This window comes from Rhodococcus sp. 05-2254-2 (assembly GCF_002259095.1).
GTDB lineage: Bacteria > Actinomycetota > Actinomycetes > Mycobacteriales > Mycobacteriaceae > Rhodococcoides.
In genome coordinates this window covers 168,973-399,658 of sequence record NZ_NOZJ01000008.1, presented here as the reverse complement: position 1 = coordinate 399,658, position 230,686 = coordinate 168,973, and the positions used below count along the sequence as shown (strand labels likewise).

The following is a 230,686-nucleotide window of genomic DNA, read 5'->3' as shown; positions in this document are numbered from 1 at the left end:
CCAACTGGTTGGTTGAAAACCGTCGAAGCAGCGGCTAACGTTTCCAACCAGTTGGTTACTTTTCGAGAAAGAGTGCACATGCGAGCAACGACCGGTTATCGAGCCGTCGACGAGACGACGCCACTCGAGCGATGGAACTTCGAGCGAAGAGAACTGCGCGGCGACGACGTGGCGGTGCGGGTGACCTACTGCGGGGTTTGCCACACAGATCTGCATTCGACGCGAAGTCCGGGCGACTTCCCGGTGGTACCCGGACACGAGTTCGTCGGCGAAGTGACTCAAATCGGCACCCGGGTGACCGACTTCGCCGTCGGCGACGCGGTTGAGGTGGGAAACATCGTCGATTCGTGCGGCACGTGCGACATGTGCGCAGCCGGGCAGGAGAACTTCTGTCGCGAATTCCCGACGCTCACCTACGGCGGTCACGATCGGCACGATGGATCCGTTACTCGCGGTGCATACGCCGACGAGTACGTGGTGCGTGACAAGTTCGTCTACCACCGCCCCGAGAACCTGGATCCGGCCGGCGTCGCGCCGCTGATGTGCGCAGGAATCACGGTGTGGGAGCCATTGCGGCGGTGGAACGTCGGCCCTGGCGTCAGGCTCGGCGTCGCGGGAATCGGCGGACTAGGTCACCTGGCAGTCAAGCTGGGACGCGCTCTCGGTGCCGAGGTCACCGTATTCACCAGCAGCGCAACCAAGGTCAGCGACGCGACGAGGCTGGGAGCCCACCACGTCGTCGTGTCGACCGATGCGGAAGACGTGCAATCACGGACAGGAACGCTGGACCTGATCATCGACTGCGTTCCGGTCGATCACGATCTCTCGCCGTACCTGCGCTGCCTCGCGCTCGACGGAACACTGTGCACGGTCGGCTATCTCGGCTCGACGACGGTCGATGTGCTGGATCTGCTGATCGGACGAAAGAGCCTGGCGTCCGCGGGCAGCGGCGGACGAAAGTACACCCAGGATCTACTCGACTTCTGTGGCGCGAACGGCATCGTCACCGAGGTGGAGACGATGCCGTCCGCTCAGGTGAACGAGGCGTTGAATCGGTTGACGCTCAACGACGTTCGGTACAGATCCGTCCTGGATATGGCGGATCTGGGTGCCCCGCCCTTGTGAGTGAAACCTCGTAGCAGGCTACGAGGTTCCACTCACATGCGGCGCAGCCGCTCCTAGGCGTTGGCCCGACGCGGCAGCTTCCATTCCGGACGCACCCAGTGGCAGGTGTATCCCTCGGGGTACTTCTGCAGGTAGTCCTGGTGCTCGGGCTCGGCCTCCCAGAAATCGCCGGCCGGGGTCACCTCGGTGACGACCTTGCCGGGCCACAGTCCCGACGCGTCGACGTCGGCGATGGTGTCCTCGGCGACGCGCTTCTGCTCGTCGTTCAGGTAGAAGATCGCCGAGCGGTAGCTGGCTCCGATGTCGTTGCCCTGACGGTTCTTGGTGGTGGGGTCGTGGATCTGGAAGAAGAACTCCAGCAGGTCCCGGTATGTCGTCTGGGTGGGGTCGTAGACGACCTCGAGGCCCTCGGCGTGATTGCCGTGGTTGCGGTACGTGGCGTTGGGGACCTCGCCGCCGGTGTAGCCGACGCGGGTGGAGATCACTCCCGGGAGCTTGCGGACGAGCTCTTCGGCTCCCCAGAAGCATCCTCCGGCGAGAATGGCGGTTTCGGTGGCTGCAGACATCGTTGCTCTCCTAGTTCTTTATCGGTCGATACGTGGGGTTCAACGAACGAGGCGGCGTCATAATTCCGAGTCGTGGGTGCGTTCGCCGACCTCGAGAACCAGCTTGCCGGTGTTCGCCCCGTCGAACAGCAGGTTCAGGGTCGACCCGAAAGCGGGGACTCCGCCGATCTCGATCTGCTCGCGCGCGGTCATCTTGCCGCTGGTGAGCAGTTCGGACAGGGCCTCGATGCCCTCCTGGTAGCGATCGAGGTAGTCGAAGATGATGAACCCCGTCATCGATGCCCGATTGATCAGTAAGGACAAGTAGTGCGCCGGGCCGGGCTGCGGGTCCGTCGCGTTGTAGCCGGAGATCGCTCCGCACAACACCACTCGCGCTCCCTTGCGCAGTCGGGAGAGGGCCGCGTCGAGGATTTCGCCGCCGACGTTGTCGAAATACACGTCGATGCCCTTCGGTGCAGCCGCCTTCAGGCCCTTGTACACCGACTCGTTCTTGTAGTCGATCGCCGCGTCGAAGCCCAGTTCTTCGGTGAGCCACGCGCACTTCTCGGGTCCACCGGCAATGCCGATCACAGTGGCTCCCCTGGCTTTCGCGATCTGCCCCGCGATACTGCCCACGGCACCGGCGGCTCCGGAGATCACCACGGTATCGCCTTCGGTGAGCTTGCCGACGTCCATCAGACCGAAATAGGCCGTGAGCCCGGGAAATCCGAGTGCTCCGAGCCAGGTGGGAGCAGGCGCGATGGATTCGTCGACCTTCTGTACCCCCGTGCCGTCCGACAGTGCATGCTCGGTGACGCCGAACGAACCCGAAACGATCTCTCCGACTGCATAATCGGGATGGTGGGATTCCAGCACCCGGCCCACGGCGTGCGCTCGCATCACCTCGCCGATGCCGACGGGCGGCACGTACGAGCGCGCATCGTTGAGCCAGCCGCGCATGGCCGGGTCGAGAGAGACGTAGTCGACGGTGACGACGAATTCGCCGTCGCCAGGAGTGGGAATCGGTTCCTCGGTGAGGTTCCACGTCGATTCGTCGGGACGTCCCACCGGGCGCTGGGCCAGCCGGATCTGACGGTTCACAGATGTCATCTACCGTTCCTTCCACATCGAAGACGTGCATGTCGAAAACAGGGTGCTTCGACACTAGGGCAGAATGACGTCACGATGACCAACGCGCCGAACACCACCCGCCTCGCCCCCCGACTCGTCGCAAGCGACGTCGACGGCACCCTGCTCGACCAGCATGAACGTGTCACCGAGCGCACCAAGCGCGCCGTCTCGGCCGTCGTGGCCGACGGAGTTCCGTTCGTGCTGTCCACCGGCCGGCCGCCGCGGTGGATCCACCCCGTCGTCGATCAGCTGGGATACGCGCCGATGTCGGTGTGCGCCAACGGTGCGGTGATCTACGACGCCGCCAACGATCGCGTGCTCAGCGCCGAGACGCTGTCGGTCGAGACGCTGCAGTGGTTGGCCGACGTCGCGTATCGCGCGCTGCCCGGCTGCGGACTTGCCGCCGAGCGAGTGGGCCGGACGGCGCACGACTCGGCCACACCGCAGTTCGTCAGCTCCCCGGGATACGAGCACGCCTGGCTGAACCCGGACAACGTCGAGATGACCGAGGACGACGTGGTCGACGTTCCGGCCGTCAAGCTGCTGATCCGGTTGTCCGGCTCCACCAGCGGACACATGGCCGACATCCTGTCCCCGCTGATCTCCGGTCGAGCCGACCTGACGTTCTCCACCGACAACGGACTCATCGAGCTGTCGGCACCGGGCATCACCAAGGCATCGGGCTTGGCCAAGGTCGCCGAGACGCTGTCGGTGGACGTCAAGGACATCGTGGCCTTCGGCGATATGCCCAACGACGTGCCGATGCTGTCGATGGTGGGACTGGGCGTGGCGATGGGCAACGCGCATCCCGCTGCCGTCGCGGCGGCGAACGAGGTGACCGTCACCAACGCAGAAGACGGAGTGGCACAGGTTCTCGAACGCTGGTGGTGACCCTCGGGTCTCCCGGCATATCCGAACGCGACAAGGGCCGAGTCACCGTGGTGACTCGGCCCTGGTCGACTGTCGGAACTCAGCCCGCGGGTGCGGGCTCCGGTGCGGGAGCAGGCTCAGGTGCAGGAGCCGGTTCCACCGGTGCTGCGACGGGGTTCTGCATCTCCGCGTTGTAGGTGTCGTTGTACGTCTTGATCACCGTGGTGACGATTCCGGTGAGCTCGTTGAAGATCAGCGAACCGTTCTCGAAGTCGGTACGGAAGCCCTCCGGCACCCGGAACTCGTCCGTGATCGGCAGGCCGAGGATGCCGTCGACGCCACCCTGCTGCACGTACTGCTGGAAGATCTTGCCGATCACGGCCACGGCCTGACCGGCCATGTTGGTGATGATCTCGCCGTTGGCGAACTGCGCCTTCTCACGGCCGCCGCTCACCTGCACCAGACCGCTCACCGGAACGCCGAGCGAGCCGGTTTCTCCGCCCGACGCCAACCACTTCTGTGCGACGGGACTGGTCGCCGCCAGCCGCTGCAGCTCGGCGACCAGGGCCGGGATGTTCTCGCCCAGAGTGGAACTGGCGTCCGTGCCCGGTCGTGACGGTGCCGGGTCGGTCACCGCGGTATCGGGTGCGGTATCGGGAGCGTCGGGTGATGCCGGAGTGGCATCTCCGCCGCCGCCGAGGTTTGCCGCAGCGATGTCGCGGATTTCTCCGAGTCGTGCGTATCCGGCGTCACCGGGGCATTCGGTGTTGCCTACATCGCGGTGGCCGAAGATCACCGGCAGGTCGACACTCTGGCCGCGGCCGACAAACGTGAAATCCGTTCCCTCCGAGGTCATCGTGGTGGTGCCCTTCGGGTCGAGACCGGCCTTGCCGAGTCGCCATCCGAGGAACTTGCCGACCGAATCGATGGTCTCCTGCGAGGGATCCTCGTTGGAGTAGTCGCCCATCATGGCGATGCCCATCGTGTTCTCGTTGAACCCGCCCGAGTGTGCGCCCTGGACCGGCTTGTCCAAGCCGCCCGCGCGGCCCTCGAAGATCTGGCCGTACTTGTCGACGAGGACGTTGTAGCCGATGTCGCACCAACCGAGTGTCTGCGCGTGGTATGCGTAGATGGCGCGGACGATCTCGGCCGATTCGGACTTGGAGTAGTCGTTGCTGCCTGCGGTGTGGTGCACTGTGGCACCGCCGAGGAAGTCGTCGACAGTCGGTGTGGCGCAACGGATCGACTCGTCGGCACCCCACTGAGCGCGGGTGATGACCTTGGGGCCTGCGTCACCGGCGACGGGCGTGGCGATGTCGTTCAATGCCGAGTCGACCGGCGACGTGCCGGGGGTGATGAGTACGGCACTGATGTCATCGACCGCAGCAGCCAACTGATCCACCGTGCCTTCCGGCGCGGCTTCGGGCTGGGCGCGATCTGCTGCAGGTGCCTCGACTGCAGGTGCCGGTGCCGCGGGATCGACAGGTGCCGGATCCTGTTGACGCAGAGGCGTGCTCGACGACGCCGGGGTGTAGCCCAACGGCTGTTCGGCAGCAGCGGGCACCTCGGCCGGGGCGTCGGCAGCAGGCAGCTCGACGACCGGAACCTCGGGAACCGGTGCAGTTGCGAAGCTTTCGGGAGCTGCACTACTCGTCAGCGGCGTCAGCAGCACCTGCACTGCATTGGTCAGTCCGACGAAGATCGGTTCGGTGCCTTGCTTTTCCGCAGCGGGAACGGCGTCGCTCGCAGTGGTGTCCACCGGCGCGGTCTCGAGCCACGGGCCCCAGGATCCGTCCTCGAGTTGCCGGCGAACCTGAGCGGCTGCACCGTCGAGCTGCTCGGAGGTCAGGGCCACCATGCTGAAGGGAGTGTCCTGCTTGATTTCCTTGACGGCGGCACCGAGCGGCGGGCCGGTCGGATCGGCAGCTTCCGGATTCACGGGCAGGGGACTGACCGGCGCGGATGCATCGACCCGGGGAACGGGTGCCTGTGCTGTCGCGTTGCCCGGCGCGGGCGTGGTCAGGCCCGGGATGTCCGGGATTTCGATCGGCGGGATCACGATGGAATCCGGCAGCGGTAGGTACTTCAGATCGGAGAGCCGCAGATCCGGCAACGGCAGTCCGGTGAGTTCCTGCAACGGAATGACGATGTCCGGTGCGGAGCTCAGCGCGGTCTCGACGATCTTGGTCGGCACGGTGACCGGGGTTGTCTCGTTGGCCGGTCGAACTCCGGTTGTCGTGCTGTCGGTGAGGCCTGCGACCGCAAAGGGGGTTGCGACGGCCAGTAGTGCGACAGCACCGAGAACGATCGACGGCTTCGTTCGACGGTTCGGCAAGGCGGTACTCCCTGGTTGTTGGTAGGTACGCGTCGTAGGATCTCCAGCTACTGAACAACATGAATCACATCAGCAACATGAGTCCCATCAGACACAAGGCTAAACCTTAGCTTGACAGTTAGCCATCGGCGGGAAGTTCGAGTGGCGCGGCGCGTCGGGGCTTGCACTCCTGGGTCGTTCCGCAGGCTCCACTCCTGCCCACCTACGCTTTCGAGCTGTGACTGTGCACTTCATCGGAGCCGGACCGGGCGCTGCCGACCTGCTCACGCTGCGAGCGGTCGAGCTCCTGCGATCGAGCCCGGTCTGCGTCTACGCCGGCACCTACATCGACGACGCGATCCTCGAACACTGCTCTGCAGGCACCCGGCTGGTCGACACCGCGAAACTCGACCTCGATGCCATCACCGAAGAGTTGGTCGCTGCCCACGAGCGCGGCGAGGACGTCGCGCGCCTGTGCTCGGGCGACCCGTCCCTCTACTCCGCGTTGGCGGAGATGTCCGCTCGACTCGACGCTGCAGGCGTGCCCTGGGACGTCACCCCTGGTGTTCCTGCCTACGCGGCCGCAGCCGCCGCACTGGGCGTCGAGCTGACGGTTCCGGAGGTGACGCAGTCGGTGGTGCTCACCCGCGCACAGGCCCGCTCGACGGCGATGCCCGATACCGAGGCGCTGAAGAACTTCGCCGCCACCAGGGCAACGCTTGCGCTGCACCTGGCGATCACCCGCACTCGCATCATCGCCGACGAACTGATTGAGTTCTACGGTCCCGAGTGCCCCGCCACGGTCGTCTTCCATGCCAGCAAGCCGGACGAGCTGATCCTGCGCGGCACCCTGGCCGACATCGCAGATCAGGTCGAGGCCGCCGACCTACGACAGGCGGCGGTGATTCTGGTGGGGCCAGCCCTGGCTCGACGCGTCGTCACCGAATCCCACCTGTACGACGCGTGCCGGGACCGCTCGTGAGAATCCATCTGATCGGCATCGGCGGTGGACACCCGGATCAGGTGACCGTCCAGGCCGTCGAGAAACTGCGGGCCGTCGACGTGTTCATCGTCGCGGACAAGGGTGCCTCCGTCGGCGATCTCGCAACAGCCAGGCAGGAGATCCTCGAACGCCATCACGGCGGTAGCTACCGGGTGATCGAGGTGCCCGACCCGCCACGCGACCGATCGCCCCGGCAGTACGAGACCGCTGTCCTCGATTGGCACGACGCCCGCGCCCGCGCCTACGCCGATGTGCTCGACGGCCTCGCCGACAGCACCGTCGTCGGATTTCTCGTCTGGGGAGACCCCGCGCTGTACGACAGCACGATCCGCGTCGTCGAGCGACTGGCCGCGTTGCGCGGTGACATCGAGTTCGATGTCACACCCGGTATCTCCAGCGTGTCGATGCTGGCGGCGAGTCACCGCCTCGTGCTCAACCGCATCGGCGGGCCGATCGTCATCACCACCGGCCGCAACCTGGCAGGCGATGTCGCGGCCGGTCTCGACAACCTCGTGGTCATGCTCGACGGCAAGCTGGCCTGCAGCGCGCTGACCGGCGCAGGGTGGGGCATCCACTGGGGTGCCAACCTGGGGACGGCGGACGAGAAGCTGGTGTCGGGTCCGCTCGACGACGTGCTGGGCGAGATTCGCCGCGCCCGCGAGGAGGTCAAGTCCCGGCACGGCTGGGTGATGGATACCTACCTGCTTCGACGCCTGCCCGGTTGACATCCGACCGGCCGACCGACGCCTGGCGGGGCAGAGCGGTCACGATCGTCGGATACCCTGGTTGCCCGTGACTGCTGTAAGCCCCGAGACCACCTCTTCCGACGCCTCCGTGACCGGCCGATACGACCTCATCGTCGTCGGATCCGGGTTCTTCGGACTGACCGTGGCGGAGCGGGCGGCGTCCCAGTTGGGCAAGCGTGTCCTCGTGCTGGATCGGCGGCACCACCTGGGTGGCAACGCGTACTCCGAGGCCGAGCCCGAGACGGGTATCGAGATCCACAAGTACGGCGCGCATCTGTTCCACACCTCGAACAAGCGGGTCTGGGACTACGTCAACCAGTTCACCGACTTCACGAGCTACCAGCACCGTGTCTTCGCCCTGCACAAGGGCCAGTCGTATCAGTTCCCGATGGGCCTGGGCCTGATCTCGCAGTTCTTCGGCAAGTACTTCTCGCCTGCCGAGGCGCGGGCACTCATCGAAGAGCAGTCCGACGAGTTCGACTCGAAGGATGCGCAGAACTTCGAGGAGAAGGCGATCTCGTTGATCGGGCGCCCGCTGTACGAGGCGTTCATCAAGGACTACACCGCCAAGCAGTGGCAGACCGATCCGAAGAACCTGCCCGCGGGCAACATCACCCGATTGCCGGTGCGGTACACGTTCGACAACCGCTACTTCAACGACACCTACGAGGGACTGCCGGTCGACGGCTACACCGCGTGGCTCGAGAAGATGGCCGCCGACGAGAAGATCGAGGTCCGATTGAACACGGACTGGTTCGACGTCAAGGCCGAGCTCGTGGCCGAGAGCCCCGACGCTCCCATCGTCTACACCGGCCCACTGGACCGCTACTTCGACTATTCCGAGGGCGAACTGGGTTGGCGCACAATCGATTTCGAGACCGAGGTACTTCCGACGGGTGACTTCCAGGGCACCCCGGTGATGAACTACAACGACGGCGACGTGCCGTTCATCCGGATCCACGAGTTCCGTCACTTCCACCCCGAGCGCCAGTACCCGACCGACAAGACGGTCATCATGCGCGAGTTCTCCCGCTTCGCCAAGAGCGGCGACGAGCCGTACTACCCGATCAACACCCCCGACGATCGGCAGAAGCTCGAGGCCTACCGCGACCGCGCCAAGGCCGAAGCCGCCGCGAGCGGAGTGCTGTTCGGTGGCCGACTCGGCACCTACCAGTACCTGGACATGCACATGGCCATCGCGAGCGCGTTGAACATGTACGAGAACACCCTGGCTCCGCACTTCGAGACCGGTGCACCCCTGGCAGGCGACAAGTGACCGCCAAGCACCTCCTCGAGGACGGCATCGCCGACGCCGCGCCGGTTCTCGGCAAGTCACTGCTGCAGCGGGTGTTGCTGCCGCGCTCCGGTGAACCGCTCGACGTGCGCACGCTGTACCTCGAAGAGGCGCTCACCAACGCCAAACGGGCACACTCGCTCTCGCGGACCTCGGTCACGATCGGCTCCGAGTCCGAGGTGTCGTTCTGTACCTATTTCAACGCGTTCCCGGCGAGCTACTGGCGGCGCTACAGCGTCCTGAAGTCCGTGGTGCTGCGCGTCGAGGTCTCCGGACACTGCCGAATCGACGTCTACCGGTCCAAGGCCGATGCGTCGCGCATCCACGTCGAGGGCCGTGAAGCCGTGGACGGCGATGCGGCGCAAGAGTTTCTGATCGATCTCGGTCCGTTCGAGGACGGCGGCTGGATCTGGTTCGACATCACCTCCGATTCCGAGGTGGTTCTCGAGAGTGCGGGCTGGTACGCGCCGATCGAGGCTCCCGGTGAGGCCACCGTTGCCGTCGGTATCCCCACGTTCAACCGTCCGGCCGACGCAGTCAAAGCCCTTGTGGCCCTTGGCTCGGATCCGTTGGTGCTCGACGTGATCCAAGCCGTCATCATGCCGGATCAGGGCACCCGCAAGGCCAAGGACGAGCCAGGGTTCGACGAGGCGGCAGCAGCCCTCGGCGGCCGACTCGCCATCCACGATCAGGCCAACCTCGGCGGGTCCGGCGGATACAGCCGCATCATGTACGAGGCACTGAACAACACCTCGTGCCAACACATTCTGTTCATGGACGACGACATCGAGATCGAGCCCGACTCGATCCTGCGGGCGCTGGCGATGTCGCGATTCGCCAAGGTCCCCACGCTCGTCGGTGGCCAGATGCTCAACCTGCAGGCGCGCAGCCACCTGCACGTCATGGGCGAAGTGATCGATCGCGGCAACTTCATGTGGACCGGCGCACAGAACGTGGAGTACGACCACGACTTTTCCGAGGACCCGCTGCGCACCAGCAAACTGCTGCACCGCCGCATCGACGTCGACTACAACGGCTGGTGGATGTGCATGATCCCCCGCGTCGTCGCCGAGGAACTGGGGCAGCCACTGCCGCTGTTCATCAAGTGGGACGACGCCGAATACGGGTTGCGCGCACGGGAAGCCGGCTACCCGACGGTGACACTGCCGGGCGCGGCCATCTGGCACATGGCGTGGAGCGACAAGGACGACGCCATCGACTGGCAGGCGTACTTCCATCTGCGCAACCGCCTCGTGGTCGCATCGCTGCACATGCCGGGCGACGGCAAGGGCCTGGTGCTCGACACGATCAAGGCCACGGTCAAGCATCTGCTGTGCCTCGAATACTCGACGGTCGCCATTCAGAACCTCGCGATCCGCGACTTCTTGGCCGGCCCCGAGCACATCCTCGAGATCCTCCCCACCGCGCTGCCGACCGTGCACGCACTGCGCAAGGAATTTCCCGACGCCGTCGTCGTGGGCAGTTCCACGGAGCTGCCCCTCGCGTCCGGTGAGGAGGTGGGAGCCGTCGGGCTGCCGACCAACCCGCTCGCCAAGATCAGCCGATTGGCAAAAGGCTTGCTGCACAACGCAAAGCCTGCGCACACTCAGCATCACGACCGCCCACAGCTCAACGTCCCGACTCTCGACGCGCGCTGGTTCCTGCTCTCCCAGGTCGACGGCGTCACCGTCACCACCGCCGACGGCCGGGGCGTCGTCTACCGCAAGCGAGACCGCGCTCAGGCCGCGGCGTTGCTCAAGGAAGCACTGTCGCTGCGCAAGCAGTTGGCGGCCGAATTCCCCGCCCTCAAGGCTCGGTATCGCGATGCCGTGCCGCACCTGACCAGTAAGGAAACGTGGGAACGTGTCTTTCGTTACCAGGCGTAAGGGCCAGACCGAGGCCCCGACGGAAGTCAGGATCCTCGAGAAGGTGCAGAGCACCGTCGGCAGTACACCGGGCGCGATCACCGTCGCCCGCGGCATGTCGCACTTCGGCGAACACGCACTCGGCTGGGTCGCGATCGCCGGTATCGGTGCTGCGCTGGACAAGCCGCGTCGGCGTCAGTGGGCCTCGGTGGCAGTCGGGGCAGTGGGCTCCCACGCCGCGTCGATCGTCATCAAGCGAATCGTGCGCCGGCCACGTCCCCACGATCCGGCCGTGCGCATCAACGTCTCGACGCCCAGCAAGCTGAGCTTTCCGTCCTCGCATGCGACATCCACCACAGCCGCCGCGGTTCTCCTCGGCCGAGTGACCGGGCTACCGTTACCGGCGGTCCTCGTCCCACCCATGCTGCTCTCGCGCTTGGTGCTCGGAGTCCACTACCCCACCGATGTGCTGGCAGGATCTGCACTCGGCGCGTTGACGGCTGCGGCCGTCGTGAAGTTCGAAGGAGACAAATGAGCGAGGATGCCGCACCCGTAGGCGCGCCGCCGAAGAACCTGGCGGACGGCATCGTCAAGGCGCTTCGTCCGCGTCAGTGGGTCAAGAACGTCCTGGTGCTCGCTGCACCGCTGGCGGCGGGCTCGGTCACCGACCCCGACGTGCTGCTGTCCGTCGCGCTCGCGTTCGTCGTGTTCTGCTTCGCCGCGTCCGGGGTCTACCTCGTCAACGACGCCCTCGATGTCGAGGCCGACCGCGCACACCCCACCAAGCGGTTCCGGCCGATCGCCGCGGGCGTGCTGCCCGTCAACATCGCCTACGCGATGGCCGTGGTGTCCTTCGCCCTCGCCATCGGTCTGTCGTTCCTCGCGAACTGGAAGCTGGCGCTGGTCATCGGCGTCTACATCGTGATCCAGCTGGCGTACTGCTTCGGTCTCAAGCACCAGGCCGTGCTCGACATCTGCATCGTGTCCTCGGGCTTCCTGTTGCGCGCGATCGCCGGTGGCGTCGCCGCGTCGATCCCGCTGTCGCAGTGGTTCCTGCTGATCATGGCGTTCGGATCGCTCTTCATGGCTGCCGGCAAGCGCTACGCCGAGCTGCAGCTCGCCGAACGCACCGGAGCGAAGATCCGCAAATCGCTCGAGAACTACACCACCACATACCTGCGATTCGTCTGGACGCTGTCGGCAACGGCCGTCGTCATCTGTTACGGCCTGTGGGCGTTCCAGGAAGACGCGGGCACGGACGCCAACTGGTTCGCGATCTCGATGATTCCGTTTACCATCGCAATCCTGCGATACGCAGTGGATGTCGATGGCGGCGAGGCAGGCGAACCCGAAGAGATCGCGTTGGGAGACAGGGTTCTCCAGCTACTCGCCATAGCGTGGATCGGAGTGGTTGGTGTCGCTGTCTACCTCGCCTGACCAGCGAGACGCGCGAGAAGAGAAGTCCGCTCGGGCATCGATCACCCGGCCCGTCTTCTGGATCGGGACCGTGGTCACCGGGGCGTTGTTCCTCTGGGGTGCGTGGGAGCGCCGCTGGATCGCCGACGACGGGCTGATCGTGCTGCGCACCGTCCGCAACCTGCTGGCCGGCAACGGACCGGTGTTCAACGCGGGCGAACGAGTCGAGACCAACACCAGCACCATCTGGACGTACCTCGTCTACGCAGGCAGTTGGCTGAGCGAGGGACGCCTCGAGTACGTCGTCCTGACGATCGCGCTCGTGCTGTCCACGGCCGCCGTCGTCATCGCGATGATCGGCACGTTCGCGCTGCGAGGACGTACCGCATCGAAGACCCTGTTCCTGCCCGCAGGCGTCCTGGTCTACATCGCGGTTCCTCCTGCCCGCGACTTCGCGACGTCCGGCCTCGAGACCTGCCTGGTCATCTTCTGGCTGGCGATGCTGTGGCTGCTGATGGTTCGCTGGGGCCAGCGCCGGAGCGGTGGCGCCGAGCTGCTGCTGCTGGCGTTCTTCGCCGGCCTCGGCCCGCTGGTGCGTCCGGAACTGTCCATCGTGGCGGTGCTCGCGCTGGCGATGATCTTCCTGGCCCCGCAGAGTTGGTCGTCCAGGCTCCGAGTGTTCGTTTTCGCCGGAGCCGTGCCGGTGCTCTACCAGATCTGGCGCATGGGCTACTACGGCCTGCCGTACCCCAACACCGCGGTGTCGAAGGATGCCGGCGGAGCCAAGTGGTCGCAGGGGTTCGAGTACCTGTCCAACCTCGTGGGCCCGTACCTGCTGTGGCTGCCACTCCTACTGCTCGTCGTCGGTGCCGTTCTGTCGGCCTCCCGAGTGCGGTTGTCCCTGCCCCGCACCGTCGGCGGCTGGCTCGCAGCGCTACGGACGCCGACCGCCGTGGTCGTCTTCGTATTGATCAGTGGCCTTCTGCTGGCTTTGTACGCGATTCGCGTCGGCGGCGATTTCATGCACGGCCGCACATTGTTGCCGGCATTGTTCACGCTTTTGTTGCCGATTTCGGTGCTGCCGGTCGCCCTTCCGAAACGATGGTCTGCAGACCGCGCCACCGCGATATTCTTCGCCGATCTTTTCGTCTGGGGCGGCATCGTGGTCTGGGCCGTCGTGGCTGCCAATACGACGGGTATGCCGCAGGGTTCGATCGTCGGCCGCAGTGGCATCGTCGACGAGCGGGCGTTCTACTCGCTCAACACCGGGCACGCCCACCCGATCCTGGCCGCGGACTACCTCGACTACCCGCGGATGCGCGGGATGGTCGAGGCGATCGAGGACACTCCGGACGGCGGCCTGCTGTTGCCGTCGGCGCAGTTCACGTACTGGGATGTCGTTCCCCCACCACTCCCCATCCCGGAAGGTGGCTTCGGTCACACCGTCTTCTTCCTGAACCTCGGAATGACCAGCATGAACGTCGGCCTCGACGTGCGGGTCATCGACCAGATGGGACTGGCGTACCCGTTGGCGTCGCACACCGAGCGGCTCGAGAACGGCCGGATCGGACACGACAAGAATCTCTATCCGGACTGGGTGGTGGCCGATCTCGGCCTCGTCGCCGTTCATCCGTACCTGCCCTGGTACATGGACGAGGACTGGGTCACCGAGGCTCAGGTTGCGCTGACCTGCCCCGACACCCAGGAACTGCTCACCTCGTATCGAGCGCCGTTGACGAAGGATTTGTTCGTCCGGAATGTCAAGCGTTCGCTCTTCTACGCCGGATATCGGTTCGATCGGGTGCCGAAGTACGAAATACAACGATGTGATCTTCCGGCTCCGATATTGAAGGCGGACAATTAGGTGTCCGAACACGAAAAGGTCACCGGGTTGCGCCGAATTGGTGTCGACGCCAAGATGAGCTATCTCGATCATGTAACGGGGGTCGTCCTTCGCGCGATAAGTGCGGAGGATGTGTATGCGTCCGACCTGTGTGGTCGGGCGGCAGACATGATGGACTTGCGAGATCAAGCGTTGATTGCGTAACCGATGTGACGACGAAGCAGCTGAGAGGTCGAGTGCATGCTGGGTAGAAGGAAGAGCCGGTCCGAGGACAAGCGGGGTGGGTCCTGGGGACGCCGCGCCGCCACGTCCATGCTGATGGCAGTGGTCCTACCACTGGGATTGGCTGTAGCCGGCGGTGGCGCGACTGCAAACGCGGCCTTCGACGGCAATGCCATCGACGTGTGGACGGACTCGTCGATGGGTCCGATCAAGAGCCGCGTCTGGCGCGCCGCGGACGGTAACACCGACCGCGTCGTCTACCTCCTCGACGGGCTGCGGGCCACCACCGACATCTCCGGTTGGGAGCACGAGACCGACGCCGGTGCCGTACTGGCCGGATACAACATCAACGTCGTCCAGCCGGTCGGCGGACAGTCGAGCTTCTACTCCGACTGGTACGCACCGTCGAACTTCAACGGCCAACAGACCACGTACAAGTGGGAGACCTTCCTGACGCAGAACCTGCGTGAGAACCTGCGCGCCAACTGGGGCTTCAACCCTAACCGCAACGGCGTCATCGGTATCTCCATGGGCGGATCGGCAGCTCTGACGCTCGCCGCCTACCACCCGGACCAGTTCAGCTACGCGGGCTCGCTGTCCGGCTACCTGAACATCTCTGCTCCCGGCATGCGTGAAGCGATGCGTCTGGCGTTGCTCGACTCCGGTCGCTACAACATCGACGCGATGTGGGGACCGCCGTGGGATCCGGCGTGGCTGCGCAACGACCCGTTCGTCTTCGCGCCTCGTCTGCGCGACAACGGAACCCGCGTATGGGTGTTCGCAGGTAGCGGTCTGCCCGGCGGACTCGATCGCCCGCAGAGCTTCATCGACTACTACAACACCGCCAACGGCATGGGCCTCGAGGCCATCGCGTTGGCGAACAGCCGGGCGTTCCAGATCCGGATGGCAAGCATCGGCGCCAACAACGTCACGTACGCGTTCCCGGCCGTCGGTACCCACCAGTGGGGTTACTGGGGCGAGCAGATCCGCATCATGGCACCGGACCTGAGCGCCAACATCGGTGGCTGACCAGCCGCACTTCGTTTCGGTCGTTTCGCCCGCTTTCCGGCCCTTCGTGAAACTTCACGACTTTTCAGGCCTGTTCAGCGGGGGCCGGGCAGGATAGTCTCCTGTTTCAAGGAAACGTCGAGGTGAAACTGGGACGCTGATCACAGTTTTGCCTTGGAACCGCTCGATGGAATAACCTCCATCGAGCGGTTCGCCTGTTTTCACAGCAGAACCTCAGTTTTTCGGGACCACATCGTCCCTGGCCTCGAGGGGCCACCCAGAAAGCCCTGTTCGATTGCCGGGGGCCGCATGTCGCGGAGACCGCGTAGATGAGAGAGAGCACGATTCATGCGATTTGCCGGCCTCAGCAGAACCCCGAAGGCGTCTTCACGCTGGCGTCAGCGCCTGCTCGGCGTCGGTGCTGCCGCGCTCGTCCTTCCCATCGCAGCCGGTGTCGTCGGTGGAGCGGTCGCTGTTGCAGCGCCTGCTCCCGTCGTGCACCAAACGCCCGCCGGTGGCCGTGAGGACCTGATCGTTCCGTCCGAGATGGGCCCCATCAAGGTTCAGGTCCAATGGGCGGCCCGCGGTGGCAACGCTGCTCTCTACCTGCTCGACGGACTGCGCGCACGCGACGACCGCAACGCCTGGACGTTCGAGACCAACGCGCAGGATCAGTTCGCCAACGACAACGTGACCCTGGTCATGCCCGTCGGCGGTCAGTCGAGCTTCTACAGCGACTGGTACACCTCGTCGAACTTCAACGGCCAGGAAGTCACCTACAAGTGGGAGACCTTCCTGACCCAGGAGCTGCCCGCGTTCCTCGAGAACTACGGCGTCTCGCGCAGCAACAACGGTGTACTCGGACTGTCCATGGGTGGCTCGGCCGCTCTGACGCTCGCCGCCTACCACCGCGATCAGTTCAAGTTCGCCGGTTCGCTCTCGGGCTACCTCAACATCTCCGCGCCCGGCATGCGTGAGGCCATCCGCGTCGCCATGCTCGATGCCGGACGCTTCAACGTCGACTCCATGTGGGGACCGCCCTGGAACCCGGCGTGGCTGCGTAACGACCCGTTCGTCTTCGCACCGAGGCTCGAGGGCATGTCCCTGTACATCTCGGCCGCCAGTGGTCTGCCCGGCGAGTTCGATCGACCGGCCGCGCCGATCGATTTCTACAACACCGCCAACGGCATGGCGCTCGAGGCCCTCTCGCTCGCCAACACCCGTGCATTCCAGATCCGCATGAACACTCTCGGCATCCCGGCCACCTACAGCTTCCCGTCCAACGGCATTCACGCATGGCCGTACTGGGGAGCCGAGCTGTGGAAGGCTCGCGGCCAGATCCTGGAAGCCCTGAACGCCTGACGTTCACCATCGTCATGTTCTCCGGAAGTGCCGCCCGCGTCCCTACGCCGGGCGGCATTTCTGTTCCAGCGGATCGTTAGCGGCACCTCTGTTCACAATTGCACCACCAGTCACAGCGCGTCTGCTTCTCGTCGGCAGCGGGCACGTGTAGAAAGACATACGAAGCATGTCTCGATAGGAGACCTTCGAATGTCACGTCGAAAGAGAGTCACCATCATGCGCACTGAGCTTGTTCGGTTCGGTCGGACTACATCGGCCGGCACACGGGCTCGGCGAGCGGCAGCAGCACTGACCGTCGCTTCCGCGCTGATGATCCCCTTCGCGACGACGACCGTCGCCTCCGCTGCCCCCGTCGCCAGGACGGCCCCTGTTGCGTTGGCCGGCCCCGCGTACACGCAGACGTCCGGTGCCACCGTCACTTCGGTGGACTGGCTCTCCGATCGCCGCGTCGCTTTGTGGATCCAGTCGCCCTCGATGGGCACGCCCATTCAGGTTCAGCTGCTGCTCGCGCGTGACTGGAACATCAACCCGCAGGCCACGTTCCCGCAGGTGTACATGCTCGACGGCCTGCGCGCGACCGACCAGGAGAACGGCTGGACGGCCGAGACCGACGCCGAGTCGTACTTCGCCGACAAGAACGTCAACGTGGTCCTGCCCATCGGCGGCCAGTCCAGCTTCTACTCCGACTGGGTCGATCAGGACAACGGCAAGAACTACCAGTGGGAGACGTTCCTGACCAAGGAACTCCCGCCGATCCTCGAACGCGACTGGCGCAGCACCGACAACCGCGGAGTCGTCGGGTTGTCGATGGGCGGCACGTCCGCGATGTTCCTCGCAGCGCGCAATCCCGGCTTCTTCAAGTTCGCCGGATCGCTCTCGGGCATCCTGAGCACCACTTCGCTTGGTATGCCGCAGGCAATCCAGTACGCGATGACCGACGCCGGTGGGTTCAACTCCAGCGCCATGTGGGGACCGCCGTCGAACTCGCTGTGGGCACAGCACGATCCGTACATGCTGGCCGACAAGCTCGAAGGTGTCAGTCTCTACATCTCGAGCGGCAACGGCTCGGCCGGACCCTACGATCAGCCGTCGCCCATTCCCGGCGTGAGCACCAATTACGCAGGTATGGGACTGGAGATTCTGTCGCGACTGACCTCGCAGACGTTCGCCACCAAGCTCAACCAGCTCGGCATCCCCGCTCAGGTCAACTACCGGCCGTCGGGCACGCACTCGTGGCCGTACTGGCAGTTCGAGTTGCATCAGCTGTGGCCGCAGCTCGCCACCGCGCTCGGCGTCGAGGTGGACAAGCCCGCATGCAGCGCCGCCGGACTGATCGGCAACGCGAGCGGTGCCAATTCGTGGCTCGGCCCGTGCTTGACCGCCGAATACAACGTGGCAGGCGGACGCGCACAGGACTTCACCTTCGGTCGGGTCTTCTTCACCCCCGACACCGGTGCGCAGGTCGTCGCCGGTGCCATCGGTGGCATCTATCAGGGCAACAGGGGCCCCGAGGGTGCTCTCGGCTTCCCGACGACCGGCGAGATCGGAACCCCCGACGGTCGCGGACGGTTCAACGCCTTCCAGAACGGCATGGTCTACTTCACGCCGCAGACCGGCGCGCACGCGGTCAAGGGTGCCGTGCTCGACGAGTGGGCCGCCCAGGGTTACGAGGGTGGACCGCTCGGCTACCCGGTGCTCGACGAGGTCGAAACGCCGACCAAGCCCGGATCGGTGCAGGGCTTCGAGATCGGTGCCATCTACACCTCGCCCGAGGCCGGTGTGCACTCGGTGCAGGGCATGATTCTGGGCAAGTACGGCGAATTGGGTTGGGAGGGTGGACCTCTCGGGTTCCCCAAGTCCAACGAGCTCGGTCCGATCAGGGACGGCGGACGCTTCAACCAGTTCGAGACGGGCAACATCTACTGGAGCCCGCTGAGCGGTGCCTGGTCCACCCCGTACGGTCCGATCTTCGACGCGTGGGGATCGGTCGGCTACGAGGGCGGCCGGCTCGGCTACCCCACCAGCGATCAGTTCGACATCGACGGTGGCGGCAAGCAGCAGAACTTCCAGTTCGGCATCATCACGCTGAAGGACGGCGTTGCCACGATCGCGCCGTAGAACCTGCCGACAGCAGCTCAGAGTCCTCACAGAGCGCGGCGGTACTCTCGCCTGCGAACCCGACGACCGAAGGATTTCGATCGATGACGCGTAATTCCCTCACCAGGACTCTGTCGCTCGGTGTGTTCGCCGTTGCGGCGAGTTCGATGCTGGTGGCCTGCGGGAGTGACGACTCGACGGCGACCGGAGCTCCGACGAGCACCACCTCGGCCGTCGAGACGACGACCGAGGCGAGTTCGACGACGTCGGCTGCAGAGACCACCACCGCTGCGCCGACCACGAGTCCGGGGGAGGCGGCCACCGCGCCGCCCGAGCAGCCTCAGCCCGTCCCGGACGATTTCCCGGGGCCCACGGAAAGTCAGATCGACGACCGCGGTCAGAGTTTCCTGGACGAGTTGAGGAAGCAGGGCGTCACCCCGGCGGGCAACGGCGACATCGCGGTCTCGACGGCCAACTACATCTGTGCCGCGCAGGCGCAGGGCGTCACGGCCGAGGAGATCTCGACCTTCGTCACGGCGAACGTCGGCGTCGAGGCCAGCGCCTCCGGAACCCAGATGAGCGAGACGCAGGCTCAGCAGGCGGCTCAGACCTACATCGCCGCCGCGCAGGCGACGTACTGCAGGCCGTAGAGATCCACGGTGATGGCCAAGCGTAAGCGCAGAATTCTTCCGGTGATCGCCGTTGCGGCGATCATCGGTCTGATCATCGTCGCCCTCTGGTACCTGCTTGCCGGAAGGCTGCCGAAGGAACCGGGAATTCCGGTGCCTCCGGGCCCCGAGGAGCCGACGTCGCAGCCGGCCGATTGCCCCGACGTTCAGGTCATCGCCATCCCCGGTACCTGGGAGTCGTCTGCCACCGACGATCCGTACAACCCGACGGCCAACCCGGTGTCGTTGATGCTCAACGTCACTCGCCCGTTGCAGGAGCAGTTCCCCGGCTCGCGAGCGGACGTCTACACCGTGCCGTACGTGGCGCAGTTCTCGAATCCCATCGCGCTGCCGCCGGACGGCCAGGAGTCCTACAACAACAGCCGCACCCAGGGCAAAGCCGTCGCCGTGCAGAAGATGACCGATGTCAGCGCGCGTTGCCCGTTGACCAATTTCGTCCTCGCCGGCTTCTCTCAGGGCGCGGTCATCTCCGGCGACATCGCAGCGGACATCGGAGCGGGCAACGGTCCCATTTCCGCCGATCGTGTTCTCGGCGTCACCCTCATCGCCGATGGCCGACGCGACGGCGTCTCCGGCACCGATGTTCCGGCCCCGCTCGACGGCGTCGGTGCCGAGGTTGCGCTCGGAGGACTCGACCTGCCCGGTATCACGATGACGGGGCGTCGGGAAGGTGGCTTCGGTGCTCTCGACGACCGGACCAATCAGATCTGTGCTCCCGGCGATCTGATCTGCTCGTCGCCGTCGGATGGATTGTCGCTCCGCAACATTCCGCAGAGCATCCAGATTCTGATCGGTGCTGCAGGCAACCCCGTTCATGCGTCGTACAACAGTTTCGTCGTCGACGAATCCGGTACGACGGCTACTCAGTGGACCGCTTCGTGGGCCGCCGGACTGATCGAGAACGCCCCGACGCCCCCGCATTCGTGAGCGCTGACGCTTTTATAACGGAAACGTCACAACGCGACGTGTGGCGATCTATTGCCGGGCACAAACCTGGGTCGGGAAACCCCCAGCCGGTGTGATCGACTCGGGCCAGCGGCTAGAGTGGCGCCTTGGACCTGCGCAGATCGGCCCCGGCCGGGCTGCTCTCGCCACCCGAAACAAGACCGCTCCACACTCCGAGGAGAGCAATAGATGAGTTCCGCCGAGGCCGCGACCGCAGGGCCGCGTAAATTCCGATTCGCTGCGGGCGGAGAGGGAAACGCCGAGGAGGGCGGGGCTCGGAAGTTCATCAAGCTGGCGCAGCAGGCCGAGGAACTGGGCTACGACAGCTTCATGATTCCCGATCACCTGGGCAACCAGGTCGGTCCCATCGCAGCACTCGGCGCGCTCGCCGTCGCCACCGACAAGATTCGGCTCGGCACCGCTGTGTTGGCCAACGGCTTCCGGCATCCCGCGGTGCTGGCCAAGGACGCGGCCACCATCGATGTGCTGTCGGGCGGGCGGCTCGAACTCGGTCTCGGCGCAGGTTGGATGCGTGAGGAGTACGACAAGGCGGGCATCACGTACGACCGCCCGGGCGTGCGCATCGAGAAGTTGGAAGAGACGCTCGAAATTCTCGACGTGCTGCTGCGCGGTCAGGAATGCAATTTCGAGGGCAAGCACTACACGATCACCGGTCTCAAGGGCAGTCCTCGGCCGCGGCAGGGACCGCGTCCTCCGATCTGCATCGGCGGTGGCGGTCCGAAGATGCTCGCGTTGGCGGCCAAGTATGCCGACATCATCTCCGTGGTGCCGAGCACCTCGAAGGAGGGCAAGCTGTTGCTCTCGGGCATGACCATCGAGAAGACCCTCGAGCGAGTCGAGCTCATTCGCGCGGCCGCGGGCGATCGGTTCGACGACATCGAACTGAACTGGGCCATCACCACGATCGTGGTCACCGACGACCGTGAACAGATGGCCGAGATGGCGCTGGCGGCACTCGACAACGGCTATCCGCCGAACGTGGACGTCGACGTCAAGCTCACCGTCGAGGACATCCTGTCGTCTCCGTACCTCGCATTCGGGACATACGAGGAAATTGCCGATCAGATCCGTAACGTTCGCGCGCGGACGACGATGTCCTATGTCGGGGTTTTCCCTACTCAAATGGAAGCATTCGCGCCGGTTGTCGACTTGCTGAAAGGCGAGTGACGCAGGCGCGTGTCGGTACCATGTAGCTGGCCTTTCAAACCAGGTGCCAAACCGACACCGTAAGAGCTACTAGTCAGTAACATAAAACGCTGTTCGGTGTCTGCATGCACGCAGCCGGTGGTGCGGGCCCAGGTCACGCAGGCTGTGTGGCAGCGGATTCGTGTCGGAGGAGATTGAAGTAATGAGCCACACGTTCGATGATTTCATCGATGAGAACGGCCACATCACCATCGGGGAAGGGCAGACGCTCGTCCGCCACGTCGAGGTGAACGTGCAGGAGAATTCCGACACGCTCGCGTACCGGTTCGTCGACTACTCCCGGGAACGTGACGGCGAGGCTCACGAGCTGACCTGGGCCGAGTTCGGTACTCGCCTCAAAGCGGTCGCGGCTCGCCTGCAGCAGGTCACCCAGCCCGGTGATCGAGTGGCGATCCTGGCACCGCAGGGCCTCGAGTACGTCATCGCCTTCTTCGGTGCGATCTACGCGGGCACCATCGCGGTGCCGCTGTTCGATCCCGACGAGCCGGGCCACACCGACCGCCTGCATGCCGTCCTCGGTGACTGCAAGCCGAGCGCCATCCTCACCGCGAGCAACTCGGCCGCAGGCGTGCGCGCGTTCTTCCGCGCCCTGCCCGCCGCGGAGCGTCCCCGGATCATCGCCGTCGACGCCGTCCCGGACAGCGTCGGTGAGACATGGGTCGAGCCCAAAGCCGGGCTCGACGACATTGCGTATCTGCAGTACACCTCCGGCTCGACGCGGACGCCGGCCGGCGTCGAGATCACGCACCGCGCAGTGGGCGTCAACGCGCTGCAGATGGTCGACAGCATGGAGATCAACCACGACTCCCGCGGCGTCACCTGGCTGCCGATGTTCCACGACATGGGCCTGCTGACCGTCATCCTCCCGGCGCTCGGCGGCAAGTACATCACCATCATGAGCCCGCGCGCCTTCGTGCAGCGGCCCTGGCGCTGGATCAAGGAACTCGCAGCTGTCTCCGACGGCGCAGGCACCTTCGCGGCAGCACCGAACTTCGCGTTCGAGCATGCCGCCCAGCGTGGATTGCCGAAGAACGGCGAGAGCCTCGACCTGTCCAACGTCATCGGTCTGATCAACGGCAGTGAGCCCGTCACCACGTCGTCGATGAAGAAGTTCAACGAGGCGTTCGGCCCCTACGGACTGCCCAAGTCCGCGATCAAGCCGTCCTACGGCATGGCGGAGGCGACCCTGTTCGTCTCGACCAGCAAGCACGCCGACGAGGCCAAGGTCGTCTACGTCGACCGCGTCGAGCTCAACGCAGGCAACTTCGTCGTCGTCGCCCCCGACGCCCCCGGTGCCATCCCGCAGGTGTCCACCGGAACCGTCGCACGCAGCCAGTGGGCTGCCATCGTCGACTCCGAGACCGCCACCGAGGTTGCCGACGAGCACGTCGGCGAGATCTGGTTGCACGGGGAGAACATCGGCAAGGGCTACTGGGGCCGCGAGACCGAGACCACGGAGACCTTCCACAACAAGCTCGTCCACCGCAACTCCGAGGGCTCGCACGCAGAGGGCGCTCCCGAGGGTGGCAATTGGATGCGTACCGGCGACTTCGGCGTCTACCACGACGGCGAGCTCTACATCACCGGTCGCGTCAAGGACCTCGTCATCGTCGACGGCCGCAATCACTACCCGCAGGACCTCGAGTTCTCGGCTCAGGAAGCCAGCAAGGCACTGCGTCCCGGCTTCGTCGCGGCCTTCGCCGTACCGCTCAACCAGCTCCCGGACATCGTGTTCGAGTTCAGCGGCGCAGCCCTGACCAAGGACTCCGACGACAGCTCCGAGCAGCTCGTCATCGTCGCCGAGCGTGCACCCGGCTCGGGCAAGGCAGACCCGGCTCCGATCGCCGACGAGGTGCGTACCGCGGTATCGGCACGGCACGGGGTCACCGTGCGCGACGTCCTGCTCGTCCCGGCCGGTTCCATTCCGCGTACGTCCAGCGGCAAGATCGCTCGACGCGCCTGCAAGGCCGCGTACATCGAGGGCACGCTGCGTGGCGGTTACCAGCAGACGGCCTTCCCGGATGCAGAACTGCCCGACTGACGGACGCATCCTCCGTTCTTCCTCCGATACGACTTGGTGAGTAATGGCTGAACAAGAGACAGACAAAATCGAGCGCGTGGACGGCGGAGACCTCACGGTCGCGCAGCTGCGGGACTGGCTGCGCAACTGGGTAGCGGACGCGACCGGGCAGCCGGCGTCGGCCATCTCCGACGACCGCCCGATGGAGGAATTCGGTCTGTCCTCTCGCGATGCCGTCGCACTGAGCGGCGAGATCGAGGAGTTGGTGGGGGTCACGCTGACCGCCACCGTCGTCTATCAGCACCCCACCATCGCCTCGCTGGCCAAGATCATCATCGAAGGCGAGCCGGACGAGCCCGTCGGCACCGTGGACGACGCGTTCTACACCAGCGGCGTTCAGTCGGGCGATGCGCACGACGTCGCGATCGTCGGCCTGTCCTCCCGGTTCCCTGGTACCGGACAGACTCCCGAAGAGATGTGGTCGCTGCTGATCGAGGGCCGCGACGGCATCACCGATCTGCCCGACGGCCGCTGGCAGGAATTCACCTCCGATCCCGTCATCGCTGCCGCGGTGGCCGCGACGGTGACCAAGGGCGGTTACCTCGACGACGTCAAGACCTTCGACGCCGAGTTCTTCGCGATGTCGCCCAACGAGGTCGTCAACGTCGATCCGCAGCAGCGGCTCGCGCTGGAATTGACCTGGGAAGCGTTGGAGCACGCGCACATTCCGGCCAGCTCGATCAAGGGCAGCCAGGTGGGCGTCTTCATCGGCAGCTCCTCCAACGACTACCAGCTCATCGCCGTCAGCGACCCGGCCGTGCACCCGTATGCCCTCACCGGCACGTCCACCGCCATCGTCGCCAACCGAGTGTCGTACTTCTACGACTTCCGCGGGCCGTCGATCGCCGTCGACACCGCGTGCTCGTCGTCGCTCGTCGCCGTGCACCAGGCGGTACGCAGTCTGCGTACCGGAGAATCCGATCTGGCCGTTGCCGGTGGCGTCAACATGCTGCTCGCGCCGCCCATCACCGTCGGATTCGGTCAGACGGGTGTGCTCGCGCCGGACGGCCGAATCAAGGCCTTCTCCTCGGACGCGAACGGCATGATCCGCTCCGAAGGCGGCGGACTCGTCGTCCTCAAGCGACTCGAGGATGCCGAGCGCGACGGTGATCAGGTGCTTGCCGTCATCGCCGGCTCCGCGATCAACCAGGACGGCCGCTCCAACGGTCTGCTGGCACCGAACCCGGACGCACAGGCCGACGCGCTGCGGTTCGCCTACCGCGACGCCGGTATCAACCCGTCGGGCGTGGACTACATCGAAGCGCACGGCACCGGAACCATTCTGGGCGATCCGATCGAGGCCGACGCTCTCGGTCGTGTGGTCGGCCGTGGTCGCGACGCCGACAAGCCTGCCCTGCTGGGATCGGCGAAGACAAACTTCGGACACCTCGAATCTGCCGCAGGCGCAGCAGGTTTGATCAAGGTCGTCCTGGCGATGCAGCAGAACAAGCTCCCCGCCTCGCTGAATTACGTGGGCCCCAACCCGTACATCGACTTCGACAAGGCGCACCTGAAGGTGATCCCGGAGGCCACCGACTGGCCGCGGTACACCGGCAAGGCCGTCGCAGGCGTCTCCGGCTTCGGATTCGGTGGCACCAACGCGCACGTCGTCGTCCGCGAGTACGTCCCGGGCGAGACCGCAGACGCATTCGATCCGGCGGCTGTGGATCCGGAAGCCGTTCTCGTCGAGGGCCTCACCGATGTGGCCGGTGAGGAACTGCCGATCGTCGCCGAGCCCGAACCCGTCGTGTCGGAGGTCGAGACCACGGATCCGGTGGCCGAGGCCGAGACCGTACTGTCCGACGCTGAAACAGGTTCGGAGACAGTGATTCTCGCTGTGTCCGCGGCCCTGCCCTCGCGTCGTAAGCGGGCCGCATCGGAACTGGCCGACTGGCTCGAAACCGAAGAGGGCAGCACGACGCCTCTCGTCGACGTGGGCCGCACGTTGGCTCGCCGCAACCACGGGCGTTCGCGCGCAGTGGTTCTGGCGTCGACCACAGCCGAGGCCATCGCCGGATTGCGCGCCATCGCCGCAGGCAAGCCGGGCCCCGGTGTGTTCTCGGCAGATTCGCCCGCGTCCAACGGGGCGGTGTGGGTGTTCTCCGGCTTCGGTTCGCAGCACCGCAAGATGGCATCGCGGCTCTACCGCACCAACGCGGTGTTCGCCGCCGAGGTCGACAAGGTCGACGAACTGCTCGTCGACGAGGCCGGTTACTCCATCCGCGAGATCATCCTCGACGACTCGCAGACCTACGAGTTCGAGAACTCCCAGGTCGCCATCTTCGTCATCCAGATCGCCCTGGCGGCAACGCTTCGCGCGCACGGTGCCGAGCCGGCTGCCGTCATCGGACACTCGATGGGCGAGGTCGCGGCGGCATACGTTGCCGGTGGCCTGAACCTCGAAGACGCAGTGCGCATCATCTACGCCCGTTCGCGCCTGCTGGCCGAGGGCCAGGACGGACTCGGAGCCGCATCGCAGGGTGCCATGGCTCTCGTCGAGTACACCCCCGACGAGGTCAAGACCCTCACCGATCAATTCCCCAACGTCGAACCGTGCGTCTACGCAGCACCGACGCACACCACCGTCGGAGGACCACGCGCCGAGGTCGAGGCCCTCGTCGACATGGCCGAGGCCGCAGGCAAGATGGCCCGCCTGCTCGACGTCAAGGGTGCCGGACACACCGCGGCAGTCGATGTGCTGCTCGGTGAGTTGGCCGCCGAACTCGCCGGAATCGAACCCGGCAAGCTCACTGCCGGGGTCTACTCGTCGGTCGATCGCGAGGCCCACTATCGCGTCGGGCATGCGGCGATTCACGGCGTCGAGTACTGGACCAAGGGAATGCGTCATCCGGTCTGGTTCACTCAGGCCGTCAATGTCGCTGTGGGAGACGGTCACACGACGTTCGTCGAGCTTGCTCCCAACCCTGTCGCGCTGATGTCGGTCGCCGCCACTGCCTGGGCTGCAGGCGTCGCCGATTCGACTCTGATCCCGACGCTCAAGCGCAAGGAGGACGAGTCCGAGACCTTCCTCTCCGCGCTGGCGCAGCTCTACGTCCACGGGCACGCCCTGGAACTGGCCACGCTGTTCGAGTCCGGCCCGTACGCGCCGATACCGCGTACCGCGTACCTGCGCAAGGAGTTCTGGCTGAACTCGCAGGTCAGCTCCAGCGGCAACGCGCGAGTTCCAGGTGCCCGAGTCGCCTTGCCGGATGGCCGCCACGTCTGGGAAGTTCAGGCCTCGGCCGTCACCTCGTTCGATGCATTGGTCACGGCCGCTGCATCGCAGGTGTTCTCCGATGTGGCCCTGGGCGTTTCGGTGTCTCACGCTGCAGTGCCGAAGGTGGGCACTGTCGTCACCACGTTGACCTCGCATCTCGGTGGCGCATCGGTTCAGGTGCACGCACACGAGGGCTCGGCGTTCACCCTGCTGCACGAGGCCGTCGTCAGCTCCGGAGATGCGCGCCCGGAACCCGTTGTGGCGGTGGAGGAGCGATCGTCGTCCCCCATGGAGGAGTTGCCGGAGGTCGTCGAGACCTTCGGTGACCGTTGGGATCCCAACGGCAATCAGAAGCTCGAAGACCGCTTGGCCATCATCGTCGCGGAGTCCATGGGCTACGCGCCCGAGGATCTGCCGCCCGAGGTTCCGCTGATCGAGCTCGGCCTCGATTCACTCAGCGCTGTGCGGATCAAGAACCGGGTGGAGTACGAATTCGACATTCCCACAGTGCAATTGCAGGCCGTGCGCGACGCGAACCTGCGTGAGGTGGAGAAGTACCTGCGCTACGCGATCGAGAACCGCGACGAGGTGCAGGCACTGGCCGACAAGCAGGCGGCGGAGAAGGCAGCCGAACAGGCTGCCGAGAGCGGTGCGGCAGCTCGCGAGGAAGCGTTGGACACCGCTGTTGCGGCGCCCGACGCTGCGGTACCGAGCGCCGAGTACCAGCCTGCGCCTGCTGTTGCTGCTCCGGCGGTTGTTGCTCCGGCGCAGACCGACCTCGGCGGCAAGGAAGCGTTCGCCGAGGCTGCCGGGTCCGACGTGCCTCCGCGCGACAATGCCGAGCGGATGACGTTCGCGACGTGGGCTGTGGTGACGAAGGAATCGGCCAAGGGCATCTTCAACACCCTTCCGATCCTCGACGACGAGACGGCCGAGAAGCTGGCTGCTCGTCTGACCGAGCGGGCCGGCGGCGAGATCACCTTCGACGACGTCCTGGACTCGGAGACCATCGAGCAGCTCGCAGACAAGGTTCGCCCGCACCTCGAAGACGGTGAGATCGACGGCGTCGTACGCAATCTGCGTGCCCGCCCCGAAGGTTCCACCGCCACACCGGTGTTCGCGTTCCACTCGGCCGGTAGCTCCACCGTCGCCTACGAGCCCTTGCTGAGGAAGCTGCCCGCGGGCACTCCGATGTACGGACTCGAGCGCGTCGAAGGACCCATCGCCGTGCGAGCCGCGGAGTACGTGCCGCTGATCAAGGCGATCCAGCCCGAAGGACCGTACGTGTTCGTCGGCTGGTCGCTCGGCGGCATCCTCGCCTACGAGGTGGCGCGGCAGATGGAAGAAGAGGGGATCGAGGTCGCCTACGTCGGGCTGCTCGACACCGTCATGCCCGGCACGCAGATCCCGGACACCAAGGACGAGGTGCGTAAGCGCTGGGAGCGGTACGCGGCGTTCGCGAAGAAGACGTACAACGTCGATTACCCGATTCCGTACGACAAGTTGGTGGACTCGGACGACGAGGGGCAGATCCGCATCATCACCGATCTGGTGAAGCTCAGCGGCGCGAAGATTCCCGGCGGCATCATCGAGCACCAGCGCACGTCGTGGCTCGACAATCGGGCGATCCAGACGGCCGAGCTCAAGAAGTACGGCGGGCACGTGACGCTGTACCTGGCCGACAAGTACCACGACGACGCGATCGCCCTCGAGCCCGCGTATGCCACCCGCGAAGAGCACGGTGGCTGGGGACCGGTGGTCGAGGACCTCGAGATCGTGTACGTCGGAGGCGATCACCTCGCCGTCGTCGACGAGCCGTACATTGGAAAAATTGCGGCCCATTTGTCGAAGACGCTCGAGAACATCGAGTCTGCAAGAACCGGAGCGTAGATCTTGAGTGGCACCACTGCGGAGAAGCTGGCCGAACTACGGACGAAGCTCGAACAGGCCAAGGAGCCGGCCGGCGACATCGGCGTAGCGAAGCGCGCGAAGAAGGGCATCCCCAGTGCCCGCGATCGCGTCAATTCGTTGCTCGATCCCGGCAGCTTCGTCGAGATCGGCGCACTGGTGAAGGCCCCGAACGATCCGGGCGCGCTCTACAGTGACGGCGTCGTCACCGGCCACGGAACCGTCGACGGCCGCCCGATCGCGGTGTTCTCGCACGATCAGACCGTGTTCGGCGGAACCGTCGGCGAGATGTTCGGTCGTAAGGTCGCCGGCATCATGGACTTCGCGATCAAGATGGGCTGCCCGGTCGTCGGCATCAACGACTCCGGTGGAGCTCGTGTGCAGGACGCGGTGACGTCCCTGGCCTGGTACGCCGAGCTGGGTCGACGCCACGAGGCGTTGTCCGGTCTGTGCCCGCAGATCTCCCTGATCCTCGGCAAGTGTGCCGGCGGTGCCGTGTACGCGCCGATCAACACCGACATCGTGGTCGCCACCGAAGAGGCGTACATGTTCGTCACCGGCCCGGAGGTCATCAAGTCCGTCACCGGTGAGGACGTCAGCCTCGACGAACTGGGTGGTGCGCGCGTCCAGGCTGTCAACGGCAACGTGCACCACGTGGCAGCGGACGAGAAGGCTGCGTTCGAGTGGATCCGGAACTACCTGAGCTACATGCCGTCGAGCTGCCAGGAAGAGTCGCCGGTGATCAACCCGGGGCTCGAGCCGGAGATCACCGAATCCGATCGCAAGCTCGACTCGTTCATGCCCGACGCCGACAACGCCGGTTACGACATGCACGACATCATCCTGCGAATCTTCGACGACGGTGAATTCCACGAACTCTCGGGCCAGACGGCACCGAACGTCATCACGGGTTTCGCCCGCGTCGACGGCCGGCCGGTGGGAATCGTCGCCAATCAGCCGATGCACCTGTCCGGGGCGCTCGACGCCAAGGCAGCGGACAAGTGCGCCCGGTTCATCCGACTCAGCGATGCCTACAACATTCCGATCATCTTCCTCGTCGACACACCCGGCTTCCTGCCCGGCGTCGACCAGGAGACCCTCGGCGTCATCCATCGTGGTGGCCGCTTCATCTTCTCGTTCGTCGAAGCGACGGTGCCGAAACTGACTGTGGTGATCCGTAAGTCGTACGGCGGTGGATACGCGGTGATGGGCTCCAAGCAGCTCGGATCCGACATCAACCTCGCCTGGCCGACTGCCCGCATCGCCGTCATGGGTGCCGAAGGTGCCATCAACATCATGAGTCGCAAACAACTCGCCGAGGCCGGAGAAAATGCACCGGCCCTGCGCAAGCAGCTCATCAACTTCTACAACGAACACGTGGCAACGCCCTGGATCGCCGCCGAGCGTGGCTACATCGACGCGGTCATCGAGCCCTCGCAAACGCGCCTCGAAATTCGCAAGGCCCTGCACATCCTGAAAGACAAGGAAGTGCACAAGAGTCCACGGAAACACTCGTTGCTTCCGATCTAGGCGGACTGAAGTGGTGCCCCAGCCCTCGCGGGGGTCGCTTCGCTCCCGTTCGCGTCAATGGACCACTGCACTGCCCAGACGTATGCAATGGTTCATCCACGTGGGGTGGACTCGGCGTCGATGGACCATTGCACTGCCGAGACGCATGCGATGGTTCATTCACGCGCGGGCACCGGTAGATTCACGCGGCACCATCACCACATCCGGTCGTGGTCTGGCGAGAGCGTGCTGGAAGTTCCTCCGTAAGTCTTCGAGCACCTGTGTCGGCCGATCGCGGATGTCTTGCGGTGAATGGGACACGACGATCAGGCCGTGCGCCTGCATTCGATTGCGTCGGGCTTGTGTGCGCTGGTAGTCGGCTGGTGACAGATGGTGGGTCACGGAATCGATTTCACGTGCCAGCGCCACGGCGTCGATCCAGCCGTCCGTGTTGGCGATGAACTCTCCGCTTCGAGCGTAGATGTCGCAGTTGTGCGTCATCGCTGGCAGCCCGCTGGTTCGGTACAGGCGTTGGTCCTCGAGTTCTGCCACCGAGTGCGCGTTGTCCCGTAACTCCAGAAGTACGCGGCGGGTGAGCGCGCTGTAGCGGCGCGGCCCTTCGGCCAATTCGGTGGCGATCTCGTCGATGGACACGCCGCCTCGTTGGAGCACCTCGGTCAGCAAGGCGACGCACCGTGCCTCGGACTTCGCGGCCCGTGTGGCGTCGACCAATGAACGCACCAGAGGAGCAACTCGTATGCTGCCCTTGGTGATCGGCTCGGGAATCCGCCACGTCCGCTCTGCTCGGACGAAAGACACCGATGCCCGACGCATCTCTGCGGGTAGCAGCAGATGAACCTCCCCGGCGGATCCGTTGGTCCCGTATCCGAACGAATCGAGTCCGACGCAGCCGGTGATCATGCTCGTCGGTCCGCCGTATGCGAGCGCCGCCGCTGAGCGTTCGAGCGTCGACGGATGACCGTTGCGCAGCAGTACGACACCCGGCAGCAATCGCTGCCACGGACCGCCGGCCGCGCATCTGCTGTCGATCGCTGCGTCACTCACGCCCGCCTCGCGAAGCTGCCGACGCGTCACGACGCCGGTCGAGCTGAGGTCGAACAATGAACCTGCGTTCCACAATCGTCTTTTCATGCCCGAAGAGTGAAATCCGGCACCGACACGTTTGTCGCGTTCAGGTGCTGTCGCAGCCTCTCTGTGGATGGTCGACCAGTCTGTGGATGGATTGGCCTTCACCAGTCGCGAGTTGCCAAACATTGTCGGGCTCGGATGTTAGGGCCGGCAGATGGAGTCCTATGAAGCCCGCGGTCCTTGCCCCCCACCGGAGGGTGAATGGACCACCTACGCGCTCAGACGTATGCAACGGTCCATTGACCCACTACGGGCCGAAACGTGGATGGACCCTTGCACGGTCGAGACGTGTGCAAGGGTCCATTGACGCGGAGCGGCGGGTGGGAGGTCAGTCCTCGAATACGCGCAGTTGTCCGTCTTGGTACCAACCGGATCGGGTGACGTCGGCGGTTTCGAGTTCAGCGGGCACTGCGCTCGGGTAGTACTGCTCGTAGCGTTCCAATGAACCCCAGTCCCTGGCCCAGTCGTTTTCGAGGTAGGTGGGGACGGTGACGGGCTTGGCGAGTAGTTCGGACCAGCCCAGTGGGCCGCCGTTTTCGCCGGATTGCCAGGTGTCGGTGGAGCTGACGGCGAGTGGGCGGTCGGGGAGGATGCGGTATCCGGGCACCTCGGCGACGCCGTTTCGGTGGTCGAAGGGGCGTTGGCACGGGAATTGCAGTCCGACGGCCCAGTCGAGCAGCACGGGTTGTTCGCTGCCGATCATGGTGTTGAGGTTTTCCATCACGGGCACCCGCGGCGGGGTGAATGCGAGCCATTGGTCGCCGGTGAGGTTGGGGTCGTTGGCGACGATGCGGACGGCGTCGGCGTCGGGTGCGATGTCCGCCAACGGGATTCGGAGATTACGCCACGAGGGTGCGGGTCCGATGTCGCGTGGCAGGTAGGTGCCCTGGGCCTGGACGCTTCCGTCGGGCTGACGCTTGCCGTATTCGAGCAGCAGCGACTGTCCGTAGGTGAGGGCTCCGGTGTCGTCGTAGGACCAGATGCGTCCGGCTGCGGAGAAGACGACCAGCGGTGCGTCGTCGCTGCGAGCGGGTAGTTGGTACCAGCTCGACGTCGCCTCCGCGGGCTCCTGGACGCCTTCCTGGTAGGAGCCGAGGACGGGGGTGGTGGCTGGGTCGAGGCCGAAGGGCAGGGCGGCGGAGGAGCCGTTGACGCCCACTTCGCCGGTGCCGCCTGCGGTTCCGGAACTCTGGCCTTCCTCGAATGCCGGTCCGACGGACTGCTGATCGGTATTGCCCTGTCCTGGTTTGACTTCCACGGCGTCGGCGCTGAGGTCGCTGGGAACACCGTTGGCGGTGAAGTTGCGCAGTGTGCTGCTCGATCCGCCGAGGGGGCCTGCGACAGGGTCGAAGTCTTCCGGCAGTGGGCTCAGTACACCTGCGTTGGGGTTCGACTCTACGAGGACGTCGTTTGCGAGTCCGCACGAATTATTCAGCACCGATTGCACGTTCGACCGGGCCAGCGAGTAGGCGGGGTACTGAGAGACGGCTCCCTTGACGAGCGAGAGCACCTCGAACAGCACCATGATTCCGGCGATGACAGTCAGCGGCGCGGCAGCGAACTTACGGATGCGTTGACCGCGCGCAGACGTCGGTTTCGGTTGCGGCGGAGCGTATCCCTCACGCAAGTACTGGAAAGCTGCAATGGCGAGGACCAGTCCGAACAGGATGAGGAACAGGGTGCCCGATTCGTTGCCGCCCAGCGAGACCGTCTTGTCGAACCACGGCACGCCGTAGCTCGAGACGTACCAGTAGCCGTTGATGCCCGAGAACGACAGTGCCAGAACGAACATCAGTCCGGCGGCGAACAGCGATCGGTTGCGACGCGAGCGCAGGGCACTGGCCGAGACGGCGACGGCCGTCAGTGCCGCCAGTCCACCGGCGATTCCGGCGTAGGAACCGAAGTGGTGAGTCCACTTGGTGGGGTTGAACATCATGAAGAAGATGGTGCCGAGGACGACGCCGAGCAGACGCCACGCCGGCCCGTTCGCAATGCCGGGGATGCGTCGTCGACGAAGCAGCACGAACAGTGTGGTGAACAGGCACAGGATCATCGTCAGGAACGCGAAGCGGCGTGCGACCGAGCCGTCGACGGTTTGGACGAAGAGGTAGTAGTACCGCAGGAAGTCCTGGTACCAGGCCTCGTTGGGGCCGATGATGGTGCGGACTCGGGTGGACTCGATGACCGTCGCGTACGTCTGGTCGGCGAAGACGACGACGAGTACCAGTACGCCTGCTGCTGCCAGCGGGGCCAGCATCGCGAGGGTGCCGACCTGGCGGTGGCGTCGGACGACGATGCGTGCGATGGGCCGGGCTCCGGCGAGAAGTGCTGCCACACACATCAATCCGGTCGGCGCTGCGGCGAGGGTGAAGGCTCCGATCAAACAGGCTGCGGCGGCGGGCAACAACCTGCCGGTGGCGATGGATCGTTCCACCGAGCACCAGGTGAGCAGTGCGCCGAGGGCGACGATCGGTTCGGGACGCAGTCCGTTGTTGTACGGCAGCCAGAAGGCGAGGAACACCAGTCCGCCGGTCCACAGGGCGACGTTGGATTTGCGCACGGCGCGGCCGAGGCGCGGGACCACCTCACGGCTGATCACCATCCAGCAGAGGACGCCGGCGATGAGTGCGGGCAGTCGCATCCACGGGCTGGCGGTCGAGATCTTGGCGAAGACGGCGAGTACGTCGTAGTACCAGCCGAATGGGGCTTCGGGGACGCCGAACCAGCGGAAGTAGTTGGCCATGTAGCCGGAGTGATCGGCGGCGCGGGCCATCGTGAGGAGGTAGCCGTCGTCCGAGGTGTTCGCGCCGACGAAATGCCAGCCGACCAGAACGCCGAGGACGGTGACGTCGACGCCGGTGAACCTCCACCAGTGGGAGGGGAAGAAGCGGCGGTGCGCGCGACCGTCGGTGCCGCCGAGCCGTCCGAGTGCGCCGATGGCCAACAATGTGCAGGCGATCGCGAGGATCATGATCAGAGACTTGAGCAACGTCGGCGACGACGAGAAGCGGGAGTCGACGTCGACGGTGACGGACATGTCGGCCGGGGCCGCGCCGCTGAGATCGCTGAAGATGCCGACGACCTGGGGGCGTAGATCGCCGTCGAGTCTGCCTTGCAGAGGCTGGCCGTCGTCGTCGGTCAGTCCGGTGAAGGCCGCGGAGGTGTACTCGTCGTTCGAGGTGATCTCGATGGCCGCGCAGCGGGTGCTCTCGACGTCGGCGCGCGGTGCCGTCGCGACGACTACGTTGCGGTCGAGAACGTCCACGTTCGATTCGCCCACACGTACGAACAGACTGTTCAGTGCCGCGCCTTCGCCCTGAGGGGGCGCAGTCGCCAGCAGTAGCCCGCCCGACGCGGGGAGTGCTGCGACGGCAGAGCACGGGAGGGTCGCGGTGAGGCTCAGGGGTGCCTGGGACACCAGCGGGGCGTCCACGTCCTGCAGGAGGCCGTTCTGCGGCCATTCGATGGTGGCCGTTGTCTGAGTGACGGGTGCGAACGGAGTGATCAGCGCGAACAGCACACCGAGCACGCCGGCCACCATGGCGATCAGCCGGGGAACTCGCACCTGCGCACGAAGTTCGTCCGAGGCTCGCAGTGGAGCGGGGACGGGTGGACCAGCTGATGAATCTGTCACGACGTCGGGCACGAGAGTCGATGTTATGCGAGCGTGACGAAGAGGTCACACAGGCACCGTCCCCGGGAATAAATGCAGAACCAGGGAATCAGTCTGTTTTCATCGGTCCGTCGCTGGCCAATCCGGAACGAGACTGCTGCTCGACGGCGATCTCGGCCGTTGTCGCGTCAGGATCGAGTGGCGTGTATCTCTCGATGGATCCCCAGTCTCGGGCGTAGTCGTCGGCGAGGTACGACGGCAGTGTCTCCGCACCGAGGAGCAGTTCGGTCCAGCCGAGCGGACCGCCGCCGATCGAGTCCTGCCAAGCATTGGTGGATTCGGCACCGGTGCGGTCGGGCAGGATGCGGTACTTCGGTACCTCGGCGACGCCGTCGCGATGATCGAACGGACGCTGGCACGGAAACGCGAGTCCGACGGCCCAGTCCAGCATCACCGGATCGGTCGATCCGACCAGTGAGTTCAGCGTCTGCGTCTTCGGGACGCGCGGCGGGGTGACGGCGAGCCATTGATCCCCGGCCAGGTCGTTGTCCTCGGCGACGATGCGTACGACGTCCGCGTCGGCGGGAAGGTCGTTCATCGGCACGCGCAGGTTGCGCCACGACGGCGACGGACCGATGTCGAGCGGGGTGATGCGTCCCAGCGCGATCACGTCACCGCCGTCGCGGCGTCCGTATTCCAGTTCGACGCGTTGGCCTTCGGTGACGATGCCGTCCTCGTCCACCGATCGGATGCGGCCGGCGGCGGCGATGGCGATCAGGTCGCCTTCCTCCGGCAAGGCGTACCAACCGGAGGTCAGGGATGCGGGCTCGGTGGCTCCGAAGCTGCCGAGTACCGGTGTGGTGCTCGGATCGAGGCCGAACGGCAGTGCGACTGTGCTGCCGTTGATTCCGACGTTCTCGGTGGTTCCGCCGGAGGTGCCCGCGGAGTTCGACGAGGTGGCCGCCGCGCTCTGTTCGGAGTCCTCGGGGCGGATGGAGTTCGCGCTGCCCTGCGCGGTGTCCTCGGAATCGGCCGTCAGGTCCTGGGCGACGCCGTCGGGGGTGAATCCGGTACTCCCACCGGCACCGAGGGCGTCGGCTGCGGGATCGATCGGTTGCAGGACCGAGCCGTTGACGTCGGTCTCCACCTGTACGTCACCGGCGAGTCCGCACGAGTTTCCGGCGAGGGCAGAGAAGTTCGAGCGGGCGATGGAGTACGCCGGGTATTGCGCCACAGCGCCTTTGACGAACGAGAGCACCTCGAAGGCCACGACCCCGCCGGCGACGATGGTCAGCGCGGACGGCGCGAAGCGTCGACGCGTGGTCGGTTCTTCTCTGCGATAAGGCAATCGGACGTGCTGATAGGCCGCATAGAGCAGCGTCAGTACCGTCAGGCCCAGCAGGATCGTCGAAAAGCCCTTGCCGGCAATGGACGGCGGCTTGTCGAACCACGGAATGCCGTAGCTCGAGACGTACCACCACCCGTTCGAGCTGGTGAACGCCACCGCCGTCAGGAACAGGACAGCGGCGGTGAACAGTGTTCTGTTGCGCGGAGATCGGACGGTTGCAGCGGTGACGGCAACGGCAGCCAGCGCGGCCAACGACGCCGCGAGACCGGCGTACACACCGAAGTGGTGGGTCCATTTGGTGGGCGTGAACATCATCAAAGCCAGTGCGCCCAGAATGATTCCGAGGATCCGACGCGACGGTCCGGTGGCTGTCCCGGGGATGCGTCCGTTCTTGCGGAGCATCACCGCGATGCACACGACGATGCACAGCAGCATCGCGAACATGCCGAACCGTCGGGCGAGCGAGCCGTCGGGAGAAATGGTCATCAGCGCGTCCCAGCGGACGCGTTCTTCGAACCACGGCACGTTCGGTCCGATGGCCGAGCGCACTCGGGTCGCTTCGAGGACCGTGGCAAGAGTCTGGTCGGCGAAGATCGCAATCAACACCGCCAGTCCCGACGCGACCAGCGGCGCGAGAACGGCGAGCAGTCCCACCTGGCGAGCTCGCTTGACCACGATCATCACCAGCGGCCGCAGGCCGGCGAGCAGGGCGGCGACGGCGATCAGTCCGGTGGGTCCGGCGGCGAGGGAGAACGCGGCGATCAGGGTGCCGATGGCGGCGGGCAGGAGTCGTCCGGTGGCGATGGCGCGTTCGATCGAGCACCACGTGAGCAGTGCGCCGAGGGCGATGATCGGTTCTGGGCGCAGGCCGTTGTCGTAGGGCAGCCAGAAAGCGAGGAACACGAATCCGGCGGTCCACAGCGCGACCCGGTTGGTGAGAACTGCGCGACCGAGGCGGGGGATGACCTCGCGGCTGATGACGAGCCAGCACAGCAGCGCCGCGATGGTGGCGGGCAGGCGCATCCAGATGCTGGCGGTGCTGACCTTGGCGAGGGCGGCGAGCATGTCGTAGTACGGCATGCCGAACGGCGCTTCGGGGACGCCGAACCAGCGGAAGTAGTTGGCCATGTAGCCGGCGTTCTCGGAGACGCGGGCCATGTTGAGCAGGTAACCGTCGTCGGAGGTGTTCGCGCCGATGAAATGCCACAGCACCAGCACGCCCACCACGACGGCGTCGACGCCGGTGATGGACTTCCAGCGCGAGGGGAGGAATCGGCGGTGGCGTCGACCGTCCATGCTGTCGAGGCGATGCAGCGCGAACAGGGAGGCGATCACAGCGAGTGCGCCGACGATCATGGCCAACAACTTGAACGTGGTGGGGCTCGAGGAATAGCGCGAGTCGATGTCGGCGCGCACGTTCAGGCCGTCGACCGGTGCGGTGAGGTCGGTGTAGACGCCGACGACCTGCGGGCGGACGTCGCCGTCCATCGTGCTCGTTTCGCCGTCGAGGTCGACGATCGTACTGGTGGCGCTGGACGAAATGCTCAGCGAACAGTCGGCGGACAGCTCGGACACGGGAGCCTCGGCGAGAACGCGATCACGCAGCAGCACCTGCAGCCGGTCATCGTCGACCCGCACGATCAGTGCCTTCTGCTCGGTCTTCGCAGCTTCGATGGGTGCGGTGGAGATCAGCGTGCCGCCGTCGGTGAGAGCAGTGGCGGCGCTGCACGGAACGGTTGCCTCGAGGTCGACGGGCGAGTAGCTCACCAGCGGAGCGTTGACGCTGCCGAACGAACTCTGCGGCCACGACAGCGTCGCAACGTCCTGCTGAACTGGCAGCAGGGGTGTCGCGATGGCCAGAACCGCACCGATGATGCCAGTGACGATCGCTATCAGCCGGGCGGTCGCGAAGTTCGGAGCGGTCTCGGGCACGCCGACGATGCTAAGGGACGAGCGTCCGCACGTCCCACACCCATACGCCTCCGGTGTACCGAGGCTCCACGCCGACGAGGTCGGTGACGGTGGTCCGCAGAGCGAGAGTGTTCTTGCCCGGCGGCAGGACGACGACGTCGGCCTCCCAGAACGCCATGTCCTCGGCGGCGTCGCTGCGCTGATCGGCGGTGATCTCGGGGACGGTGCCCGAGTCGTAGACCGAGCCGAGCAGCAGCGCCGTCGGACGGTCCACGGCCCCGTACTTGGCGACCTTCTCTTCCTTGTCGCTCGGTCCGACGAAGTATCCGGCGGCCAGCTTGAAGCCCATGTCGGCGTCCATCTGCCAGCGCAGCGGGCGCGCGTCCTCGGGCCGCGGAAGGGGCACGGTGACGACGGAACCGTCGTCGACGAAGTTCTCCCACTCGCCGTCGGCGAAGAACTCCGGCGTCGGGGACTTGTCGACGGTCACCAGCGGCGTCGGGATCAGAGGTACGAGTGCGAGCGTGAGTCCGGCGATCCAGAACGCAGGCAACGGGCGAAGTCCGTTGCGGAACGTGCGATCGGTGGCCAGGACGACCAGCAGGGCCAGTGCAGGCACCGCGCCCAACGCGAAGCGGGTTTCGAGCACGGATTCGACGAGTGGGTACTCGGCCAGCTTCGTCCACGGCAGTGTGATGCCGGTGTCGTCCTTGCCGATCACCAGCGTCGCGCCGAGTGACAGCACGCTCATGACGATCGCGGTCGCGGCAGCAGCACGGGCGCAGGCGACGCGCCACATCCACACCGCTGCCACCAGGGACAGCACCAGCAGCGGCCAGCCGAAGTACGCGTTCTCCTCGGTGGCGTTGATGCGAACGTTCTGCCCCGGAGTCGCCTCGCCGCCGAGCGATTGCGTCGGGAATTGGAACAGTGCTTTGGCGTCGTTGCCCATGGCACCGTGTTCGAGGAACGAGTACGACTGCGGGCCGAAGAACTGCCACCACAGCGGAAACGCCACGAGCGTCAACGCGATGCCGGCCGAGACCGCGAGTCTGGGCACGGCATTGCGGACGGCAGGCCACAGCGAACGGGGCCTGGACACGTAGTAGACGACGGCGAAGATGGCGAACGACATCGCGAAGATGAGCAGCGGCTCTTCGCCGAGCAGGATCTGCAGCGCGACGATCAACCCGAGTCCGACGGTGTTCTTGGTGGTCCCGCCGCCGTGTGCGATGCGGGTGACCAGCATGGCGATCACCGGAAGCAGGAACAGCACCACGAAGTTGGGGTGCCCGTTGGCGTGTGAGATCGCGCCGGGCGCAAAGCCGCACAGCGCGCCGCCCATTGCCGCGGCGCCCTTGGACGCATTGAGCTGACGGGAAAACAGCCAGAACCACGCGAACGCGGTCCCCGCCAGGCCGACGGTGAGAGCGATCGCCCAGGTGACCGTCGGTCCGAAGAGCAACGTGATCGGGGCCAGGGGGATCGAGACTCCGAACATCGCCGTGTTCGCCATCAGATTCACCCCGAGCGGATAATTCTGCAGGTCGCTCCACAGTGGATTGTCCAGATGCGCGACCGAATTGGCGGCGACGGAGAAGAACCACTCCCACATCGTCTGATCCTGGCCGCTGTTGTAGAGGTAGCCGCCGCCCAGATTGCGCCACTGGCCTTGCAGGACGTAGAAGGCGGCGACCAGAAATCCGACCGCCGCAACGACGTCACCGCGCCCGACGCCGGAGTGTCGAGCCGGTGCCGTTGTCGGCTGCCGCTCGAGAACACTCTGGTCGTGGGTGGTCATCGCGTCGAGGTTACAGAAAGATCACGATGGGCGGAAACTCGAACGACCGGCGTCACACGGTGAGCGAGGTGGTGGTGCAGGGGCGTGAAGTTCTCATCCGATCAATTCCGCGAGTTCGACTGTGGAGTGCTCGGCGATTTTCTTCTTGCTGGTCATGAAATCGCGCGGACGGTTGATGCAGTCCGCGGCGATGAGTTGGCCGTCGCGGAGGTAGTAGCAGGTGAAGTCGCGATCGCGCTCCGGGTCGCCGTTGACGACGACCTCGTCGTATCCGGTGCCCAGTCCGGCGATCTGAAGCTTGAGGTCGTACTGGTCGGACCAGAACCACGGCAGCGCGGTGATGGCGGCGGACCCTCCGGTCAAAGTCGATGCCGCCACCTTCGCGTGTTCGTTTGCAGCGCAGACTCCTTCGAGGCGGACGCGCCGCGAGTAGCGGGCAACGTGGTAGGCGGCGCAATCGCCGGCAGCGACGATATCGGGATCGTCGGTGCGGGTCCGATCGTCGATGACGATTCCGTTGTCGACGGCGATCCCGGCCGCTTCGGCGAGTTCGGTGTTGGGGACGATGCCCACCCCGATGACCACCAGATCTGCCGGGAGCGTGTCTCCGCCGGCCAGCACGACCTCCCGCACACGGCTGTCTCCGCGGAACTCCTCCACGAGCGCACCCGTTCGGATCTCCACGCCCGCCTCGCGGTGGATTCGGGTGAAGAACGTCGAGACCACCGGTGCGGTCACGCGTTCCAGAACACGCTCCGCGGCCTCGACGACGGTGACGTCGAGACCCGATGCCCGGAGGGACGCTGCCGTTTCCAAACCGATGTAACCGCCACCGACGACGACTACCCGTGTTCCCGGCGTCGCGGCGTCGCGTAGCGATGCGGAGTCGGCGGCGGTCCGCAGGTAGTGGATGCCCGCCAAATCTGCTCCGGGAGTTGCCAATCGGCGAGTTCGCGCGCCGGTGCACAGGGCGAGCTTGCTGTACGACTGCGTGACTCCGGAATCGAACGTGACCGTGCGAGCCTCACGATCGATGCTGCTCACCGAACCGTCGACCAGCTCGATGTTCTGCTTGTCGTAGAAATCCGCCCCGCGGATCGCCATGGCCTCGAGCGTCGAGGTGCCGGCCAGATAGGCCTTCGACAACGGGGGACGTTGGTAGGGCAACGTCCCCTCGTCACCGATGAGAACTATCTCCCCGGCCCACTTTTCGCGTCGCAAATGTGCGGCGAGTTGAGCGCCGGCGTGGCTGGCACCGATGATCACCGCGCGCTCGGCGCTCACCTAGGCCTGCTGCTTCGGGGTGAGGCTGACCATCATCTTGGATATACCTCTCACGAAGTTGGACTGAACGTACTCGGGCTTCCCGACCACTTCGATGTTCTCGAACCGGGTCAGCAACTCCTCCCAGAGGATTCGCAGTTGCATCTCCGCGAGCCTGTTGCCCATGCACCGGTGCACGCCGAACCCGAACGCGATGTGGTTACGTGCGTTCTTGCGGTCGATGATGAAGTCGTCCGGCCGATCGAACACGCGCTCGTCACGGTTGCCGGAGGCGTACCACATGACCACCTTGTCGCCCTTGCGGATGAACTGGCCGTTCAGGATCGTGTCTTCCTTCGCGATCCTGCGCATGTAGGCCAGCGGCGTCTGCCAGCGGATGATCTCGGACACCATGCCGGGCACCAGATCGGGATTCGCCTTCAGCTTCTCGAACTGATCGGGAAACTCGTTGAGCGCCAACACTCCACCGCTCATCGAGTTACGCGTGGTGTCGTTGCCGCCGACGATGAGCAGGGTGAGATTCCCCAGGAACTCCAGCGGCCGGTCGATGAGATCCTTCGTGTCGTCGTTGGCCTGCAGCAGCGAGATCAGGTCGAAGCCGGGCTCTTCCCCTGCTGCTTTTCGAGCGGCCTTGTCGTGCCAGAGAGCGCTCAGGCCCTTGGCTGCGTCGACCATGGCGCCGAACACCTCGTCGTTGTCAGAAGGACCACCGTTGGTCTGTTCCATTGCCGTCGCCAGGTCCGACCACTCGACGAGCTTGTGTCGCTGCTCGTAGGGGAAATCGAGCAACGTCGCCAGCATCCGTGCCGTGAGTTCGACGGACACCGTGCGAACCCAGTCGAACGGCTGGTTCACGGGAAGGTCGTCGAGAACTTCCTGCACCCTGGACCGGATCAGGTCCTCCATCTCGCGGAGATTCTTCGGGGCCACCACCCCTTGGACCGCGGCGCGCTGAGCGTCGTGACGCGGGGGATCCATCGCGATGAACATCGCGATGTCCATGAAGCGCGGCGGCTTGCCGATGATGATGAACGGCTCCGCCGAGAACACCTTGTGGTTCTTGTCGACGGCGATGATGTCCGCATGCCGGGTGACCGACCAGAACGGCCCGAACGGGCTGTTCGGCTGGAAGTGCACCGGCGCTTCGTTGCGGACGCGCTCGAAGTACGACTTCCAGAGGCCTTGGCGGTACAGGAACGGGTTGCTCAGGTCGATGTCGGCGAGATCGACCTCGTCGACCGGCGGAATCGGTGTCTCGGTGAACATGACCTGGCCGTCGGTGCGGGTCACGATCCGACGCGTCTTGTCGTAGAGGTGCGCGCCGCGGATCTGCAGTTCCATCGGGATGACGGATCTCGCGGTGGTCGCGACGGTGTCGGCGATACTCATGGCTCTCTCCTCCGGTCCGCAGGTCAGATCTGGAATTCGGGCACGCGGACCGTCAAGCCGTCCCAGGATTCGCGCGCGGTCATCTGGCACGACAGCCGAGATGTCGGTTCACGCTCGGGGTTCATGGCGAGCATGTCCTCCTCGACCTCGTCGTTGGTGCCGACGACGTCGCTCCATGCGTCGTCGACGACGACGTGACAGGTTCCGCAGGCTGCCTCGCCGCCGCAGTCCCCGTCGATACCCGGGATGGCGTTGTCGACGGCAATTTGCATCAGGGATGTGCCCTCGGTCAGCGGTGCCTCGTGCTTCTCGCCGTCGTGCGTGACAAAGGTGACGTTGGCCATGGTGTTCTCCTCGCTGAGTAACTGTGTTCCAAGTCTCACTGCGATGGGCTTTCCGAACCAGGCTCGAAAGCGTCGATTTGTTGTTAATTTGGCTCACGTGAGATCAACGGAGTCCGGAGTGCCGCCGCTTGCCTTCGCGCAGCTGCTCGGTAGCGGCGCGCTGGGCGAGCGGGCCGAGGCGGCGTTCCGACGCATCCTGGTGCGTGACGGCGTCAGCATGACGGAGCTGGTCACCCGCGACGGACAGGTGCCGCTGCGGTGGTTTCGGGAGGTGTACCCGGACCTCGACCGTCAACAGGGGTTCCGGCTCGGCGCGACGTTCGCGCAATACGTGCAGCCCACGTCGTTCGGCCCTCTCAGTCTTCCGCTGATCAGTGCCGGATCGGTGGCAGAGATGGTCGAGTTGCTGGAGTTCCTCCCGCTGGTCTCGACGGCTCTCGCCGTGCACATCCTCCATACCGATCGAGGGTTGACCATCGGACTTGCCGGGCGCACGGGGGACGACGGGCTCGACAGCATTGCTGTCGCGTACGGCGGTTCGTGCCTTCTTCGTCTGATCGATATGCTCGCAGGCTTCGCGGACGCGGTCGAACTTCACCTCGATATCCCGGCCCCGGAGCGCGATACGCTCGACGACGACGAGATCCGGCGCATCGTGTTCGATGCGCCGTCACCGTTCGTCTTCGTGCCGGCGGCCATCCTCGACGAGGCATGCCGGTTCTCCGATTCGTTGTCGTATCAACTGGGGATCGCGGAACTGCAGAAGGCCGTCGACGGCCGTCGTACGAAGTCGTACACGGACACCGTGCGCGCGCTGTTCGACACCGACCGCGAGTGCACCAACAGTGCGCACTGTGCCCGGAGAATGGCCGTCTCCACCAGCACCCTCAAACGAAAACTCGGCAACGAGGGAGCCACGTTCCGTGCGCTACGTCAGGCGTTCCTTCAGGAGCGCGCGACCGTGCGTCTGCTCGACGGTTCGGTGACGGTAGGGGAGATCGCCGCCGAACTCGGCTACAGCGACGTCGCCAGCTTCTCGCATGCGTTCACGCGATGGACCGGACGCTCACCGAGGGAGTTTCGATCTCGCACCGCAGCACCGAGGTAGTGCGTTCACGGTCGACGATCGTTCAATTCGTGCGCACGACCAGCGCGAAGGGTCCGATGTCGGTGACGGTGAAGCGAGGATCCTCGAACAGTGACTGCGGGAAGGTGACGGTGTAGCGGCGCACGTTCGGGTCGTTCGGGTAGACGTCCTCGGCCAGGCGCAGGGTGTAGCCGTCGGCACCGCGGCGGAACAGGAACGCATCCGGCGCGCGCCACTGGCTGGTGTCGAGCGCGTCGACCAGCTGATCGGGCGTCTCGAGCTCGGTCCACTGCTCGATGGCGTCGGCTCGCTGATCGAACTGCGCCAGTGGGTTGGCGTAGTGCGAGGTCAGTCCTTGGAAGCCGAAGTACGGGTAGTAGCTGAGGAACGACGTGTCCGCCGTCAGCAGGACGGTTTCGTCGCGCGGACGCTGGGTCTGCTCGGTCAGGGCGGCGTCGACCTCGCGGTAGTACGAGACCGCGCTCGGCGGACGCATGTCGGCGCGGTTGCCGTCACCGTCGGTGTCGGAGTACGCGACGGTGATCTCGGTCTGCAGTACCTGGGGGATGTTCTGCGCGTAGGTCATCGCACCGATGGCTGCTACGACGACAGCGGCGATACGGAACTTCGGTGGCTCGTTGATGGCCTGATAGATCGCGTGGCTGCCCTCGAGGAAGCCGAAAACGCCTGCGCTGCCGAGCAATACGATCAGCACCGCTTCGAGGCGGAACGAGAGCAGGGTGGTGCCCGCGGCCGTGGCGGCCATGGAGAGCAGCGTCCATAGATAGATGGAGACGACGCCGACGCCCAGTGCCTGCGCTCGGCGTGAGGACGAGAACCGCACCGCCACCCACACCGTGCCGATGAGGCACAGCATGCCCATCAGGGAGAACTCGAACATCGGGAAGGGAAGTGTCGCACCGGCTTCGGGCAGATAGTGCAATGCCGTGCCCGACGTGGAGGGTGCACCACGCAGGAATTCGATCAGGTACGGCAGCCACACGGTCGCGGCGATGACGCCCGATATCGCAGCGATCGCGGCGACCTTGATCGCGATGGGAACCAGTACGTTCCAGGACTTCTTCTCGCGATAGGCGAGGACGGCGGCGAACAGCGCCATCAGTACGACGGTGAACGCCGCCAGGCCGAGATACAGCGTGTAGAACGTCGCGGCCAGACCGAGAAAGAGTCCGGTGCCGACCACCGCTCCCCATCCGCCCGATGCGGTGCGCCCCCCAGTCGGGATCAATGTCCCTTTCTTGCACTCTGACTGACTGGATGCCACATTCATCCCGGCGGGCCGGTGCAATGCTCCCCAGGCGAGGACCAGCGCGGGTGCGAAGAGCATCACGATCACGGCGCTGTATGCCTCGGGGGAGGCGTGCGCGACGACGAGTGCGGTGGTGACGGCGCTGACGGCGACGGCCCAGTCGGCTCGGATCAGCGCCTTCCACAGCACGAACGACACGACGGCAGTGACGGCGAGCAGCCCGATTGCGTACGGCTTGAACACTTCCCAGCCGTCTATGCCCAAGATGTTGCCGACGCGGCCGCCGAGCCAGAACCAGCCGGCCGGATAGAAGGGCGGAATGTCGGCGTACGTCATGTCGCGCAACGACGCCGAATCCGTCAGTCGCGTCAGGTATTCGGTACGGAACTCCTGGTCGACGGAGATGCCGAACAGGTAGAGCTTGGTTGCAGCCAGCGGCATCCCGAGGGTGACGGTGACGAATCCGCTCAGCCCGATCCACGCCGCGAGCCGAGCGACCCACGGCCACTTGTGAATCCGGTACAGGTAGATCGACGCGGCGAACAGTGCAGCGGCGGTCACCTGCCCGAGCGTCGTGATGGCGCGGGTGACATTGGACGAGTTGAACGCCGGCCACTGAACCAGTGAGAAGGCGTACAACCCGACCGTCGCCACGACCACTGCGACGAGCACACCGAGAGCGATTTCCCCGACGGCAGAGGCGGTTCTGCGAGCCGGTGCAACCTGCTGTGTCATGAAAACTGAAATGCCGTCGAGATCAGATGGGCAGCTTGCGGAAGATCGGCCGCGGCACGTGCCGCAGCACCATCATCACCAGACGCCACGGTGCGGGAGTCCAGATCAAGGGGGTGCCCTTGCGTGACGCGTTCACCGCGAGCTTCGCGATGACCTCCTTGTCGACGGTCATCGGGGCTTCCTTGACGTGCGCGCTGAACTTGGTGCGCACCATGCCCGGGCGAACGACGGTGACCCGAGGTCCGAACTCGCGCAACGCTTCTCCGAGTCCGAGGTAGAAACCGTCGAGTCCGGCCTTGGTGGAGCCGTAGACGAAGTTGGAACGACGAACCCGCTCGCCTGCCACCGAGGACATGACGATTATGCGGCCGTAGGCCTGCGCCTTCATCTTCTCGCCCAGCAGCACGCCGACCGAGACGGAGGCGGTGTAGTTGATGTTCGCGGCGAGGACGGCCTTGCGCTGGTCCTGCCAGAGCTGTTCGGCATCGAAGTCGACGGCGAAGGCGACGATGGCGACGTCGACGTCACCCTTGGCCCATGCCGCGTCGATCACCTTGGGATGCGAGGCGGTGTCGAGTGCATCGAAGTCGATGATGTCGACGGACTTCGCGCCCTTGGCGTTCAGTTGGGCAACCGCGCTCTCACGAAGCGGGTCGTTCGGCAGCGCAGCGAGGATGACACGTGCCGGAGACTTCGACAGGTACTCCTCGGTGATCGCGAGACCGATCTCGCTGGTGCCGCCCAGAACGAGAATCGTCTGGGGGTTGCCTACGGCGTCTATCGTCACAGCAGTTCCAGCCTTCTAGCCATATCGGAGGCGAAAACGCCTGTGGGGTCAACGGATCGGCGGACCTTGATCCACTCGTCGATCCGCGGGTACATCGAGTGGAAGGTCTCGGCGTCGGTGCGCGAATCCTTCGCGGTGTACAGACGACCGCCGAATTCGAGCACCCGCTTGTCGAGCTCGCGGACGAACTCGTTCAAGCCCGGCTTGATCGGGAAGTCGACGCAGATGTTCCACCCTGGAATCGGAAAGCTCAGTGGCGCTTTGTTTCCGGGCCCGAACAGCTTGAAGACGTTGAGGAACGAGTAGTGCCCGGACTTCTGGATGTCGACGATGATCTTCTTGAACTCGTCGACCGCCTCCGGCGGAACCACGAACTGGTACTGGAGAAAGCCCTTGGAGCCGTAGGCACGGTTCCACTCACCGAACATGTCCAGTGGGTGATAGAACGCCGTCAGGGACTGGACCTTGTTCCGGTAGTTGCCGGCCTTGCGGTACCAGACCTCGCCGACGGCGGAGAACGTGTACTTGTTGGCCAGGCCGTTGGGGAAGACGTCCGGGAACGTCACCAACGGCTTGGCGTTGAACCGCAGCGGGTCCTTCTGGAGTTTGGCCGGCAACTGGTCCAACGTCGCGAGCGATCCGCGGGAGAGGGCCGCGCGGCCGAGCTTGGGCGGCGGGGCGACCGCGTCGAACCAGGCACTCGAGTAGTCGTAGTTGTTCTCGCTGCCGTCGCTGTGCAGGGCGATGGTCTCGTCGAGGGTGGTGGTGACGTCGCCGTCGGCGATGAAGTAAGCCGTCTCCGTCGGCGTCATCTCGATCGTCGCGCGCAGGATGATGCCGGTCAGGCCGTTGCCGCCGACCGTCGCCCAGAAGAGCTTGGCGTTCTTGCCCGACGGCGTCAAGTGGCGGACCTGACCGTCCGCGGTCAGCAGTTCCATCGAGCGGACGTGGTTGCCGAAGCTACCCGCGCTGTGATGGTTCTTGCCGTGAATGTCGGTGCCGATGGCCCCGCCGATCGTGACCTGGCGGGTACCCGGCAGCACCGGTACCCAGAGGCCGAACGGCAGCGCGGCACGCATCAGCTGGTCGAGGTTGACGCCACCGTCGACGTCGACGATCCGCGTCGACGCGTCGATGCTGTGGATGCCGTTCAAGGCATTCATGTCGATGACCAGGCCGCCGGAGTTCTGCGCGTTGTCACCGTAGGAGCGGCCGAGGCCGCGGGCGATGACGCCGCGTCGGAGGTGGGCCGGCTTGGAGTCGTTCTGCTCGGCGACCTGCTTGACCGCGTTCGCGATGAGCTCGGGGTCGGAGGTCGAGAGCACCTCTCCGGTGGAGGGAGCGGTGCGGCCCCAACCGGTGAGTGTGCGGGTCTGCGTGGGTAGCGGCGCAGTGTTCCCGGCCTGTGGTTCCAGGGGGAAGAGTGCGTCGTCGGCTGTCGTGGACATCGCTCAAGAGGGTACCCGCACCGCAGCAGCGGCTAGTGTCAGTCCTCGTGTCCACCCCCGACCGCTCCGCAGAAGAAGGCTCCACGGGCGACGACTGGTCGCCCGAGAACGACGAGTTGCAGCATCACGTCCCGCTACCCGTCGAGTTGCCGCTGACCGAGAACATCGCCGACGCGGCCCTCGATCTCAAGACGCAGGTGGTGCGTTTCTTGGCGACCGGTGTGCTGTCGGCCATCGTCGACCAGGGCGTCAACCTGATCCTGCACTTCGTGTTCGGCGTCGGTGTGACCCTCGCCAAGGCCATCGGCTTCGTACTCGGAACGACGACGGCCTACCTGATCAATCGTCGATGGACGTTCAACGCGGCCCCGTCACGGGCCCGGTTCTTCGCCGTCGTCGCGCTGTACGGAGTCACCTTCGCCGTCCAGGTGGGCATCTACACCTGGCTCTACCAGGCTCTTCCCGACGGCTTCTGGTACGCCAACGTGGCCTTCGTCATCGCGCAGGGCACGGCGACGGTCATCAACTTCCTCGTCCAGCGATTCGTGATCTTCAAAATCCGCTGAGTCGCGGGGTTCGCCGGCGCGGGTTCGCCAGCGCGGGTTCGCCCCGTGTGGTTCGCAAACGCGCGCGCACTTGCCAAATGCGCGCATTCTCGTCAGCGGTCAGGGGCGATTTTGCGCGCGTCTGAAGAATGCGAGCGCGTTTGCCCACATCTGGCGTCGTCGCCTCGTCCCGCCGCTCAGGAGAAGTTCGGCAGGTCTCTGCGTTCGAGGGCGTCGGCGAGGGTGGGTGCGGCTTTGACTTTGCCGCGGGTTCGCAAACGCGCGCGCATTTGCCAAACGCGCGCATTCTCGTCAACGGTCAGGGGCGATTCTGCGCGCGTCTGGCGAATGCGAGCGCGTTTGCCCGGATCTGGTGGCGTCGCCGCCGCTCACGAGAAGTTCGGCAGGTCTCCGTTTTCGAGGGCTTGGGCGAGGGTGGGGGCGGCCTTGTCCTTGTCGGAGAGTTCGTAGGTCAGGGGTGTGCCGTCGCGGGCGGTGGTGGGCCAGTCGATGCCCAGGGCGGGGTCGAGTGGGTTGATGTCGCGGTCCAAGGCCGGGGTGTATTCGAGGGAGCACAGGTACATGACGGTCGAGTTGTCTTCCAGGGACAAGATGGCGTGGCCGAGTCCTTCGGACAGGAACACTGCTTTGCGGTCGATGTCGTCGATCAGCACCGAGTCCCACTGCCCGAACGTCGGTGATCCGACGCGCAGGTCGACGATGACATCGAGGAAGGCTCCGCGGGCGCAGGTGACGTATTTCGCCTGCCCGGGTGGGTTGGTGGTGAAGTGGATCCCGCGTAGGACCCCGGCGGCGGAGATCGAGCAGTTCGCCTGCAGCAGCTCCAACGACCGCCCGGTGGTGGCCTCGAACGCCGACGCTTTGAACCACTCGAAGAACACGCCGCGGTCGTCGCCGAACTGGCGTGGGGTGTACTCGTAGGCACCGGATATTTTCAGTTCACGAAAGGTCATCGGTTCCCTCGGTCGATCAATTCCAGCAGGTAGCGGCCGTACCCGGACTTGACGAGCGTCTCGGCGCGCACGCGCAGTTCGTCGTCGGTGATGAATCCTCGTCGCCAGGCCACTTCTTCGGGTGATCCGATCTTGAGGCCCTGGCGTTGTTCGATGGTGCGCACGTAGTTGGAGGCGTCGAGCAGGGAGTCGAAGGTGCCGGTGTCGAGCCAGGCGGTCCCGCGAGGCAGGACTTCGACGTGGAGGCGGCCGGCCTCCAAGTAGTGGCGGTTGACGTCGGTGATCTCGTATTCCCCACGGGCGGACGGGGTGAGGTCGCGGGCGATGGCGATGACGTCGTTGTCGTAGAAGTACAGGCCGGGGACGGCGTAGTTCGATTTCGGGGCGGCGGGTTTTTCTTCCAACGAGATGGCTTTGCGGTCGGCGTCGAATTCGATGACCCCGTAGGCGGTGGGGTCGGAGACCTCGTAGGCGAACACGGCTCCGCCGTCGATGTGATCGAACCGCGACAGTTGGGTGCCCAGGCCGGGGCCGTAGAAGATGTTGTCGCCCAACACCAATGCCGCGGAGTCGGTGCCGATGTGCTCGGCACCCAGGACGAAGGCTTGGGCGAGACCGTTCGGCTCGTGTTGGACCTTGTAGGTCAGTGAGATGCCGAACTGGGAGCCGTCACCGAGGAGGCGGGTGAATTGGTCGGCGTCCTGGGGTGTGGTGATGATGAGGATCTCGCGGATCCCGGCCAGGATCAGTGTCGAGAGCGGGTAGTAGATCATCGGTTTGTCGTAGACCGGGACCAGCTGCTTGCTGACACCCATCGTGATCGGATGAAGACGCGAGCCCGTGCCGCCCGCCAGAATGATTCCCCGCATGACCGCGAAGTCTTCCAGACCCTCGGATCACCCGCTCGCTTGTGCCTGCCCCGTTTCTGCTGCGTGAGCTCCGAGGTGCACCTACGCTCGCCGCATACCCAGCCTTCCGAGAGAGCCGAGGACAAGCCACGTGACGACAACGCACCAGATCTCCACCGGTATCGATCAGGTCACCGCTCTGCTCTCCACAGTGACCGAAGCCGAACGCGCATCGGCCACGCCCTGCACCGAGTGGACCGTCGCCGAGCTGACGGACCACCTGGTGAACACCGCGGCCAACTTGGTGACCATGGCTCGGGGCGGCGAGATCGATTGGTCGGCGTCGCCAGAACCGTCGTCGGATCCGATTCCGCTGTGGAAGGAGAGGGCTCGCGAACTGCTGGCCGAGATCGATGCAGGTTCACCATTGCCGCTCGGCATGGTGGCTGCGGAACTCTCGGTGCACGCGTGGGATCTCGCGACCGCACTCGGGCGCGGCACGGACGATCTCGACCAGACGGTGGCGGAGGAGGGGATGGTGTTCATGTCGGCCAACATGACCGACGAACGGCGAGGCGGTGCTTTCGATCCTGAGCAGCCGGCACCCGACGGCGCAAACGCGTACGAGCGGTTGGCGGCCTTCGCCGGACGCACTGTCCGAGGGTCCTGACAGTTCCAGCGGCCGATCACTCCCACGGGATTCGGTACGGCGAAGTTCCGGTCTCGGCGATCGGAGTCGGCCATTCGGCCGGCCACAGGATCTGCGGATCGGCCTTGAGCCTTTCGACTTCCGGTGGCACCGGAGTTGCGTCCACCTCGACACGTTCCCAACTGCATTCACCCGACGCGACGCGGGTCGCGTAGTGGATCAGGTCGGCCGATGCCCGGCGTGAGGACGCCAGGCGGGCCAGCAGTTCCGCTGTGACGTATCGGGTTCCCGCCGGAGCTTTCAGATCGGTGTTCAGGGCCCGCGTGCGCGCGGCCTCGAGCTCACCGCAGGATGTCATCAGACGGTCGTACGCGGCTCGGGCGTGTGGAGGCAGTGACTGGATCATGCGTCCCGCCAGGGTTCGTCGCCGGTGCCAACGGAGAAGTCCTCGTCCGGAGTGTCGAGGACCGGTCGGATATCCGCGATCTTTCCCGCTTCGACGGACTGCTTGCCGTAGTCGAGGAAGTCGTTCAATGGGCGTAACGTGTCGTCGATCTTCTTGCCCACCTGGCTCTCGGGATCGCCGAGCGCGTCGAGGAACGCGCCGAAGTCATCGACCACCTGCTCGATCTTCGCAATGAGTTCCTTGGTCAGATCCATTGCTGTCCAGCAGATTTCGATGATACTTTCGACCTGCCAGGCCGTGCCCACCATCGGTACCTTCTTGATCATGACCTTCAACGCACCGCGGGCGTTGTCGACGGCGACCTCCAACTCGAGAAGTTCGACGATTTTCCGAACCACTGCCAGCGCAGCGTCACGGAGTTGTTCGGATATCACTGCACAGACCGCGGAAATCGTGCGGCCTGCGGGCCCCTCCCATCGCATTGCGGCCAGTTGTCGGTCGGCGTAATCGGTGAATGCCTGTGCGGCAGCGCCGTTCCAGTAGGCGTCTACGCGCCCCACACCTGCCGGAACGACTCCGACGCGGCTTCCATGGCGTCGCCTGCGATCTGATATGCGTGGCCGATTCTCCTGATTTCGTTTCAGTTGCCGGTGATCGGCATTGTCGCCTCGTTCAGGGGGCTCCACCCGCAGAGTTCGAAAATCGTTGTGTCGATCTCTCCGAGCCAGCCCGCGGCATCGTCGAGTAACTCTCGGACTTCGTCGACGACGGGATTCGGCGCGGGATAGTCGATCCCGTGGGCCGTCCGTAATCGGCTGCCTCGTCGAATTCGTCCACGTGGCCGACGGCGGCACGATCCGAGCTGCCACGATCGATGCCCGGTAGTGGCGGCGCGCTTGTGTGAGCGTTCAGCAGGTCATAGTTTCGCTGATCCTGATCGGCATACAGCCATGCCGCTCTGTTGAGTTCTGCACCCATTTCCCCGCAGTTGGCGGACAGGTGAACCTGCCGAGTGCGTGTCATCTCCTGAAACCGTGCGAGGTACGGCTGAAGTCGTTTCAGAATCTGCCCAACCACGTTCTCGCTCAGGCCCGCCTGATCGAGCAGATAACGATGACTGGCCAGAGTGTCGCCGCCGATGCGATCGAGAAGATGTCCGAGGCCGGCTATTTCCGAGGATCTGGCGATCAGCGGTTCGGTCATTGCGTCGCGGTCCTTCTCAGTGACGAGATGAGGCCGTCGACGTCCTCATCGGAGAGTGCGTTCTCGACATCACGGTCGGCAAGTACGACGAAGACCGCGACCTCTGCCGTGGCGAAACCGGTAGTGGTGACAACGTCGAATGTGGCGCGGGGAGGAGGGCAGTACGGCGAATCCGGTATGTCTTCCACCAGGGCTGTGTAGCGGACAGCCGGGACTCCGTCGACCTGTAGATACTCGGGGTCGCTGATCTGAACAGTGGGTGCCAGTGAACCGTCTCGGTTGGTGAAGATCATCGACGCCTTCTGCGCTTCTTGATAGGCGAGGACAGTCAAGTCCCCGGCACGTCGACCGGTCATTCCGCTGATCGCCGAAGACTCGAACTCACCCCCCTCGCAATCGAATCGACCGTGGAGGCCCATTGCGCCGTACGTTGCGGTCGACCCGTCCTCGCCGACCCACTCCGAGAAACCGTCGTTCCAATTTTCCCAGTCCGCAGGAATATCGTAGGTCCAGCCGAATTTGGTGGCGATGGGCTGCGGTTGGCCGTCGGGCACCTCGATCTTCGGTGGCGGCCGGTTCATGGACGGAAACCCCGGCGGCATTGGTGGCGGGGCTGTCGTCGAGCCCCTGGGTTCCGGCGACACCGGCGGCAGAGTCTGTACCCCCTCGTACGGCTCGGGCACCTGCGGTGCCAGCTGCGGGATTACCCACATGATTCCGAACAGCAGTGCCACCGATGCCGCGAGACGCAGCAGTATGTATCGAAGACGCATCGTCACTCCCCCCGAAGTCGAAGAGAAGCTAGCACGCGCGCCCGACAAGAACGGCCGTCGCCGACCAGCACCGGTAAAGTGCCGGTACATGAGAATTCTCGTCACGGGTGGGGCCGGGTTCATCGGCGCGAACTTCGTACATCAGACCCTCGCGCAGCGCCCCGACTCCCAGGTCACCGTGCTCGACAAGCTCACCTACGCCGGCAACAAGGCCTCCCTCGACCCGGTGGCGGATCGCATCGAGTTCGTGCACGGCGACATCGCCGACGCCGATCTCGTGGACCGCCTCGTCCGCGAGACCGATCTGGTCGTCCACTTCGCCGCCGAATCCCACAACGACAACTCGTTGACCGATCCGTGGCCGTTCGTGCACACCAACGTCATCGGCACCACCACCTTGCTCAACGCGGTCCGCGAGCACGACGTCCGCTACCACCACATCTCCACCGACGAGGTCTATGGCGACCTCGAACTCGACGACCCGGCACGGTTCACCGAATCGACCCCGTACAACCCGTCGAGCCCGTACTCCTCCACCAAGGCCTCGAGCGACCTGTTGGTGCGCGCCTGGACCCGATCGTTCGGCGTCCGCTCCACCATCTCCAACTGCTCGAACAACTACGGCCCGTACCAACACGTGGAGAAGTTCATCCCACGCCAGATCACCAACATCCTCAGCGGCTCCCGGCCCAAGCTCTACGGGGCAGGGCAGAACGTGCGCGACTGGATCCACGTCGACGACCACAACAGCGCCGTCTGGGCCATCATCGACGGCGGCCGCATCGGCGAGACCTACCTCATCGGAGCCGACGGCGAAGCGAACAACCGCACCGTCCTCGAAGCGATCCTCGAAGAGACCGGCAACCCATCCGACGCGTTCGATTTCGTCACCGACCGCCCTGGCCACGATCTGCGCTACGCCATCGACTCGACCAAGCTGCGTACCGAATTGGGTTGGACGCCAACGTATGTCGACTTCCGGGCGGGCTTGAAAGCGACCATCGACTGGTACCGCGAGAACGAGCAGTGGTGGCGGCCGCAGAAGGACGCCACCGAGGCGGTCTACGCGGCGAAAGAATCCGTACTGCCCTGAAGCCGGAACTAACTACTGCGTGACATTCGATGGCGCAGTAGTAGGTACACCGCGCGACGCATGAACGACGTCATCAGAGCCTTGGCATTACCGATGCGAACGTCGTTGTCGGACAGCAGTGTCGGGTCGCTTGCTTGCAGGGAGCGATGGAAGTCCGCGGCCTGACGTGCCTGCTGTGTCGCCAGTTCCACGCTCCACTGTCCCGAGTTGATTCGGAACGACGCCAGTGGTTGCGGAATTGCCACGATGTCGCCTCGTAGCGCAACCGCGATGAAGGTGGCCTGGTCGATCAGGTAGGGATGGCTGTTGTCCCACAACCCGATCTCGCGGAGTTCCGACAGCTTCATCATGACGCCGCCGGGTTCGCCGAAGATGTTGGCACCGGCCCGAACTGCGGTTCTGGCGGCGACTCGGCCCGATACCGTTCCGTGCAGTCCACCGAGCCCGCGGGCGGCGATGACCGTCTTGCCGTAGGCGTCGATCAGCGTCCGCTGTGCGGCGACCAGAACGGCAGACGGGTTGTCGTCGAACGCCCGCACCTGAGTGTCCAGCGCGGTGGGCGCGATGGTGTCGTCACCGCAGACGAGCTTGATCAGCTCGCCCGTGGCTTCCTCGGTGACGCGGTTCCAGTTGGCCTGCGCTCCGCCGCCGGCCGGGGTGGTCAGGAGGCGGATCCGTGGGTCGTCGAACTTCTGCGCGACGGCGAGGGTTCCGTCGGTCGACGAATGATCGGCGATGACCAGTTCGAAGTCCGTGAACGTCTGGGCAAGAATCGAATCGATGGTCTCGGCCAGATACTCGGCGTTGTTGTACGCCGGGACGACTACGGAAACACGGGGCGTCATGATGTGGGGGCCTGGCTCTTTCTGCGGAACGAGAAGTCGCGGTAGCCGAAGAAGCTGACGACTGCCATCACGGCTGTGACGACCAATTGTGAAGGGATGGGCGGGAAGTGGAAGACGGACACGGCGATCGTCATCAGGGAGATGTTGGCGACGAACGCGCCGAAGTTCACGACGAAGAACCGCAGCAGATCGCGTAGGAAGTGACCCCGCACGCGGAACACCAGGTAGCGGTACATCGCGAACGCGCACAGCACGTTGCAGAGATAGCCGAGCACGATCGCGGCGTGGTATCCGTACTGCTCGCCGATCAGCAACTGCCACAGGATGAACCACGCGGTACCCAATGCGGTGTTGACGCCGCCGACGAGCAGGAACGCGATCTTCTGATTCTTGACGATGCGCATCAGCGGCCCCGGCGCACCGTTCATGCCCGCCGGGGGAGCAGGAGTCTGTGGTTCGGTCATCGACCCACCGCCAGTGCTTGACGCGTCGCGAACAGGGTGGACGCAATACCTGCCGGCAATGTTCGGTGCGTTCGGCGATCGATCTGTGGCCAGACCGTCGACCGCAGCCGTAGATCGCGACCCTGGAACACCGCCAATGGGGACGCCGCCAACACCACGTTCGGTCGACGGCGAAACACCGTCCGGCAGGCTCCGAGAATCGAGCCGATGGTCACGGCCTCACCGGAGGCGAAGATCTTGATCGTCGGCGATATTCGTTGCGTGGCCGACATGGCAAGGGTGTCGGCGACCATCTCGGCCGCGTCGGTCACGTAGAGGTAGTCGCGCAACGTGTCCATCGGGACGTAGATGGAGACGGGGGAGGCCATGAGGTATCCCCGGCACAGGTGCGAGATCAGGCCCTGTGGTTTCGCGAGGTTCTGCCCCGGCCCGTATAGGTTCGCGAACCGGCCGATGGCCACGTTGATTCCGGAGCGTTCACCGAACTCGGTCGCGATGGCCTCGGACTGCAGCTTGGCAAAACCGTAGTCGCCCAACGGAACCGGGTTCGTTCCCTCGTGATGCGGGGCTCCGGTCGCGCCGGCGTAGACACCTCCGGCGGACGAGGCGAGGAACACGGTTCCGGTGCCCGCGCGGTCGGCGGCGACAGCCTCGATGTGCGCCAGGACGGTGCGGATCAGACCGTTCTCTTCGGCGAACTGTGCTGCACTGGTTCCGTTCACGCCCGCGCCCGCGGCCCAGATCACGTTCCAGGTATCGTCGGCGAAGGAATCGAAGAACTCCGAACAGCGTTGTAGCAGAGCCTGTTCGGCGGACACCGTGTCCGACCACGGGATGGTGCTGGTGTGCACTCGATGCCCGCGACGACCGGCCTCCCGGGTCACCGCAGCGCCGAGCAGCCCGCCGCTGCCGACGATCCACGTGTGCGTCGCGGTCACGCCGGCGGTGGGGGTTCGGTCGATGGCGCGGTGCGTCCGAGCGGGCCGTTTCCCGGGTCGGTGACTATCAGGTACGGCGGCTTGCCCATGGCGGTCTTGACGTTGACGCCCACGTACTCGGCCACCACACCGAGAGAGAACAGTGTTGCCCCGAAGCCGAACAACAGGATCACCATCGTCGATGCCCAGCCTCGCACCTCGGCGCCCGAATCGAAGACGAAGTACGACACCAGCACGTACGCCACCAGAATGAGGCCGAGTACCGCGAAAGCGATGCCGATGAAGCTGACCAGTCGCAGGCCCTTGGTGCCGCTCGAGAGCACCATCCGCCAGAAGTGCGAGAGCAAGGTGCGCAGTCGGTAGCCCGATCGACGGTCCACCTCTTCGCGCAACGCCACCGGGCTGGTCGTGACGTCGCCTGCGATCCAGCCGAGTGCGATGTCCAGGTATGCCTCGGAACCGGCGTAGGCGGCGACCGAGCGACCGACTTCACCGAGCACCAGGCGGTAGCTCTGGTAATCGATGGTGTTGTCCCCGGCCAGCGCCTTGGCGATCAGCCACTTCGAACCCTTGGAGGCTGCGTTGCGCCACATCCCGTGCGGTGCGACGTTGGTGGGCTTGGCGTAGACGACGGTGGACTGCTGGTCGAGGGCCGTATCCAGCATGCCGCCGATCGCCGCCGGATCGTGCTGTCCGTCCTCGTCCATCGTGACGATCCACTCGCCGCCGCTCGAGGCCATGCCGGCGAGGGTGGCGGGATGCTGACCGAAATTTCGGCTCAGCCACACCCCGCGAACGAACGTGTGCGCGGCTGTGAGCTGGCGAATCACCGCGGCAGAGTTGTCGGGTCCGTGATCGAAGACGAGCAGAACTTCCTCGACGATCATCGGCCGCCCGAGGGGAGTATGCGTCACCTGCGTCAGCGGAAGGATCTCGTCCATCAACGCGCTGAGCGTCCGTTCGCCCTGGTAGACCGGTACCACGATGGAGATGCGGTGCGGATCAGCGGCAGAGTCGTCGGACATCACGAGGTCTGAGCCTAACCGCTTTCGGGCTCTCCACCGAACTCCGGCGCAGAGGAGATTCTGCGTCGTCGCACATCGAGCACCACCAGGCCGACCAGCACCATCACTCCGCCGGCCATCGCGGCCAGTCCGAGTCGTTCGCCGGGCGGTCGGAAGGTGATCTGCAGGTCCGCGTTCTCGGTGCCGGGCGGCAGGTCGACGTAGAGGAAGATGTCGGCCAGCCCCTTCGTCTGCAGCTCCTCACCGTTCAGCGTCGCGGTGTAGCCGGGCCAGGCCAGACGCGAGAACACGACGCTGCCACCGTTGGGTGCGCTGACGTCGACGTGCTCCGAGTCCGCATCGGACGATCGGGGTTCGGCCGTGGCGTTCACGGTCGCGACGACGCGTCCCGACGACGCGGGAATCAATCCGTCGACGCGTTCGAGGACGTAGATCTGGCGAGCGGAGTCGGGCGTGGGAGCGGTCACCCACATCCAGCCTGCGGGTGCGGGCCGGGAGTTCGCGAGCGGATACTGGTTCTTCTGCAGCACGATTCGATCGAGTTGCATCAGGTCGGCGTACGTCTTGCCGGTGTACGGCTCGATCTCGAACACGCGCCGGAAGGCGTCCGTGCAGGTCGATCCCTCGTGCTCGAAGCACAGCAGGTTGGCGAAGTCGAGATAGCCGACGGGGGTGTACGCGTTGACGTAGTCCAGGCCCATGATCTTGGCGGAGTTGCCGTACACCTGGGAGTGCCAGGGCAGCCGGGTGTCGTCGGGTCCGTCGGCTGCGGTTTCGGTGAGCGCACGGCTACCGAGTTGCAGAGTCGCGCCCTGCCACTGTGGGAACTCGGCCTTGGCCTCGGATTGGGACGTGGGCAGCCACCACTTGGCGAAGGGCGGATCGTACGTGGCCACCTGGTACATCGCGACCGGCGCGATGGTGACCAGGAGCAGCGCCGCAGTTGCCCGGGTGGAGAAGCGGTGGGCCAGCAGCAGAGCGAGCGCGCCGACGAGCAGGATCACCAGCGCAGCGAGGACGTGGCGACCGAAGAATTCCGGACCCGACGAGCCGGCGCGAAGCAGCAGTACCAGCGTCAGCAGGCCGGCCGCGAGCAGCCGTGGCCGCAGCTTGTCCAGAGTTCCGTACCGGCTGATCAGAGTGACCACGAGAATCAGTGCGACGAGGGCGACGAACGGCAGAATGCGGGCGGGCCAGCGGATCGGCCCGATGTCGCTGGGACCTGCGGTGAAGATCAAGGCGAACGCCAGCATGATCAATGGTGCCGCCAGCTCGCGCAGAGCCGCGGGCACCCGGCGCCACGCGATGAACGCCAGCGCGGGGACCACGAACCACGCGATGTAGGTGACCGGCGATTCGGTGGTCTCGCCCGCCCAGGATTCGATGCTCGTCACGGCGGTCGGGATGCTCGCGGTGAGCGATTCCGACCACGGTGCCGTCAGGAAGTTGTCGTTGAACGTGCCCTCGTCACCGCTGCGCCAGGTGACCGCGGACGTGAGCACTCCGGGCAGGAAGGTGACGGCGCCGCAGGCCGCGGCAGCGATACCTACCGCGCACACCTTCAGTGCCGGACGCCACAGCCGCTGGAACAGTCGTTCGCCGATGGCGACGGATCCGATCATCACTCCGGCCATCACCGCGGCGTGGACGTATCCCACGCTGATGGCGAGGTAGAGGAAGGCGAACGGCACGATCGGACCGCTGCGACCGCGGGCGTAGGACACCGAGCTCGCCCAGGCGTTCATGATCCACGCGGTGCCCATCAGCGCGGTCACCCACGAGGTGTTCTCGAAGAAGAGTGTGAAACCGACGAACGGCGCGCTCGCGCCCGCTACTGCAGCCCAGTTGGCTCGCGCTCCGTAGGCCAGGGCGACTCGAAATACGCCCCAGGCCAACAGAATCGAGAAGCCCAGTTTGACGACCGTTGCCAGCAGTGCCAGGTTGTCGATCGACGGCGAGATGTAGTTGATCGCCATCTGCACGGGATTCCACAGGCCGCCCTGGCCTTCGACCGGGTAGTTGCCGGCCATCCACTGATCGAGCACCAGCGAGGGGAATTGCCCGTCGCGCATGATGCGTCCGAGTTGGAGCCAGTTGGGGACGGCACCCGATTCGGTGTCGTCGATGTAGAAGAAGCGGGGATCGACGCTGAGCACCAGGAGATAGCCGAGGACCACCACTGCACCGACCGCTGCTCCCCACGCGAGGCGCTCTCTCCTGCTGTCGGGCAGGGCGGCGCGCGCGATGTGGGTATCCGTGGGGGTCAAGGGTCAACTCCGTGAGTTCGGGCAAAGACACTCGACTGTATCTCTCGAGGTGTCCAGGAACCGAAACGTCGACGCGTGAAACACGCAGGTGATCGCGAGACGGCCGACTCGGCACGGCTATTGCGAGTGACCGCTCTCTAAGTTAGATTGACCTCAATCTATGACGGAGGTCACATGGACTCGAACATCTCTTTCGACGTCGTCATCACCGGCGGCACCGTGTACGACGGATCCGGCGGTCCAGGAGTGCGAGCCGATGTGGGCATCGTCGACGGTGTCGTACGGGCCGTGTCCTCCACCCCGCTCGAGGCGAGCGCGACGACCGAGGTGGTCGACGCCACCGGCAAGTGGGTCACCCCGGGCTTCGTGGACGTGCACACCCATTACGACGCGGAAGTGCTCGTCGGGCCCGGTCTCGAGGAGTCCGTTCGGCACGGGGTCACGACGGTTCTGCTGGGAAATTGCTCGTTGTCGACGCTCTACTCCACTCCGGTCGACATCGCTGATCTGTTCAGTCGGGTGGAGGCGTTGCCGCGCGATCATGTGCTCAAGGCCGTCGATACGCACAAGACGTGGACCAGCCCCGGCGAGTACATCGCAGCGCTCGAGCGTCTGCCTCTGGGCCCCAACATCGCAGCCTTGGTCGGTCATTCTGATCTGCGTGCGCACGTGATGGGCTTGGACCGATCTACCGACCGCAGTCAGAAGCCCACCCGCGAGGAATGGCGCGCCATGTCGGACGCGCTCGAGAAGGCACTCGATGCCGGGCTGCTCGGAATGTCGACGATGACGAACCCGTGGGACAAGCTGGACGGAGATCGGTACCGATCTCGTTCGCTGCCGTCCTCGTACGCACGGTGGAGCGAATTCCGTGCTCTGCACAAGATCCTGCGTAAGCGCGGCCGTCTGTTGCAGAGCATTCCGAACTTGAACACCAAGTACGACATGCTGTTCTTCCTCGCCTCGGCCACCGGGATCGGCCGCACTCCGCTCAAGATCTCGTTGCTGGCGGCGGCCGACGCGAAGGCCTCGCCGTGGATTCATCGGATCTTCGGCCCGCTCGCCCGCATCGTCAACGGACCGGGCAAAGGACAGTTCCGCTGGCAGCACCTGCCCACCACATTCGACGTGTATTCCGATGGCATCGACCTCGTGGTGTTCGAGGAGTTCGGCTCGGGCCGCGCCGCGCTACATCTGCGAGAAGAGTTGGGCCGCAACGAGTTGCTGTCGGACGAGGCCTACCGCCGGTGGTTCCGCGCCGATTTCGAGAAGAAGTTCAGCTCGCGCGTCTGGCATCGAGACTTCGCGGACGCCGAGATCACCGAATGTCCCGACGCGTCGGTCGTCGGCAAGAACGTCGCGGAGGTCGCGGAAGAACGCTGTGTGCACGTGGTGGACGCGTTCCTCGATCTGGTGGTCGAGCACGGCCGAAAGCTGCGCTGGCACACGACGGTGGCCAATCATCGCAAGCGGCAGATGGACAAGCTGATCAACCAGCCCGGGGTGACCGTCGGCTTCTCCGACGCCGGTGCTCATCTGCGCAACATGGCGTTCTACAACTTCGGCATCCGGTTGCTGCACCGTGTGCACGACGCGCGAAACGACCGCCGACCCTTCATGACCGTGGAGAAGGCCGTGCACAAGCTCAGCGGCGAGCTGGCCGACTTCTACGGTCTCGACGCCGGACACGTGCGGGTGGGTGATCGCGCCGACATCGTGGTGATCGATCCGGCGGGTCTGGACGAGGAGGTCCTGGCCTACCGGGAGGAGACCATGCCGGAGTTCGGAGGCCTGAGTCGAATGGTCAACCGCAACGACCGGGCCGTGGCCGCCACCCTGGTCGCAGGCCGAGTGGTGTTCTCCGCTGGCGCCTTTGCGCCCTGGTTCGGTGTGTCGGAGCGCGCAGGTAGCTTCCTGCGGGCCGGCACACCTACGGCTCCGCGTCGCCGGGAGCGTGTGTGAGCCCGAGTCAACTGCAGCGTCGGACCGAGACGATCGGAAAGTTGCTCGACGCGACCATCGAGTCGTTGTGCGAGAAGGGCTATGCCGCAACCAGTGTCAGTGAGATCGTCAGCCGTGCAGGGGTGTCTTCCGGTGCCATGTTTCGGCATTTCGACACCAGGCTCGACCTGATCGTTGCTGCAGCAGACGAGGTTCGCCGACGCCAGTTCGTGGAGTTTCGCCGTGGCCTGTCCGGTTTCGGGAGCGCGTCGATCGAGCACTGCCTCGAATTGCTCAGGGCTGCGTGCCGCGCTCCGATCAACGGTGCCTGGTACGAGCTGTTGACCGCGGCCCGTAGTGACGAGGAACTGCGAGAGAGGCTGCAGCCGTTCACCGTTCGGTATCACGAGCAGATCGCCGAACTGGCTCGCACGCTACCGGTCGCCGGCGTGATCGATCCACGCCATCTGGAGACGGTGGTCTTCAGCGTGGTGCATCTGCTCGACGGGGAGGCGTTGGCCGCGGTGGTGCATCCGCAACCCGAGCAGGAGGCCATGCGGCTGAGGATGATCGCCCACTTGCTACGCGGCGGCACTCTGTACGCACTGAGCGACGCGGGATGACCCACTGGACGGTGCGCACTCCGGGTGCCGAGCTTCCCGTCTTCGAATACGGGGACCCGGCGGCGAAGTCCACAGTGCTGCTGGTGCACGGCTACCCCGACAACCGTCACGTGTTCGATCCGCTGATCGCCGAGCTCTGCGACCAGGTTCGGGTGATCGCCTACGACACACGAGGAAGCGGAGCGTCCACGCTCGAGCACGAGGCGGACGTGTCCATCGAGCAGCTGGCGCGCGACGCCTTCGCGGTGGTCGAGTCGATTCCGGACCTCACCGGGAAGGTGCACGTCTTCGCCCACGACTGGGGGTCGGTCCAGATGTGGGAGGCGATGGCCTCGCCTCGCGCATCGACCGTGTTCGCGTCGTACATGTCGGTGTCCGGGCCGAGCCTGGATCACCTGCGGCAGGTGGCGCGGGCGCGGTTGGTGCGACCGCATCGATGGCCTTCGCTGGTCGGGCAGTTGGCCCGGTCCTGGTACGTCTTCGGGTTTCATGTACCCGTTCTGGGCTCACGGGTACCGGACTTGTTGGCACGGCTGAATGTCGAGGGTGAGCCGACCCCGACGGTGGCCGACCAGCAGCGCGGCATCGCCCTCTACCGGGCGAACGTGTTGCGGCGTGTGCTCCGCGGGCCTGCTCCACGGTGCTCGGTCCCGACCACCGTGGTCGTACCGTCACACGACCGCATGCTGTCGACCAACCTCACCGACGGTCTCGATCGATGGATCCCCGATCTGCGCGTCGATCGAGTCGATGCCGGCCACTGGTGGCCGTACACGCACCCAGCCGACGCCGCCCGCGTGCTGATGGCGAGGGTGCAGGAAGCGGAGTAGACGGCGAGCGTCGAACAGATCGGTCGGGGCCTGTGCAACCATGGTCAGTGGTCTTCTTCTCTCCACGACCGCACAGAGCCACTACTCGAACTGGATGGGGTACTTCTCGGTATGGACGGCACTGCTCTCGATCGTCTCGGCTCGCCATCGGATGTGTCGGCTGTTGCCGGCGGTGACGGCGAGCCCGAACTGACAGTTCAGAGATTGCTGTTCGACGGCCCGTCGCCCCTGGTCAGTGCCGATATGTACAGCTCTGTCGGTAAGGGAAATGCCGAGCGCACCCGCACGGGCGTTCGTATCGCCAAGCGCAGCGTGCTGCACACCAACAGCTACTTCGGACGGTTCCCGGCCAGCTACTGGCAGCGGTGGACCACCGTCACCGAGGTGGTGTTCCGTGCGACCGTCGCCGGTGCAGGTCGGATCGATCTGGTGGGCACGGACTACAAGGGTCACGAGCGCACGATGGCCAGTACAACGGTCGATTCCGCGAACTCGTCGACTCAGTTGGCCGTTCCCGTCGCCACCACGCAGTTCCTCGACGGCGGTGCGCTGTACGTCCGCTTCACCACCACGTCGAGCGAGTTGTCGGTGCAGGACGCGGAATGGACCGTCGCCGCGCCGGAGAAGCTGCGTCCCACCTCGGTGGTGATCTGCACGTTCAACCGCGCCGACGACTGCGCCAACACCGTCGCTGCCATGGCCGACGATCCCATCGCCCTGCTCGGGGTCGACAACGTCTATGTCGTCGATCAGGGCACCGATCAGGTGCAGACGCGCGAGAAGTTCCAGCGCGTGGCGGCCGAGCTCGGCGACAAGCTCGTCTACATCACCCAGCCCAACCTCGGCGGTGCCGGCGGGTTCACCCGCGGGCTCTACGAGGTGCAGGGTAAGGGCGGCAATCCGGCCAACGTGATCTTCATGGACGACGACGTGCTGTGCGAGCCCGAGGCGATCGTGCGCATGAACTCGTTCGCCAACATGACCGTCGAGCCGGCGATCATCGGCGCGCAGATGCTCTACCTCTTGCACCCCGATCGCGTGCATGTCGGTGCCGAGGTGGCGAATCTGCAGAAGCTCGAAGCCGGAGTGCACGTCAAGAACGCAATTTCGGACAAGAGTGCGTTCAAGCGCAAGCGTCAGCAGGACGTTCGCGTCGATGCCGGCTACAACGGCTGGTGGTCGTGCCTCATCCCGTCCGAGATCGTCGGTCAGGTCGGCTACCCGCTGCCGCTGTTCTTCCAGTGGGACGACATCGAGTACGGATACCGCTCTCGTGCAAACGGTTTCGCTACCGTGACGCTGCCCGGTGCAGCTGTATGGCATGCCGACTTCGCGTGGAAGGACTGGGACGAGTGGCACCGCTACTTCAACCTGCGCAACGGCATGATCACCGCGGCCCTGCACATCGAGCTCGACGGTAGGACGCTCGCCAAGCAGCTGTTCACCGATCTGCTGCGGTACTTGGTGTCGATGCAGTACGGCATGGCGTACACGCTGATCAAGGCCGTCGAGGACTTCCTGGCCGGTCCGGAGAATCTGCTCGACGGCGGCATGGACGCTGCCGGTTCCATCCGGCGCGAACGTGCTGCGTACGGAGAAACGAAGCGGCACAACGCGAACGACGTTCCCGGGGTGCGTCCGGCGGATATGTTCATCACCCCCGCGGGACCGCACCCGAAGAAGAGCATGGAATTCGCCGTGTTGGCCAAGCGGATGCTCAATCAGTGGCGCGGCACGGTGAACCCCGGTCCGGTCGCCATCTCCGCCGACGACGCCCACTGGTGGCACGTCTCGCTGTTCTCCCACGCGATCGTCACCGATCGCTCGCAGGAGGGCGTCCGAGTTCGCCAGCGCAACAAGCAACATGCGGTCGAGCTGCTCAAGCGGGGTGTGACCGCACTCAAGCGTCTGCGCACCGAAACCCCGACGGTCGCTGCGTCGTACCGCGCAGCGGTGCCGAAGCTGACGAGCCGAGAGAACTGGGCTCGCCTCTACGGCCAGTAGCTATTTCGCGCGAACTGTCGGGGCCGTGCGAATGCGTACGACGACCTGTTCGTTGTCGGCGGTGTAGCCGAGGTAGTCGAACTCGGTACCGGTGCGTGCGACGAATTCCGTCCACGCCCGGTACTCGTGGTTGCGCCAGCCGGGGAAGTTGAAGTACTCGTCGAACACGATCACCGTGCCCACCGCGAGTCGATCGGCCACCAGATCCAGGACGGTGACCGTCGACGAGTACAGGTCGGCGTCCAGGTGCAGGAACGCCAACTTCTCGTGATGGCCCTTCAGGAAGCCCGGCAGCGAGTCCTCGAACAACCCGGGGACGATCTGTGCGCCCGGCACTTCGGGGATGGTGTCCTGCTCGAAGAGCCCCTTCGGGAACCCGGTGCGCCAGGTTTCGGGGAGGCCGGAGAACACGTCGAATCCGGCGACGACGGTAATGTCCTTGCGTGAGCTCAATTCCTCGGCGATGATCTCGAGCGTCGTTCCGCTGGCGACGCCGAACTCGAGTGCCATGCCGCGGATGGAGACCTCGCCGAGGGCGAACCGCAGCGTCGCGTGCGGCCGCAGGAACGTAGGGGCCTGCGGCATCATCTCTTCGGCGAATTCCGCGCTCTGGGCGGCTGCTTCGACGTCGGAGGCGTACGGAATGTCGCGACGCATCCGCATCTCCAGGCCGCGGATGAACGAGTGCAGATCGTCGATCTCACGCCGCTGGCGTTCGAGGACGTCGAGCAATTTCGCCTGCTGATCGCTGGTCTGCTCGGCCAGCTGGGCGGTCTGCTGAGCCAGAACCTCGCCGATCGCTCGTTGAAGCTTCTCCCGTGCCGACGACTTGATGCGATCAGCGAGCTTCCGAGGTTCCGTCATGGGCACACGGTAGCGGTACCACGCGGGTGTGCGCACCCCATGGCGGCAGCATCAGGGCCTGCGAAAGTGTTCCCGACGCCCCAGCCCGCGCAACCGGAACCATTCGGCCAGACCCTTCGGGTTACGGGTGGTGATCAGGAAGAACCAGGTGAACCGAATCCACTCCTGCGGCAACAGCTTTCGCATGCCGGGCTGCGACATGAGGTAGCCGCGATTGCGGTACGTGAAGTAGCGCTTGGTCGCGTCCTCCGGGTACTGCGTGTGCATCCGGCCACCGAGGATCGGCTTGAACTCCTCGGCCCCGTTGGGGTGGACGTAGGCGGCGGTGAGGCAGGTGCCGAACTTCAGGCCCGATCGCTGCAATCGGCGGTGTACTTCCACCTCGTCGCCGCGCACGAACAGCCGTAGATCGGGCACGCCCACCGCGTCGATCGTCGACGCCTTGAACAGGGCACCGTTGAACAGCGAGGCGATGCCTTCGAGAAGGTCGTCGTCCGGGTTCGCCGGGTCGATCAATTCGGACCGCAGCCGACGCCATTCGACGCCGCGGCGCAGCGGAAAGGCCAGCCGGTCCGGATCGTCGATGTCGCAGACGACGGGGGAGACCTCGTCGAGGCCGTGGGTGAGAGCGCAGTCGTAGAGGGTCTCGAGCACCTTCGGGCCCTCGGGGCGGCCGTCGTCGTCGGCGAGGAACACCCAATCCGCACCGAGCGAGAGCGCATACAAAATCCCGAGTGCGAACCCGCCCGCGCCACCCAGATTGTGCTGCGAACCGAGATACGTCGTCGGCAGGTCGATCGATTCCACCAGTTCGCGTACGGCGGGCTCGTCGGCATTGTCGACGACGACCAGATGATCGAGCGGACGAGTCTGCGCACCGATGACATCGAGGGAGAGAGCCAACAACTCACGCCGCTTGTGCGTGACGATGACCCCGATGATCTTGTCAGCCACCGGCACTGTCTTCCCGCTCGATCTCCTTCAGGATCTGCGCGACGTGATCTCCCGCGTCGTCACCGTCGTACGCCCGCACCACGTCCTCGATGCCGCCCTGTTGCCGAATCTGGCCGTGATCGATCCACATCGCGGTATCGCACAGCTGAGCCAGGAATTCGTTGGAGTGGCTGGCGAACACCAGGATTCCCGAGCGCTTCACCAACTCCTGCAGGCGGTGACGCGCCTTCTTCATGAATTCCGCGTCCACGGCTCCGATGCCCTCGTCGAGCAGCAGGATCTCCGGGTCGATGCTGGTGACCACGCCCATCGCGACGCGCACGCGCATGCCCGTGGAGTAGGTCCGCAGCGGCATGTCCAGGTAATCGCCGAGTTCGGTGAAGTCGGCGATCTCGTCCATCTTCGCGAGCATCTGCTTGCGCGTCTGGCCGAGGAACAGGCCGCGAATGATGATGTTCTCGTAGCCGGAGATCTCGGGGTCCATACCGACGCCCAGATCGAACACCGGCGCGACGCGGCCGCGGATGGTGGCGCTGCCTCGCGTCGGCTCGTAGATGCCCGAGAGCAGCCTCAGCAGCGTCGACTTGCCTGCACCGTTGTGACCCACCAGTCCGACGCGATCGCCGTCCTTCAGGTTCATCGTGATGTTCTTCAGAGCTTCGACGACGACGACGTCGGAGGAGTTGCGGTCGATGGCACCACCGGCCTTGCCGAGGAACGCCTTCTTCAACGACCGCGTCTTGGCGTCGAAAATAGGGAAATCGACGCACGCGTCGTGAGTGCTGATGCTGATGGACAACTCGAATACCCCTAAACCCAGTAGGGCACGCGGGCCCGGTACTTCTTGAGTGCGACGATGGCCAGTGCCCATCCGACGACGGTGAAGCCGAGCACGATGTACCAGTGGTACGCCTGCTGATCCTCGCCGATCAGGGGGGCCCGGATGATGTCGAGGTAATGGAAGAGCGGGTTGATCTCGACGAGCTTGGCGCGGTTCGCGGCCTCACCGCCCATCGATTCGAGTCCTGAGGTGGTCCACACGATCGGTGTCATGAAGAACATCAGCGTCACGAAGCTGCCGAGGATCGGGGCGATATCGCGGTAGCGGGTGGCGACGATGCCGAACAGAATGGACACCCACACGGCGTTGAGCAGAATCAGCACCAGGGCGGGGATCGCGAAGATCACGGTCCAGTGCAGCCCGCCCTCGGGCCAGAAGATCGCAATGATGATCACGTAGATCAGCATGTTGTGGCCGAGCAGCAGCAGCTGACGCCACACCAGGCGATAGACGTGCACGCTCAGCGCACTGGGCAGCTGTTTGATCAGGCCTTCGTTCGCGACGAAGACGTCTCCGCCTTCGAGAATCGCGGCACTGATGAGGTTCCAGATGATCAGCCCGACGGTGACGTGCGGCAGGAACGAGCGCAGATCGATGTCCAGGAGTACCGAATACAGCAGACCCATCGCGATGGCCTGCACGCCGGTGGCGATGGTGATCCAGAACGGACCGATCACCGACCGGCGATACCGCTGTTTGATGTCCTGCCACCCGAGATGCAGCCACAGCTCGCGCTGGTTGAAACCAGTTTTCAGGTCGCCGAAAGCGCGCCGATAAGTCTGTGAGTCCGAAACCGGAGCAGGCATCTGGTCTCCTGCCTCGCTCTCGGGATCCTTCGCTGGTGCCGACACGACGGTCGACACTACCTCTCTTCGGAGACTGAGCTCATTCCGAGCTTGCTACAGATACTGGCCGGTACCGCCGCCGCCGTGGCCCCCGCCACCCTGGCCGCCACCCGGAGCGCCCATCACACCGGGAGGCAACGCGCCCTGGCGCATCTGTTCGAGTTGAGCCCGCGCTGCCATCTGCTGAGCGAACAGGGCCGTCTGGATGCCGTGGAACAGACCTTCGAGCCAGCCGACGAGCTGAGCCTGCGCAATGCGCAGTTCCGCGTCGGTAGGGACCACGTCGTCGCCGAAGGGCAGGACCAGGCGCTCGAGCTCGTCGCGCAGTTCCGGGGCGAGGCCCTGCTCGAGTTCGTGGATGGACGACTTGTGGATTTCCTTCAGTCGCGTCCGGCTCGCGTCGTCGAGCGGTGCGGCGCGCACTTCCTCGAGCAGCTGCTTGATCATCGTGCCGATGCGCATCACCTTCGCGGGCTGCTCGACCATCTCCGACAGGCCCGATCCATCGTCCGATCCGTCGTTCGCGGAGGATCCGGCGGCGCGGGCCGCAGCGGCCGTCGCTTCCTCGCGGCTCAGGGCGAGCGGTTCCCCGTTGGGGCCGATCACAACGACATGGTCATCGGGCGCGCTGTTCGGCTCGGATTGAGTCATGTATCCATCTTTACGCCTCGCTCGCCGTTGCGCGATCGTCAGGGGCGATTATCCTGGTTCGGTCGTCGGGAACAGTGGAGGCCGGGAGGATCGAGCGTGCGAGGTGGGCAACCGTTCCCTGGGGAAACAGGACGTGGAACACATGCTTCACCGGTCGGCGCTTAGAGTGTCCGGCATGGGTTACGACGTCGCGCGAGTGAGAGGTTCCATCCCCTCGCTCGGTGACGGGTGGATTCATCTCGACCCTCAGCTGGGGATGCTGATCCCGGACCGCGTGTCGACCGCTGTGTCCACTGCATTCCGGCACAGTGCCTCCAATCATTCGGCCGGCAACACTTCGGCCAAGCGCAGTGCGGCTCTGCTGGAATCCGCCCGCGTCGCGATCGCCGATCTTGTCGGTGCCTATCCGTCCGGTGTCGTCATCGGTCCGGACCGCGCGACGCTGCTGTCCTGGCTCGCGGATTCGATGAGTTCGCGGCTGGGCCTGGGAACCGGTCTGGTGCTCTCGCGTCTGGACGAGGAAGCGAACGTCGCACCGTGGCTGCGGGTGGCCAGCCGGTCGGGCGCGCATGTGCGCTGGGCCGAGGTCGAGATCGATACGTGCGAGTTGCCCACCTGGCAGTTCGACGATCTGATCACCTCCACCACTCGGCTCGTCGCGGTCACTGCTGCGTCGCCGATCGTCGGTAGTGCGCCCGATGTTCGGGTCGCGGCGGACTTGGTGCACGAGGTCGGTGGCCTGATCGTGGTCGACGCGGCCGGAGCTGCCCCGTACGCCCACGTCGACATCAAGGAACTCGGGGCCGACATCGTCGCGATCGACACGGCCGCGTGGGGTGGGCCGTCGGTCGGTGCGTTGATCTTCCGCGACCCGACGCTCCTGGAACAGCTGCCGTCGATGTCGTTGAACCCGTCGGCCAAGGGACCCGAGCGGCTCGAGGTCAGCAGTCACCAGTACGCGTTGTTGGCTGGCGTGGTCTCGTCCATCGACTACCTGGCCAATCTCGACGACGCAGCGACCGGGACGCGTCGTGAGCGCCTCGAGCTGTCGATCGGATCGCTGCAGCACTACCACGACGGTCTGTTCGATTACCTGATGAAGGCGCTCGGTTCGCTGGACCACGTGATGGTGCTGGGCAATGCACCGACACGCATCCCCACTCTGAGCTTCACCGTCGAGGGCATGCCAGCGGTGAAGGTGTCCGAGCAACTCGCGCAGGCAAGAATCGGCAGTGTCAGCGGAGTCCACGGCGGCAGTCGGTTGCTCGACGCGTTGGGCGTCAACGACGAGGGTGGTGCCGTCACCATCGGTCTGGCTCCGTACACCACCCGCTACGAGATAGATCAACTCGTTAAAGCGCTCACCGCCCTCGCCCTCTGAGAGCGGCTGCGCCGCACGTGCACGAGGAGCCTCCGGGTCGTTCCGCAGGCTCCACTCCGGCCTCGCGGCCCACTACGAGGTTCCGCTCACGACCGCCGACCTGCGCGCTACTGAATTCGCAGGATCACTTTCCCGATGGTCTCGGCCTCGTCGAGCATTCGATGTCCTTGCGCCGCTTCGGTTATCGGGATCTCGGCGTGCACGACGGCGGTGACGCGTCCCTCGGAGATCATCGGCCACAGATGCGCGGTCATGTCTGCGACGATGTTCGCTTTGCTCGACGGCCCGGTTTCGGGGCGGCCACGCAATCCGGCTGCATGCACCGAGCCGCGCTTGGCGAGGAGTTTGCCGAAGTTCAGCTCGCCCTTCACTCCGCCCTGCATACCGATGGTGACGACGGTGCCGTCCATGGCCAATGCGTCGAGGTTGCGGTCGAGGTACTTCGCGCCCATGTTGTCCAGGATCAGGTCTGCTCCGTGATCCTCTGTCTGTGAACGGATCTCGGTGACGAAGTCCTGGTTCTTGTAGTCGATCAGGATGTCGGCTCCGAGGTCTGCGCACATGTCCAGCTTGTACTTGGATCCGGCGGTGACGGCGACGGTGACGCCCATCTGCTTGGCCAGTTGGATTGCGTGCGTACCGATTCCGCTGCCGCCGCCGTGAACGAGCAGTACCTGCCCCGAACGCATGTGCGCGTCCATCACCAGGTTGGACCACACGGTCGAGGCGACTTCCGGAAGTGCCGCTGCGACATGCAGATCGAGGCCCTGCGGAATGGGGAAGAGTTGGGTGGCGGGTACGGCGACCTGCTCGGCGTAGCCGCCGCCGGCCAGCAGTGCACAGACCCTGTCTCCGACGTTCCAGCCGCTGACGCCCTCACCGAGTTCGGAGATGATGCCCGAGCACTCGAGTCCGAGGATGTCGCTGGCACCCGGAGGCGGTGGGTAATTGCCCTGACGCTGCATCAGGTCGGCGCGGTTGACGGCGGTGGCCGAGACATCGATGATCACCTGTCCGCGGCCGGGGCGGGGGTCGGGGACCTCGGTCCATTCCATGACGTCGGGATCGCCGAATTCTTTCAGTGTGATGGCACGCATGTCTCCATAGTGCGCCTCCGGCGCAGTGGTGCGGTTAGGTGCCCTCTGGAGCGCCCGGGAGTGGAGCCTGCGGAACGACCCGCAGGCAGAGCCGCACCACTGCCGCAGGCACTTCTATAGGTCCCAGAGATTGATTCCGAAGTCCTCGGCATGCGTGTCGATCTCGGCGAGTTCGGCGGCGTTGAAGTCCAGGTTCTTCAACGCCGCCACGTTGTTCTCGAGCTGTTCGACGCTCGATGCGCCGATCAGTACCGAGGTCACGCGTGGGTCGCGCAGTGCCCAGCTCAGGGCGAGCTGCGCGAGGGATTGGCCACGGGTGGCGGCAATGTCGTTCAACGCCCGGAGATGCTCGATGTGGTCATCGGTGAGCCAGTCCGGATTCAGTGATTTACCCTGCGCTGCTCGCGAATTCGAGGGAACACCGTCGAGGTACTTGTCGGTGAGCATGCCCTGGGCCAGAGGCGAGAAGGCGATGACGCCCGCGCCCACCGCGGCGAGGGTATCGAGCAGTTCGGGTTCGATCCACCGATTGACCATCGAGTAGCTGGGCTGATGGATCAGCAAGGGAACGCCCGCTTCGGCGAGCAGGTCTGCCATCTTCTGCGTGCCCTCGGGCTTGTACGAGCTGATGCCCGCGTACAGAGCCTTGCCCTGCTGCACAGCGCTGATCAGTGCGCCTGCTGTCTCTTCGATCGGGGTGTCGTGGTCGGGGCGATGGCTGTAGAAGATGTCGACGTGGTCGAGTCGCATTCGGGTCAACGATTGTTCGAGCGAGGACAACAGATATTTGCGAGAGCCACCGAAGCCGTAGGGGCCGGGCCACATGTCCCAGCCGGCCTTGCTCGAGATGATCAGCTCATCGCGATATCCGGCGAAATCCTCGGAGAAGATGCGGCCGAAGTTCTTCTCCGCGCTGCCGTAGGGCGGGCCGTAATTGTTGGCCAGATCGAAGTGCGTGATACCGAGATCGAATGCGCGACGCAGGATCGCGCGCTGGTTCATCAGCGGTACGTCGTCACCGAAGTTGTGCCACAGTCCCAATGACACCGCCGGAAGTCGGGGCCCCCGTGAGCCCACTCGGCGGAACAGCATGGACTCGTAACGATCGTCGGCGGCAACGTACGGCGGGTCGATGTAGGGATCGGTCATACCTCGACCATAGGGCGCTGTGCCGAACAGGGCCCCGAACCGCCTCAACCTACTCGTGGGTAGATTTCCCGCCTAAGATGACACGCGTGACGGCCGAATTAGCCATTGGTCCCGGGGGGGACCCGCAGTGGCTCGACACTGCGGAAATGAAAGCATGGCGCGCCTATATGGACGGCGGGCAACGATTGATGGGGGTATTGAACAAGGATCTGCAGGATCGCCACGACCTGTCGATGGCCGAGTACCGCATCCTGGTGATGTTGTCGGAATCGGTCGACGGCTCCATCAGAATGAGCGAGCTGGCCGACGGTGTCCTGTCCTCGAGAAGTCGCCTGACGCATCAGATCAGGCGAATGGAACTCCAGGACATGGTGACTCGCAGTACCTGCGTCAACGACGGCAGAGGCGTGCTGGCGGTGATCACCGAAGAAGGGCGTCGGCGATTGTCGGAGGCGGCACCCACGCACGTCCGCGGCGTCCGCCAGCACCTCGTCGACATCCTCTCGCCCCACGAACTCGAGGTGCTGGGCGACATCTTCGAGAAGGTCGACGCCGCGATGGACGCGTCCGGCTCGACACCGCGACGATGAGGGGCGATTGGGCCACGGGCCGCTCGGCCGTTTAAGATCGCACACGGAAGCGTGGCAGAGCGGCCCAATGCACTCGCCTTGAAAGCGAGAGACGTGTAAAAGCGTCCGGGGGTTCAAATCCCTCCGCTTCCGCCACATGTTCGTCGTCCGAACCCGGTCCACCCGCAAGGTTGGGCCGGGTTCTTTCGTGACGGAGCAAGCCGAGCGGCATCGTTGGCCTCGGAGTTGCGGACCTTTGTCGTCACTGAGTATGTCGTCGGACCGTCCGTCGAGCTGACTGCCGGGACCATTCATCGCGATGAGACGCACTGCGACAGTTCGAGTCTCGGACAGCGTGATGCGGTTGGCCTGACCAGGCTGGGTGCTGCTGCAATGGCCGAGCGTCACCGCGACGATTGTCGACGAGCAGGTATCGATACCGGCTCAGTGGGTACTACCTGCGAATGAGTGAAGAAGCGCGGCGCAACGACGGCGACAACGAGGGACCTCTGGAAGAGGAACTCGAGGAAAGTTTCGACGCTGTCGTCTCCGAAGGTGCCGAGCGATTGCATCGGACCGTGCGCACAGTGTTGATCACCGGATTCTTCGGCGGGCTCGAAGTTGCTCTGGGTGTGATGGCATATCTCGCAGTGCTGGACGAGACCGGAAGTCATCTGCTGGCGGGCCTGGCGTTCGGCATCGGCCTGGTAGCCATTTATCTCGCGCATGGTGAGCTGTTCACCGAGGACTTCCTGATGCCGATCGCAGCGGTGGTTGCCCGCGACGGAACACCTCTGCAGCTGGCAAGGCTGTGGGTCGGAACGTTGCTTGCGAATCTGCTGGGCGGTTGGTTCGTGATGTGGTTGATTGCACACGCGTTCCCGCAGTGGCTCGAGGTGCTGTCCGAGGCGGCACATCATTTCGTCGACGCACCGCTGAATCTCCAATCGATCTGCCTCGCCGTTCTCGGCGGCAGCACGATGACGTTGCTGACTCGCATGCAGCAAGGAACAACCTCTGATGTCGCTCGGATCATTGCCGCCATGGCGGCAGGGTTCCTCCTGGCCGGACTGCAGTTGTTCCACTCGATTCTCGATTCCCTGCTGATCTTCGGGGCCATTCACGCGGGCGCGGACGTGAACTACCGCGACTGGATCGAATGGTTCGGCTACACAGTGCTCTTCAACATCATCGGAGGCGTCGTGTTGGTCACCGCGCTGCGCTTGGTGCGCACCAAGGAACTCGTGAAGTCCGAACGTCACCGGAATCCCGAGTAGTCGAGCAGAGCCGGAAGTTACGACATGCCATCCGATACCCACCGCTCCAGGCCCAATCCGGTCTCGAAGCGTCGCACAGTTTTCGAGATCGGATCCGTGAATTCGAGTGCACTGGCGAGCAATTGAAGTGGGTCGGTGAAGTCGTCGACGACTCGGCCGGTGGCTGTCGGGTACAGATCGTCGCCGAGGATGGGTACGCCGAGTGAATTCATGTGCAATCGCAGTTGATGGGTGCGGCCGGTCAACGGTGTCAATATATAGCGACCGAGTCCGTCTCGGTGCTCCAGTAGCTCGACGGTGGTGTGCGCGTTGGGTTCTCCGTCGACCTGGTGGGCTGTGAATTGTCCCTTCTCCGAGACGATTCGGCTGCGAACGACGGTCGGCAGCGTGAGCGAAGGGTCGTAGCGCGCGATTGCCTCGTACTCCTTGTGGACCTTGCGATCCTGGAAGAGAGTTTGATACGCACCACGCAGTTTCGGATCGACGACGAACAGGACCAGGCCCGCGGTCACACGATCGAGCCGGTGAGCGGGCACCAGTTGCGGCAGTTCGAGTTCGAGGCGCAGTCGCACGAGCGCGGTCTGCAGAATATGTCCGCCGCGGGGGATGGTCGACAGAAAGTGAGGCTTGTCGATCACGAGCAACGCGTCGTCCCGGTGCACGATCGAGATATCGAACGGCACAACGGTTTCCGACGGTAGGTCGCGGTGGAACCAGACCGCCTCGCCGGGAACGTATGGAGCGTCGAAGGAGATGGGACCGGCCATGTCGACGATGTCACCGGCGGCGAGCATGGCGTCGATCCGGTGCGGAGGAATGCGTGACTCCGTAGCGGTGAGGAAGTCACGAACAGTGAGCCAGGGGCCGTCCTCGGGCATTCGTATTCGGGCGGGATCGAGACCGTACCGCTTCGCCAGGGGCGGTTGCTGGCGTCGTCTCACCGGATGAGCGTATCCGCCCGCCGAGATCGCACTTGTGCAGACGAATCAGTGTCATATGCCTGCACAAGTGCGAAGTCGCTACTCGCAGCCGATGCCGTCGTTGTCGCGGTCGAGATGAGGTCCGTAGCCGTACTCGTCCCGATAGACCGGGTCGGCTCCGGCGTCGCGCGCCGCGTCGCAGTTCTCGTACTGGAATGTGCCGCCCTGACGGGGTGCGGGCGCAGGAGCTGCCAGTGGGGCCGGGGGTGGGGGCAGGAGAACCGGGCAGAACTGGGCCGAACCACTGCTGCAGAGGAAATCGGTGATCGGGTCGGCCGAGGCGACGGCCGGGGCGGTGACCAGGGCGGCCGCAGCGATCGCGCCGCTGATACCGATCTTGACCAGCAGGTTCTTCGTTTTCATGGAACTCCAATCGAGGGGATGTGATGTGGAGCATCCTCGGCTGATTATTGAACTGTCAATCAAGTCATTCGAGTGACCTACGCCCGAGCGCACACGGGCAAACGTGTTTGGAACCCATCGATTCGGCGTATCTACGAACGTATGAGCGAAAACGAGCAGGTCAACCAGAACCCCGAGAAGGATCCCGACGATTGGGTCACCGGCGACGAGCCGATGACAGGCCCGCAGAAGAGCTACCTGAGCACTCTTGCGCAGGAAGCGGGCGAGGAAGTTCCCGAGGGTCTCAACAAGGCGCAGGCGTCGGAAATGATCGACAAGCTGCAGGGCGAAACCGGCCGCGGCTGAGACTCCCAGAGGTCCACTCGATGTGACAGCGACCCCCGAAAAGTCCACCGAATGTCACATCGAGTGCCCTCGCGGTAGCGGTGTCCGCGAGGACATCCGACCAGGTAGACCGTTATGTCTCGAGTACATGTAACAAAGGATCACGTGGACTTTTGTACCCGTGTATCCGCGGCTATTGTGAGCGAACCCACAGCTTTAGCGTGCGCGCATATCGGTGGGTACGTTGAGTGACGGATGTTGTTTGTGTTGCGCCCCGTAAGGGTGCGCCGGGGGAGGATGGGCAATCTGATGCACCGTCGAGTGTTGGCAGTAGCGGGAACTGCTCTGGCAGTGTCGCTGCTGGGGTCGGGTCTCGCCGGGGCGCAGCCGCTCCCTGATACCGGCAGTTCCGATGGCGCCGGTGCGGCTCCTGGCATCGCAGCTCAGTCCCAGCCGTTGCCCTCGGCGCGCATCGATCGGGTGGACATGTTGACCGACCGCCGCGCTGCCGTGTGGGTGGAGTCGCCGGCCATGGGCCGCGCCATCCAGGTCCAGGTTCTTCTTCCCGCCGCGCAGGCGGTGTCTCGTCCGACGCTGTACATGCTCGACGGTGTGAGCGCGGGCAAAGAATCCGACTACAAGGAAAGCACCTGGACGCAGAAGACCGACATCGTCGACTTCTTCGCCGACAAGCAGGTCAACGTCGTGCTCCCGGTCGGTGGATCGAGCAGCTACTACACGGACTGGAACGTGCCGGACCCGGTGCTGGGCGTCAACAAGTGGGAGACGTTCCTGACGTCGGAGTTGCCGCCGCTGATCGATGCGCGCTTCTCCGGTAACGGCACCAACGCGATCTCGGGTGTCTCGATGGGTGCCCAGGCCGCGATGGACCTGATGACACGTCACCCCAGCCTCTACACCGGCGTCGCCGGTCTGAGCGGTTGCTACGACAATTCGCAGACCAACTTCAAGGACGCGGTGCGCGCCACCGTCGCCACCAACGGCGGAAACGCAACCAACATGTGGGGCGAGAACACCGATCCCAAGTGGGTCGAGCACGATCCGTCGCGTAATGCCGAGGCGCTCCGCGGCAAGGACGTCTACCTGTCCGTCGGCACCGGCCTACCCGGTCCGTACGAGCTAGGCCCCGGTGGCAGCGGAGTCGAGAGCGCCCTGATGGGTGGACCGCTCGAGGCTGCCGCGCTCTACTGCACAACGGTGTTCGATACTCGGCTCCGGTCGCTGGACATCCCCGCGACAGTCGTCTACCGCCCGTACGGCATCCATCAGTGGCCGTACTGGCAGGACGACCTGCGTGAATCCTGGCCGACGCTCGAGCGCGCGCTAGGTCTGTAGAGCAAACTTCAGAAACGCGTCGTTCTCGTGCGGGTCACCGATGGTGACCCGCACTCCGTCGTTTCCGTAGGCGCGCAGCAGTACGCCCTGTTCGGCTGCAGAAGCGGCGAACTCACCCGAGCGTTCGGCCAGCGGCAGCCAGACGAAGTTGGACTGCGATGCGCCGACGTCGTAGCCGCCCGCAACGAGCGCGTCGCGCACACGATCCCGTTCCGCGATGAGGGCATCGGTGCGGGCCAGCAGCTCTGCCGACGCCTCGAGCGATGCCACCGCAGCCTGCTGGGCAACGGTGCTGACAGCGAAGGCGATCCGCACCTTCGACAGTGCCGTGATCACCTCGGGATCGGCCACCGCGTAGCCCACCCGCAAGCCGGCGAGTCCGTAGGCCTTCGAGAACGTCCGCAGCACGATCACATTGCGTCGTCCGCGTGCCAGCTCCACTCCGTCGGTGTGGTTGCCTGCGTCGGGGCGGGTGTACTCGAAGTAGGCCTCGTCGAGGACCACGAGAATGTTCGACGGCACCGCATCGAGAAACGCCTCGAGCTTGTCGCGCTGAACGACGGTTCCGGTCGGGTTGTTCGGGTTGCAGACGAAGATCAGCCGGGTGCGGTCGGTGATGGCGCCAAGCATCGCGTCGAGGTCGTGCACGTGGTCGGCGGTCAACGGAACCAGCACAGGTGTCGCGCCGGCGACGCTGGTGACGATGGGGTACGCCTCGAACGAGCGCCAGGCGAACAGCACTTCGTCGCCGGGACCGCAGGTGATCTGTACGACCTCCTGGCACAGCGACACCGAACCACTGCCGACGGCCACGTTCTCCGCGGCGACTCCGAGCTTCTTCGCCAGTGACTCCACGAGCGCGGTCGCTCGGTTGTCGGGGTAGCGGTTGACGCCACCGACGGCCTCCGCGATCGCGTCGCGCACGCTCGGCAACGGCCCCTGCGTCGTTTCGTTGCTCGCCAGTTTGATTGCACCCGGAAAGGTGCGTCCGGGAACGTAGGCGGGGATGGCGTCGAGGTCGGGGCGGATGCGCGCGGTCACGGCTGCCATTATGCGCCCAGGTTCGGGGTTGACTTCTGCGCGTCCGTGATATTGCTGTGCACGACCGGACCGATCGTCCTATCTTCGATAAGTATGTCGGGAATATTGAGCGACGTCGCAGTTCTTCGGTCCGCCTCCGCGCCCACGGTCGGTGCGGACGACGTGGTGGACACGACCGCGCACGAATCACCCCCTCGCGAGAAGGTGCCGTTGACGGCTGTCGAACCCGATGGTCCACCTCGCGGTGGAATCGTCGTGCTGCACGAGGCACGTGAGGTGCCCGAGTCTCTACTCGACCTGCTGCGCGCACTCGCGCTGGAAGGCTGGCTCGCCGTCGCGCCGAACCTGTTCCATCGAGGTCACGGCGACGACAAGGAAGTCTTCGGCGACGACCTCTTCGCGGACTTCGATGCCACCTCCGACTGGCTCGTCCAGCGCGGTGTCTATCCCGATTGTGTCGGGGTGATCGGGTTCGACGACGCAGGGACAGCAGCGTTGATCGTGGCCACAAGCCGTCCGGTCGGGGCGGCGGTCAGTGTCGCTGCCGCCGGCATCGTCGAACCGCTCAACTCCGACGCTGTCGCGTTGGTCGAGGCCGCACCCAAGCTGCAGGCCCCCTGGCTCGGTCTCTACGGCGAGGACGACCCCCACACCCCACCGGAGCATATCGAAGCCCTTCGCGACGCCGCTACGCGCGCTTCAGTGGCCACGAACGTCGTCAGCTATTCGGGGCTGAAGCATCGAGCCGATCATCCCCGCGAACAACCCGGCAGCTCCGACCACAGCGACCCAGCAGCGGCCGCGCTCGTGGACGCGCAGACGAGAATCTTCGACTGGTTCGACAGCTTCATGCGCTGAAGAGCAACAAGCATCCTTGACGCGAACGACGCGCGAACCACAGGCGTCGACCAGCCGTTTTGCCTTCTGGCCTCCGCTGTGGGTAATCTCTTTCCTCGGCGGTCCGAGAGGGCCGGCAGCCTAGGAGGCGTGCCAGAGCGGCCGAATGGGAGTCACTGCTAATGACTTGTCCTTTCACCGGGACCGGAGGTTCAAATCCTCTCGCCTCCGCCACGAACGGTAGATCGTTACTGTTCAGCTGGACCAGTTAGATAACTGAACATGCGCCCGTAGCTCAACGGATAGAGCACTTGACTACGGATCAAGAGGTTAGGGGTTCGAATCCCTTCGGGCGCACAGAAGAAGGAGCCCCGAACTGCAGCAATGCGGTTCGGGGCTTTTTCGCTGCCTCGAGTGGTGCGGTGGTCAGCTCTGATCTGGACAATCAAAACAAACCGGGCGTAAGGTTTGGTGACGTCGTCGAGGGAGTTCACGTGAGCGATCGACCGGGCAGAATCTCGAACGAACGGGCTCGGCTGGACGGCGTCGGTGCCGATTCTCGACCGCATGCCGTCACTGGGTGGTTGTCCGTCCCTCTGTTGCTCATCGCGGCTTTGTTCATCGGCGCGCTGCCGTTCTACGTTCGGCAGCCGCTCGGGTCCGGGGAGTCGGTATCGAGTCCGATGTGGTTCGGCGGATCTGGGTATCTCGCATCACCGGCAGCGGGTCTCTACTGGCTGATCGCACTGCCGGTGTGCATCGGGGCAGTTGCTCTCTTTTGCACGTGGCGTGAACGTAGATCAGGTGCCGAATTGCACGTTCGTCTGTGGCTCGCGGTCAGTGTTGGATTGTGTGTTGCCACGGTCGTTGCCGTGCGGAGCGGACTGCTGTTCTTCCTGAGCAACTTGACCATTCGTGGACTGCTACCGCTGTTGACGATGTCGGTAGCGGTGTTGATCTGGGGTGTTGCCCTGCGATCGCGCGTAGTGATCGGGGTGGGAGCCGTGGCCGTCGCGGCGAGCCTGGTGTCGAACCTCTACAACGTGGAGAACCTTGCACCGCAACAGTTCACGTTCGACTCTCACTTCAGTCTGTGGTCGAACATCATGCTGACGGCGTTCGTCTTCGTAGTCGGCGCGCTGGTTGCCGCGTTCACCGTCCGACGCAGCGATGGGTGTCAGTCCTGAGAGCGGTCACGTATGAACACAGCCCAGAACAGTGTGTAGAGCCCCCATGCGGTGACACTGGCCAGGACTACCCACCAGAACCCGATGTCGTACACGACAAGCGCGACAAACTGACAGATGAACAGGCATACGTAAAATACTCGCCACAAGCGCTGCTCGCGTCGAGCGGCCGGACAAAGTCCCCGCTCCACATAGTCGACCGGGCGCATGGGTTCCACCGCCCCACGTTCTCACAAGTCGTTCGCGTAGTCAGCCGGTCGGGCTCAACCCAGAACGCCGTCGACGACAAGGGCGCCGGCGAAGATCAGCAGCAGAACACCTACTCCGAGTTCGAGGTTGGCTAGTCCTCGCGGGCCGAGGTTGCGAAAAGCCCTGACGCCGACGAGGACCAGTATCGGCAGATAAAGAACCCCGACCAGGACGTCGGCGGCACCCAGGACTCCAAGTTGCATAGCGACAGGCCACGAGGACGATCGGTCGACGAACTGCGGCAACACGGCGACGAAGAACAGGATCACCTTCGGGTTGGTCAAGTTGGTGACGAAGGTACTTCGGAAGGCGCGTCGACGGGCATGGCTACCGGATACCGACTCGGGGCCGACGGTGAGGGAACTCCCGCCCGAACGCCTCGTGCTGGCGCTTGCCATCAGCGCCCGAAGGCCGAGGTAGGCGAGATACACGGCCCCAAGGATTGCAAGGACGGTGAGGATGCCGGGAAGCGCGACGATCAATGCCGACAGGCCAACCGCGCTGACGAGCATATGCACGGCCAAGCTGCACAATGCGCCGGCGGCTGCTGCCATCGCGACGATCCGTCCTTTCACGCTCGAACGCAGGATCATCACAGTGTCGGGCCCGGGGGAGATGTAGCTGGCCAACACCAACGACAAGAAGACGGCCCACTGCACACTCACGGGTGCTCGATCTCCTGTCGGTCCTTGGTCGGGTGATGGATAACGATAGAGTGCATCGGCGGCGTCGGTGAAGGGGAATTCGTGCATCGCGACGCTGTGTGCAAGGTCCTGGGTCGGGTGCTGCTCCGACGTTTCGTGGATCGTCACTGCTGCATCGAAATCGACTGTTCCAGGTCGAGCTCGTCTGCCATCATGACGCCGTGAAGATCGTGTCGATCAATGCGTGGGGTGGTGCCATGTACGACGAGCTCGTCGCCTGGCTGAAAACCGTTGAAGCCGAGATTATTTGTCTTCAGGAGGTCACTCGCACTCCGCATCGATCGGGCTGGGCGACGTTCGCGGACGGTGAGCGCACTCTGCCGCAACGGCTGAACTTGTTCGACGACGTGTCGGCGGTGCTTCCCGGATATACGCCGCATTTCGTCGCGAACGACGCAGGGCCTGTCACCGACGGTGACGGCACCGAGCTGAGGCAGGACTTCGGCATCGCCACCTGGGTGCGTAACGACTTTCCCGTCGTGGGAATCGATGCCAGGTTCGTTCACTCCCGGTTCGTCGATCACGCAGAGTGGAATGTGGAGGACCGACCGCGAGCTGCCCTGACGGTCACCGTTCGCGATCGCGTTGCCGAAAGCTTCATCTCTGTCATCCAATTGCACGGGCTGCGAGATCCAATAGGCAAGGGCGACAGTCCCGCTAGGTTCGAGCAGGCCCAGAAGCTAGCGGAGATCGTCGAGCATGTACGGGCGGTGAGTGACGAAATCGTCCTGTGCGGAGACCTGAATCTGCTGCCGTCGAGCGAGACGTTCAGGTTGCTGGCCAAGTATGGGATGACCGACATGGTGGGAGAAGCAGATACCCGAACGTCGAGGTACACGAAACAAGTGCGCAGTGCCAGCTATCTGCTTGTGTCCTCACCTGGCGCGGTACGTAGCTTCGAGGTAGTCGCGGCACCGGAGGTGTCCGATCACCGAGCACTTGCGCTCGACATCTGAGGGCCGGGTCCTGGTTCGAACTTGGCGCGTTGCCCGTCTCGGGCAGGTAACAACTCGGCTGCAGCGGTGGACAGGCCGGCTCGAGTAAAGAATTGTTAAAGGTCGGCGACGGCACGCCCCAACGACCGCGCAGGAACCGAATCCGACGAACCGTGCCGTCGAGGATGGTGACGGCAACCGTGGACACACTTGCTCGCAAACTGGGCCTCAGAACCGACAATCACATCTTCTTCGTGTCGGCCGGCCTCACGATCACACTGCTGGTTCTGTTCCTCGTCTTCCAGGACTGGGTGGGAAACGCGTTCGGTGTCGGGAGGGAGTGGATCGTCACCAATCTCGGCTGGTTCTTCATCATCGGCGTCACGGTGTGGCTGGTGTTCCTGATCTGGGTTGCCGTCAGTAAGTACGGTCATCTGCGGCTCGGTGAGGACGACGACCGACCCGAGTACTCGAACCTGTCGTGGTTCGCAATGCTCTTCGCCGGCGGAATCGGCACTGTGTTGATGTTCTGGGGTGTGGCAGAACCGATTTCGCACTTCTCCGCGCCGCCGTTCGACGACGTGGAGCCTTACAGTGTCGAAGCATCCCAGGATGCGATGAGTATCTCGCTCTATCACCTCAGCTTGCACACCTGGGCGATCTTCACGTTGCCAGGGTTGGCATTCGGCTTCTTCATCTACCGGTACAAGCTGCCGATGCGCGTGTCGTCGGTGTTCTATCCGATTCTGAAGGAACGCATTTCGGGTCCGATAGGCAAGACGATCGATGTATTCGCAGTATTGGGCACGATCTTCGGACTGGCAGTGTCGTTGGGGCTCGGTACTTCTCAGATCAACGCCGGACTGAGTGAGCTTGTCGGGCTTCCCGATGCCGTGTGGGCCAAGGTGCTGATCATCGGCGTACTCACTGTGGTTGCGACGATTTCGATTGCCGTCGGGTTGGACAAGGGCGTGCGTCGCCTCTCCAACCTGAACATCCTCGTCGCGGTCGGTTTGATGATCTTCGTCCTGATCGCGTCGGACACCGTCTTTCTGCTGCGCCAGGTGTTCGAGAGCTTCGGCAATTACGCACAGGACATCGTTCCGCTGTCCTTCTGGAACGACGCCATGGCCGAGTTCACCTCCGGCGGCGGGTGGGGATGGCAGGGTGGTTGGACCGTCTTCTACTGGGCGTGGACCGTCACCTGGGCCCCGTTCATGGGCGTCTTCCTCGCACGAATTTCGCGGGGCCGCACCATCCGCCAGTTCGTCGCCGGAGTTCTGGTTGCGCCGTCACTGTTCACGCTGGTGTGGTTCGTCGTATTCGGCTGGTCTGCAATGAGAATCGACGGAATCGGTGGCAACGGCGGTTCGATCTCGGAAGCAGTGTCCGAGAGCGTGCCGTTGGCGATGTTCACGTTCTTCGAGAACTTCCCGGCCGCGACCCTGGTTCAAGGGATCGCCGTGGTCGTCGTGGCGCTGTTCTTCGCAACCTCGTCCGACTCGGCATCGCTGGTGATCGACATGCTCTGCTCCGGTGACGGTGAAGCGGGCCCCGTGCGGCAGCGAGTGTTCTGGGGCGTCACCGAAGGCGCGGTGGCCGCAACGCTGATCGTGCTCGGCGGTGAGGCGGGATTGCAAGCCCTGCAGCAGGTCATCACCGTGATCGGGCTACCGATCTTCATTCTGGTGTCGTTGATGATCATTGCTCTGGTGATGGGACTGCGGGCGGAACGCGTGAAGGTTGTACCGCTCACGAGGGAACAGTTCATGGAACATAACGGCCAGACGTCGCGCACCGAGTCCGAGAAAGTGCGCTCGTCCAGCTTGGCAAGAGACTCGGAGGTCACACAGGGTAGTTCGGACATCGATTGACGAGAGAGCATGCCTACTGTGTTGTTTCGTGGCGAGGGGCGAGGGGCGAGGGGCGAGAGGCGGCAGCACGGTCGAAACAGGGGTGGAGATCCGTACTGTCGCCGCTTCTTCGTACGAGCCCACCCGCCCAGTCGCTACGAATCGACCTCTGAAGCGGCCAGATCGCGTTCACTCGTCTCGGGAATTGTGATCAGAGCGGCTATGGATACCGCAAGCAGAGCAAGTGTGTACCACTGGAACAGGTCCGGCGTTCCACGCTCGGCGAAGAATGTCTGCACGTAGGCAGCAGTTCCACCGAATGCGGCAACCGCGATCGAATACGGAACCCCTACTCCCGCGGCTCGCATGCCGGTGGGAAACAGCTCCGCCATCATCGCAGGCATGACGGCCAGGATTGCTCCGATGGCACACAACGCCACCGACATCGCCAGGAACAACGTGAGCGCGCTGGATCCGACCATGGCGTCGAGCGGAAAAAGTAGCAGCGCGATTCCGATGTTTCCTATGAACAACACCGGCTTTCGCCCGATTCTGTCCGAGAGTGCACCCCAGACGGGGAGTGATGCGATCAAGACAACATTGGCTCCCACACCCGCCCACAACGCGCCGGACGGGTCGATTCCGCGCACCGTGATGGCATAGGCCGGTGCCGATACTGCCCACACGTAGTAGAAGACCGTGCCGCCGACGCTGAAGAAGAGCACCTGCAGAACCTGGCGCCGATGTGCCGAGAATTGCTCCCTCATCGATGTTTTCGCGTGAACATCGCCGGACTTCTCGTATACCTCGGTCTCGGCCATGCGCGAACGCATCCACAGCACGAACAGTCCGAGCACGCCGCCCAACAGGAACGGAAGTCGCCATCCCCAGTCCGTCATTTGCTCGCCGGTCAGCGTTGTCGTCAACAGGGCACCCAGGAGCGTGCCTGCGACCACACCCGAGGTATTGGAGATGTAGATCAGACTCGACCACAGTCCCCGACGTTCGGAGGGCGCGTACTCGATGATGTACGTCTGCGCGGAGGGCAATTCACCGCCGTGAGCGACGCCCTGAGCAAGACGGGCCAGCACCAGGACGACGGCCGCTGCGGCACCGATCGTTTGGTGGGTCGGCGTCAGACCGATGACGAGACTACCGATCGAGGCCAGTGCGACAGCGAGTGTCATCGACAGCTTGCGTCCACGGCGGTCGGACAACCAGCCGAACAGGAGACCGCCGAAGGGACGTGCGACGAAACCGACCGCGAAGACACCGAACGATGCCAGTAGGTCGGAGACCGGAGATCCGGTGTGAAAGAACTGTGGCGCGAAGAAGGCAGCGAATATCGCGTAGACGGTCCAATCGAAGTACTCGATTCCGTTTCCGGCCCCCACTCCCACAATGGCTTTGGTCTTCTCCCATCGGTCGTTCGGTCGAGCTCGGCTCGGTGTCACTCCGGTGGTTGCGCTCTCGGTCATGGTGCATCGCTTTCTTCTGAGGGGGTGTGGTCGAGCCGTCCGATGGCCAGTCCGGCGTAGACAGTCGCGGCGTCGGAGAGGACGGAATCGTCGAAACAGGCTCGGGGCGAGTGGTTCATCGGCGCGGTAGCAGTGTCGGCGTCGGGCATGCATGCCCCCAGTCCGATGAAAGCTCCGGGAATGTCCTGGAGTACGTACGAGAAATCTTCGGATCCGGACAGAGGGTGTGGAGCCGTTTCGTACCGCTCCTCACCGAGAAGTTCGACGACCGTCGCTGCCCCGAGCTGGACTTCGGTGGCGTTGTTCACGGTCATCGGAAACTCGGCGATCACGTCGACGTCGACGTCGACGCGGTGTGCCGACGCGACTCCGTCGAGAACCCGTTGCAGCGCGGTGGGTACGGCGTCGTACGTGAATTCCGAGTAGCACCGCACCGTGGCCTCGAAGTACGCCTCGTCGGGAATGATGTTGTGGCGTGAGCCCGCTCGTACCTTCGCGACCGTGACGACTACGGGATCGAAGATGTCGAACGTCCGCGTGACCATGGTCTGCAGCGATGTGATCATCTCGGCCATCGCCGTCACCGGGTCACGTGCCGTCGAAGGTGACGAGCCGTGACCGCCTGCTCCTCGAACGGTGACGATGAGTCGGTACGACGCAGCGAGCAAGGTGCCGGGTCGGGAAAAGAATGTGCCGTTGGATTGTTGGGAGGAGAAGACGTGCAATCCGTAGGCCGCGTCCGCTCGTCTGCCCGATGCGTCGAGCACGCCTTCCTCGATCATCGTCGCTGCGCCGTCCCAACCTTCCTCGCCCGGTTGGAACATCAGCACCACATCGCCTGCGATGTGGTCACGATGACGTGAGAGCAGTTGGGCGGCACCGACCAATGCGGCAGTGTGCAAATCGTGGCCGCAGCCGTGCATCGCACCGTTCTGCGAGGCAAAGTCCAAGCCGGTCTGTTCCGTAACCGGTAGTCCGTCCATATCGGCTCTGAGGAGCACTGTGCGCGCGATGTTGTCAGTCGGTTTCGTTCCGCGCAGAACAGCGGTCACCGACGTCGTGCGGGTGCCCGTACGGACCTCGAGTGGCAGGCCATCGAGTGCTTGCAGCACCGTTTCCTGCGTACGCGGCAGATCCAGACCGACCTCGGGCTGCCGATGCAGTGTGCGTCGGAGCTGCTTCAGATCGCCGACCAAGGCGTGGGCGTCGTCCAGTAGATTCATTGATCACCTTTGTGTCGACAGCCATCCATCGGGGTTGACTGTGTCCGTCGTCATAGTGTCTGGTTGCCCCTACGAGGAGCACCCATCTTCGTCAGAAGCGATCACCCAGCGAGCCCATGAAGGTGTTCTGTGCAAGAAATGCTGACCGAATCCGAACTTTCGCTCGTTCATGCTCTCCAGATCGCACCGCGGGCCTCGTGGACGGATCTCGCTCCGATCCTGGGTTCCACCGCGGCGACGCTGGCTCGGCGATGGCATTCGATAGTCGAGCGTGGGCTGGCGTGGATCACCGCCTACCCAGCACCGTTGACCGGAGCGGGTGCGATCACCGCCATGATCGAGGTGACGTGTGGACGCGTCGGCTCAGCGGAGCTTGTCGATGCGTTGGTCCAGGATCCGCGAGTGGTGTCGATCGAGCATGCTGCGCGTGGCAGAGACCTGGTGTTGACGGTGCAGACGTCGTCGCTCGACGAGCTGACCGGTTTGGTGCTCGACGATCTGCCGGGCTTCGACAGTGTTCGATCGACTCAAACCCACACGTGCACGGCGTTGCACGTGGAAGGAAGTCGGTGGAGGTTGGACTCATTGGATGGCGCACAGCATTCGGCGGTCGCCGCGCTCGGCGAATCACCTGATCGGTCCGGGTACGCGCGTCCGGAAAGCCTGACCGATCAGGTGGCGCGCTCGCTCGTCGGTGAACTGACGGGAAACGGCCGGGCGTCGGCCCCTGAAATAGCGTCCGCGCTCGGTCGACCTACGTCGTCCGTTCGGCGGCAGCTTGCTGCGCTTCTGCGTTCTCGCGCAGTCGTGCTGCGATGTGAAGTGGCACAGGATGCTACGCGCTGGCCGATTACCGTGACGTGGTGGTGTCGGCTCCCCGTGCAGGCGCATCAGGAGGTCGTCGAGATCATCCGTGCGCGTTCGGAACTGCGACTCTGCATGTCGCTCACCGGACCCGCGAACTTCCTACTCAGCATGTGGGTGTCATCCGTGCCCGATATTCTGCGAGTACAGGAATGGCTCGAAAGTCGGGCTCCGAGCTTGCACGTCATCGAATCGTCGGTGACGCTGCGTTCACGGAAACGAATGGGTTGGGAACTCGGTGCCGAGGGCCGCGCAACCGGATACGTCACCACGTCGGGCGGGTCGACATGGACCCTTCCTCGGTGAGTCGAGGTCATCCTGCTCGAGTCCAGATACCCGTCTGACCTCACCACGCAGGGATGATCATCTCTTCGTGGTCTTCGGCACTGTTCCTAGCGAACTGTTGTCACTGCGACTCGTGCCGCGTGACCGATGGCCTGATCGACCAGTGGGAGGTACAGATCCATCCGGGCGGCCCGGGTGAAGACCGAGACCGCGACGGGCACCTCACCCGGAAAGGACACCACGGCAACCTCGTTGCGGATGGGTCCGATGGTGCCGGTCTTGCCTGCGACCTCTACATCCGGGTACGGAATCCCACTGCGAATTCTGTGCGGCCACACCTGCTGGGACAGAACTCCTTTCATGTACCTGCACTGTTCCGGTGATGCGGCAGTACCCAACCAGATCGCACGGAGCACCGCGTTGCTGTCGCGAGGTGTGGTGCAGGAGGTGTAGGCGGGATCGAAACCCGCACTGTCGATCACCGAGTAGTTGCTGGCCAGCAATCCCAACGCCTCGTCCGCGTTCAACCTGCCGGTGTCCCGCACGATCTGGTCACCCAGTGTCTTCGTGCCACCGACGATGCGGGTGTCTTCGAGCCCGAGTGAGTCGATCACCTGCGAGAGTGCATCGAGGCCGAGTGCACCGAGAAGTGCGTCCGCCGCAGCGTTGTCGGAGACAGTGATCATCGAACGCGCGACGTCCCGCCAACTCATCGTCACCGGATCGGCGTAGCTCGCTATTCCCGTCGGCCCCGGACTGCACTGCGCCGGGACGAGCCGCACCGAACCGGTTGCAGCCAAGACGCCCTCGTCGAACGCGCGCGCCGTGGCAACCAGCAGCACGATCTTCCACACCGACGCGGCGACAACAGGATCGTCGCCCTCGAAGTCGACGACCGTGCCGGTGCCGTCGACCCGTTCGGCGCGTACCCAACCACGACAGCCGGCATCGGCGAACACTGCGCGAAGCTGTTCGTCGGTCGTGTTCATCTGCAGGCCTGCAACAGGATTCGATCGATGAGATTCGTCAGGGACTGCGCTTCTTCGTCGCGGTGCACGATTCGAACCCGCAATGCGACATCGTCGGCAGCGAGGTCGAGGTGCTCGGTTCCAGGCAGTACCGGGCTCGCGGCCGGAACCAGTCCGAAGCAGCGACCCGACGCGACGCCGATAGCGGCATCGCGAACGGTGTTCGCGATGAACACCTCTGGATCGAGAGCATGGCGTCTGAACGCGTCGAGAATCAGATCGTGTGCGGGTGGATTCGCAGTCCTCGGTGCAGTCGCGAAGGCAAGGTCCGACAACATCGTCAGGCGTGGACGCTGCGCTCGAGCCGAGCGATGACCGACAGGAACCATGACACGTCGGGGGAGGGTGACGACCGGTCCGGCCGACAGTCGGTCGAGTACCACCGGATGATCGACCACCGCGAGGTCGAGGTCGTGTGAGCGCACCCCGTCGAGCAACGACACTGCACCGGCGGTCTCCACACGTGCCTGAACGCCCACGGATGCGGCGATCCGCGCGGCGATCCCATCGTCCAGTTGAGGGATGAGTCCGATGCGAACTGTCCCGGACGTAGTGAGTGACTCTGCGGTGGTGGTCAATCGGCGCGCGTCGTCGACGATCAGCCGGGCCCGAGGCAACAGCGCAGCGCCGTGCTCGGTGATCGCGGCACCGTCGGGCGTTCGCTCGACGAGTGTGAGTCCGAGATGCTTCTCCAAGGCCTTGATGGCCCGCGACACCGGTGGCTGCGTCACGCCGAGAGTTACCGCGGCGCGGCCGAAGTGACGTTCTTCTGCGACGGCGACGAAATACTCGAGATGGCGAACCAGGTCCACCGACCTATTGAAACACGCTCAGCTGCCACGATACCGAAGAGGAATGATCCGGCCGGGCCTCGGGACTTGGCCCCATGGCGCCCCCATGTGATCGGGTGACCCCATGCGTACCTCGACCTCCACCCGACTGATCACCGCTGTCGCAGCGGTGACTCTGACACTGTCCACAGGCGTCGCGTGTTCGGCGACGACCACCGTAGAACCACCGCAGACCGCTGCAACCACCACCGAACAGTCCGTCGATGAGCAGTCCGGTACCGAACAGGTCTATCTCGATCTCGAGGCCAGGGACACCGCGCGACTCGGCGTCAGTGCTGTCGATCTCGCCTCGGATTCCACCGAAAGTCATCGCGGCGACGAACGTTTCGCGTTCTGTTCGACGTTCAAGGTGTACGCCGTCGGCGCCGTTCTTGCCGCCGTCGATGCAGGTGAACTGCAGCTGAGCGACACCAGAACGATCACCGCGGCGGACAAGGTGCCCGAGTCCGCAGTCGACTGGGAACCAGGATCCGTCGTCACGATCGCAGACCTGGCGGCGGCCGCATTGACCGAGAGCGACAACACCTCCGGCAATCTGTTGATTCGCGAGGCCGGTGGCACTGCGGCTCTCACCGAGTTCGCGAGGTCGCTGGGCGACACCGAGTTCCGGCTCGACCGCACCGAGCCCGAACTCAATACCGCTATCCCCGGAGATCCACGCGACACCACAACACCGAACTCGATGGCCGCCGGTTACCGAACCTTGCTCGACGGCGACGTGCTGACCGAGGCTTCGCGCATGCAGCTACTCGAGTGGATGGCTAATACTCAGACCTCCGACGCCCGGTTCCGCGCCGCGCTCCCGGCAGGGTGGACTTCGGCCGACAAGACCGGCACGGGCAGTTACGGCGTCTCGAACGATGCAGGGCTGTTGCTGGGACCGGACGGGCAGCGCATTCTCGTGGTCGTCCTCAGTGCTACGACGTCGGACACCGAAGATTCACCGGCCATGAATTCCCTCGTTGCCGATGCGACGCGTCAGGTCGTCGAAGACCTGCAGTGATTCTCAACCCTCCGTGCGGCGGACGGCGTCGACCAGTGGGATCAGATCCGGCTCGGTCGACGCCTCATCGAGTGCCTCGCGCAGCGCCGCATCGTTGGTCGGGCGTGCGGCCTCGAGCAGGGCCAGGCCTTCTTCGCTGACGTCGGTGTAGATGCCTCGGCGATCGGTGGGGCACAGGTACCGAGTGAGTAGTCCGCGGTCTTCGAGCCGGGTGACCAGGCGTGTCGTCGCACTCTGGCTCAGTACGACGGCGTCGGCCACCTGCTTCATCTGCAGATGCCCGCCCTCCCCGTCGTGCTGCCTGCCCAGGACGTCGAGCAGCCAGTACTCACGAGCACTGAGGTTGTGCTCGGCCTGTAGTGCGCGCTCGATCCGACCCTCGATCCGGCCGTGCAGCACCGCAAGCGCAAGCCAGTTCTGCGCAAGGGCAGTCAGGGCGGGGTCGTGCGCGCTCATGTGTCGTGCCTCTCGGTACCGGTACTCGTGACCACCCACCATACCGCGCCGGCAATTAACGGCGTCTGCAACGATAGGCCTACGACGGCCTCCGTGCGACGATGCGTCGAGCATGCGCGAGTACCGGGGCGTCGACCATCTGGCCACGGAAGGTGAACACGCCACGGTTCTGGGCTACGGCGTCGAGCACGTCGGTGGCCCACTCGAGTTCCTCGGCGGTGGGCGCATAGGCCTGGCGAACGACGGGGATGTGGCTCGGATGAATGGCCACTTTTCCGTCGAAGCCGATAGCCACGGCATCCTCGGACTCCGCGCGGACACCGTCGAGATCGGGGATGTCGAGGAACACCGAGTCCAACGCGAACACCCCGCGTGCCTTGGCTGCAAGCAGCGTCTGCGACCGAACATGCTGCGCCACAGCACGATACTGACCGTTGGAATGCCTGCTCGAGTTGCCACCCATGGCGGCCACCAGATCCTCGGCACCCCACATGGCACCGATCGCATTGTCGGCGGCGAGGGAGTCGAACACCGTCATCGCGCCGAGCGGGGACTCGATCAGCGCGACGACATTCAACGGAGCCAGTGCCGCAATCTGTTCGGCCGATTCACATTTGGGGAGCATGACGGTGGTGTACTCGGTCTGCTGCAACGCCGCGAGGTCCGCAGCCTGATCGTCGGTGCCGTGCGCGTTGACGCGGACGATGGTGCGCGCCGGATCCAGGGGGGTCGACAGGACGGACTCACGAGCACCCGCCTTGTCCGCCGCCCCGACCGCATCCTCCAGGTCTAGGATGACGACATCCGCTCGTGCTGCGGCCTTTTCGTAGCGCTCGGGGCGGTCTGCCGGGCAGAACAACCACGCGGGCCCCGGCGGAACCCAGGTCACGACGCCTCCTCCGGTGGTTGCATCCGGACGAGCGTCTTGCGGACGGCGATCGCGACGACGTCCCCGTGTTGGTTTCGACCGGTGTGGGTGAATGTCACGATGCCCTCGCCGGGGCGGGATTTCGATTCGCGCTTGTCCGAGATCACGGTCTCGGCGTAGAGGGTGTCGCCGTGGAACAGCGGCTTGGGGAACGACACCTCCGAGAAACCGAGGTTCGCAACAATAGTTCCCTGCGTCAGTTGGGCGACCGACAAGCCCACGACAGTGGAGACCGTGAACATCGAGTTCACCAGGCGCTGCCCGAACGGCGTCGACTCGCTGTAGGCTGCATCGAGATGCAGTGCTTGCGTGTTCATCGTCTGTGTGGTGAACAGGGTGTTGTCGGCCTCGGTGATGGTGCGGCCGGGTCGGTGTTCGTAGATTGTGCCGAGTTCCATCTCCTCGAACCACAGGCCCCGCTGGCGAATTCGCTTGTCGCTCATAGTCCCAGGCTCCGTGCGATGAGCATCAGTTGAACCTCGGTGGTGCCTTCGCCGATTTCGAGGATCTTGCTGTCGCGGTAGTGCCGTGCGACGACGTATTCGTTCATGAAGCCGTAGCCGCCGTGGATCTGCGTCGCGTCGCGTGCGTTGTCCATTGCGGCCTCGGAGGCGACGAGCTTGGCGATGGACGCAGCCTTCTTGAACGGCTTGCCCGCCAACATCAGTGCTGCCGCGTCGTAGTACGCGGTTCGGGCGGTGTGGGCGCGGGCCTCCATGCGGGCGATCTTGAACGAGATCGCCTGGTTGCGGGCGATCGGGCTGCCGAAGGCCTCACGCTCCTTGGCGTACTTGACGCTCTCGTCCACGCAACCCTGTGCGGCACCGACCGATACTGCGGCGATCGCGATGCGGCCCTCGTCGAGGATGTGCAGGAAGTTGGCGTACCCGCGGCCTTCCTGGCCGAGCAGATTTTCCTGCGGGACTCGTACATCGGTGAAGCTGAGCGGGTGGGTGTCGGAGGCGTTCCAGCCGACCTTGTTGTAGGCCGGTTCGGCGACGAAGCCGGGGGTGTCGGTGGGAACGAGGATCGAGGAGATCTGCTTGCGTCCGGTCGCCTCGTCGACGCCGGTCACTGCGGTGACGGTCACCAGTTCGGTGATATCGGTGCCGGAGTTGGTGATGAATTGCTTGCTGCCGTTGATGATCCAGTCGTTGCCGTCACGCTTGGCGGTGGTCTTGGTGCCGCCCGCGTCGCTGCCGGCACCGGGCTCGGTGAGACCGAACGCGGCCAGGGCCTTGCCTGCGGTGAGCTTGGGGAGCCACTGCTGCTTCTGTGCGTCGTTGCCGAAGCGGTAGACGGGCATTGCGCCGAGGGAGACGCCGGCTTCGAGTGTCATTGCGACGCTCTGGTCGACTTTGCCGAGCTCCTCGAGGGCCAGGCACAGGGCGAAGTAGTCGCCGCCCATGCCGCCGAACTCCTCGGGGAAGGGCAGACCGAACAGGCCCATCTCGGCCATCCCGGCGACGACCTCGTACGGAAAGGAATGCTCGGCATCGTGTTTCGCCGAGACCGGGGCCACGACCGTTCGGGTGAAGTCGGCAACGGATTTGACCAGTTGCTGGTACTCGTCGGGCAGATTCGCGGACGACAGATGATCGGTCATGATGGGTCCTGTTCGGTGTGGTTGGGGACGATTCGGGCGAGGAGCTGGTCGACGCGGACCTGATCTCCCACTGCGACAGTCAGTTCGACGGTGCCGTCGATCGGGGTGGTGAGGGTGTGTTCCATCTTCATCGCCTCGACGACGACGATGGCCGTACCCGCGCTGACGGCGCTGCCCGTGGTTGTTCCGATCGCGATGATGGAGCCCGGCATGGGCGAGAGGATCTCGGCGTCGCCGGAGTGCGCGTCGTCCTCGCGGACGCTCGCCTCGGCGATCCGGTCGACTCGCCAGGTGCCTCGGGAGCTGGAAATCCATGTTGCCGAGGCGCTTCGGGCGAAGGTCATCGATTCGCGTAGACCGTCGAGCACCAGATCCACTGAATTCTCGGTGGCCGTTGTCCGCAAGGCGCGCGGCGATCCGTCGTCGACGACGACGGTGGCCGCGGTTGTCGTGCCGGTGATCGCTACGTGCGCCGTCCGACCTCCGGACGCGAGGCGACGATGGAACGACGCGTGCGCGCCGACTCGCCAGCCCGACGGTGCTGCCCAGATGTCCTGATCCGCGGTCTGCCACGCGTCGAGCCACTGCACTGCGGCGGCGGCGATCAGCGCCTCGTCGGTGGCCTCGGCGGCCACGAAATCCTCGACACGGCGGTCGAGCAGCCCGGTGTCGAGATTACCGGCACGAACATCGTTGTCGGCGAGCAGGAACCGAGCGAACTCGATGTTGGTGACCACCCCGAGTACTGCGGTGTCGGCCAGTGCACGATCGAGGCTGCGCAATGCGGTCGCGCGATCGGGGCCGTGCGCGATGACCTTGGAGAGCATGGGGTCGTAGTTGCTGCCCACCTCCGTTCCGACGGCAAGGCCGGAGTCGACGCGAATCCCCGGCGCAGAGGGCTCACGCAATCCGACGACGGCACCGCCGGTGGGGAGGAATCCGCGGCCGGGGTCCTCGGCGTAGACGCGGGCCTCGATGGCATGTCCGGTGAGCCTGATGTCGTCCTGCGCGAGAGTGAGGGGTTCGCCCGATGCCACCCGAACCTGCCACTCGACGAGGTCGAGACCAGTGACCATCTCGGTGACCGGGTGCTCGACCTGAAGACGAGTATTCATCTCCATGAAGAAGAACTCGTCGGGGCGATCGGCCGAGACGATGAACTCGACTGTGCCGGCACCGGAGTAGTCGACACTGCGGGCAGTGTTGCAGGCGGCCTCGCCGATGCGTGCGCGGGTTGCTTCGTCGAGCAGGGGAGACGGAGCCTCCTCGATGACCTTCTGGTGCCTGCGCTGGAGACTGCATTCGCGTTCGCCGAGGTGGATGACATTGCCGTGTCCGTCGGCGAGGATCTGTACCTCGATGTGCCGGGGCCGCAACACGAATCGCTCGAGGAAGAGGGTGTCGTCTCCGAAGGACGAGGCCGCCTCCCGGCGAGCGCTCGTCAACGCTGCGGGCAGATCCTCGGCACGCTCGACCAGACGCATGCCCTTGCCGCCGCCACCGGCGGAGGGTTTGACGAGTACCGGGAATCCGACGTCCGGCGCGCCGGCGACGAGGTCGGCGTCGGTGAGGCCGGGGCGGGAGATTCCCGGAACGACGGGTACGCCGAATGCGCTGACGGCAGCCTTCGCGGCGATCTTGTCGCCCATCACTTCGATGGCTTTCGCCGGGGGCCCGAGGAATGCGATTCCGGCTTCGGCACAGGCGGTTGCGAACTCGGAGTTCTCGGAGAGAAAGCCGTATCCGGGGTGAATGCCCTGCGCGCCTGTACTTTTCGCAGCCGCGATCACCTTGGCGATGTCGAGGTAACTCTCGCGAGCGTTCGCGGGTCCGAGTCGTACGGCGGTGTCGGCCTCACGGACGTGCCGGGCATCGGCGTCGGCATCGCTGTACACGGCGACGGCGCGAATTCCCATGCGGCGCAGTGTTCGTGCCACCCGCACGGCGATCTCGCCGCGGTTGGCGATCAGAACGGTGTCGATCATCGTGGTCATATCTCTCACATCCTGAAAACGCCGTAGGAGACCGGCTCGAGCGGCGCGTTGGCGCACGCCGAGAGGGCCAGTCCGAGAACCTGCCTGGTATCGGCCGGGTCGATGATGCCGTCGTCCCACAGGCGGGCCGTCGAATAGTAAGGGTTGCCCTGACTTTCGTACTGGTCACGGATGGGAGCCTTGAACGATTCCTGGTCCTCGTCACTCCACGGCCGACCGGCAGCGTCGAGTTGTTCGCTGCGCACCGTGGCGAGCACCGACGCTGCTTGCTCGCCGCCCATCACCGAGATTCGAGCGTTGGGCCACATGAACAGGAAGCGGGGCGAATACGCTCTGCCGCACATCGAGTAGTTGCCTGCACCGTAGGAACCGCCGATGACGACGGTGATCTTGGGAACCCGCGCGCACGCCACTGCCGTCACCATCTTGGCACCGTGTTTGGCGATACCGCCTGCCTCGTAGTCACGGCCGACCATGAAGCCGGACAGGTTCTGCAGGAACACCAAGGGGATGCTGCGCTTGTCGCACAGCTCGATGAAATGGGCGCCCTTCATGGCGGATTCGGCGAACAGAACGCCGTTGTTGGCGACGATCCCGACGGGGTGGCCGTGGACGTGCGCGAATCCGGTGACGAGCGTCTTGCCGTATTCGGCTTTGAACTCGTCGAATCGACCCGCGTCGACGACGCGGCCGATCACCTCACGCACGTCGTAGGGAGTGCGTGGGTCGGTGGGGACGACGTCGTAGAGATCGGTCTGTTCGGCTACCGGTGCGCGTGTGGGAAGAAGGTCCCACGGCCGCGGAGTGCGGGGTCCGAGGGTGGAGACGATGCGGCGGACGCGGTGCAGCGCGTCTCGATCGTCCTCGGCCAGATGGTCGGTGACGCCGGAGATCTTCGAGTGCAGATCACCGCCGCCCAGTTCCTCTGCGGTGACGACCTCGCCGGTCGCGGCCTTCACCAGTGGCGGGCCGCCGAGGAAGATGGTGCCCTGGTTCTTGACGATGATCGCCTCGTCGCTCATCGCCGGTACGTAGGCACCGCCTGCTGTGCACGAGCCCATGACGGCAGCAATCTGCGCAATTCCCTTGGCGCTCATGGTCGCCTGATTGAAGAAGATGCGGCCGAAATGGTCGCGGTCGGGAAAGACCTCGTCCTGGCGCGGAAGGAATGCGCCGCCGGAGTCGACGAGGTAGATGCACGGCAGAGTGTTCTGCAGTGCGATCTCCTGCGCGCGTAGATGCTTCTTCACCGTCATCGGGTAGTAGGTGCCGCCCTTGACGGTGGCGTCGTTGGCGATGATCACGCATTCGCGACCGGAGACGCGGCCGATGCCGGCGATCACGCCGGCACCGGGGCACTCGTCGTCGTAGAGGCCGTTGGCGGCCAACGGTGAGATCTCGAGGAACGGGCTGCCGGGGTCGAGAAGCTCGTCGACGCGGTCGCGGGGGAGGAGCTTGCCGCGGGCGATGTGCCGTTCCCGAGACTTCTCGCTCCCGCCGCGGGCAGCAGTGGCCAGCTTTTCTGCGAGCTCACTGGTGAGAAGTTCGTGATCTGCCCGGTTGGCAGCTGTGTCGATCGCCATGAGGTGCACGCCTTAAGGGGTTGAACGTCAGTGTCACAAAAGTTCAGTTAATCGTTGATAACTGACACGATAGTAAACTACGATTAACTGAGTGTCCAGAGTCGAGGAGGTGACGGTGCAGGAGTCGGAAGCGAAACCGACGACCGTGCGTCAGCAACGCAAGGCCGAGCGTCGGCAGCAGTTGCTGGGCGCTGCAGCATCACTGTTCGCCGAACGCGGGTTCACCTCGGTGCGACTCGAGGATCTGGGCGCGGCCGTCGGTGTCAGCGGACCGGCCGTCTACCGGCACTTCCCCAACAAGGAGGCCGTGCTCGTCGAGTTGATGGTCGGGATCTCGGAGTATCTGCTCGACGGTGGCCGTGCGGTGGTCGATCGTGGTGAGGTCGCCGCGGACACCGTGTCCGCATTGGTCGAGTTCCACCTCGACTTCGCCTTCGACACACCGGCATTCATCAGAATCCAGGATCGCGACCTGCAGAGTCTTCCGGAGGGTGCGCGCCGCAAGGTGCGCCGAATGCAGCGCGAGTACGTGGAACTGTGGGTCGAGGTGCTGTGTGCCGTCGACCCGGAATCGAACGAGTCCGACGCGCGAACCACGGCGCACGCGGTCTTCGGTCTGATCAACTCGACGCCCTACAGTGCGGGGCGTACTCCGTCGAAGAACGCTCGTCCGGTGCTGCGGGCAATGGCGCTGGGGGCGTTGGGGGTTGCTGCGCCGAGCCGCACAGCATCGACCTGAGCGTCCACCTACACCGACGCGCGCTCGGCTTTCTCCGCATGTCGGCGGGTGGGCTCGGGCGGACGAGCGCGACGGGATCCGATCACTCCGGCGGCAACGGCACCGACGAGGCACACTCCACCGACCGCGTATCCCAGGAGCGGTCCGCGGGAGGTCACCCACTCCAACTTGTTGGCCGCGTCGCGAGCCGAGGCCACCTGCTCGAGCCGACCCGTCTCGTCCAGGGCGAGAGACGCCTTGAAGATCGTCACCTCGGGGACCTTCGGATCTCTCGCGAAGTACTGGTACGGCGTTTCCTGTCCCCACACCAGGCTCCCGCTCGTGGGCTCGACGTAGATGTCGCGCACGTTCGAGTACCAGCGCTTCATCGTGATCGGCTCGTCCCCGTCGCCCAATCCCCACTTCGAAGCCGGGAGGGTCACCGAGTTGATCGGCGACTGCGTGGTGGTCGAGAGGTCGGCCTCGGTCACGATCGATCGGAAGTGATAGATCGGCAGCCCCTCCATGGTGAGCTCCTCGACGAAGTTCGCCTCGAAGCTCGTCCACGCAGTCGCGTCGTAGACCGTGTACGTGATCGGCTGGGTATCGAAGGGAAAGCGATGCTGTAAGCCGTTGCGCGGCAGAGGAATGGCCGGCGAGTCGACTGTGGTCTGCAAGGATCCGGCGGGCTCGACGGGTAGTCCGGTGCGCCGGTCGCTCGTCACGCGATCCACCGAGGCGGTGAGCAGGCCCGCGTCACCGTCGCGGTCGGCGCGCCTCACGGTGGCTCCCACCTGGAAGGTGACGCGGTCTGCGTCGGAGGGATCCTCCACGGTGATGTACCGCTGAAGAACGAGGGGAACATCCGTCGCGATGGACAGGGGGCCGGGTCCGGTGATCGTCGTCGAGTCGAGGACCTCACCGCCCGCACCGTCCGTGGTGGTGGCCACCGTGGTGGCGTCGATGTCGAGTGGAGTCACCGCCAGGCGGTCGTACACGAGGGTGGGCAGAAGTAGAGCGACGACGATCGCGAAGGAACCCAACCCCGCGAGCAAGCACATCGCGATTCTCACCCGTGACATGAACACCGTCCCAATTCTTTTCGTTTCCGGCCGTCTCATCGTGCCGTGGCGAGAGCCATGAATGTCCGCTTCCGCGTTGTGACCTGTCAGCATGTTCGTGGGAATTTACAGAGACATCAACCGATGTTGAGAATTTCCGGAAAGGTGCACACTGGGGTCACTCGTCATTTGCCGCACAACGCTGAATCGGGGGACGACACATGGCGACCGGTATCGATCGAGGTACGACGGTCGATCGCGGCAATCGTTGGCGAACCATCGGGACGTTGCGAACCGGGCCCGGTTCTGCAGTCCTTCCGTTCGGCTGGGGACCGGCGATCGTGTTGGTGCTCGTGGCCTTCGTGGACCGTATCGAATTCAGCCTCGTGGCCGCGGTTCTTCCTCAGCTGCAGGACGAATGGGGATTCGGCGACGCGGTGGCGGGATCGCTGCCCAGTGCGTCCGCGATCGCCGCGGGTGTCCTCGCGATACCGGCTGCATACCTTGCCGACCGTCACGATCGCGGCAGGATCGTGACCTGGGTCGTCGTTCTGTGGTCTCTGGCAACTCTCGGTTCGGCACTGGCACCCACTTTCCTGATCTTCTACCTCGTGCGGGTCGGTCTTGCCGCCGCGGAGGCCGTGGACAACCCGGCGAGTGCGAGCCTTCTTGCCGACTTCTACCCGCCCGCAACGCGATCCACTGCGTTCGGTTGGTGGCGAACCTCGGCGTACCTGGGCGGGGCGGGCATAGTCCTGGGTGGTGTGCTGGCGGACTGGCTGGGTTGGCGCGGGGCGTTCATGGTCATGACGATCCCGGGACTGCTTGTCGCAGTGCTCGTCTCACGTCTGAGAGAACCCGAACGCGGATACGCAGACCGGTTGGCGGCCCGCGCAGACCCGAGTGCGCAGATTCCTACGCCGTCCGGACCGCTTGCCACCCAGATCCGCCGACTGCTGCCCATCCGGACTCTGTGGTTCACCGGCGCTGCTCTGACGGTCATGAGTCTGTCGATCGGTGGTCTGACCTTCTGGCTACCGAGCCTGCTGCAACGCCGGTACGGCCTGTCCGAATCGGCCGCCGCGACGGCGGGCGGAGGAATGACACTGCTGGGAATCGTGTTCGGCACGCTCGTCGCGGCGATGGCAACCCGTCGAGCCGTCGCCGACACCAGCCTCGCGCAGTGGCGAGTACTGCTGGGCGGTAGCGGAATTCTGGTGGGAAGTGTGTTCATGTCGATCGCGCTCGGTATGAACTCCACGATGATGTTCGTCGTTCTGCTCACCGTGTTCGCCTTCTTCTCGGCCTTCGCCCTTCCCACGCTCACCGCCTGTGTCGCCGACGTGGTTCCGGCACGCGATCGAGGTCTCGGATTCGGCATGCTGCAGATCGCCGCGACTGCGGGCGGTGCCGTCGGGCCGCTCATGGTCGGTGTGGTGTCCGACGCGGCGGATTCACTCACCGTCGGCCTGATTCCGCTTCTTCCGCTGCTGGCGATCGGGGGAGTGTTCGCCCTCCTGGCCTACTGGTCCGTGGAACGCGATTCGACGCGCGTCCTGGCCGAGGCTGCGCGGGAAGAGTAATTCGTTGTCGTCGGTCACAATGTTCTTCATGACGAGTGAGCTATCGCGCGCCGAGGTCGGCCGGCGGCAGAGTCGATTCACTCCCGACGAGATCCCCCGCCTGCTGGCCATGGCCGGAGTCGTAGCCGCCCTGCACGTGATCGGGTGGGGGTTGTTCACCCATTACAACTCCATTCCGAGTATCCACAACCTCACCGGAGCGGACGGCACGCTGGTCTACGCCGGAGCCGGCGTGTTGGCGTACACCCTCGGGCTCAGGCACGCGTTCGACGCCGATCACATCGCCGCCATCGACGACACCACTCGCTTTCTGCTGCAGAAGGGCAAGCGGCCGTTGGCCGTCGGGCTCTTCTTCTCACTCGGTCATTCGACCGTCGTGTTCGTCTTCGTCGCCGCCATCGCGTTCGTCGCGTCGCGGGCGACGGCGTTCCAGGACGCATTCGCCGGAGTCGGCGGCATCATCGGCACACTGGTCTCCGGAACGTTCCTCTATCTCATCGCGGCGTTGAACATCGCAGTGCTCGCGGGAATCGTCGGAGTCTGGCGACGCGCGAAACGAGGTGAGTTCACCGAAGCCGGACTCGACGAGTTGCTGGCCAAGCGTGGGCTGATGAATCGACTGTTCCGAGGTCGCTACGACAAGCTGATCGACCACTCGTGGCAGATGTACCCGCTGGGTCTGCTGTTCGGGCTCGGATTCGATACCGCCACCCAGGTCGGTCTGCTCGCGATCGCAGGCACGACGGCCATGGCAGGCGGACTTCCGCCGATGGCGATCATCGCCCTGCCGGTTCTGTTCGCCGCGGGCATGACCACCATGGACACCATCGACGGCATCTTCATGTCCAAGGCGTACGGCTGGGCGTTCGTGACGCCGGTGCGCAAGATCTACTACAACATGACGATGACGGGACTGTCCGTCTTCGTTGCTCTGGTGATCGGCACGGTGCAGCTCTTGACCCTGCTCGCCGAGCAGTACGGGCTGACCGGCGGACTGTGGGACGCGTTGTCCGTCATCGATCTGAATCTGGCCGGCCAACTCGTCGTCGGCACGTTCTTCGTCGTGTGGATCGGAGCGGTCGTGTATTACAAAGTGGCGCGCATCGACGAACGCGGTGGCTTCACACACTCGAACGAAATGGAGAACCAGTGAACTCTCGGCGTCGGATCGGTGTCCTCGCAGTTGCCGCGGCGCTCGCGTCGAGCATGGCGACGGCGCTGCTGGCCGTACCTGCTTCCGCTGCACCGTCTATCACTCAGAAGATCGGTGACGTCGTCTCGACTCGCGATCTGGACCGAAACCTCTGGATTCCCGGCGCGGCCTCGGCCGAGGTGCTCACCTACGTCACCACCGACACCTTCGGTGAGAAGGCTCTGAGCACCGGCACCGTCTTCCTACCGCCCGGAACTGCGCCGGAGGGTGGCTGGCCGGTGATCTCGTGGGCCCACGGCACTTCCGGGCTCGGCGACGCGTGTGCGCCGTCTCTGATCGGTCCGACCTACGCAGAGCGAGATCTGCCGTACCTGGCGAACTGGCTCGCGCAGGGCTACGCCATCGTCGCCAGTGACTATGCCGGCCTCGGAACACCAGGATTGCCAACGTATCTCGACGGTCGAACCACGGCTCACAACGTGGTCGACATGGTCAAGGCGGGCCGCAACTACAGCGAGGACCTCTCGCGATCCTGGGTGGCCGTCGGCCAATCGCAGGGCGGTGGCGCTGCGATCTACACCGCTCGGTACGCGACCGAGTTCGGCGGCCCCGATCTCGACTACCGCGGGGCCGTCGGAACCGGTACTCCCGCGTACATCGAGAAGTTGATCTCGATCGGTGGACCGGGCGTACCGCCGGTGGTACTACCGTCGGGCCTGACCGCCTACGTCGCGTACATCGGCGCGTCACTGCGCTACGCGCATCCCGAGCTCGGGCTGGACGACATCCTGACCCCGCTCGGGAAGAAGTATGCAGATCTGGCCGAGACGACGTGTGTGACGGACTTCGAGGCACAACTCGACGGTGTGACGATCGGTGACTTCTTTACGGCACCACTGACCGGTCTGCCGAACTTCACCGCCGTCCTCGACGACTACATGGCGATGCCCGAGACCGGTTTCGACAAGCCGTTCTTCATGGGAAACGGCCTGCAGGACATCGACGTTCCGTTCCCCACAACCGCCGCCTACGTCGCCCGTCTGACGGCCAACGGTCAGCCGGTGACGTTCCGGGCCTACAACACCGACCACAGTGGAGCCTTCGTGCAGTCGCAGGCGGATACGATTCCGTTCGTCGCGAACCTGTTTCGCTAGTTCACCGGCCGCTTGCTGGGCAGCCCGTAGGCGCGAGCGGTGAACAGTTCCAACACCGTGCGCGGCAGCAATCGCTGGGCGAGGAACACCGCCGGAGCATTGCTGCCGACCGCGTAGATGGGCAGCGTCTTCTTGTCCTCGACGGCTTTGAGGACGGTGAGAGCGACGGTCTCGGCTGTGATTCCCTCGGCCTCTTTGGCGTCCAGCTGTGAGATCACCGTGGTGAAGTCACGGAGGTAGGGCGAATGCGGGCCGCAGTACTTGGTCCGACGGGCCGAGAGCCCGGTGGCGATGGCCCCGGGTTCGACTGTGGTGATGTCGATTCCGTAGGGCTTGAGCTCGTAGCGCGCGGCCGTGGCGAACCCCTTGATCGCAGCCTTGGTGGCGGCGTACGACGAGCGATAGGCCAGCGGAAAGCTCGCGAGCATCGACCCGATGTTGACGATTTTTCCGCTGCCACGATCTCGCATGCCCGGCAGCACGGCCTGCGTCAACTCGATCGCTCCGAAGACGTTGAGCTGGAACAGCCGGGTGATCGCGTCGATGGGCAGCTCTTCGAGTGGGCCGCACTGGCTTTCGCCTGCGTTGTTGATCAGCACATCCACCGGGGCGTCGGCGATGCCGTCCGCGAACCGCCGGATCGATGCCGGGTCGGTCAGATCCAGGTCGCGGTAGTCGACGCCGGGTATCGGGTCGGCCACCGAGGAGCTGTCGCGGCTCGTTCCGATGACGTGGTAACCGCGAGCGATCAGAACCTCGGCGACGGCCTCGCCGATTCCGGACGTCGCTCCGGTGACAATTGCAGTGTTCATCTACGCCTCTTGTTCACGGTGCGGGTAGGTGCCGGCTTCGTCGCGACAGGTGCCGGGCATTCTGTCCTGCGAAAAGCTGTGGTCGGCACTTTGGTGTGCAGGGACGGCACCGAGGTGCCCGACGCCATGACCGTGCGGTCCGGTCGCACGATGGCGGCGACAGCGTGGCCGCGGCGCAGCCAGACCCCCAGCTCCGACGACGCCGCAACCTCGACGACGACGGCTCCGCGGCGTTCGATCTCTCGACGGTGCCCGACGGCCAGGGGTGTCGACGAGACGAACAGGAACCGGCCCGGTGCGAGGTCGTCCAGACGAGCTCCGCCGTCCAACGGGCTGTTGGGGCAGAGCTTTCCGGCCAGTGTGCGAACCGGCACGGGTGAACGCAGCACGTACGGCGATCGAGCGAGTGGCGGGGTGGTGCTGGCGGTGACCTTCTCGCCGATGAACGGCAGATAGCCGAGGGCGGGTGCGATGTTCGCGCGCATGATGCCGGTGAGCCGGCTGCCGCCGGTCATGGCCCATCCGATCGCGACTGCCAACTCGATCATCTGCTTGGCGTGCGTCTTTCGTTCTGTCTCGTAGCTGTCGAGCGAGGTCTCTTTCAGATGCCCGTCGAGCACGCCGACGAGCTTCCAGACCAGATTGCGCGCATCTCGGAGTCCTGCGCCCATCCCCTGCCCGATGAAGGGCGGCGTCAGATGCGCGCTGTCGCCGAGCAGGAACACCCGGCGATCACGCCATCGGTCGACCACCTGTGCACGGAAGGTGTACTCCGCGCTGCGAATCAGCTTCATGTCCGGGATCTCGCCGGAAACGAACCACGGTGCGATGAAAGGGTGGATGGCCGAGAGATCGGTGAACTCGTCGAGGGTCTCGCCGTCGAGCATCCGGAACTCCCAGCGGTAGCGGGTGGGGCCGATGCGCATGTACGTCGCCGATCGCTCGGAATCGCACACCTGGTGCACGCCATCCCACTGCTCGAGATCGACGTCGGTCTCGATATCCACGACCAACCATCGCTGCTCGAAACCGAGATCCTCCATTTTCGAGCCGATGGACCTGCGCACCACACTGTTGGCACCGTCGCAGCCGAGGACGTAGTCGGCGGTCACCCAATGTGGCGTCCCGTCCTCGGTCGAGTCGTACCGGACCCGAACCGAATCCTTCAGGTTCTGCACATCGGTGATCTCGCATCCGCCACGCATCTGCACGGAGTCGTAACGCGTGATGTGGGAACGCATCAGACGCTCGAGTTCGGGTTGATCGAACATGTTGGCCTGCGGGTAGCCGTGCGGTCGATCGTCGGGATCCCGCTCGAACTCGGCCAGCGTGTGAATCCGCTTGTCGCACAACCTCAGTCCGCGACCGGGACGCGAGATGGCCGCGAAGTCCTCGGCCAGGCCCAGATCGCCGAGGATGCGGTACACCTCGTCGTCGAGATGGACTGCCCGCGGCTGAGGGTAGACGTCCTCCCACCGGTCCAGCACGAGGCAGGGCACGCCGTACCGGCCCAACAGCAACGCCGCGGTCATGCCCGTCGGACCGGCACCGACGATCACCACGGGAAAGTGTCTGCCGTCGGACTCGGTACCGGTCATCGGTAGGAGACCCGGGTGCGCTGGACTCCCAGATCGAGGGCTCCGTCGGGAGTCGAGCAGGTCAGTTCGAGGACGTCGCCGTCTTTCAGGAACGCGGGATTCTTGGCCTGCTTCTTGAAGAAGACCTTCCACTTGACCGACGGAGGAACCAACGATCCGATCATCTCGATCGGCTTGGCGGGGGCCTTCAACGCGGTTCCACCGGGAGTGCCGGTGAGCAGCAGGTCGCCCGGGTCTATCCGCTGGAACTTGCTCAGCGCCTTCAGCGACTCGACCGGGCGGTAGATCATGTCGGCGACCGTACTGTCCTGTCGCACGGAGCCGTTGACCCGCAGGGTCAGTGCGAGTTCGCCGAACCGATCGAACTCGCCGGCCTCCAGAAGAACCAGGCGCGGCCCGACCGGAGTGAAGGTGGGATACGACTTGCCCTCGTAGAACTGAGTTTTCGGCAACTGGACGTCGCGGGCAGAGACGTCGTTGGTGAGCACGAGCCCGGCGATGTACTCGGCCACGTTGGAGGCGTCGACCTTGGTTCCGACGGTGAGCGTCTTGCCGAACACCAGTCCGATCTCGATTTCGTAGTCGAGCAGCTTCACGTGCGACGGCTTGATCACATCGTCGGTGGGTCCGCTGATGGAACCGGAGGTCTTGCGAAAGAACGTCAGCGGAACGGTGTCGGGGTTCATCCCCGAGTCCTTGACGTGGGAGACGTAGTTGGTCATGTTCGCCATGACGCGGCAGGGTGCCGTCACCGGCGAGATCAACGACAGTGTTTCCACGGCAACGACATCGGTCGAACTGCGAGCGGATTCGATAGCAGGCCGATCGGCGAGGAGCTCGGCGGTGCTGACCGCGGAGGTGTCGATGCGTGACGCGCCTGCGGGGGTTTCGACCCACCACGCGTCGGCGGTGCGGAGTACAGCGATGCTCATGAGGATGCCACTTTCATCAGGCCGCGAAGGCGATCGGTGTCGAACTCGTTGTCGTTGCGCAGTGAGGAGAAGATCGATTTCAGTTCGTGCAATGACGCTCTGCTGGGAGCGATTCCGAGGAAGTCCTTCGACGCAGGCGGTCCCCACTGGGCGAGCCCGGACGCCGTCATCGGGGCCCAACCGGGTTCGAGGGAGTTGTCGAACATGTCGCCGTCGCTGAAATGTTCCACCAGGAAACCGTCGGGATCACGCCAGTAGTCGAAGATCTGGCTGCCCTGGATGTGTCTGCCGATGCCCCACGAATGTCGGTACCCACGTTGGGTCAGGTACTCGCCGCCCGCGGCGATGGCATCGAGATCGGACACCTGGTAGGCGGAGTGCACGTACCGGTTGGACGGGCCGAGAGTCATTGCGAGAGTGTGATGATCGGACGGAGTGTTGCCACGATCGCAGCGGATGAAACTCATCACCGGACCGCGATCGCGCTGGCCGTCGTAGTAGAGGAAGTCGCTGACGATCAGGCCGAGGTGATGCAGATACCAGTCCAGATTCTGGAGGTAGCCGGTGCGCTGGAGCACCACGTGTCCCAGGCGCTGGACTCGGGCGGGCTGACGCGGTGGCCGCTGCGTCGCGTTGAGTCGAAAGCGCGGGTCACCGAAGTTGTAGGTGTGCGCTTCCTGACCGGGAAGTTCGGGATGCTCGGTGTATCCGGACACCACCTGGACGGGCTGCCCGCCCGGATCGGTGAGCGTGACCGCGACACCGCCGAGCGTCTCGGGGAGCCGTTGGACCCGCTGCCCGGTGGCCTCGGCCAATCTCATGAGGTCGCCGTCGTCGGCGGCGGCGAAGGCGGCGCCCACGAAGCGTGTTCGCTTGCCGCGGCGGATGATCACACACGGTGCGCCGACCTGCGTGCCGCGCAGATGGATCTCCTCCGGAGTGCGAAGCGAGACGGTGAAACCGAAGGCGACAGCGAACGCCTCGGCCTTGGTCAGATCCGGCTTGCGAAACTCCAGCCAGGCGATGTCTCGAACCTTGATGATCGGATCTTTCGCGCGACCGGGGTGCTCGCCGGGGAGTGCGCCCTGGTCCACGTGCATGTCCTTGTGGCCGTCGACGTCGTGTCCCATGAAGCCCTCCCTCGTTGGTGACAATATCGTCACCTATGACAGCACTGTCAGTCAAGATTATTGACAAATTCGTCAGCGGTGAGGAAGAGTCAGGGCGTCGACCAGCGGCAGACAGAAGTAGGGAACATGACAGAGACCCCGAATCGGCTCGAGCGGCGCAAAGCGCGTACGCGCGGCGCGCTGATCGCAGCGGCACAAGGATTCATCGCCCGCGGCGAACTGAACGCTCCGATCGCGGAGATCACCCAGGCCGCCGACGTCGGGATGGGGTCCTTCTACAACCACTTCGTCAGCCGCGAGCAACTGTTCCAGGCCGCGGTCGACGGTGCCCTGGAACTGCTGGGAAACTATCTCGATTCGCTGACCGACAGCTCGGCCGATCCGGCGGAAGCCTTCACCCGATCCTTCCGAATCGCAGGGCGCCTGTTTCGGCTGCAGCCGGAACTGAGCCGCGTACTCATCCATTCCGGCCCCGACCTGATCACCTCGCAACACGGTCTCGGTCCACGCGCGGCCAGAGACATCCAGGCCGGCGTCGCCGCCGGCTACTTTCGGGTACCGGACCTCCAGCTGTCTCTGGCGTTGGTGGCGGGCGCGCTGATCGGCCTCGGCCAGTTGTTGCTCGAGCAGCCCGATCGAGACGACATCGAGTCCGTCGACAAGATGGCCTACGGTGTTCTGCTCGCCCTCGGAGTACCCGACACCGACGCCAGGGACCTGTGCGCGCGATCGCTACCGCCCATGAGTGACGTACCGAGCGTGGACGGGGACAGCGACTAGCACCAGCGCGCGCCGGCGAGACTCAGTGGGCATGCGCATTCTCCAGGTCCCGGATGATCTCGGCTATCGCGCGGTCCTTGACGAGTCTGCGTTCCAGAATCGGGTTGAGAACCCCGCGGAGCCAGAAGTACGGTGTCCAGGTGGCCGGCGCGATGATGCGGGCCCGACGCGTGCGGACCGAATGCACGAGCAACTCTGCGGCGTGTTGCGAGGGTAGTCGCCGATTCAGTGGCCACGGCAGAAATTCGCCGATCCGTCGGCCCATCGGATCGCTGTCCAGGGTGTTGCGGGCCAGATCGGTATCCACCACACCGAAGTACGCCAGACCCGCTGTTGCGCCCACGGCCGCCAGTTCGATTCGCAGCGCGCGGCCGAGCTGTTCGACCGCCGCTTTGCTCACCATGTAAGCAGACCCGCCCATGCCGGGAGTGAAAGCGGCACAGGACGATACGAGCAGCATGTGGCCGCCGCTCGCGACGATCTCGTCGGCCGCAGCGCGCACGATGTTGAGCACACCATCGAAGTTCACGGCCATCACCGAGTCGAACACTGCGCGGTCGACGGTCCTGATGGTGGCGGGCGGGGGTGTGATGCCGGCGTTGGCGATCACGATGTCGAGACCGCCGAATTCGCTCACCGTCGCGGCCACGCAGTCTGCCATCGCATCGGGATCGGTGACGTCTCCGGTGAGCAGCAGGATCCGTTCGGATCGCGCGGCGTCCGGCGGAAAGTCTCGATCTACCACAGCCACGGAGGCTCCCGCGGATACCAATTCCGCGACCGTCGCGGCTCCGATTCCACGCGCTCCACCGGTCACCAACGCCACTTTGTCGGCCAGGTCGATTCGGTTCTTCATGCGAGGTCCTTCGTCGTCACGAGCTCGGTATCGGTCTCCGAATCCACACTGCGCCAGTGGTAGTGGCCGAGATCGATCGTGGACATACGCCGGGTGAAGTTGCGCACCGAACCGGGCCAGTACGTCACGTTTCGGCCCGACGGGCTCAGGTAGTAGCTGCTGCACCCGCCCGAGTTCCACACCGATCCCGCGAGCGTGCGGTCGGTGTGTTCGGCGAACGTCGACTGCGCGCGCATGCTCACTTCGAGCGCCGTGATCGCGTTGGAGTCCATGGCGCGCAACGCCGCGAGGATGTAGTTCACCTGAGCCTCGATGGTGACCACCTGCGAGGTGTACACCACCGAGTTGGGGCCGAGCAGCATGAAGAAGTTCGGGAACCCGTGCACCGTGGTACCCCGGTACGAAAACATCTCGCCGTTGGGCCATTTGTCCGCCAACGACTTTCCGTCGCGGCCGACGATGCGCCGAAAGCCGGTGTGGCCGGACACGGTGAATCCCGTCCCGAGAACGATCGCATCCACCTCGTGCACGGTTCCGTCGGTGGCGACGATGCCCTCGGGCACGATCCGAGCGATGCCGGTGGTCTCGACGGTGACGTTCTCTCGGCACAGTGCGGGATAGAACTTGTTCGAGAAGGTGGGTCGCTTACAGCCGAATTCGTAATTGGGCGTGAGCTTCTCGCGAAGAACAGGATCCTTGACCTGCCGGCGCAGGTGGGCACGCCCCATAGCCGTGAGCGGTGCCAGCAACGAGCGATGGCCGATGAGTCCGGGTACCAACGCTTCCTGGAACAGATCGAACACCCGGCGCATGGCCCGCTGGGCCCGGGGGTACTTCCGAAGCATGGACCTGCCGGATTCGGAGATCGGCCGGTCGGGGTGCGGAAGAATCCATGTCGGCGTCCGCTGGAACAGAGTCAGGTGTGCGGCCTCGGGGGCCAGGCGCGGAACGAATTGCACCGCAGATGCTCCGGTGCCGATGACGGCGATGCGTCGACCCTCGGCGGAGTGCTCGTGGTCCCACTTCGCCGAATGGAACACACTGCCCGAGAACGATTCCAGGCCTTCGATTCTGGGCGTGGCCGGTTCGCTGAACGGCCCGAGGGCTCCGATGAGGATGCGCGCCGACCACGTTCCTGCACTCGTCCGCACCACCCACCGGGCCTGCTCGTCGTACCAGGTTGCGTCCAGTACCTCGTGGCCGAAGCGGATACGATCCCTGATCCCGAACCTGTCGGTGCAGTCGTTGAGATATGCCTCGATCTCGGGCTGCAGCGGGTACAACCGCGTCCAGTCCGGGTTGGGCGCGAACGAGAACGAGTACAGCGCGGACGGGATGTCGCACTGCGCACCGGGATAGGTGTTCACGTGCCACGTTCCCCCGACGGCGGTGTCACGCTCGAAGATCAGAAAGTCGCCGCGGCCTTCCTGCTCGAGTCGGATTGCGGCACCGAGACCGCCGAATCCCGCGCCGATGATCGCGACGTCGATGTGCGGCATGGCCGTGCCGGATTGTGTTGCAGTCATGAGAGTTCGAGCTCCTTCTACAGATCGAGGACGAGAACTTCGCCGTCGACGGCGCCGCGCGAGACGCACAGGGTGAGCGAGTTTTCGCGTTCGGAGGCGTCGAGAACGCGGTCACGGTGATCGACGCGTCCGCCGACGAGACCGACAACGCACGCTCCGCAGAAGCCCTGGCGGCAGGAATAGGGCTGGTCCGGCCTCGATCGACGGAGGGCGTCGAGAGCGGTCTCCTGGGCACCGACCTCGACGGTCTCGCCGGAGCGGGCGAGCTGCAGCACGAACGGCGTGCCGTCCACCACCGTTGCGGGCGCGAACAATTCGGTGTGGAATCCACGGACGGCGGTACTCGAGAGGGCCTCGGCACGAAGCCTGCTCGACAGTGCCGCAGGCCCGCAGACATACATCGCGGAGGTGCCCATCCCGAGATCGACGATGTCCGCCGGAATCGGAAGTCCGTCGACATCGTCGGTCTTGACGATCACATGACCACGTGAGGTCAGGGCCAACTGCTGCAGCACGGCAACGAACGGCAGACTCGCCCGAGACCGACCGTGGTAGTACAGCGTCCACCGCGCCCCGTCCTGGGCGGCGCGTTCGATCATCGCCCGGATGGGGGTGATGCCGATTCCGGCGGCCACGAAGAGGTAGTGCTCGGCCTCGGCCATCGGAAAGGCGTTGCGGGGTCCGCGAACTCGGAGGACATCGCCTCGGGTGAGGGTGTGGATCTCGGTGGACGCCGTGCCGCCGGGGATCTTGCGGACACTGATGCGGTAGCGATCACCTGCGCCGGGGCGGCCGGCGAGCGAGTACTGCCGCACGGAACCGGACGGGGTGGTGACGTCGATGTGCGCGCCGGGCAACCACTTAGGGAGCGGTGCACCGTCGCTGCGAGACAACAACAGTGAGCGAACGTCCTCGGCCTCGTCGATCGTCTCGTCGACGACCGTCTCGAATTCGTATCCGACGCTTCGCCTCGGCCGAGCCGGGGACAGGGCCGTGACGATCGAAGAATCGGTGACGAGCTTGGCGTAGAGGCGGGACGCGGCACCGACGGCCCGTAGTCCGATGCCGGGCGCGGTCACGGCGACCTCGCCCAGATGGCGGTGTACCGGAGGCGCTGTGGTCGTCACTGCTGGGCCGCCAGCGCCGCCGGGGAGATCGCCAGATACTGCACGGCCTTGTCGATGTCGCCCATGTTCGAGGGATGGAAGCCCGGGCTGATGTAGAGGGCGAGCTGTACGAACAGGAACGACAGACCCGGTATCAAGTGCTTGCGTGACGCGCGTGCGAAGGCGATCGGCCAGGGAGCCCGGATTCGGCGTCTGCCGGTACGCGGCGTGGCAACGGAGTTCTTGTACAGGTACGCGGCGGTGCTGAACCACAGCACGGCCAACCCGGCACTGGCGACGACTGCCGTTCGGGCACGGCGGAATCCGCCACCGTCGACGTACTGGAACGCGTCGAATGCGACGTTGCGGTGCTCGAGCTCTTCCGCGCCGTGCCAGCGCAGCAGATCCAGCATGGTGGGGTCGACGCCGATACGGTCGAATTCGGTGTTGTCGAGCAGCCATTCGCCCACCACGGCAGTGAAGTGCTCTGCCGCTGCGTAGATTCCGAGACGCTCGTTCAGCCAAGCTCTTCCTGCGCGGCCGGTGAGGCCGTGGTCGCCGAACACCACACCGACGGCGAAGCGAATGCGCTGCAGAATCGGTTCGATGTCCACTCCGTGTGCAACGAGGTAGTTGCGGAAACTCTCGTGGGAGGACGCGTGCGTTGCTTCCTGGCCGACGAATCCCACGACCTCTTCGTGCAGCCGTCGGTCGTCGATGAGCGGCAGCGCGCGAGCGAACACGTCCGCCATCGCGCGTTCTCCCTCGGGCAGGACCAGGTGCATCACGTTCCAGAAGTGGGTGGCGTACCACTCGTGGGGGATGTACTGGAGTGGAACGCCGGACCAGTCGAATCTCACTGCGCGCGCGACGATCGCATAGGACTCGTCCGTGTACTGCTCGTTCGCGTCGACCGCCTTGTTCCGAGACATTCCGAACTCCGTTTCTCCGTGATGATCACCTGATGCTACATAGCAACAGTATGTGTTGCAATGTTGCATTTGGCAGGAGGTGGACGGCCGATAGGATCGACCGATGCATCCAGACGGTGACGACGGACCGATCCTCGACGCCGCCCTGGAACTGTTCGGCGAGGTCGGAATCCCCCGAACCACCATCGGTGACGTCGCCAAGCGCGCCCGGATCAATCGCGTGACCGTCTATCGCCGGATCGGGTCCAAGGACGACCTGGTGCGGGCCGTCATGGCGCGGGAGTCGTCACGATTGTTCGTAGCGGTGGCGGCTGCGGCTGCGGAACAGACGTCACGCGCGGATCGGGCCGCCCACGGGTTCGCGACGACGATCGACTCGGTGCGCACCAATCCGGTGTTGATCAAGATGTTCGATTCCGAGAGCTCGTTGGTGCTCGAGCAATTGACCATCAATGCATCGGCACTGCTCGTGCCGGCGATCAACGCTGCCGCGCACATTGCCAGGGGTGAACTGGAATCCGACACCTTCGCAGTGCCGGATGCTCCGGAAATCGTTGTGCGCATTGTGCATTCGATCTTGCTGACGCCGTCCGCCGCCGCCCCGCTCGATACGTACGACGATCTGCTCGCGTTCGCGCACCGCAACATCGTGCCGCTTCTCGTCGGAACGACCTGACGCGTTCCTCCTCGAATTCAGGCCCGCGGCACGTACGAGTCGAGTACGCGGAGCAGAGCGTCTTTCAGCTCGGCCCGATTGCCGCCCGGTGTCGGCCTGGCGATCTCGTGCAGGGTGTAACCGTCGATCAGGGCCAGGAAGTGCCGCGCCGGTAGATGCGGTTCCGCGATGCCGAATGCTCCCAGCGCGGCCTCGGCCGCCTCCTCGATCATCCGCATGATTCGGTGCACCGAATCGGCCAACTCGGGTCGCCTACGTACGGCGAGGTACGCCTCGAATTGCACGAGGGAGTCGTCGTCCTCCGGTGAAGACAGCAGTGAGACGAGGTCCATGATCGCGTCGGCGAGATCGTCGCGCGTGAGTCCACCGGACTGCGCAACGTCGAGTAGAGCGGTGACCTTGGTCGTCACGTTCTCGGCGATTCGGGTGATCGCGGCATCGATGAGTTCGCCGACCGAGCCGAAGAAATAGCTGGTGGTCGACGGCGGGAAGCCCGCGGCGTCGGCGACGGACCGAAACGAGACGCGTTCGAGTCCGCGTGTTCCGATCACGCCGATGGCGGCGTCGACCAGGGCGTCGCGGCGCTCCTGGCCACGCGCGTATCGAGTCTTCCGGCGCTCTTCGGTCATGGCTACAACGTAGCCGGGGTGTTGTCGCTGAGCTCCATCGCAGTGCTCTCCAGCAGGCACTTTCCATCAATCCTGGCCTAGTGGCCAATATTGAGTTACTGTCGCCGCTACATCGAACAGCCCGGAAAGGAGCACCGATGAACGAGATCTCGGAAGCCTCGCGTGTGGACGTGGTGGTCGTCGGCGCAGGACTCGCGGGTCTGACTGCCGCCAGGGACCTGACGGCCGCAGGGTTGACCGTCCAGGTTCTCGAGGCCAGAGACCGGGTGGGCGGACGGACGGTCAACCATGCACTCGGGGAGAACGCGGTGGTGGAGACCGGCGGACAGTTCGTCGGTCCGACGCAGGACCACATTCTCCGCCTGGCCGCGTCCGTGGGCGTCGGGACGTTTCCCGCCTACGACATCGGATCGAGCGTCTACGTCAAGAACGGACGCGCCCGACGCTTCGACGGCGGAGTGCCGCCGGATCTGGCGGCGCTACCCGACGTCGGGATGCTGGTGGCGCGAATCGATCGGGCCGCCGGGCAGATCCCCGTGGGTAGACCGTGGTCGGCACCGCGTGCATCCGAGTGGGACACGCAGACTCTCGCCACCTGGGCCCGGAAGCACTCGGCCACCCACGGCGGTGTGGAACTGCTCGACATCCTGCTCGGTTCGGTGTTCGGCGGCACATCAGCCGATGTGTCGGCGCTCTTCGGCCTGGCGTACGTGGCCGGGGCAGGCAACGAGTACACCCCCGGCACCGTCGACCGCTTGATGAGTGTCGCCGGTGGAGCGCAGCAGTGGCGATTTCTCGGTGGCTCACAGGCGATCTGCATCGAAATAGTGTCGCGACTCGGTGATTCGGTCCGCCTCGATACTCCCGTGCGCCGCGTGGAGCAGTATCCGGACCGCGTGGTGGTGCACAGCGATACCGAGTCGTGGGTTGCCCGATCGGTCGTCGTCGCGATTCCGCCCGCTCTGGCCACCCGAATCGACTGGAGCCCTGCGCTGCCCGCGGCGCAGGAAGCACTGTTCCAGCGGATGAACTTCGGTGGATTGGCCAAGTGCGAGGCCGTGTATCCCGAACCGTTCTGGCGCACGAGCGGGCTCTCCGGCCAGGCGCTCTTTCGCGACAGCGACGTACCGGTGTCCTCGATGTTCGACAACTCGCCCCCCGACGGAAGCCATGGAGTGCTGATGGGATTCGTCGGCACCTGGGGCGCGCGCCATCGAGGCGGCCGAAACTGGTCCGAGGGCAACGAATCCGAGCGCCGCGGCGAAGTGCTGCGCGCTTTTGCCTCGGTGGTGGGTCCGCGCGCACTCGAACCGACCGAGTGGATAGAACTGGACTGGACCGAAGAACAGTGGACCCGCGGCGGGCCGACCGCGGTGTTGACCCCCGGAGTGTTGACCGGGCTCGGACGGTGGCGCGATGTTCCGTTCGGCCGAGTGCGATGGGCCGGTGCCGAGCACTCCGACTATTGGAACGGATACATGGACGGTGCCGTGCGATCGGGTGAAAAGGCCGCAGCAGAAATACTTTCGACCGAAGGAGAACTCTCGTGGAACAACGCTTCGTAGTCTCGGCCCATCGCACACTCTCGGTGAGCCCCGAGGAGGTCTGGGCACTGACCGGTGACACCAGCCGCTATGCGGAATGGGTGTCCGACGTCCGTGCCGTCACCGCTCATCACGGCACCGCACGAACAGGTGGCGTCTACACCGAGAAAGTGGCGGCACTCGGCCGCTTCACCACCAACGCCACGTGGACCGTCCGGCATCTGGAACCGAACCGACTGCGAATCGATTCGGGTCAGGGATTCGCGCCGCTCACCAATGTGGCCAACGTCTTTCGCTTCGCACCGCTCAGCGGAGGGACCTCGACCGCGATGACCTTCGAATTCTGGTTCGACGTCTCCCCGCGCTGGCTGGGACGGATTGTGCGACCCATCGCCACCGCCGGGATGTCCGCACGATTCGACATTTCGATGTGCAACCTCGAGGCGCTGATCCTCTCCGAGCGAACCGCGACGATCCGATGAGGGAACCCGCGGAAGTCCTCACCCTCGGGGTGCACATACTCGACACCCTGGTGCGGCCGGTGACCGAGATTCCGCACGGTCAGACGGCGGTTTTGGCGGAGCAGATCGCGATGTCCGCCGCGGGCACAGCCGCGGGAACGGCACTGGTGCTGTCCCGGCTGGGTGCCGCGGTGCACACCGCGGGAGTCGTCGGCGCTGATTCGGCAGGTACGTTTCTACTGCAGCTCCTCGCCGACGAGGGTATCGACGTCTCGCTCGTCCATCGGATGGAGGGAGTGCAGACCTCGGCGTCGGTGTTGCCGATCAGGCCGGACGGATCGCGGCCGGCTCTGCACGTCATCGGAGCCAACGGCTATCTTGCCCAGCATGTTCCGTGGAACATGTTCCACAACGTCGACTTCCTGCATCTGGGCGGACCCGAGTTCTTCGGACCGGACACCGCCCGCGACATCGCGCGCCGCGCCCACGAGGACGGCGTCGTCGTCACCGTCGACAGCCTGGCACCGTCCGTTCCGGAAGGACTCGGCGCGTTCGCCGCCGCGCTGCCCCACGTCGACTACCTGCTGCCCAACGACGAGCAGGTCCTCGGCTGGACCGGCTGCGCCACCGTCGAAGACGGGTGTCGTCGACTGCTCGAGCTCGGAGCGTCCTGCGTGGTGGCCACCGCGGGGGCCTCGCCCACTCTCGTGGTCACGAACAACTCGGCCGTCGAGGTCCCCGCGTATGCCGTGGACGTGGTGGACACCAGCGGATGCGGAGATGCGTTCTCGGCCGGGTTCGTTCGGGGCCTGTCCCTGAGCATGAACGCCGTCGAGGCTGCCGAACTGGGCAATGCGACCGCTGCGCAAGTGGCGCAGGGCCTCGGAACCGACTTCGGCACCTACGACCTCGAATTCGTTCGCAAGTTCGCGCGCACCTGCAGGACCATCTGATGCCGGCCGACGTCGACGAGCTACGGCAGTCCGTCGCAACGACCGCCCGGCACCTGGGCCGACGGGGCCTGGTGCTCGGCACCGCAGGCAATGTCAGTGCACGCGCGGGTGATGTGGTGGCGGTGACGGCGACCGGGCTGGTGTTGGCGGACGCGACGATCGAGGACATCACGGTTGTCGGTATGGACGCCGTCGTGCGCGCCGGTGCATGCGAACCGACCTCGGAACTGGGCTTGCACCTGGGCATCTACGCGTCGTCCGAGGTTCGGGCTGTGGTGCATGCGCACTCTTCTGCGGCCGTTGCTCTTTCGCTCGTCGCGGACGAACTGCAGCCCGTGCACTACGCGCAACTCGCCCTGGGTGGGACCGTCCCGGTGGTGCCGTTCGCGCCGTTCGGTACCACCGAGCTCGCCGACGCGGTGGTGGCGGCGATGCGTTCGAGGTCTGCGGTCATCATGGCCCACCACGGCTCGGTGGCCACCGGTCGCGATCTCGATTCGGCGCTGTCGAACATCGAACTGCTCGAATGGCTCTGCGGGCTCTATCTTTCCGCTGCGTCGGTGGCGACGCCGCGCGCCATGACCGAAGCGCAGCTGGCCGCGACCCTCGACGAGGTGGTCCGCCGTGCCTACGGAACCGCGGCACCCGTGCGAGGGGACTGACCGATGACCACCCGGGTACGCCCGCTCTGGATTGCCGTGTTCTCCGTGGCGTGGCTGGGCTACTGGATGGCCAATCTGGTTCCACTGCAGCTGCTTCTGCCCGAGCGTCTGCAAGAGATCGATCCGCAATCGAAGGTGTTCGATTTCGCGGTGATCAACGCGGTCTCTGCCGTGGTGCTCCTGATCGGTCTACCCGTGTGCGGGTCGCTGTGCGATCGAACGCGCAGCAGGTTGGGGCGACGGCGCGTCTGGTTCGGCGGCGGTGTCCTGTTCTTCGCCGGTGCGTTGGTGGTCACCGGGCTGCAGAGTACCGTCCTCGGAATCGGGACGGCGTGGTCGGTGGCAATGCTCGGATTGAGTGCTGCCACAGCGGGGTTGACGGCCGTGGTGGCCGATCGTGTGCCGGACGAGCAGCGCGGAACGGTGTCGAGTGCGATCTATGCACCGCAGGCAGTAGGCGTGGTGGCGGGCCTGGCGCTGGTGTCCACGCTTGCCCTGTCGGTGTTGGGCGGGTACCTCGCCGTGGCGCTCGCCCTGGTGATCTGCTCGGTGCCGTTTCTGCTGACGTATCGCGAAACCGGTGCACCGACAGCGCTGTTGAGTCTGCGCAGCATCACTGTCTCACTTATCGATTCGTTGCGTCACCGCGACTTCGCGTGGGCCTTCGGGGGTCGAATCCTGGTCAACGTGGCCAACTCGCTCGGCACTTGCTATTTGCTGTTCTTCCTCACCGACGGTCTTCGAGTCGCCGATCCGACGGGATCGCTGCTCGAGGTGACCGTCGTCTACCTGATCGCCTGTGTGGTGTGCACGTTCACCTTCGGGCCGTTGTCGGACCGGATGCGTCGCCGAAAGATCTTCGTGGCGGTTGCGGCATCGATGCAGGCTGTCGCAGGCTTCGTCCTGGCGATACATCCCACGATGGATGCGACGTTCGTCTCGGCGGCGTTGCTGGGCGGTGGATTCGGCGCGTACATGGCCGTCGATCAGGCACTGGTGACCGGGGTCCTTCCGTCCGCCGACAGTCGGGCGACCGATCTCGGCGTGATGAACATCGGCGCGATCGTTCCACCTGCCCTGGCACCGCTGCTCGCCAGTGTGTTCCTCTCCACCGTCGGTGGATACCCGGCACTGTTCACGGCGGTCGGGGTACTGGCGGCACTCGGGGCAGCGGTGACCTGGCAGGTGAAATCGGTGCGCTGATCTCTCAGCGGCGGTGACGCAGCCCCAGCACACGGTCGATCAGCGGCATGACCCACCGTCGGCGTCGCAGCGTCACCAACTCGAATCCGGGGATATCGAACAGCTTCGTGACGCGGCTGTGCGTGCGGCAGAACTCGGCGAACCCTTCGTCGCCGTGTACCCGGCCGAAGCCGCTGGCACCGACGCCGCCCATCGGAACCGATCCCATTCCGGCGAACGCGATCACCGAGTTGACGGTGGCCTGACCGCACACCAGCTGCGCCGCAATCCCTTTGCCGTGCGAGCGGGAGAACACCGATGCGCCGAGGGCGTACCGATGATCGTTGCTCAGCTCGATCGCCTCCTCGACGCTGTCGACCTCACGGACGGTGACCGTGGGGCCGAACGTTTCCTCGCGAACGGCCGAGCAGTTCTCGGGCGTGTCCACCAACACGGTGGGTCCGACGAATCGCTCGCCGATCGACGGCAGTCCGCCGATCAGTGCTCGGCCACCGGCCGCCTCTGCATCGGCGAGGTGACGCCGGACGATGTCGATCTGGCTGGGCATCGTCATCGGTCCGTACGTGGCCGACGCATCGCCACCGGGCGCGATGGCACGGGCGTGCTGCACGAGGGCCCCGGTGAATTGGGCTGCGACACTGCGCTCGACGTAAACCCGCTCCACTCCGACGCACGTCTGGCCGCCGTTGGTGAATGCACCCCACGCCACCGCCTCGGCAGCCGCGGCGATATCGGCGTCGGCTGCAACGATCACCGGATCCTTACCGCCGCATTCGAGAACCACCGGGGTGAGCGTCTCGGCGCACGTGGCCATGATCTTCGATCCGGTTCTCGTCGAGCCCGTGAACGCAATCTTGTCCACACCCGAGCGACACAGTGCGGCACCGGTGTCGCCGTAGCCGGTCACCAGAGACAGAATGCCCAGCGGAAGAGCAGGATTGGCCTCATGGAAGGCGCGAACGTAGCGAGCCGCCACCGCGGGGGTGTACTCGCTGGGCTTGAACACCACGCAGTTGCCTGCGGCCAGAGCCGAACCGATCGCACTGTTGGGTGCGTAGAGCGGGTAGTTCCACGGGCCGATGACGCCCACCACGCCGAGAGCGACCTTGTCCACGTGTGCGGAATAGTTCGCCAGCAGCACGCCGGGGTTCACTCTGCGCGATCGCATGAGTCGCGGTGCCTGCTTTTCCGCCCAGGCGATATGTTCGAGAGTCAGGACGATCTCGAGCAGCGCATCGTCGGCCGGTTTGCCGTTCTCGCGGTGGATCAGATCGATGAATTCGGCGCGGTGACTCCAGATCTCGTGTCGCCAGGCCCGCAGGTGCCGGGCGCGAGTGCGCGGCGGTAGTGCCGCCCAGGTGCGCTGCGCCCTCCGCGCGAGGCCGACCGTTCGCGCGACGGACTCCGCCGAATCGACGGTGAACGAGGCGATCGGGCTGTCGTCGATGGGCGAGATCGAATCGAAGGTGGCTCGCGTACGGACCTGGCTGGTCACAGGGAAGCTCCGAGCGCATCCTTCGCAACGTGGGCGTCCCGCAGTTCGCGCTTGAGGATCTTGCCTGCGCCGCTCATGGGCAGTGCCGTGACGAACTCGATGGTGCGCGGGGTCTTGTAGCCGGCAACGAGAGTTCGGGTGTGATCGCGGAGCTCCTCGACATCAGGCGAGAACCCCTCGGCCAGCACGACACAGGCGTGAACGCGTTCGCCCCACTCGCCGTCGGGAACACCGATCACGGCGCACGCCAGCACCGAGGGGTGCAAGCTCAGTGCGCTCTCGACCTCGGCGCTGTAGACGTTCTCGCCGCCGGTGATGATCATGTCCTTGAGTCGATCGACGACGAACAGGAATCCGTCGGCGTCGAGGTAGCCGACATCACCGGTGTGCATCCAACCGTCGCGAACGGCCGCGGCGGTCTCGTCCGGCTTGTTCCAGTAGCCCAGCATCACATGTCCACCGCGAACACAGATCTCGCCGACGGACCCGGTGGCCAACTGCTCGTCGTCCGGGCCGAGAATCTGGATCTCCGAGTGCGGGGCCGCGCGACCGGCCGAGCCGATGCGTTCTCCCACATGGTGTTCCGGCCAGAGCAGCGACGCGACCGGTGCGAGCTCGGTCATGCCGTAGGCCTGAGTGAGGCGGGCCTGCGGGAGCCGGGCGAGGGTCCGCTCGAGGACGCCCGCGGAGATCGGGGATCCTCCGTACAACACGCGGCTTAGGGAGGAGGTATCGAATTCGCTCAGCGTGGGGTGATCGACGAGAAGCTGAATCATGGTGGGCACCAGCAGCACATCGGTGACCGAATGCGTCGCGATGGCACCGAGCACGGCAGTCGGCTCGAAGAACGGAACCATGACGTGGGTGCCACCGAGCATGACCTGACCCACCCATGCGGCCAGATCGGCGAGGTGGAACATCGGCGCGGCATGGAGCAGGATCGACGCGTCGTCGAGCAGCTGTCCGGTCGCCACCGTTCCCAGGCCCGAGGTGACGAGGTTCGCGTGCGAGAGCATGACACCCTTGGGGAAGCCGGTGGTGCCACCGGTGTAGAACAGGCCGGCGAGGGCGTCGCCGCTGCGGCGCGCGTCGGGAACGGGATCGTGGGAAGAGATGAGGTCCTCGTACGAGACCATGCCCTCGGGGGTGGCCCCGTCCCCGCAGTGGACGATGGTCTGCAGGCCGGCGCATGCGGGGCGCAGTGCCGGGACGATGGCACCGAAGGTGTCGTCGACCAGCAGGACCTTGGTGTCGGAATCGTTCAGTGCGTACGCGACCTCCACGGGCGACCACCGAATGTTCACGGGGTTGAGCACGGCGTCGGCCCACGGCACCGCGAGCAGGTACTCCGAGTACCGGTCGCTGTTGAACGCCAGCATCGCAACTCGATCGCCGGGCTCGACGCCGATGGAGTGCAGGCCCGCAGCCAGTCTTGCCACTCTGTCGAGCTGCTCGGCGAAGGTACGAACGCGATCGCCGAACACCGTCGCTGCCCGGTTCGGTGTGCTCGACGCGGAGCGGTGAAGGCCTTGAGTGAGATACATGGCGAGTCCCTTGTGCGAGTGGGGGCGAGGGTGCCCGAGGTGAGTACCGCCACAGTTCCACCTTGTTGGCACAGTGTCAATAGTGGATACAGGCGGTTACCGCTCGCAAGGACCGCCGAAATGGATTGTCCGGCTAACGGTCTCGGGCGTCGTCCAGGGAGCGCGCCGTGCCGAGGACGGTGACGAGCACGTCGGTCAACAGAATCTCGACTTGCTCGCGCGTCAGTGTGCCGCGCACCAACCATTCGCGGCCCGCGGCCTTGACCATGCCGCCGAACGCGCGCACGGCCGAGGTAGCGATTCGACGGTCACCGCCCCTGCCCTCGAATGCTGTTGCGTCCAAGACGCGTTCGGCGGCCAGGTCATCGGCCTCGTCCAGAATCTGAGCAACCTGCTCGTCGACACCCGATCCGCTCGCCACCGACACCCAGGCAGTACCGTGCGTCTCGATGACGCCGACCAGCCAGTGGACGCTGCCCCGGGCCCGGTCCTCGAGCGAGCCCGTCGGCAGGTGCACGTCCTCGATCGGCGGCACGGTGACCAGGAAGCGAACGCACTCGAGGTACAGGTCGCGTTTGCTCCCGATGTAGTGGTGGATGAGCCCGCGTGCGACGCCGGCCGAGGCAGCGACGTCCGACATCGAGACCTCGGCATAAGGCTTGTCGCCGAACAAGCGAACGGCCGCGGCCAAAATCTGCGTCCGTCGCTCGTCCGGTTCCAGTCGATTCCACTTGGGTGTACTTGCAGCCGGCATGGTTGTCATGATTGCACCGAACCGACGTCGCGAGGCGTCAGAGGTACCGCTCGGTGCGTGAGCGCAGTGATCTCGGCACGACGAACCGATCTCCGTACCGTGCCCGCAGGTGGTCGGCCCGCTCGACGAATCCCGGAATGCCGCCGTCGAACTGATTGACGAACTGGAGCACGCCACCGGTCCACGCGGGGTAGCCGATGCCGAGGATGGAGCCGATGTTCGCATCCGCGACGGTCCGCAGGACACCCTCGTCCAGGCATGCGATCGAGTCGAGCGACTGCGCGACCAGCATGCGATCCATCATGTCCTCGAACGGAATTCCGTGATCGGGACGGTGACAGTGCTCCACCAGGCCCGGCCACAATCCGGCTTTGGTGCCGTCCTCGGTGTACTCGTAGAAGCCGCGTCCGGCCTTGCGTCCGGGGCGATCGAATTCGTCGACCATGCGATCGACCAGGGCATAGGAGTTCGAGACGATCCACGGTCGACCATCGGCGCGCGCGGCCTGCGCCATGCCCTCGCGGATGTGCCGAGACAGGGTCAACGAAATCTCGTCCATCAGAGCCAGCGCTCCGGACGGGTAGCCCGCCTGAAGAGCTGCCTGCTCGACGGTGGCCGGGTGCACGCCCTCGGCGACCAACGAGATCGCCTCGTCCATGAACCGGCCGATGACGCGGGTGGTGAAGAAGCCGTGACTGTCTCCGACGACGATCGGAGTCTTACCGATCGAGCGAACGAAGTCGAACGCGCGGGCCAGCGCGGAATCGCTGGTGTGATCTCCCACAACGATTTCCACCAGCGGCATCTTGTCCACCGGGGAGAAGAAGTGCGTGCCGATGAAGTCCGCGGTGCGCGAGACTCCCTGGGAAAGTTGGGTGATGGGCAGCGTCGAGGTGTTCGAGCACAGCAGTGCGTCGGCGGTCAGGTACTTGTCGACAGCCTCGAAAGCACCCTGCTTGACGGCGGGATCCTCGAACACGGCCTCGACGACCAGATCGCATCCCTCGGCGTCGGCTGCATCGGAACTGGGTGTGATGAGCGCGAGAACCGCGTCGGCGTCGGCTTGGGTCTTGCGTCCCTTCGCCACGGCCTTGCCGAGAATCGAACGCGCGTAGTCTTTTCCACGCTCGGCGGAGTCGATGGAGACATCGCGCAGCACGACGGGAACCTGAGCCGAGGCGACGACGTAGGCGATGGCTGCACCCATCATTCCCGCACCGATCACCAGAACCTTCTCGGGTACTCGGCGCGGCTTGGCGGTCGGACGAGAGCCACCCTTGTTGATCGATCCCAGATCGAAGAACATCGATTGGATCAGATTGCCCGAGACCGCTCCGCAGGCGAGCGAGGTGCAATGCCGGGTTTCCACCAGCGAGGCCGACTCGAACTCGAGCACCGACCCTTCGACGGCCGCAGCAACCACCGCGATCGGAGCGGGCATCGGGGCACCCTTGACCTGCTTGCGTACCGTTGCCGCGAAGGCAGGCAGCTGCGCAGCAACTGCGGGTGAGGCCGCGGTGCCGCCGGGAATCGTGAATCCCTTCCTGTCCCAGGGCTGTGACGCGTCGGGATTGGCGAGAATCCAGGCACGTGCACGTGCCATCATCTGCTCGTCGGTGTCGACGACCTCGTCGATCAGTCCGAGTTCGAGGGCCTGCGTCGGCCGGTACCGCTGGCCCTGGCCCACCACCTGTGTCAGAGCCTTGACGATGCCGAACATCCGAACCGTCCGGGTGACGCCGCCGGCCCCGGGGAGGAGCCCGAGAGTGACCTCGGAAAGCCCGAAGCGAGCTCTGCTGTTGTTCAGCGCAATTCGATGATGGCACGCCAGTGCGATCTCGAAACCGCCGCCGAGTGCGGTGCCGCCGAGCGCAGCCACGACCGGCTTGCCCAGCTTCTCGAGGCGACGAAACTTGTCCTTGGTGAAATCGAGGGCGTCAGCGATCGCCGCGTGGTCGGACGGACCGGCGTCGCGCAGCAATTCCAGATCGCCACCGGAGAAGAACGAATCCTTGCCCGAGGTGACGATGATGCCGTCGAATGCGTCGAGGTTGGTCTCGAGCCAGTCGACCGTCTGCTCGAGCGATTCGCCGAACGCGGTGTTCATCGTGTTGGTGGACTGCGTGGGGTCGTCCATCGTCAGCACGAGTACGCGGTCGGTGCCGATCTCGCCGGTGATCGTGGGGGTCCGCAGAGTTGCTGTGGTCATCGAGGTCCTCGTCCTCGGGTCGTTGTTCTCTCGCGTGATGGTCACAGGCGCTCGATGATGGTGGCGACGCCCATTCCTGCACCGATGCAGAGCGTGATCAGTGCGTAGCGCTCGTCCCGGCGCTCGAGCTCGTCGAGGGCCATTCCGGTGAGCATCGCGCCCGTTGCGCCCAGTGGGTGGCCCATCGCGATCGCGCCACCGTTGACGTTGATGCGCTCGTGGTCGATGTCCAACTTCTTCGCGTAATTGAGCACCACCGAAGCGAAAGCCTCGTTGACCTCGAACATCGCGATGTCGTCGAGAGTGAGCCCCGCCGCAGCCAGTACCTTGTGGGTGGCTGGAACCGGGCCGGTGAGCATCAGCGTCGGGTCCGATCCGGCGACGACACCGGCCACGACGCGTCCACGCGGGGTCAATCCGCCTGTGCACCCGGCTTCTTCGGAGCCGATCAGCACCATCGCGGTGCCGTCGACGATGCCGGAGGAGTTCCCGGCGTGGTGCACGTGATCGACGCGCTCGACCTCGGTGTACTTCTGCATCGCGACGGCGTCGAACCCGGCGAGCTCGCCCATCTGGGCGAACGACGGTGTCAGGGCAGCGAGATCGGCCGTGGTGGTCTCGGGTCGCATGATCTCGTCGTGATCGAGCATCAGCCGTCCGTTCGCGTCGAACACCGGGATGACCGACTTCTCGAAGTGGCCCATCGACCAGGCATGCGCCGCACGCTGCTGGCTGCGCACCGCGAAGGCGTCGACCTCGTCGCGGTCGAACCCCTCGATCGTCGCGATGAGGTCTGCACTGACTCCCTGCGGTACGAAGTAGCTGCCGTAGTTGGTCAGCGGGTCGCACGGCCAGGCGCCGCCGTCCGCGCCGAGCGGCACCCGAGACATCGATTCGACGCCGCCTGCGACGATGAGCTGATCCCAACCGGACCGAACACGTTGCGCCGCAGTGTTGACGGCCTCCAGACCCGATCCGCAGAAGCGGTTGAGCTGAACGCCGGCAACGCTGTCCGGCAGGCCGGCAACCATCGCGACGGTTCGGGCGATATCGCAGCCCTGATCGCCGATGGGGGTGACGACACCGAGCACGACGTCGTCGATCATGGCCGGATCGAGCTGCGAGTGTCGAGAGAGCAACGTGGACAACGTGTTCGCTGCCAGATCGACCGGTTTGACGGTGTGCAGTGAGCCGGAGCTCTTGCCGCGGCCACGTGGGCTGCGAACCGCGTCGTAGAGGAATGCCTCCATGAGGTGCCTTTCTGGGCAACAAGATTGCCGAGTTCTACAGGGAACGGGAGATGAGGTCTTTCATGACTTCGTTGGCACCGGCGTAGATGCGCGCGATGCGGCCGTCGACGAACATGCGGGCGATGGGGTATTCCTCCATGTAGCCGTACCCGCCGAAGAGTTGCAGGCAACGGTCGACCACCTCGAACTGTCGGTCGGTGGTCCAGTACTTCACCATCGCTGCAGTGGTGACGTCGAGGCTGCCCGAGATGTGCTTGGCCATCGCGTCGTCGACGAAGGTACGCACGACGCGGCCGATGGTGGCGCATTCGGCGAGCTCGAACTTGGTGTTCTGCAGATCGAACAGTGTTTTGCCGAACGCGCTGCGCGACTTGGTGTATTCGACGGTCTGCGCGACGGCGGCATCGATCATCGCGGCGGCGGCGATGCCGCAGATGAGGCGTTCCTGGGGGAGTTGCTGCATCAACTGCGCGAAGCCGCGGCCTTCTTCTTCACCCAAGATGTTGCCCGCGGGGACACGAAGCCCGTCGAAGGTGAGTTCGGCTGTGTCCTGGCCTTTCTGGCCGATCTTGTGCAACACGCGTCCGCGGTGGAAGCCCTCGGTGTCGTCGGAGACCTCGGCGACGAGCAGCGACAGTCCCCGGGCTCCCGCGGACGAATCGGTCTTGGCGGCGATGATGATCAGATCGCAGTGAGCTCCGTTGGAGATGAACGTCTTTCCGCCGGTCACCACGTAGTCGTCGCCGTCACGTACCGCGCGGGTGGTGATGCCCTGTAGATCCGAGCCGGTGCCCGGTTCGGTCATGGCGATGGCACCGATCCACTCTCCCGAGCACAGCTTCGGCAGCCACTGCTGCTTCTTCTCCTCGGAGGCGTAGGCCAGGATGTAGTGCGGAACGATGCCGCTGTGCACACCGAGCTGCATGGACGAGTCGCCGGAGCGCACCTGCTCGGAGAACAGCACCGCTTCGTGGCGGAAGTCGCCCCCGCCTCCGCCGTACTGCTCGGGTACCGACATGCCCAGCAGTCCGAGACTGCCTGCGGTTCGGTAGACCTCGCGGCTGGGGCGTCCGGCAGCCGCGAACTCCTCGCGGTGGGGCGCGACTTCCTTCTCGAAGAATCCTCGGGCGAGCTGTCGCACGTCGGCGAGCTCGGTGGTGAGGTCGCCGGGGGTGCGGTCTGCGAGTGCAGTCATGGTGGGTCCTTGGCTCGAAGCGCATCTGTGGTTTATTGGCGCTGTGCCAATAATGATGGCGCGGGGTTGCCGCGGATGTCAACCACAGGGTGCTGGCGGGGGACCGCTTCCGGAGCTCTAGCTGTCGACCGAACGCAGCAGTGCCACGTCCGAGACGAGTCGGATGTGGTCGGCCATGGCCCGTCCTGCCTCGGCCGGATCCTGATTGCGCACGGCCTCGGCGATGCGGCGGTGATGCTCGAGCGAGGCCTGGGGGCGGTCGGACTGCGACAGCGATTCGATGCGGGTCTCGCGAATGAGGCCGGCGATTTCCCCCATGAGCCGGGCGAGCAGCGGTGAGTGTGCCGCCTCGGTGATGGCGTGATGGAACAACTCGTCGCCGGAGTCTCCTCGATCGCCGTCGGTGATCTCGGTGGCCATGACGGACACGGCGTGGTCGATCGCGGCCATCTCGGCGTCGCTGCGACGCGTGGCAGCGAGTTCGGCGAGCTTGACCTCGAGTGCCTCGCGGGCCTCGATCACCTCGGGGAGCCGGTCTGCGTGCTCGCGCAGAGCACGAATTGCCATGTCTCCCACAGGCCGTCGTACGAGCACTGCGCCGTCGCCGTGTCGGACCGACAGGATGCCCTGTACTTCGAGGGCGACGAGGGCCTGGCTCAGGGATGCTCGACTGACCCCGAGGTGTCCGGCCAGTTCGCGCTCGGGCGGAAGTCGATCGCCGGGGTTCATCTCGCGGTCGGCGATGTGCTTGCACAGCTGTTCGACGATGACCTCGTACAGCCGTGGTCGGGTCACGGGGCGAATTTGCTCAGCCACTGTGTCACTCGCTCTCTGTTCCTCTGGACCTCCACCCTAGTCGCCGCCATGCGCGTAACAACGGACACATCGGGGGTTGACAAGTGATCCACTTCACTGGTTGAGTCCCTATTGACTCAGTGGCCAGTCCAATTAGCCACTGGAGATCCTGGGCAACCGAGATCCTGGGCAACCGCTCGGGTGACACCACAGACGGACCGGAGACCTTCGATGTCGACCGAGTTGATACCCATCCTTGCGCTCGTCGTCATGTTCCTCGCCGCAACCGTGTTCCCCGTGAACATGGGCGCGTTGGGGTTCGTGGCGGCGTTCTTCGTCGGAACACTTGCCGTGGGCATGGGTGCCGACGACATCATTGCCGGCTTCCCGAGCAGTCTGTTCCTCACGCTCGTCGGCATCACCTACCTGTTCGCCATCGCGCAGAACAACGGCACGGTCGACCTGTTGGTCCGCGGAGCCGTTCGACTCGTGGGAGGCCGAGTGGCACTCATCCCCTGGGTGATGTTCGGCATCACCGGAGTCCTGACCTCCATCGGCGCGCTCGGACCGGCCGCGGTGGCCATCGTCGCGCCGATCGCCCTCGGATTCGCCGCGCGCTACAAGATCAACGCCCTGCTCATGGGCATGATGGTCATCCACGGCGCGCAGGCAGGCGGATTCTCGCCCATCAGCATCTACGGCGTCACGGTCAACAACATCGCCGCCAACGCGGGACTCGTCAACAGTCCGCTCACACTCTTCCTCGGCAGCCTGTTCTTCAACGCCGCGATCGGCGCGCTGCTGTTCATGTTCCTCGGTGGCCGCTCCCTCATCGGACGCAGCGTGCACGACGAGGACGGCACGCGTCCCGACGGTGACACCGGCGGGGTCGGCGGTTCGGGTTCGCGGACGGTCATGCGCGGCTTCGGTGCGTCGACGCCTCGTCCGTCCGGTCAGACGGTCACGGTCGAGAACGCGCCACCTCTGGCCACCGCGGTCAAGGCCATCACCTTCGATCAGATTCTCACGCTCGTCGGCCTGGCCTCGCTGGCTCTGTTCGCCCTCGTGCTCGACCTCGACGTCGGATTCATCGCGATGACGGTGGCTGTGATCCTCGCTCTCGCATCGCCCAAGGCCCAGAAGGGCGCGATCAACCAGATCAGTTGGTCGACGGTGCTGCTCATCGGTGGCGTGCTCACGTTCGTCGGGGTGCTGCAGGAAGCCGGAACCGTCGAGTACGTCGGCGATTCGGTCGCCAGCATCGGCATCCCGCTTCTGGTGGCGCTGCTGCTCTGCTACATCGGTGCCATCGTCTCGGCGTTCGCGTCGTCCACCGCGATCCTCGGCGTCACCATCCCGCTGGCGGTTCCGTTCCTGCTCGCCGGCGAGGTGGGAGCCATCGGAGTCATCGTGGCTCTGTCCATCGCATCGACCATCGTCGACGTCAGTCCGTTCTCGACCAACGGAGCCCTGGTGCTCGCCAATGCCCAGGACATCGACCGCGACGTCTTCTACAAGCAGATCCTCAAGTACAGCGCCCTGGTGGTGGTCATCGGCCCGCTGATCGCCTGGGCATTGCTGGTCGTACCCGGCTGGATGTAGCGGTACTGCAGCTGAAAACAGGCGCTCGATGATGGCGGCACGTGTGTTCGACGTGCCGCCATCACGCGTCTGAGCTGGGCAAAGGCACGCAAATCGTTACTTGACATCGCCGTGGTTCGCTGTTCCAATTGAATTGGCTAGGCCACTGGCCCAGTAATCCAATCGGACTTCGAGTCCAGCTCCCACCCCGCTTCGACGTAAGGATCAATTCGATGCCCCTCAACACGACAGGCAGAACCGGACCGCTCGAAGGCACCGTGGTGGTCGATCTGACCCGCGCCCTGGCCGGCCCGCATGCAGCGATGATGCTCGGCGACCTCGGCGCAGACATCATCAAGGTCGAGACCCCGAAGGGCGGCGACGACACCCGCGTCTGGGGTCCCCCCTTCGTCACTCCGCGCGACGCCGAGCGCGAGTCGACGTACTTCCTCTCGGCCAATCGCAACAAGCGGTCCATCGCGCTCGACCTCAAGACCGACGACGGCCGAGAAGCGTTGGAGCACATGATCGAACGGGCAGACGTTCTGCTCGAGAACTTCCGCACCGGCGTGCTGGACCGCCTGGGCTTCTCGCCCGAGCGCATCGCCGAGATCAACCCGCGCACGGTCGTGCTGTCGATCAGCGGCTTCGGTCACGACGGACCCGAGGGCGGCCGATCCGGCTACGACCAGATCGCTCAGGGTGAAGCCGGGCTGATGTCGTTCACCGGCTCGGGTCCCGAGGACGTCCAGCGCGTCGGCGTCCCCATCGCGGACCTGCTGGCCGGAATGTACGGAGCCTTCGGCGTTCTCGCTGCACTGCGTGAACGCGATCGCACCGGCCGCGGCAAGGTCGTCCGCACGTCGCTGCTCGCCAGTGTCGTCGGAGTGCACGCCTTCCAGGGCACCAAGTGGACCGTCGCAGGCGAGGTCGGCGCGGCGCAGGGCAATCACCACCCGTCGATCTGCCCGTACGGATTGTTCCCGACATCAAATGGCGCAGTGCAGATCTCGGTGGGCAGCGAGGGACTGTGGCATCGGTTCTGCGAGGGCTTCGGCATCGACCCCGATCTGGAAGGCATGGCCACCAACCCGCAACGGGTGAACAGTCGCGACGACGTCATCGAACTGGTGTCCAAGATCTTCCGCACCTACGAGACCGAGCCGCTGCTGGCCCTTCTCGACGAGATCGGTGTTCCCGCAGGCAAAGTGCGCAACGTCCAGGAAGTCTACGAGTGGGAGCAGACCAAATCCCAGGGCCTGCTGGTGGACGTCGAACACGCGACGTTGGGCACGGTGACACTGCCGGGACCGCCACTGCGGTTCTTCGAATCCGACGGCACCGAGGTCACCGAAACCAATCACCTGGCACCGCCGGTGCTCGGTGCCGACGACGAGCTCGTCCGCGACTGGCTGAAAGAGGCGACACGATGACCAGAATGACCGCCCTCGAACTCCTCGATCTGGTGATCGATCCAGGCAGCTTCGACTCCTGGGACACCCCGGCGGCCGACTACGTCGTCGACGACGAGTACGCGAGCGAACTCGCCGCGGCACGTGAGAAGACCGGCCTGGACGAGTCCGTGCTCACCGGCTCCGCGACCATCCGCGGCCGCAAGGTGGCCATCCTGCTCGGGGAGTTCGCGTTCTTGGCCGGCTCGATCGGGGTCGCGGCGGGCGAGCGCCTGGTCAACGCCGTACACCGGTCGACCGACGAGCGGCTGCCGCTGTTGGCGCTGCCGACGTCCGGCGGAACCCGAATGCAGGAGGGCACGGTCGCGTTCCTGCAGATGGTCAAGATCACCGCCGCGATCACCGCGCACAAGGGGGCGAACCTGCCGTACATCGTCTATCTGCGGCACCCCACCACCGGCGGAGTGTTCGCGTCCTGGGGATCGCTCGGTCACGTCACCGTCGCCGAGCCCGGTGCTCTCGTCGGATTCCTCGGCCCCCGCGTGTACGAGGCGCTCTACGACGCGAAGTTCCCCACCGGTGTGCAGACGTCGGAGAACCTCCAGGCCCACGGGCTCATCGATGCCATCCGTCCGCCCGAACAACTCGGCGAGATCGTCGATCGAGCACTGCGGATCATGACCGACATCCCGCCCTACCGCCCACGCACCGTCGAGGCGCTCGAATGGAAGATCGAGGACGTACCCGCGTGGACGTCCATTCTGGCCTCGCGCAGAGCCGATCGCCCCGGGGTCCGTGAGCTGCTGTTCAGTACCGCGGCAGATGTGCTGCCGCTCAACGGAACCGGCCAGGGCGAGTGGGACCCGGGTCTGATTCTTGCCCTCGTCCGGTTCGGCGACATGCCCTGTGTTCTGCTCGGGCAGGACCGACGCGGTCAGACGACGAAAACGCCGCTCGGTCCGGCAGCGCTCCGCGAGGCTCGACGCGGTATGCGTCTGGCCCAGGATCTGAAGCTTCCGCTCGTCACCGTCATCGACACGGCGGGTGCCGCACTGTCGAAGGAGGCGGAGGAAGGTGGCCTGGCCGGCGAGATCGCACGGTGCATCGCAGACATGGTCGACCTCGAAACCCCCACGCTGTCATTGCTGTTGGGGCAGGGGACCGGCGGCGGCGCACTCGCTCTGGTACCCGCGGACCGCGTTCTCGCCGCTCAGCATGCGTGGCTCTCGCCGCTGCCGCCCGAGGGTGCGTCGGCCATCGTGCACCGCGACACCGCCCATGCCGCGGAGATGGCGACGAAGCAGGGAGTGCGCTCGCTCGATCTCTTCAGGGCAGGCGTTGTCGACATCATCATTCCCGAATTGCCCGACGCGGCAGACGAATCGCAGCAGTTCTGCGACCGGGTGGGTGCGGTACTGCACCGCGAGCTCGCCGAACTGATTGCTCAGGACCCATCGATGCGGATGATCGCCCGCGAGAAGCGATTCAACAGAATCGGCTTCGCGGCGGCCGCGGTGTAATTCCCGCCGAACTCGAAGTTATGGACGGTTTTCGGCCGAAATGTATCCATAACTTCGAGTTCGGCGGGTGGTCGGGGAGGCTATCGTCGTCCGGGTGGCGGGCAATGCGCGGGATCCGGGGGTGTCGGTGGCCTCGCGGCTGCTCGCGCTTCTGGCTGTGTTCGACGAGAAGACCCCTTCGCTGACGCTGTCCGAACTGGCCGACGGCGCAGGCCTGCCCATCGCCACCGCGCATCGGATGGTGCGTGAACTGGTCGACTGGGGCGCGCTCGTTCGCGGCGAGGACGGCCGCTACGTGGTGGGGCGTCGACTGTGGAAGCTGGGATTGCTGGCACCGGATCAAGCCGATCTGCGGGAGATCGCCTCACCGTTTCTGCACGACATCTACGGCGCGACACTCGCCACGGTGCATCTGGCCATTCGCGACGGCGACCAGGTGCTCTATCTCGACCGGCTTGCCGGGCACGCGTCGGTGCCTGCGGTCAGCCGGGTCGGAGCGCGCCTGCCCCTGTATGCGACCGGAGTCGGCAAGGTGTTGTTGGCCTACGCCCCGCGCGAGGTGCACGATCGCGTGCTGAGGAACCTGACCCGCATCACCTCGTACACGGTGACTCATCCGGGGAAGTTGGACAGCGAACTACGCCGAGTGCATCGCGAGGGGTATGCGCAGACGGTCGAGGAGATGACGCTGGGGGCGTGCTCGGTGTCCGTACCGGTCCGCGGTGAGGGCGAACGAGTGGTGGCGGCGTTGGGAATCGTGGTTCCGAGCATCGGACGAGATCGAGCCAGACTGGTTGCCGCTCTGCAGGTTGCCGCCCGAGGAATCGAGCGAAGTCTGCGGGGATGAGATCGATGTTTTCGTTGAGTGGAAACATGGTCTTGTTCGCGGCCCCGATGCGCGGTGTACTCGATGCATGCGTACACAGGTCGCCATCATCGGTGCAGGGCCCGCGGGTCTGCTGCTGTCCCACCTGCTCGGGGAGCAGGGAATCGACTCCGTTCTGATCGAGTCGCGCACGCAGGAGTACGTACTCTCGCGCATTCGCGCCGGCATTCTCGAGCACTCGACGGTCCAGTTGCTCGACGACCACGGCCTGGGGGAGCGGTTGCATCGCGAAGGCCACGAGCATCGCGGAATCTATCTGCAGTGGCCGGAAGAGCGGCACCACATCGACTTTCGCGACCTGGTGGATCGAAGCGTGTGGGTGTACGGGCAGACCGAGGTGACCAAGGATCTCGTTGCAGCCCGGGAGAAAGCAGGCCAGCAAATCTTCTACGACGTCTCCGATACCGCGTTGCACGACGTCGAGTCCGACTCCCCGTACGTCACGTTCACCGATGCCTCGGGTACTCCGATGCGGATCGACGCGAATGTCGTTGCCGGGTGCGACGGTTCGTTCGGTCCGAGCCGCGCTGCGATGCCGGACTCGGTGCGCAACACCTGGGAGCGAACGTATCCGTTCTCCTGGCTCGGGGTGCTGGCTGACGTCGCGCCCTCGACCGACGAGCTCATCTATGCCTGGCATCAGGACGGATTCGCCATGCACTCCATGCGATCGTCGACGGTCAGTCGGCTTTATCTGCAGGTGCCGAACGGGACCGACATCGCCACCTGGTCCGACGACCGAATCTGGGATGCGTTGGCACGCAGGCTCGGTCACGGTCAGGACGGTTGGGAGCTCACTCCTGGACCGATCACCGAGAAGAGCGTCTTGCCGATGCGCAGCTACGTGCAGACGCCGATGCGACACGGCAACCTCTTTCTGGCCGGCGACGCCGCGCACATCGTGCCGCCCACCGGGGCGAAGGGCCTCAACCTCGCAGTGGCCGACGTCGCCCTGCTGGCACCGGCGCTGACGTCACTGCTGGGCAAGAACGATTCCCGCGCCGCCGATGCCTACAGTGACGACGCACTCCGACGCGTCTGGCGCTGCACGCACTTCTCCTGGTGGATGACGACGATGCTGCACACCGGCGACGACCCGTTCGACGCGCAGTTGCAGCTCTCGCAGTTGAAATGGGTTGCTTCCAGCGAGGCCGGGGCAACGGGACTGGCGGAGAACTACGCCGGTCTGCCGATCGGATTCTGACCCGGGAACTACCGTCGACGATCCAACACGTAGGTCACCGCCACGCCGGCGACCAGTCCCCAGAACGGAGCCCCCAGGCCCGCGACGTCGGTTCCCGAGACGGTGACCAGCAGGGTGATCAGCGGCGCGAGTACCGGACGGCCGGTCGAATCGGAGAATGCGGCGGTGAAGGCTCCGCGCAGTGCCTCGAGCATGGCCAGACCGGCGAGGGCGGCGATGAACGTCGCGGGTACCACGGCCAGTCCGCGCACCAACACCGGTGCCAGTACACCCACGACGACAGCCAGTGCGCCGCAGGTCATTCCGGCGATGTACTGCCGCGACCGTTCACCCACAGCGACGAGCAGTGCGTTGGTGGGACCGGCGAGACACGTCGACACCGCACCGAGCGGTGCGACGAGAAGCGACCACACCCCGCACGCGATGGTGACAGCGGTCATCGGAGGTCGATGGCCCGCGGAGCTCAGGACGGCAGCGCCCTGACCGTTCTGCACCGCGACCACGGTGATGGCGAGCGGTATCACCAACTGCGCCAGTGCCGCCCCACTGAACGACGGCGCAACGAGTTCGGGCAGACCGATCAGAGGGAGCTCGGCCGCGGGGCCGGTCAGTGGGGTGTATCCGCCGGTCGCCGCCAGCGCAGCGAGACCGGCCACCAATGCCGCCAGCACCGGCGGTATGCGCCTCGACCAGACATCGGATCGTGTCAGGGCCAACCACGCCACGACCATGGTGCCCGCGACCAGTACGTTCGACGAAACGGACTGCACCAGTCCGGTTCCGAACGACAGGAACGCGCCGGCAACCATCGCCATCACCACACTGTGCGGCAGAAAGGCCATCAGCTTCGCGACGACACCGGTGGCACCGAGCACGATGATGAGAACCCCGGTCGCGAGATAAGCCCCGACGACTTCCGGCCAGGTCAGCGACGCCAGCGACTGACCGACCAGGACGGTGCCCGGAATGGTCCAGAAAAAGCTCAGCGGCATTCGGTAGACCCAGCTCGCCACCAGGGTGAGAATGCCGTTGAGCACGAACACCCCGAACACCCATGACGCCGTCTGCGCGGCGGTGAGCGAGCCTGCTGCCGCGGCACCCATGATCACCGCAACGGGCCCGGTCGCGCTGAACAGCACGCCGGTCGCCCCTGCACCGACGTACAGCCCGCCGAAGTCCGCGCGCAGAGCACGCAGATTCGGCGGGCGACGTTCCGGTAGTTCGCTCGAGGTCGGCCTCTGGAAAATATCTGTCATTCAGCCACTTTCACCGGTTCTTCGATTGCTGGATCGGATCGACGCAGTGCCCGAACCGCAGGGACGGCTGTGGTGACGAGAGCTCCGAGTAGGGCAACGACGGCGAAGATGTAGAACGCCTGCGAGGACGCGATTCCCGCACCGAGCAGGATACCGCCGAGCAGCGGCCCGAGAATGCCGCCGAGGCGTCCGAAACCGGCGCACCATGCGACGCCCGCCGCCCTGGCGGTCGTTGGGTAGTAATTGGAGACGAAGCCGTAGATCAGCACCTGGGTGCCGATAGCGCCGATTCCGGCACCGGCCACGGCGACGAGCAGTACGCCGAGTGGGAAGTTCAACGTCAACAACACCAACGACAGTGCGGCGAGGCAGAAGGTGGCGGCGATGACGCGCTGTGGTCCTGTCCGATCGGCGACGCGAGAGGCGATCAATCCACCGATGATGGCACCACCGTTGAGCACCAACAGGAACGACAGTGAACCCTTGGCGTTGTATCCGGCCTCGGACATGATCTGCGGGAGCCAAGTATTGAGTCCGTAGGTCAGCAGCAGGCCGGAGAAGCTCATCAACCCGAGGAGCGCCGTCGGGCGCAGCAGTGGTTTGCGGGCGAGCGCGGCGAATCCGACGCGATCGCCGGCGACGGCGGGCTCGGCCTCGGGCATCGGGATTCCGGTCTTCGCGCAGATCTGCTGGGCATCGGCGACGCGTCCGTGCGCGAGCAACCACCGCGGGGATTCCGGCATACGGAGCACCGCTAGGGGCAGCAGGATGAACAGCGGCAGTGCTCCGATCCAGAACAGTCCGCGCCAACCGATGGTGTCCTGCAGGGCGATTGCGGCCAGAGAAGCCAGGACGCCGCCCGCGGGGATACCGCTGTAGACGATGGCGTTGAACAGATTTCGACGGCCTGCCGGTGCGAACTCGGCGATCATCGCGCCGACCGTGGCGACGAGTCCGCCGACTCCGATTCCGGTGACGAATCGAAGGATTCCGAAAGCGGTGATGTTCTGGGCCAGTGCGGTGGCCCCCATCCCGACCGAGAACCACACGATGCACGTCAGCATCGTGCGCCGACGCCCGATGCGATCGCCGAAGGCTCCGGCTGTCAAAGCACCCACCATGACTCCGATGAGAGCGTACGAGCCGAGGGCACCGGCCTGCTCGGGGCCGAGAGCACCCAGTTGGGTCGAGTCGGCCAGCAGTGTCGGCAGGACGGTTCCGTACACGACGAGGTCGTATCCGTCGAAAACGATTGCTGCGGTGGAGAGTGCGACGATCCAGATCACGCTACGTCGGTGACGGTCGCTGGCCCAGCCGGCGGCTGCGCTGCGGGGCGTCGGAATTGTCGGTGAGGTCATCGACTGTCCTTCGGTAGAGGGCCCGTCGTGGCGGGCGAATGCGGCACCCGGTCGGTGCAGTACGGCAAGTGTGTCGCACTGTGCCCTGGGTCACACCGGGTAAATGCCTAGGATCGACCCAGGGTTCGTGCCGAAAAGCACTGTTGCACAATCATGGTGGCGTGCTCTCGGATGCGCGGGCCGCGGCGAGTTCGGAACGGGATCGAACGCCGAGCTTGGCATAGACACGCGTGAGGTGGAACTGCACGGTCTTCACCGACAGGAACAGTTCCGCGGCCACCTCTCGATTGGTCAAACCCGTTGCGACGAGGGTGGATACCGCGTCCTCCTGTGGCGTCAGCGCGTTGTGCGGCCGGTCCTTGAGGATTGCGTGCACTCCACCTGCCTTGAGCTCGCGGTCGCACCGCCGGACGTACGTCGTAGCGCCGAGGGAAAGGTAGTCGTCGCGGGCCGCGGTGACCACCACGTCGGCTTCGCGTCGCTTGCCTGCCCGCCGCAGCGTCTGGCCGTACGCGTAGTTCACCCGGGCGCGGTCGTACACCAGGGGCAGTGGCATGAGCGAATCCAAAGCATCCTCGAAAGATGCTCGTGCAGAATCCATGTCGCCCGTTGCGCCGTGCCATCTACCGCGCGCACACGCGAGCCGGGCATGTGCCGATCGGTGGCCGCGCTCTGCCACCCGGGCTTCGTGGGGAGTGAGGAAGGCATCGGCTTCGTCGAGCCTGCCCTCCACGATCAGCGCGTTGGCGTACACGTCCGGCCAGGCCCAGAAGCCCGGCTCGGAGACGTCGGCGTGTGCCCATTGCTGTGTCAGCGGACTCAGGGCACGCAGAACACCGGCATAGTCGGCCCGAGCCTCGGAGATCGCTGCGCGGCCCAGAGCGGTGGGGACGCGCATGATCTCGTAATCTCGAGCGCCGGATTCGCCTCGTCGTGAACTCGCCGCGGCGGCATCCCAGTCACCCCGAAGCGCGTGGATCTGCATGGCGGTCCACTGCAGGAGCGGGACGATGAGGGCGGCACCGGAACTGTCGGCCAGGTCGGAGGCGCGCCCGACTATCCGCAGCGCCGCGTCCCATTCTCCGGTGACGAAATACGTGCGGGCCAACCAGGCGTTGGCCCACAGTGCGATTCGGGTGGAGCCGCCGAGGAAGTCCGTCGGTGCCGCGGCTTCCAGTTCGGACCTCGCCAGCTCCACCGAGTCGGTGGCCAGGTGCAGCCAGCCGGCACCCATTTGCACTCGCTGTCCCACGGCTCCGGTACCGGCCTGTCCCCACAGATCCTCGTAGCTGGCCAATGCTTCTGCGACGCGGCCGGTTCCGGCCAGGCCGAGCCCCCGGATGGCCTGTGCTTCGACGGCAGTCGGATGGTCCGAGCCGACGAGTTCGACGGCGCGGTCGGCCCAGTACACCAGTGCGCCGCCGTCGCAACGGGCGAGATTGTGCAGTACCTGGCGATGACAGATGACGGCGGCGACGTCGCGATCGTGGCGGGTTCGGACGAGCTGCCACGCCCGTGTCAATCGGGCGTCGGCCTCCTGCGGGCGGCCCCGCAGAATGGCGAGATAGCCGAGAACGGCGTTGCGGCTCGGTGTTTCGTGCAGACTCTCGATCTCGGCGATGTAGTCCGATGCTCCGCGAACGTCACCGGCACCGATGAGGGCGTCGACGCCGCGCACGAGTCGATCCTCGCGCAGGCCTGCGTCGCCGGACGCTCGGCTCGAGAGCATGAAGAGCCTGGCAGCGGTAGCCCATTCTCCGGTCCGCGCGCGTTCTGCGGCAAGTGATTCGAGCTCGCCGGCCATGTGCGGCTCGGGTAGGAGCGCCGCCTCGGCCCGGTGCGCAAGCCGATCGGCCGGGTCGGCTTCGGCGGACGCCGCGGCTCTGTGGACGTCGGCGATGCAGGTTCTGCTCATGGTGGCCAGTACGGCTGCGCGAATCATCCCGTCCGGGCACTCGAGCAGGGTGATACCCGATCGACGGCGCACGAGAACAAGGCCCAATGCCTCCGCCAGATCGAGTGCAGCACTGGGATCGTCGATCTCTGCTACCTCGCGCACTGTCGAGACCGGTCGAGCGCCATCGAGCACGGCCACGGCCTGCACCAACCGAACTGTGTCCGAGGAACTCTTGCTCAGTGCCGCTCGCACCGATGCCTGCACGTACTCGGGTGCGGGTAGTTCGGGCCGCACGCCCGTCCACATGTGGCCGGGCAGTTCGGACAGCAGCGCCGACACCTGTTTCGGGCGGCCACCCGTGTGCGCGGTCAGGTGCGCGGCCGACGACGGTGAGAGTATGACGCCGCGCAGCGCAGCGAGTTCTGCGACGTTGTGGCTTCCCAGCGGTTCGACGACGAACCGGGTATCGGCTGCGCGATCGAGTATGTCGTGCGATTCGATGCTCCCCGCGGGTAGAACTCGACGGATGCACACCACGGCAATCTTCGAGTCGCGGTGGCGTCGGACGGTAGAGGCAAGCACGCGAAGCGAATCCGCGTCGGCGTCCTGAGCGTCGTCGATCAACACGGCGGTCACCGAGGGGCCGTTGCTGCCTGCGATTCGCTCCGGCAGCGTCCGGCCGTCGGCGACGTCGATCTCGGGAAAGCACTGATGCGCGATCTCCCACGGTCTGCTCGTCTCCCACGGTACGGCGGACACCTGCCGGACGCGCGGGCGAGGCTCGGCCGCGTCGAGGCGGGCAGCCAGCTCTCGCAGCACAGCGGTCTTGCCGACACCCGCCGCGCCGTCCACGACGACGAACCTCGATCGGGCGTCGGCGTCCTGCACCTCGTCCACCAGCGCATCGAGCAGCTCGCCACGGGCAACGAGCGGCGCGGGGGACATGAGCTCACCGTAGCGGTGACGTGCGGGTACGTCCGGCAATCGAACCGACATCGCGCACACTCAGCCCGGGTCGCCGCCGGCGACGGGGAGCACCGTACCGGTGATGTACGACGCCTCGTCGGAAGCCAGGAAGCAGATCGCCGCGGCCTGCTCGTCCAGCGTCCCGTAGCGCTTGAGCAGGGACGAGTCGACGGTCTGATCGACGATGGCCTGGTACCACTGCTGTTCCTGATCGGTGCTCGGCGCAGGTCCGCGAGCGACTCGGCGCGGCGGTGCCTCGGTCCCTCCGGGCGCGGTCGCGACCACCCTGACCCCGTGCGGAGCCGCCTCCAGTGCGAGTGCGGAGGTGATGGCGTTGACTCCACCCTTGGCTGCGGCGTAGGGAACTCGGTGCACTCCGCGGGTCGCGACCGAGGAGACGTTGACGATGGTTCCGGTGCCTTTCGAGATCATGTGCGGGATCACCGCGCGACACGACCAGAGTGTGGGGAACAGCGAGCGCGAGATCTCCTTCTCGACCTGCTCCGGTGGGTATTCCGCGAACGGCTTCGCCCAGATGGTCCCGCCCACCACGTGGATCGACACGTCCACTCGTCCGTGCGCTGCCAGCGCCGCGTCCACTGCGCTCGACGCACCGGCCCACGTTTCGAGATCGGCCAGCACACTGGATGATTCGGTGCCGTCGCGGCCGAGCTCGGCGCTCAGTTCTTCGACGAGTTCGGATCGATCGGCCAGCATCAGGGTGCCGCCCTCCGCGGCGATCCTGCGTGCGACGCACTCTCCGATGCCCTGCGCGGCACCGGTGATCAGGACGACCTTCCCGGCGAACCGACCCGGGCTGACGAATCTGGGTCGCTTGCTCGCGGCCGAGTCGTGCATGGCGCGCTTCATCGTGGTCTTGGAGCGGTCGGCATGGTCGGCGATCAAGGTGCGGGCGCGTTCTCGGTCGCCTGCCTCGAATGCGTCGACGATGTCGAGGTGATCCTGCGCGCACAACGGGTCACACCACGTCGCATTGCGGAGCACGTCCTCCATTGCAGCTTCGACCCCGAGGGCCCGATATGCCTGCAGCAGATGCTCGTTGCGTGTCTGGGTGAACAGGTAGTCGTGGAAGGCGGCGTTGGTTTCGGTGTACGCGGCGGCGTCGACGAAGCGATCGCCGTCCACGTAGCGGGTGGTGGCCTCCGCGAGCAATCGGTAGCCCGCGATCTGCTGGGAGCTGAGCCTGCCGATGACCAACTCCAGTGCGCCGAGTTCGAGTGCGCGTCGGGCCTCGAACACCGCATCGGATTCGTGCACCGAAGGATGTTCCTCGCCGATCTCGTAGTCGACGGTGGCTGCGGCAGGCTCGACCCGGTCGAACAACGGCTCGATATCTCGGTCCGGCCATATGCGTTGACCGGCGACCGACTGGGCATCGGGTGTGACGGCGAGACCGTCCGAGGCCTCGTCGAGGGGGTCGGCATTACCGGTGCCGTGGGAGACGATGCGCTGGCGGGCGATCGAGGTGATGGCAAGGGCTTCGTCGCTCGCCGAGATCGCAGTGCCGGCGCGGAGGGGATTCTCGTCGCGAGCATCGAAGAGCGTTCGGCCGCAGACGGATCGAGCGTCGGTGGCAGGCCGGTCCTCGGTGACGAGGTCGTGCTCCTCCGCACCCGTCGCGGGAACCCGTTCGACCGCAAAGGGCGTGGTGTCCGCTGCAGTCGGCTTCTCGACGGGATCAGGACGCTCGACGGCCGGGGCAGACGGTGCGAACTTCTCGTAGTAGAAGCCGGTCGGTTCGATTCCCGACTCGGCGAAGTGCGCACGCACGGCCTCCACCATCGGCGGAGGACCGCACAGGTAGACGGCAACATCGCCGTCGTACAGGTGTTCCTCCCTCAGCAGCGACGTGACATAGCCCTTGTTCGCGGCCGTGCTGTTCGGATCCGACACACAGTGATCGAAAGTGAACGCATCGAGTTGCGAGGCGAGTGCGGCCAGCTCGTCGAGGAGTACGACGTCCTCGTCGGTGCTGACGCCGTAGACCAGATGCACAGGACGCGAGGATGATTCGGCCGCCAAGGTGCGCAGAATCGACAGGATGGGAGCCAAGCCGGTTCCGCCGGCCAACAGCAGCGCGGGCCGTTGCGCTTCCCGAAGGAAGAAGCTGCCGTGCGGCCCGGTGAACGAAATCTTGTCCCCGACGGCTGCGGCGTCGGCCAGGTAGGTCGACATCGACCCGTCGGGGGTCAGCTTCACCAGGAACTCGAGCTCGTCGGATCCGGACACGCAGCTGAACGAGTACGACCGGGTCTGCTCCGATCCTGGCACGGTGATGTTGACGTACTGGCCCGGTAGGAAGGTGAGTTCGTCGCCCTCCGGTGCCTCGACGGCGAGGCGGACCGTCGTCGGTGAGAGTCGATCGACTGCGGTGACCACGGTTTCGTGCGTCGCCGCTCGGGTTTTCGCAACCGCGGAGGTGCTGGCGATCTGGAGTACGAGGTCGGACTTCGGAGTCATGCTGCACGGCAGGCAGTAGCCCTGCTCCGATTCGCCGGCGCTGAGCGCGTCGTCGAGGTACGTGCCGCCGTCGAAGTCGCCGGATTCGCACAGTGCCTTGCAGGTTCCGCACGCCCCGTCCCGGCAGTCGAGGGGGATGTTGATTCGCGACCGATAGGCGGCGTCGGCGACGGTCTGGCCGTCGGAACAGGTGATGAATCGGGTGACGCCGTCCTCGAAGGACAGTGCGACGGAATGGCTCACGAGGGGTCTCCTTTCCTGATCAGAAGTGATAGATGTCGACGACGTGGTGGATGTAGTCGTTCTTGAGCACCACGGTCTTGCGGCGGATCAACGGTGATTCGCCCGAGAAGTCGATGGTGTAAAAGGACGTCCCGTAGTACGGATCGATCGTCTTGTACCGGAAGTACATCGTGTGCCAGTTGAAACGCACATCGACCAGGTCGCCTCGGCGTTCGATCACCTCGACGTTGCTGATGTTGTGACTCGTGCGCGGCTCGGGAATCGAGGTGGCACTGGAGCGCTCGGTGCGGATGCGGAACACGCGGTCCTCGAGGCCACCCTTGTTCTCGTAGTAGATCAGCGAGATGTCGGTCTGCGGATCCTCGGTGAGCAGATCGTCGTCGCCCCAGCAGGGCATCCAGTACTCGACGTCGTCGGCGTAGCAGGTGAGCCAGAGTTCGAACTCGCGGTCGTCGAGGTATCGGGCCTCGCGGTAGAGGAACTGCTCGATCGCGCTCTGCGTGATGCGAGTTTCGGTGGAGGTCATGTCATTTCACCCGGCTCTCGGTAGCTGTCCTGTCGATGGCGGCGAGCAGGGTGCTGCGCCAGTAGCCGTGCTGAACGGGGAAGAGTCCCTCGTCCTCGTTCTTGACTCCCGCGGAGATCACCCCGTGCATGTCCAGCGCTTCGGCCACTGGATCCGGCCCGGTCAGCCAGTGCTCGGCACCGCGGCTCATGTCGTTCCACGGCGCATTGGTCGCCTGGAACGTCAGCTGGCAGGAGCGGAATTCCTCCAGGTCGTCGGGGGTGGCCATGCCGGAAGCGTTGAAGAAGTCCTCGTACTGCCGAATCCGATGCGACCGAGCCTCTTTGCTTTCACCCTTGGGTGCGATGCAGTAGATGGTGACCTCGGTCTTGTTCGGCGCGATCGGGCGGAAGTGCCGGATCTGGGTGCTGAACTGATCCATCAGGTAGACGTTCGGGTAGAGGCACAGGTTGCGTGAGCCCTTCACCATGAATTCGCCCTTGGCATCGCCGAATTGCTCCTTGAGCGCATCCATCTGGTCCCACAGCGGCCGATCCTGGGGGTTGGCGGCCCACGTCCACAGGCACAGGTGCCCGTTGGGGTAGGACCAGTACCCGCCACCGGACTTGCCCCAGCCGCCTGCGTCGAGGGCCTTGGTGGTGTTCTTCGATTCGCCGTTGTTGCGCCGCGAGGTGGTCGCGGCATAGTTCCAGTGCACGGCACTGACGTGATATCCGTCGGCACCGTTCTCGGCCTGCACCTTCCAGTTGCCGTCGAAGGTGTAGGTCGAGGATCCCCGCAGTACTTCGAGACCGTCCGGTGATTGATCGACGAGCATGTCGATGACCTTGGTGGTGTCGCCGAGGTGCTCGGCGAGCGTCGACACGTCGTCGTTCAGGCTGGCGAACAGGAACCCTCGGTAGCTCTCGAACCTCGGCACCTTGGTGAGGTTGTGCGAGCCGTCGACATCGAACGTATCCGGATAGCCGGCACCTTCGGGATCCTTGACCTTGAGGAGTGTGCCGTCGTTGCGAAATGTCCAGCCGTGGAACGGGCATGTAAGGGTGGGGCGATTGTCGGTCTTCCGGCGGCACAGCATCGCACCACGGTGCGCACAGGCGTTGATCAGGCAGTGCAGCTCCCCATCCTTGTCGCGGGTGATGACCACCGGCTGACGACCCATGTGCACGGTGAAGTAGTCGCCGTTGTTCGGAATCTGGCTCTCGTGGGCGATGTAGATCCAGTTGCCCTCGAAGATGTGCTTCATCTCGAGCTCGAAGATCTCCTCGTCGGTGAAGATGCTCCGATTGGCTCGATAGATACCGGCGTCGGCATCGTCGATCACCGCTCCGTCGATGGCGGCGTGCGCCTGATCCAAGATTTCCGTCATGGTCGTGTCCTCGCTGTCGTTCGATTCCGCGGCGGTGCAAGTCGCGTGGCGGTTGTCTCCGACTTTGACACCGAGTGGCATCGGTCACACCAGGGCTTTGCCTAGGCTCGACCAGGGTGTCTATTGATCGCGTTCACTTATCAATCGACCGGAAATAGGTCTTTGCCGTCGATGGATGTGCGGCTTACTGTGGGCAGGGTCACGCCGAGGAGTACATCGGCTCGGAACGCGATATCGGAGAGGAAGTCACCGTGGAGCTGCGGCACCTGTATCAGTTCGTGGCGGTGGCCGAGACGTGCCACTTCGGTCAGGCTGCCAAGCGCCTGCATCTGGCGCAGCCGGCGCTCTCCCAGTCGGTTCGTCAACTCGAGGCAGAACTCGGCGTCACGCTGCTCACTCGCACCACACGGCAGGTCAGCCTGACGCCTGCGGGCGAGTTCTTCTACCGCGAGACGGTCCGAAACCTGGAGAACATCGAGCGAAGCACCCACGGTGTTCGACGCATCGCCGAGGGGCGCTACGGGCTGGTACGTATCGGTTTCACGGGTACCGCTGCCTTCGATCAGCTGCCGCCGATCGCCAGAGCGATCAAGCAGCGCCTGCCCGGCCTCGCACTCGAGGTCCACGGGGATCTGCTCACTCCTGCTCAGGTGGAGGGGCTGCGCTCCGAGCAACTCGACGTGGCGGTACTGCGGCCGCCCGTGGCGGGCGACGATCTGGTCATCCGCACCATCACCACCGAATCTCTCTTGCTGGCAGTGCCCGTCGACCATCGGTACGCCGCCGAGGCCGCACTCGAGGTAGCCGACCTCGCCTACGAGGACTTCGTGATGTACGCGGACTCGCATTCGGTGGTCAACGAGGCAGTTCTACGTAGTTGCCGCGCAGCTGGTTTCAGCCCCCGGCGTGAGCACGAGGCCCCCGACACGTCCGTGTTGCTGGCCCTGGTCGCTGCCGGGCTCGGGGTGGCTCTCGTTCCGGAATCCGTCCGAGCACTGCAACTCACCGGGGTCGTCTTCCGGGACATCGCGGGCGCAAGCACCATAGATCTGGCATTGGCCTGGCATCGCGACCGACCGTCGGCCCTCGTCGACGCATTGGTCGGCGCTCTCGAAGAGGCCGGGGTCCTGCCCCGCGTCGACACACTTTCTCCATCACCCGACCCGAAGGCAGTTCTATGAAGATCGTTGCAGTCGAGGCGATTCCGTACAGCATTCCGTATGTCAAACCGTTGAAATTCGCCAGCGGAGAGGTGCATGCCGCCGAGCACGTGCTGGTTCGAGTGCACACCGACGACGGTAGCGTCGGCACCGCAGACGCGCCCCCACGTCCCTTCACCTACGGCGAAACTCAGCGCGGAATCGTCGCGGTAATCGAAAGCCTCTTCACCCCTGCGATTCTCGGACTGACCCTGCTCGATCGGGAAGTGATTCGTTCCAGGCTGACCCGCACCGTGGGCAACCCGGTGGCGAAGGCTGCGATCGACATGGCCGTCTGGGACGCGCTCGGCCGCACCCTCGACCTGTCCGTCACCGAGATGCTCGGCGGATACACCGATCGGATGCGGGTGAGCCATATGCTCGGATTCGACACTCCGGCAGCGATGGTCGACGAGGCGACTCGAATGCGCGAGACCTACGGAATCGAGGTGTTCAAGATCAAGGTCGGTCGCCGGCCCGTAGCCCTCGACACCGCCGTCGTGCGCGCGCTCAGGGAAGGTCTCGGCGAGGGCGTCGAACTGTACGTCGACGGCAATCGCGGCTGGACTGCTGCAGAATCGGCACGCGCCATGAAGGACATGGCCGATCTCGGACTCACCCTTGCCGAGGAACTGTGCCCGGCCGACGATGTTCTCGGTCGCCGCTGGCTGGTGCAGCAACTCGATGTCCCCTTCGTCGCGGACGAATCGGCCACCACGCCTGCCGAAGTGACTCGCGAGATCCTCGGAGGATCGGCGACGGCGGTGAGCATCAAGACCGCCCGCACGGGGTTCACCGACTCGACGCGAATCCATCACCTGTGCGAGGGCCTCGGCCTGGATGTGGTGATGGGCAACCAGATCGACGGTCAACTCGGCTCGGCCTGCACCGTTGCCTTCGGTGCCGCCTTCGACCTGACGTCGCGTCGAGCCGGGGAACTTTCGAACTTCCTCGACATGAGCGACGACCTGGTGACCGAGCCGCTCGAGATCCGCGACGGAGAACTCACCGTCCCCACCGGTTCCGGTCACGGCATCGACATCGACCCCCACAAACTCTCCACCTACCGCATCGACACCTAGCCCCGAGAACGAGGAGTTTCACCATGAGTATCGACCACGCAGCATCGACAGATCTGTCCGCGGAGGTGGCCACCGCCGCCGCGTCCGGCGCGAACGCCACCCAGCGCTTCACCTCCGACAAGCAGGCCGCTGCCGACACCCCACCCGAGCGCGTGAGTCTGCTTGCTCGCCAGGTCATTTCGGCGATCCACGACACCGTCCGCGAACACAAGGTCACGTACGACGAGTACAACGCCCTCAAGGCATGGCTGATCAACGTCGGGCAGACCGGAGAGTGGCCGCTCTTCCTCGACGTATGGGTGGAACACGTCGTCGAGGAGGTGGCCGGAGAGTCCCGCGAGGGCAGCAAGGGCACCATCGAGGGCCCCTACTACGTTCCCGATGCACCCGAACTCGGTTCCGCGGCGATCCTTCCCACCCGCGACGGCGAGAAAGGCACCCCGCTGCTGTTCAAGGGGCAGGTGCGCGGCGTCGACGGGGCCGCGCTGCCCCATGCAGTCATCGAGATCTGGCATGCCGACGCCGACGGCTTCTACTCGCAGTTCGCACCGGGCATCCCGGAGTGGAACCTGCGCGGCACGGTCACTGCAGATGATCAGGGGCAGTTCTGGATTCACACGATGAAGCCTGCGCCGTACCAGATTCCGACCGACGGAGCGTGCGGAAACCTGATCTCGGCTGCCGGTTGGCATCCGTGGCGTCCCGCGCACCTGCACCTCAAGGTCGCGGCAGCAGGTCATCAGCAGATCACCACCCAGCTCTATTTCCCCGGTGACGCCCACAACGACGACGACGTCGCGAGTGCGGTCAAGCCCGAGCTCATTCTCGACCCGCACGACGTCGACGGCGGACAGGAAGTCACCTACGACTTCGTTCTCGACAAGGCCTGAGCGACATGCTGTTTGCAGTGAAGATGGACGTCGCGCTCCCGCAGGATCTCGATGGGGACGTGCGAACCGACACTCTCGCCCGAGAGAAGGCGTACTCGCAGCAGTTGCAGCGCGACGGTGAATGGGTGAACATCTGGCGGCTGGTGGGCCAGTACTCGAATCTGAGCATTTTCGATGTGCGGGACAACGAGCGACTCCACGAGATTCTGTGGAATCTGCCGCTGTTTCCGTACATGAGCATCGACGTGACTCCACTCGCCGGGCACCCGTCGGACATCGCCGCGGGGTGAAATCAACCTCCCGCCTCGTCGAACTCGCAGTTGTGCACGATATTGGGCCGAAATCGCCGCACAACTGCGAGTTCGGCACTCCGGCGACGGTCCCGGGACCTAGGCTGACGCCATGCGTATCGACGAGTATCGCAAGTACGACGGCCTCGGCCTGGCGGAACTGGTAGCGAACGGTGAGGTGACGCCGCGCGAGTTGCTCGATTGTGCTCTTGCGCAGACCACATCGATCGACCCGTCGCTCAATTCGATCGTTCGCCTCATGTCGGAGCAGGCGGACGAGCAACTGGCGGGAACGCTCGACGGGCCGTTCGCCGGTGTGCCGTTTCTGATCAAGGATCTCTCGCAGGACTATGCCGGGGTGCCCACTGCGAGCGGATCCCGCTCGTTGACGAATCTGCCGATGCCCGAGCACGCAACGGTGGTGCAGCGCTGGCTCGACGCAGGCCTGGTCATCTTCGGCAAGACCAACACCCCGGAGTTCGGTGCCAAGGGAATCACCGAGCCGACCGTGTTCGGCCCGGCTCGAAACCCGTGGGACCACAGTAGAACTCCCGGTGGCTCGTCGGGCGGATCTGCCGCTGCGGTCGCGGCCGGGATCGTCCCGGTGGCAGGGGCGAGCGACGGTGGCGGTTCGATTCGCATTCCGTCGTCGTGCTGCGGGCTCGTCGGCCTCAAGCCCGGCCGCGGGCTGGTGCCGTCGGGACCGACGTTCGGTGAGGCGATGCACGGAGCGGCAGTGCAGGGCGTCGTGTCGAGATCGGTACGCGACACCGCCGCGATGCTCGACGTGTTGGCCGGTGGCGAGGCGACATCCGGTTACTCGCCCGCCCGGCCGGACGGGAGCTTCCTGTCACGGACGGAGCAGGACCCCAAGGCCTTGAAAATCGGCATGTATGCGGCGACGTCGGTGAATCCGAGTCCGGATCCGCAGGCCGTCGCTGCGATGGAGTCTGCCGCCAAGACACTGACCGAACTCGGCCACACCGTCGAACTTCTCGACGCCCCGCCGTACGACGATGCCAGCCTCAATCGCGAGTTCCTGCTGGCCTGGTTCATCTATCTGGCCTACGAGATGGACGAGGTCAAGCGTCGAACCGGTTGCGGTGACGACTCTTTCGAGCGAGACACCCGGATCATGGCGGCGCTGGGAAGATCCGCCAGTGGCGTCGACTACCTCCAGGCGGTGGAAGGTCGCCACGTGCACGTGCGGGCTCTGGCCACGTACTTCGAGACCTACGATCTGCTGCTGACCCCGACGATTGCCGAGCTACCGCCGAAGATCGGTGCATTCGATCTCGCGAAGCCACTGGGAATAGCGTCGGACTTGTTGTTGCGCAGTAGAACCGCCGGTCTGCTTCGGCACACCGGCATCGTCGACCAGATGATCGACGACAACATCTCGTGGATTCCGTACACCCAACTGGCCAACGTCACCGGCCGCCCGGCGCTGTCGCTTCCGCTGCACTGGACGCCGAGCGGACTCCCGATGGGTGCGCACTTCACCGCTCCGCTGGGCGGCGAAGCGTTGCTCGTCCAACTGGCCGGACAGTTGGAACGAGCCGTGCCGTGGGCCCACCACTATGCCGATATCGGTCAGCGGGTAGCCCCGAGCTGAGCCTTTCCGAGGATGCCCGACGGCCGCTGCCGCACCTGGCCGTCGACGATGTCGACGACCCCTCCTGCCCACTCGGGATCGGTGTCGGCGGCAGCCTGGGGATCGGCGTGGGCATCGGTGCCCTCCTCGGCGGTCACGGTGATCGAACGCTCCAGTGCCTCCTCGACGCTCATCAGCGAGGTACCGGGTTCGGCGAACACCTCCGTTGCCGCGTTCCCGCGGCGCACCACCATGTCGTGGGTGAGGCTGTCGACCAACGAGATCACCGTGCCGGGAGGCATGGCGGTGATGATGGCGACGGCGCGCCCCACCAATCCCGTCGGCAACAGCGGCACCGGGATCTGTGCGCGACGCAGACCGGCAACGCTGCCGTACGCCTGCAGCAGCTCCGGGTAGCTCATCGTTTCGGTTCCGCCGATGTCGAACGTTCCTGGGCGTGCGGTGTCGCCGAGGGCGCGGGCGATGATGGCGACCACGTCGACGACGGCGATGGGCTGCACCTGCCTGCGCATCCACGTCGGAATCGGTGTCAGCGGTAGACGCTCGGTCATGCGACGCACCAATTCGAACGACGTCGATCCGGAACCCAGGATGATCGCCGCGCGCAGCACGGTGGCGTCGACCGAACTGTCGAGGAACACCTCCTCGACCTGCAGGCGAGAGCGCAGATGATCCGACAACGGGGTGCCGTCGTCGGGGATCAGGCCGGAGAGGTAGACGATCCGGCGCAGGCCGTTGCGCTCGGCGGCGGCGGCCATGGACTGCGCGGCGTGGCGATCCTTCTCGACGAAGTCGCCCTCGTCCATCGAGTGCACAAGGTAGACGACGGCGTCGACATTCTCGGTCGCGGTGTCGAAGGTCTCGTGATCGTCGAGGTCGAAGTGCACCGCGGTGACGTGCGCGCCCCAGGCGAAACGCGACTTCTTGCTCGGATCGCGCATGGCCGCGTGCACCTCGTGGCCCTGCTCGAGAAGGACCGGGATCAGCCGGGATCCGATGTATCCGGTTGCACCGGTGACCAGTACTCGCATGAGATTTCTCGTTTCTGTAGATACAGGCCATACCCGGTCGGGGCAGTCTCACTCCCCGCTGTCGTAGCCAGGTGACAGACTGTGCGGGTGAGTGCGCGCATCAGGAACAACGTCAAGGTCGTGGGGGCTGCCGACGGTCCCGTGGTGATGTTGGCTCACGGCTTCGGATGCGACCAGACGCTGTGGCGCTCGGTCACCGACGTCCTGGCCCCGAATTTTTCGGTCGTGCTGTTCGATCACGTCGGATCGGGAGCGTCGGACCCGGCTGCTTGGGATGCCGACAAGTACGCGCCGCTGGACGCCTATGCCGACGACATCATCGACATCGTCCGGGAACTCGACCTCCGTGACGTCACGTTCGTCGGGCATTCGGTGGCGTCGATGATGGGCGTTCTCGCGGTTCAGGCGGCACCCGAGCGATTCTCCAAGCTCTTTCTCCTGACGCCGTCTCCGCGATACATCGACGACGGTGACTATCGCGGGGGTTTCAGCCGCGAGGACATCGACGAGCTGCTCGAGTCGTTGGACAGCAACTATCTGGGCTGGTCCGCTTCGATGGCGCCGATCGTGGTCAATGCGCCGGATCGGCCGGATCTCGAGAACATGTGGTCCGCGAGCTTCTGCCGAACCGACCCCGAGTGCGCACGGGTGTTCGCGCGCACCACCTTTCTGTCCGACAATCGCGCCGATCTGGCCGGGGTCACCCTGCCCACGATGATCGTCGACTGCGCACGCGATTCGTTGGCTCCGCCTCAGGTCGGCAGATACGTGCACGAACATATCGCCGGCAGCACTCTGAAGACGCTCGACGCCAGCGGGCACTGCCCGCACGTCACCCAACCCGAACAGACCGCCGAGGCGATTGCGGCCTTCGTGAGACCGGCGTAATGCACGAGCTCGACATCGAGGATCTGTACGAGAACGCGCCGTGCGGTTACCTGTCGGTCTATCCCGACATGCGGATCGCGAGGCTGAACGCGACGCTGGCGGGCTGGCTCGGCTTCGAGGTCGACGCCCTGATCGGGACCGACTTCACCCAACTTCTCACCGCCGGTGGCCGCATCCACTACGAGACCCATTTCGGTCCGATTCTGCGGATGTACGGTCAGCTCGACGGCATCGCGCTCGATTTCGTGACGTCCGATCGACGTCGGCTGCCGGTGTTCATGACCGCGAACGTCAAGACCGACGAGTCGGACACGCCGGTGCTCATTCGCATCACCGCGCTCGACGCCAGGGACCGTCGCACCTACGAACGCGAGTTGCTCGAGTCCCGGACGCGAGCGGAGCTGCTGGCCAAGACACTGCAGCGGTCACTGCTGCCGCCCGCCCTGCTGCCGCCGTCGGGAATGACCGCTGCCGCGCACTATCACGCGGCATCGAGCGACGAGGTGGGTGGAGATTTCTACGATCTGTTCCCGCTGTCGGACGATCGCTGGGGATTCTTTCTCGGCGACGTGTGTGGCAAGGGTGCATCGGCTGCGGCCGTGACGTCGTTGACGCGGTACACCCTGCGCGCTGCCGCGGTGTACGACCACGACCCGGTCGCTGTACTGCACAATCTGGATTCGGTTCTGCGACAGGAATTCCGCGAGAACAACGCGCAGTTCTGCACGGCGGTGTTCGGGGTGCTCAGTCGTTCGGCCGATGGATTCGAGGTGTGCATGGCCAGTGGCGGTCATCCGCCGCCACTGGTGATGCGTGCCGACGGCAGTGCGCACTACGTCCACATGACGGGCGGGCAACTCGTCGGGATTCTGCGTCATGCGCGCTTCGTGCCTGCCACCGTGACGTTGAGCGCGGGCGACACCCTGATGCTCTACACCGACGGCCTCACCGAGGCCAAGGTGGGCACAGGTCGATACGACGACGAGGGTGCGCTGTTGGAATTCGCGACTGCCCACGCCCCGGCGTCGCCTGCAGTCATCGTCGAGGACCTACGGGTACTGCTGGACAGCTTCGGCGACGGCTTGGCCGACGACGCAGCAGTGATGGCGCTGGGAGTGGAGTCAGTCGAGAGCGGCGAGGGCTGACGCGAGATCGGCGTGCAGCGCGAATTCCTGATCGAGACCCATCAGTTTGATCGGACGGCTGGTGGTCGGCCCATCGGCGACGACCGAGAAGGCAACGGTGTCTGCGTGATCCTTCTGCGTCGACGCCAGCACGGTCATGGCAGCCGAGGCCAGGAACGAGACCTTGCTCAGATCGACGATCAGGGCAGCCGGTGTGGTGGAAATCTGCGCTTCGATCGCGGACGACAGCGCGGGGGCCGTGGTGACGTCGAGTTCACCGGCGACCGCGATGACGGCTGCGCGCCCGTCGTTGCTGGACTGGATGGAAAATCCGGCGGTGTTCGTATCGGCTGGCATGTGTGTACTCCTGAATCGTTACCCGCCGCGCTCGTCGACGGGGTCTTCGGTCCATTCAATCAGTAGGTCCTACCTGAACGTGACCTGCGTTCCTCTGAGTGCGGGAGCGCCGACCGTCGTGGTCCAGGACGGCACTGCGTCGGGCTCGATTCCAGTGGCCCCGCCGTAGACGACGGCCAAGGTCTGTTGCTCGGTGACCGAGTTCGCGTACGAAGCCGGTACGGGGGAGAGCTGCGGAGCCGGAAGTGACGGAAGGTCCTGCTGCCCGGGGTTTCTCGACGGCACCTGGTACGAGCCGTCGTTGGGGGAGCCGCCCGGGTACTGCGGGAAGTATTCGCCCGCCGAACGGTCGAGGGGGCTGGGGCAGCTCGGGGGCCGGTTCTGCTCGAACAGTCGCGGTTCGTCCTGGTTCGGCAGGTACCGCCCCTTCGGGTTGACGAAGGGCATCGAGACGTTGATGCCGGGATACTCGTCGCCGACGCCGGTGACGATTCGGCCGCGTCTGGCACCCTCGGCGAATTGGGCAACGGTGCAGCCGACAGCCGGGGAGAACTCGGCGAACACCTCGAGCGCCTCGCGTGAGTTCGCGGCCAGTCCGATGATGTCGGCGGAGTTGGCGTCGAGGAAGTCAGTAGTCGTGCTCGAGGCCGACGTGACCGAGGAGTACAGCGTTTCGAGTGCCGGGCGCTTCTCGACGACGGTGTTGCCGGTGGTCCGCAGGTTGTCGAGCGCGTCGATCAGTTCGGGTGCCGCGTCGGCGTAGGTCTGCGAGAAGTCGGCGAGTCCGCGCAGGTCCTCCTGGATGGCCGGAAGCTCGGTGTTGAGCCCGGCAAATATGTTCTCGAGTCGGTCGATCGTGAGGCCGAGTTCCTCGCCGCGACCGCTCAGACCCTGTGCCAGCGCACCGAGGGTGTTCGACAGATCCTCCGGCGGCACGGCCTGGAGCAGCGGCAACAGGCCGTCGAGCACCTGTCCGACCTCGATGGCGTTGCCGCTGCGATCCTGCTTCAACACCGTGCCCTCGGTGATCGGCGACCCGGGCCTGCCGTCCGGCAACTCCAACGCGACGTACCGCTCGCCGAACAGTGTCTTCGGCAGCAGTCGCGCGGTGGCGTTCGACGGAATCATCTCGGCCATGTCCGGTTCGATGGCCAACTCCGAGGTCACGACGCCACCGGCCGTCGTCGCCGATCGCACTTCGCCGACGATCATGCCGCGAACCTTGACGTCTGCGTTGCGGGGAAGCGCGTTACCGACGGAATCGGTCTCGAGGGAGACCGTCACGACGTCCTTGAACGTCTTGTTGTACGAGGTGACGCTCCACCCGACGAACATGACGATGAGTACGACGAGACCGATTCCGAGGAGTCGGTTCTGGACCGGTGAGGGGGATCCGGTCATGGATGAGTCGCAACGACGACAGCAGTCATGTCGCGAACCTTAGTGGTACACAACGTCACACTTACTACCGAAAATTGCTTTGTGAGATGGACCTAGCACTTCGGCAACAATGTGATGCGAGCCACTGGCTCTCAGTCGGCGATCAACTGAGGTGCATGGAACCAACCGCCCTGTCCGCCTTCACGCTGACGGCCGATGACATATCGACCGGGAGCGATTCCGGTGGCTCCGTGTTCGGGGTGAATGAGGTACGCCGTCTGCGAGTTGGCCAGAATTCCCAGGGCGAGACCTCGGACGTCGTGGACGGGACTGAGCCACGTGCAGATGCCGCCGTCGGCGACCAGGCTGTGCGGGTTGCCGCCCGCAGCGCTGCGCAACAGTTCGATTCCCGTCAAGGGCACATCCTCGCGACGGGTCTGCTCGGTGGGGACGACTATGCCGTCGAGCAGTACGTACGGTACGACGATCAGATCGCCTTGGGCTTGCAGGCCGTCGATGACGGGCACGGAGATCTCCTTGTCGAGATAGTCGAATACGTCGAGGCCGGTGAGGTCGGTCAGTGCAGACAGCGTGATGTTCGAGTTCATGTTTGTCACCTTGGGTGTGTTGTAAGGGTGTGTGGTCGGGGTGTGGGGTCAGGTTCTGCGGAGTAGTCGGCCGTAATCGGCTCCGGCCAGACCGTAGGTCCAGCCCGCGGCGTCGACCGCGGACGAGAATGCGCCGGGGACGCGAAGCCCGTAGCGTCGGCGCTCCCCGTCCCGTTCGCGAGAGCCGTTGACGGCAAGCAGTATTCGACCCTCGTCGCCCCATCCTGCGGGGGTGGCGAACAGTTGCAGGATGCAGCCGGGGTTGCCCGGGTCGTCGTCGGTGTCGATCAGTCGTAAACCGGCCTGGTCCAGATACGAATCCCAGCCGATCCGTTCGATGGCGCTTCGCCGGATCTCGATGTTGCGTTCGACGGTGATGCGTTCGACCGTCGGATCATGGATCACCCAAGCGGGAATCACTGTCCCGTTGAGGACATGGACACCGCTGCCGTCGCCGAACTCGACCGCGGGGGAGGTCGAATGATGCAGTCGCACTTCGCCGTGCACCGGATTGGGAACCGGTTCGGTGTGCAGAGCCGTCGGCCGTTCTGACATCACTGCGATGTCGTCGAACGCCCACCACCATCCCGTCGACTCGATGAGGGCGGATTGAATGTCGAGAAGCTCGTTGTCCTCGCGGCCGAACGTCATGAGGCCGAAAGAGCGATAGATGTCGTAGTAGGCGACGCGATGGGCTTCTTGTTGTCCGTACCAGCTGACGGTGCCGAAGGGGCGCGGAGCGAGGGTTCGGACAGCCGTGGCCACTCCGTCGAAGAGGCTGGTGTGCAGAGACTTTCGTACGGTTCGGCGAATGATCGGATCGGGACTGATGTCGGCGTAGGCCGCGTCTGTCGGTGAACGGCGTGCGACATCGATACGCGCCTGCAGATCGCGCTGTGCATTGTTGTCGGAGTAGTAGTACTGCTGTGGCCATTCGATCTGTCGCCGATCGATTCGCTGGTCCATTCGTCGGCGTGAACTCGACAGCAGTGTTGCGATGAGGGAGCCTGCACCTGCGCTGTCCGCTATCGGTCGAGATGTCATGAATTCCGCGGCGGCTACAGGGGATGCCACCCATGAGAATTTCGGCTCAGGACGACCCGATCTTCGATACAGTTGTGCCACAGCCGATTCCGCGGCTGTTCTGTCGGAGGGGCCGGCCTTCAGGCCGTAGGCGAGCCATCGATCGCGTTGCGCGCAGATTGCGCGAATGCTCTCGGCATAATCTTCGGGATTGTCACTGAATGTGCCGCGACGGGGAAATGTCGACGGCATCGGCACGGCGCTCACGTGAGGGAGGCGGTGTCCGCCTTTCCGGTTGTCATGAAGAAAAGAGTGACACGAGAATCCACTGAGCGCAAGGCGCACGTGCACGAAACTTCGTAACAGGGGTCGAGGTGTCTTTTGGTCGTTCCTGCAGGCTCCACTCCTACCCGCTCACGTGGGTCAGCCGCGCGAGCGGAGAATCAACTGGGCCGCGCTGATGTCGTCGATGACGAGGTCGGTGATCAATCCGCCGCGGAGCGCGGCGGTGAGGGCATCGAGTTTCGACGCCCCGGCGACGATGCAGACTCGGCGTGGCACCACCTTGAGTCGGTCCAGGCTCGGTCCACTCGATCTGTCGTTCAACGCAATTCGATCGTGGCTGCCGTCGGAGCGCAGGAACACGGTGGCAATATCTCCGACGACGCCGTCGCGCTGTAGCTCGGCTCGATCCTCGCGCTCGAGATAGCCGGCGCTGTAGACGTGACTCGGAACGGCACTGCTCATGACGCCGATGCTGAACACGGCGAGGTTCATCCGGTCCTGCAGTTCGAGTACTCGCTTGATGCTCCGCTCGCGCCACAGGTGTCGGCGGGTTTCGGGGTAGTCGAAGAACGCGGGAACTGGAAAGCCCTGCGCCACAGCGCCGTAGGCGTCGGCGAAGGTTCGGACGATGTCGGTGGCGTAGGAGACCCCGGTGGTGCGGGTGTTCGCTGCGCCGTTGAGCTGCACGACGGTCGAGTTGTGGGTTCGTTTGGGTGCGAGCTTGCGACTGACGGCGCTGACGGTGGTTCCCCAGGCGACGCCCATCACCATGTCGGACTCGAAGAACGACGTCAGCAATCGGCCTGCGAAGGTGGCGACGCGGTCGAGGCGCTGCAATTCGTCGACGGTTTCCGACACGGGAACGACATGTGCACGAATGTCGTACAGATCAGCGAAAGCCCGCTCGATTCGTGGCGCCTGACCGAGAGGGGTGGAGATCTTGATTTCCACCAGTCCCGATGCCCGCGCGAACGTGATGAGCCGGGAGACCGTCGAACGAGATACGCCCAGCTCACGACCGATCGCCGCCATCGTCATGTCCTGGAAGTAGTAGAGGCGCGCTGCCTGGGTGGCATGGCCGGTCCGCAGATCCGATTCGGGTGCGATGCGTTGGTCCGTCACCATCGCCAGTGTACGACCGCTTTGCACATATGTGCATCAGCTGTGCAACGCAGTGCAGGCCGTCTACCGTGGCAAACAGCACGCAATGTGGCGTGCATCACCAACTTTGCGGAGGCTACACAATGGCTCGTAAGGAACCGGAATGGGGACTGCCGGCGCACATGGCTGCCGAGTTCGCCGGAACCATGATTCTCATTCTGTTCGGCGTCGGCGTCGTCGCGCAGGTCGTCTCGGGCGGTGAATCGGGAAGTCTCGGAGACCACGACTCGATCGCCTGGGCCTGGGGGCTCGGCGTGATGTTCGGCATCTACGTCGCGGGTCGGATCACCGGCGCGCACCTCAACCCCGCGGTCACGATCACGTTCGCACTCTTCCGCGGATTCAGCTGGAAGATGGTTGCGCCGTACATCCTCGCGCAGACCGCAGGTGCCTTCGTGGCCGCGCTGCTGGTGCGCTGGAACTACAACGACATGATCAACGCAGTGGACCCCGGCCACACCACCGCCACCCAGACGATCTTCTCGACGCTTCCCGGTAACGGAACTCTGCCGGTCAGCGTGTCCTCGGCACTGATCGACCAGATCATCGGTACCGCGATCCTGCTGTTCCTCATTGTGGCCGTGACCGATTCGCTCGGCACCGCGCCGATGGCCAACATGGCACCGCTGATCGTCGGCCTCATCGTCGTCGCCATCGGTTTCGCGTGGGCCACCAACGCCGGCTACGCGATCAATCCGGCCCGAGATTTCGGACCTCGCCTGGCGTCGTACATCACCGGATACGGTGGAGCCTGGCGAGATCAATACGGCGGCCTGTACTTCTGGGTCCCCATCGTCGGACCTCTCGTAGGCGGACCGATAGGAGTGTTCCTGTACGACCTGCTCATCGGAAAGAACCTACGCAAACAAGAAGGTTCGACGCCCGAGCCGCCATCACGACTCCCAGCAGACACCCAGACCACAGGAGAGAAGCCATGACCGAGTTCGCAGGAAAGTACGTCGCCGCGATCGATCAGGGAACCACGTCTTCACGCTGCATGATCTTCGATCACGCGGGCACCGTCGTCGCGGTCGATCAGAAGGAACACCAGCAGATCTTTCCGCAGGCCGGTTGGGTCGAGCACGACGCGTCGGAGATCTGGGACAACGTGCGCGCCGTCGCGGCCGGTGCCATGGCCGCAGCGGATCTGACGCGCGAGGACATCGCCGCCGTGGGAATCACCAACCAGCGCGAGACGGCGCTGGTGTGGGATCGCGCAACGGGCAAGCCGATCTACAACGCCATCGTCTGGCAGGACACCCGTACCGATCGCATCGCCACCGCGCTGGGCGGGGGCGATGCCAACAAGTACACCGCCAAGACCGGTCTGCCCCTGGCCACCTACTTCTCCGGCCCCAAGATCAAGTGGATCCTCGACAACGTCGACGGTGCACGGGCGAAAGCCGAAGCGGGAGAACTGTGTTTCGGAAACATGGACACCTGGGTGCTGTGGAACATGACCGGCGGTGTCGACGGCGGGTTGCATTACACCGATCCGACCAACGCCTCACGCACCCTGCTGATGGATCTCGACTCCCTGCAGTGGGACGAGAGCATCTGTGCAGACATGGGCATTCCGGTGTCGATGCTGCCCGAGATCCGCTCGAGCTCCGAGGTGTACGGAACCGGCCGTGAGCGCGGACCGTTCAGCGGAGTGCCGATTGCCGGCATCCTCGGCGATCAGCAGGCAGCGACCTTCGGGCAGGCCTGCCTGTCTCCCGGTGAAGCCAAGAACACCTACGGCACAGGCAATTTCGTGCTTCTCAACACCGGTACCGAAAAGGTGATGAGCAAGAACGGTCTGCTGACCACGGTTTGCTACAAGATCGGCGACCAGCCGACGGTGTACGCGCTCGAAGGTTCCATCGCCGTGACGGGCTCGTTGGTGCAGTGGCTGCGCGACAACCTGGGCATGATCTCCTCGGCCGCGGACATCGAGACCGACGCACGGTCGGTGGACGACAACGGCGGTGCCTACTTCGTCCCCGCCTTCTCCGGTCTCTTCGCCCCGCACTGGCGATCGGACGCCCGCGGTGCCATCGTGGGATTGACGCGCTTCGTCAACAAGGGGCACCTGGCGCGTGCCGTTCTCGAAGCCACCGCGTATCAGACGCGTGAGGTGATCGAGGCCATGAACGCCGACTCCGGCGTCGATCTCGAGGTGCTCAAGGTCGACGGCGGCATGGTGGTCAACGAACTGCTGATGCAGTTCCAGTCCGACATTCTCAACGTCGACGTGGTCCGTCCCGTCGTGGCCGAAACCACTGCTCTCGGAGCGGCTTACGCCGCCGGACTGGCCGTAGGCTATTGGGAGAGCGAAGACGACATTCGCCAGAACTGGGCCGAGGACAAGACATGGACCCCGTCCATGGACGAAGACCAGCGGGCGAAGTTGTACGCCGGCTGGAAGAAGGCAGTAACACGAACTCTCGATTGGGTTGATGAAGAATGAGTTCCACCACAACGGCCATGAGTCCCCAGGCGCGCGCAGATGCGCTGGCGAGGATGGAAGCCGAAGAGCTCGACATTCTGGTGATCGGCGGCGGCGTCGTCGGTGCCGGAACTGCACTGGACGCCGTGACCCGCGGATTGAAAGTGGGTCTGCTCGAAGCGCGTGACTACGCGGCCGGCACGTCCAGCCGCTCGAGCAAGCTCTTCCACGGCGGTTTGCGCTACCTCGAGCAGTTCAACTTCGCGTTGGTGTTCGAGGCGCTCAAGGAGCGTTCGCTGGTACTGAACAAGCTGTGTCCGCACCTCGCTCGCCCGGTGCCGTTCATCTATCCGCTCGAGAAGGTGATCGACCGTCCGTACGTCGGGCTCGGCATCGGCGTGTACGACGTCATGGGTGCCGGACGCGGCGTCCCGAGTCACCACAAGCACCTCGGCAAGAAGAAGACGCTCGAGTCCTTCCCGTCGGGCAAGCGCTCGGCGATCCGCGGTGCGGTGAAGTTCTACGAGGGCCAGGTCGACGACGCTCGGCACACGATGATGCTCGCTCGTACCGCGGCCGCCTACGGCGCATTGTGTGCCAACAGCACTCGCGTCACGGGCTTCCTTCGGGAGGACGACAAGGTCGTCGGCGTCGTGGCGAGCGACCTGGAAACGGGCCGTTCCTTCGAGGTGCGGGCCAAGCAGGTCATCAACGCCGCCGGGGTGTGGACCGACGAGGTGCAGCAGATGGTCGGTGGCCGTGGCCAATTCCAGGTTCGCGCCTCCAAGGGGGTGCACCTGGTGGTGCCGCGCAACCGCATCAACAGTGCCACCGGCATCATCACGCGGACCGAGAAGAGTCTGCTGTTCGTCATCCCGTGGGGTAGTCATTGGATCATCGGGACCACCGATACCGACTGGAAGCTCGACCTGGCTCACCCGGCCGCGAGCCAGAGCGACATCGACTACATCCTGGGTCATGTGAACAAGCTGCTCGCCGATCCGTTGGACCGCACCGACGTCGTCGGCGTGTACGCCGGACTGCGCCCGTTGCTGTTCGGCGAATCCGATTCCACCAGCACCCTGTCCCGGGAACATGCGGTGTCCAGCCCGGTCCGCGGACTGACGGTCATTGCCGGTGGCAAGTACACCACCTATCGCGTGATGGCCAAGGACGCAGTCGATTCCGCGGTGCACGGGCTCGAACGCACGGTACCGAAGTGCGTCACCGAGGACATTCCGCTCGTCGGTGCCGACGGCTACCTCGGCGCGTTCAACTCCCGCGCTCTGACGGCCGAACGCACCGGTATGCGCGTCTCACGCGTCGAGCATCTGCTCGGTCGGTACGGCACTCTGATGGGTGAGCTGCTGGACTTGATCGACGCCGATCCAGAGCTCGGCAAGCCTCTCGAGAGTGCACCGGAGTACTTGAAGGCAGAGGTGGTCTATGCGGCCAGTCACGAAGGTGCGCAGCATCTCGACGACATTCTGACCCGTCGGACCCGAATCTCGATCGAGGTTCCCGATCGTGGTGAAGCGGCGGCCATCGAGGTGGCTCGTCTGGTTGCACCCATCCTCGGGTGGGACGATCAGCATGTTGCCGAGGAAATCGAGCACTACCGGCTCCGTGTTCTGGCAGAACGGGATTCGCAGGAGCAGCCCGACGACGACACCGCCGATGCAGCTCGACTCGGAGCACCGGACGTGCGCGCCGGGGTGAGCTGAGACGAACAATGGCGGCAGTCCTCGTGACGAGGACTGCCGCCATTGTCGGCTGTTGCGGGGTCAGCCCTGCAGCAACGTGAACGAGTGTTCGCGAATCAGAATCGACGGCCCGCCTGCCTCGTATGCCTGATCGGGGTCGCTCGATGTCGACTGAGTCCAATGTCCCTTCGGCAGAGTGAATTCCACGGTGCCGGGCGAGGCGTTGACCATCCACGCGAACGACGCATCGGACTCACCGGCACGCATGAGGACAAGAATGCTGTGCGCATTGCCGTCCGACCAATCCTCGTCGGAGAGCTTCTCGCCGTCGGCGCGGTAGAAGTCGACGGTGTCCGGTCCGGCTCCTTCCTCGTCGGAATCGCTGTCGTGGCGGAACCACGTGGGGCGCAGAGCCGGGTGTTCGTCGCGTAGAGCGATCAAGTGGGTGGTGAAGTCGATGAGGTCCTGATCGGCTGTGCTCCAGTCGAACCAGGAGACCTCGTTGTCCTGGCAGTAGGCATTGTTGTTGCCGTTCTGCGTCCGGCCGAGCTCGTCGCCGCCGAGGATCATCGGCACGCCGGCCGAGAGCAACAGCGTCGCAAGGTGATTGCGCTGCTGACGGGCCCGGAGTGCGTTGACGCCCTCGTCGTCGGTCGGGCCCTCGGCTCCGCAACCCCACGAACGGTTGTCGGACTCGCCGTCCTGACTGTCCTCGCCGTTCTCCTCGTTGTGCTTGTCGTCGTAGGAGTTCAAGTCGGCCAATGTGAAGCCGTCGTGTGCGGTGATGAAGTTGACGCTGGCCAACGTGGGTCGACGAGTGCTCTCGTAGACGTCCGGGCTGCCCGTGACGCGCTGAGCCAGTGCCGGAAGTGCGCCGCTCTCGCCGCGCCAGAAGTCACGGACGTCGTCGCGGAACTTGCCGTTCCACTCCGACCAGCGGGCCGGGAAGCCGCCCACCTGGTAGCCCTGGGTGTCCCACGGTTCGGCGATCAGTTTGACCGGCGCGAGCGTCGGGTCCTGGTGTACCAGGCTCAGGAATGCGCTGTGCACGTCCAGGTCCGAGTCCTGACGCGTCAACGTGCTGGCGAGGTCGAAGCGGAACCCGTCGACGTGCATCTCCGTCACCCAGTAGCGCAGCGAGTCCAGGATCAGTGCCAGGGCAGCGGGGTGGCCGACGTTGAGGCTGTTGCCGGTGCCGGTGGTGTCGTAGTACGCGCTGCGGTCCTCGTCGACCAGACGGTAGTGCGAGCCGTTGTCGATTCCCTTGAGCGAGAGCGTCGGTCCGAGGTGATTGCCCTCGGCGGTGTGGTTGTAGACGACGTCGAGAATGACCTCGATGCCGTTCTCGTGCATGGCCTTGACCAATGCCTTGAACTCGTCCACCTGGCCGCCGGTGTCGCCGCTGCTGCTGTACTCGTTGTGCGGTGCGAAGAATCCGATGGAGTTGTAGCCCCAGTAGTTCCGCCGCCCCTCCTCGAGCAGATGCGAGTCCTGAACGAACTGGTGGATGGGCAGCAACTCCACCGCGGTGACGCCGATGCGCTTGAGATGAGCGATCGCGGCGGGGTGCGCCAGACCGGCGTAGGTTCCCCGAATATCCTCGGGCACATCGGGATTGGTGGCAGTGAAACCTTTGACGTGTACCTCGTAGACGACCGTGCGATCGAGTGGTGTGCGCGGTGACGCGTCGCCGGACCAGTCGAAGTTCGACTCCACGGCAACGGAATACGGCATGTGCGGGGCCGAGTCCTCGTCGTTGCGGGTCTCCGGCTCGGCGTGGAGGTGGCTGAACACCGATTCGTTCCAGTCGACCTGACCGGTGATGGCGGTGGCATACGGGTCGAGGAGCAGCTTCGCCGAGTTGTGCCGCAGCCCCGACGCCGGATCCCATGGACCGTCGACGCGCAGTCCGTAGCGTGCACCCGGCGTCACGTCGGGAACCAGATCGTGAAAAACGTGGCCGGTACGCAGCGTCAACGGCGTTGTACTGCGCTCTGTTCCGTCGTCGTTCAGCACGACCACGGACACCGAGTCCGCGGTTTCGGAGTAGACGGCAAGGTTGGCACCGTCGTTCGACAGACGCGAGACGCCCAAGGGGTACGGGAGACTTGATGAGAAGGGCATGCTCGCGGCAGTACCCCCGTGAGGGATCAGCGAAACGCCTGCATACCGGTCGTTCGGCTAGTATTGATGCCGAGATCGCACCCGCCGGACTGGAGCGGAACGACAGTACGAAGGACGAGACGATGAATTCCCCACAACCCGATGGCAGTTCGGCCCAGCTGGACGAGCTGTTCCCGGGTGACAACGCCACCGACGCGCGATTCCGGGAACTGGACTGGGCGGCGACCGATCTGGGGCCGGTGGAGAGTTGGCCGCAGGAGTTGGTGACCGCCGTCCGCACCGTCATGCCGTCGACGATCCCGATGTTGATCTGGTGGGGCCCGCATCTGGTGCAGATCTTCAACCACACGTACACCGATTTTCTCGGGGACAAGTTTCCGCAGGCCGCAGGTCAGCGGGCCAGCGAGAGCTGGTCCGAGATATGGGACGACGTCGGCGGTCTCTGCACCCACGTGGTCGAGGACCGCAAGCCCGTGCACGGCGTTCGGCAGCTGTTCGTCATGAATCGGTTCGGCTACCCCGAGGAGACGTACTGGACCTTCTCGTACAGCCCGATCTTCGGAGCCGGACGGACGGTGCTCGGCGTGTTCGTCGCCACGACCGAGGTCACGATGCAGGTACTCGGCGAACGCCGCATGCACGCGCTGCTCGCCCTGGGCTCACTGACGGGTGACGGCACCGAGGGGCCGGTAGGCATCTGTCGCGCCGCGGTCGAAACTCTGGGTGACGAGGCCCGCGAGTTTCCCCTCGTCGCGGCCTATCTGCGCCGCGACCTCGCCGAAGACGGGCAGCTCGATCACATCGCGACCTCGGGCGCACTCGGCTGCGACGACGCGACCTGGGACCTTGCCCATGTTCTCGACGTGTGCGACGGACGCGTTCCCTGCTGGACGGTCGAGATTGCCGGATCCGTCGCGCAGGCGGTCATCGTTCCGCTGACGCTCGCGGGACATGCTCAGCCCATCGGGGCCCTGTTGGTCGGCGTCGACGAATTTCGCGCCCGCGACGACTCCGTCGTGTCCTTCTCGATCGCGGTGGCCGAGCGGGTGTCCACGGCCTTGACCGCCTCGCATGCTTTCGAGATGGAGAGGCGACGCGTCGCGGCACTCGCCGAAGCCGACGAGGCGAAGACGCGGCTGCTCGAGAACGTCGGACACGAGTTCCGCACGCCGCTGACCTTGCTCGCCGGCCCGTTGGATTCGGTACGCGAGAGTGTCGACTCGACGCTGACCGACGTCGATCGTGAGTCGTTGGACGTCGTTCATCGTGCGTCGACTCGGTTGCGTCGACTGGTCGACGATCTCTTGGACGTGGTCAGCGCCGATGCCGGTCAGCTGCGTCCCCGGCTCGAACCCACCGACCTGGGAGCGGTGACGCGTGACTGCGCGTCGCTGTTCGAGGCGGTGGCGTCGGGCAAGGGTCTCGAACTCGTGGTCGACGTAGCCGACGACGTCGTCGTCCTCACCGACGGTGAGATGTGGACGAAGATCGTGTTCAACCTCGTCGCGAACGCCGTCAAATACACGCCGGTCGGTCGGATCTCCGTGCGCCTGCGGACCGACAGCGACGTCGTCCGCTTGGTCGTTGCGGATACCGGCCTCGGGATCCCCGCGGAGGACCTGCCGCTGATCTTCGATCGATTCCATCGAGTCGAACGATCGGGTGCCCACAGCATCGAAGGATCCGGTATCGGACTGGCGCTGGTATCGGACCTGCTCACCGTCTTGCGCGGTCGTATCGACGTCGAGAGCGAGGCGGGCCGTGGCAGTACCTTCACCGTCGTGGTTCCGCGGCTACCCGCCGAGGCGGCTGCAGCCGTCGATCTGCCGGCCGCCCCCGCCGATTCGGTGTCGGCGATCTTCGCTGCGAGCGACTCGGCGGCGCTGACCACCGAGCGCGCGGACATTCTTCTCGTCGAGGACAACGTCGACATGCGTAACTACCTGGTGCGCCTGCTGACCGACGAGGGCTGGTCCGTCACCACCGCAGGCGACATCGAGACCGCACTCGACAGCGCTCGATCGACGATGCCGGGCCTCGTGCTCTCCGACGTTCTGCTGCCCGGACGCAGCGGTCTGGAACTCGTGGACGAGATCCGCCGCGACGACGCCTTGCAGCGGGTGCCGGTGATCCTGCTGACCGCGCGAGCGGGAACCGACTTCGTGCTCGACGGGCTCGGGCGCGGGGCCGACGACTACATCGTCAAACCGTTCCACGATCGAGAGCTGGTGGCTCGAATTCGAGTGCATCTCGAACTCTCGCGCGTGCGCGAACAACTGATCCAAGAAAGCGGCAACGAGGCCGCGACACTACGGACTGCGCTCGACACCCGCGGGTCCATCGGCCGAGCCGTCGGAATCCTGATGTCGGTGTACCGCATCGACGCGGACGCTGCCTTCGCACAACTGACCGAGCTCTCACAGAACACCAACCGCAAGACCCGCGACTTGGCGGCGATGATCGCCGACGATTTCACCGCCGGGCTCGACCGAGAGCGTCAGTGATTGCGGCGGTAGTTCTCTCGCTCGCGTTCCATCTCGGCCATCTTCTTCGGGCTCTTCAGATCGGCCGGTAGCCCGTGGATCTCGAGGCGTCGAGCGCGATTCTGATCCATGTAGGCGGCGGTGTAGAACAGCGCGAGCAGCAAACTGAGCAACACCATCGACGCGCGTAGCCAGATCGCTCCCGGAAACAGAACGAAGAATCCGATGAATATCGGCAGGAACGGGATCATCGACCGCAGGATGTGACGCGGTGTCGCTCCTGGGCCGACGAGGTCGCGTCGAACCCAATCCTGCATGGAGTCAGGCAGTTTGCGGCCGAGGACGGCGTAGCCCAGCCACTGACCGAAGCGCGGGCGGGTGCGGGTAGGACGAGTGTTCACGACAGTGCTCCTGCTGCGATGGCCGCGTCGTTCACGCGGGTGAGGACGCATCGTAGTTCGTCGAGTTCGGCGAGTGACGCTCCGAGCTTCGAAACGACGGTGGGTGGAATCTTCTCGGCCTTCTTGCGAAGCGCGGCCCCGGCCGGGGTGAGCGCGACGAGTAGAACGCGCTCGTCCTCGGTGCTTCGATTGCGGGTGAGCAACCCCATCGACTCCAGACGCTTGAGAAGCGGCGAGAGGGTGGGGGAGTCGAGTTGCAGGGCCGATCCGATGGCTTTGACCGACATCGGCGATTCGCCCCACAGCGCCAGCATCACCAGATACTGCGGATGCGTCAGTCCCATCGGCTCGAGCAGTGGCCGATACACCGACAGCACGGCGCGGTTGGCGACGGCGAGCGCGAAGCAGACCTGGCGGTCTAGCGCGAGTGGATCTTCGGTGGTCGTCACGGTGCCAAGGCTACCAGTATTGGTTAGTGCACTAACTATTAGTGGACGAAGCGATGCTCAGAATACGGAACTGGATGCCCGAAAAGCGTTGCAAAGAAGGGTGAATGCTCGTGCGGTGATGTGTTGTCAGAGTCCCGGTCGGTCCGAATCGGGTGGATGTTCGTACGGCGTTCCATCCGGTCGGTTGCTGTGCAATGCTCCATGCAATTCGCCGTTCCCCTGTGACACATCCCGAGAGGATCGCCATGCGTCGTCGACGCATTTTCACCACGTTCGCCGTCGCCGCCGCGCTGTCCGTGTCCTCGGTCGGCGTTGTCTCCGCCGATCCTGTTGTCTCGGCGGCACGGATTGTCGACACGTCGATCGCGTCCGACACCCTGCGCACGCTGAGCGTCGAATCGCCTGCGATGGGGGCCGTTGTCGACGTGCAGGTGCTGACTCCGGCAGCGAAGACCGGATCGCGGCCGACGCTGTACATGCTCAGCGGAATCGGCGAAGAGGATCCGAACAACAGCATGTGGCTCCGCAAGGGCGGAGCAGCGGAATTCTTCGCCGACAAGAACGTCAACGTCGTACTGCCGCTCGCCGGACCGGGCAGCTTCTACACCGACTGGCAACGAGACGATCCGAAACTCGGCCGCTATCAATGGGAAACGTTCCTGACCGAGGAGCTTCCGCCGCTGATCGACGCGGCCGTGGACGGCAACGGACGCAACGCGATTGCCGGGCTGTCGATGGGGGCACAGTCGGCCATGATGCTGGCCGCACGTAACCCCGATGTCTACTCCGGGGTGGCGTCGTACAGCGGGTGTTTCGCCTCCTCGGAGCCGATGGGGCAGGCGAGTATCCGCGCGATCGTCGGAGCATTCGGCGGAAATGCCGACAACATGTGGGGCGGTCCTCTCGATCCTGCCTGGGCGCAACATGATTCGGTGGTCAATGCCGAAAGCCTGCGCGGCACCGACGTGTACGTCTCGGTGGGAACGGGAGCGCCGGGTCGCCACGAAAGTTTCGACAGCGCGTCGGCGCTCGACGTGGTGGTGGTCGGTGGTCTCATCGAGGTGGGCGCGAACTACTGCACCCATCGACTGGCGGATCGACTGAGTCTGCTGAACATCCCCGCGACGTTCGACTTCACCGAAACCGGAACCCACTCCTGGCCCTACTGGGTGGAACAACTGCCCAAGAGCTGGCCGACACTGGCCGGGTCGCTCGGGATCTGAGCTCACCCGCGGTTGGTGTCGCGAAACTCCTTGGGAGTGCACCCGAAGCGCGCCCGAAAGGCGCGGCTGAAGTGCGCCGGGTCGGTGAATCCCCACGATGCCGCCAGGGCGCCGATCGTGGTGCGAGCATTCTGTGGCTCGCACAGAGCCCGTTTGACGCCGTCGAGTCGCTGCATCCAGATCCACTCACTGGCGGTACACGGCTCACCGGCGAACGCTCGATGCACCGTACTCAGCGACAAGTGCAGGGAGGCCGCCACTTCCGTCACGGTCAGATCCGGATCTCGCAGCCGCGCCGTCATCGCACGCTTGATTTCGCCGAGTCTCTCGGACGCGGCATACGGTGCTGGCTTCTCGACCCCGGTCAGCCCGACCAGGCCTGCGACCAGGATGTACTCGACGCTCTGCGACACGGCCTCGGCCGACGCGGTACTCATGTCGGCGTCGTCCATGATCGACGAGATCATGCTCACGAGTAGTTTTCCTGCCCCTTGCCGTCCGGACACCGCCCGTGCTGTCAGTGAACCCGTGTCGCGGACGAGCGTTCGCAGCGTTGCGCCGGGGAGCATCAGCACGTACTGGGCAAACGGATCGTCGAAGCGAAGACTGTACGGCCGGGTGGTGTCGTAGAGCGCGAAATCTCCCGGTTGCAGGACCGCCGTTCGGTCGTCTTGCACGACGAACCCTGTTCCCGACGTCTGGACGCTGACCAGAAAGTAGTCGTCACTGGTTCGGGAGATACCTGCGGGCGTTCGTAGGACGGTCTGAGCTGTCGCAGACACTCGCGACAATCCGAGGGTCGCAAGTCCGGTCGACTCGATATGCCCGGTGATGGCCGACGCGTTCTCGGGAATCGTGCACTCTAGATCGACGTACGTCCGACTCACCGCAGCGGTCCAGAAGTCGACGCTGTCGGCCAGGTCGACGGAGTCGGTGCGCAGCGGATCGACCATGTCAGGTACCTCCCGTCTTCTCACAGGGTAGAACGCTCCGCAGCGGTACGCAGTAGACCCGTGCGGTCGTGGCAGCCGAAATATTCGAAGTACTGTTCGTCCGCCGCCGCGACGGTCACCTCGTGATAGAGCCTCAGGGAGGCCGCGGGCCCCATCGTCGACAGATACTTCAGCGCGGCACCGAAGATGGCGACATGCGTCGGATGCGACTCGGCCCATGCTTCGAGGTCGCTCAGACTGCGCCACCAACTCATGCCGAAGGACTTGTCGGTATCGACGCCGTTGTCGTCGACCACCGTCATGTATCGGTTGGCGAAGCAACCGATGGCCAGTCCGTCGTCGCGGAGGAAGTCCATGCCGGCGCGCAACACCGGTTCGACGTCCCGCAGGTACATCTCTCGTTCGGACCCGGCCGTATCGGCCCAATCCTGCCCGGATCGGATGAGGCAGAGGTTCTCCTGCGGCACAATTGTGACTCTGTCGCCGTCGCGTACGGCCTGAGGCTCCCCGCTGGGGGCAAGTGAGTCGCTCTGCGACAACGGGATTCGATCCCGTACCCCGCCCCAGTAGGCATGCTCTTCGATGGTTCCGCTGAGTGAATCCGTCAGAGTGGCAACACCTTCCATGCGGCCGGTGGAGGAGAAGAGTGTCTCGTAGCGGTCGACGGTCGGTCTGATGATCTCGACGAAGCGGCCTCTGACGCTCGTCCAGTGCCGACCGGCGGAGTCGAACCAGCGATCGAACACTGCGACGTCGTCCCAGTAGCCGATGAACACCGTCGTGTCGATGCCTTCCTCGTCGGTGTAGCGCGCCCGGTCCGTTCGGGGAGGGCCCTCGTCACCCCACGGGGAGGCGTCGGGCAGGCCTTGTATTCCGAAGTAGCCCATCACTACTCGCTCGGTGGATACCGGAAAGCGCGCGACGTACGACGGAAAGGGCGGCTGGTAGCCCTCGGGTGTTCGACGCGGACACGACCGTGGAACGACGAGATGATCGGGGATCGCGGATTCGAGTTCAGACACGGGCCGCGTCCTCGTCGCGAGCGAGCTGTTCGGTGATCTCCAGACGTACCTCGGCGGCGACGTCCTCGGTGAAGTCGTACCGCGCGTTCGCGACAGGCTGCGCACCCGACACGACGCGGTCGCCGGGAGTCTTGTCGAGCCACAGTCTCGTCACGTCCGGACGCGAATAGTGGCCGGCCGGGTCGGCGGCCGCCTTGGCGATCGAAATGAGGCTGGTATCGATGTCGGCGTAGACGATGCCTTCGGCGTCGGGTGCGAGCGGCTCGTGCATCAGTTGGCCGTCGGGCGCGAAGATGCGGGCATGACCGCCGCCTGCGGTGAGCATCGCGCGCTTGGCGTCATCGGTGCACATGATGTCGATCATCTCGGGGGAGACGGTCGCGCAGGGGCTGATGACGAAGCAGCCGCCTTCGACGGCGTAGATGCGGCTGGCAGCGGTGTTGACCTCGGGCCCGAGGGCGTAGGCCGCGCCGGTGTAGAGCGAGAAGCTGGGCCAGGCTCCGATGTGCACCTGCTCGTTCTGGGCGTACATCGCGTACTTCGACAACGGTTGCAGGTGCTCCCAGCAGCACAGTGCGCCGACGCGTCCGAGGTCGGTGTCGTATACCGACAGGTCGGAGCCGTCACCCTCGCCGTACACGGTGCGTTCGACGTGCGTCGGCTTGAGCTTGCGGCGCATCGCGACGGTCTTGCCCTCGGCGTCGACGATCCACTGGGCGATGTAGAGACTGGCCTTGTATCGCTCGCTCAGGCCCATCACGACCATGATGTGATTGTCCTTGGCGGCTTGCGCAATTCGAGCTGCCTGGGGTGTTCCGTACTCCAGTGAGTTGTCGAAGTAGCGCTGCGTGAACTGAAAACCCCATGCCGGTGCGTCGAGCCAGATGTACCAGGGATAGCCGGGCAGGTAGGTCTCGGGAAACGCGATGAGCTCGGCTCCGGCTCGGGACGCGTCCTCGATCAGGCCGATGGCCTTGTCGATCGATGCGTCGAGATCGAGAAATACCGGCGCGGCCTGGACTGCTGCGGCGCGAAACTGGTGGTGTGTCATTGCGGGCCTTTCGTGTGGGAGGGCACCAGTTTTGCCTGCTGAGAGGCCGATGGATGGCCTCGATGTGTCGGAATAATTGACTCTCCGTCGCACGCCTGGGCGGCGAAACACGGCGGTAACCGGGGCCCGGTGTGTCGACACATGTTCGTCATCCCGGCCCGTTGGCTCGGGGCTGAGGACGGTGCGCATCTGCCGCACAATGTGTGCGCGATCACACAAGACCTTCTCGCCTGTCCGGGCGCAGTCTGGACCGGACACGCCACAGGTGCCGCGATCGGCACCCGAGAAGGAGCTTGTAAATATGACCGCAGTTCAAGAATCGGCCGCACCGTTGTTGCCGACAAACACCGCCACCGAGCTCTACATCGCAGGGCAGTGGCACGGCGCTTCCGACGGCGGCACGTTCACCGACCTCAACCCCACGACGGAACAGCCACTGGCCGAGGTTGCTGCAGCCACGGCGTCGGATGTCGATGCTGCGGTGCGTGCGGCTCGCGCCCAACTCGGTGGCGAATGGGGTGCCACGCCCGGAGTGGTCCGCGGACAGCTGCTCAATCGAATTGCCGATCTGATCGAGCGCGACGGCGATCTGTTGGCGCGGCTCGAGGCCCTCGATGTGGGCAAGCCGGTTGGTCAGCCGGCCATGCTCGACATCCCCAATGCGGCAGCCACTTTTCGGCACTTCGCCGGCTGGGCCGACAAGATCACCGGGAGTTCCATCCCCACTGCGGGCTACTTCGGGCAGCCGACGCACTCGTACACCGTGCGCGAACCCGTCGGAGTGATCGGCGCGATCGTTCCGTGGAACACGCCACTGATGATCGCCGCATGGAAGCTCGCGCCCGCGCTGGCCGCGGGAAACACGCTCGTCGTCAAGCCGCCGGAGGATGCGCCACTGTCCATCCTGCATCTCGCACGTCTGATGGACGAGGCCGGTCTGCCCGGTGGGGTCGTCAATGTCGTTCCAGGACTGGGAGAAGTGACCGGCGACGCGTTGGTCGGCCATCCGGACGTCGACAAGATCAGCTTCACCGGTAGCCCGAGGGTCGGCAGGATCATCGCGAAGAAGGCTGCCGACACGTTCAAGCGAACGACTCTCGAGCTCGGCGGTAAGTCCCCGCAGATCATTCTCGAGGACGCGGATCTCGAGGCGGCGATCAACGGAACCGCGATGGGACTGTTCTTCAACCAGGGCCAGGTGTGTGCGGCCGGTACCCGGGTGCTGGTGCACCGTTCGCTGTACTCGCAGGTGGTCGACGGTTTGGCCGCTGCGGCGTCGGCTCAGGTGCTGGGCGATCCCTTCGATCCGTCGACGACCATGGGTGCACTGGTCAACGCCACGCAGCGGGACACGGTTCTGGGGTACATCCGGGCCGGACGCGACGGCGGAGCACGGGTGGCGGCGGGCGGCGGGCGGCCCGACGGCGCAGGGTATTTCGTCGAGCCGACGATCTTCGCCGACGCGGACAACAACATGAAGATCGCGCAGGAGGAGATCTTCGGGCCCGTCGGAACGGTGATTCCGTTCGACACCGCCGACGAGGCCATCGCCATCGCCAACGGCACGGTGTACGGGCTGGCCGCCTCGATCTGGACCCGCGACGTGTCGAGGGCGCACACCCTGGCTGCGCAGGTTCGTTCCGGAGCGGTGTGGGTGAACGGTTGGGCCGCAATCGATCCCGCCCTCCCCTGGGGTGGCATGAAAGCCAGTGGCACGGGCCGTGAACTCGGATGGGCCGGTATCGAGGCCAACACCGAGGAAAAAGTCGTCACGATCGTTCTGTAGAGCTTGCGCAGGTGAGGAGAGCTGACGCAGGTGAGCGGAACTTCGTAGCAGGGGTCGAGTTTCCGCTCACCTGGGGTAACGCGGTGTTTACGGAAGGACACGCGATTCGTAACGAGCAGGTCGCAAGATTTAGTTCAACGGACGTAGAACAACGTCCGAACGGATCGGAAGGCGATGATGACGATGCCCGAACCCTAGGTCCCAGCAGGGAGCCGCTACCGTAGGGCTGTGCCGAAGCTCGTGGATCACGACGAACGCCGCCGCGCGATCACCGCGGCAACCTGGCGTTTGATCGCTGCCAAGGGGATCGATGCCGCGAACATGCGGGACATCGCGACCGAGGCGGGATACACGAACGGTGCGCTGAGCCACTACTTCGCGGGCAAGGACGAGATTCTCCGAACCGCATTCGAGCACGTCTTCGAGGCAACGAACCGCCGTATCGACGAAGCGCTGGGCGACGCAACGGGATTCGATGCCCTCCGCATCTTCTGTCGAGAAGTGATGCCGACGACCGAGGAGACTCTGCTCGAGGCGAGAATTGCAGTCTCGCTGTGGCAGCGCGCGATGTACGACGAGCACATGGACGACACGAACCATCGATCCCTGGTGTCGTGGCGGGCGCGGATGGCGGAGTTTCTCGAGCAGGCTCGAGCGGAAGGCGACGCCGGCGACTTCGATGTCGATCTCGCCGTCGAAATGTTGCTCAACATGATGATGGGTATGCAGATTCTCGGCGTGCTCACCCCCGATGACACCACTGCCGGCCGGCAGTTCGAGATGCTCGACCGCTTCATAGCTCAGCTGTAGCCACCCTCTGTGCGGGCGACCCGCGCTCTCTCGCATGCCTTCGTTATTCAACGTATGTAGAACCAACACCCGACCTCGAGGAACACTCATGCCAACCCTCACGCCCCACGCAATCGACCATGCCTTGTCGTTACCCACCGAAGACGAGATCACACAGGTTCGAGAAATCGTCGACGCCGCCGGATTCGTCACCGCCGCAACCAGGTTCGTCTACGTCGGACTGGACGAACCGGACAAGGCCGAGTTGTACGTCGCCGAACCGACCACCCGACGTGCCTTTCGGGTGCTGTTGCACGACATCTCGACGCCCGATGCCGTCGACCTTCTCGTCTCCCTCGACGAGCGTCAGGTGATCGGCTCCACCCGGCTCGACGCGATTCGTGACGGCCAGATGCCGGTGCTCGACGAGGAATTCGAGCTCGTAGAAAAGGTGCTCTCCACCGATCCGGACTGGCTCGCCGCGCTGGCTGCCCGCGGACTGGACGCAGCCGACGTTCGAGTGGCACCCCTGTCGGCAGGTGTGTTCGACTACCCGGGCGAGCACGGCCGACGCATACTGCGCGGCTTGGCCTTTCGGCAGGACTACCCCGCCGATCACGCGTGGGCCCATCCCATCGACGGGCTGGTCGCGTTCGTCGACGTGATGAATCGGACGGTGGACAAGGTTGTCGACCTGGGGGTGGTTCCCATCCCGGAGGAATCGGGAAACTTCGACGATCTGTCCGTCACCGGCCCGCTGCGCACCACGCAGAAGCCGATCGAGATCACCCAACCCGACGGTCCGAGCTTCACGGTTCGAGGCAATCGCGTCGACTGGGAGAAGTGGTCGTTCCGAGTCGGCTTCGACGTGCGTGAAGGTCTGGTGCTGCACCAGATCGGGTTCGAGGACGGCGGTACCGTCCGTCCGATCATCCATCGCGCTTCGATTGCCGAAATGGTTGTCCCTTATGGTGATCCATCGCCCGTGCGGTCGTGGCAGAACTACTTCGACACCGGTGAGTATCTGGTGGGACGGTACGCGAACTCACTCGAACTCGGGTGCGACTGCGTCGGCGATATCACGTACTTCGACGCCGTGATCGCCGACGAATTCGGCAACCCGAAAACGCTGACCAACGCCGTGTGCATGCACGAGGAGGACTTCGGAGTGCTCTGGAAGCACACCGATCTGTGGTCGGGCTCGCAGGAGACCCGCCGCCAGCGCCGACTCGTGATTTCCTTCTTCACCACCATCGGCAACTACGACTACGGATTCTTCTGGTACCTCTACCTCGACGGCACCATCGAATTCGAGGTCAAAGCAACCGGAATCGTCTTCACGTCCGGGCATCCCGGTGGTGACTACCCTTACGCAACAGAGATCGCCCCGGGACTCGGAGCGCCGTGCCACCAGCATCTGTTCAGTGCGCGACTCGACATGATGGTCGACGGTATCGGCAACTCCGTCGAGGAGATCGAGACCCGCCGGGTACCGATGGGACCGGACAACCTGCACGGCAACGCCTTTGCTCTGCAACACACCCCACTGGCCACGGAAGCCGAGGCGCAACGTATCGCCGACGGCACGGTGGGCCGCGTCTGGCACGTCACCAATCCGACCTCGCTGAGCCGGCTCGGAAAGCCCGTCGGATACACGCTGCACCCCGAAGGCCAGCCATTGCTGCTGGCCGACGACAACTCGTCGATCGCGCGACGTGCCACGTTCGCCACCAAGCATCTCTGGGTGACGCAGTTCGACCGAAGCGAACGTTATGCAGCAGGCGATTTCGTCAACCAGCATCATGGGGGAGCGGGTCTGCCGGCGTTCGTGGCGTCGAACCGTAGCCTCGTCGACGAGGACATCGTGCTGTGGCACACCTTCGGGCTCACCCACTTCCCGAGACCCGAGGACTGGCCGATCATGCCGGTGGACTACACCGGCTTCAAACTGAAGCCCGCGGGATTCTTCGATCGCAACCCCACCCTCGACGTGCCGCGCTCGAGTTCTACGCACTGCGCCGCCTCGAGCTGCGAGAGCGGTGAGCAGAATGTCTGAAACGCAATCGAATTCGACGGCAGGCGCGCTCCGCGGATCCATCGGCGTCGTCGGAATCGTGTTCCTGGTCATCGCCGCTGCAGCGCCGCTGACCGCCATCGGTGGGGCCCTGCCGGTCATGATCGCGACAGGTAACGGAGCGGGCGCTCCGCTCGCCTACATCGTCGCGGCGATCGTCCTGCTGATCTTCAGCGTCGGGTACGCGGCCATGAGCCGACACATGGTGGACACCGGTGCGTTCTACGCCTACGTGGAGAAGGGGCTCGGGAGAACCATGGGCCTCGGTGCCGCGGGTCTGGCGCTGCTGACGTACACCGCCATTCAGGCGGGCATCTACGGCCTCGCCGCATCGACCGTCGACAGCCTGGTCGTGAAGTACGGCGGACCCGACCTGCCGTGGTGGTTGTGGGCGCTCGGTCTCGTCGCGATCGTGGCGCTGCTCGGCTACCGCAGCATCGATCTCGGTGCCAAGGTGCTCGGGGTGCTGCTGGTGCTCGAGATCGGCATCATCGTGATCCTGTCGGTCGCGGTGTTCGCCAAGGGTGGTGCCGCGGGCATCGACGTCGAATCGTTCACTCCCTCGGCCTTCTTCAGTGGATCGCCGGGAATCGCCCTGATGTTCGCCATCGCGTCGTTCATCGGCTTCGAGGCCACCGCGATCTACGGCGAGGAAGCGCGTAACCCAACGCGTACCGTTCCGATCGCGACTTACGCCGCTGTCGTCACCATCGGACTGGTGTACGCGGTGTCGAGTTGGGCCGTCGTGCTCGCCTTCGGCAGCGCGTCCGTCGCGCAGGCCGCTGCCGACGACACGGCGGGATTGACCTTCGCCGCTGCCGCCCAGTATCTGGGCCCGATGTCGGCGGACATCATGGAAATCATGTTGGTCACCAGTCTCTTCGCCGCTCTGCTGGCGTTCCACAACGCAATCGGGCGGTACGTCTTCGCACTGGCACGGAAGGGCGTCGCCCCCTCGTTGTTGGCGCGCACCCACTCTCGGCACGGCTCCCCGCACATGGGGTCACTGTTCCAGACCGGCTCGGCCGCGGTGGTTCTCGCGGTATTCGCGGTGGCAGGCGCAGACCCGGTGCTGCAACTGTTCACCTGGATGTCAGGACTGGCTACAGTCAGCATCCTGGTTCTGATGATCCTCACCGGCGGCGCCATCATCGCGTTCTTCCGTCGATCGACCGTGGATGCGCGCACCTGGCACACCGTCGTCGCCCCGGCACTCGGAACCGTGGGGCTGGTGGCGATTCTGGGTCTCGTGCTGGACAACTTCACGCTGCTGATCGGTGGTTCGGGAGTGCTCGCCGCCCTTCTGTTGATCGTCGTCGTGGCATTCTTCGTGGGAGGAACAATGACGGCACGAGCGACTCGGAGTCGAACTCTCGAGACGACGGAGGTCTGACACCGATGGTCATGACGGTGCTGATGGCGCTCGGTGCAGTGGGTGCTGTTCTCCCGCTGCTCGGACGTGGCAAGCACACGGGGCGGGTGCGGTGGGCTCACCTCTGTATGGGCACCGTCATGGCAGCCATGGTGGCCTTCGGTACCGACCCATCCATGGCGCTGATATCGATACTCGCTCTCGTCGCGGTTGCCGTACACGTCACCGCAGACGTGCCGAACAGAACCCGATCTATTCCATGCGCGGTGGACCTGACGTGCATGGCCGTGCTGCTGATGATGCTGCCGCCCATGCACTCCCACGCGGAATCGCAGGCGACGACGCGGCACCGGCACGGAGTCGAGGCCGATCCGAGGATCATCGCCGCGCTGCTCCTGGTGGGGTGGATGGCCGTGACGATCCACCTGTTGCGCACCAACCCGCCCGGACGACGAGTGACGGCAGGTTCCGCACTGATGATCCTCGGAATGGCACCGATGATCCTCTGACGGAGACTCCCCCACGTGGTCGCTCCTGCCGGCTCCGCTCCCGGTGCGCATCTGACCCAGAATGTGTGCGCTCAGCGACATGTTTGCGTTCGCGGATTCGGCCACTGTTGTGTCGACGGTCACAACAGAAAGAGGCAGCGCATGTCGACGGATTACATCGTAGTGGGAGCAGGATCAGCAGGAAGCGTCATCGCCCGGCGCTTGCTCGATGCCGGGCATACCGTGCACGTGATCGAAGCCGGACCGGTGGATACCGACCCGGCGATCCACTCACCCCAGGGCTGGCCGACACTGCTCGGCGGACCGCAGGACTGGGGACTGTTCACCACCCCGCAGAAGCACGCCAACGATCGGCGGATCTTCTGGCCGCGTGGACGCGTACTCGGCGGCAGCTCGTCCCTCAACGGAATGATCTACGTCCGAGGGCATTCCAGCGACTACGACGGGTGGGCGTCCGCGACAGGCGACGCCGGGTGGTCGTGGGAGAACGTACTGCCCCTGTTCAAGCGCTCGGAGTCACACGAGCTCGGAGCCAACGAGTTCCACGGCGGCGACGGGCCACTGCCGGTGTCCATCATGGGCACCCCGCATCCACTGGCGGCCGCGTTCGTCGACGCGGCCGTCGAGCACGGCCACAAGCTCATCGACGACTTCAACGCCGACGAGATGGTCGGCGCGGGCTACAACCACACCACCACCCGCGACGGTGAGCGGATGAGCGCGTGGAAGAGCTTCGTCGGGCCGATGCTGAACAATCCCGATCTCACCGTCACCACCGGTGCGCTCGTCCACAAGGTGGCGCTCGAGAACGGACGAGCGGTGGGAATCGAGTTCAGTCGCGGCGGCTCCGAAGTACAGCGTGCGTTCGCCGACCACGAGGTGATCCTGTGCGGTGGAGCCCTCGGCTCACCGAAAACGTTGATGCTCAGTGGAATCGGCCCCTCCGATCATCTAGGTGCACACGGTATCGACACGGTGGTGGACCTGCCCGGCGTCGGCGACAACTTGCACGACCATTTGCTGCTGAGCAACATCTACGAGGCACTCGAGCCGCTCGCGGCCGGTACCAACAACCTGCTCGAGGCGCAGTTGTACGCCCGCAGTGCCGGATGGGAAGGCGCTGCACCGGATCTGCAGCCGTTGTTCATGCACATTCCCTATCCCGCCGACGGATACCCGGTGCCCGAGAACGGCTACACCATCGCACCCGGCATCGTCGCACCGCGCTCGCGCGGCACCCTCCGGTTGGCGTCCTCGGACCCGAGCGAACTACCGCTGGCGGATCCGAACATCCTGGCCGATCCGCACGACCTCGAAGCGATGGTCGACGCGGTGGAGATCTGCCGCGAGATCGGTGCCTCCGACGCGTTCGCGCCGTGGCGCAAGGCCGAGGTGGTTCCGGGACCGAGTGCGCGTACCCGCGACGACCTGCGAGCCTACGTTCGCCACACCGCCGGCACGTATCACCATCAGGTGGGGACCTGCAAGATGGGTGCCGATTCGGACGCGAATGCGGTTGTGGGAGCTGATCTTCGAGTGCGAGGTGTCGACGGCCTACGGGTCGCGGATGCGTCGATCATGCCGACGGTGCCGTCGGGCAACACCAACGCGCCGACCATCATGGTGGGCGAGCGGGCCTCGGATCTGATTCTCGGGGCGTGATTCGTGGTCGGGTGAGGGCGGCGGGTACGCCCTCACCCGGCGCGATACTCGCGCGGCGACATGCCGTACGTCTCCTTGAACAGTTTCGAGAAGTTCGAGGAATCGATCAAACCGTTTCGCGCGCAGATGGTTCCGATGCTGTCTGCCGCGAAGCGGGGGTCGCGTAGTTCGCGGTGGCATCGTTCGAGTCGCCTGGATCTGATCCAGCCGGCCACGGTACGGCCGTCGGACTCGAACAACTTCTGCAAGTAGCGCGTCGAAATATGGAGTCGCGCAGCGATCGACGCCGTGGACAGTGTGGGATCGGACAGATGCGACTCGACGAGGCTCTTGGCCTCGATCAGGAGCGTGGAACCCGGCGCATCATGGGGAGCCGCGTCGTCGAGAGCAGCACAGAGAAGGTCGAGCACCGCGTTCTCCAGCATCGGCGTCGCCGGCAGTGTTCCGTCTGCGGCGTTGCGGCGCAGATTGAACAGAAACGGCGAAACCAACGCGCCGACGCCGTGATCGCCCTCGATGCGACGCGCGGCAACAGTCGTCAACTCACGGGAATCGATGCGGAGCGCGTCGCGGGGGAACATCACCACGAACATCTCGAAGTCTCCGACGAAATGAAGATCGTACGGGGCACTGGTGTCGTACACCGCGAAGTCGCCCGGCTCCAGCACGGCCTCGCGGTCGTTCTGAACCAGCGTGCCGCGGCCGGTCAATTGCAGTCCGACCTTGATCAGGCCGGGATCGGCGCGCTTGATGGTGGCGCGGGTGCGCCGCACGTCCACCTCGCGCCCCGCCACCTCGCTCAGTTGCAGCGATCCCAACGTCGACGACACCAGGGTGCCCTGGAACGGAGACTGCCCGGTGGACACAGCGTCGAGCGGCACGAACGCCGTCGAGACGTTCTCGCGCCATTGCTCGAAATCCTGTGCCACCGGGCTCATGTCATACGGCCGGGCGGTTGTCGATCAGCCTGCGGGCCTTACCGATCGAACGCTCCAACGCCGCCTGCGGCAGTACGTCGACGTTCACCGTCACACCGATCCGATTCTTGACCAGCTTCTGCAGCGTCACGCCAAGGCCGGCGTACTGATCGGACGGCACATCGGGCCTGGCCTCGACCCGCACCGTCAGGGAATCCATTCGGCCTGCGCGATCGAGTACACACTGGAACTGAGGTGCGAGTGCGGGGACACCCAGGATGAGCTCCTCGATCTGCGTCGGGAAGAGATTGACGCCGCGCAGGATGATCATGTCGTCGGTCCGGCCGGTGACCTTCTGCATCCGACGCATCGTGCGGGCCGTGCCCGGCAGCAGACGCGTCAGATCCCGGGTGCGATACCGCACGATCGGCATCGCTTCCTTGGACAAGGACGTGAACACCAATTCACCCTCCTCGCCGTCGGGCAGAACTTCGCCGGTCACCGGATCGATGATCTCCGGGTAGAAATGATCCTCCCAAATGTGCAGTCCGTCCTTGGTTTCGACGCATTCCATCGCCACACCCGGTCCCATCACCTCGGACAGGCCGTAGATGTCGACGGCATCCATCGCCAGAGTGTTCTCGATTTCGGTGCGCATCTCTTCGGTCCACGGCTCGGCACCGAACACACCGGTCTTCAGCGACGTCTTCGCGGGATCGATCCCCTTCTTCACCATGGCGTCGACGATCGTCAGCATGTAGGACGGGGTGACCAGGATGGCGTCGGGTTCGAAGTCCTGGATCAGTTGGATCTGACGATCGGTCATGCCACCGGACATCGGAATGACCGTGCAGCCGAGTCGTTCTGCGCCGTAGTGTGCGCCGAGCCCGCCGGTGAACAGTCCGTACCCGTAGGCCACGTGTACCTTGTCGGAGGGTTTGACGCCACCCGCGCGGAGACTGCGGGCGATCAGATCGGCCCAGTTGTCGATGTCCTTGGCGGTGTAGCCGACGACGGTGGGGCGACCGGTGGTGCCCGAGGACGCATGAATGCGCGAGACCTGGTTCTGCGGCACGGCGAACATGCCGAACGGGTAGTTGGCCCGCAGGTCCTGCTTGGACGTGAAGGGGAACTTCGCCAGATCGCTCAGGTCCTTCAGGTCGCTGGGATGCACTCCGGCATCGTCGAATGCCTTCTTGTAGTGCGCCACGTTGTCGTAGGCATGCTGCAGCGACCACCGCAGACGCTCCAACTGGAGAGCGGATATCCGGTCGCGAGAAGCGAACTCGATGTCGGGGGTGTCGGTGGGGGTGGACAAGACGCTGGTCATGGCAGTCTCCGGGGGATCAGGCGTCGAAGTCGACGGTGACGGTGTCGCTGACGGGGAAGGTTTGGCAGGTGAGCACGAAGCCGGCGTCGACCTCGTTGTCCTCGAGCGCATAGTTGCGACGCATGTCGACGTCGCCGAAGGTCACCTTCGCGCGGCACGTGCCGCACACTCCGCCCTTGCAGGCGAACGGAAGATCGGAGCGCAGCTGCTCGCCCGCGTCGAGAATCGACTCGTCCTGAGGCAGTGCGCCTTTCACCTCACGGCCGTCGAGGATGATGGTGACCTCGCTGCTGGGCCCGGTGACGCCGGGCTCGCGGTGCTTCTCCTGCGGCGGCGGTACGTCGTCGACGTAGAACAGTTCGTGGTGAATGCTGCTCTTGGCGACGCCGAGTTCCTTCAGCACGTCCTGTGCGTCGTTGACCATTCCGAACGGGCCACACAACCAGAAATGATCGATGTCCGGTGTGGCGACGACAGTGTCGAGTATCTCGCGCAAGCGCTCGGCATCGAGCCTGCCGCTGAACAACTCGACCTCACGCGGTTCGCGGGACAGGACATGAATGATGTCGAATCGACTGCCGTACTGGTCTTTGAGGTCGGCTATCTCCTCGGCGAACATCACCGTGCGTGTGCGCCGATTGCCGTACAGCAGAACCACTTCGGCACCGGGGTTAGCGAGCACGGAGGCCGCGATCGACAGCATCGGGGTGATGCCGGATCCGGCCGCGATGAGAACGTGCCTGCCCGCCGCTGCCGGGTCTGCATGGAAATTTCCGGTCGGGCCCTGAACGTCGATGCGGTCGCCGGCCTTGACCTCGCGGACGAGCCAGGACGAGAAGAGGCCATCGCTGACCTCGCGAACGCCGACGCGTGGACGCGAGCCCGCGGGTGCACAGATCGAGTACGAACGACGATGCTCCACACCGTCGATCGTGCGGCTGAGCATCAGCGACTGACCCGGCTTGAAGTCGAATTCCTCGCGAAGATCCTCCGGTACGTCGAAGGTGACGGCCACTGCGTCGTCGCACAGTGATTCCACATCGGCGACGGTCAGGGTGTGAAACGGCTTGTTGCGCTGGGTCTTCTGTACGGGCTCGGCGGTGACGGTCATCAGATTTCCTTGACGTGGTCGAAGGGTTCGAGGCAGTCGTCGCACCGATACTGGGCCTTGCACAGCGTCGCGCCGAACTCCGACGTCAGACGGGTGTTGACGGAACTGCACTGCGGGCAGGCGATCTCGCGGGGTTTGACCGTCAGGGTCAACGGAACCGGGCCGGAGGTGCGGGTCGGAGCAGGACCGGGCGTCGAGTAACCGGATTCGCGTAGCTTGCGCAGGCCCTCCTCGGAAATCCAGTCGGTACTCCACGCCGGGGTCAGGCTGGTGACGATCTCGACGTCGGAGTACCCGTGATCGGTGAGCTTGTGCGCGATGTCGTCGCGCATCGTCGCCATCGCCGGGCATCCCGAGTACGTCGGGGTGATGGTGACGAGCACGCTGCCGTCCTCGCGGACTTCGACGTCACGGAGGACGCCGAGATCGTCGAGAGTGAGCAGTGGCATCTCGGGATCCATGACGGTGGCGGCGATCTCACGTGCCGTTCGTTGAAGGGTGGTCACCAGACTCCCTCCGGATGTGCTCTGGCCACTACCTGCATCTCGGCGATCAACGGTCCGAAGGCTTCGGTATGAATCCCACGTCGACCCCCGCGGCCGCCGATGGTGCCGACGGATTTACCCTCGGGTGCCTCGAGCTCGGCGGCGTGCAGAACTTGTGCGAGAACGGAATCGAACTCCTCGCGAACATCCCGCGGGTCGACGGCAACGCCCACCTCGGCCAGGGCGATCTCCTCGTCCGTGGGGAGAAACAGCTCGGAGATATACGGCCAGATTCTGGTCACGGCGTCGCGCACTCGTTGCTTGGATTCATCGGTTCCGCAACCCAGCGTCACGACCCAGCGTGCGGCGTAGTCACGATGGTAGGTCAGCTCTTTGACGCCTTTGCTCGCGACAGCGGCCAGAACCGGATCGCGAGATTCCTGCAGCCGAGTGAAGACGGCGAGCCGCCACGTCGCGAACATCAGCAGGCGGACCTGGGATTTCGCGAAGTCACCGTTGTCGAGTTCGGTGAGTCGCACGCACCGGAAATCTGCCTCGTCGCGGAAGAACGACAGTGCATCCTCGGCCGGTGCGGGAGAGGTGTCCGAAATGAACGGCACCACCGTCGGGTCTGCTTTGGCGGCGCGGGCCAGCAGCAGCCGAGCCTGGCCGAGGAGATCGAGGCCGACGTTGGCCAGGGCCACTTCCTCTTCGAGCTCCGGTGCGCGGGTGCTCCATTGCGCCAGCCGCTGCGAGCTGATCAGCGCGTCGTCGCCGAGCATGAGGCAGTATGCGGCAAGGGCTTTCAGGTCGACGTCGTCGGGGACGGTGGTGTCGACTCCGGCGAGGGGGTCGTCGAAACTCGTTCCGAATGCCCATTGCCCGTGCGAATCCTCGTCGACGAGGCCCTCGTAGGCGCTGTCGTGATCAGTCATGAGTGCTTGTCCTCTTGAAGAATGGGTCTCACATGTGGGGGACGTTGTCGGGGATCTCGTAGAACGTCGGGTGGCGATACACCTTGTCGCCGCTCGGTGCGAAGAAGGGATCCTTCTCCGACGGGGACGACGCGACGATCGAGTTGGACGGAACCACCCAGATGCTGACGCCCTCGTTGCGACGGGTGTAGACGTCGCGAGCGTGCCGCAGGGCCATGTGGTCGTCGGCAGCGTGGAGTGATCCGACATGCACGTGGTTCAGGCCGCGCTTGCCGCGCAGGAACACCTCGTACAACGGCCAATCAGCCTTGACGGCTTCTCTTTTGGGCTCGACCGGAACGTTGTCGGTGGGAACTGCTCCGTGGCCGCCCTCGGCGGTGAACTCGCTCATGATGCTGCGTTCCTTGCTGCGAATGCGGTTGCGGCCTCACGGACCCAGGCACCGCCGTCGTGCGCTGCGCGACGATTCGCGATGCGCTCGACGTTGGAGGCACCGTTGCCCTTGATCACCTGCATGAACTCGGACCAATCGGGCTCGCCGAAATCGTGCGACTGACGCTCTTCGTTCCACTTCAGATCCGGGTCCGGGAATGTGACGCCCAGAGCCTTCGCCTGCGGGATCGACATGTCGACGAAGCGTTGGCGTAGTTCGTCGTTGGTATGGCGCTTGATGCCCCACTTCATCGACTGCTCGGTGTTGGGAGACTCGTCGTCCGGCGGACCGAACATCATCAGTGCCGGCCACCACCAGCGATTCACCGACTCCTGAACCATGGCCCGCTGCTCGTCGGTGCCGCGCATCATCGTTGCCAGCAGTTCGTAGCCCTGGCGCTGGTGGAAGGATTCTTCCTTGCACACGCGGATCATCGCGCGTGCGTAGGGACCGAAGCTGCTGCGGCACAGGGGAACCTGATTGCAGATAGCCGCACCGTCGACGAGCCAGCCGATGGTGCCCACGTCGGCGTACGTCAGGGTGGGGTAGTTGAAGATCGAGGAGTACTTCTGCTTGCCCTCGATGAGCTTGACCGTCAGGTCTGCGCGGTCCGCTCCGAGCGTCTCCGCGGCGGAGTAGAGGTAGAGGCCGTGGCCGGCCTCGTCCTGCACCTTGGCCATCAGAATCGCTTTGCGGCGCAGCGACGGCGCGCGGGTGAGCCAATTGCCCTCCGGCTGCATTCCGATGATCTCGGAATGCGCGTGCTGGGCGATCTGCCGAATGAGTGACTTGCGATAGCCGTCGGGCATCCAGTCTCGCGGCTCGACGCGCTGCTCATGGGCAATGGTCTCGTCGAATCCGTCCCGCAGCGTTTCGGCGGACAGGGTGTTTGACGTGGTCATAAGTCCTACTTTCATTACCGAATGATCGGTTGGTAACCAGTATGCCTCGAAGTGACCCCGGGCACAAGAGCGGCTGCGCCGCACGCGCGCGAAACCTCGTAGCAGGGGTCGAGTTTCTGTTCACATGGGTCGTTCCGCAGGCTCCACTCCCGCTCACATGCCGACGAAGGAGGCTCTTTTTTTCGCCAGGAACGCGTCGACGGCGGCCTTGTGGTCCTGCGTCTGGCCCAGATCGGTCTGCGCTTGCGCCTCGCGGTCCAGTGCGTCGGACAGTCCGGAGCGCGCGATCAGCGACTTGACCTGCTTGAAGGCCTGGGTGGGACCAGCTGCGAGCGTCGTGGCCAGCGTGCGGGCGGTCTCGAGAACGTCGGCGTCGTCGACGACGCGATGCACCAGGCCCCAGTCGAGAGCCTGTGCGGCGGTGACCTTGTCTCCGAGCAGCATCAGACCGGCGGCCCGGCTCGATCCCAGCGCCTCGACCAACGTGTAGCTCAATCCCGAGTCACTGGCCAGGGCGATGCCGGTGAACGCCGTCGCGAACGAGGACTTGGTGCCGGCCACCCGAATGTCTCCGGCGAGTGCGATCCCGAGACCTGCGCCGACGCACGCGCCGGGGATGGCGACGACGATCGGCACCTCGAGGGCAGCGAGTCCTCTGATGACCGGGTTGTAATGCTCGCCGACGGTATCCATCGCCGTGGCCGGGTTGGCCTCGAGTGCGCTGACGTGCTCGCCGAGATCCTGGCCGACGCAGAAGTTCTTGCCCTCGGCGGTGATGAGGACGGCGCGCACCTCGGGTGCAGTGGCCTTCTGGACAGCCTCCGCCAGCGAGACCTTCGTCGTGATGTCGAGTGCGTTGTGTGCCTCGGGACGAGCCAGGGTGATGGTCGCCAAGCCGTCGGTGATGTCGAACCGTACCGTCATGCGTTCGTCCAATCGTGAAAGCCGCGACCGGACTTGCGTCCGATGTCGCCGCGAGCAACCATGTCTCGCAACAACTGCGGGGGAGTGAACCTGTCGCCGAGTGTCGACGCCAGGTGTTCTGCGATCGCGAGCCGAACGTCCAACCCCACGAGGTCGGTCGAACGCAGCGGACCCATCGGGTGCTTGTACCCGAGTTCCATGGCGCGATCGATGGATTCGGCGTCGGCGACGCCCTCCTCCAGCATCCGAATGGCTTCGAGCCCGAGGCAGACTCCGAGTCGTGACGTCGCAAAGCCGGGGGAGTCGTTGACGAGCACTTCGGTCTTGCCCAGGAGCGACACCCACTGCTGTACCCGCTTCACCACGTCTGGGGAGGTGGCCGGGGCACGCACGATCTCGACGAGAGTCGACGCCGGAACCGGGTTGAAGAAGTGCATCCCGATGAAGCGACTCGGATCGTTCAGCGCTGCGCCGAGTTCGGCGATGGAAATAGAGCTCGTGTTCGACGCGATGACCGTGTTGTCGGATGCAACTTTGTCTATCAGAGCCAACACCTCGACCTTGAGCGCCGGAATCTCGGGAACGGCCTCGACGACCAGGTCGAGGTCGGCCGGGAGATCCGCGGGCCCGGCGACGGTGGAGACTCGCGCGAGTATCGCAGCGGGATTCTCGTTGAGTTTGCCGCGCTCGTGCGCCCGATCCAGTCCGGTCGAGACTCGGCCAAGGGCTGCTTGTTGGTCGGCTGCTTCGGCAATGACGACGCTCGAGCCGAGGGCTGCGAATACCTGCGCGATGCCTGCACCCATGCGTCCACCACCGACGACGGCCACGTTAGAGGGAACTGTCATTTCTTCTTCTCCAGAAATGCCGTCATTCGGCGTTGTTTGTCTTCGGTCTCGAACAGAACGGCCTGCGCGATGTCGTCGGCCCACGGGTGTGAACCGGGCGCATCGAGAATCTTCTTGGTCAGCTTCAGTGCCAGGGGTGCCTGTCTCGCAATGCGATCCGCGAGGGAATGCGCCGCGGCCAACGGCTCGTCGACGACGTCCAGCACCAAGCCGGAGCGGAGTGCCGCCTCTGCGTCGAGCGTCCGGCCACCGAGGAGTACCTGCTTCGCGACGGACACTCCCACCAGTGTCGGCAACCGGTAGCTGGCCCCGGCGGCAGCCATGATGCCCAGGCCCGGTTCGGGATTGCCGAACACGGCCGTCGGCGCCGCGATCCGGATGTCACAGGCGTAGGACAGCTCGGCTCCGCCCCCGAGGGCGTAGCCGCGCACCGCGGCGATCGTCGGCAGGGGCAGTGCGGCGATGCGATCGAACAGGTTTCGGTTGATACCGCGCAGTGCGTCGTCGCGGGTGCGGGCCCGCAGCTGATTGATGTCGGCACCGCCGGCGAAGTGCTCGCCCGCGCCGGTCAGGATGACGATTTTCGGATCCTGCTCCACGAGCCCGCACACCTCGTGCAGCTCACCGATCATCTCGGAATCGATTGCGTTGCGCTGTTTCTCGCGACTCAGGGTGACGACAACGCGGTCCGTCAGTTCTTCGACGACAAGTGTGTTCACGGTGCCTCGATCAACATCGACACGCCTTGCCCGACGCCGACACAGAGCGTCGCGAGCCCGCGGGACGCCTTCTCACGTTCCATGCGGCCCAACAGCGTCAACAGGATTCGGGCACCCGACGAGCCGAGGGGGTGGCCGAGTGCGATCGCTCCACCGTCGGCATTGACGATGTCCTCGTTCAGTTTCAACTGGCGGATGACGCCGAGTGACTGCGCCGCGAAGGCCTCGTTGAGCTCGACGGCACCAAGGTCGTCGGCAGACCACCCGGCGCGAGCGAGTGCCTTCTGTGTGGACGGCACCGGCCCGAGGCCCATGATGTGCGGTGCGATGCCTGCGCTCGCACTGGTGACGATGCGGCCCCGTACCTCGAGGCCGTACTTGTTCACGGCTTCCTCGGATGCCACGACCAGCGCCGACGCGCCGTCGGTGAACGGTGAGGACGTTCCGGCGGTGACGATGCCGTTCTTGCGGAACACGGTCTTCAGCGTGCCGAGCTTCTCGAGTGTGGTTCCGCGTCGCGGCGTCTCGTCCTCGGTGACCTCGCCGTTCTTTGTCGTGACGGGCACTATCTCGTCGGCGAAGCGTCCGGCGTCCTGGGCGGCGATGGCACGCTGCTGACTGCGGTAGGCGAAGGCGTCGGACTCCTCGCGGGTGATGCCCTCGCTGAGCGCGACCTCCTCGGCGGTTTCGCCCATCGACAGGGTGATCTTGGGATCGGTCCCCGCGTCGTGGGCTGCGAAGGTCGGATTGGTGAATCGCCAGCCGAGGGAGGTGTCGAAGATGTCTCCGGGCTTGGCCCACGCGGTTCCCGGCTTGGCCATGACCCACGGCGCGCGGGTCATGGACTCGACGCCACCGGCCACGATGATGTCGGCCTCGCCGCTGCGAATGGTGCTGGCGGCATTCGCCACTGCCGTCAGTCCGCTCGCGCACAGGCGGTTGACGGTATATCCCGGCACCGTGTGGGGGAGTCCTGCGAGCAGAACCGCCATTCTCGCCACATCGCGATTGTCCTCGCCTGCCTGGTTCGCGGCACCGAGAATGACCTCGTCGATCCGATCGACGGGCACACCCGCGCGACGTACGGCCTCGGCAACGACAATCGCGGCCAGGTCGTCGGGACGCACCGTCGACAGTGCTCCGCCGTAGCGTCCGTGCGGGGTGCGTGCGCCGGCCACGAGAAATACTTCGCCCACTTGTAATCCCTTCCTACGGTTGCGTCATTAATAACCGAATGTTCGGTCGTTTGGCAAGGGTTGCTGCCCACGGTGCTGTGGAATCGGGCATCGACTGAGAAGATGTGGCAATGACAACCGCACGCGCGCCGCGCAAGACCGGACAGCCAGGGCGGCCGGGATACGACCTGGACTCCCTCTTGGCAGTGGCGGTCAAGGTCTTCAACGACCGTGGATACGACGGCACCAGCATGGAAGTTCTGGCGAAGCGGCTCGGCATCACCAAGTCCTCGATCTATCACCACGTGTCCGGCAAGTCCGAGTTGCTCGAACTCGCGCTGTCGCGGGCTCTCAATGCACTGTTCGCCGTCACGACCGAGGACCGGGCGACGACCGGGCGATACATCGACCGCCTCGAATACCTGGTGCGACGCAGTGTGGACATCCTGTGTGCGGAGTTGCCCTACGTCACGCTATTGCTGCGAGTCCGCGGCAACACCGACGTCGAGCGACGCGCCCTCGCCCGTCGACGCGAATTCGATTCCTTCGTCACCGGGCTCGTGGTGGCTGCGGCCGAGGAAGGCGACCTGCGTCCCGGTGTCGACCCGGCGCTGGCGTCCAAGCTCGTGTTCGGCACGGTCAACTCGCTCATCGAGTGGTACCGCCCGCGCACCGGCGGATCGGTCGAGGAATTGGCCGACGCCGTCGTGGCACTGACCTTCGACGGGTTGCGTCGCTCGTAGCGGGACAAGTCTTGACATCTCGGCGTTCGACGGCGATGGTAATTACCGACCGAACGTACGGTGAGATGGAGGCGTTGTGAGCAGACTTCTGGAAAGCTATGCCCAGGGCACGTGGTATTCCGCAACCGATGAGGGAGCGCCGCTGCTGAGCGCCGTCGACGGCAGCGAGATCGCCCGGGTGTCGTCCAGCGGACTCGACGTCGCAGGCATGGTGGACTACGCCCGCACCGTCGGAGGGCCCGCGCTCGCGGCATTGACGTTCCACGAACGCGCTGCGCTGCTCAAGCAGTTGGGCCTGACACTGCTGGCCGGCAAGGAGGAGTTCTACCAACTCTCCCGGCACACCGGAGCCACCGTGCGAGATTCCGGAGTCGACATCGACGGCGGATTCGGCACCGTACTGAGCTATGCGAGCAAGGCCCGACGCGAACTGCCCAACGAGACGGTCTATCTCGACGGGGCCATCGAGCAGCTCGGCAAGAAGGGCACCTTCCTCGGTCAGCACATCTACACCTCGCGGCGCGGTGTCGCCGTGCAGATCAATGCGTTCAACTTCCCCGTCTGGGGCTTCCTCGAGAAGCTGGCCCCCGCGTTAATCGCCGGTGTGCCGTCGATCGTCAAGCCCGCCAGCCAAACTGCATATCTCACCGAGCTGGTGTTCCGACGGATCATCGAATCGGGCCTGCTGCCCGAGGGCTCGGTGCAGTTGCTGTGTGGCAGTGCCCGCGGAGTCCTCGACCACCTCGGCGGCCAGGACTCGGTGGCCTTCACCGGATCCGCCGACACCGCTGCGACCCTGCGCTCACACCCCAACGTCGTCGGCGAAGGACTGCACTTCACGGCCGAGGCGGACTCGCTCAATGCGTCGATACTGGGTTCGGATGTGGCACAGACCGATCCGGAGTTCGATCTCTTCGTCAAGGCTGTCTTCACCGAGATGACCTCCAAGGCAGGGCAGAAGTGCACGGCCATTCGCCGTGTGCTGGTGCCGCAAGCCTCGGTGGAGCCCGTCATCGAGGCGCTGAAGGCCAAGCTGGAGAAGGTCGTCGTCGGTGATCCGGCAGACGAGGGGGTCACCATGGGTGCCCTCGCCAGCATCGATCAGCGTGACGAAGTCCTCAAATCCATTCGGGGACTCACCAAGTCCGCATCGGTGGTCTTCGGCGATCCCGATGCGGTGGATCAGCGAGCGGGCGCGTTCATGGCACCGGTGTTGCTGAAGGCCGGCGACAAGAGCGCATCCGAACCGCACGAGATCGAGGCCTTCGGTCCCGTCTCGACCGTCATCGGCTACGACAGCGCTGCGGACCTGCTCGATCTCGTAGCCCGCGGAAAGGGCTCTCTGGTCGCATCTCTGGTGACCAAGGATTCGGCGATCGCGCGAGAGATCGTGCTGGGCAGCGCTCCGTATCATGGCCGCATCCTGGTTCTGAACTCCGAGGACGCCAAGGAATCGACCGGCCACGGCTCGCCGCTGCCAGTTCTGGTGCACGGCGGACCCGGCCGCGCAGGCGGTGGTGAAGAACTCGGCGGCATCCGCGGCGTGCTGCACCACATGCAGCGCACGGCAATTCAAGGAACCCCGGATGTGCTGACTGCGGTGGGCAACAAGTGGGTGGCCGGTTCTGCGCGCATCACCGGCGATGTGCATCCGTTCCGCAAGAATCTGGGCGAGCTGAAGCTCGGCGACACGATCGTCGGTGGACCCCGGCAGGTCACCCGCGCCGACATCGATCATTTCGCGGAGTTCACCGGCGACACGTTCTACGCACACACCGATCCCGAAGCGGCCGCGGCCAATCCACTGTTCGGCGGAATCGTCGCGCACGGCTACCTGGTGGTCTCGCTTGCAGCCGGACTGTTCGTCGATCCGGCACCGGGCCCTGTACTCGCGAACTTCGGCGTCGACAGCCTTCGTTTTCTCACGCCCGTCAAGGCCGAGGATTCGCTGACGGTGACGCTCACGGCCAAGCTGATCACACCGCGCCAGAGTGCCGACTACGGTGAGGTGCGTTGGGACGCAGTGGTTGTGAACCAGAACGACGAACCGGTCGCCACCTACGACGTGCTGACCCTGGTTGCGAAGCCCGAGGACGCATCATGAGTATTCGCGTTGCCGTCTGTTACGGAATGCCCGAGGACCCTGCCGCATTCGATCGTCACTACACCGAGGTGCACGTGCCCCTCGCTCGTGCTGTTCCAGGTCTGGTCGACTTCACCTGGGGCACCCTGGATTCACTCGACGATTCACCACCGCCGTATTACGCGATCGCCAGCCTGTATTTCGAGGACGAGGCGTCGCTGAAGGCAGGACTGTCCTCGCCCGAGATGAAGGCGGCAGGCAAAGATCTGCGCAACTTCGCGACCGGTGGGGCCGTCATGTTCACCCAGAACGAGCAATCGGTGCTGCAGCCGTGAATGATTCGATCATCGCGCGAGAGATGTTCGAGGTCGACGCTGCGTCCCGCAAGCTCGGCATCGATTTGATCGAGCTCTCACCCGGGCACGCTAGAATGTCCATGGTCGTCACCGAGGACATGGTCAACGGCTACGCCATCACGCACGGCGGCTACGTCTTTCTGTTGGCGGACACAACGTTCGCGATGGCCTGCAATTCACACGAGGACTCGGCCGTGGCGGCGCGATGCGACATTCGCTATCTCCGTCCGACGAAGGCCGGTGACGTCCTGGTCGCCGACGCCGTCGAGCGTGCGAGGTTCGGCCGCAACGGTCTGTACGACGTGTCGGTGACGTGCCGAGACGAGCTGATCGCCGAATTCCGAGGTGACAGTCGCACCGTGGCCCGGTAACGGCACCGCACATGGAAGTACTGTGAATCGGTGAGCACTGCGGATCTCTCGGCGCTGGCGGACGCAACCGCCACCGCGGTGGGCGGCGCTGTGTCGGTGATGGATCCACTCGGCTTCGTCATCGCCTACTCGTCCGTACCGGGCCAGCCGATCGACGACGTCCGTCGAGACGGGATCCTCGGGAAGCAGGTTCCGGCCGAGTACATGGTGCATCACCTCGACCCCGACTTCCGGCGGAGCTCGACGGTGCACGTGGTCGACGTTCCCGGAGTGCTGCCGCGACTGGCGGTGGCCGTCTCGGTGGACGAGGAGTATCTCGGTTCCATCTGGAGTATTGCCACCGGGGTTTCCCTACGTCCGCCTGATACCGGCGTGGTGGCGGCCATGACACGTGCGGCAGCAGCTGCGGTGCCCCTGCTGCTGGCCCGGCGTCATCCGGCCGGTGCCGACAATCCGAGGGTGCGTGCTCTCCTGACCGACCCCGATACCGTCACACCGCCCGGCAGCCTCTACGTCGTGCTGGCAGGGAGGGTCCAGTCTGCGCAATCGGACTCTCAGCTGGTGCAGCTGGCCGATCTGTTGGAGCTCACGTTCGGCACCGCGGCGGATTCGGGCTGTGTCATCGAGGATCACACCGTTTTGCTGGTCACGGCGGCCGAGGACGAACGCGGTGTCGCCGTTGCGGCCGAGGATGTTCGACGCAAGGCGGAGGCCGCATTCGGTGTATCGGTCACCTTTGCGATCGGCGGTCCGGACGCCCGGCCGACAGTGGCACGTCGACATGCGCAGTGGGTACTCGACGCGGTCGGGGACGGTGTGACGACGACCTTTCGGCAGAGTCGGGTGTCGGTCACACTACGTAGAGCGTCTGATGCGCTGTCGGACGTCCCGTTGGCCATACCGGCCGTCGAGAAGATGCTCGCCTGCGACGCAGCCGAAGGTACCGAGTACTCCGCGACGGTGCTGGCGCTGCTGGCGCACGAGTCCAATGTTGCCGCCGCGTCTGCATCGCTGTATCTGCACCCCAACACCTTTCGCTATCGACTGCGGCGTACCAAGGAGCTGTTCGGCCTCGATCTCGACGACGCGGACACCCGACTGCTGGTGTGGATGGCGCTCCGGTTCACGTCCGGGCGGTGAGGACCTTTCCTGGGTTGAGCAGGTAGTGCGGGTCGAGCAATTCCTTGATGCCACGCTGCAGTTCTGCTGCAACCGAATCGAGTTCGGTCTCGAGTAGGTCCCGCTTGAGCAGCCCGACTCCGTGCTCGCCCGTAATGGTTCCGCCGAGCGAGAGGGCGAACGCTGCGATCTCGTCGAACGCGCGGTGAGCGTCCGTCAACGACTGTGGGTCCGTCGGGTTCACGATGACCGTGGGATGGATGTTTCCGTCCCCCGCGTGACCGACGACGCCGATGACGATCCCGATGCGCTCGGCGATGCGCCCGACCTCGTCGATCATCGCGGCCAGATGCGAAATCGGAACGGACACATCGTCGACTAACGGAGAACCGAGACGCTCGAGTGCGGGGTACGCCAGCCGACGGGCCTGCACGAGTTGCTCCGACTCGACCTCGTCCTCGGCGACAGCCACATCGGTCGCACCGGATTCGGTGCAGAGTGCGGCGATGGCCTCGAGCTCCTCCACAGCGCCTGCGCCGATGTCGGATTGGGCGATCAGCACGGCCGCGGCATCGGTACCGAAATCCATCCGGGCGTAGGCGTCGATCGCGGCGATCGTGGTGCGATCCAGCAGCTCGAACAGGCTCGGGGTGATACCGGCGGCACGAATCCGCGTCACCGCCTCTCCGGCAGCGACGGTCGAGGGGAATGTCGCGGCCATCGTCAGCGGTGTGGCAGCCGGAAAGTCGAGGCCGACGGTGGCCTCGGTGATGATGCCGAGTGTGCCCTCGGACCCGACGAACAGATCGGCGAGCGACAGCCCGGCCACGCCCTTGACGGTGCGTCGGCCGACGAAGGTCGCCCGGCCATCGGCGAGAACAACACGCAGTCCACGCACGAATCGTGCTGTGACGCCGTACTTCACGCAGCACAGGCCACCGGCGTTGGTGGCGATGTTCCCACCGACCGTCGACGCCTCCCAGCTGGACGGGTCGGGTAGATACGTCAACCCTTGCTGCAGGGCAGCATCTTTGAGTTGCTTGTTCGTCACGCCGGGTTGCACGACGGCGACGCGGTTGACGACGTCGAGCTCGATGATCTTGTTCATGCGCCGGGTGTTGAGGGCAATGGCTCCGACGCTGGTGTTCGCGGCTCCGGCCAAGCCGGTCAACGCTCCCTGCGGGACAACGGGAATGCGGTGCGCCGACGCAATGCTCATGATTGCCTGGACGTCCGATTCCGTGGTCGGCAGCACCGCGGCCAGCGGAAGCGCGGATTCACACAGAGCGGCTGCGTCGTGACGGTAGCTCTCGAGGATATCGGGGTCGGTGATCACCGCGTCGGCACCCAGCGCACGCATCAGTTCGTCGATGATCGGAGAGCGCTGAACGAGAGTCGACGTCGGTGCAGACATGAGTTCGAGTATGACCTTCCGTCACTTCGGATGTCTGCGTCGTTTCGAACGAACCCGAGGGCTCGGATCGGTAGTTTCCGACGAACTGCGTCAACGGTCTTGTTATGCCTGCTACCACCTTGACAAACTGTGGTGGCGCCGGTCACAGTAATTACCGACCGAATGGACGGTGAGTTTCATCCGCTTCTGCGGTTGCAGGAATCACCGACCTTCACCCATCACAACCCCGCCCCACATCACTCCGAACTGCCGCTCGATGCCCGAGTGCCGGAGCCCGAACGAAACGAGACAAGTCGATGTCAACCCAGGTCGAGACGCCCACCGGGGTGTCGCGTGAGCATCGCCGCGCCGCCATGGCCAGCATGGTCGGCACCACCGTCGAGTGGTACGACTTCTTCATCTACGCGCAGGCGGCGTCGCTGATCTTCGCGCAACTGTTCTTCGCGCCCATGGGTTCGTCCGGACAGCTCGTCGCCTATGTCACGATCGGCATCAGCTTCATCTTCCGTCCACTCGGGGCCATCGTCGCCGGCTACTTCGGTGACAAGATCGGCCGCAAGAAAGTCCTCATCGCGACCCTGACATTGATGGGTGCGGCCACCGTGGGCATGGGACTGCTCCCCACCTACGCGACCATCGGCATCTGGGCCCCGATCATTCTGATCGTGCTGCGCATCCTGCAGGGATTCTCCACCGGTGGCGAATGGGGCGGCGCGGCGCTGATGGCCGTCGAGCATGCACCGAAGGGCAAGCGCGGAATCTATGGCGCGGCAACCCAGATGGGCGTTCCGCTCGGCATGCTCATCGCGGTAGGAACGTTGGCATTGTGCACCGGCTTGCTCAGTGAGGAGCAGTTCGAGGCCTGGGGCTGGCGCATCCCGTTCCTGATCAGCTTCGTGCTCATCCTCGTCGGTTTCTACATCCGACGCCGCGTCGAGGAGACTCCGGTGTTCAAGGAGCTCGCAGAACGCAAGGAGCGCAACCACACTCCGGTTCGTGCACTGTGGCGCACCAACAAGAAACAGGTCATGCTGGCCGCGCTGTCGTTCATCGGCACCAACGGCAACGGCTACATCATCGTCGGCGGCTTCATCGTGGCGTATTCGACGCGTGAGCACGGGCTGGCCCGCGTGGACGTTTTGGTGGCAAGTTTGTTCGCTGCCATCGTGTGGGGAATCTTCACCCTCCTCGGTGCGCATCTGTCCGATCGCTACGCCCGGACCACCATCATGAACCTCGGTAACGCGGCAATGGTGTTGTGCGCCATCCCGTTCTTCTTGCTCGTCGACACCGGTGAACTGCACTGGATCTACGTGGCCCTCGGACTGTTCGCCGTCGGACTCGGGTTGTCGTACGGTCCGCAGCCGGCTCTGTACGCCGAAATGTTCCCCGCAGCAGTCCGGTTCAGTGGAGCATCCATCGGCTACGCCATCGGTACCGTACTCGGTGGAGCCTTCGTTCCGACCATCTCCGAGGCACTGTTCAACGGAACCGGCACCTCGATGTCGATCTCGATCTACCTGATGATCCTGGCGGCCATCTCCTTCGTGGCAACCTCGCGCATCAAGAACCGTCGGGACGAGGATCTGAACGTCTGACGCACCTGCTCGAAAGCCCCGAAACCATCACGGTTTCGGGGCTTTCGTTGTATGTACGCAAGACCGACCGCGACGGCTGAATCGACACGGACCAACGCGCACGCTCGTTGCCATCTGCGCCCGACCGCCTGCAGGGAAAGGATAAGGCAGGACCGGGTTTCTCGATCACGCCGACCGCGCGTGGCCACCCTGTCCGAGTTCGCTTGCGCTCTGTTCGTGACGACTAGGCATTCGGCGTCGACGATCGGCGCGAATCGCTGCGACGACCAGAGCGACTGTCGCGGCGACAACGCACAGCCAGCTGAGCCAGAGCAGACCGCTGATCGAGGTGGTCACGCCAGCACCCCCGAAGGCGACCGCGCCCGCGATCAGACGGTTGAGGTGACGTTTTCCCGGTTGCCGGACGACGCTTGCGACGAGACCCAGCCCGATGACGGCGAGGGCGAAGCCAACGATGATGTAGACGTGCGGCCGGTCGCTTCGAGTTGTCAGAAAGATCAGTTCGTCCGGGTTGGTCATCTGGAAGAGGGTCCCTGCTACGCCCGTCGCAGCAGCAATCCCGCAGGCCGTGCATGCGTTACGAACGGCTTTCCCGCTTCGCAGCCACACAGCCACGGCCGCGAAGGGCGTCACCCATACGGCCAACGCGAGATAGACCGGCCACAGCTCGGACGGTGCGACCGAGGCCGCAGGCTCGTACAGATTTCGGTCCGGAAGAATCCATGCTCCGACGAGCGTCAGCCAGGCGGCGGGGACGGTCCATGCAACCGCAGCCACCCAGGACAGCGCACCCCGTTTGCCGACGATCGCCGCGACCGCCGACACTCCGACCCAGATCGCGATGTAGAACACGATCAGGGCTTGTGCCGTATTCACTCGTCTCCGCAGCCCTCTCACGCAGTTGTTCGGTGTGTTGTCCCGCGCGTGCAATCACTCCCATGAGGTCGCCGACGATGAGGGTGCCGGTCAGGTCGCGCTCACGTCGGAATCACGAACTGGTGGTGCAGCTTCTTTGCCCCAGCGCTCGAGTGCGCCGACTGCGTCACGCAAAGCGAGACCTCTCTCGGTCAGCGCATACGCCCGAGTGTTGTGCCGCAGGGGGAGGCGAGTCAACACGCCTGCCGCTTCGAGTTCGCGTAGCCGGGTAGCGAGCATGTTCGTCGGAACGCCCAGTTCGCGCTGCAGATCTCCGTAGCGTTGCGGCCCATCGAGTAGCCGCTCCACGATGAGCAGCGCCCAACGAGCGCCGACTACGTCGAGGGCGTAGGCCAGGTCACTCATTCGGCCGAATCGGTATCCGGCTTCATCCAGAACGGCGAGTAGTGGTAGCCGTCCGGGTCGTCGAACTGGCGTTGGTACATGAAGGCGTAGTCATCGGTGTCTCCGATTCGTCCACCGGCAGCGCCGGCGCGCTCGGTCAACTCGTCGACTGCCTCTCGGCTACCGAGGTCGAACGAGACCGTGACCTTCGACGGGGTGTCGGGTCCGCCGATCAGATCCTCGGTGCCGCCCACTCTCGCGTACATCTCGCGACTGCCGAGCATGACGTACTGCCCCGGTGTGATGGCGAAGCACGACACGTTGTGGTCGGACATCTCGGGGTTGAGCGTCCAGCCGAGGGCTGTGTAGAAGGCGGTTGCGCGCTCGACGTTCTCGACGGGGCAGGTGATGAACAGGCTCATGCGTCGATGCTTGCAAAATGCAAGTGCGGCGTCAAGGGGTCAATTCGACGTCCTTACCTGTGCGCGTGCAGCGGACGGCCCGACAACGCCATCATCGCCTCACCGAGTGCCTCGTTCTGCGTGGGGTGAGCATGCACGAAACTCCCGACTTCAGATGGCAGTGCTTCCCATGCCACGGCGAGTTGTGCCTCGCCGATCAGCTCGCCCACGCGGTCACCGAGGAGGTGAACACCGACAACCGGGCCGTCGTCACGGGCTCGAATCACTTTGACTCCACCGGCGGTGGACAGGATGCGGCTCTTGCCGTTGCCGCCGAGGTCGTAGACAACGGAGGTCACGGTGCCGTATGTCTGCTCCGCGGCCTTTTCGGTGAGTCCCACCGACGCGACCTCCGGGTGTGAATAGGTCACGCGCGGAACGAGATCGCCGTCGATGCGTGCCGGTGCCAGGCCGGCGATGTGTTCGGCGACGAAGATGCCTTGCTGAACTCCGCGGTGTGCCAACTGATATCCCGCCACGATGTCGCCGACGGCATAGACGCCGTCCACGGTGGTGAGGAGGTTGTCGTCGACGGTTACAAAGCCGCGTTCGGTGGCGATGCCCTGCTCAGCCAGACCGAGACCGTCGGTGCGGGGTCCACGTCCGACGGACACCAGGACGAGGTCGGCCGAGAGGGTGTCCCCGGACGACAGTGACACAGAGACTGCGTCGGGAGATTCGGTGACGGACTCGACCTTGGTGCCGGTACGAATGTCGATGCCGCGCTTACGTAGTGCCTTGTTGCCGCGACGGGGTTTTCGACGAAATCGGCAACAGTGCGCAGAAACCCGCCTGCCACTCCGCTGGAGAACCGATTCCCTGCAGCCGAAGAAGTCTGTATTACGCCTAATCCCGTTGCAGGACAGGACCTGCGGCTGTCTCGTCTTCGTTACTTCGATGACGGATTCGCTTACAGGTTGTTTACGCAGGGTGGCCGACGGCGGGCTTCAAGCTCTGCAGTCCACGAGCGTTTTGATTCCGGTGTTGCCACTTGATGCCATGCGGGTGAGCGTTTCACTGGCATGACGCAACGGGACTATTCGCGTGATCAAAGGCCGAAGGTCGAGTGTGCCCGATTCGACGAGGTCGATCAGTTCGGCGTGGCAGTTGTTGTATCCGACGCTCGCTTTCAGCGTCTTTTCCGAGTTGACGAAATCGAATGCTGCCAAGGAGATTCGAGGGGCGAGTCCGAGAAGTATGATTTCCCCGCCGAAGCGCGCAAGGGAGATCGCGAGGTCTACTGCGGACTGCCGGCCGACGACTTCGAACGACACGTCCACAGCATCTTCGCCCGTCGCCTGTCCCGGTTCGATGGTGGTCGGATCGTCCACCTGATCGAACCCAGTGGTGAGTGCAGCCTCTCGGCGGCTGGGTTCGGGATCGATACCCAGAATTCGTGAAGCCCCCTTGATACGCAGGAGTTGGCCGACGAGTAGACCGACGGGGCCGAGTCCGACGACGGCAGCGGTTCCACCGGGGGTGAACGACGACCGTCGAACCGCGTGCAAGGCGACGGCAGCAGGTTCGAGTACTGCTGCCGACGCGAGGTCGAAACCCGAAGGTAGGCGGTGCACCATGTATCCGGGCACTGTGGCGCGCTCGGCGAGGCCACCGTTTCCCATCAGGCCGACGAAGCCGAACGATGCGCAGGTGTGGTAACGGCCCATCCGACATTGGTCGCACCGCCCGCATCTGTAGTTGGGTTCTATGACAACTGCATCGCCGACGCGTACGTGGGTGACGTCCGCGCCGACAGCCGACACCGTTCCCGAGAATTCGTGCCCCAGGGTTATGGGAGCGCTCATTCCCGAGAGCTGATGTGGCGCATCGACCGGTATCGCGTGTGGGCCGTCAGCGATCTCGTGCAGGTCGCTTCCACACACCCCGCAGTAGGCCACGGCGATCTCGACGAATCCCCTGTCCGGGGGAGTTCTGACAAGCTCGTCGAGACGAACGTCTCTGGCGGCGTGCCAGCGCACAGCCAGGACTGGTGCTGTCATCGAACTTCTTCCGTTCGAGAAGGCGCTGTTTCGACCAGTCCGAAGCTCAATGCGACCACGATTGCTGCGGCACCTGCTGGGATCAACATACTCATCTGCAAACCGAACGAGTCGGACAGCAACCCCGCCAACCAAGGGGCGACGAACCCCCCGATGATCTCGCCGGTACCCATGATGGCACCGAGGCAGGTCGCGATGAGGTGCCTGGGCACGGTCTCGGCGGGAATCGTCGCCATCATCAAGGTGAAGCACCCCATGCCGGTGTACGTCACGATCAGAGCGGCGAACAACATGCTCGGTGAGCCGACGTACACAATGGCCAACGGTGCGAACACGGCCAGGGCCGAAAAGACGATCATTGCTGGTCGGCGTCCTGTTCGATCCGAAATTCCAGGCACCAGAGCTCCCCAGATCACCCATGCAATACCGATGCCACTGAGCACGAAACTCAATTCCCCCCCGGAAAACCCCTTGATCTCGCTCAGATACAGCGGAGCGAAAGTCTGAGTAGTGGTGAACCAGGTCAGGTAGAACACCGAAATGACAAGGCACAAAGCCACATTGCGTGTGCGTAGAGCCTGCCAGAACGTCATCGAAGGGTCACCCCGGTGAATCGGTGCAGCCGTGTCCGCCGCATCCTGAGCCAAAGTCGCCGGCTCCCGTAGTCGCAAGTCGCGAACGAACACCAGGACGAGGACCGCGAGTACGACTCCGGGCACCACGGTGGCGTAGAACGCCGTACGCCACCCGAAACTTTCCGCCAGCCACACGGTCACGAACGGTCCTAGCACGCCTCCGATCAAGCCCGCCGAAGACCCTTGCACCATGCCCATGTTCAGCCCACGTCGTTTGGGACTCGAGGAGTACATCATCATCGGCTGGGCCAGAGGCAGAACTCCTCCTTCTGCGCATCCCATGACTGCACGGAGCAGGACGAGACTGGCGATTCCACCCACCAGTCCCGACATGGCCGAAAACAGGGTGAACACGATGATCGCCGCGATCAGATACGGCTTGCGGCGGTCCTTGCGGTCGGAGAGGTAGCCGATGGCCAGTCCGGAGACGGCCCACGCGAGCGCCGGTACGCCGCCTAACAGCCCAATATGTGAATTGTCCAGGCCCAACTCGTCTTTGAAGTACGGAGTCAGGTAGTTCAGTGCCAGTCGGTCGAAGAAGACGAAACCGAAAGTGCCGAACAGGACGGCGAGGAGAACGTTCTCGTAATGTCCACCGCGAGGGGGAGGACGGTAACCGCGGGTGGCATCGGCCTGTCCCGCATCGATGGCAGTCATGTCATGGCCTCGAGTTGGGATCAGCGGATGAGGGTATCGACGTAGTCCGCCCCGATACCCACCTTGTCGTAGTGTTCCCGGCAGAGGGCCAGGTAGTCGTGGACATCGAAGTGTCCGGTCGAGTTTCCGTCTTCGTCGAGCCAGATCAGTGGGCCCTTGACGACGAAGAACGCACGCATGGGCTCCTCGTGCTCGTAGGCGACCAAGGTGTGGCCCTCGCCGGGAGTTTCGAACACGAACGAACCTGCTGTGGCCGTCCACGGCTGCTCGAGGTAGCCCCACTTACCCGAGATCGTGTACGCGAAGACTTCGTGCGGGTGGTAATGCCGATTGACCAGTCCCGCAGTCTTCGACCAGAGGATATCGGCCCACCTGTTGTCGCGGGGTGAGATCCACAAGGGGCGCGAGGCAACAGTGTCGCTGAACGGTACGTAGTAGCGCTCGTCGTCCACCGGTGCGAATTGGTGAAAAACCTCCGGTTGAGCATCCGGCTTCATGTAGTCGGCGATGGGCTTGAGGTCCTGCCAGAATTCGGTGTTGGGCTGTTCAGGCATGTCAGTCTTCCGATCGAGGAGTAGTGCGCGTCCCGAATGGGACTCGATCAGTGAACTGCATCACTCGCTTGCGCGGCTTTCTGATACCGGTCGAACTTCTTGCGGCTTTGAGACATCTGAAACGGGCCTCGGCTGTTGCGGGGGCGATAGGAAACGTGCAGTAGGATGGCGCAGATCACATTGTGGAGGTGTCATGCCTGCGAGTCAGCTCACCGCTGTGCGTTCTATCCGCACAGACGATGTCGCACCCACGGACCGGCTCGAATACTGGGAGCACTACAACGCTGAGGCCCTCGTGGGATTGCGATGCGGGACCTATTCCGTCGAGGGCCTGGTGGCGCAGGAATCGAACTTCGAGATCGACGATCTCAAGCTGGCCCACATCGATGGCAACCCTCACATCATCGAACGCACTCCGGATCTGGTGCGGAACCACCCCAAAGAGTCCATTTTCGCTACCCTCCTCATGGAGGGATCGGGGTTCTTCTATCACCCCGAGGGATGCCTCCCGGTGCATGCGGGTGATGTGATCGTCTACGACACCCTTCACCCGTACTTGTTCGCATTCGGGTCTGACATGCGGCAGCTGCTCATCGATGTGCCACGACAGACAATGCAGCAGCAATTCGGGCGATCGGACATCGACCGACCGATCGTCTCGAGTGCTCAGTCGGCGACCGTGCAAGCACTCACAGGCGCGCTGTTCGGCCCGGAAGGCGGCGGTTCTGCTCCCCGAATCGAGATCGAGAAGTCATCCGCCCTTGTGGAATTCATCGCGACGATGGCCGGACTGGCAAATGATCTCGGTGCGATTCGACAGCAACAAGCCCTGTCCTTCATCGCGGCCAACATTTCGAATCCCGAGCTGTCCGCCGCCGACGTCGCATCCGCTCTGGGAGTGACGCTGCGGCATCTCAATCGTTCGATGGCTCAGGCTGGAACATCGGTCAGTAGGACCATACGAGAAGAGCGGCTCGACCGCGCGATTCTCGCGCTGCAGACGACAGTCAACAAAAGCATCAGCGATATTGCCGCCGAGTGGGGATTCAGCTCGCACGCTCAGCTCTCGACCTTGGTTCGCCGACACTACGATCTCACCCCGAGTGAAGTGCGAGATCACCCCGGGCCTCTTCGATTCGTCAGGGAATCGCGCTGACGCCAGGTTCGCGAAAGCTGCTGCGGCGCAGTATATGCAGGGGTTCTGACGTAGTCGATACTGTCGACGCACAGTACTACTCCAGTTCGACGTCGCCGGCGACTCGATGAGGCCCGTGGCTGACGGCCTGACCGCTGTCGGGGTGCCGAACAGGACGCGACGCGGTCGCGCGAATGCATGCTCGACCCGAACTGTGAACGGGCCGCTCGAATACTCGACACGCGTGAAGCATGCGTTTCAATCGGCTCGCTCGGCACCACTGCGTGTGAGGACCAGTCCGGTCCCCACGACGCCGATGATGGTGATCGCCAGCGCAATCGATGACCAGCCCTCGCTGTGCCAGTACACATCTTCGAGCGTGATGAGCAATGCTGCTTCGTCGACGATCAGCGCCAGGGCCACCCCGAGTACCGCTCCCATCCACGACCGTGTCCGTGGCGAACGGTCCACGAGACCGAAGACGGCGACGGCTGCCAGCAACAGAATCCCCCACAGGTAGTGGTGCAGGTGCACTCCGCCGGCGCTGATGTCGCCGACATCGCTGGTGTCGATATGTATAAGCCAGGTGACCAGCCGGGCACCCCCGAAGGTGACGGTGAATGCCAACCACGCCAGCACGATTCCGCGGCGCGCCGGGTCGATCTGTCTCCAGCGGTAGGGAAATCCGAAGCGGGCGTGCTGGGTTGTCTCGGAGTCGTCGTCAACAGGTTCGTTCGGCATCACGGTCATTGTTCCGCATCGGCGCTACCGGTCCGGTAGGCGCGTTCGTGCGTCTACAGACGGTCCGCACTCAGAGTTCCACAGCGACCGGTTGAGCCGGAGGCGACCGCTCGAAGACGTGTCGTGGCAGCGCGATCGCCTCGCGCGGTATTGTCGGTTCGGTGTCGAGTCGCCGGCACTCGTATCGACATATCCGTCTGACTTCGGATCGGTTTTCGACGAAGGCCAGGGCGACCTCGCGTGGCCGGGGAGGATTTTGCATGGCAGCACATCGCGACACCGAGACCGCGCATTCACCGTCCACCTCGTTCTCGGAATCGATAGGACTGGTCGTCACCATGCAGTTCGCACCCATCCGACGACTCGACGACAACGCCCTTGCCGGAGCCGAACTCCAACTACGAGGCCCTGCCGGCTCTGCACTGGACTCCGCTGACGCGCTGCGCCGCGCCGCACACCTGATGCAGCAGCGACCCCAATTCGATCTGCACAAGACCACACTTGCGAACACCGCACCTGCACGTACCCTCGCCGAACACCTGCCCCTGATCCTCACCGTCGATGCGCAGTCACGCCGCGCCCTCGACGACAGCGACCGCGAACGCACATCGACGATGCTCGAACGCGTCGTCGTCACCGTCGACGCCTCAGCCGTCCTCGCCGACCCCCACCAGGCCATGGCCGCGATAGCATCCGCGCGGACCGGCGGAAAGCTGATCGCACTCGACGGCGTCGGAGACCACCCCCACGCGACGACCCTTCTGCCGTTGATCGAGCCCGACATCGTCATCACCGCAGCGGACCTGCTCACCGAAACCGGACACGACGTCGGAACCACCACTCATGCCCTCGCCGCCTACGCCGAGCGCTCCCACGCAGTGATCGTCGCCGAAGGCGTCGACACCGAAGCCACCCGCCTGGCCGCGATCACCATCGGAGCCACATACGGAACGGGGCAGCTGTTCCCGGCAGTCGAAGACCCTGCCGAGCTCCTCGACGAGCCGGTCGTTCCTATGCCCGCCGACCCGGTCTGGACCACACCGACCACCGACTCGAGCACCCCCTACGCCATTGCCTCGGCACACGCCACCGCCCGGCGGGGAACGAAAAAGCTGTTGATTCAGATGAGCAAATCCCTCGAAGCGCACGCCGCAGCGTCCGGATCATCGATGATCGCACTCGGCACTTTCCAACGCGCACAACACTTCACACCCACCACCTCCGCTCGATGGCATCATCTCGCAGAAACCATTGGTTTCGCCGGGGTCTACGGCGTGGGCCTACCCGCCCTCGTCGACGGCAACGTTCGACATGCCCCACTCGACCCGGGCGACCCACTCGTCCAGGAGTGGACCGTCATCACCCTCGGTCCACACCACGCGGCACTTCTGTCCGCACGTGACCGCCACGACAACGGCCCTGACCTCGACCGCACTTTCGACTTCGTGCAGACCTTCGACCGAGCCACCGTCACCCAAGCCGCCCGAGCGATTCTGCGGCGCTACCCGCACTGAACAGCACACATCGGCCAGCATGCGGGGTCCCACGGCCGCCGGACAGCATCGTCGGTTCCAGCGAACAATGCGCACCTATGCAGATTTCAGGGACGCAGCCGTGGGTCAGCTGGACTCGCGATCGACACAGCTCGTTCGATTCAGATGCTCACACGGATTACTCTCCTGATGGAGAGCGTGCCGCTGACCGCCTCGGACATCATGACCTGGATATGTGACTATCCACAGTGACCGCAGACCTTCTGTCGGACTCGCCCAGTGATATGTCACAGAGTGACGACAAATAACAGGTCTGCAGTACGTTTTAGGCTATTTCGCTGGTCCGTAGGGTTGTTTTCTGGACACAATAGGTTTGACGATTGTTCAGGAATCAACCATGCCCTCGATTTTGCCCCAGAAGGGCGTCGAGGGATCAGCCAGGAGTGCGCCCATGACTACCCCCCTCCTCCCCGACGTGCCCTCGGCACGCACCATCGAATACGTAGACCGTCCCCGCTCGGTTTGCAGTGTGCCGACGGACAGGACGAGCCTCGTCCGGGGGCGAGGCCTGGACTCCGTCCACCGGTCGACGCCCTGCGCGGACGGAGCCCTGACATTGACAGCCGCGACGCCGTCGGGCTCCCCGGAACTGTGGTCCCGCTACGTCGAAGGAGCGTGGGAGTCGTATTCACGCCACGGTGTCACCGCGGCTCTCGACATGGAAGAAGTGGCTTCCGGCGCAACGACAGCACTGTTCTACGTGGTGTGCGATGAGGCAGGAGAGATGCTCGGCGGCGTTCGAGCCCAGGGGCCGTACGCGATGGTCGAGCAATCCCATGTCCTCACCGAGTGGAAGGACTCGCCCGGACTGGCACCGGTTACCGACCTGCTTCGGTCTCGACTTCCCCACGGAATCGTGGAAATGAAAAGCGCGTGGGTCGATGCGGGGGCCGCAGGGCGGACGGTGTCGAATGTCCTGGCTCGAACAGCGTTGCCGACGCTCGAATTGACCGGCAGCCGGTACCTGTTCGCCAGCGCGGCCGATCACGTCCTGCGTTTGTGGGAGAGTTCCGGTGGGCGGATCGACCACGGCATCCCCGCTGCCGCGTATCCGAGTGAGCAGTACCGGACCGTCATGATGTGGTGGGACCGAACTACCCTCGCGCAGGCCGCGCAGCCCGAGGTGTGGCGCTCGATGGTCGACGAGGTCCGCGCACTGTGCGGGGACGATCGGCAGGTCCTGTTCGTGGCGTAGCGGCTCGCTACATCACTGGCGTCGACCATTTTCGTGTTGCCGACCCTGTAGGGTGCCCTGCCAGCTGATCGTCAAGGTCCCCGCGTGGCAGGCGCGGTCTCGGCCGTCGGTCTTGGCTCGGTAGAGCGCGGCATCAGCGGCGCGGACGACTGCATCGAGTACTTGATCGAGACCGCCCGATTCGGTCGAAGCGAGGCTTGTCGCGGGTGACGCACCGTCATCGGACGCGGCCGGTCGCACGTCCACAGTCACCGTTCCGATACTCACGGTCACCGTGCAGTCGGACCGGACTCGGTCGAGTATCCGCCGCGTGAGCTCGTGATCCTCTCGGTGTGTGGCGAGGATCAGGAACTCTTCGCCGCCGGTCCGGGCAACCACCGCATCCGATGCGCCGACCACCGCGTGCACCGCATTCGCCAGGGTGGCGGCAACCGCGGCGAGCGTTCGGTCGCCGGCTGTGTGACCGGCCGTGTCGTTGACGGCCTTGAAGTAGTCGACGTCGACTACGAGCGCAGACAACGGTTTCCCTCGCTCGCAGGCCTCGTGCACCAGGATCCCGGCGTTCGACAGCAGTCCGCGTCGATTGACCAGACCGGTCAGCGGATCCGTGTCGGCCAGTTGTTGCAGTTTCCGGTTGACCACCGACAGTGTTCGGCGCAGGCCACCGATGAGCGCGACCGGCACCAGCACCGTGGTCACGGCGGCACCGATAGCGACCGCAGTCACCGCCCACCCTGAAGATCCCACACTGATCACCGACAGTGCCGTGGCCATCACCACCGAGACCGCGGACAGGCCGGCAGTCACACGTGGTGGTGAGCTCGATGCGGCGATGGCCGGAACGATGGCCAACATCGAGGTGACCGCACGCGTTCCTGCCGGATCCGCGATCAGGTAGGCACTGATCGCGACTCCGGTCATACCCCCGAAACCCAGGACCGCGAATTGGCGTTCGCTCAACCGCCCCACCCTGGCGGCGAAAAGCACGGTGACTGCAGTAAACGTCAGCACGGCGATGAGAACCGGAAGTGCGTTCGGCCGTAGGAATGTCGGTGACAGCAGCGCAATGGCCAACAGCGGCACCGCACCGGTGGCGCTCGCGATGACTGCGGCCGTGCGGGTGTCGAGCCGTGATCGCCAGAAGTTCGTGCGCCGACGAGGCGACTGGTCGATCACGTTCATCGAATGATTCCTCGGATCAGGGTTGGGCGAACCCCACAAACAGTATCTGTCGGAGCTCCTCGCCGGTGGTGCGCCCGCTCACACGTTTGCAGGACCGGCGGCAGGGTCGAGGCCGGTGCGTACCAATCCATCCAGATCGATCCGCCGCCGACCTGAAGGGAGTGGTTCGCCGCGGCCGAATGCCCTCACGGCAGCGGTTACAGCGGCACCCCCGAGTGCGACGTCTCCGCCGAGCTGGGGCCACGTCGAGAGCGTGCGCCCGATCTCCGGCACCGACGCAATCATTCGAGGGGTCAGCTTGCTCGGTTCGAGCAACGTCGCTGCAATTGTGCTCTTCTGCTCGATGGTCATGTCGGCCAGATCCGCGGTGTCCATTTCGCCGAGCAGCCCGTGAAACACCGGTCGGTCGGGTTCGAGATCGAAGCGTTCGATATCGAGGACGCCTCCGTCGCTGGTCTCCATCACCACAGGAATACCCTGGGCGCGGGCGTGGTGGCGGACCAGCAATTTGGTGTCGATCGAGTCGCATTCCTCGACGACGAGATCGAGTCCGTCGAGGAAGCCACCGAGCGTCTCGGCCGTCACACCGTTCGCGAAGACCTGCACATTCAGATAGGGGTCGAGCTCGGAAATTCGTCGGGCTGCCACGACCGCTTTGTTCACGCCCAGATCGAGCACCGAAGTCGGGACGCGGTTGAGATTCGACAGATCGAGCTCGTCGAAGTCGGCCAGACGCAACTCCCCGCACAATCCCTCCAGTGCGAGGGTATGCGCGACGGCATGACCGACACTCAGCCCGACGATTCCCACCCGCAGACCTCTGAACCGAGCTTGCTCTTCGGTGGTGATCTTGTTTCTGTTGCGGTCCAGTCGCAGCCGATCGAAGCCGCGTGGACCGAGGACCCGCACCAGTGAGCGCCGCCATGGGTAGTACACCCACCGTGGCTCTTCCGCGAGGTCGCCGGCGATCGCGGGAAGTAGCCCACGAAGCGAGGCCAACTGGTCGGGTGTCGTGTCGACGACGCCGATGGCGGGATCGTCGATCAGACCACGGACGATCGAGTCGTGTTCGTGCTCGGACGGATCGAACACTCTGTGCTCTGACATTGCTGAGTCTCCGCATCTTTCGGATGATTGTCGCCGACGGGCGGCACTGATCACGTCCTACAGCCGGACGCGACACCAGGCTGGTTCACGTTACTGAACAACGGGCGGCAATCATTGCCAGGCTGCGAATCGCTTGATAAGAACTAAGCAGACGCCGTCCATCCGCTGTGGCGAAGCCCCGCGTACGGACAACGCGCCCGCGTGCCGCGGCACAGGGAACGAAAGTCTCTGTGTACGTGCAGCGGTGGGACCGAGAACGTGGGGTGAGAATTGGGCGTCGACAGGGGCTTCGACGAGCGTTTCGGCTCACTGACCTCGATCTTTCAGCCGATCGTCGACTCGAGAACCGGGTTGGTCGTCGCGCACGAGGCACTCACCCGGTGGCCGGCGTTTCCGGACACCTCGCCGGAACAGATCTTCGACATCGCTCGCACCATGGGAATGGTCGACGAGTTGGACCGCAGATGCATTGAGTCGGCAGTCACCACAGCGGCACAGTCGACCCCTGCAGACCACGCGCCGCGTACGTTGTTCGTCAACATCGAAGCCGAAGCGATGTCCTCCGAGAACTCGTCGGCCTCGGTCCGCCGCCTCAGCCAGTTGCTCCGCGCAGGCGGCTCCCAGGTTCGGCCGGTTGCGGAATTCCCCGAACGCTCCCTGCTCACCGACCCTGCACGCCTGCTCAGATCGGCGGACCGACTCCGACGTGACGGAGTCACCATCGCTCTCGACGACGTCGGTGCCGACCCCGACTCTCTGGTACTGCTGCCCCTTCTGGCACCGGAAGTGATCAAACTCGACAGATCGTTGCTCGACGACGACCTCCCCGGCGACAAGCTCGCCACCTTGCTCGCCGTGCTCGCATACTCGAGCCGGTTCGAGGTGACACTCATCGCCGAAGGAATCGAAACCGAGAGACAGAAGGACAAGGCCTTGGCGTGGGGTGCCGACTACGGGCAAGGGTTTCATCTCGGCCGTCCCGGCCCCCTCGATGCATCCCCGACCTCCTCCTTTCCTGTGCAGCCACGCCCTCCTGTGACGAGACCGTTGACCGACATTCTCGACGACCGCGCCACCGACACGACGTCGATCTCGCTCCTCACGTCCATCTCCGACCATTTGCTCGACTTCGCGATGACGACCACCGAGACTCTGACGATCGTCGTCGCGTTCCGCGAACCGGAATTGTGCAGCGCAGACATGGCGCGCAAACTGCAGCATCTGGCGCGCCGACACCCGTACGTCAAAGCGCTCGACGCACCGCGCGCACTGTTCACTGCCACCGATGGGGTGCGCCACGCCGACCTGGTTCAACCCTCGGAAAGAATCGGTGCCATCGCCGTCATCGGCCAACGGTTCTACTGCGCCCTGGTCGCCGCCCCGCTCGACCCCGATGCTCCAGCCTCGCCGTCGAACGAGTGGAGGTATTTCTTCAGCACCGATCCGGCCCAGGTCTGCGACTCTGCGCGCACACTGATCGTGCACAGTTCGAGCCCCACCCGACCCGGGCCCGACCTGACATCGGGTCGACCATGACGAAACCTGTTCCGGCAGCGGTCAACTGTGCGCGTGCAGCGGACGTCCCGACAGCGCCATCATCGCCTCACCGAGTGCCTCGTTCTGCGTGGGGTGAGCATGCACGAAACTCCCGACTTCAGATGGCAGTGCTTCCCATGCCACGGCGAGTTGTGCCTCGCCGATCAGCTCGCCCACGCGGTCACCGAGGAGGTGAACACCGACAACCGGGCCGTCGTCACGGGCTCGAATCACTTTGACTCCACCGGCGGTGGACAGGATGCGGCTCTTGCCGTTGCCGCCGAGGTCGTAGACAACGGAGGTCACGGTGCCGTATGTCTGCTCCGCGGCCTTTTCGGTGAGTCCCACCGACGCGACCTCCGGGTGTGAATAGGTCACGCGCGGAATGAGATCGCCGTCGATGCGTGCCGGTGCCAGGCCGGCGATGTGTTCGGCGACGAACATGCCGTGTTGGAATCCTCGGTGAGCCAACTGATAGCCCGCCACGATGTCGCCGACGGCATAGACGCCGTCCGCCGTGGTGAGCAGATTGTCGTCGACAGTGACGAAGCCCCGTTCGGTGGCGATGCCCTGCTCGGCCAAACCCAAGCTGTCGGTCCGGGGTCCGCGTCCGACGGAGACGAGCACGACATCGGCTGAGAGGGTGTCTCCGGAGGACAGCGCCACTGCGACGTCGTCGGGAGATTCGGTGACGGTCTCGACCTTGGTGCCGGTACGAATGTCGATGCCGCGCTTGCGTAATGCCTTGGTCAACTGCTTCGACGACCATTCGTCTTCGCCCGGCACGATACGATCGAGGGCCTCGACGACGGTGACCTGAGCACCGAAAGAGGCCCAGATGCTGGCGAATTCGATACCGATGACTCCGCCGCCCAGTACGACGACAGACTCGGGGATACGGTCGAGCGCCAATGCGTCGTCGCTGGTGAGAACGCGAGGTCCAAGCTCGACGCCCGGGATGGTGCGCGAATACGATCCGGTCGCGAGAACCAGTGAGGCCCCGGTGATGCGTCGACCCTCCACCTCGACGGTGCGAGGACCGGCCACTTGTCCACGGCCGGACACGATCTCGATACCCGGTCGCTTCAACAGACCTTGCAGCCCGCTGTACAGGCCGGCGACCACGCTGCGCTGATAGTCCAGTGCCGCAGGCATGTCCACACCAGTGAACGATGCGGTGACGCCGACATGAGCAGCCCCGCGCACCGCATCGGCAACCTCGGCCGTGTGCAGCAGCGCCTTGGTGGGGATGCACCCGCGATGCAGGCAGGTGCCACCGAGCTTGTCTTCCTCCACCAACGCAACCGACAGACCGAGCTGCTCGGCCCGCAGAGCACACGAGTACCCGCCGGATCCGCCACCGAGGATGAGAACGTCCACGTCACTCATCGGACGGAACCCAATGCCACGACGGGGTTCTCGACGAAATCTGCCACAGTGCGCAAGAAACCACCGGCCACTCCGCCGTCGCACACGCGGTGATCGAACGCCAACGACAGCTGTGCGACCTTGCGGACGGCCAACTGGCCGTCGACCACCCACGGGCGGTCGATGATGCGTCCGATGCCTAAGATCGCGGCCTCGGGATGGTTGATGATCGCGGCCGAGCCGTCGACCCCGAACACTCCGTAGTTGTTGAGCGTGAACGTTCCGCCGCTCAGGCGGGCGGCGGGTAGGGAACCGGTCCGTGCGAGTTCGGTCAACTCGGCCAACCGCTCGGACAGTTCCTTCAGATCGGCCTTGTCCGCCTGCGGCACAACAGGAACCATCAGTCCACGGTCGGTCTGCGCGGCGATGCCGAGTCCGACGTTCTCGTAGCGCAGGATCTCGCCCGCGGCAGTATCGACCGTGCTGTTCAGCTCGGGGAACTTGGCCAAAGCGATCATCGTCAGCTTGGCGAGAACCGCCAACAGCGTCACCTTGACTCCGTCGATGGAGGCATCGAGGTCGCGGCGGGCCTGCAGCAGAGCGGTCGCGTCGACGTCGACCCAGACAGTTGCCTCGGGGATCTCCGCGCGACTGCGAGAGAGCTTGTCGGCGATGGTCTTACGAATCCCGGTGATCGGGATTCGAGTGACTCCCTCCGACGAGGAAGCAGCGGTCGAACTGGCCAAGGCTCGCTCGACGTCCGCGCGGGTGATCACTCCGTGGCCGCCAGCGGTATCGATGCTGGCCAGATCGAGCCCACCCTGCAACGCCATGCTGCGAACGATCGGGGAGAGCACCTTCGGCGCATGTGAGTGGAAACTCGTAGCCTGGGTCGAGTTTCCGCTCACCTGCGGCGCAGCCGCTCTCTGCTGCGGCGGAGCCGCACTCCGCTTGCGACGACCGGTCGGGCCGTGTCCTGTGCCGTAGCCGATGAGCACATTGCCCGAGCCGGCGCGTTCTTCCTCGCGGTACCGCTCATGGGCGGCAGGCGTATCGGAAATAGCACCGCCGGTGATGCTGATCAGGGGAGCACCGACGGCCAGTGAAGTGCCCTCGGCGGCGTGCAGTTCGCCGACCACACCCTCGAAGGGACACGGCACCTCGACGGACGCTTTTGCAGTTTCGACCTCGACGACGACCTGATCGATGGTTACGGTGTCGCCGGGCTTGACCTTCCACTCGACGATCTCGGCCTCGGTCAGTCCTTCCCCGAGGTCGGGGAGCAGAAACACCTGCATGCTCATACCGTGACCGCCTTGCTCAGGTCGGGGGCGTCGTTCCACTGCAGTCGGTCCATCGCGTCGAGCACACGGTCAGCGGACGGCAGGTGGAAATGCTCCAGTTTCGGTGCGGGGTAGGGGATGTCGAGACCGGTGACCCGCAGAACCGGAGCGTGCAGGTGATGGAAGCAACGCTCGGATACCCGCGACGCGATCTCGGCGGCGACACCGGAGAAGCCCTGTGCTTCCTGAATCACGATGCAGCGACCGGTCTTACGTACCGAGGCCCCGACGGTCTCGTCGTCGAACGGGTTGAGCGAGCGCAGATCGATGACTTCGACGCTCCGGCCGTCCTCGGCTGCGAACTCCGCGGCCTGCATGGCCACAGACACGGTGGGTCCGTACGCGAGAAGAGTGACATCGGTACCGGCACGGCGGACGACGGCGGTGCCGATCGGCTCGGTCTTGGTCAATTCGATGTCGTCCTTGGAGAAGTACAGCCGCTTCGGCTCTAGGAAGATCACCGGGTCCGGATCGGCGATGGCGTCGCGCATGAGCGAGTACGCGTCGGCGACAGTGGACGGCGAGACGACCTTCAGGCCCGGGGTGTGGGCGTAGTAGGCCTCGGACGAGTCGCAGTGATGCTCGACGCCGCCGATACCGCCGGCGAACGGGATGCGTATGACCATCGGCGCGGTGAGTGAGCCACGAGTTCTGTTGCGCAGCTTGGCCACATGAGACACGATCTGCTCGAAGGCCGGGTAGGCAAAGGCGTCGAATTGCATCTCGACGACGGGCTTGTAACCCGACATCGCCATTCCGATTGCAAATCCGACGATACCCGACTCGGCGAGCGGGGTGTCGAAGCAGCGGTCGTCGCCGAAGTCGCGGGTCAGTCCGTCGGTGACGCGGAAGACGCCGCCGAGTGTGCCGACGTCCTCGCCGAACACGACGACCTTCTCGTCCTCGGTCAACGCGTCGCGCAGGGCGGCGTTCAGTGCTCCGGCCATGGTCATCGTGGTCATGACAGTTCTCCTGCAGCGATTTCGGCGGCAACCTGATCGCGTTGTTCGATCAGGGCGGGTGTGGGGGAGGAGTAGACGAACCGGAACAGATCCTTGGGGTCGACTTCCTGCTCGACGTTCATGCCGGCGCGAAGCGCAGCGGCGTCGGCGTCGGCCGATACCGTCATCTGCTCGCGCAGCTCGTCGGTGAGTAGCCCCTGGCCTTCGAGGTAGGAATCGAGGCGCGAGAGCGGATCTCGGGCCAGCCACCCTTCGACCTCGTCGGCCTTGCGGTAGCGCGTGGCATCGTCGGCGTTGGTGTGCGCGTCCATGCGGTAGGTGTGCGCCTCGACGACCACCGGCCCCTTGCCTGCTCTGACGTACTTCACGGCCTCGTCCATCACGGCCATCATGGCAATCGGGTCGTTGCCATCGACCTGCTCGCTGCCGATTCCGTAGCCGACTCCCTTGTGCGACAACGACGGAGCCGCACTCTGACGTGCCAGTGGAACGCTGATCGCGAAGCCGTTGTTCTGCACCAGAAAGATGACCGGGGCCCGGAACACCGCGGCGAAGTTGAGGGCCTCGTGGAAGTCGCCCTCGCTGGTGGCTCCGTCTCCACAGAACGCGAGGGCGATGGTGTCGCGACCCTGCTTGGCCTCGGCAAACGCGAATCCGGTCGCGTGGAGCAATTGTGTTGCCAGTGGGGTGCATTGGGGAGCGACCTTGTAGGCGGTCGGATCGTAGCCGCAGTGCCAGTAGCCGGCGAGCATGCCGAGCAACTCCACCTGGTCGACGCCTCGCGCCGCGAGAGCCATCGAGTCACGGTACGTCGGGAACATCCAGTCCTGCTCGCCCAGGCAGAGGGCTGCGGCGATCTGGCAGGCCTCCTGTCCGCGCGAGGACGGGTAGACCGCGAGACGGCCCTGCTTGGTCAAAGCTGTTGCCTGCTGGTCGAATCGGCGACCGTGGACCATCGAGCGATACATCTCGAGCAGGCGCTCGTTGGACGGGTGTGCGTAGCGGGCGGCACTGTCCACGCCCGTCCCGTCCGGCGCGAGATACTGCACGGGACGGTCGGCGGGCATGAACTGTTGATAGGACGTTGCCGCTATCTTCTCGACGATCGTCATGACGCACTCTCCTGAAATCGGCTTGTACGGCGATTCTGGCCGATTTTGTGATGAACAAGCCCGAAGGTCGTAGAATTGCAGACATATGGTCGCCAATCGGCGCACGAACCCAGAATCCGTCCGATCGGTGCAAGGAACTACCAGGTAGGAGCGGACGAATGGACGACGTCTCGAGACGTGTGGAGTTGGACGACACGGATCGTCGCATTCTCGCCGAGCTCAGCGCGGACGGTCGGGTGTCGATGCGGGTTCTGGCAGATCGTTTGAATCTCTCGCGGGCACATACCTATACGCGGGTGGACAGACTCAAGGATTCCGGTGTCATCGAACGGTTCACCGTGCAGGTGGATCACGCGGCGTCCGGGCTCGGAACCTCGGCGTTCATCGCGTTGTCCATCCGTCAGGATTCGTGGCGGACCGTGTCCGAGGGGCTGAGGGCGATGGAGTTCGTCGACCATTTCAGCTTGCTCGGAGGGGATTTCGACGTGCTGGTACTCATCAGGACTCCCGACAACGAGAGCCTACGGCTGGTGGTGCTGGAGGGCCTGCAATCGCTCGACGGCGTTCGGGCGACCCGCACATGGCTGATTTTCGACGAGGACCGAGGCGGTCTGGGACGCACGACGCCGCCCACCGAACGCTGACAGTGGGCGGCGTCGAACAGATCACGAGTCAGAAGTTTCCGCGCGCGTCCTGCTCCCGCTCGATGGCCTCGAACAGTGCCTTGAAGTTACCGATGCCGAAGCCGAGTGAGCCGTGGCGTTCGATCAGCTCGAAGAATACCGTCGGGCGATCGACCAGTGGCTTGGTGAAGATCTGCAGCAGATACCCGTCCTCGTCACGGTCGACGAGAATGCCGCGCTTCTGCAGCTCTTCGATCGGTACCCGGACGTTGCCGATACGGGCCCGCAGTTCCGGGTCCTCGTAGTACGAATCGGGTGTGGCGAGAAATTCGACGCCCGCTGCGCGGAGGGCATCGACCGAGGACAGGATGTCGTTGGTCGCGAGCGCCAGATGCTGTGCTCCCGGGCCTCGGTAGAAGTCCAGGTACTCGTCGATCTGTGAACGCTTCTTGGCGATGGCCGGCTCGTTCAGTGGGAACTTCACGCGGTGATTGCCGTTGGAGACGACCTTGCTCATCAGCGCCGAGTAATCGGTGGCGATATCGGCCCCGACGAACTCGGCCATGTTCGTGAAACCCATGACGCGGTGGTAGAAGTCGACCCACTCGTCCATCTTGCCGAGCTCGACATTGCCGACCACGTGATCGAGAGCCTGGAAGATGCGCTTGGGAGCGCCTTCCGGTCGCTGCAACGTCGACGTTCGCGGTACGTAGCCGGGGAGGTAGGTGCCGGTATAGCGGGAGCGGTCCACCAACGTGTGCCGGGTGTCGCCGTAGGTCGCGATGGCCGCGGTGCGGACTGTGCCGTGCTCGTCGGAGATGTCGGTCGGCTCTTGCAGTACTCGCGCGCCCTGGGCCCGCGCATGTTCGATGCATCGATCCACATCCGGTACGGCCAGCGCGATGTCGACGACGCCGTCGCCGTGGCGGGTGTGGTGGGCGACCAGATCGCTGTCCGGATCGACGGCTCCCTTGATGACGAAACGCACTGCGCCGGACTTGAGCACGTACGCGTGGTGGTCACGTTGGCCCGTTGTCGGGCCGGAGTAGGCAACGAGCTCCATGCCGAACGCGGACTGGAAGAAGTGCGCGGTCTGCGTCGCGTTGCCGACGACCCACACGATGGCGTCCCAGCCGCTGACCGGAAAGGGATCTTTCTTGTCGTCGTACTCGACAAGGCCGACGAGCTGTCGAAGCTGATCTGCATCGAGATCGGCCAATCTTTCGTCGTCGTTGAGGATGCTGTCGAGGCTCATGAAGGCTCCCTGGTTGGTGTGATGGCTCGGGCGCGGCGACGAGGGGATCGGCCGCCTTCGGTTCGAGCTGAGCGAACTGTCCTGATGACTCAAACATTGCCGGTGAGAGGTGTCGATCGACCGAACTTCTGCTATCTGAGCTGTACAGATAGGTCAGGAGAATGCGTCGCGTGCTATACAATTCGTACAGAAAGCTGGAGGTGCGCGATGGAATCCACATTGGACGAGTTGGACCGGGCGATGCTCGCTGCGCTGCATGACAATTCGAGGATCGGTGTGCTCGAGCTGTCGCGGACGCTCGGCGTTGCGCGTGCGACTGTGTCGGCTCGTCTGCAGCGACTGGAGGACGCCGGTGTCATCAGGGGGTATCAGCCTCGAATCGGCTTGGCTGCAGCAGGTTACGGCGTTCAGGCGTTCGTGACGTTGGAGATCGCCCAGGGCGCTCTCGGTGACGTCGTCGCTGTTCTGGAGCAAATACCCGGGGTGTTGGAAGCATTCGCAACGACCGGTGCCGGCGACGTACTGTGCCGGGTCGCGGCCGCCTCGCACGACGATCTGCAGCGAACTCTGATCGTGCTCAACCAGTCTCGTACGATCGCGCGGTCCACCAGTGTGGTCGTGCTCTCGGAACTGGTCGAGTTTCGAGCGATGCCGTTGCTGAACACCGCCGAGCCAGAGAGAACGCCGAAGGCCCCTGCCTATCGACGAACGCGCGACTGAGCACGTCCGCGTCGAGGCAGGGGCCGAAGAGGCTCTCGAATCAGGTCATCGAAGGCCCGACCACCGTCAGCAACCATACGGTCGGCGGAGCGAGGAGAACGACGAGTCCGCAGTAACCCAACATCTTTCGCTGGAATCGGGCTTTGTCGTCCACTCGTGCCTCGGCCAGGACCATCACGCCGTTGGTGGAGAACGGGCTCACGTCCACCACCGTCGCCGAGAATGCAATGGCAGCAACGAATCCGATGGCTCCCAGCTCGCCGGCGGCGAGCATGGGTGCAGCGAGTGGGAGGGCGATACCGATGGTGCCGATCGACGATCCGAACGCCGAGATGATGGCCACCGCGTAGCACAGGATGAGTGCCGTCAGCAGTGGTGATCCCAGGGCGGAGGCGGCGTCGCCGAGGAATCCCAGCGTACCGTTCTGGGTCATGACCGCCATGTACGTCTGAACACCGCATACCAGAACCACGGCAGGCCAGGCGATGTTGTCGACCACCTTCGGATGAGTCTTCGGTGCCAGCAGCAACAACACGACCGACACGCAGATCGCGCTGACGCCGATGTCGACGCCCAAGGTCACGGACAGCAGAACCAGGGCGGCAATACCGAGAAGCGTGAGTACGCGCACTCGAGTCAGGGGAACGGCTTGATCGGGAACCGTTGTGACCGAGGCTGCTTCGATCGGATCGGCTTCGACTTGCACGGCGGTGCCGCCACCGCTGCCCTCGGGCAACCCGGTGTTGCCCGGACGCGGTCCTGACTGCACCGGCAGCCCGCCCTCCTGGTCGCGGAGATCCTGGACATCGAACGCACGCGTGCGGTCTTTGATCAGGTCGCGGCCGAGAACGAGGAAGAGCACCAGTGCGATCAGCGTGTTGAGAACGAACGGGATGAGGAACAGCGCGAGCGGATGTGAGCCCACACCGGTGGAGTCCATCAAGCCGTTGACGAAAGCGCCGTAGAGGTTGATCGGGGAGAAGCAGCAGGCGAGCGCGCCATGGCTGACGACCATGCCCATCAGGAAGGGATTGATGTTGTTGCGCTTGGCCAGCGGCATCGCGATCGGTGCCAGCATGCCGACGGCGAGCACGGATCCGAGGGCCATCAACAGGCCGGACAGCAGGAACATCATCCACAGGATGGCCCAGCGCCGTCCGCCCACGAGCCGGAGGGATCGATCGATGACGACGTCGATGGTTCCGTTGGCTTTGGCGATGGCGAACAACAAGGTGATGCCACCGACGATGATGAAGGTGCTACCTGGGAATGCGTCGATGATGTCTTCGATAGGTATGCCGGATATCGCGCCACCGATGAGGAAGGCGCCGGCGAAGGCCAGTAGGCCCATGTTGATGGGAGTGATCGTCGCGACCGTGAAGATTGCGATGAGGGCGATGATCGAGATTGCGTAGACCATGGCTGGCCTTTCGGACGGAGGATGAGGTTGTGCCGTAGGGGAATCGGCGATGCGCGGACCGGAGCCCGCCTGATCAGAGAGCGGAAGCAGAAGTGGGGAGAGGGAGAGCGCGATCGACCACTGAACGAGCGAGATCGGCAGCGGCGGCCAGAGCAGCCGTGTCGATACCGGTGTCGATTCCGGCGCGATGGAACCTGTCGACGAGCTGCTCGGTGGCCAGGTTTCCGTGCGCGCCCGGGGCGAAGGGGCAACCGCCGTAACCGGCGAGCGCGCTGTCGAAGTGCTCGATCTCGAGGTCGAGCACTGCACGTACCGCTGTCTCGAGGGCCTGGTCGTGGGCGTTGTGCAGGTGCAGGCTGATCGTCAACTCCGGCAACGCCTTTCGGACGGCGTCGGCTCCGACCAGTACCTGATCCGTGGTCGCGATGCCGAGGGTATCCGCAAGACCGAGGCTCGATACGCCGATGTCGGCCATGCGCGTGCAGACCTCGACGAGCCGTGCGGGCGTGATGATGCCATCGAACGGGCACACGAAAGCGGTACTGACTCCGCCGATGAACGTCCGATCCGGATGCGCCGCGACTGCACGGTGCAGACCCTGCAGAGCGTCCTCGGACGACCGTCCGGCATTCGCGCGGCTGTGGCTCTCACTGGCGGAGGTGACGACCTGGATCACATCGATGTCGGTCTCGGCGGCCCGGTGCACTCCCCGTCCGTTCAATGTCAATGCGGTGTAGCGGGTATCGGATCGGCGCGGCGCACGCGAAACGACCTCTTCGGCGTCGGCCATCTGTGGCACTCGTGTGGGAGAAACGAACGAGGCGATCTCGACGGTCGTGATGCCCGACGCGAGGGTGGCGTCGAGTACGGCGAGTTTGTCCTCCGTGGGGACGATGCACTTCTCGTCCTGCAATCCGTCGCGGAGATAAACGTCGGTGATGTGTACGCGAGGCATGTCAGATCACCTTCCTGGCGCGGAGATCGTCGAGCTGCTCCTCGGTGAGTCCGAGCATGCGGCCGAGAACATCGTCCGTGTGCTCGCCGAGGTCCGGTCCGGCCCACTTCACGGCGGTGGGTTCGTCGCCGAAGCGTGGAACCACTCCGGGAAAGCGCACTTCCTCGGTACTGCCCTGTTCCACAGAGACTTTCAGAGGTTGGACCATCCCGCGTGAAACGAAGTGTTCGTCGTCGGCGATCTGAGCTGCGTCGAACACTTCTCCGACGGGTATACCGGCGGCACCGAGTTCGTCGACGACAACAGCTGTCGGCCTTACCGACGTCCAGTCGGAGATGGCTCCGTCGAGTTCGGCCTCGCGCGCAAATCGTTTGTCGCCGTTCGCCAGTTCCGGGTCGGCGGCCAGGTCTGCTCGGCCCACCGCGGTCATGAGCCGTCCGAACACGCTGCTCGAGTTTCCGGCGATCATGACGCTGCCGTCCTGGGACGGATAGATGCCGCTGGGGACCACGCCGGGAAGATTGCCCGCTGTGCGCTGGCGAACCGTGCCGTATGCGTCGTAGTCCGGGACCAGCGATTCCATGGCCATGAACACCGCCTCGTAGAGTGCGACGTCGGCAACCTTGGGCCGGGAATGATTTCCGCTCCGTTCGCGGGCCAGGAGCATCACGAGAGCGCCGACGGCACCGTGCAATCCGGCCAGTACGTCGCCGATGGGTGCTGCCGGCCGAACGGGCTCGCGATCCGCGTGGCCGGTGACGTGGCGCAATCCGCCGAATGCTTCTGCTACCCCGCCGAATCCGGCCCGGTCTCGATGCGGACCGGTTTGGCCGTAGCCCGAGATACGGACCATGACCACGTCGGGATTGGCTTCCTGTAGTCGGTCGGGTCCCAGTCCCCACCGCTCGAGGGTGCCGGGCCGGAAGTTCTCCACGACGACATCGGCGGTCTCGACCAACTTCAGCGCGAGATCGCGGCCTTCGTCGGTACGAAGATCGAGAGTCACCGAATGCTTGTTGCGAGCAATGGTTCGAAACATCATGGAGGTGTCGCCGCGGCTTCGACGCCAGCCGCGAAGTTCGTCGCCGACGCCGGGGCGCTCGATCTTGATGACGTCGGCACCGAAGTCGGCGAAAAGGCGACTCGCGAAGGGTGCAGCGATGAAATTGCCCAGCTCGATCACACGGATTCCGTGCAAAGGGCCGTTCTCAGTGGTGATGGACACCGGTGGTCACTCCCTGCAGTACGTAGTAAGTCAGAGTGAAGATGGCCAATTATCATTATTTGATAAAGGCATTATCTTCTGGTAGGAATGACCATAGTGTGCTGGATCACGTATGACAACCACTGTGATGTGGATTTCTCAGATATTCGTGCCGCTGGAAGGAAACAGGAACTCATGACCGACAAGAACCCAGGGTCGATGCTGCTCGCGCTCGAGTGCGGATCTCCTACCGTCGACGCATCCGCGTGGCTCGCCCCCACTGCGACGCTCGTCGGGCGAGTGAATCTCGGTCCGGACAGCAGTGTCTGGTACCAGGCCGTTCTACGGGCCGACTCGGAGGAGATCACAATCGGTGGTGGGTCCAACATTCAGGACGGTGTTGTCGCACATGTGGATCCGGGCTTCCCGCTTACGATCGGACGCAACGTGAGTGTGGGACACAATGCCGTCTTGCACGGTTGCACCGTCGGCGACGGAACCTTGGTCGGCATGGCTGCCGTCATCATGAACGGTGCCGTGGTGGGAGAGGACTGTCTCGTTGCCGCAGGTGCACTGGTGACGGAAGGTGCACAGATCCCGCCGAGATCATTGGTCGCCGGTGTCCCTGCCAAGGTTCGGCGGGAACTGACCGACGAGGAGGTGGAGCACTGCACAGCCAACGCGCTCACCTACCGCGATCTGGCCGGCGTCCATCGTGGCGCTCGGCCCTGCTGACAGCGTCACGGACCGGTCCGACACCTATGCTGCGTAAGCAGTGTCGGCCATGTAGCCGATGCTGTACGGGAATCGAAAACGGAGGTCGACAGCAGTGACGGACGGTAGCGCCGACACCACTACCGGGGTGCTGGCCCGGGCCGCGGCGATTCTCAATGCCGTCGAGGCATGTCCGCGAACCACCGGCGACCTCGCCAAAATACTGGGCCTGTCTGCATCGACGGTCTATCGACTGGTCGGCGAGATGGTGCGGTACTCGATGCTCCGCCGGGACAACGACGGTCTTCTTCATCCCGGTGACCGCTTCGGCACCTCCACTCTCAGCGGGCTCGCGGTACCGATTCTCAGGCGCCTGCGGCAAGAGACCGGCGAATCCGCCCAGCTGTGGGTATTGCGGGGATCGCATCGGTTGTGCCTGGTCTCCGAGGATTCCCAGCACGAACTCCGCGCGTCGTTGCCGGTGGGGGCGCTACTTCCGCTCGGAGCGGGGTCGGCCGGTCACGTGTTGGCCGGCGATCTCGACGCCGACTCCGAGAGCCGCGAACTCGGGTGGTGGGAATCTGTATCCGAGCGAACCCCGGGACTGACCTCGGTGAGCGCCCCGGTTCGCCGAGACGAGCGCATCGTGGCCGCCGTCTGCGTCGCGGGACCGATCGAGCGTGTGTCGACCTCGGCCGGCGTGTTGTGGGGGCAGGCCGTGCGCGACGCAGCACTCGAAATCGAGCAGTCCCTCATCGTGCGGTCGGACTGGTAGCTGTCACTCAGGCCGGCTTGATGCGACCCCGGACATCACCGAATCCGATGCGAGATCCGTTGGGTCCTGGGGCGCTGGCGGCGATGACAACCTCGTCACCGTCCTCGAGGAAGGTTCGGGTCTCCGATCCGAGGCTCACGGGTTCGGCTCCACCCCAGGTCAATTCGATGAACGCGCCGCGCTGATTCTTCTCCGGTCCCGAGATGGTGCCCGAGGCGAACAAATCGCCGGTTCGCGATGTCGCACCGTTGACGGTCTCGTGCGCGAGCATCTGAGCAGGCGACCAGTACATTGCACTGTAGGGCGGGTGCGAGACGACGTGCCCGTTCCACGCGACGGCCAGGTCGATATCGAGAGCCCAGGAACGAGATTCGCGAAGGTACTCGAGCGGCTCGGGGTCTTGCACCGGCGTCGACACCCGTGCTTGCTCCAGCGCGAGCAGGGGTACGACCCACGGCGAGATGGACGTCGCGAAGCTCTTGCCGAGATTCGGCCCGAGTGGCACGTACTCCCAGGCCTGGATGTCGCGCGCCGACCAGTCGTTGACGATGACGGCTCCGAACACGTGGTCCGAGAACCGATCCGGCGATATTGGCCCGTCGGACGGAACGCCGACGACGAAGCCCATCTCGGCCTCGATGTCCAGTCGCCGACTCGGACCGAAGGTGGGCGACGCCTCGTCGGGTGCCTTGCGTTGGCCGCGAGGCCTGGTGATGTCGGTGCCGGAGACGACGACCGTGCCGGCCCGACCGTGGTACGCCACGGGCAGGTGCTTCCAATTCGGTAGCAGCGGTTCGGCGTCGGGGCGAAAGAGCCGGCCGAGGTTGGCTGCGTGATGCTCGGAGGCGTAGAAGTCCACGTAGTCGGCCACATCGAACGGAAGGTGCATCGTCACGTCGGAAACGGGCACGATTGCTTCCGCGGGGGTCGTGCCACCGGTGAGCATGTCGGTGACCGACGAGCGGACCTCCGCCCACCGACCGCGTCCGCGAGCCATGAATGCGTTCAGGCTCGTCGACACGAAGTCTGCGTCACCCAGAGCTGCATACAGGTCGATCACGTTGTCGCCGTAGCGGACTCCGACACGGGAATCCGTGCCCGGAGTGCTGAACATGCCGTAAGGGAGGTTGTCGATTCCGAACTCGGAATCGGCGGGAATGTCGACGTGCGTCATGAGCGGCGCTCCTAGGTCACAGAGGTGGGACGAGTCCGAGTCGGACGAGATCGTCCAGGGGTTCACGAATGCTGCAGGTGCCGAAGGAGGCAAAGGCGCGTTGGCCCTCGATCCCGGCGACGAGCCCGGCGAGGACGTCTGCGTCTCGGATCGCCAGGATCTTCTCGAGCTCACCGACCCGTGCGCCGCTGTGTGCGGCCTGCGCGGCGAGGAGCACGTTGAGGAAACCGTGCTGCTCGAATCCGTTGTGGGGATCGGTGTTACGGGCGGCATGGTGCAGACCCGCGGTGGCCTTGAAGTGGACCTCGCGCTGGGCCGCCCGATAGATGGACGCGGCGAGCTCGTGTTCGTCCGGATACTGGTCGGCCGTGACGCCGCCGGTCCGAAACTTGGCGTGATACCCGAACTCGTCGACGGCGTCGAAGATGTCGTCTTTTCGGGAGTCTCGGGGAATTTCGACATAGATGTCGATGTCCTGGGTGATGCCGCGCAGCACATCGATGTCGGTGCCGTGGGGCATGGCCACTTCGATGGACACGACCGTCACGTTGGCCGTGCGGTCGGCGGCCCGCAGGCCTGCCTCCACACTTCCCGGCCCGGCGGGTGCGGTCAACGCCACCTCCATCCGAGCACCCAGATCCAGCTCGTTCACCCGGTCCATCGGAACGACCAACGGGCCGACGAGGTCTGCGAACGCACTGGCCCGGTGCTCGAGATGTTGTGCCACAGCAACATCGAGCGGCGCATTGCCGGGAGGGAAGGCGGCGGCGTCGTCGCACAGGCGACGGAAGAGCGGAGGGATCATCGGTTCGGCCCCCGGCCTGCCCACGTCCACGCATAGCCGGTGTCCTCGCACGCGAGCGCACCCTCGCCGAGTTCGAGGGGGCGGAACGTATCGACCATGACAGCCAGTTCGTCGAAGAATTCCGCGCCGATACTACGTTCGTAGGCACCGGGTTGCGGCCCGTGAGCGTGACCGCCCGGATGTACCGAGATCGAGCCTTGCCCGATGCCCGAGCCCTTGCGGGCTTCGTAGTCGCCGCCGACGTAGAACATGATCTCGTCGGAGTCGACGTTGGAGTGGTAGTACGGCACCGGAATTGCCAATGGGTGGTAGTCGACCTTGCGTGGCACGAAATTGCAGATCACGAAATTGGCCCCCTCGAATGCCTGATGCGCAGGCGGTGGTTGATGCACCCGGCCGGTGATCGGTTCGTAGTCCGAGATGTTGAACGTGTACGGATACAGGCAACCGTCCCATCCCACCACGTCGAACGGGTGATTGGGGTAGACGTATCGGGTTCCGACGATGCCCGTCGAACCACGATGTTTGACAAGCACTTCGACGTCGCTGCCGTCGGCGAGTAGAGGCTCGTTGGGGCCGCGGAGATCGCGTTCGCAGTAGGGAGCGTTCTCGAGCAGCTGGCCGTACTTGGACAGAAAGCGCTTGGGCGGTGCAATGTGACTGTTGGCCTCGATGGCGTAGGCGCGCAGGGTGCCGTCGGGAATCCAGCGGTGCGTCGTGGCACGCGGAATGAGCACGTAGTCGCCCTGCCGCGCCTCGAGGGTTCCGAACACGGTTTCGACGGTGGCTGAACCGGATTCGATGTAGACCATCTCGTCGCCGATCGAATTGCGATACAGCGGTGAGATTTTCGACGCGACGACGTAGGAGAGTCGGACGTCGGCGTTGCCGAGGACGAGCCGGCGACCGGTGACGACGTCGGTGTCGGCGACGACGGATTCCGGAAACAGCTCGTGCAACTTCAAGTGCCGCGGCATCAGTGGGTGATTCGGGGTCGTTGTCTGGTCGGGCAGATCCCAGACCGTGGCGTCGACGATGGCCGACGGAATGTGGCGGTGATAGAGCAGAGACGAGTCCGAGGAGAAGCCCTCCTCGCCCATCAGCTCCTCGAAGTAGAGGTTGCCGTCGGGAGTTCGGTGCTGGGTGTGCCGCTTCGGCGGTACCGATCCGAGCTGCCGGTAGTAGGCCACGTCATCGCTCCTGTGTTGTGTTCACCGCTTGTAGTAAACACATTAACTAGTTTTACGTGATCTACGCAACCCTCAGTTGCGTCCCCGGACGTCGAATTGGCTGCGGTGGGTGATGAGTTTGGTCAACAGCATCACCAGGATCCGCTGCTCGGGTTCGGTGAGCGCGCTGGCCCACGCGTTCTCCCGTTCGTTCTGTTCGGCGAACGCCTCGACCATCTCGTCGTGCCCCTGGGCGGTGAGGGCGAGGCGCACCGAACGCCCGTCCTTCTCGTCGGGAGTACTGGCGAGCAGTCCGCCGGCGATGAGGGTCTTGGACAGGTTGGATACGGCCGCGCGGCTCATACCCGTCAGCTCGGCCGCCCGCTTGGGCTCGATCGGGCCCGACAACCACGTGACGAACATCAGCCGGAACGACGACCACGACCAGCCTCGCGGGCGATGAACCGTCGCTTCGAGGTCGTAGGTGACGATGTTCGACGCCCGGTTCAGGGTCAGTAGTACCTCGGTGGCCAGCTGGTGCTCGAACCCGTAGTCCCGGGCCAGCGTGGTGTTGGCGGTCTCGATGAACGACCAGAAATCGGGCTCGGGTGAATCGGTCACAGATTCACTGTAGCCATGAACTCATCTGATCAACACTTTTATTATTTCCGTACGCGCGATTCGTGTCTCATCCCGCAGGGGCCATGATGGACCCATGAGCTCGAAGAACCTGTTCGGTGGCCCACGGACCCTGCTGATCGTGGCAGCAGTGGTCATCGTGATCGCACTCGTCGCTGCCGCCGCAACGCTGATCGTCCGTGCCGTCCTCGGACCGCCCGAGGGCGAGAACAAGTTCGAGATTCAGGGCTACTCCATCGTGCAGGTAGATCCCCAGGTCAACGACCTCGCGCTCGCCACACGCTAGCCGACTCCGCGCCGACCCGCGGGTCGTGAGTCTGCTGAAGATTGCGGCCACCGCGCGCGAAGGTCTGCAGTGTCGCCGCGGGAACCTCGTGTTCGGGAACGGGTTCGCTCGTCCACTGGCAGTCCCGCACGAAGATCATGTTCGACGCCACCGCGTCGGCGCTGCGGTCCTCACGTAGAGGACCGGAAATTCGCCCGAGAAAGAACTCGCCACGCTCGGTGCGCGTCCAGACGAAAGATCCGTCCGGAACCTGCCCGAAGCGCTCGACGCGTCGTATCGAGCGTTCGTCGTCGGCCGCCATTCCACACAGTCCGTAGGTGAGGGCGCGTTCGACACCGTTCGGCATGGGAGCGCGATAGACGGCATCCGACATGCACTTGAGCCTAGCCATGCTGGCGGGCCCAATCGGTGCTAAGTTGAAGATTCAACCTAAGCATTCGAGGGACCCGCCATGACATCCGTGATCAACCCGCCCGTCGCCGGTGCAGCGTTCGATGCATTTCTCGCCGATACCGCACCCGCGAGCAGGTCACAGGAACTGTGGACTCCGAGCGACGGTCCGATGCCCGCCCTGTACATCAGCCACGGCGCACCCCCGGTCTTCGACGACGCACTCTGGATGGACCAGCTGTTCACCTGGTCGCAGTCGATGCCCAAGCCCAAGGCGATCCTCATCGTCAGCGCGCACTGGGAAGAGGCCCCGCTGAGCTTGTCCGCATCGGCGGCTGCGCCCCCTCTGGTCTACGACTTCGGCGGTTTCGCCCAGCGCTACTTCTCGATGGAATACCGGACGCCCGACGCGGAGGCTTTGGCCGCACGGGTGGCCGCGGCACTCCCGGCGTCGGAGAACCTGCACCGCCACAGCTCCCGCGGCCTCGATCACGGTGCCTGGGTTCCGCTCAAGGTCATGTACCCGTACGCCGACGTCCCCGTTCTCCAGTTGAGCCTGCCGACGCATGCTCCCGACCGGCTGATGGCCATCGGCGCAGCGCTCAAAGAATTGCGCGCGGAGGGTGTGCTGGTCATCGGTTCCGGATTCATGACGCACGGACTGCCGTTTCTCTCGCGGGAGAACTTCGCTACCAACACCGTGCCGACGTGGTCGGAGGACTTCGATCTCTGGGCGGCCGACGCGTTGGCGCGTGGTGACGTCGCAACGTTGGCGGACTTCCGCAGCGCCGCACCGGGTATGCCGTATGCCCACCCCACCGTCGAACATTTCACGCCTTTGTTCGTCACGCTCGGTGCCGCCGAGAACCCGGAAGCTCCGGTGACCACAGCCATCACCGGCTTTCAATTCGGCTTGGCGAAGCGGTCGTTCGCGGTCGCCTGACCAGGAGAGGCGATCGGTTGAAGCTGGAATCGGCTCACTTCTGAGTCTTTTTCGATTCGGGGATTGTTATCCACGCCACTTCGCTCTACAGTTCTGAGCACCATCTCGGACATCGGTGTCCAAGATTGTCGGATGCGCTGTACGAACCGTCGCCGGGCGCGCCTCCTGTGGATCCCGTCCTCCGGCGCGAAGGAGTACACCCGTGTCTT

The 230,686-nt window shown here is 64.7% G+C and carries 202 protein-coding genes, 3 tRNA genes and 1 pseudogene; 91 read left to right on the top strand and 115 right to left on the bottom strand.

All coding sequences use genetic code 11. The features are described from left to right. Window positions 1–78 precede the first annotated feature (78 nt). Window positions 79–1,125 (top strand): NAD(P)-dependent alcohol dehydrogenase, encoded by a 1,047-nt coding sequence (locus tag CH283_RS11935; protein WP_094638939.1) that lies wholly within the window; start codon window positions 79–81, stop codon window positions 1,123–1,125. Between the two features lie 53 nt (window positions 1,126–1,178). On the opposite strand, the gene msrA is transcribed toward CH283_RS11935, so the two are convergent. Continuing rightward, window positions 1,179–1,691: a peptide-methionine (S)-S-oxide reductase MsrA gene (gene msrA, locus CH283_RS11930; protein WP_068054290.1), complete on the bottom strand. Its 513-nt coding sequence runs from the start codon at window positions 1,689–1,691 to the stop codon at window positions 1,179–1,181. A gap of 57 nt (window positions 1,692–1,748) precedes the next feature. Continuing rightward, window positions 1,749–2,780, bottom strand: a complete 1,032-nt coding sequence (locus tag CH283_RS11925; protein ID WP_094638938.1) for an NADP-dependent oxidoreductase — start codon at window positions 2,778–2,780, stop codon at window positions 1,749–1,751. Window positions 2,781–2,855: 75 nt separating this feature from the next. Between CH283_RS11925 and CH283_RS11920 the strand changes: the two genes are divergently transcribed. Further along, the gene (locus CH283_RS11920; RefSeq protein ID WP_094638937.1) at window positions 2,856–3,692 is read left to right on the top strand and encodes an HAD family hydrolase; all 837 of its coding nucleotides are present in this window, start codon (window positions 2,856–2,858) and stop codon (window positions 3,690–3,692) included. A gap of 79 nt (window positions 3,693–3,771) precedes the next feature. On the opposite strand, the gene CH283_RS11915 is transcribed toward CH283_RS11920, so the two are convergent. Further along, a complete protein-coding gene (locus CH283_RS11915) occupies window positions 3,772–6,006 on the bottom strand; it encodes an N-acetylmuramoyl-L-alanine amidase (RefSeq protein ID WP_094638936.1) in 2,235 nt (744 codons plus the stop codon). Window positions 6,007–6,223: 217 nt separating this feature from the next. Here CH283_RS11915 and cobM point away from each other — a divergent pair, with 217 nt between their 5' ends. The 17 genes from cobM (at window position 6,224) to CH283_RS11830 (ending at window position 30,437) form a co-directional block, all read left to right on the top strand. Next, window positions 6,224–6,967 carry a precorrin-4 C(11)-methyltransferase gene (gene cobM, locus CH283_RS11910; RefSeq protein ID WP_094638935.1) on the top strand — a complete coding sequence of 248 codons (744 nt, stop codon included), beginning with the start codon at window positions 6,224–6,226 and terminating at the stop codon, window positions 6,965–6,967. Next, window positions 6,964–7,713: a precorrin-6A synthase (deacetylating) gene (gene cobF, locus CH283_RS11905; RefSeq protein WP_176460224.1), complete on the top strand. Its 750-nt coding sequence runs from the start codon at window positions 6,964–6,966 to the stop codon at window positions 7,711–7,713. Before cobM ends, cobF begins: the two co-directional genes overlap by 4 nt. Before the next feature lie 67 nt (window positions 7,714–7,780). Further along, window positions 7,781–9,010, top strand: coding sequence for a UDP-galactopyranose mutase (gene glf, locus CH283_RS11900; protein ID WP_176460223.1), 1,230 nt, complete (start codon window positions 7,781–7,783; stop codon window positions 9,008–9,010). Beyond that, window positions 9,007–10,914 (top strand): glycosyltransferase, encoded by a 1,908-nt coding sequence (locus CH283_RS11895; protein WP_068054308.1) that lies wholly within the window; start codon window positions 9,007–9,009, stop codon window positions 10,912–10,914. The genes glf and CH283_RS11895 overlap by 4 nt, the downstream gene beginning before the upstream one ends. Continuing rightward, window positions 10,892–11,428: a phosphatase PAP2 family protein gene (locus CH283_RS11890; protein ID WP_094638932.1), complete on the top strand. Its 537-nt coding sequence runs from the start codon at window positions 10,892–10,894 to the stop codon at window positions 11,426–11,428. Before CH283_RS11895 ends, CH283_RS11890 begins: the two co-directional genes overlap by 23 nt. Next, a complete protein-coding gene (locus tag CH283_RS11885; protein ID WP_068054311.1) occupies window positions 11,425–12,330 on the top strand; it encodes a decaprenyl-phosphate phosphoribosyltransferase in 906 nt (301 codons plus the stop codon). The genes CH283_RS11890 and CH283_RS11885 overlap by 4 nt, the downstream gene beginning before the upstream one ends. Then, window positions 12,308–14,173, top strand: coding sequence for a flagellar motor control protein ZomB (gene zomB, locus CH283_RS11880; RefSeq protein WP_094638931.1), 1,866 nt, complete (start codon window positions 12,308–12,310; stop codon window positions 14,171–14,173). Before CH283_RS11885 ends, zomB begins: the two co-directional genes overlap by 23 nt. Next, window positions 14,174–14,356 carry a hypothetical protein gene (locus CH283_RS11875; RefSeq protein WP_068054317.1) on the top strand — a complete coding sequence of 61 codons (183 nt, stop codon included), beginning with the start codon at window positions 14,174–14,176 and terminating at the stop codon, window positions 14,354–14,356. A 36-nt stretch (window positions 14,357–14,392) separates the two neighbouring features. Next, entirely contained in the window at window positions 14,393–15,403 is a 1,011-nt protein-coding gene (locus CH283_RS11870) for an alpha/beta hydrolase (RefSeq protein ID WP_176460222.1), read from the top strand. A gap of 327 nt (window positions 15,404–15,730) precedes the next feature. Next, on the top strand, window positions 15,731–16,744 hold the full coding sequence (locus CH283_RS11865; RefSeq protein WP_068054320.1) for an alpha/beta hydrolase: 1,014 nt from the start codon (window positions 15,731–15,733) through the stop codon (window positions 16,742–16,744). 216 nt (window positions 16,745–16,960) lie between these two features. Then, the gene (locus CH283_RS11860; RefSeq protein WP_094638930.1) at window positions 16,961–18,862 is read left to right on the top strand and encodes an alpha/beta hydrolase-fold protein; all 1,902 of its coding nucleotides are present in this window, start codon (window positions 16,961–16,963) and stop codon (window positions 18,860–18,862) included. 83 nt (window positions 18,863–18,945) lie between these two features. Further along, complete coding sequence (locus CH283_RS11855; RefSeq protein ID WP_068054323.1) at window positions 18,946–19,491, top strand: DUF732 domain-containing protein; 546 nt, start codon at window positions 18,946–18,948, stop codon at window positions 19,489–19,491. 12 nt (window positions 19,492–19,503) lie between these two features. Next, window positions 19,504–20,457 carry a cutinase family protein gene (locus CH283_RS11850; protein ID WP_094638929.1) on the top strand — a complete coding sequence of 318 codons (954 nt, stop codon included), beginning with the start codon at window positions 19,504–19,506 and terminating at the stop codon, window positions 20,455–20,457. A gap of 207 nt (window positions 20,458–20,664) precedes the next feature. Further along, window positions 20,665–21,663 (top strand): LLM class F420-dependent oxidoreductase, encoded by a 999-nt coding sequence (locus CH283_RS11845; RefSeq protein ID WP_068054330.1) that lies wholly within the window; start codon window positions 20,665–20,667, stop codon window positions 21,661–21,663. Between the two features lie 181 nt (window positions 21,664–21,844). Next, entirely contained in the window at window positions 21,845–23,743 is a 1,899-nt protein-coding gene (gene fadD32 / locus CH283_RS11840; RefSeq protein ID WP_068054333.1) for a long-chain-fatty-acid--AMP ligase FadD32, read from the top strand. A 43-nt stretch (window positions 23,744–23,786) separates the two neighbouring features. Next, window positions 23,787–28,889 (top strand): polyketide synthase Pks13, encoded by a 5,103-nt coding sequence (gene pks13 / locus CH283_RS11835; RefSeq protein ID WP_094638928.1) that lies wholly within the window; start codon window positions 23,787–23,789, stop codon window positions 28,887–28,889. 3 nt (window positions 28,890–28,892) lie between these two features. Further along, window positions 28,893–30,437, top strand: a complete 1,545-nt coding sequence (locus CH283_RS11830) for an acyl-CoA carboxylase subunit beta (RefSeq protein WP_094638927.1) — start codon at window positions 28,893–28,895, stop codon at window positions 30,435–30,437. A 159-nt stretch (window positions 30,438–30,596) separates the two neighbouring features. Here CH283_RS11830 and CH283_RS11825 read toward each other — a convergent pair whose 3' ends face one another. From CH283_RS11825 to CH283_RS11795, 7 genes are all read right to left on the bottom strand, one after another. Next, the gene (locus tag CH283_RS11825) at window positions 30,597–31,568 is read right to left on the bottom strand and encodes a hypothetical protein (RefSeq protein WP_068054628.1); all 972 of its coding nucleotides are present in this window, start codon (window positions 31,566–31,568) and stop codon (window positions 30,597–30,599) included. 325 nt (window positions 31,569–31,893) lie between these two features. Next, the gene (locus CH283_RS11820; RefSeq protein ID WP_094638925.1) at window positions 31,894–35,211 is read right to left on the bottom strand and encodes an arabinosyltransferase domain-containing protein; all 3,318 of its coding nucleotides are present in this window, start codon (window positions 35,209–35,211) and stop codon (window positions 31,894–31,896) included. Between the two features lie 76 nt (window positions 35,212–35,287). Then, window positions 35,288–38,458, bottom strand: a complete 3,171-nt coding sequence (locus CH283_RS11815; protein WP_255183189.1) for an arabinosyltransferase domain-containing protein — start codon at window positions 38,456–38,458, stop codon at window positions 35,288–35,290. Between the two features lie 10 nt (window positions 38,459–38,468). Continuing rightward, window positions 38,469–40,238, bottom strand: a complete 1,770-nt coding sequence (locus tag CH283_RS11810; RefSeq protein ID WP_068054622.1) for a glycosyl transferase — start codon at window positions 40,236–40,238, stop codon at window positions 38,469–38,471. A gap of 93 nt (window positions 40,239–40,331) precedes the next feature. Next, the gene (locus CH283_RS11805; RefSeq protein ID WP_094638923.1) at window positions 40,332–41,522 is read right to left on the bottom strand and encodes an NAD(P)/FAD-dependent oxidoreductase; all 1,191 of its coding nucleotides are present in this window, start codon (window positions 41,520–41,522) and stop codon (window positions 40,332–40,334) included. Next, window positions 41,523–42,911 carry a cytochrome P450 gene (locus CH283_RS11800; protein ID WP_094638922.1) on the bottom strand — a complete coding sequence of 463 codons (1,389 nt, stop codon included), beginning with the start codon at window positions 42,909–42,911 and terminating at the stop codon, window positions 41,523–41,525. Window positions 42,912–42,934: 23 nt separating this feature from the next. Beyond that, entirely contained in the window at window positions 42,935–43,255 is a 321-nt protein-coding gene (locus CH283_RS11795) for a 2Fe-2S iron-sulfur cluster-binding protein (RefSeq protein WP_094638988.1), read from the bottom strand. Window positions 43,256–43,352: 97 nt separating this feature from the next. On the opposite strand from CH283_RS11795, the gene CH283_RS11790 reads away from it, so the two are divergent. Then, window positions 43,353–44,363, top strand: a complete 1,011-nt coding sequence (locus tag CH283_RS11790; RefSeq protein WP_068054762.1) for a helix-turn-helix domain-containing protein — start codon at window positions 43,353–43,355, stop codon at window positions 44,361–44,363. 22 nt (window positions 44,364–44,385) lie between these two features. Here the strand turns inward: CH283_RS11790 and CH283_RS11785 are convergent, their stop codons facing one another. The 3 genes from CH283_RS11785 to CH283_RS11775 are packed head-to-tail and all read right to left on the bottom strand — an operon-like array spanning window position 44,386 to window position 48,582. Further along, the gene (locus CH283_RS11785) at window positions 44,386–46,347 is read right to left on the bottom strand and encodes a galactan 5-O-arabinofuranosyltransferase (protein ID WP_176460221.1); all 1,962 of its coding nucleotides are present in this window, start codon (window positions 46,345–46,347) and stop codon (window positions 44,386–44,388) included. Window positions 46,348–46,369: 22 nt separating this feature from the next. Then, complete coding sequence (locus tag CH283_RS11780; RefSeq protein ID WP_094638921.1) at window positions 46,370–47,134, bottom strand: decaprenylphospho-beta-D-erythro-pentofuranosid-2-ulose 2-reductase; 765 nt, start codon at window positions 47,132–47,134, stop codon at window positions 46,370–46,372. Beyond that, the gene (locus tag CH283_RS11775; protein ID WP_037187223.1) at window positions 47,131–48,582 is read right to left on the bottom strand and encodes an FAD-binding oxidoreductase; all 1,452 of its coding nucleotides are present in this window, start codon (window positions 48,580–48,582) and stop codon (window positions 47,131–47,133) included. Before CH283_RS11775 ends, CH283_RS11780 begins: the two co-directional genes overlap by 4 nt. Window positions 48,583–48,629: 47 nt before the next feature. On the opposite strand from CH283_RS11775, the gene CH283_RS11770 reads away from it, so the two are divergent. Then, window positions 48,630–49,148, top strand: coding sequence for a GtrA family protein (locus CH283_RS11770; protein WP_082899055.1), 519 nt, complete (start codon window positions 48,630–48,632; stop codon window positions 49,146–49,148). Between the two features lie 368 nt (window positions 49,149–49,516). Here CH283_RS11770 and CH283_RS11765 read toward each other — a convergent pair whose 3' ends face one another. Next, on the bottom strand, window positions 49,517–50,101 hold the full coding sequence (locus tag CH283_RS11765) for a dTDP-4-dehydrorhamnose 3,5-epimerase family protein (protein ID WP_094638920.1): 585 nt from the start codon (window positions 50,099–50,101) through the stop codon (window positions 49,517–49,519). Continuing rightward, window positions 50,098–50,970, bottom strand: coding sequence for a glucose-1-phosphate thymidylyltransferase RfbA (rfbA, locus tag CH283_RS11760; protein ID WP_068054767.1), 873 nt, complete (start codon window positions 50,968–50,970; stop codon window positions 50,098–50,100). Before rfbA ends, CH283_RS11765 begins: the two co-directional genes overlap by 4 nt. A 130-nt stretch (window positions 50,971–51,100) precedes the next feature. Here rfbA and CH283_RS11755 point away from each other — a divergent pair, with 130 nt between their 5' ends. Further along, window positions 51,101–51,619, top strand: coding sequence for a maleylpyruvate isomerase family mycothiol-dependent enzyme (locus CH283_RS11755; protein ID WP_176460220.1), 519 nt, complete (start codon window positions 51,101–51,103; stop codon window positions 51,617–51,619). 16 nt (window positions 51,620–51,635) lie between these two features. Here CH283_RS11755 and CH283_RS11750 read toward each other — a convergent pair whose 3' ends face one another. From CH283_RS11750 to CH283_RS11740, 4 genes are all read right to left on the bottom strand, one after another. Beyond that, window positions 51,636–52,004, bottom strand: a complete 369-nt coding sequence (locus CH283_RS11750; protein ID WP_255183188.1) for a hypothetical protein — start codon at window positions 52,002–52,004, stop codon at window positions 51,636–51,638. Continuing rightward, on the bottom strand, window positions 52,001–52,564 hold the full coding sequence (locus CH283_RS28755) for a hypothetical protein (protein WP_255183187.1): 564 nt from the start codon (window positions 52,562–52,564) through the stop codon (window positions 52,001–52,003). The genes CH283_RS11750 and CH283_RS28755 overlap by 4 nt, the downstream gene beginning before the upstream one ends. A gap of 112 nt (window positions 52,565–52,676) precedes the next feature. Further along, window positions 52,677–53,207: a hypothetical protein gene (locus CH283_RS28750; protein WP_255183186.1), complete on the bottom strand. Its 531-nt coding sequence runs from the start codon at window positions 53,205–53,207 to the stop codon at window positions 52,677–52,679. After that, window positions 53,204–53,980 carry a hypothetical protein gene (locus CH283_RS11740; protein ID WP_141215228.1) on the bottom strand — a complete coding sequence of 259 codons (777 nt, stop codon included), beginning with the start codon at window positions 53,978–53,980 and terminating at the stop codon, window positions 53,204–53,206. The genes CH283_RS28750 and CH283_RS11740 overlap by 4 nt, the downstream gene beginning before the upstream one ends. A gap of 88 nt (window positions 53,981–54,068) precedes the next feature. On the opposite strand from CH283_RS11740, the gene rfbB reads away from it, so the two are divergent. Next, window positions 54,069–55,073: a dTDP-glucose 4,6-dehydratase gene (gene rfbB / locus CH283_RS11735; protein ID WP_094638917.1), complete on the top strand. Its 1,005-nt coding sequence runs from the start codon at window positions 54,069–54,071 to the stop codon at window positions 55,071–55,073. Window positions 55,074–55,081: 8 nt separating this feature from the next. Here the strand turns inward: rfbB and CH283_RS11730 are convergent, their stop codons facing one another. Genes CH283_RS11730 through CH283_RS11710 form a run of 5 tightly spaced genes read right to left on the bottom strand, consistent with a single transcriptional unit; the run spans window position 55,082 to window position 60,612 of the window. After that, on the bottom strand, window positions 55,082–55,918 hold the full coding sequence (locus CH283_RS11730) for a glycosyltransferase family 2 protein (protein ID WP_094638916.1): 837 nt from the start codon (window positions 55,916–55,918) through the stop codon (window positions 55,082–55,084). Next, a complete protein-coding gene (locus CH283_RS11725) occupies window positions 55,915–56,382 on the bottom strand; it encodes a GtrA family protein (protein WP_068054828.1) in 468 nt (155 codons plus the stop codon). Before CH283_RS11725 ends, CH283_RS11730 begins: the two co-directional genes overlap by 4 nt. Further along, window positions 56,379–57,320, bottom strand: a complete 942-nt coding sequence (locus CH283_RS11720) for an NAD-dependent epimerase/dehydratase family protein (protein ID WP_094638915.1) — start codon at window positions 57,318–57,320, stop codon at window positions 56,379–56,381. The genes CH283_RS11725 and CH283_RS11720 overlap by 4 nt, the downstream gene beginning before the upstream one ends. Continuing rightward, complete coding sequence (locus tag CH283_RS11715) at window positions 57,317–58,345, bottom strand: glycosyltransferase (protein ID WP_176460251.1); 1,029 nt, start codon at window positions 58,343–58,345, stop codon at window positions 57,317–57,319. The genes CH283_RS11720 and CH283_RS11715 overlap by 4 nt, the downstream gene beginning before the upstream one ends. Window positions 58,346–58,359: 14 nt before the next feature. Then, a complete protein-coding gene (locus tag CH283_RS11710; RefSeq protein ID WP_094638914.1) occupies window positions 58,360–60,612 on the bottom strand; it encodes a hypothetical protein in 2,253 nt (750 codons plus the stop codon). A 174-nt stretch (window positions 60,613–60,786) separates the two neighbouring features. Between CH283_RS11710 and CH283_RS11705 the strand changes: the two genes are divergently transcribed. From CH283_RS11705 to CH283_RS11690, 4 genes are all read left to right on the top strand, one after another. Next, the gene (locus CH283_RS11705) at window positions 60,787–62,574 is read left to right on the top strand and encodes an N-acyl-D-amino-acid deacylase family protein (RefSeq protein ID WP_094638913.1); all 1,788 of its coding nucleotides are present in this window, start codon (window positions 60,787–60,789) and stop codon (window positions 62,572–62,574) included. Continuing rightward, window positions 62,571–63,176 (top strand): TetR/AcrR family transcriptional regulator, encoded by a 606-nt coding sequence (locus tag CH283_RS11700; protein WP_068054851.1) that lies wholly within the window; start codon window positions 62,571–62,573, stop codon window positions 63,174–63,176. Before CH283_RS11705 ends, CH283_RS11700 begins: the two co-directional genes overlap by 4 nt. Beyond that, the gene (locus CH283_RS11695) at window positions 63,173–64,006 is read left to right on the top strand and encodes an alpha/beta fold hydrolase (protein WP_094638912.1); all 834 of its coding nucleotides are present in this window, start codon (window positions 63,173–63,175) and stop codon (window positions 64,004–64,006) included. The genes CH283_RS11700 and CH283_RS11695 overlap by 4 nt, the downstream gene beginning before the upstream one ends. A gap of 111 nt (window positions 64,007–64,117) precedes the next feature. Continuing rightward, window positions 64,118–66,010: a glycosyltransferase gene (locus tag CH283_RS11690; RefSeq protein WP_094638911.1), complete on the top strand. Its 1,893-nt coding sequence runs from the start codon at window positions 64,118–64,120 to the stop codon at window positions 66,008–66,010. Here CH283_RS11690 and CH283_RS11685 read toward each other — a convergent pair whose 3' ends face one another. Genes CH283_RS11685 through CH283_RS11665 form a run of 5 tightly spaced genes read right to left on the bottom strand, consistent with a single transcriptional unit; the run spans window position 66,011 to window position 70,165 of the window. Next, window positions 66,011–66,874, bottom strand: coding sequence for a TylF/MycF/NovP-related O-methyltransferase (locus tag CH283_RS11685; RefSeq protein ID WP_094638983.1), 864 nt, complete (start codon window positions 66,872–66,874; stop codon window positions 66,011–66,013). It abuts the gene before it with no gap. 51 nt (window positions 66,875–66,925) lie between these two features. After that, entirely contained in the window at window positions 66,926–67,828 is a 903-nt protein-coding gene (gene glfT1 / locus CH283_RS11680; RefSeq protein WP_094638982.1) for a galactofuranosyltransferase GlfT1, read from the bottom strand. Then, window positions 67,821–68,627, bottom strand: coding sequence for a galactan export ABC transporter ATP-binding subunit Wzt/RfbE (gene wzt / locus CH283_RS11675; RefSeq protein ID WP_094638910.1), 807 nt, complete (start codon window positions 68,625–68,627; stop codon window positions 67,821–67,823). Before wzt ends, glfT1 begins: the two co-directional genes overlap by 8 nt. Window positions 68,628–68,638: 11 nt before the next feature. Continuing rightward, a complete protein-coding gene (gene wzm, locus CH283_RS11670; protein WP_094638981.1) occupies window positions 68,639–69,520 on the bottom strand; it encodes a galactan export ABC transporter permease subunit Wzm/RfbD in 882 nt (293 codons plus the stop codon). A 48-nt stretch (window positions 69,521–69,568) separates the two neighbouring features. Then, window positions 69,569–70,165 (bottom strand): bacterial proteasome activator family protein, encoded by a 597-nt coding sequence (locus tag CH283_RS11665; protein ID WP_094638909.1) that lies wholly within the window; start codon window positions 70,163–70,165, stop codon window positions 69,569–69,571. A 175-nt stretch (window positions 70,166–70,340) separates the two neighbouring features. Here CH283_RS11665 and CH283_RS11660 point away from each other — a divergent pair, with 175 nt between their 5' ends. Continuing rightward, the gene (locus CH283_RS11660; RefSeq protein ID WP_094638908.1) at window positions 70,341–71,546 is read left to right on the top strand and encodes a cysteine desulfurase-like protein; all 1,206 of its coding nucleotides are present in this window, start codon (window positions 70,341–70,343) and stop codon (window positions 71,544–71,546) included. A 107-nt stretch (window positions 71,547–71,653) separates the two neighbouring features. Here CH283_RS11660 and CH283_RS11655 read toward each other — a convergent pair whose 3' ends face one another. Continuing rightward, window positions 71,654–72,643, bottom strand: coding sequence for an NAD(P)H-quinone oxidoreductase (locus CH283_RS11655; protein WP_094638907.1), 990 nt, complete (start codon window positions 72,641–72,643; stop codon window positions 71,654–71,656). A 114-nt stretch (window positions 72,644–72,757) separates the two neighbouring features. Further along, complete coding sequence (mgrA, locus tag CH283_RS11650; RefSeq protein ID WP_094638906.1) at window positions 72,758–73,792, bottom strand: L-glyceraldehyde 3-phosphate reductase; 1,035 nt, start codon at window positions 73,790–73,792, stop codon at window positions 72,758–72,760. A gap of 77 nt (window positions 73,793–73,869) precedes the next feature. Here mgrA and CH283_RS11645 point away from each other — a divergent pair, with 77 nt between their 5' ends. From CH283_RS11645 to CH283_RS11635, 3 genes are all read left to right on the top strand, one after another. Continuing rightward, a complete protein-coding gene (locus CH283_RS11645; protein ID WP_373455125.1) occupies window positions 73,870–74,382 on the top strand; it encodes a MarR family winged helix-turn-helix transcriptional regulator in 513 nt (170 codons plus the stop codon). A gap of 45 nt (window positions 74,383–74,427) precedes the next feature. Beyond that, window positions 74,428–74,517: transfer RNA gene (locus tag CH283_RS11640), tRNA-Ser, on the top strand. 308 nt (window positions 74,518–74,825) lie between these two features. Then, window positions 74,826–75,638 (top strand): formate/nitrite transporter family protein, encoded by an 813-nt coding sequence (locus tag CH283_RS11635; protein WP_094638904.1) that lies wholly within the window; start codon window positions 74,826–74,828, stop codon window positions 75,636–75,638. Window positions 75,639–75,655: 17 nt separating this feature from the next. Here the strand turns inward: CH283_RS11635 and CH283_RS11630 are convergent, their stop codons facing one another. Both CH283_RS11630 and CH283_RS11625 read right to left on the bottom strand, forming a co-directional pair. Beyond that, window positions 75,656–76,579 (bottom strand): pseudouridine synthase, encoded by a 924-nt coding sequence (locus tag CH283_RS11630; RefSeq protein ID WP_176460219.1) that lies wholly within the window; start codon window positions 76,577–76,579, stop codon window positions 75,656–75,658. 78 nt (window positions 76,580–76,657) lie between these two features. Next, on the bottom strand, window positions 76,658–76,981 hold the full coding sequence (locus CH283_RS11625) for an excalibur calcium-binding domain-containing protein (protein ID WP_094638902.1): 324 nt from the start codon (window positions 76,979–76,981) through the stop codon (window positions 76,658–76,660). 141 nt (window positions 76,982–77,122) lie between these two features. Here CH283_RS11625 and CH283_RS11620 point away from each other — a divergent pair, with 141 nt between their 5' ends. Both CH283_RS11620 and CH283_RS11615 read left to right on the top strand, forming a co-directional pair. Next, on the top strand, window positions 77,123–77,326 hold the full coding sequence (locus tag CH283_RS11620) for a DUF3072 domain-containing protein (protein WP_032395510.1): 204 nt from the start codon (window positions 77,123–77,125) through the stop codon (window positions 77,324–77,326). A 288-nt stretch (window positions 77,327–77,614) separates the two neighbouring features. Next, window positions 77,615–78,661, top strand: a complete 1,047-nt coding sequence (locus tag CH283_RS11615; RefSeq protein WP_094638980.1) for an alpha/beta hydrolase — start codon at window positions 77,615–77,617, stop codon at window positions 78,659–78,661. Here CH283_RS11615 and hisC read toward each other — a convergent pair. Beyond that, complete coding sequence (gene hisC, locus CH283_RS11610) at window positions 78,650–79,702, bottom strand: histidinol-phosphate transaminase (RefSeq protein ID WP_094638979.1); 1,053 nt, start codon at window positions 79,700–79,702, stop codon at window positions 78,650–78,652. The genes CH283_RS11615 and hisC overlap by 12 nt on opposite strands. Window positions 79,703–79,795: 93 nt before the next feature. Between hisC and CH283_RS11605 the strand changes: the two genes are divergently transcribed. The 4 genes from CH283_RS11605 (at window position 79,796) to CH283_RS11590 (ending at window position 81,726) form a co-directional block, all read left to right on the top strand. Continuing rightward, the gene (locus tag CH283_RS11605; protein WP_068054886.1) at window positions 79,796–80,560 is read left to right on the top strand and encodes a dienelactone hydrolase family protein; all 765 of its coding nucleotides are present in this window, start codon (window positions 79,796–79,798) and stop codon (window positions 80,558–80,560) included. Between the two features lie 123 nt (window positions 80,561–80,683). Then, window positions 80,684–80,773 (top strand) — tRNA-Ser (locus tag CH283_RS11600). A 50-nt stretch (window positions 80,774–80,823) separates the two neighbouring features. Beyond that, a tRNA-Arg gene (locus CH283_RS11595) sits at window positions 80,824–80,896 on the top strand. A 137-nt stretch (window positions 80,897–81,033) separates the two neighbouring features. Then, window positions 81,034–81,726 carry a hypothetical protein gene (locus CH283_RS11590; protein WP_094638901.1) on the top strand — a complete coding sequence of 231 codons (693 nt, stop codon included), beginning with the start codon at window positions 81,034–81,036 and terminating at the stop codon, window positions 81,724–81,726. 263 nt (window positions 81,727–81,989) lie between these two features. On the opposite strand, the gene CH283_RS11580 is transcribed toward CH283_RS11590, so the two are convergent. Next, window positions 81,990–82,640 carry a LysE family translocator gene (locus CH283_RS11580; RefSeq protein WP_176460218.1) on the bottom strand — a complete coding sequence of 217 codons (651 nt, stop codon included), beginning with the start codon at window positions 82,638–82,640 and terminating at the stop codon, window positions 81,990–81,992. Between the two features lie 200 nt (window positions 82,641–82,840). Here CH283_RS11580 and CH283_RS11575 point away from each other — a divergent pair, with 200 nt between their 5' ends. Together CH283_RS11575 and CH283_RS11570 are read left to right on the top strand one after the other, a co-directional pair. After that, on the top strand, window positions 82,841–83,635 hold the full coding sequence (locus CH283_RS11575) for an endonuclease/exonuclease/phosphatase family protein (RefSeq protein WP_094638898.1): 795 nt from the start codon (window positions 82,841–82,843) through the stop codon (window positions 83,633–83,635). A gap of 179 nt (window positions 83,636–83,814) precedes the next feature. After that, a complete protein-coding gene (locus tag CH283_RS11570) occupies window positions 83,815–85,488 on the top strand; it encodes a BCCT family transporter (protein WP_255183185.1) in 1,674 nt (557 codons plus the stop codon). Between the two features lie 134 nt (window positions 85,489–85,622). Here the strand turns inward: CH283_RS11570 and CH283_RS11565 are convergent, their stop codons facing one another. Continuing rightward, a complete protein-coding gene (locus tag CH283_RS11565; protein WP_094638896.1) occupies window positions 85,623–86,945 on the bottom strand; it encodes an MFS transporter in 1,323 nt (440 codons plus the stop codon). Next, window positions 86,942–88,168: a M20 metallopeptidase family protein gene (locus tag CH283_RS11560; protein WP_094638895.1), complete on the bottom strand. Its 1,227-nt coding sequence runs from the start codon at window positions 88,166–88,168 to the stop codon at window positions 86,942–86,944. Before CH283_RS11560 ends, CH283_RS11565 begins: the two co-directional genes overlap by 4 nt. Before the next feature lie 129 nt (window positions 88,169–88,297). On the opposite strand from CH283_RS11560, the gene CH283_RS11555 reads away from it, so the two are divergent. Further along, on the top strand, window positions 88,298–89,338 hold the full coding sequence (locus CH283_RS11555; RefSeq protein ID WP_094638894.1) for an Lrp/AsnC family transcriptional regulator: 1,041 nt from the start codon (window positions 88,298–88,300) through the stop codon (window positions 89,336–89,338). 86 nt (window positions 89,339–89,424) lie between these two features. Here the strand turns inward: CH283_RS11555 and CH283_RS11550 are convergent, their stop codons facing one another. Further along, window positions 89,425–90,306, bottom strand: coding sequence for a serine hydrolase (locus CH283_RS11550; RefSeq protein ID WP_094638893.1), 882 nt, complete (start codon window positions 90,304–90,306; stop codon window positions 89,425–89,427). Continuing rightward, a complete protein-coding gene (locus tag CH283_RS11545) occupies window positions 90,303–91,157 on the bottom strand; it encodes a LysR family transcriptional regulator (protein ID WP_094638892.1) in 855 nt (284 codons plus the stop codon). Before CH283_RS11545 ends, CH283_RS11550 begins: the two co-directional genes overlap by 4 nt. Window positions 91,158–91,260: 103 nt before the next feature. Between CH283_RS11545 and bla the strand changes: the two genes are divergently transcribed. Next, window positions 91,261–92,199 (top strand): class A beta-lactamase, encoded by a 939-nt coding sequence (bla, locus tag CH283_RS11540; protein WP_094638891.1) that lies wholly within the window; start codon window positions 91,261–91,263, stop codon window positions 92,197–92,199. 3 nt (window positions 92,200–92,202) lie between these two features. Here bla and CH283_RS11535 read toward each other — a convergent pair whose 3' ends face one another. The 6 genes from CH283_RS11535 to CH283_RS11510 form a co-directional block, all read right to left on the bottom strand. Next, on the bottom strand, window positions 92,203–92,655 hold the full coding sequence (locus CH283_RS11535) for a MarR family winged helix-turn-helix transcriptional regulator (RefSeq protein WP_094638978.1): 453 nt from the start codon (window positions 92,653–92,655) through the stop codon (window positions 92,203–92,205). Between the two features lie 79 nt (window positions 92,656–92,734). Further along, on the bottom strand, window positions 92,735–93,544 hold the full coding sequence (locus CH283_RS11530) for an HpcH/HpaI aldolase/citrate lyase family protein (RefSeq protein WP_094638890.1): 810 nt from the start codon (window positions 93,542–93,544) through the stop codon (window positions 92,735–92,737). Then, window positions 93,541–94,026: a MaoC family dehydratase gene (locus CH283_RS11525; RefSeq protein ID WP_094638889.1), complete on the bottom strand. Its 486-nt coding sequence runs from the start codon at window positions 94,024–94,026 to the stop codon at window positions 93,541–93,543. Before CH283_RS11525 ends, CH283_RS11530 begins: the two co-directional genes overlap by 4 nt. Then, window positions 94,023–95,189, bottom strand: coding sequence for an acyl-CoA dehydrogenase family protein (locus tag CH283_RS11520; RefSeq protein WP_094638888.1), 1,167 nt, complete (start codon window positions 95,187–95,189; stop codon window positions 94,023–94,025). The genes CH283_RS11525 and CH283_RS11520 overlap by 4 nt, the downstream gene beginning before the upstream one ends. Further along, the gene (locus tag CH283_RS11515) at window positions 95,186–97,183 is read right to left on the bottom strand and encodes an acetyl/propionyl/methylcrotonyl-CoA carboxylase subunit alpha (RefSeq protein WP_094638887.1); all 1,998 of its coding nucleotides are present in this window, start codon (window positions 97,181–97,183) and stop codon (window positions 95,186–95,188) included. The genes CH283_RS11520 and CH283_RS11515 overlap by 4 nt, the downstream gene beginning before the upstream one ends. Window positions 97,184–97,188: 5 nt before the next feature. Further along, a complete protein-coding gene (locus CH283_RS11510; RefSeq protein WP_094638886.1) occupies window positions 97,189–98,766 on the bottom strand; it encodes a carboxyl transferase domain-containing protein in 1,578 nt (525 codons plus the stop codon). A 91-nt stretch (window positions 98,767–98,857) separates the two neighbouring features. Between CH283_RS11510 and CH283_RS11505 the strand changes: the two genes are divergently transcribed. After that, entirely contained in the window at window positions 98,858–99,505 is a 648-nt protein-coding gene (locus CH283_RS11505) for an SACE_7040 family transcriptional regulator (protein ID WP_094638885.1), read from the top strand. A gap of 8 nt (window positions 99,506–99,513) precedes the next feature. Here the strand turns inward: CH283_RS11505 and CH283_RS11500 are convergent, their stop codons facing one another. Continuing rightward, window positions 99,514–100,566, bottom strand: coding sequence for a DUF3068 domain-containing protein (locus CH283_RS11500; RefSeq protein ID WP_176460217.1), 1,053 nt, complete (start codon window positions 100,564–100,566; stop codon window positions 99,514–99,516). 200 nt (window positions 100,567–100,766) lie between these two features. Between CH283_RS11500 and CH283_RS11495 the strand changes: the two genes are divergently transcribed. Genes CH283_RS11495 through CH283_RS11485 form a run of 3 tightly spaced genes read left to right on the top strand, consistent with a single transcriptional unit; the run spans window position 100,767 to window position 104,435 of the window. Beyond that, complete coding sequence (locus tag CH283_RS11495) at window positions 100,767–102,128, top strand: MFS transporter (RefSeq protein WP_094638883.1); 1,362 nt, start codon at window positions 100,767–100,769, stop codon at window positions 102,126–102,128. A gap of 28 nt (window positions 102,129–102,156) precedes the next feature. Further along, window positions 102,157–103,281, top strand: coding sequence for a HoxN/HupN/NixA family nickel/cobalt transporter (locus CH283_RS11490; RefSeq protein WP_094638977.1), 1,125 nt, complete (start codon window positions 102,157–102,159; stop codon window positions 103,279–103,281). A 53-nt stretch (window positions 103,282–103,334) separates the two neighbouring features. Further along, window positions 103,335–104,435 (top strand): lipase family protein, encoded by a 1,101-nt coding sequence (locus tag CH283_RS11485; protein ID WP_255183216.1) that lies wholly within the window; start codon window positions 103,335–103,337, stop codon window positions 104,433–104,435. On the opposite strand, the gene CH283_RS11480 is transcribed toward CH283_RS11485, so the two are convergent. The 4 genes from CH283_RS11480 to CH283_RS11465 are packed head-to-tail and all read right to left on the bottom strand — an operon-like array spanning window position 104,432 to window position 108,907. Next, complete coding sequence (locus CH283_RS11480) at window positions 104,432–105,247, bottom strand: SDR family oxidoreductase (RefSeq protein WP_094638881.1); 816 nt, start codon at window positions 105,245–105,247, stop codon at window positions 104,432–104,434. The genes CH283_RS11485 and CH283_RS11480 overlap by 4 nt on opposite strands. Beyond that, window positions 105,244–106,845 carry a bifunctional 3-(3-hydroxy-phenyl)propionate/3-hydroxycinnamic acid hydroxylase MhpA gene (gene mhpA, locus CH283_RS11475; protein ID WP_094638880.1) on the bottom strand — a complete coding sequence of 534 codons (1,602 nt, stop codon included), beginning with the start codon at window positions 106,843–106,845 and terminating at the stop codon, window positions 105,244–105,246. Before mhpA ends, CH283_RS11480 begins: the two co-directional genes overlap by 4 nt. Further along, entirely contained in the window at window positions 106,842–107,777 is a 936-nt protein-coding gene (locus CH283_RS11470) for a fumarylacetoacetate hydrolase family protein (RefSeq protein WP_094638879.1), read from the bottom strand. The genes mhpA and CH283_RS11470 overlap by 4 nt, the downstream gene beginning before the upstream one ends. After that, window positions 107,774–108,907 (bottom strand): VOC family protein, encoded by a 1,134-nt coding sequence (locus CH283_RS11465; RefSeq protein WP_094638878.1) that lies wholly within the window; start codon window positions 108,905–108,907, stop codon window positions 107,774–107,776. Before CH283_RS11465 ends, CH283_RS11470 begins: the two co-directional genes overlap by 4 nt. Window positions 108,908–109,033: 126 nt before the next feature. On the opposite strand from CH283_RS11465, the gene CH283_RS11460 reads away from it, so the two are divergent. Next, window positions 109,034–109,687, top strand: coding sequence for a TetR/AcrR family transcriptional regulator (locus tag CH283_RS11460; RefSeq protein ID WP_094638877.1), 654 nt, complete (start codon window positions 109,034–109,036; stop codon window positions 109,685–109,687). 22 nt (window positions 109,688–109,709) lie between these two features. On the opposite strand, the gene CH283_RS11455 is transcribed toward CH283_RS11460, so the two are convergent. From CH283_RS11455 to CH283_RS11440, 4 genes are read right to left on the bottom strand one after another with little or no spacing between them, the layout of a single operon-like run. Beyond that, entirely contained in the window at window positions 109,710–110,543 is an 834-nt protein-coding gene (locus CH283_RS11455; RefSeq protein WP_094638876.1) for an SDR family NAD(P)-dependent oxidoreductase, read from the bottom strand. Then, a complete protein-coding gene (locus CH283_RS11450; RefSeq protein WP_094638875.1) occupies window positions 110,540–112,069 on the bottom strand; it encodes a flavin-containing monooxygenase in 1,530 nt (509 codons plus the stop codon). Before CH283_RS11450 ends, CH283_RS11455 begins: the two co-directional genes overlap by 4 nt. Before the next feature lie 17 nt (window positions 112,070–112,086). Continuing rightward, on the bottom strand, window positions 112,087–113,196 hold the full coding sequence (locus CH283_RS11445) for a PDR/VanB family oxidoreductase (protein WP_255183183.1): 1,110 nt from the start codon (window positions 113,194–113,196) through the stop codon (window positions 112,087–112,089). Then, the gene (locus tag CH283_RS11440) at window positions 113,193–114,107 is read right to left on the bottom strand and encodes a metal-dependent hydrolase (RefSeq protein ID WP_094638874.1); all 915 of its coding nucleotides are present in this window, start codon (window positions 114,105–114,107) and stop codon (window positions 113,193–113,195) included. The genes CH283_RS11445 and CH283_RS11440 overlap by 4 nt, the downstream gene beginning before the upstream one ends. 103 nt (window positions 114,108–114,210) lie before the next feature. Here CH283_RS11440 and CH283_RS11435 point away from each other — a divergent pair, with 103 nt between their 5' ends. Continuing rightward, window positions 114,211–114,783 (top strand): TetR/AcrR family transcriptional regulator, encoded by a 573-nt coding sequence (locus CH283_RS11435; RefSeq protein WP_094638873.1) that lies wholly within the window; start codon window positions 114,211–114,213, stop codon window positions 114,781–114,783. A 17-nt stretch (window positions 114,784–114,800) separates the two neighbouring features. Here CH283_RS11435 and CH283_RS11430 read toward each other — a convergent pair whose 3' ends face one another. Then, a complete protein-coding gene (locus tag CH283_RS11430) occupies window positions 114,801–115,412 on the bottom strand; it encodes a TetR/AcrR family transcriptional regulator (protein WP_094638872.1) in 612 nt (203 codons plus the stop codon). Window positions 115,413–115,549: 137 nt separating this feature from the next. Here CH283_RS11430 and CH283_RS11425 point away from each other — a divergent pair, with 137 nt between their 5' ends. From CH283_RS11425 to CH283_RS11405, 5 genes are read left to right on the top strand one after another with little or no spacing between them, the layout of a single operon-like run. Beyond that, window positions 115,550–116,977: a flavin monoamine oxidase family protein gene (locus CH283_RS11425; RefSeq protein WP_094638871.1), complete on the top strand. Its 1,428-nt coding sequence runs from the start codon at window positions 115,550–115,552 to the stop codon at window positions 116,975–116,977. Continuing rightward, complete coding sequence (locus tag CH283_RS11420; protein ID WP_094638870.1) at window positions 116,959–117,438, top strand: SRPBCC family protein; 480 nt, start codon at window positions 116,959–116,961, stop codon at window positions 117,436–117,438. Before CH283_RS11425 ends, CH283_RS11420 begins: the two co-directional genes overlap by 19 nt. Then, the gene (locus CH283_RS11415) at window positions 117,435–118,370 is read left to right on the top strand and encodes a carbohydrate kinase family protein (RefSeq protein ID WP_094638869.1); all 936 of its coding nucleotides are present in this window, start codon (window positions 117,435–117,437) and stop codon (window positions 118,368–118,370) included. Before CH283_RS11420 ends, CH283_RS11415 begins: the two co-directional genes overlap by 4 nt. Beyond that, the gene (locus CH283_RS11410) at window positions 118,370–119,032 is read left to right on the top strand and encodes a class II aldolase/adducin family protein (RefSeq protein ID WP_094638868.1); all 663 of its coding nucleotides are present in this window, start codon (window positions 118,370–118,372) and stop codon (window positions 119,030–119,032) included. The genes CH283_RS11415 and CH283_RS11410 overlap by 1 nt, the downstream gene beginning before the upstream one ends. A gap of 3 nt (window positions 119,033–119,035) precedes the next feature. Next, on the top strand, window positions 119,036–120,235 hold the full coding sequence (locus CH283_RS11405) for an MFS transporter (protein ID WP_094638867.1): 1,200 nt from the start codon (window positions 119,036–119,038) through the stop codon (window positions 120,233–120,235). Between the two features lie 4 nt (window positions 120,236–120,239). Here CH283_RS11405 and CH283_RS11400 read toward each other — a convergent pair whose 3' ends face one another. The 7 genes from CH283_RS11400 to CH283_RS11370 all read right to left on the bottom strand — a co-directional run bounded on the left by CH283_RS11400 (window position 120,240) and on the right by CH283_RS11370 (window position 129,498). Continuing rightward, window positions 120,240–121,730 (bottom strand): aldehyde dehydrogenase family protein, encoded by a 1,491-nt coding sequence (locus tag CH283_RS11400; protein ID WP_094638866.1) that lies wholly within the window; start codon window positions 121,728–121,730, stop codon window positions 120,240–120,242. Further along, entirely contained in the window at window positions 121,727–123,274 is a 1,548-nt protein-coding gene (locus CH283_RS11395) for an acyl-CoA synthetase (RefSeq protein WP_094638865.1), read from the bottom strand. The genes CH283_RS11400 and CH283_RS11395 overlap by 4 nt, the downstream gene beginning before the upstream one ends. Window positions 123,275–123,407: 133 nt before the next feature. After that, the gene (locus CH283_RS11390) at window positions 123,408–124,037 is read right to left on the bottom strand and encodes a TetR/AcrR family transcriptional regulator (RefSeq protein ID WP_306437437.1); all 630 of its coding nucleotides are present in this window, start codon (window positions 124,035–124,037) and stop codon (window positions 123,408–123,410) included. A 28-nt stretch (window positions 124,038–124,065) separates the two neighbouring features. Beyond that, complete coding sequence (locus CH283_RS11385) at window positions 124,066–126,237, bottom strand: 3-hydroxyacyl-CoA dehydrogenase NAD-binding domain-containing protein (protein WP_094638975.1); 2,172 nt, start codon at window positions 126,235–126,237, stop codon at window positions 124,066–124,068. A 41-nt stretch (window positions 126,238–126,278) separates the two neighbouring features. Further along, window positions 126,279–127,487 carry an acetyl-CoA C-acetyltransferase gene (locus CH283_RS11380; RefSeq protein ID WP_094638863.1) on the bottom strand — a complete coding sequence of 403 codons (1,209 nt, stop codon included), beginning with the start codon at window positions 127,485–127,487 and terminating at the stop codon, window positions 126,279–126,281. A gap of 34 nt (window positions 127,488–127,521) precedes the next feature. After that, a complete protein-coding gene (locus tag CH283_RS11375) occupies window positions 127,522–128,682 on the bottom strand; it encodes an acyl-CoA dehydrogenase family protein (protein WP_094638862.1) in 1,161 nt (386 codons plus the stop codon). Window positions 128,683–128,799: 117 nt separating this feature from the next. Further along, the gene (locus tag CH283_RS11370) at window positions 128,800–129,498 is read right to left on the bottom strand and encodes a FadR/GntR family transcriptional regulator (RefSeq protein ID WP_094638861.1); all 699 of its coding nucleotides are present in this window, start codon (window positions 129,496–129,498) and stop codon (window positions 128,800–128,802) included. A gap of 210 nt (window positions 129,499–129,708) precedes the next feature. Between CH283_RS11370 and CH283_RS11365 the strand changes: the two genes are divergently transcribed. The 5 genes from CH283_RS11365 (at window position 129,709) to CH283_RS11345 (ending at window position 136,080) form a co-directional block, all read left to right on the top strand. Beyond that, entirely contained in the window at window positions 129,709–131,079 is a 1,371-nt protein-coding gene (locus CH283_RS11365) for an SLC13 family permease (RefSeq protein WP_068054349.1), read from the top strand. 212 nt (window positions 131,080–131,291) lie between these two features. Then, complete coding sequence (locus CH283_RS11360) at window positions 131,292–132,491, top strand: CaiB/BaiF CoA transferase family protein (protein ID WP_094638860.1); 1,200 nt, start codon at window positions 131,292–131,294, stop codon at window positions 132,489–132,491. Further along, window positions 132,488–133,990, top strand: a complete 1,503-nt coding sequence (locus tag CH283_RS11355) for a carboxyl transferase domain-containing protein (RefSeq protein WP_094638859.1) — start codon at window positions 132,488–132,490, stop codon at window positions 133,988–133,990. Before CH283_RS11360 ends, CH283_RS11355 begins: the two co-directional genes overlap by 4 nt. A gap of 94 nt (window positions 133,991–134,084) precedes the next feature. Continuing rightward, the gene (locus CH283_RS11350) at window positions 134,085–134,837 is read left to right on the top strand and encodes an IclR family transcriptional regulator (protein ID WP_094638974.1); all 753 of its coding nucleotides are present in this window, start codon (window positions 134,085–134,087) and stop codon (window positions 134,835–134,837) included. 67 nt (window positions 134,838–134,904) lie between these two features. Further along, a complete protein-coding gene (locus CH283_RS11345; RefSeq protein WP_094638858.1) occupies window positions 134,905–136,080 on the top strand; it encodes a 4-hydroxybenzoate 3-monooxygenase in 1,176 nt (391 codons plus the stop codon). An 8-nt stretch (window positions 136,081–136,088) separates the two neighbouring features. On the opposite strand, the gene CH283_RS11340 is transcribed toward CH283_RS11345, so the two are convergent. From CH283_RS11340 to benA, 6 genes are all read right to left on the bottom strand, one after another. Continuing rightward, the gene (locus CH283_RS11340) at window positions 136,089–137,336 is read right to left on the bottom strand and encodes a benzoate/H(+) symporter BenE family transporter (protein ID WP_094638857.1); all 1,248 of its coding nucleotides are present in this window, start codon (window positions 137,334–137,336) and stop codon (window positions 136,089–136,091) included. Beyond that, window positions 137,333–138,694 carry an MFS transporter gene (locus CH283_RS11335; protein ID WP_094638856.1) on the bottom strand — a complete coding sequence of 454 codons (1,362 nt, stop codon included), beginning with the start codon at window positions 138,692–138,694 and terminating at the stop codon, window positions 137,333–137,335. The genes CH283_RS11340 and CH283_RS11335 overlap by 4 nt, the downstream gene beginning before the upstream one ends. A 151-nt stretch (window positions 138,695–138,845) precedes the next feature. Further along, entirely contained in the window at window positions 138,846–141,536 is a 2,691-nt protein-coding gene (locus CH283_RS11330; RefSeq protein ID WP_094638973.1) for a LuxR C-terminal-related transcriptional regulator, read from the bottom strand. A gap of 60 nt (window positions 141,537–141,596) precedes the next feature. Continuing rightward, window positions 141,597–144,311: a benzoate 1,2-dioxygenase electron transfer component BenC gene (gene benC, locus CH283_RS11325; protein ID WP_217901109.1), complete on the bottom strand. Its 2,715-nt coding sequence runs from the start codon at window positions 144,309–144,311 to the stop codon at window positions 141,597–141,599. Continuing rightward, a complete protein-coding gene (gene benB / locus CH283_RS11320) occupies window positions 144,301–144,807 on the bottom strand; it encodes a benzoate 1,2-dioxygenase small subunit (protein WP_094638854.1) in 507 nt (168 codons plus the stop codon). Before benB ends, benC begins: the two co-directional genes overlap by 11 nt. A gap of 1 nt (window position 144,808) precedes the next feature. Next, complete coding sequence (gene benA, locus CH283_RS11315) at window positions 144,809–146,176, bottom strand: benzoate 1,2-dioxygenase large subunit (RefSeq protein ID WP_094638972.1); 1,368 nt, start codon at window positions 146,174–146,176, stop codon at window positions 144,809–144,811. Between the two features lie 251 nt (window positions 146,177–146,427). On the opposite strand from benA, the gene CH283_RS11310 reads away from it, so the two are divergent. The 5 genes from CH283_RS11310 to CH283_RS11290 all read left to right on the top strand — a co-directional run bounded on the left by CH283_RS11310 (window position 146,428) and on the right by CH283_RS11290 (window position 151,252). Continuing rightward, window positions 146,428–147,357 (top strand): LysR family transcriptional regulator, encoded by a 930-nt coding sequence (locus CH283_RS11310; RefSeq protein ID WP_068054375.1) that lies wholly within the window; start codon window positions 146,428–146,430, stop codon window positions 147,355–147,357. Further along, window positions 147,354–148,457, top strand: a complete 1,104-nt coding sequence (locus CH283_RS11305; protein WP_094638853.1) for a mandelate racemase/muconate lactonizing enzyme family protein — start codon at window positions 147,354–147,356, stop codon at window positions 148,455–148,457. The genes CH283_RS11310 and CH283_RS11305 overlap by 4 nt, the downstream gene beginning before the upstream one ends. A 23-nt stretch (window positions 148,458–148,480) precedes the next feature. Beyond that, window positions 148,481–149,347, top strand: a complete 867-nt coding sequence (gene catA / locus CH283_RS11300) for a catechol 1,2-dioxygenase (protein WP_068054380.1) — start codon at window positions 148,481–148,483, stop codon at window positions 149,345–149,347. A 5-nt stretch (window positions 149,348–149,352) separates the two neighbouring features. Beyond that, a complete protein-coding gene (gene catC, locus CH283_RS11295) occupies window positions 149,353–149,637 on the top strand; it encodes a muconolactone Delta-isomerase (protein WP_094638852.1) in 285 nt (94 codons plus the stop codon). A gap of 112 nt (window positions 149,638–149,749) precedes the next feature. Continuing rightward, window positions 149,750–151,252: an amidase gene (locus CH283_RS11290; protein WP_094638851.1), complete on the top strand. Its 1,503-nt coding sequence runs from the start codon at window positions 149,750–149,752 to the stop codon at window positions 151,250–151,252. Here CH283_RS11290 and CH283_RS11285 read toward each other — a convergent pair. Continuing rightward, complete coding sequence (locus tag CH283_RS11285; protein ID WP_094638850.1) at window positions 151,231–152,283, bottom strand: NAD(P)H-binding protein; 1,053 nt, start codon at window positions 152,281–152,283, stop codon at window positions 151,231–151,233. The two genes, CH283_RS11290 and CH283_RS11285, sit on opposite strands and share 22 nt — an antisense overlap. Window positions 152,284–152,370: 87 nt before the next feature. Between CH283_RS11285 and CH283_RS11280 the strand changes: the two genes are divergently transcribed. Beyond that, a complete protein-coding gene (locus tag CH283_RS11280) occupies window positions 152,371–153,171 on the top strand; it encodes an alpha/beta fold hydrolase (protein ID WP_094638849.1) in 801 nt (266 codons plus the stop codon). Continuing rightward, entirely contained in the window at window positions 153,171–154,316 is a 1,146-nt protein-coding gene (locus CH283_RS11275; protein WP_094638848.1) for a PP2C family protein-serine/threonine phosphatase, read from the top strand. Before CH283_RS11280 ends, CH283_RS11275 begins: the two co-directional genes overlap by 1 nt. On the opposite strand, the gene CH283_RS11270 is transcribed toward CH283_RS11275, so the two are convergent. The 5 genes from CH283_RS11270 to CH283_RS11250 form a co-directional block, all read right to left on the bottom strand. Continuing rightward, on the bottom strand, window positions 154,293–154,652 hold the full coding sequence (locus CH283_RS11270; protein ID WP_094638847.1) for an STAS domain-containing protein: 360 nt from the start codon (window positions 154,650–154,652) through the stop codon (window positions 154,293–154,295). The genes CH283_RS11275 and CH283_RS11270 overlap by 24 nt on opposite strands. Window positions 154,653–154,721: 69 nt before the next feature. Next, window positions 154,722–156,053 (bottom strand): MCE family protein, encoded by a 1,332-nt coding sequence (locus CH283_RS11265; RefSeq protein WP_094638846.1) that lies wholly within the window; start codon window positions 156,051–156,053, stop codon window positions 154,722–154,724. Between the two features lie 131 nt (window positions 156,054–156,184). After that, the gene (locus CH283_RS11260; RefSeq protein WP_068054403.1) at window positions 156,185–156,640 is read right to left on the bottom strand and encodes a hypothetical protein; all 456 of its coding nucleotides are present in this window, start codon (window positions 156,638–156,640) and stop codon (window positions 156,185–156,187) included. 48 nt (window positions 156,641–156,688) lie between these two features. Continuing rightward, window positions 156,689–157,930 carry a DUF6745 domain-containing protein gene (locus CH283_RS11255; RefSeq protein WP_373557634.1) on the bottom strand — a complete coding sequence of 414 codons (1,242 nt, stop codon included), beginning with the start codon at window positions 157,928–157,930 and terminating at the stop codon, window positions 156,689–156,691. Between the two features lie 156 nt (window positions 157,931–158,086). Next, complete coding sequence (locus CH283_RS11250; protein WP_094638970.1) at window positions 158,087–159,070, bottom strand: sugar-binding transcriptional regulator; 984 nt, start codon at window positions 159,068–159,070, stop codon at window positions 158,087–158,089. A gap of 122 nt (window positions 159,071–159,192) precedes the next feature. Between CH283_RS11250 and CH283_RS11245 the strand changes: the two genes are divergently transcribed. The 3 genes from CH283_RS11245 to CH283_RS11235 are packed head-to-tail and all read left to right on the top strand — an operon-like array spanning window position 159,193 to window position 163,264. Further along, window positions 159,193–160,047 carry an MIP/aquaporin family protein gene (locus CH283_RS11245; protein ID WP_032379865.1) on the top strand — a complete coding sequence of 285 codons (855 nt, stop codon included), beginning with the start codon at window positions 159,193–159,195 and terminating at the stop codon, window positions 160,045–160,047. Further along, entirely contained in the window at window positions 160,044–161,561 is a 1,518-nt protein-coding gene (glpK, locus tag CH283_RS11240) for a glycerol kinase GlpK (RefSeq protein WP_094638845.1), read from the top strand. The genes CH283_RS11245 and glpK overlap by 4 nt, the downstream gene beginning before the upstream one ends. Beyond that, window positions 161,558–163,264 carry a glycerol-3-phosphate dehydrogenase/oxidase gene (locus CH283_RS11235; protein WP_094638844.1) on the top strand — a complete coding sequence of 569 codons (1,707 nt, stop codon included), beginning with the start codon at window positions 161,558–161,560 and terminating at the stop codon, window positions 163,262–163,264. Before glpK ends, CH283_RS11235 begins: the two co-directional genes overlap by 4 nt. Window positions 163,265–163,324: 60 nt before the next feature. Here the strand turns inward: CH283_RS11235 and glgX are convergent, their stop codons facing one another. Then, a complete protein-coding gene (glgX, locus tag CH283_RS11230) occupies window positions 163,325–165,367 on the bottom strand; it encodes a glycogen debranching protein GlgX (protein ID WP_094638843.1) in 2,043 nt (680 codons plus the stop codon). 122 nt (window positions 165,368–165,489) lie between these two features. Between glgX and CH283_RS11225 the strand changes: the two genes are divergently transcribed. Beyond that, window positions 165,490–167,871 carry a response regulator gene (locus tag CH283_RS11225; protein WP_176460216.1) on the top strand — a complete coding sequence of 794 codons (2,382 nt, stop codon included), beginning with the start codon at window positions 165,490–165,492 and terminating at the stop codon, window positions 167,869–167,871. On the opposite strand, the gene CH283_RS11220 is transcribed toward CH283_RS11225, so the two are convergent. Together CH283_RS11220 and CH283_RS11215 are read right to left on the bottom strand one after the other, a co-directional pair. Then, window positions 167,865–168,251: a DUF5313 family protein gene (locus CH283_RS11220; protein WP_068054424.1), complete on the bottom strand. Its 387-nt coding sequence runs from the start codon at window positions 168,249–168,251 to the stop codon at window positions 167,865–167,867. The genes CH283_RS11225 and CH283_RS11220 overlap by 7 nt on opposite strands. Next, window positions 168,248–168,700 carry a MarR family winged helix-turn-helix transcriptional regulator gene (locus CH283_RS11215; RefSeq protein WP_094638841.1) on the bottom strand — a complete coding sequence of 151 codons (453 nt, stop codon included), beginning with the start codon at window positions 168,698–168,700 and terminating at the stop codon, window positions 168,248–168,250. Before CH283_RS11215 ends, CH283_RS11220 begins: the two co-directional genes overlap by 4 nt. Before the next feature lie 245 nt (window positions 168,701–168,945). On the opposite strand from CH283_RS11215, the gene CH283_RS11210 reads away from it, so the two are divergent. Continuing rightward, window positions 168,946–169,923: an alpha/beta hydrolase gene (locus CH283_RS11210; RefSeq protein WP_094638840.1), complete on the top strand. Its 978-nt coding sequence runs from the start codon at window positions 168,946–168,948 to the stop codon at window positions 169,921–169,923. 2 nt (window positions 169,924–169,925) lie between these two features. Here CH283_RS11210 and CH283_RS11205 read toward each other — a convergent pair whose 3' ends face one another. Genes CH283_RS11205 through CH283_RS11195 form a run of 3 tightly spaced genes read right to left on the bottom strand, consistent with a single transcriptional unit; the run spans window position 169,926 to window position 172,949 of the window. Next, window positions 169,926–170,876 carry a helix-turn-helix domain-containing protein gene (locus CH283_RS11205; RefSeq protein WP_094638839.1) on the bottom strand — a complete coding sequence of 317 codons (951 nt, stop codon included), beginning with the start codon at window positions 170,874–170,876 and terminating at the stop codon, window positions 169,926–169,928. A gap of 20 nt (window positions 170,877–170,896) precedes the next feature. Next, window positions 170,897–171,898: a phenylacetaldoxime dehydratase family protein gene (locus CH283_RS11200; RefSeq protein ID WP_094638838.1), complete on the bottom strand. Its 1,002-nt coding sequence runs from the start codon at window positions 171,896–171,898 to the stop codon at window positions 170,897–170,899. Then, entirely contained in the window at window positions 171,891–172,949 is a 1,059-nt protein-coding gene (locus CH283_RS11195) for a carbon-nitrogen hydrolase family protein (protein WP_094638837.1), read from the bottom strand. The genes CH283_RS11200 and CH283_RS11195 overlap by 8 nt, the downstream gene beginning before the upstream one ends. Before the next feature lie 301 nt (window positions 172,950–173,250). Here CH283_RS11195 and styD point away from each other — a divergent pair, with 301 nt between their 5' ends. From styD to CH283_RS11165, 6 genes are all read left to right on the top strand, one after another. Further along, entirely contained in the window at window positions 173,251–174,735 is a 1,485-nt protein-coding gene (gene styD / locus CH283_RS11190; RefSeq protein ID WP_094638836.1) for a phenylacetaldehyde dehydrogenase StyD, read from the top strand. Between the two features lie 240 nt (window positions 174,736–174,975). Further along, the gene (locus tag CH283_RS11185) at window positions 174,976–175,545 is read left to right on the top strand and encodes a TetR/AcrR family transcriptional regulator (protein WP_094638969.1); all 570 of its coding nucleotides are present in this window, start codon (window positions 174,976–174,978) and stop codon (window positions 175,543–175,545) included. An 88-nt stretch (window positions 175,546–175,633) separates the two neighbouring features. Continuing rightward, window positions 175,634–177,580 carry a primary-amine oxidase gene (locus CH283_RS11180; RefSeq protein ID WP_094638835.1) on the top strand — a complete coding sequence of 649 codons (1,947 nt, stop codon included), beginning with the start codon at window positions 175,634–175,636 and terminating at the stop codon, window positions 177,578–177,580. After that, window positions 177,573–178,991, top strand: coding sequence for an APC family permease (locus CH283_RS11175; RefSeq protein WP_094638834.1), 1,419 nt, complete (start codon window positions 177,573–177,575; stop codon window positions 178,989–178,991). The genes CH283_RS11180 and CH283_RS11175 overlap by 8 nt, the downstream gene beginning before the upstream one ends. 5 nt (window positions 178,992–178,996) lie before the next feature. Next, complete coding sequence (locus CH283_RS11170) at window positions 178,997–179,479, top strand: DUF5134 domain-containing protein (RefSeq protein WP_094638833.1); 483 nt, start codon at window positions 178,997–178,999, stop codon at window positions 179,477–179,479. Window positions 179,480–179,620: 141 nt separating this feature from the next. Continuing rightward, window positions 179,621–181,141: a GMC family oxidoreductase gene (locus CH283_RS11165; protein ID WP_094638832.1), complete on the top strand. Its 1,521-nt coding sequence runs from the start codon at window positions 179,621–179,623 to the stop codon at window positions 181,139–181,141. A gap of 32 nt (window positions 181,142–181,173) precedes the next feature. Here CH283_RS11165 and CH283_RS11160 read toward each other — a convergent pair whose 3' ends face one another. The 11 genes from CH283_RS11160 to CH283_RS11110 form a co-directional block, all read right to left on the bottom strand. Next, window positions 181,174–182,079: a helix-turn-helix domain-containing protein gene (locus CH283_RS11160; RefSeq protein ID WP_094638831.1), complete on the bottom strand. Its 906-nt coding sequence runs from the start codon at window positions 182,077–182,079 to the stop codon at window positions 181,174–181,176. Window position 182,080: 1 nt separating this feature from the next. Continuing rightward, window positions 182,081–183,388, bottom strand: a complete 1,308-nt coding sequence (paaK, locus tag CH283_RS11155; protein WP_094638830.1) for a phenylacetate--CoA ligase PaaK — start codon at window positions 183,386–183,388, stop codon at window positions 182,081–182,083. 16 nt (window positions 183,389–183,404) lie between these two features. Continuing rightward, window positions 183,405–184,499 carry a 1,2-phenylacetyl-CoA epoxidase subunit PaaE gene (gene paaE, locus CH283_RS11150; protein ID WP_094638829.1) on the bottom strand — a complete coding sequence of 365 codons (1,095 nt, stop codon included), beginning with the start codon at window positions 184,497–184,499 and terminating at the stop codon, window positions 183,405–183,407. Continuing rightward, window positions 184,499–184,960, bottom strand: coding sequence for a 1,2-phenylacetyl-CoA epoxidase subunit PaaD (gene paaD, locus CH283_RS11145; protein WP_373454764.1), 462 nt, complete (start codon window positions 184,958–184,960; stop codon window positions 184,499–184,501). The genes paaE and paaD overlap by 1 nt, the downstream gene beginning before the upstream one ends. Before the next feature lie 41 nt (window positions 184,961–185,001). Next, window positions 185,002–185,919 carry a 1,2-phenylacetyl-CoA epoxidase subunit PaaC gene (paaC, locus tag CH283_RS11140; RefSeq protein ID WP_094638827.1) on the bottom strand — a complete coding sequence of 306 codons (918 nt, stop codon included), beginning with the start codon at window positions 185,917–185,919 and terminating at the stop codon, window positions 185,002–185,004. A gap of 28 nt (window positions 185,920–185,947) precedes the next feature. Beyond that, window positions 185,948–186,310, bottom strand: coding sequence for a 1,2-phenylacetyl-CoA epoxidase subunit PaaB (gene paaB, locus CH283_RS11135; protein WP_094638826.1), 363 nt, complete (start codon window positions 186,308–186,310; stop codon window positions 185,948–185,950). Then, a complete protein-coding gene (gene paaA / locus CH283_RS11130; RefSeq protein ID WP_094638825.1) occupies window positions 186,307–187,254 on the bottom strand; it encodes a 1,2-phenylacetyl-CoA epoxidase subunit PaaA in 948 nt (315 codons plus the stop codon). Before paaA ends, paaB begins: the two co-directional genes overlap by 4 nt. A gap of 153 nt (window positions 187,255–187,407) precedes the next feature. Continuing rightward, on the bottom strand, window positions 187,408–188,178 hold the full coding sequence (locus CH283_RS11125; RefSeq protein WP_094638824.1) for an enoyl-CoA hydratase/isomerase family protein: 771 nt from the start codon (window positions 188,176–188,178) through the stop codon (window positions 187,408–187,410). Beyond that, window positions 188,175–189,026, bottom strand: a complete 852-nt coding sequence (locus CH283_RS11120; protein WP_094638823.1) for a 3-hydroxyacyl-CoA dehydrogenase family protein — start codon at window positions 189,024–189,026, stop codon at window positions 188,175–188,177. The genes CH283_RS11125 and CH283_RS11120 overlap by 4 nt, the downstream gene beginning before the upstream one ends. Beyond that, window positions 189,023–189,745 carry an enoyl-CoA hydratase/isomerase family protein gene (locus tag CH283_RS11115; protein ID WP_094638822.1) on the bottom strand — a complete coding sequence of 241 codons (723 nt, stop codon included), beginning with the start codon at window positions 189,743–189,745 and terminating at the stop codon, window positions 189,023–189,025. The genes CH283_RS11120 and CH283_RS11115 overlap by 4 nt, the downstream gene beginning before the upstream one ends. Continuing rightward, on the bottom strand, window positions 189,742–190,941 hold the full coding sequence (locus CH283_RS11110) for a thiolase family protein (protein WP_094638821.1): 1,200 nt from the start codon (window positions 190,939–190,941) through the stop codon (window positions 189,742–189,744). The genes CH283_RS11115 and CH283_RS11110 overlap by 4 nt, the downstream gene beginning before the upstream one ends. A gap of 110 nt (window positions 190,942–191,051) precedes the next feature. Here CH283_RS11110 and CH283_RS11105 point away from each other — a divergent pair, with 110 nt between their 5' ends. The 5 genes from CH283_RS11105 (at window position 191,052) to CH283_RS11085 (ending at window position 195,613) form a co-directional block, all read left to right on the top strand. Next, window positions 191,052–191,663 (top strand): TetR/AcrR family transcriptional regulator, encoded by a 612-nt coding sequence (locus tag CH283_RS11105; RefSeq protein WP_094638820.1) that lies wholly within the window; start codon window positions 191,052–191,054, stop codon window positions 191,661–191,663. 76 nt (window positions 191,664–191,739) lie between these two features. After that, on the top strand, window positions 191,740–193,767 hold the full coding sequence (gene paaZ, locus CH283_RS11100; protein ID WP_094638819.1) for a phenylacetic acid degradation bifunctional protein PaaZ: 2,028 nt from the start codon (window positions 191,740–191,742) through the stop codon (window positions 193,765–193,767). After that, window positions 193,764–194,081, top strand: a complete 318-nt coding sequence (locus CH283_RS11095; RefSeq protein ID WP_094638818.1) for an EthD family reductase — start codon at window positions 193,764–193,766, stop codon at window positions 194,079–194,081. The genes paaZ and CH283_RS11095 overlap by 4 nt, the downstream gene beginning before the upstream one ends. Window positions 194,082–194,104: 23 nt before the next feature. Beyond that, window positions 194,105–194,473, top strand: a complete 369-nt coding sequence (gene paaI, locus CH283_RS11090) for a hydroxyphenylacetyl-CoA thioesterase PaaI (protein WP_094638968.1) — start codon at window positions 194,105–194,107, stop codon at window positions 194,471–194,473. 30 nt (window positions 194,474–194,503) lie between these two features. Beyond that, window positions 194,504–195,613 carry a PucR family transcriptional regulator gene (locus CH283_RS11085; protein WP_094638817.1) on the top strand — a complete coding sequence of 370 codons (1,110 nt, stop codon included), beginning with the start codon at window positions 194,504–194,506 and terminating at the stop codon, window positions 195,611–195,613. Here CH283_RS11085 and CH283_RS11080 read toward each other — a convergent pair. Next, window positions 195,597–197,006: an FAD-binding oxidoreductase gene (locus CH283_RS11080; protein ID WP_094638816.1), complete on the bottom strand. Its 1,410-nt coding sequence runs from the start codon at window positions 197,004–197,006 to the stop codon at window positions 195,597–195,599. The two genes, CH283_RS11085 and CH283_RS11080, sit on opposite strands and share 17 nt — an antisense overlap. A gap of 296 nt (window positions 197,007–197,302) precedes the next feature. On the opposite strand from CH283_RS11080, the gene CH283_RS11075 reads away from it, so the two are divergent. Further along, entirely contained in the window at window positions 197,303–198,604 is a 1,302-nt protein-coding gene (locus CH283_RS11075) for an MFS transporter (RefSeq protein WP_094638815.1), read from the top strand. Window positions 198,605–198,769: 165 nt separating this feature from the next. Here CH283_RS11075 and CH283_RS11070 read toward each other — a convergent pair whose 3' ends face one another. From CH283_RS11070 to CH283_RS11040, 7 genes and pseudogenes are all read right to left on the bottom strand, one after another. After that, window positions 198,770–199,480 (bottom strand): hypothetical protein, encoded by a 711-nt coding sequence (locus tag CH283_RS11070; RefSeq protein WP_068054513.1) that lies wholly within the window; start codon window positions 199,478–199,480, stop codon window positions 198,770–198,772. Between the two features lie 90 nt (window positions 199,481–199,570). Next, window positions 199,571–199,885 (bottom strand): winged helix-turn-helix transcriptional regulator, encoded by a 315-nt coding sequence (locus CH283_RS11065; RefSeq protein WP_094638814.1) that lies wholly within the window; start codon window positions 199,883–199,885, stop codon window positions 199,571–199,573. Then, window positions 199,882–200,286 (bottom strand): VOC family protein, encoded by a 405-nt coding sequence (locus CH283_RS11060; RefSeq protein WP_068054518.1) that lies wholly within the window; start codon window positions 200,284–200,286, stop codon window positions 199,882–199,884. Before CH283_RS11060 ends, CH283_RS11065 begins: the two co-directional genes overlap by 4 nt. A 53-nt stretch (window positions 200,287–200,339) precedes the next feature. After that, window positions 200,340–201,065: pseudogene (locus CH283_RS11055) on the bottom strand (FAD-dependent oxidoreductase); the annotation flags it as partial. 207 nt (window positions 201,066–201,272) lie between these two features. Further along, entirely contained in the window at window positions 201,273–202,325 is a 1,053-nt protein-coding gene (locus CH283_RS11050) for an alcohol dehydrogenase catalytic domain-containing protein (RefSeq protein WP_094638813.1), read from the bottom strand. Continuing rightward, window positions 202,322–203,617 carry an MFS transporter gene (locus CH283_RS11045; RefSeq protein ID WP_094638812.1) on the bottom strand — a complete coding sequence of 432 codons (1,296 nt, stop codon included), beginning with the start codon at window positions 203,615–203,617 and terminating at the stop codon, window positions 202,322–202,324. Before CH283_RS11045 ends, CH283_RS11050 begins: the two co-directional genes overlap by 4 nt. A gap of 20 nt (window positions 203,618–203,637) precedes the next feature. Further along, window positions 203,638–204,171, bottom strand: a complete 534-nt coding sequence (locus tag CH283_RS11040; RefSeq protein WP_094638811.1) for a 2,4'-dihydroxyacetophenone dioxygenase family protein — start codon at window positions 204,169–204,171, stop codon at window positions 203,638–203,640. A 193-nt stretch (window positions 204,172–204,364) separates the two neighbouring features. On the opposite strand from CH283_RS11040, the gene CH283_RS11035 reads away from it, so the two are divergent. Further along, window positions 204,365–205,327 carry a helix-turn-helix domain-containing protein gene (locus CH283_RS11035; protein WP_176460215.1) on the top strand — a complete coding sequence of 321 codons (963 nt, stop codon included), beginning with the start codon at window positions 204,365–204,367 and terminating at the stop codon, window positions 205,325–205,327. Between the two features lie 237 nt (window positions 205,328–205,564). Here the strand turns inward: CH283_RS11035 and CH283_RS11030 are convergent, their stop codons facing one another. Beyond that, on the bottom strand, window positions 205,565–206,047 hold the full coding sequence (locus CH283_RS11030) for a hypothetical protein (RefSeq protein WP_068054537.1): 483 nt from the start codon (window positions 206,045–206,047) through the stop codon (window positions 205,565–205,567). A 260-nt stretch (window positions 206,048–206,307) separates the two neighbouring features. On the opposite strand from CH283_RS11030, the gene CH283_RS11020 reads away from it, so the two are divergent. Continuing rightward, window positions 206,308–207,561 carry an EAL domain-containing protein gene (locus tag CH283_RS11020; protein WP_306436630.1) on the top strand — a complete coding sequence of 418 codons (1,254 nt, stop codon included), beginning with the start codon at window positions 206,308–206,310 and terminating at the stop codon, window positions 207,559–207,561. Window positions 207,562–207,991: 430 nt separating this feature from the next. After that, complete coding sequence (locus CH283_RS11015) at window positions 207,992–208,795, top strand: hypothetical protein (RefSeq protein WP_231894017.1); 804 nt, start codon at window positions 207,992–207,994, stop codon at window positions 208,793–208,795. Between the two features lie 12 nt (window positions 208,796–208,807). On the opposite strand, the gene CH283_RS11010 is transcribed toward CH283_RS11015, so the two are convergent. After that, window positions 208,808–209,977 (bottom strand): GGDEF domain-containing protein, encoded by a 1,170-nt coding sequence (locus CH283_RS11010; protein WP_068284327.1) that lies wholly within the window; start codon window positions 209,975–209,977, stop codon window positions 208,808–208,810. Window positions 209,978–210,055: 78 nt separating this feature from the next. Continuing rightward, window positions 210,056–211,084, bottom strand: coding sequence for an Rv1355c family protein (locus tag CH283_RS11005; protein WP_094638807.1), 1,029 nt, complete (start codon window positions 211,082–211,084; stop codon window positions 210,056–210,058). A 270-nt stretch (window positions 211,085–211,354) separates the two neighbouring features. Between CH283_RS11005 and CH283_RS11000 the strand changes: the two genes are divergently transcribed. Beyond that, window positions 211,355–212,620, top strand: coding sequence for an EAL domain-containing protein (locus CH283_RS11000; RefSeq protein WP_094638806.1), 1,266 nt, complete (start codon window positions 211,355–211,357; stop codon window positions 212,618–212,620). 21 nt (window positions 212,621–212,641) lie between these two features. Here CH283_RS11000 and lpdA read toward each other — a convergent pair whose 3' ends face one another. Genes lpdA through CH283_RS10980 form a run of 4 tightly spaced genes read right to left on the bottom strand, consistent with a single transcriptional unit; the run spans window position 212,642 to window position 217,405 of the window. Continuing rightward, window positions 212,642–214,009, bottom strand: coding sequence for a dihydrolipoyl dehydrogenase (lpdA, locus tag CH283_RS10995; protein WP_094638805.1), 1,368 nt, complete (start codon window positions 214,007–214,009; stop codon window positions 212,642–212,644). Next, the gene (locus tag CH283_RS10990) at window positions 214,006–215,292 is read right to left on the bottom strand and encodes a dihydrolipoamide acetyltransferase family protein (RefSeq protein WP_094638804.1); all 1,287 of its coding nucleotides are present in this window, start codon (window positions 215,290–215,292) and stop codon (window positions 214,006–214,008) included. Before CH283_RS10990 ends, lpdA begins: the two co-directional genes overlap by 4 nt. After that, on the bottom strand, window positions 215,289–216,293 hold the full coding sequence (locus CH283_RS10985; protein WP_094638803.1) for an alpha-ketoacid dehydrogenase subunit beta: 1,005 nt from the start codon (window positions 216,291–216,293) through the stop codon (window positions 215,289–215,291). The genes CH283_RS10990 and CH283_RS10985 overlap by 4 nt, the downstream gene beginning before the upstream one ends. Continuing rightward, a complete protein-coding gene (locus CH283_RS10980) occupies window positions 216,290–217,405 on the bottom strand; it encodes a thiamine pyrophosphate-dependent dehydrogenase E1 component subunit alpha (RefSeq protein WP_094638802.1) in 1,116 nt (371 codons plus the stop codon). Before CH283_RS10980 ends, CH283_RS10985 begins: the two co-directional genes overlap by 4 nt. A 158-nt stretch (window positions 217,406–217,563) precedes the next feature. Between CH283_RS10980 and CH283_RS10975 the strand changes: the two genes are divergently transcribed. Further along, on the top strand, window positions 217,564–218,049 hold the full coding sequence (locus tag CH283_RS10975; RefSeq protein ID WP_068054563.1) for an Lrp/AsnC family transcriptional regulator: 486 nt from the start codon (window positions 217,564–217,566) through the stop codon (window positions 218,047–218,049). 28 nt (window positions 218,050–218,077) lie between these two features. Here CH283_RS10975 and hppD read toward each other — a convergent pair whose 3' ends face one another. Then, entirely contained in the window at window positions 218,078–219,283 is a 1,206-nt protein-coding gene (hppD, locus tag CH283_RS10970; protein WP_068054567.1) for a 4-hydroxyphenylpyruvate dioxygenase, read from the bottom strand. Window positions 219,284–219,490: 207 nt separating this feature from the next. On the opposite strand from hppD, the gene CH283_RS10965 reads away from it, so the two are divergent. After that, window positions 219,491–220,003, top strand: a complete 513-nt coding sequence (locus CH283_RS10965; protein ID WP_094638801.1) for an Lrp/AsnC family transcriptional regulator — start codon at window positions 219,491–219,493, stop codon at window positions 220,001–220,003. 40 nt (window positions 220,004–220,043) lie between these two features. On the opposite strand, the gene CH283_RS10960 is transcribed toward CH283_RS10965, so the two are convergent. The 3 genes from CH283_RS10960 to CH283_RS10950 form a co-directional block, all read right to left on the bottom strand. Continuing rightward, the gene (locus tag CH283_RS10960) at window positions 220,044–221,423 is read right to left on the bottom strand and encodes an SLC13 family permease (RefSeq protein WP_094638800.1); all 1,380 of its coding nucleotides are present in this window, start codon (window positions 221,421–221,423) and stop codon (window positions 220,044–220,046) included. A gap of 73 nt (window positions 221,424–221,496) precedes the next feature. Then, on the bottom strand, window positions 221,497–222,378 hold the full coding sequence (locus tag CH283_RS10955) for a hydroxymethylglutaryl-CoA lyase (RefSeq protein ID WP_094638799.1): 882 nt from the start codon (window positions 222,376–222,378) through the stop codon (window positions 221,497–221,499). A 1-nt stretch (window position 222,379) separates the two neighbouring features. Beyond that, entirely contained in the window at window positions 222,380–223,603 is a 1,224-nt protein-coding gene (locus CH283_RS10950) for a CaiB/BaiF CoA transferase family protein (RefSeq protein WP_231894016.1), read from the bottom strand. Between the two features lie 174 nt (window positions 223,604–223,777). On the opposite strand from CH283_RS10950, the gene CH283_RS10945 reads away from it, so the two are divergent. After that, window positions 223,778–224,317 (top strand): gamma carbonic anhydrase family protein, encoded by a 540-nt coding sequence (locus tag CH283_RS10945; RefSeq protein WP_094638798.1) that lies wholly within the window; start codon window positions 223,778–223,780, stop codon window positions 224,315–224,317. Between the two features lie 94 nt (window positions 224,318–224,411). Beyond that, complete coding sequence (locus tag CH283_RS10940; protein WP_068054581.1) at window positions 224,412–225,071, top strand: IclR family transcriptional regulator; 660 nt, start codon at window positions 224,412–224,414, stop codon at window positions 225,069–225,071. A 7-nt stretch (window positions 225,072–225,078) separates the two neighbouring features. On the opposite strand, the gene fahA is transcribed toward CH283_RS10940, so the two are convergent. The 4 genes from fahA to CH283_RS10920 all read right to left on the bottom strand — a co-directional run bounded on the left by fahA (window position 225,079) and on the right by CH283_RS10920 (window position 228,840). Next, window positions 225,079–226,245 carry a fumarylacetoacetase gene (gene fahA / locus CH283_RS10935; RefSeq protein ID WP_094638797.1) on the bottom strand — a complete coding sequence of 389 codons (1,167 nt, stop codon included), beginning with the start codon at window positions 226,243–226,245 and terminating at the stop codon, window positions 225,079–225,081. A 16-nt stretch (window positions 226,246–226,261) separates the two neighbouring features. Then, window positions 226,262–227,050, bottom strand: coding sequence for a hypothetical protein (locus CH283_RS10930; RefSeq protein WP_094638796.1), 789 nt, complete (start codon window positions 227,048–227,050; stop codon window positions 226,262–226,264). Next, a complete protein-coding gene (locus CH283_RS10925) occupies window positions 227,047–228,240 on the bottom strand; it encodes a homogentisate 1,2-dioxygenase (RefSeq protein ID WP_094638795.1) in 1,194 nt (397 codons plus the stop codon). The genes CH283_RS10930 and CH283_RS10925 overlap by 4 nt, the downstream gene beginning before the upstream one ends. A gap of 72 nt (window positions 228,241–228,312) precedes the next feature. Next, complete coding sequence (locus tag CH283_RS10920; RefSeq protein WP_037187611.1) at window positions 228,313–228,840, bottom strand: MarR family winged helix-turn-helix transcriptional regulator; 528 nt, start codon at window positions 228,838–228,840, stop codon at window positions 228,313–228,315. Between the two features lie 94 nt (window positions 228,841–228,934). On the opposite strand from CH283_RS10920, the gene CH283_RS10915 reads away from it, so the two are divergent. Next, window positions 228,935–229,144, top strand: a complete 210-nt coding sequence (locus CH283_RS10915; protein WP_094638794.1) for a hypothetical protein — start codon at window positions 228,935–228,937, stop codon at window positions 229,142–229,144. On the opposite strand, the gene CH283_RS10910 is transcribed toward CH283_RS10915, so the two are convergent. Further along, window positions 229,116–229,517, bottom strand: coding sequence for a hypothetical protein (locus CH283_RS10910; protein WP_094638793.1), 402 nt, complete (start codon window positions 229,515–229,517; stop codon window positions 229,116–229,118). The genes CH283_RS10915 and CH283_RS10910 overlap by 29 nt on opposite strands. Before the next feature lie 78 nt (window positions 229,518–229,595). Between CH283_RS10910 and CH283_RS10905 the strand changes: the two genes are divergently transcribed. Further along, on the top strand, window positions 229,596–230,477 hold the full coding sequence (locus CH283_RS10905; protein ID WP_094638792.1) for a dioxygenase family protein: 882 nt from the start codon (window positions 229,596–229,598) through the stop codon (window positions 230,475–230,477). The last annotated feature ends 209 nt before the right edge of the window (window positions 230,478–230,686 follow it).

Bases quoted from the DNA above. Each gene is read 5' to 3' on its own strand.
- CH283_RS11935 (WP_094638939.1), top strand. From the start codon at position 79: ATGCGAGCAACGACCGGTTATCGAGCCGTCGACGAGACGACGCCACTC.
- msrA (WP_068054290.1), bottom strand. From the start codon at position 1,691: ATGTCTGCAGCCACCGAAACCGCCATTCTCGCCGGAGGATGCTTCTGG.
- CH283_RS11925 (WP_094638938.1), bottom strand. From the start codon at position 2,780: ATGACATCTGTGAACCGTCAGATCCGGCTGGCCCAGCGCCCGGTGGGA.
- CH283_RS11920 (WP_094638937.1), top strand. From the start codon at position 2,856: ATGACCAACGCGCCGAACACCACCCGCCTCGCCCCCCGACTCGTCGCA.
- CH283_RS11885 (WP_068054311.1), top strand. From the start codon at position 11,425: ATGAGCGAGGATGCCGCACCCGTAGGCGCGCCGCCGAAGAACCTGGCG.
- CH283_RS11870 (WP_176460222.1), top strand. From the start codon at position 14,393: ATGCTGGGTAGAAGGAAGAGCCGGTCCGAGGACAAGCGGGGTGGGTCC.
- CH283_RS11865 (WP_068054320.1), top strand. From the start codon at position 15,731: ATGCGATTTGCCGGCCTCAGCAGAACCCCGAAGGCGTCTTCACGCTGG.
- CH283_RS11860 (WP_094638930.1), top strand. From the start codon at position 16,961: ATGCGCACTGAGCTTGTTCGGTTCGGTCGGACTACATCGGCCGGCACA.
- CH283_RS11855 (WP_068054323.1), top strand. From the start codon at position 18,946: ATGACGCGTAATTCCCTCACCAGGACTCTGTCGCTCGGTGTGTTCGCC.
- CH283_RS11850 (WP_094638929.1), top strand. From the start codon at position 19,504: ATGGCCAAGCGTAAGCGCAGAATTCTTCCGGTGATCGCCGTTGCGGCG.
- CH283_RS11845 (WP_068054330.1), top strand. From the start codon at position 20,665: ATGAGTTCCGCCGAGGCCGCGACCGCAGGGCCGCGTAAATTCCGATTC.
- fadD32 (WP_068054333.1), top strand. From the start codon at position 21,845: ATGAGCCACACGTTCGATGATTTCATCGATGAGAACGGCCACATCACC.
- pks13 (WP_094638928.1), top strand. From the start codon at position 23,787: ATGGCTGAACAAGAGACAGACAAAATCGAGCGCGTGGACGGCGGAGAC.
- CH283_RS11825 (WP_068054628.1), bottom strand. From the start codon at position 31,568: ATGAAAAGACGATTGTGGAACGCAGGTTCATTGTTCGACCTCAGCTCG.
- CH283_RS11810 (WP_068054622.1), bottom strand. From the start codon at position 40,238: ATGACCACCCACGACCAGAGTGTTCTCGAGCGGCAGCCGACAACGGCA.
- CH283_RS11800 (WP_094638922.1), bottom strand. From the start codon at position 42,911: ATGAGTATCGCCGACACCGTCGCGACCACCGCGAGATCCGTCATCCCG.
- CH283_RS11795 (WP_094638988.1), bottom strand. From the start codon at position 43,255: ATGGCCAACGTCACCTTTGTCACGCACGACGGCGAGAAGCACGAGGCA.
- CH283_RS11785 (WP_176460221.1), bottom strand. From the start codon at position 46,347: ATGACACAGCAGGTTGCACCGGCTCGCAGAACCGCCTCTGCCGTCGGG.
- CH283_RS11775 (WP_037187223.1), bottom strand. From the start codon at position 48,582: ATGTCCACGACAGCCGACGACGCACTCTTCCCCCTGGAACCACAGGCC.
- CH283_RS11765 (WP_094638920.1), bottom strand. From the start codon at position 50,101: ATGACCTTTCGTGAACTGAAAATATCCGGTGCCTACGAGTACACCCCA.
- rfbA (WP_068054767.1), bottom strand. From the start codon at position 50,970: ATGCGGGGAATCATTCTGGCGGGCGGCACGGGCTCGCGTCTTCATCCG.
- CH283_RS11750 (WP_255183188.1), bottom strand. From the start codon at position 52,004: ATGATCCAGTCACTGCCTCCACACGCCCGAGCCGCGTACGACCGTCTG.
- CH283_RS28750 (WP_255183186.1), bottom strand. From the start codon at position 53,207: ATGACCGAACCGCTGATCGCCAGATCCTCGGAAATAGCCGGCCTCGGA.
- CH283_RS11740 (WP_141215228.1), bottom strand. From the start codon at position 53,980: ATGCGTCTTCGATACATACTGCTGCGTCTCGCGGCATCGGTGGCACTG.
- rfbB (WP_094638917.1), top strand. From the start codon at position 54,069: ATGAGAATTCTCGTCACGGGTGGGGCCGGGTTCATCGGCGCGAACTTC.
- CH283_RS11730 (WP_094638916.1), bottom strand. From the start codon at position 55,918: ATGACGCCCCGTGTTTCCGTAGTCGTCCCGGCGTACAACAACGCCGAG.
- CH283_RS11725 (WP_068054828.1), bottom strand. From the start codon at position 56,382: ATGACCGAACCACAGACTCCTGCTCCCCCGGCGGGCATGAACGGTGCG.
- CH283_RS11715 (WP_176460251.1), bottom strand. From the start codon at position 58,345: ATGTCCGACGACTCTGCCGCTGATCCGCACCGCATCTCCATCGTGGTA.
- CH283_RS11705 (WP_094638913.1), top strand. From the start codon at position 60,787: ATGGACTCGAACATCTCTTTCGACGTCGTCATCACCGGCGGCACCGTG.
- CH283_RS11695 (WP_094638912.1), top strand. From the start codon at position 63,173: ATGACCCACTGGACGGTGCGCACTCCGGGTGCCGAGCTTCCCGTCTTC.
- CH283_RS11690 (WP_094638911.1), top strand. From the start codon at position 64,118: ATGGACGGCACTGCTCTCGATCGTCTCGGCTCGCCATCGGATGTGTCG.
- CH283_RS11685 (WP_094638983.1), bottom strand. From the start codon at position 66,874: ATGACGGAACCTCGGAAGCTCGCTGATCGCATCAAGTCGTCGGCACGG.
- CH283_RS11665 (WP_094638909.1), bottom strand. From the start codon at position 70,165: ATGACTCAATCCGAGCCGAACAGCGCGCCCGATGACCATGTCGTTGTG.
- CH283_RS11660 (WP_094638908.1), top strand. From the start codon at position 70,341: ATGGGTTACGACGTCGCGCGAGTGAGAGGTTCCATCCCCTCGCTCGGT.
- CH283_RS11655 (WP_094638907.1), bottom strand. From the start codon at position 72,643: ATGCGTGCCATCACACTGAAAGAATTCGGCGATCCCGACGTCATGGAA.
- mgrA (WP_094638906.1), bottom strand. From the start codon at position 73,792: ATGACCGATCCCTACATCGACCCGCCGTACGTTGCCGCCGACGATCGT.
- CH283_RS11645 (WP_373455125.1), top strand. From the start codon at position 73,870: ATGACACGCGTGACGGCCGAATTAGCCATTGGTCCCGGGGGGGACCCG.
- CH283_RS11635 (WP_094638904.1), top strand. From the start codon at position 74,826: ATGAGTGAAGAAGCGCGGCGCAACGACGGCGACAACGAGGGACCTCTG.
- CH283_RS11625 (WP_094638902.1), bottom strand. From the start codon at position 76,981: ATGAAAACGAAGAACCTGCTGGTCAAGATCGGTATCAGCGGCGCGATC.
- CH283_RS11620 (WP_032395510.1), top strand. From the start codon at position 77,123: ATGAGCGAAAACGAGCAGGTCAACCAGAACCCCGAGAAGGATCCCGAC.
- CH283_RS11615 (WP_094638980.1), top strand. From the start codon at position 77,615: ATGCACCGTCGAGTGTTGGCAGTAGCGGGAACTGCTCTGGCAGTGTCG.
- CH283_RS11605 (WP_068054886.1), top strand. From the start codon at position 79,796: ATGTCGGGAATATTGAGCGACGTCGCAGTTCTTCGGTCCGCCTCCGCG.
- CH283_RS11565 (WP_094638896.1), bottom strand. From the start codon at position 86,945: ATGACCGAGAGCGCAACCACCGGAGTGACACCGAGCCGAGCTCGACCG.
- CH283_RS11560 (WP_094638895.1), bottom strand. From the start codon at position 88,168: ATGAATCTACTGGACGACGCCCACGCCTTGGTCGGCGATCTGAAGCAG.
- CH283_RS11550 (WP_094638893.1), bottom strand. From the start codon at position 90,306: ATGAACACGACCGACGAACAGCTTCGCGCAGTGTTCGCCGATGCCGGC.
- bla (WP_094638891.1), top strand. From the start codon at position 91,261: ATGCGTACCTCGACCTCCACCCGACTGATCACCGCTGTCGCAGCGGTG.
- CH283_RS11535 (WP_094638978.1), bottom strand. From the start codon at position 92,655: ATGAGCGCGCACGACCCCGCCCTGACTGCCCTTGCGCAGAACTGGCTT.
- CH283_RS11525 (WP_094638889.1), bottom strand. From the start codon at position 94,026: ATGAGCGACAAGCGAATTCGCCAGCGGGGCCTGTGGTTCGAGGAGATG.
- CH283_RS11520 (WP_094638888.1), bottom strand. From the start codon at position 95,189: ATGACCGATCATCTGTCGTCCGCGAATCTGCCCGACGAGTACCAGCAA.
- CH283_RS11515 (WP_094638887.1), bottom strand. From the start codon at position 97,183: ATGACCACGATGATCGACACCGTTCTGATCGCCAACCGCGGCGAGATC.
- CH283_RS11510 (WP_094638886.1), bottom strand. From the start codon at position 98,766: ATGGCGATCGACACAGCTGCCAACCGGGCAGATCACGAACTTCTCACC.
- CH283_RS11500 (WP_176460217.1), bottom strand. From the start codon at position 100,566: ATGTCACGGGTGAGAATCGCGATGTGCTTGCTCGCGGGGTTGGGTTCC.
- CH283_RS11495 (WP_094638883.1), top strand. From the start codon at position 100,767: ATGGCGACCGGTATCGATCGAGGTACGACGGTCGATCGCGGCAATCGT.
- CH283_RS11490 (WP_094638977.1), top strand. From the start codon at position 102,157: ATGACGAGTGAGCTATCGCGCGCCGAGGTCGGCCGGCGGCAGAGTCGA.
- CH283_RS11485 (WP_255183216.1), top strand. From the start codon at position 103,335: ATGGCGACGGCGCTGCTGGCCGTACCTGCTTCCGCTGCACCGTCTATC.
- CH283_RS11480 (WP_094638881.1), bottom strand. From the start codon at position 105,247: ATGAACACTGCAATTGTCACCGGAGCGACGTCCGGAATCGGCGAGGCC.
- mhpA (WP_094638880.1), bottom strand. From the start codon at position 106,845: ATGACCGGTACCGAGTCCGACGGCAGACACTTTCCCGTGGTGATCGTC.
- CH283_RS11470 (WP_094638879.1), bottom strand. From the start codon at position 107,777: ATGAGCATCGCTGTACTCCGCACCGCCGACGCGTGGTGGGTCGAAACC.
- CH283_RS11465 (WP_094638878.1), bottom strand. From the start codon at position 108,907: ATGGGACACGACGTCGACGGCCACAAGGACATGCACGTGGACCAGGGC.
- CH283_RS11460 (WP_094638877.1), top strand. From the start codon at position 109,034: ATGACAGAGACCCCGAATCGGCTCGAGCGGCGCAAAGCGCGTACGCGC.
- CH283_RS11455 (WP_094638876.1), bottom strand. From the start codon at position 110,543: ATGAAGAACCGAATCGACCTGGCCGACAAAGTGGCGTTGGTGACCGGT.
- CH283_RS11450 (WP_094638875.1), bottom strand. From the start codon at position 112,069: ATGACTGCAACACAATCCGGCACGGCCATGCCGCACATCGACGTCGCG.
- CH283_RS11440 (WP_094638874.1), bottom strand. From the start codon at position 114,107: ATGTCTCGGAACAAGGCGGTCGACGCGAACGAGCAGTACACGGACGAG.
- CH283_RS11435 (WP_094638873.1), top strand. From the start codon at position 114,211: ATGCATCCAGACGGTGACGACGGACCGATCCTCGACGCCGCCCTGGAA.
- CH283_RS11430 (WP_094638872.1), bottom strand. From the start codon at position 115,412: ATGACCGAAGAGCGCCGGAAGACTCGATACGCGCGTGGCCAGGAGCGC.
- CH283_RS11425 (WP_094638871.1), top strand. From the start codon at position 115,550: ATGAACGAGATCTCGGAAGCCTCGCGTGTGGACGTGGTGGTCGTCGGC.
- CH283_RS11415 (WP_094638869.1), top strand. From the start codon at position 117,435: ATGAGGGAACCCGCGGAAGTCCTCACCCTCGGGGTGCACATACTCGAC.
- CH283_RS11410 (WP_094638868.1), top strand. From the start codon at position 118,370: ATGCCGGCCGACGTCGACGAGCTACGGCAGTCCGTCGCAACGACCGCC.
- CH283_RS11405 (WP_094638867.1), top strand. From the start codon at position 119,036: ATGACCACCCGGGTACGCCCGCTCTGGATTGCCGTGTTCTCCGTGGCG.
- CH283_RS11395 (WP_094638865.1), bottom strand. From the start codon at position 123,274: ATGTATCTCACTCAAGGCCTTCACCGCTCCGCGTCGAGCACACCGAAC.
- CH283_RS11390 (WP_306437437.1), bottom strand. From the start codon at position 124,037: ATGACAACCATGCCGGCTGCAAGTACACCCAAGTGGAATCGACTGGAA.
- CH283_RS11385 (WP_094638975.1), bottom strand. From the start codon at position 126,237: ATGACCACAGCAACTCTGCGGACCCCCACGATCACCGGCGAGATCGGC.
- CH283_RS11380 (WP_094638863.1), bottom strand. From the start codon at position 127,487: ATGGAGGCATTCCTCTACGACGCGGTTCGCAGCCCACGTGGCCGCGGC.
- CH283_RS11375 (WP_094638862.1), bottom strand. From the start codon at position 128,682: ATGACTGCACTCGCAGACCGCACCCCCGGCGACCTCACCACCGAGCTC.
- CH283_RS11365 (WP_068054349.1), top strand. From the start codon at position 129,709: ATGTCGACCGAGTTGATACCCATCCTTGCGCTCGTCGTCATGTTCCTC.
- CH283_RS11360 (WP_094638860.1), top strand. From the start codon at position 131,292: ATGCCCCTCAACACGACAGGCAGAACCGGACCGCTCGAAGGCACCGTG.
- CH283_RS11355 (WP_094638859.1), top strand. From the start codon at position 132,488: ATGACCAGAATGACCGCCCTCGAACTCCTCGATCTGGTGATCGATCCA.
- CH283_RS11345 (WP_094638858.1), top strand. From the start codon at position 134,905: ATGCGTACACAGGTCGCCATCATCGGTGCAGGGCCCGCGGGTCTGCTG.
- CH283_RS11340 (WP_094638857.1), bottom strand. From the start codon at position 137,336: ATGACAGATATTTTCCAGAGGCCGACCTCGAGCGAACTACCGGAACGT.
- CH283_RS11335 (WP_094638856.1), bottom strand. From the start codon at position 138,694: ATGACCTCACCGACAATTCCGACGCCCCGCAGCGCAGCCGCCGGCTGG.
- CH283_RS11330 (WP_094638973.1), bottom strand. From the start codon at position 141,536: ATGTCCCCCGCGCCGCTCGTTGCCCGTGGCGAGCTGCTCGATGCGCTG.
- benB (WP_094638854.1), bottom strand. From the start codon at position 144,807: ATGACCTCCACCGAAACTCGCATCACGCAGAGCGCGATCGAGCAGTTC.
- benA (WP_094638972.1), bottom strand. From the start codon at position 146,176: ATGACGGAAATCTTGGATCAGGCGCACGCCGCCATCGACGGAGCGGTG.
- CH283_RS11305 (WP_094638853.1), top strand. From the start codon at position 147,354: ATGAAGATCGTTGCAGTCGAGGCGATTCCGTACAGCATTCCGTATGTC.
- catA (WP_068054380.1), top strand. From the start codon at position 148,481: ATGAGTATCGACCACGCAGCATCGACAGATCTGTCCGCGGAGGTGGCC.
- catC (WP_094638852.1), top strand. From the start codon at position 149,353: ATGCTGTTTGCAGTGAAGATGGACGTCGCGCTCCCGCAGGATCTCGAT.
- CH283_RS11290 (WP_094638851.1), top strand. From the start codon at position 149,750: ATGCGTATCGACGAGTATCGCAAGTACGACGGCCTCGGCCTGGCGGAA.
- CH283_RS11285 (WP_094638850.1), bottom strand. From the start codon at position 152,283: ATGCGAGTACTGGTCACCGGTGCAACCGGATACATCGGATCCCGGCTG.
- CH283_RS11275 (WP_094638848.1), top strand. From the start codon at position 153,171: ATGCACGAGCTCGACATCGAGGATCTGTACGAGAACGCGCCGTGCGGT.
- CH283_RS11270 (WP_094638847.1), bottom strand. From the start codon at position 154,652: ATGCCAGCCGATACGAACACCGCCGGATTTTCCATCCAGTCCAGCAAC.
- CH283_RS11265 (WP_094638846.1), bottom strand. From the start codon at position 156,053: ATGACCGGATCCCCCTCACCGGTCCAGAACCGACTCCTCGGAATCGGT.
- CH283_RS11260 (WP_068054403.1), bottom strand. From the start codon at position 156,640: ATGAACTCGAACATCACGCTGTCTGCACTGACCGACCTCACCGGCCTC.
- CH283_RS11245 (WP_032379865.1), top strand. From the start codon at position 159,193: ATGGCTCGTAAGGAACCGGAATGGGGACTGCCGGCGCACATGGCTGCC.
- glpK (WP_094638845.1), top strand. From the start codon at position 160,044: ATGACCGAGTTCGCAGGAAAGTACGTCGCCGCGATCGATCAGGGAACC.
- CH283_RS11235 (WP_094638844.1), top strand. From the start codon at position 161,558: ATGAGTTCCACCACAACGGCCATGAGTCCCCAGGCGCGCGCAGATGCG.
- glgX (WP_094638843.1), bottom strand. From the start codon at position 165,367: ATGCCCTTCTCATCAAGTCTCCCGTACCCCTTGGGCGTCTCGCGTCTG.
- CH283_RS11225 (WP_176460216.1), top strand. From the start codon at position 165,490: ATGAATTCCCCACAACCCGATGGCAGTTCGGCCCAGCTGGACGAGCTG.
- CH283_RS11210 (WP_094638840.1), top strand. From the start codon at position 168,946: ATGCGTCGTCGACGCATTTTCACCACGTTCGCCGTCGCCGCCGCGCTG.
- CH283_RS11205 (WP_094638839.1), bottom strand. From the start codon at position 170,876: ATGGTCGATCCGCTGCGCACCGACTCCGTCGACCTGGCCGACAGCGTC.
- CH283_RS11195 (WP_094638837.1), bottom strand. From the start codon at position 172,949: ATGACACACCACCAGTTTCGCGCCGCAGCAGTCCAGGCCGCGCCGGTA.
- styD (WP_094638836.1), top strand. From the start codon at position 173,251: ATGACCGCAGTTCAAGAATCGGCCGCACCGTTGTTGCCGACAAACACC.
- CH283_RS11180 (WP_094638835.1), top strand. From the start codon at position 175,634: ATGCCAACCCTCACGCCCCACGCAATCGACCATGCCTTGTCGTTACCC.
- CH283_RS11175 (WP_094638834.1), top strand. From the start codon at position 177,573: ATGTCTGAAACGCAATCGAATTCGACGGCAGGCGCGCTCCGCGGATCC.
- CH283_RS11170 (WP_094638833.1), top strand. From the start codon at position 178,997: ATGGTCATGACGGTGCTGATGGCGCTCGGTGCAGTGGGTGCTGTTCTC.
- CH283_RS11165 (WP_094638832.1), top strand. From the start codon at position 179,621: ATGTCGACGGATTACATCGTAGTGGGAGCAGGATCAGCAGGAAGCGTC.
- CH283_RS11160 (WP_094638831.1), bottom strand. From the start codon at position 182,079: ATGAGCCCGGTGGCACAGGATTTCGAGCAATGGCGCGAGAACGTCTCG.
- paaK (WP_094638830.1), bottom strand. From the start codon at position 183,388: ATGACCAGCGTCTTGTCCACCCCCACCGACACCCCCGACATCGAGTTC.
- paaE (WP_094638829.1), bottom strand. From the start codon at position 184,499: ATGACCGTCACCGCCGAGCCCGTACAGAAGACCCAGCGCAACAAGCCG.
- paaD (WP_373454764.1), bottom strand. From the start codon at position 184,960: ATGGATCCCGAGATGCCACTGCTCACTCTCGACGATCTCGGCGTCCTC.
- paaC (WP_094638827.1), bottom strand. From the start codon at position 185,919: ATGACTGATCACGACAGCGCCTACGAGGGCCTCGTCGACGAGGATTCG.
- paaB (WP_094638826.1), bottom strand. From the start codon at position 186,310: ATGAGCGAGTTCACCGCCGAGGGCGGCCACGGAGCAGTTCCCACCGAC.
- paaA (WP_094638825.1), bottom strand. From the start codon at position 187,254: ATGACCACGTCAAACACCCTGTCCGCCGAAACGCTGCGGGACGGATTC.
- CH283_RS11125 (WP_094638824.1), bottom strand. From the start codon at position 188,178: ATGACGGTACGGTTCGACATCACCGACGGCTTGGCGACCATCACCCTG.
- CH283_RS11120 (WP_094638823.1), bottom strand. From the start codon at position 189,026: ATGACAGTTCCCTCTAACGTGGCCGTCGTCGGTGGTGGACGCATGGGT.
- CH283_RS11105 (WP_094638820.1), top strand. From the start codon at position 191,052: ATGACAACCGCACGCGCGCCGCGCAAGACCGGACAGCCAGGGCGGCCG.
- CH283_RS11095 (WP_094638818.1), top strand. From the start codon at position 193,764: ATGAGTATTCGCGTTGCCGTCTGTTACGGAATGCCCGAGGACCCTGCC.
- paaI (WP_094638968.1), top strand. From the start codon at position 194,105: ATGTTCGAGGTCGACGCTGCGTCCCGCAAGCTCGGCATCGATTTGATC.
- CH283_RS11080 (WP_094638816.1), bottom strand. From the start codon at position 197,006: ATGTCTGCACCGACGTCGACTCTCGTTCAGCGCTCTCCGATCATCGAC.
- CH283_RS11075 (WP_094638815.1), top strand. From the start codon at position 197,303: ATGTCAACCCAGGTCGAGACGCCCACCGGGGTGTCGCGTGAGCATCGC.
- CH283_RS11065 (WP_094638814.1), bottom strand. From the start codon at position 199,885: ATGAGTGACCTGGCCTACGCCCTCGACGTAGTCGGCGCTCGTTGGGCG.
- CH283_RS11060 (WP_068054518.1), bottom strand. From the start codon at position 200,286: ATGAGCCTGTTCATCACCTGCCCCGTCGAGAACGTCGAGCGCGCAACC.
- CH283_RS11050 (WP_094638813.1), bottom strand. From the start codon at position 202,325: ATGACAGCACCAGTCCTGGCTGTGCGCTGGCACGCCGCCAGAGACGTT.
- CH283_RS11045 (WP_094638812.1), bottom strand. From the start codon at position 203,617: ATGACTGCCATCGATGCGGGACAGGCCGATGCCACCCGCGGTTACCGT.
- CH283_RS11040 (WP_094638811.1), bottom strand. From the start codon at position 204,171: ATGCCTGAACAGCCCAACACCGAATTCTGGCAGGACCTCAAGCCCATC.
- CH283_RS11035 (WP_176460215.1), top strand. From the start codon at position 204,365: ATGCCTGCGAGTCAGCTCACCGCTGTGCGTTCTATCCGCACAGACGAT.
- CH283_RS11030 (WP_068054537.1), bottom strand. From the start codon at position 206,047: ATGCCGAACGAACCTGTTGACGACGACTCCGAGACAACCCAGCACGCC.
- CH283_RS11020 (WP_306436630.1), top strand. From the start codon at position 206,308: ATGGCAGCACATCGCGACACCGAGACCGCGCATTCACCGTCCACCTCG.
- CH283_RS11015 (WP_231894017.1), top strand. From the start codon at position 207,992: ATGACTACCCCCCTCCTCCCCGACGTGCCCTCGGCACGCACCATCGAA.
- CH283_RS11010 (WP_068284327.1), bottom strand. From the start codon at position 209,977: ATGAACGTGATCGACCAGTCGCCTCGTCGGCGCACGAACTTCTGGCGA.
- CH283_RS11005 (WP_094638807.1), bottom strand. From the start codon at position 211,084: ATGTCAGAGCACAGAGTGTTCGATCCGTCCGAGCACGAACACGACTCG.
- lpdA (WP_094638805.1), bottom strand. From the start codon at position 214,009: ATGAGTGACGTGGACGTTCTCATCCTCGGTGGCGGATCCGGCGGGTAC.
- CH283_RS10990 (WP_094638804.1), bottom strand. From the start codon at position 215,292: ATGAGCATGCAGGTGTTTCTGCTCCCCGACCTCGGGGAAGGACTGACC.
- CH283_RS10985 (WP_094638803.1), bottom strand. From the start codon at position 216,293: ATGACCACGATGACCATGGCCGGAGCACTGAACGCCGCCCTGCGCGAC.
- CH283_RS10980 (WP_094638802.1), bottom strand. From the start codon at position 217,405: ATGACGATCGTCGAGAAGATAGCGGCAACGTCCTATCAACAGTTCATG.
- CH283_RS10975 (WP_068054563.1), top strand. From the start codon at position 217,564: ATGGACGACGTCTCGAGACGTGTGGAGTTGGACGACACGGATCGTCGC.
- hppD (WP_068054567.1), bottom strand. From the start codon at position 219,283: ATGAGCCTCGACAGCATCCTCAACGACGACGAAAGATTGGCCGATCTC.
- CH283_RS10965 (WP_094638801.1), top strand. From the start codon at position 219,491: ATGGAATCCACATTGGACGAGTTGGACCGGGCGATGCTCGCTGCGCTG.
- CH283_RS10960 (WP_094638800.1), bottom strand. From the start codon at position 221,423: ATGGTCTACGCAATCTCGATCATCGCCCTCATCGCAATCTTCACGGTC.
- CH283_RS10955 (WP_094638799.1), bottom strand. From the start codon at position 222,378: ATGCCTCGCGTACACATCACCGACGTTTATCTCCGCGACGGATTGCAG.
- CH283_RS10945 (WP_094638798.1), top strand. From the start codon at position 223,778: ATGACCGACAAGAACCCAGGGTCGATGCTGCTCGCGCTCGAGTGCGGA.
- fahA (WP_094638797.1), bottom strand. From the start codon at position 226,245: ATGACGCACGTCGACATTCCCGCCGATTCCGAGTTCGGAATCGACAAC.
- CH283_RS10930 (WP_094638796.1), bottom strand. From the start codon at position 227,050: ATGATCCCTCCGCTCTTCCGTCGCCTGTGCGACGACGCCGCCGCCTTC.
- CH283_RS10915 (WP_094638794.1), top strand. From the start codon at position 228,935: ATGAGCTCGAAGAACCTGTTCGGTGGCCCACGGACCCTGCTGATCGTG.
- CH283_RS10910 (WP_094638793.1), bottom strand. From the start codon at position 229,517: ATGTCGGATGCCGTCTATCGCGCTCCCATGCCGAACGGTGTCGAACGC.
- CH283_RS10905 (WP_094638792.1), top strand. From the start codon at position 229,596: ATGACATCCGTGATCAACCCGCCCGTCGCCGGTGCAGCGTTCGATGCA.